The following is a 230686-nucleotide window of genomic DNA, read 5'->3' as shown; positions in this document are numbered from 1 at the left end:
GTCGAGTACCCTCTGGTCCGGGATCCGTTCATTCTGGTTGCGCCTCAGGGGGCGGGCGGAGTGGAGGCTGTGCAGAACAGCCTGCCATATCTGCGCTATGCCCGCGAGCAGCTGATCAGCCGGCAGATCGAGGCGCATATGGCGCGCGGCGCGCAGGAGTTCGAGGAACGGTTCGAGATCGGCTCGCACATGGCGCTTATGGCCATGGTTGCACGGGGTCTGGGTTGGGCGATCACGACGCCGCTGGGCTTCATGCGCGCAGCGCGTTTTCATGACGGGCTGGAGGCCCACCCTGCCCCGTTCGGGGATTTCTCGCGCAGCATATCATTGCTGGCGCGAACGGGCTGGTCCGATCAGGTGCCGCAGGAGGTCGCGGGCATGACACGGCGTCTGATGCAGAACCAGATCGTTGACCCGGCTTTGGCCAAACTGCCCTGGCTGAGCGGATCGCTGCGGGTGATCGGCGGTTAACTGTCCAGATGGGCAGCAAGGCCGTCAACCGCTGCCTCGATCAGGTCCAGCGCGCCATCGAAATCCCGTGTGTAATAGGGGTCAGGCACATGATCCGCGCCGGCCTCAGGGGCGAAATCGGTCAGCAGGCGCACCGGGGTGTCACTGCCGGCGGGGCGCAGATTCTCGATATCCGCGATGTTGTTGGCGTCCATGCCCAGGATCAGGTCGAAGCGGTCGAAATCGGCAGCGGTGAACTGACGCGCGCGCAGGTCGCCCAGATCGATTCCCCTGACCTTCGCAGCTGCCTGCATTGGGCCATAGGGCGGTTTTCCCGCATGCCAGCCCATGGTTCCGGCACTATCGGTTACGTGATGTGGCGCGCGGGCGCGAAAAACGCCCTCTGCCGCAGGCGAGCGGCAGATATTGCCCAGGCAGACAAAAAGGATACGGTGTGACATGCACCATGCTGTACCGCGCGGAGGAGAAATGGAAAAGATCGTGATTCTGACCGGGGCCGGAATATCAGCCGAGAGCGGGTTGAGCACCTTTCGCGATGAGGGTGGATTGTGGGCCCAGCACCGCATCGAGGATGTCGCCACGCCGGAAGGATTCGCCCGCGATCCCGCACTGGTTCAAGGGTTTTACAATGCGCGGCGGGTTCAGGCCTCCGAAGTTCAACCCAATGCCGCTCATGAAGCACTGGCCCGGCTCCAACGGGACTGGCCCGGAGACGTCGTGATCGTGACCCAGAACGTGGACAGCCTGCACGAGGCGGGCGGCGCAAAGGATGTCATCCACATGCACGGAACTTTGGCGGGCGCGCTGTGTTCAGCCTGTGGCCATCGCTGGACCGCCCCGCCCGAAATGGCGGTTGGGGAATCCTGCCCCGCCTGTGCGCGGCCCACGGCCCGGCCCGATGTGGTCTGGTTTGGTGAAATGCCCTATTTCATGGACGAGATTTATGACCACCTGAGCAGCGCGTGGCTTTTTGCCGCCATTGGCACCTCGGGTCAGGTTTATCCGGCAGCAGCGTTCGTGCACGAGGCACAAGCGGCGGGCGCTCGGACGATCGAGATCAATCTGGAACCGTCGCCGGGCGCATCCGGGTTTGATGAAAGAGTTGTCGGCAAAGCGACCCAGACAGTTCCGCAATGGGTCGGGCACCTGCTTGCGCCGCATAGTTAAAGTACAGACAACACTCGCTTAATTCGGTTAGAATGCCCCCGAAACGACTGGAGGACAAGACATGACGGATCAGGACCCCCGGACCGGTGAAATTCTGGATGAAGGCAGCATGGCCGGGCGCGACATGCTGGGAGAGCAGCTTTCCAGCCTGTGGTGGACCTTTCTGCTGCGCGGAGTATTGGCCGGGCTTGTCGGTATTGCAGCGCTGTTCTGGCCGTCTGGCAGCATCGCGTTGCTGCTGCGGCTGGTTGGTGTGCTGCTGATCCTCGATGGTGGCCTGACGCTTTTGGGCGTTGGGCGTCGCGGGGTAATGGGCGGCGCTGCAATCGGTGCGCTTCTGATCGGGCTTGTCCTGCTGATCTGGCCGGAAGGGACGGTCAAACTGGCCTTTTTCCTCATGGGCGCCTGGGCGCTGATTATCGGGATCGGTTCGCTGGCGGCATCCGGGCAAATGCACGAGAGAGACCCTCAACGCGGCTCCATGCGCGTCTCGGGTTTTGTCGCGCTTGTGGTCGGGCTTGTTTTGATGATCTGGCCAGCGGTCGCGCTTGTTGCACTTGGATGGGGCATCGCCTTTTCGGCACTGGCCATCGCCGCGGTCATGTTCTGGCTGGCATCCCGATTCCGCCAGGCCGGTGACCGCGTCGGTATGAAAAACGTCAACAAATAGCACCAGCGGCGGCCGCAGGAACAACAGGCCGGGCAATGCCCGGCCTGACGCATGGATGACGGCCGCAGCGCGGCCCGAAGACAGGCGTTGCCCTAGTTCGAATGAGATCCGTGCCCACCCATGTCCTGACGCTCCAGATCGACCGGGATTTCGATCTCAACCTCGCCAGCCTTTTCAAAGATCAGCGTCACCGGAACCATGGCGTCCTGCTCGAACGGTTCGGTCAGCCCCATGAACATCACATGGTCGCCGCCGCGTTTCAGCATGTGGGTATCGCCTGCCGGAATGGCAAAACCTTCCTCGACATGCACCATCTTGGCCACGCCATTGTCGTCGACTTTGTGCGTGTGCAGTTCAACCCGAGCAGCGGCATCCGACGTCACGCCGACCAGACGGTCGTCCGCATCGCCCAGATTCTGGATCATCATGAACGCGGCACCTGCCTTGGCGGTCTTTCCCGACGACCGGGCAAAGGCGTCATCAACTTTGATAGTGCCTTCGGCAACAGCGGGCATGGCCAGGGTCACGGCGGCCAGGGTTGCAAACAGAGTAGTTTTGAGGGACATCGTGCCTCTCCTGTATTGTAGGTTTGAAAAAGTAGTGTCTTCAAACACGTACAGGCGGCGCGCGCGCCGGGGTGCCGGGGACCGGCAAGGCGATTTGATTGACCAGATGTCGCAGCGGCGCTAACTGCGCCTGCTCTGGTGCCATAGGCATGGGCGGCTGGGCAATGGCGACCGCGCCCATCAGGGACAGCGCGTAATCCGGGCAGTAATGCGGTGGCGCGGTGGGCTGTCCGTCTTCGTCCATATAGACAACGACCGGACCGGTGCCTGTGCACAACACCATCTGACCCACGGCCCTGTCCATGCCGCGGGACACAGCAAGGCCCTGCCCGGTCAGAACCAAAAGCAGGGACAGAGCATAAGGCAGGAATCGTGTTATGGCAGGTCTCATCCTGACCCGGGTATAGGTCAGTCAGCAAAGTAGCTTCAAGCGCCAAAGGGTCGCGCTTGAAGCTGGTTTCAGTAATCAATTCCCGGTCGTTTCACCTTGCTTGTATTGAAGCTGGTGTGGGAACGATTCACCCTGCGCTGCATCCGCGTACAAGCCGAAATTGCTTTGCGAAAAACCGCGGCCAGAAACAGGAAAAGGTAGAAACTTTTTAACGTCATAGTGAGGCCCCCGCCTGATGAATGACAGTGACGATAGGTCAGATTCGGCTTTCCGTATGTGAAGCAATTCACCAATGGCGAGAAATAATTTCGAATTTGAAAACAAAGCAGGGCAGCAGCGGGCGTCTCAAAACAAAAAAGCCCCGCACCTCAGAGGTGCAGGGCCTGAAATACCGTAAGCGAAAAGGCTTAGGCCGTGGCTTGCGCCTTGGCGATTTCCTTCTTCACTTTCAGCGCGTTCGCCGACAGTTCTTCATCCTTGGCTTTGGCCAGGAATGCGTCCAGACCACCGCGGTGGTCAACCGAACGCAGGGCGGCTGCCGAGATGCGCAGCTTGACGCCGCGGCCCAGGGTCTCGGACTGCAGGGTAACGTCATTCAGGTTCGGCAGGAAACGACGACGAGTTCTGTTTTTGGCATGGCTGACATTGTTGCCAGTCATCGGGCCTTTTCCGGTCAGTTCGCAACGGCGCGACATGGTTTCTTCCTTTGTTTCTGGAGGCCGGGCACAAAGCCCTCGGCCAAATCACAAGGGGCACAACCCGAAGTCGCGCCCGAAAACTGGTTGGATGCGTGTAGTGGGAATCGCAGGAAGCGTCAAGACGGACCGAACGAATTCTTTCATTTTGCGCCCGCCTTCGAAACCTTGCCCCCTTTCACCCCGTCAGCTCAGTGTGCCAAGCAGTTCTTCGGCCGCGCGGGCCGGGTTCAGACGCCCGGCCGAGACTTCAGCGTTCAGGCGTTCCATCTCAGCCTTGGCCTGCGGCGTGTCGAGCCGAGCCAGAAGGGCATGGCGGACTTCCTGATCGAACCAGTATCGCGCCTGGGCGGCCCGGTTGGCTTCCCAGATACCGTTGTCGCGGCGCCACCGGGTCAGGGATTGCATCTCGTCCCAGGCTTGCTCCAGCCCCTGTTCTTCGACCGCTGAAACGGTCATTGCCTTGGGGAAACCTTCGGGATCCTGCGGGCGCTTGCGCAGCAATCGCAACGCGCCGGCATAGTCTGCGCATGTCCGGGTCGCCGTGGCCTTCAGGTCGCCATCCGCCTTGTTGATCAGGATGATATCGGCCATCTCCATGATGCCACGTTTGACACCCTGCAATTCGTCCCCACCCGCCGGGGCCAACAGCAACAGGAACAGGTCCGACAATTCGGACACCACCGTTTCAGACTGCCCGACGCCCACGGTTTCAATCAGCACCACGTCATAGCCTGCGGCCTCGCACAGGGCGATGGCCTCGCGGGTCCGTCGGGCAACGCCGCCGAGATGGCTCTGGCTGGGGGAGGGGCGAATAAAGGCGTTCTTCTCGCGGCTCAGGCGTTCCATCCGGGTTTTGTCCCCCAGAATCGAGCCCCCCGAACGGGCAGAGCTGGGATCGACTGCCAGAACCGCGACACGCAGCCCCTGCCCCGTCAGCATCATGCCAAAGCTTTCAATGAAGGTGGACTTGCCCACCCCGGGCGTACCCGACAAACCGATCCGGAGCGCCTGACGCCCCGATCCTGCGAGCTGGGCCAACAGCTCGCTGGCCTGTGCACGATGATCGGCGCGATTGCTTTCCACCAGAGTGATCGCGCGGGCCAGCGCCCGGCGCTCGCCCTTCAAAATCCTGTCGCTGAGGCTGTCTGTCTGCATTCTTGTCCCGATCCTAGAGGCAGGAATAGTTGCCGCGCTCGGGGGGCGTTTGTCCAGACCGCAGGTCTCCGGAAATGCGATCAAAGCGAAAGCTGCGTCAATTCGTGCGTTGCTTGGCCGTTCAGGGTTGATTCTGCCGCCCCGGTGTCACCAGAACGTGCGCGGCGCGAGAACTGGACGACACCAGCATGATCGCGGATAAGAACCGGATGACGATACGCCTGCCCATCGACGACGCCATTCCCGAACTGCTGCACAGATTGTGCGCGCAGGGCCGCGCGGTATTGCAGGCCCCACCGGGGGCGGGCAAGACCACGCGGGTTCCCCTGGCAATGCTCGAGGCGGGTTTGTGCGAAGGCAGGATCGTGATGCTGGAGCCCCGGCGGCTGGCGGCCCGGGCCGCGGCCGAGCGGATGGCCGAGACCCTGGGAGAGCGCGCAGGGCAGACCGTGGGATACCGTGTGCGCGGCGAGGCGAAAATGTCGAAAGACACCCGGATCGAGGTGGTGACCGAAGGCATCCTGACCCGGATGCTGCAATCCAACCCGGATCTGCCGGGAATTGGCGCAGTGATTTTCGATGAATTCCACGAACGGTCTCTGAACGCCGATCTGGGGCTGGCCTTGTGCCTCGAAGTGACCGACGCATTGCGGGACGATCTGATCCTGCTGGCCATGTCAGCCACGCTGGATGCGGATCCGGTCGGCGCGTTGATGGCGGCCCCTCTGGTCACATCGGACGGGCGCAGCTTTCCGGTTGAGACGCGCTGGCTGGATCGGCCATTGGGGCCGCAAGCGCGACGGTTGGATGCGTTGATCGATCTGGTGGTGCAGGCCGAGCGTGAGACCCGGAAGTCCGGCGGCGGAATTCTGGTTTTCCTGCCGGGAGAGGGTGAGATCCGACGCGCTGAAAGCCTTTTGAACGGTCGGTTGCCCGACAGTTGCGTGGTGCGCCCGTTATTCGGAGCCATGCCCTTTGCGGCCCAGCGTGCCGCGATTGCCCCGGTGGAACAAGGGCGCAAAGTCGTGCTGGCGACGTCGATTGCCGAAACCTCGCTGACGATCCCCGACATCAAGGTCGTGGTGGATATGGGACAGGCCCGGCGGGCTCGGTTCGATCCGGGATCGGGCATGTCCCGGCTGGTGACCGAACGGGTGACCCGGGCCGAGGCCACACAGCGCGCGGGCCGGGCCGGACGGGTGGCCGAAGGGGTGTGTTACCGGCTCTGGTCGAAGGGGGAAGACGGTGCGCTGGCCGCCTACCCGCCTGCCGAGATCGAAGCGGCGGATCTGACCGGGCTGGCGCTGGAGCTGTCCCTGTGGGGCGCTGACGCGGCCGATCTGGCCTTTCTGACTCCACCTCCCGAGGGGACGATGGCCGAGGCGCGGGCTTTGCTGTCAATGCTGGGCGCACTCGATACCAATGGGCGGATCACCGATCATGGGCGCGCCCTGGCGGCACTGCCCTTGCATCCCCGGCTGGGGCACATGCTTGTGCGGGCCGGTCCGAACGCCGCCCTGTTGGCAGCCTTGATGGCCGAGCGTGACCCCCTTCGCGGCGCGCCGGTGGATATCACCCTGCGGCAAGAGGCGCTGCGCGATCCCCGGGCCTTTCAGCGCAACAGGGTCTGGCAGGTCAACATGGGCGCAGTGGATCGGATCAATGCCGAAACCAGACGGCTGCGGAAACAGGCCAAGGGCGACTCGGTCGATCTGAGCCCCGCCGCCATGGCCGGGCTGGCCTATCCTGACCGCATCGGACAGCGGCGCAAGGGCGACGCGCCGCGCTATGTGCTGTCAGGGGGGAAAGGCGTTGTTCTGGACAGTGCGGATTCACTGGCCAACGCTCCGTTTCTGGTCGTCATCGACACGGATGGCAACCCGCGCGAGGCGAAGGTCCGGATGGCCACCCAGATTTCGGAACGCGACATCCGCGATCTGTTCGCGGATCAGATCGGCTGGGTCGAGACCTGCGCCTGGTCCAAACGCGAGCGGCGCGTCGTGTCGCGGCGGCAAGAGCGGTTCGGTGCGATCACATTGGACGACCGCATCTGGAAGGACGTCCCGGACGACGCCGTGGCCCGCGCGATGCTGGATGGGATACGCGATCTGGGCCTGCGGCTGGAGGGTGCCGCCGTGCGCCTGGCCGCCCGTGTCGAACTGGTGCGCGCCGATGGCGTCGATCTGCCCGATTTTTCGGTCGCAGGCCTGATGGCCGATATGGAAGACTGGTTGCTGCCCATGCTGTCAGGGGTCAAAAGCGCCGAAGACTGGAAGAAATTCGATCTTTTGCCCGCCCTGCGCGCCCGGCTGGACTGGGCGCAGACGCAGGAACTGGACCGGCGCGCTCCGGGGTCATTTGAAACGCCGCTGGGGCGCAAGGTGCCAATTGATTACAGCGCGGCCGTACCGGAAATCTCGGTCCGTTTGCAGGAAGTGTTTGGCGTGACCCGACACCCGGCGATCGGCGGCCAGCCGTTGAAGATCACTCTGCTGTCACCGGCGCAGCGCCCGATCCAGATAACGCGTGACCTGCCCGGTTTCTGGGCGGGCTCTTACGCGGATGTACGCAAGGACATGAGGGCGCAATACCCCAAACACCCCTGGCCCGAAGACCCGACCCAGGCTGATCCCACGCTGAGGGCAAAACGCAGACGTGACTAGAGCCGTCAGCAAAGCCCGAGCCTTGCCCAAAATCCACAAAACAACCCAGAAAACCCTCAAGAATCGGCCAAACCCGGCCAAAACTGGAAGGTTTAATTGAAACTCACCATTTCCGTTGTTAAGTCGTATCAACTTTGAAGGCATAGAGTAGACTGACAAAAAACTGATGAATGCATGGCTGCAAAATATCTGGGAAGAGGTCGGGCGACCGCTGTTCCTGCGCCCCCGACGGGTGCAGTTTGCGGCGTTATGCACCCGCGTTTATGACGGGCACGATCAGGTTCTGCTGATCACCAGCCGTGACACCAAACGCTGGATCATCCCGAAAGGCTGGCCCATCGATGGTTTGAGTGGCGCGGAAACAGCCCTTCAGGAGGCCTGGGAAGAGGCCGGAGTGCGCGCGGATGCAGTTCACGATGAACCCGTCGGCCAATTCACCTATGACAAGATCCTCAAAAACGGATCAGCGCAACCGGTATTGACCAATGTCTACAGGATTTCGGTGCGCGCGCTGGCGGATGACTTTCCCGAGGCCGATCAGCGCGAGCGCAGCTGGTTTTCGCCGGTTGAAGCGGCCACTCTGGTGCAAGAGCCCGAGCTTCAGGCCTTGTTGCGCAGACTGTAAGGAATTCGCAACATTTCGATGGCACCCAGCTTGCCTGAGCATCCGGATACCGTTAGTGGCGCACGATCCTACAATATCTGACCAAGTTCATGTCTGACACGAATCCGAAACCACGCTGGCAAACGTTGGACAGCGACCTGCACCGAATTTCGCGGGTCGAAACCGCCAACATCCATGTCGCGCGCCACCTGCTGGCACCGGGGGTCGCACTGGCCTTCATGGCGCTTGCCGGGCTGACGGCGGCGGTCCTGTTCGGTCAGGCGGATGGCAGCCATGTCGTGGTCGCGGCGGCCGCGTTCGGGGCCTATATGGCGATCAATGTCGGTGCCAATGACGTGGCCAACAACATGGGGCCAGCGGTCGGCGCGAATGTGCTGACCATGGGCGGCGCCATCGTGATTGCCGCCATCGCCGAAAGCGCAGGTGCGTTGCTTGCGGGGGGTGACGTGGTCTCGACCATCTCAAAGGGGATTGTCGATCCCGCCTCGGTGCAAAACAGCGAGGTGTTCATCTGGGCCATGATGGCAGCGCTGATATCTTCGGCCATGTGGGTCAACCTGGCGACCTGGATTGGCGCCCCTGTGTCCACAACGCATTCAGTCGTGGGCGGGGTGATGGGTGCGGGCATTGCAGCAGCGGGCCTGAGCGCGGTGAGCTGGGGCACGATGAGCGCAATTGCAGCCAGCTGGGTGATTTCGCCGATACTCGGGGGTGCGGTTGCGGCGGCTTTTCTGGCGCTGATCAGGTCAAAGATCCAGCATCAGGACGACAAGATTGCAGCCGCGCGCAAATGGGTGCCAATCCTTTTGGCGGTGATGGCTGGGGCCTTTTCCACATATATGTCCGTCAAAGGGCTGAAGCGGATCGTGACAATTGATCTGGAGATGGCTTTGCTGATCGGGTTGTCTGTGGGGCTTCTGGCCTGGTCCGTGACCGTCCCGTGGGTCAAACGCAAATCAGAAAGAATGGAAAACCGGACCCGGTCTCTGAAAACGCTGTTTGGCCTGCCGCTTGTGATCTCGGCCACGTTCCTGAGTTTCGCCCACGGCGCAAATGACGTGGCCAATGCGGTCGGCCCGTTGGCCGCGATTGTTCACGCGGCTGAATTCGAAGAGTTCGCCGCAACGGTTTCCATCCCGCTTTGGGTGATGATCATCGGAGCGTTCGGGATTTCCTTCGGTCTGTTCCTGTTCGGCCCCAGGCTGATCCGGATGGTGGGCCGCCAGATCACCAAGCTGAACCCGATACGCGCCTTTTGCGTCGCCCTGTCGGCGGCGATCACCGTGATTCTGGCCAGTTGGCTGGGCCTGCCGGTCAGTTCGACCCATATCGCCGTTGGTGCAGTCTTTGGCGTCGGCTTCTACCGCGAGTGGGATTCCGAGCGCCGGCGCAAACGGGGAAAGCGTCAACGCACAGAACATCACCTTGCCCCGGAAGAATACCGCCGTCGCAAGCTGGTACGGCGGTCGCATTTCATGACCATCGTGGCCGCGTGGGTAGTCACCGTGCCCGCCGCCGCAACCATGTCGGCCGTCATTTACTGGGTGTTGACCGCGTTCGCCTGAGGGAGACCGTCAGAGCCTGATCTGTTCCGGCGACAACGGGTGATCGGGTGCATGTTTGATCAGGTCGGACACCTGCGTGCAGATGGGTGTCGGCACTCCGGTTTCGTGACCCATCCGGATGATGTGACCTTGCAGGCTGTCAATTTCCGTTTGCCGCTCGGCCATGAGGTCATAGGCCATGGACGTTCGCGCGCTGGGGTCGATTGTCAGCATCCGGGCCGCGATGCGGGTGAACAGCGGTGTCGGCAGCCGCAGAATATGCGGGGTCATCCATGCCGGAAGCGGTGTGGTCGAGGCCACGGGATGACCCGCCGCCTTGAGGACGGTCAGCGCCTCGGACATCTGATCCGCCATGAGATTGCGCCAGTCGCGGTTCATCAGCTGATCCACCAACGTGAGGCCCGACAAGGCATTGAGCGCATTGTTCAGGTTGATCACCAGCTTGCCCCATTGCACGGCTTCGATCTGGTCGCTGGACTTTACGGGAAGGTCTGCGCTGCTCAGCTGCGCGGCCAGATCACCGGTGCCGCTTTGGATGACGATCTCTCCGGACGTGGCCCGATGATAGGTGGCAGGGCCGTTTGGCACCACGTTGAACGGAACCATACCCGCACGCACATCGCGCCCCGGCAAGGCCTCACGCAATGTTGCGGCAGCTTCGATACCGTTTTGCCAGGACAGGATCGGGGCATCCTGCCGCGTAAAGCGCTCAATTTGCTCGGCCATGTCTGCGGTTGCACCCGATTTGACGGTGACGATGACCAGTTCGGCCTGATCCAGACAGGCCGGATCTTCGCTGAGCGTCAGGCCCCCGGTCGGAATCGTGACGTCAAGGCCATCAAAGTCAGTGACCTTCAGCCCGTGCTCTCGGATCGGGTCCAGCACATGGGCGCGACCCAGCAGGGTTACAGCGTGGCCCGCACGGGCCAGCAAAGCACCACAGTAACAGCCAATGCTGCCCGCGCCTGCAAGGACAAGATTCATGATACCCCCTCCGGTACACCCGAAAAGGATCACCGCAAACGTCCTGTGACACAAGCCCGCTTGCCCCCGACGTCGCGCGCTAGCGGGCCAGCCGGGGTTTGGTGCGCTCAAGCTCTTTGGAAATAGGGATAAATTCCTGATCGTCGCCCGGAGGCAGTTGAAATGCACCATTGGCCCAATCGGCGCTTTTCCACTCACGGGTTGCGGTTTCGATTTTTTCCTTCGAAGACGAAACGAAATTCCACCAGATGTAGCGGTCTTCATTCAGGGTCGCTCCGCCCAGCAGCATCAGCCGTGCGCCCAATGCGCTGGCCTTGACAGACAGCTTGTCCCCGGGCCGGAACACCATCATGCGGCCCTCGTCAAACCTGTCGCCCGCGATTTCGACCGAACCTTGCGTAACATAGACACCGCGATCTTCGTGGTCGTCAGGCAGAGGGAAAGACGCGCCGGGTTCCAATTGCACGTCGAGATAGAAGGTTTCGGACAGCATCGTGACCGGGCTGGTTTCACCATAAGCCGAACCCAGGATCAACCGGGCGCTGACGCCTGCATCCTGAATATGCGGCAACGCGGCCTGTTTGTGATGTTCGAAATCTGGGGCCATATCCTCATGCGCTTCGGGCAAAGCAATCCAGGTCTGAATGCCGAACAGGCTGTGTTTCCTGCCGCGTGTTTCGTCACTGGTACGCTCGGAATGGGTGACACCACGCCCTGCAACCATCCAGTTGACCTCGCCGGGATAGATCATCTGATGTGTGCCAAGGCTGTCACGGTGCTCGAATTCGCCCTGGTACAGATAGGTAACCGTGCCCAGTCCGATATGGGGGTGGGGGCGCACGTCGATGCCGCCTTCGGTGATGAATTCAGCCGGCCCCATTTGATCGAAAAATATGAAAGGGCCTACCAACTGTCGTTTTACCGAAGGCAGCGCGCGGCGCACCTCGAACCCTCCCAGGTCACGGGCACGCGGGATGATTAATGTGTCCAGCGCCGGATTCTCCGAAATGCACTCCGGATTGTGTGTCGGGTTCCAACTCATTTCAGCTCTCCCTTCGTTGCGGATGGTCAGGCCACCCGCGTTCACTCAGGTAAGAAATAGCCACGCGAAGCAGCCCATAAAGTGCACAATCGCACAGATTAAGTGCGGCGCCGTTCCGATCAACGCGGCCAGAGTTGCGGGAAAAACGGCCCGTCAATCCGATCCCCCTCGCCATAACCTGCCGCCTCGAACTGCGCACGCTCGTCCTTGGCCCAGTCGCCGCGATACCGGATGACACCATCAGGTGCCGTCATGCGAAGGGTGAAGCGCCGCACCGTTTCCGACGGCGTGGTCGAGGACAACCCGCCATGCAGCGTTCGCATGTCGAAAAAGATACAATCCCCAAGCTCCAGATCCCATTGCAGCAACTCATACGCGCCTGGGTCGGCATTGACATCGGGTGGCGGATGATAGGTCAGCCCGGCGACTTCGGTAGGCTCATAGCTGGGATGTCCATCGACAAACCGCACCCGCATGAACAGCTTGTCCCATAGGTGTGAACCCTTCACGAATGCGATGCCGTTTTCCTTGGTCACGGGTTCCAGCGGCAGCCAAAGGACACACATCGCGCCTTCGAAGTCGAAGTAAGACAGGTCCTGATGGAAGGGCGGGCGCGAGGTCGAGCCGGCCTCGCGCAGGAACCAGTTGTCCATGACAAGGTTGATGGATGGCGCCCCCAGCAACCCGGCGGCAAGCGGAGCGCAGGGCGACTTGTGAACGAATTCGTTGAATTGCGGGATTTTGTTCCAGGCCCAGTAGTCTTCGTAATAGCCCGGGGCGTTCGGATCCTTGGTATGACGGGTGAAATTATCCGTCGGCGTGTCAAGGTCGGCGTCGATACCTGCGCGCAGCAATGACAACCAGTCGGATGAGAATTTCGACCGCAGAACAACAGCACCATCGCGTTGGAAGGCGGCAACGTCTTCCTGTGTGACCATATCTGCTGTCGTCATGGAATAATCATCCCGATGTGGTTCGGTGGCCCCGAGCATCGCACCAGGCACCGCCAGAGGTCAAAGAGATTCGTTTCGACGACCCGGAATCACTCACAGAACCGTGAGGACGCGGGGATCCAACCGCGCACGGCCTCGGATTTTGAACGAAACATGCTATGTTTCAGAAGGAAGCCGCAGACTGACAAGATTGGATAGCGTATTGGAGGTTTCTCGATGACAGATGCGTTGCTGTCCCGCCGTTCCCTGATCACCCAAGGTGTTGCCGTTTTGGCGACCGGCGCCACAGGGCTTTTGGTGCCTGCCCGCGCAGCCGGGATTGCGCCGACGCCTTCGATGCGGGGCGGATCGAACAACTATCGCCCCGGCGCGCCAATCGTGGACCGGATTGGTGGCGGCGGGTTCTGGATGACCGGCACCGTACGACGGGCGGGCAATGGCGCCCCCCTGCCCGGCCAGCGCATACAGATCTGGGCCCATACCACAGAAGGGCACGAGCGTGACCCGCAAAGCCATGGAGCGACCTTGACGGATGAAAAGGGTGAATTCCGCCTGGAAATGCCGCAGATCGTTCCTGCATTCGGTCAACCGCACGGGCATCTGGCCTATGACAGCGGCGCGTTCGAAACCGTGTTTCTGCGGCCTGTGATGTCCAGTTCCAAAGACAAGGCACTGGCTGCGCATTTCGTGTTGCAACCGCTCTGATCCCGGTGATCCGAACCGGTGCCATTTGGGCGACCCTGATCGCCGCCCTTGCCGTTCCCCTGATTGCTGCGGCAGGCAGCCCGTATCTTGCCTGGCGCGATCCAGCCTATATCCTCGCCGGGTTTGCCGGAATTCTGAGCTTGGGCCTACTGCTGCTGCAACCGCTTCTGGCCGGAAGATACCTTCCGGGCCTGTCCGCAGTGATGAGCCGCCACATTCACCGCTGGATCGGCCTGACCCTTGTGCTGGCGATTGTTGTCCATGTCGCGGGGTTGTGGCTTACCAGCCCGCCGGATGTGGTGGATGCATTGTTGTTCGCATCGCCAACGCCGTTCTCGGCCTGGGGTGTCATTGCCATGTGGACCGCTTTCGGGGTGGCCCTGTTAGGGGTCTTCCGCAAACGTCTGCGCCTGCGTTTTCGTTTTTGGCGGCTGAGCCACACCGCACTGGCCGGGGTGACGATTGTCGGCAGCCTTGTTCACGCCATGCTGATCGAAGGCACGATGGAGATCGTAACCAAAACAGCGCTTTGCGCACTGGTCCTCTTGGCGAGCGCAAGCACGCTCGCCAAATTGAAAGTGTGGGATATCCGTCGACGCCCTTAGACGCCCAGGCACCAGCGCATCACCGCCTTTTGTGCATGCAGACGGTTTTCGGCCTCATCAAAAATGACCGAGTTCGGGCCGTCCATGACCTCGGAGGTCGCTTCTTCCTCGCGGTGGGCCGGCAGGCAATGCATGAACAGCGCATCCGGTTTGGCATGCGACATGAGTTCAGCATTGACCTGATATGGACGCAGCATGTTGTGGCGGCGCTCTTTGGCCGACTGGGAATCATGCATCGAAACCCAGGTGTCCGCGACGACGAGGTCCGCGCCTTCCACCGCTTTGTGCGGATCCCTTTCGATCACGATTTTCGAACCTTTCTGGCGGGCAAACCCCATGAACTCCTCTTCCGGGTCAAGCTGAGCGGGGCCGGTGAAGGTCAGATCGAATCCGAATTGACCGGCGGCGTGCAGGAACGAGGCGCAGACGTTGTTGCCGTCGCCGGTCCAGACCACTTTCTTGCCCGCGATAGGGCCACGGTGTTCCTCGAACGTCAAAACATCGGCCATGATCTGGCAGGGATGGGTGCGGTCGGTCAGACCGTTGATGACGGGCACGTCGGAATATTCGGCCATTTCGGTCAGGATGGTTTCATCAAAGGTGCGGATCATGATCATGTCGACGTAGCGCGACAGCACGCGGGCAGTATCGGCAATGGTTTCGCCGTGACCCAGCTGCATGTCCTTGCCCGACAGCACCATGGTCTGGCCGCCCATCTGGCGCACGCCCACATCAAAGGACACGCGCGTCCGGGTCGAGGGCTTTTCGAAGATCAGCGCGACCATGCGGTCTTTCAGCGGTTGTTCGTCATCAGGGGCGGCCTTGGGACGGCCCAGACGCGCCTGTTTCATCGCGCCCGCCTGATCGATCATGGACCGAAGCGCGGTAGCATCGGTTTTGTGGATGTCGAGAAAATGGTTCATGTCGGTTCGTTTCCTGGCTGTCGGTTGCCGGGGGCGCTGCCCCCGGACCCCCGGAGTATTTGGGAAAAGATGAAAATCAGGCGGTTTGGAGTTGGGTCTCGATCTGCCGGGCCGCCTTGTCGAGGCGGATCATGGCCTGAGCGATATCGTCCTCGGTCAGAGTGAGAGGCGGCAACAGGCGGATCACGTTGTCGGCGGCGGGAACGGTGATGACGAGGTTGTCATAACCTGCATTGACCACGTCGATATTGGCAGGCTTGCACTTGAGGCCGAGCATCAGGCCTGATCCGCGCACCTCTTCGAACACGTCGGGGTGATCTGCGATCAGGGCTTCGAGCTTTTGGCGCAGCAGGCCCGCCTTGCGGTTGACGCTTTCCAAAAAGGCGGGTGTTGCCACATGATCGATCACCGCGCAGCCCACCGCGCAGCCCAGCGGGTTGCCGCCATAGGTCGAACCATGGGTGCCTGCTGTCATGCCGCTGGCCGCGTCTTCGGTGGCCAGGACTGCGCCCAGCGGGAAGCCCCCGCCGATGCCCTTGGCGACCATCATGATATCAGGGGTGATCCCAGCCCATTCATGGACAAAGAGCTTGCCTGTCCGGCCAACGCCGCACTGGACTTCATCAAGGATCAGCAGCAGATCATTGTCGTCGCAGACCTGGCGCAGCGCCTTGAGTTCGGCGTCAGGCACCGGGCGAATACCGCCTTCGCCCTGTATCGGTTCGATCAGGATGGCTGCGGTATTCTCGGTGATGGCGTCAGTCACGCCGTCGAGATCGCCGAAGGCCACATGCACGAAACCCGGCAGCAGAGGGCCGAACCCCTTGGTCATTTTCTCGGACCCAGCAGCGGCGATGCCGGCTGACGACCGGCCGTGGAAGGAACCGTCGAAAGTGATGATTTCGACCCGCTCGGGCTGATCCTTGTCATAGAAATACTTGCGCGCCATTTTCACGGCCAGTTCGCAGGATTCCGTGCCGGAGTTCGTGAAGAAAACCGTATCGGCAAAACTGTGTTCCACCAGCTTGTCGGCCAACGCCTGTTGCTGAGGAATGTTGTACAGGTTCGAGACATGCCACAGCGCATGGGCCTGTTCCGTCAGGGCGGCCACCAGCGCCGGATGGGCATGGCCCAGCGCGTTCACGGCGATGCCTGCGCCGAGGTCCAGAAAACGTCGGCCATCCGCCTCGGTCAGCCAGGCGCCTTCGCCCTTCACGAATGTCAGGGGCGCGCGGTTATAGGTCGGCAGAACGGACGGGATCATGGGATCATCCTTTTCAGGTAGTATGAGCCTCGTGAGTGATACACGAAGGCCCTGTTCGTCAACAATTTTGGTGAGGTCTGTGCCGATTTGCAGGGCACATGAGATCAAACAGGCCGGTTACGCAAAGATGCGTCGGCGTCGGAGCAGTTGGATATGCACATGTTTGATCATGGTCGACCGTATAGCGATGCTTGAGCAGGTTGGAAAGCCAGTATTTTGCAGGGATCGAATTTTGCCCTTGCCAAAGCCTGTGCAACGGCGCACCGCTTGGCCATGTTCGAACCCAAGCACCACAATCCACCGCTTGCCGCTGCGCTGATTTTTGCCGCCACGGCGTTTATCGCGGCGACGACGCTGCTGGCCAAGGCGCTGGGAACGGATGCGTTGGGGCCGCCCTTGCACGCCATGCAGATCAGTCACGGGCGGTTTCTGTTTGCCCTGCTGGCGATCCTGCTGGCGGTTGCAACATTGCGGCCGCGGTTGGTGCGGCCCCATTGGGGGCTTCACGTCGGGCGGACCAGTTTTGGCTGGGCGGGGGTGACGTTGATGTTCGCGTCGGTTGCCTACATTCCGATGGCGGATGCGACGGCCATATCCTTTCTGAACCCTGTCTTTGGTATGGTGCTGGCCATTCCGTTGCTGCAAGAACGGATCGGCCCGTGGCGCTGGCTGGCGGCGGCTGTCGCCTTGACGGGCGCGATGATCCTGCTGCGTCCGACCCCGGCCAGCTTTCAGCCCGCCGCCCTTCTGGCGCTGGCGGCGGCTGCGCTGATCGGGATGGAGCTGATTTTCATCAAAAAGCTGTCCGGGCGCGAGCCACCGATGCAGATCCTGCTGATCAATAACGCGATGGGGGTGCTGATCGCCACTTTGGCCGTCAGCTTCGTCTTTCAGATGCCAACCTCGCAGCAGTGGGCAGCATTGGTGGGGATCGGCGTTCTGATGGCCTGCGCGCAGGCCTGTTTCGTCAACGGCATGGCGCGGGCGGATGCATCCTTTGTGGCCCCGATCAGCTATGCCACGCTGATCTTTGCCGCCCTTTACGACTTTGCGGTCTTTGATGTGATCCCCGACTGGATCAGTCTGGTCGGGTCTGCGACCATCCTGGCCGGCGGGCTGATCCTGGTCTGGCGAGAAGCGGTGCGGCGCGGCGCCTGAAGGGCTGCCCCGCACGGCGGGAACGGGTGCGCCTGCATCCCCGGCCCCGGCCCTTGCAACCGGTCGCGATGGCCGGGCCACCCTAAGCCTTGAGGCGATATCCGGTGCGCAGCATCAGCCAGGTGATGGCTCCGATCACGAGTGTTGCAAACGTACAAACCGCCATTCCCAGCCACGGAGAGCTGTCGGACACTCCGATCATTCCATAGCGCAAACCATCGATCAGATAGAACACCGGGTTCAGGTGGGTCAGGCGGTTCAGCACGGGCGGCAGCGCCTCGACCGAGTAGAACGTGCCCGACAGGAAGGCCAGCGGCGTGACGATAAAGTTGGTGATTGCTGCCATCTGGTCGAACTTGTTGGCGAAGATACCGGCAAACAGGCCCAACGCGCCCATGAATGCCCCACCCAGAACAACAAAGGTCAGCGCGATCAGGGGGTGCTGAGGCGCAATGGAGAGCAAGACCAAAAACGCAATCGAGATCACCAGTGCGATCATCACGCCTCGGGCAATACCACCCGCGAGGTAACCCAGCAGAATCTCGAGCGGTGACAGCGGCGGCATCAAAGTATCGACGATATTGCCCTGCACCTTGGCGATCACCATCGAGGACGAGGTATTGGCAAAGGCATTCTGGATCACCGTCATCATCATGATCCCCGGTGCCAGAAACATCACAAACGGCACACCCATGATATCGGGCCGGCTGGGTCCGATGGCGATGGTGAAGATCAACAGGAACAGCCCCGCCGTAACCAGAGGTGCCAGAACCGTCTGCGTCCAGACGGCCAGAAAACGCAGGGTTTCGCGCTGCGCCAGCGTGTACAGGCCCATCCAGTTGACTGCTCCGAAGCGACGCGCGGTCTGATCTGCGGGATTTTGCATGATTTGCCCTCAAGCTGATTCGAAGACAGCTTGTAACTCGGGCAGCAGTGTTTAGAATAGGGGGCTGAGACGAATTCCCAAGGCGGCCCGAATCCGGGGCCGCTTTCCGCTTTTGAAAGGCTAACGATGTCCTGGACAGACGAGCGTGTTGAACTGCTGAAGAAGATGTGGGGCGAAGGCCAGTCGGCCAGCCAGATTGCCAAGGAACTGGGTGGCGTGACCCGCAATGCGGTGATCGGCAAGGTGCACCGCCTGGGCCTGTCGAACCGGACGGCAGGCGCATCCCCGGCCAAGGCGGAACCGAAAGAAAAACCGGCGCCCGCCCCCAAGGCCGAGGCCAAGCCCAAACCTGCACCCAAGACCGAACCGGCGCGTCCGGCCCCGGCCCCGACCGCCGAGGCGAAACCGGTCGTTCCGGCCCGCCGTCAGATCATCCCCGCCGGTCAGCCGCTGCCACCGCAGCCATCGGCCAATGAGATCAGCCCCGAGGCGCTGGCCAAGGTCAACGAGGTTGAAAAGAAAGCCAAGAAGCTGACTTTGATGGAATTGACCGAGAAGACATGCAAATGGCCCGTGGGCGACCCCGCGACCGAGGATTTCTGGTTCTGCGGCCTTCCGGTTGAGGCGGGCAAACCCTATTGCGAGGCGCATGTGGGAGTGGCCTTCCAGCCGATGAGCTCGCGCAGGGATCGTCGGCGGTAATTGCGAACACAAGAACCTAAATCATGTCTATGGAACGTGAAAAGGGCGCAGGCATTTCGCCACGCCTCTACCGGAGACGTTGCATAGTCAAGAACGACGCAAGGCGTAACGGGTTCTTACAAAGAAAACACCCTCGCTGAATGCTGCGAGGGTGATTTAGTTCGGAGCGTCAGCTTTGCGGACAAAGTTGCCGTAGGCTCATCGCTTTCTGATCCTCCCCCTCTGAACTGGCCGCTACTCAGGTCTTTGCCCGCGGAAATCACTACGGATGGTGCCGAGGCGTAGGGAACCCACACCAGTCGAGCCAAGGATGCGGGCAGGCCGGTGGGCTAGGGGCAGGCAATCAAATTACCGGCCCAACGCAGCCGGTGGCAAATCAGTTGCCACCTCGAGGAACGCCGCAAACGCCCACGTCCGTCACAGTGCCGGTCCTTGCACCGGGCGCGGTCCCGAACGCAATTCCCGGTCAGGTTCCTATCGCGACACCAGTAGCGGTACCCGGTCAGGTGCCAACGCCGATCGTAGCGCCGACACTAGCTCCGCCATTAGTGCCAAACCCGACACCAAACCGGGTTCCGACAGCCGTTCCCAATCAGGTTCCGCCGTTGGCTACCGGACCGACTGCTGTGCCGCCGCAAGTTCCGACTGCAACTCCCAATCAAGTTCCGATAGCTGTCCCAGGCCAGGTTCCGCCTCAACCCAATGTGCCGCCCTTGGTGCCAACAGCAACACCCAACCAAATACCAGTCGCTGTTCCTGGTCAGGTTCCGCCTCAACCTAACGGTCAAACTGCTGTGCCACCGCTCGTCCCAACCGCGACTCCCAATCAGGTTCCCACAGCGGTTCCTGGTCAGGTTCCACAGTTGACTCCAAAACCTACGGCAACTCATATGGCCGTCCCAGGACATCCGAAACCACAAGGCGTAGTGACAGTTATGCGCCCAAAGCCAAGGCCGACAACCGGTACTGTCCAGCCAACTGGCACAACACAAGTTACCCACCATTTGACCCACCAAAGCAATTCAAAAAAACTCGATCATGTCGCAGCAACACCTGGACGGCATGACCCGCACGACTTACCCAGGTTCCGCAACGCAGCGGCAAAGGAAAACTGGGAATGCGTTGCCAGCGGATTTGGACAGCGCCGTTACGATGCAGGGCGTGGTGTGTTGCTGAACAACGGAGCGTTGCGGCACCTCGGAAACGTGGACGCTATGGCGCGGGATGTACCAGCACGGCATCCAAAACACTCTGGGTGCATTATTTCGGTTAAACGAAAACAGCGCTGAAGCTTGTCTGGCAGCTATCGCTCGGACAATGATGTTAATCGACCAATAGTTCGTCCAAAATCGTCTGATTTGTTGGAGCTTGTACTGCCCTTATTCCCCTAGCACTAACGTTGGCTGACGTAGCACAACACTGCTCAGTACCTAAGTTTTTTCAAATAGGCCAACAATCTATAGTGCCGCACTTCCAAGATGGGCCTCCGGCTATCTGGGCCGGTCTGGTTAGGCGAGCAAAAGCATGAACGGCATCTTTGCAAAGTCAGATTTCTGCGCATTGCTGTCATGGGGGCATCGATCAGCATCGGTCAAAGTGGGCTCGAACCGAACCACTGCCGCGGTGCGACCGTAGGCCTGGTCTGAGTTGGCGAACGGCAAGTGCCGCCCGCCAACATGGTTCAAATGTCGATGTGCTCGGCAATGCTCAACGCATCTTCAAGTTCGACACCAAGATATCTGACAGTGCTGTCAACCTTTGTGTGCCCGAGCAGGAGTTGAACTGCCCTGAGATTTCCGGTTTTGCGGTAGATTTCCGCTGCTTTGGTCCGGCGCAGCGAATGGGTGCCGTATCCGCTGGGTTCCAGCCCAATCGCGGCCACCCAATCCCTCACAAGCCGGCCATATTGGCGTGTTGAGATATGCGGGCGGTCATGAAACCTGCTGGGAAACATGAAATGGCAGCCGAGCATCTCCGGTGACTTGATCCATGCGGCAATGGTATCCCGCGTGTTTTCAGAAAGTTCAAACTGAACAGGCCGCTTGGTTTTGCTCCGGATCACGGACACGCGTTCGCGAACGCGATCATCCTTTACCAGGTCGGCGACGGCCAGTTTCACCAAATCGCATCCGCGAAGCTTGCTATCAATGGCCGCATTGAACAGCGCAAGATCGCGCAGGTTGCCCGCCAGCTCGAGCCGCGCGCGGATCGCCCAGACCTTTTTCGGCCAAAGCGGCCGTTTCTGGCCGATGATCCGGCCCTTGTACCAGGCTCTTCGTTTCGGGGTGACAGCGGGAAGTTGGACTCTTGGCATTGTGCGCCCTCCAATCCTCCCGCCAAACCCTGACTATGCACAGCGCTGGCGCCTCAGTTTGCTGGTGGTTTGAATGGCCGTTATAAGCTTGCTGTTTCATTGGCGAACGCCGCAGACGCATTGGGCCGTAGAAAGCCCAAAGCAGAATTACTTAATCTATACACTTTGCATTCGCAGCCAGCGAATTATTCTGCCTGCCAGTTGTGCGATCGGGTCTCCTCATTTAGCGTGTTTGCGATCGCCGTCCGAATTTACGCACCTGCGTGAAAAGCTTCGGGCAGTTCAATTTATCATTCGATCGAGGCGCCAAGTGAGCAAATTTCGAAACTTCTATTTGATGGCTTTGGTCGCTGCACTCCTTTTTCCTGCTCAGGGAGGTGCTCCTCTGCTCGCGCAGGAGGCACCAGCGGAGACATACACTCTGGAGGCTGATGTGATCTACGGCGCGGGCCTCGTGACGAAGGACGGGACGCAAGTATCGCGAGATCTGTGGATGGACGTCTACTATCCCGCCGAAAATGCTACCGAGCCACGGCCAGCTGTGATCCTTACTTTCGGCGGGGCTTTCCATCGCGGCAGTCCACGTCTGACATTTCAATCCGGAGGTGCGCAGGACACCTCGATGGGCAACTATTGCCGCCGATTTGCTGCGAGAGGTTATACCTGCTTTGCGATTGATTACCGGCTTACAACGGAACGCCCGGTGCTGTCCGGCGAGGGCTACCAAGAAGACTGGATAGATCCTGAAAGTCTGTTACCGCTTTTACCTCAAGCCAATTACATTCGGGGGACGATGAACCTGCCGCCGATAGATTTCGCGATTCCGGATCAAAAAAAGACAATGGTTGATGGCGTAGTCGCCGCCGCTGAAGACCTGCGCACAGCCGTTTTACACATTCGCAAGGCAGCCGGGACATACCAGATCGATCCAAACCGTATCGTTCTGGGAGGTTTTTCAGCAGGCGCGGTGACGTCCTGGAACGTCGCTTATGGCATGGGCGTCCCCGTTGCAGGTGTCTTTTTACTTTCCGGAACCGATGCGGGCTTTGACGTGAAAAAGACCGTGACATCGACCTCAGTAACACCACCGACTTTGATGTTTATGGGGCAATATGATCTTCCTGGCGCGCTATCCTCTGTGCCTGAACTCATCCAGCATTATGAAAAAGTCGGCGTTGACTATGAGTTCGCATGGGTTCCCGGGTTTGGCCATTTTTACCCTGCTGGTGCTGCCAGTCTGGGCGGCGATGCGGTGAGTGTGTCGATAGAAGGTCGGATTGCAGCCTTCCTTGACCGCTCCTTTGCCGATGATCGCTGAAGTGCGGCTTGCACATTCGCCTTCGGCAGTTTCTGCTAGTGACTGTATTTACAGCGCATACCAAAGAGAACTTTGCAACGCTCTTCAGGCAGTAGAGCACTTTGCGACGGTTATTTGCTTCAATCTTCATAACTATTTCGACGCTTTGACAAATCAGAGGCAAAGTACCGACGACCACTTCATTCAGAAGTGCCGACAGCGTTGCGAACCAGCACACTTTACTTTCGATTGGAGGATTCAATGATCCGTAAAAGCGTCTGGCTGTCTGTAGCCGCTTTGCTGCTTTTTTCAGCCGCCAAATCTGGCAACGCTGATCAGGTGTTTGGATACGAAACTGAGCTCGACGTTGTTTACGGGACAGGAAAAATCGCGCCTGATGGTATTCAGACAGAGCGGGAACTGCGGATGGACGTCTATTCACCCTCTGCTGCCAACGCGGACTACACCAAGGCTGCGTCAGTTTCAGACGGCCCGCATCCGGCGGTAATATACGTGCATGGTGGCGCGCATCACCGCGGTGGAAGACGTATAGAACCCTTTCGGCTAGAGGCCGCTGTGCACTCGCGCCCGGAAGATTATGCGCGGTTGCTTGCGCCGCTTGGCTACGTTGTTTTTGTTATCGAGTATCGGCTTGCCACCGAATACCCTGAGCCTGCTTTAGCGCCGGGGGAAGGGAACCTGATTGCCGATGTTGACGCCTACATCACGCCGCAGGTGTTTGAGGCGACAGTTCGGGCTCGGAATGCAATGGGATTGCCACGGCTAGAGAACAGCCCCGAAGACAGGCTTTATCTGTGGAAAGCCGGGCTGGCTGGTGCGGAAGATGCCAACCTCGCCCTCGAATTTGTCATTGAGAACGCGGAGCGCTTCAATATCGATCCTGAGCGCATTGCAATGGGCGGGCATTCGGCCGGTGGCGGAATTACACTCAACGTCGGAATTGGTATGGACGCCCCACTTGCCGCGATTTTTCCGCTGTCCGGGCCGAACATTCTCTTCGAGCATGAGGCGGTGATGGACCACCCTGATTTGCCACCCACACTACTGGCGTACTCTCAATTCGACGAACACACGCAGTTAAGTGACCTGCCAGGAGTTGTGTCGCTTTTGAGGGAAGCCGGTGTGGAATACTCACTGTCATGGGTTCCGGGATTTGCCCATTTTTATCCGCACAATGCTGTATCGCTGGGTGACGATGGCACTCGAATGTCTTTGGGAGACCGGATCATATCATTCCTTGATGTGCACTTGGGTTCAAAGTAAGGGTCCTCCGGCATCTACAAAAACCGAAAGCATTCACGAGTTCAGACGAACTTCAGCAATTTCGGATTTCCGCAAACGAGTGAATGACGAGAACGGCAGCAAAATCCCGCTCCTGGTGAATTCGGCGTCTGTTCCTCGCTGCGGTCAACATGAATGACTGGTCCTTCCGCTGCGCGGCGGCACCGAAATTCACGCGCATGCAGCATTTCTGGTGCTGCGTGCGCGCGTACCAAGAAATTCGAATTTACAAGTTGGGCTCGAACCTGACAGTGAAGTGCCGGTGATCTTGGAGTCACCGGCACATTGTAGCCTTTCACTGCGCGGGATGTGTCGGCAGGTTCGGCATCGCGACCCATCCGGGCAGTTCGTCCGGCGAAACTGAAACATGCAGGCGTTCTGACGGGTCCTGCCCGACCTTGCGATGCTTTCGCAGCAGGAAAATCTTGCCCCAGCCGCGCCATGTGCCAACCGACGGCGCATGGGGATCAATGGGAAACCGATCGCGCCAGCCGTCGGGCAAAGGCAGACCGTGCAATTCCGCCTTGTCCAGCATCCAGATCAGGGAAATGTTGCTCAGCGGCCGCGCCTCTTCGTAGCCGTTCAATTGGCCACCTATGTCGCCATGGGTTCCGCGGAACCAGACCTGCTCCACATGGCCCTTGAACTCGGGCGTGCAGGTCCACAGAACTGGTTCGAACACTTCGCGCGTCTCATCCAGCGCCAAAGCGTGATACCCGTGGCGGGTGACCGGGCCCAGCTGATGGTTGTGAAAGGCGTGCTTCTCTTCGGCCCTACGCCACAGCAGCGGCAAACGCAAACCCAGCGCCTTGACCGTGTCCCAGACGCCGACCATCTCGATCTCGACCCCTTCGTGGCAGAAACGTCGGCGGAATTCGCTGGCGGCGATGCCCTCTGGATTGCATTCATAGTGGCGATACGCTTGCAGTATGTTTCGTTCAGTGGCGTGTTCCGCCTTGAGCAGGCCGATCATGTCGATCACGCCGGCCAGACTGCGCACGCCATAGGCACCGCGCGAATAACCGATGAAAAAGATCTTGTCGCCCGGCTTGTAGCGGGACGCCAAATACCCATAGGCGCGACGGATCTGGCGGTTGATGCCCCTGCCCATCATCACATCCAGCGAGGACTTCCAGCTTTCCCACTGCACGCCTGCCTCGTAGAACACCGAAACCTTGCTGCCCATCTCGCAGCACAGGCGAAATGTCTGACCGGCGTGGGTTTCAAACCCCGGTTCCAGAGTGGACATGGTGCCATCAAGGATGATGACATGGCTGATCGGTTCGCGGTGCCGCGTCTCGGCGGAATGCTCGGACCGCAAAGGGCGCCCGAGCCATCCCAGAACCTTTCTACTCAGCCGCGACAGATTCATGCGTCAGCAATTCCCATACTTTGTGAGGTGTGAAAGGCATGTCCGCCTGCCGCACCCCATGATCCCAGAGCGCATCCTGAACCGCGTTTGCCACAGCGGCCAGCGCGCCCACGGTGCCAGCCTCGCCACACCCTTTCATCCCCATCGGGTTCGAGGTTGACGGAACCGGCGCCGAGGTAAACTTAATCATGGGTATGTCGGTTGCACGGGGCAAGGCGTAATCCATAAACGAAGCCGTGAGCAGTTGCCCATGTGCATCGTGCACGACATGTTCGGTCAGCGCCTGGCCGATACCCTGCACCACCCCGCCATGTACCTGCCCTTCGGCCAGCATCGGATTGATAAGATTACCAAAATCGTCAACCACGGTGTACCGGTCCACCCAGGTTTCGCCGGTGCAAGAATCGATCACGACTTCGGCAACATGCGCGCCGTTCGGATAGCTGCGCGCATCCAGGTTTGCGCGGGCCTCATTTTGCAGCAGATCCGTTCGACCATCGGCACGCGCCATCTCGGCAGCTTCGGTCAGGGTCGGCGTCAGGTTCGAGCCCGGCGCTCGGAATGTCTCGTGGTCAAAATGCACATCACTGTCCTCGACCCCCATCTTATCGGCTAGATAAGGCGTGAATGCGGCGATCATCTTGTCAATCGTGGCCAGGGTGGCCGTGCTTTGCACCGTGACCGAGCGGGACCCGCCAGTGCCGCCGCCATGGGCAAGCCGGTCGGTATCGCCCTGAATGACGGTGATCTTGTCCATGGGGATACCCGTCTGATCTGACAGGAACTGGGCGTAGACCGTCTCATGCCCCTGCCCGTTCGATTGTGTGCCGACGTAAAGATTCACCGTTCCATCCTCGCAAAACGCGACCTTCGCGTTTTCGGAAGGGTCCCCCAAAATGCTTTCGATATAGTAACAGAGACCCTGCCCCCGGATCAGACCGCGTTCGGCATCCGCAGCTTTTCGGGCCTCGAACCCGGTGGTCTGGTCGGCCGCACGGGTGAGGACCATGTCGAAATCGCCGACATCATAAGTTTCGCCAGCGGAAGTGGTGTAGGGGAAATCGGCGGGGCGGATGAAATTCCTGCGCCGCAGTTCCCACGGGTCAACGCCCAGTTCGCGCGCGGCGCGGTCCATCGCGCGTTCAAGCACGTAAATCGCCTCGGGGCGGCCCGCACCGCGATACGCATCCACCTGCGTCGTGTTCGTATAAAAGCCTTCGACCCGCAAATAGGTGGTCTGGACGTCATAGACACCCATCAGCACTTTGCTGAACAGGCTGGTCTGGATCGCCTGACCGAAGTGGCTGTTATAGGCGCCAAGGTTCACCTTGCTGTGGACGCGATAGGCGGTGATCTTGTGATCGGCGTCAAAGGCCAGCTCGGCCAGCGAGGTCAGGTCGCGGCCCTGGTGATCAGAAAGCATCGCCTCGGACCGGTCGGACATCCAGTGCACCGGCTGACCCAGCTTCATCGCCGCCACGGAAACGCAGAAATATTCGGGGTATGGCATCACTTTCATACCGAAACCACCACCCACATCCGGGGTCGTGACGCGTATGTTGTCCGCATCCAGTTTCAGTTTTTGCGCCAGTTGGGCCTTCATCGCCCAAACGCCCTGACCTCCGTAAGAAAAATGCAGGCGCCCCTCGGACCAGTTCGCCTGACATCCGCGCGGCTCCAGCGAACTAATGATGACCCTGTTGTCGGCGACGTTCAGCGACACCGTATGCGCGGCCGCCTGAAAGGCAGCCTGGGTCGCGGTTTCGTCGCCCAGCCCCCAATCGAAAGCACGGTTCTCGGGCGCTTCCGCGTGCAGGATCTCACCGCCTGCCTTCACGTCCAGCTTGGCCGGGCGCTCTTGCGTATCCATCCAGATCAACTCGACCGCGTCCTGCGCTTGTGCCAGCGTATCCGCGATAACAACCGCCACCGGCTCGCCCACGAAACGCACGCGATCCCTGGCCAGCATGTGCCGATCGGGCGCAGCGGCCTTCGATCCATCGCGGTTTTGTAAAACGGCAGCGTTTAGCACCGTGTCGATGCCCGAAGCTGCCAGATCGTCCAGCGTCATGACCAGCCGAACGCCGTCGGCAGCCCGTGCGGCCTCGACATCCAGAGACGTGATGTCACCATGCGCCACCGGGCTGCGGAAGAATGCGGCAAACAAAGCGTTCCCGGGCACCGCATCATCCATGTAACGCCCCTGCCCGGTCAGGAACCGTTGATCCTCGGTCCGTTTCACCGGCTGGCTTCTGCCGAACTTTTCCATGGGTGGCCCTCCTGCGCGGTCTCAGGGGCGAGCCTAGCCCGCGACCAGGCGATGTCCAGCGGAGTTCACTGAAATTCGTTTGCGCGCAAAGGATGTTCGGCTAGCCTTGGGCCATGAGCTGGACGCATGATACCGTTTTTCCCTTCTCTGCCCCGATGACCAGCGGGCAGTCGACCACACATGACGTTTATGTCGGCGGCGAAGGCCCACCGATCCTGATCCTTCAGGAACTGCCCGGGATCGGGCCCGAAACGCTGGCGTTGTCCGCCAAGCTCAACGCATCCGGCTTTCGCGTCTACCTGCCTCATTTGTTTGGAACATATGGCAAGGTTGAAATGGCCAAGAACATGGCCCGGTTGTTCTGCGTGCGGCGCGAGTTCAACATTTTCGCCCGCGGCAGGCAGAGCCCAATTGCAGGATGGATGCGCGCCCTGACCCGTGAGATCAAGCAACGCGAAAACAGCGCCGGTGTGGGCGTCATCGGCATGTGCCTGACCGGCAGTTTCGCCCTGACCCTCATGGCCGAAGACGCCGTTCTGGGCGGGGTAGCCAGCCAACCTGCGCTGCCGATCCTCGGGGGTCGCCATCTGCACATGAGCGCTGAAGACATCGGCGCGGCCTCTGCGGGTATGGCCGCGAAAGGCCCCGGTCTGGCGATGCGGTACTCCGAAGACAAGCTTGCACCAAAGAAACTGATGCAGGCGCTTGAACAGGCATTCGGCAATCTGCTGGAAACCGTCGAATATCCCGGCAAGGATCATTCGCTGCTGACGCTGGATTTCCATGAACCCGCCTATCAACGCGTTGACGCCTATTTCAAAGCACGCTTTGGCGTGGCTTAGGCGCACTAGGCCTTCCCCTTGCCGCGCGCATTCGCTATTGCAGGCGCTGACCCGAATTTGTTGACGCAGGACGCATCCCATGGCGATGGAAAAGACATTCAACGCGGCCGAGGCCGAGGCCCGGATCTACAAGGCCTGGGAACAGGCCGGAGCCTTCAAGGCAGGCGCGAACCGTTCGCGCGACGAGAGCTTTTGCATCATGATCCCGCCGCCGAACGTGACCGGTGCTCTGCATGTGGGCCATGCGTTCAACAACACCCTTCAGGACATCCTGATCCGTTGGCACCGCATGCGTGGCTTTGACACGTTGTGGCAGCCCGGCCAGGACCACGCCGGCATCGCAACCCAGATGCAGGTCGAAAAGATGCTGGCCGCCACCCAACAACCCAGCCGCAACGAATTGGGCCGCGAAAAGTTTCTGGAGAAAGTCTGGGAATGGAAGGGTGAATACGGCGGCACCATCATCGAGCAGCTGAAACGCCTCGGCTCCTCCTGCGACTGGTCGCGCAACGCCTTTACCATGGCCGGTGCAGCGGGCGACCCGCGCACGGGCCATGAAAACAGCCCCAACTTCCACGATGCGGTCATCAAGGTTTTTGTCGACATGTACGACAAGGGCCTGATCTACCGCGGCAAGCGGCTGGTCAACTGGGATCCGCATTTCGAAACCGCGATCTCGGACCTCGAGGTCGAGAATATCGAGGTCGCCGGCCACATGTGGCACTTCAAGTACCCGCTGGCCGGGGGTGAGACGTACACTTACGTTGAAAAAGACGAGGACGGGAACGTCATCCTTGAGGAAGAGCGGGATTACATTTCCATCGCCACGACCCGCCCCGAGACCATGCTGGGCGACGGCGCGGTCGCGGTGCACCCCTCGGACGAACGCTATGCGCCTATCGTCGGCAAGCTGTGCGAAATCCCGGTTGGACCGAAAGAGCATCGCCGCCAGATCCCGATCATCACCGACGACTACCCCGACCCCGATTTCGGCTCGGGCGCGGTGAAGATCACCGGCGCGCATGACTTCAATGACAACATGGTCGCCAAGCGCGGCGGCATTCCGATGTACCGCCTGATGGACACCAAGGGCGCGATGCGGGCCGATGGGGCCCCTTATGCCGAAGAGGCAGGCAAGGCGCAGGACTATGCGCGTGGGCGCGCGTTCACCGAGAACGAGATCGACGCGATCAATCTGGTGCCGGATCATCTGCGTGGCCTCGACCGGTTCGAAGCGCGGGCCAAGGTGGTGGAAGAGATCACCGCCGATGGTCTGGCCGTGATGGCCCGCGCGGATGATCCGCGCCTGGGATCAACCGCGTTGAAGCCGGATCAGGAAGGCGCCGACACGCTGGTTCCGCTGGTCGAGAGCAAACCGATCATGCAGCCCTTCGGCGACCGGTCGAAGGTGGTGATCGAGCCGATGTTCACCGATCAGTGGTTCGTCGATGCCGCCAAGGTCGTCGGCCCTGCGCTGGACGCGGTCAAGGACGGCACGGTCAAGATCATCCCCGAGTCGGGCGAGAAGACCTATTACCACTGGCTGGAAAATATCGAACCCTGGTGCATCAGCCGCCAACTGTGGTGGGGGCATCAGATTCCGGTTTGGTATGGTCTAGACCTGTCCGCAGAAGACTTCCTTGACGACGAGAATGATGGCGACCTTGATCTGGTTGAATTGGGTCGTTTGCTGAACGAAGGCGGCATGCTGCATCGTGGCAATGTCATGGAATGTGCCGCGAGCTTCGAGGCCGTTACCGAAAAGTTCCTGGACGACAATGCGGACATTCCCAGCCCTCTGAGCCACGCGACCGTGATCGAAGTCGCCGACAAGCAGGAGGCGATCCATCGGTTCGCCGAAAGCCTGGCGCAGTACGCCGTTGAACAGGATCCGACCAAGCTGGTTTACCCGGTGTGGCGCGACCCTGACGTGCTGGACACGTGGTTCTCCTCCGGCCTGTGGCCCATCGGCACGCTGGGCTGGCCCGAACAGACCGAAGAGTTGCAGCGCTACTTCCCCACGGACGTTCTGATCACTGGCTTTGACATCCTGTTCTTCTGGGTCGCCCGGATGATGATGATGCAGCTGGCCGTGGTCGATCAGATCCCGTTCCACACCGTCTATCTGCACCAGCTCGTCCGCGACGAGAAGGGCAAGAAGATGTCCAAGACCACCGGCAACGTCATCGACCCGCTGGAGATTGTGGACGAGTTCGGTGCCGACGCGCTGCGCTTTACCAACGCGTCGATGGCGGCGATTGGCGGGGTGCTGAAACTGTCCCGCGAACGCATCACCGGTTATCGCAACTTTGGCACCAAGCTGTGGAACGCCGTCCGCTTTGCCGAGATGAACGAGGTTTTCACCGACGCCGTGCCGCAATTGGATGCGGCTGATCTGAAGCCCAAAGCCGCCGTGAACCGCTGGATCATCGGCGAAACTGCCCGCGTGCGCGAAGAGGTCGACGCGGCGCTGGACAGCTACCGCTTCAACGACGCGGCGAACGGGCTTTATGCCTTTGTCTGGGGCAAGGTCTGTGACTGGTATGTGGAACTGTCCAAACCTCTGCTGCAAGGCGATGACGCCGAGGCCCAGGCTGAAACCCGCGGCACCATGCGCTGGGTTCTGGATCAGTGCCTGGTCCTGCTGCACCCGATCATGCCATTCATCACCGAGGAACTGTGGGGCCTGACCGGCACCCGCGCCAAGATGCTGGTGCATGCCGACTGGCCGACCTATGCCGCCGTCGATCTGGTTGATGCCACCGCGGATCGCGAAATGAACTGGGTGATCTCGGTGATCGAGAACACCCGTTCGGCCCGCGCCCAGATGCGCGTTCCGGCCGGTTTGTACGTGCCGATGCTGGTGACCGAGATCGACGCCCACGGCCAGGCCGCCTGGGACCTGAACGAGGCGCTGATCAAGCGGCTGGCCCGGATCGACAGCCTGACCAAAGCCGACACGCTGCCCAAGGGCACGATCTCGATCGCGGCGCCCGGAGCGTCCTTTGGCCTGCCGCTGGCGGATATCATCGACATCGGAGCGGAAAAGGAACGGCTGGAAAAGGCCAAGGGCAAGCTGGCCAAGGAACTTGGTGGTCTGCGCGGGCGTCTGAACAACCCGAAATTCGTGGCCTCGGCCCCTGCAGAGGTCGTGGAAGAGGCCAAAGCCAACCTCGCCGCCCGCGAAGAGGAAGAAGCGAAACTGAACGAGGCGCTGGCCCGACTGACCGAAATCGCCTGATCTTCATCTTTTCCCAAATACTCAAATCCGGAACCCCGCCGCGACCACAACGGCGGGGTTTTCTTTTGCACGTTCAGACCTTGCCCGACCCTGCCCCTGCTTGTTAGCAATCAGCGAACACATTTCCCCGAGGCCGTCATGACGCTCAAAGCCCCACCGTTCCAGACAGTCTCGACCGGGCTGGTTGTGGCAATCGTCGGCTTTTTCAGCTCTTTCCCGATTGTATTGCAAGGGTTGGCGGCGATGGGCGCGTCCCCGACGCAGGCGGCGTCCGGATTGATGATGGCGGCCATTGCCATGGGCCTGACCGCCATCGTGCTGAGCCTGTGGTATCGGCAGCCGATCAGCGTGGCCTGGTCCACGCCGGGTGCGGCCCTGCTGGCGGTTTCCGCCACACCTGCACTGGGGTTTGCCGAAGCGACAGGCGCGTTCCTTTGTGCAGGGGCTTTGACCGTGTTGGCCGGGCTGTGGCGACCATTGGGGCGAATGGCTGCGGCGATACCGACGACCCTGGCGCAGGCCATGTTGGGGGGCGTGTTGCTACCGCTTTGCATATTGCCCTTTCAGGCAGCGGTTGACCTGCCATGGCAAGCCTTGCCGGTAATTCTGACATGGTTCATCGCCGGCCGGATCAACCGCCTGTTTGCCGTTCCGGCTGCGGTCGTAGCAGCGGCAGCCGTCGTCGTTCTGAACGCCGGGGACGCGTCGCTGACGCCGACGCAATGGATCGCGGCTCCGGTCTGGACCACGCCCAGCTTCTCTGCGGCTTCGGTCATCGGGATTGCCGTGCCGCTGTTCATCGTCACGATGGCGACCCAGAACATCCCCGGCATCGCGGTGATCCGCAGCTTTGGCTATGCGCCGCAGACCGGCAAGCTGTTCTCGTCCGTGGGTATTTCCAGCATCTTGTCTTCTCCGTTCGGTGCCCCCGCCACCTGCCTTGCGGCGATCACCGCTGCGATGTGCGCGAACGAGGACAGCCACCCCGACCCCGCGCAACGCTATTGGTCTGCCGTGATGGGTGGGTTGTTCTATTGCCTGTTCGGGGTGTTCGCTGTGGCGATTACCGGCTTCGCCATTCATGCCGATCCACTGTTGATGGGCACGCTGACCGGTGTTGCGCTGATCGGGGTGATGGCCAATGCCACATCCGCCGCGCTGGAAGTTCCGGCCGAGCGCGAAGCGGCCATCCTGACCTTTGCCATCACTGCATCCGGCATTACCGCGTTTGGACTTGGTGCGGCCGTCTGGGGCTTGCTGGCAGGCGGGATGGCCTATCTTGTGAAACAACGCTTTCGGTAAACGGGTTCAAACCGCACTTCAAAGCAAGTATGAAGAGGCCATGTTTGGAGCGTTGGGAAAACTGGTCGAGCGCCAGATCAAGAAAGCCCAAGCCGAGGGTCAGTTGCAGGGCCTTGAGGGCGAAGGCCAACCGCTGCCTGACCGGTCATCCGAGGCATTGAGCGATCCGGCCACCGCCGCCGGCCATCGGATCATGGCGCAGGCAGGCGTGTTGCCGGAAGAATTCGACATCAAAAAACAGCTCGACACAGCGCGGCAGGATTATGCGACCCTGACGGACCCCGCCGAGCGCAAAGCCGCAATGGCCCGTATCGCCGATCTGGAAATGCGCTACAACATGGCCCGCGACGCGCGGCGGGCCTTCATGCGGTGATCATTTGAACTCGGGCTTGCGGCCCTGCATCTGCGCCATGACAACTTCCATCTGGTCGGGTTTGCCAATCAGTTCCACCTGCTCAGCGGATTCCGCCATCAGAACGTCTGCGCGGGGCTGAGTTTCGGCAACCTCGATCAGACGCTTGGCAGCACGGATGGCCGAAGGGCTTTGGCCCGCGATGTTTTCGGCTAGGGCCAACGCTTCGGTCAACGGATCGTCGGACAATTGCGTCACAAGGCCCCACTCCGCCGCCTGCGGCGCACCGATCGGGCGGGCCGTATAGGTCAGCAGCCGCAGCACGTCCGACCGGACCAGCCGAGGCAACAGAACCATGCCGCCCATATCGGGAATGATGCCCCATTTCATCTCCATCACGGCCAGTTTCGCTTCGGGATGCGCGATACGGATATCCGCGCCCAGCGCGATTTGCAGGCCACCGCCATAAGCCACGCCCTGAATTGCGCAGATCACCGGAACCGGAACGCGACGCCAGATCAGCGCCAGCTCCTGCATCTCGTTGGCGTCTTCATGGCTGCGGGTCATCAGCCATTCCGTGGGGTCCATATGGGCCATCTTGGCAAAGCTTGCCATGTCGAGCCCGGCGCAAAAGCTTTTGCCTTCGCCGGACAGGACCACGGCACGGGCATCCGAGGCGGCGACCTCTTGCCCGGCGGACAAAAGTGCCTTGATCATTGCATCATCCAGCGCATTCATCTTGTCGCCTCGGGTCAGAGTGACATGGGCAACGTGGTCTTGATAGGCAACGGATACGCGTGACATGGAGGACCTCCGGAAATTCAATCGTGACAAACATGCCCGGACAGACTGCGGAATACCACTGCGACGTCAGGGCATGTCGCTGACAGGCATTCGCCCGAACCACGGGGAATCGAGCGTCATGACATAGAACTGATCCCCCGCAATCTTACCGCCGGTCGTGATGCCCAAGCGGCCTTGCGGGTCCTGTAGCGTGCGCAGGATCGTACCATCGCCATCAAACTGCACCATCATGCCGCGATGGATCGGCGCGGGGCGCACTGCCGGACCCAATCGCCAGATCACCTTGCGCAGGAACGGGTACGGCATCAGCGCCTCGGACGGGACACGCGGGCTGGCGAAGGCCATCCAATAGGTGCCGTCGCCCTGAGCCTCGAGGTTGTCGGGATAGCCGGGCAGGTTTTCCAGCAGGATCTCTTGCCGCCCTGCATTTGGTCCGGTCAGCCACAGCTTGTGCACGCGCGCGCGACCTGTTTCCGCGATCAGCAGAAAATCCTCGTCAGGTGAAAGCGCGACACCGTTGGTATAGACAAAGCCCTCGGCGATTTTCTCGGTGCGGCCGTCGGGTGTGCGACGCGCGACGTAACCCGTATCGGACTGTTCCCAGATGGTGAGGACAGAGGTCGGTTTGGTCCCGCCCATGGTTTCAGGATCGAAGCGGTCAGATGAATTCGAGAAGTAGATCGTGCCATCCCGCGCCACATCCAGCTGGTTGGCGTAGATCACCGGCGCGCCGTTGATGTCGCCCACCAGCGTGTCCAATGTGCCCGGACCGGTCCAACGCATCACCCCCCGATAGCTGTCAGCGATGAAAAGCGCGCCATCCGGTCCGGCCTTGAGGCCGAGGGGACGACCGCCAAGTTGGTCAACCTCGACCGGTTCCGCCCCATTGATGCGGTAGAGAGTGCCGGACAGGCTGGTTGTGTAGATCGTGCCATCTGGCATGACAGCGATGTCTTCAGGGCCAATCTCTGCACCCGGCAGGCGAATCAGCTGCGCGACGCCCAGTGCGTTGTTCTCTGCGAAATCACCTGTGAAACCGGCATCTACCGGCATTTCGACGGCGACAGGTTTTACCGGGACGGGCCAGACCAGAAGATAGGCGAGGCCCAGGAAAATAACGATCGAGAGAATGCGCATCTGCGCTCCTTTATTCTTACTTCTTTTCCAGCGCGCCCAACGCCTGTGCGCGCTTGCTCATTGATCGGGCTTGGGGTTATCTGCGGACATGACCGGACCTCGATACACCCCGCTTGCCCAATCCCTGCCCGCCACCGTGCCCTTTGTCGGCCCGGAAACGCAAGAGCGCCAGCGCGGCGCGTCCTTTGTGGCCCGACTGGGCGCCAATGAGAGCATTTTCGGCCCCTCGCCCCGCGCGATCGAGGCCATGGCGCAAGCCGCGTCCGAGATCTGGATGTACGGCGACCCCGAAAACCATGACCTGCGCCATGCTTTGGCCGACCATCACGGCGTATCGCCGGAGAATATCGTCGTGGGCGAAGGTATTGACGGGCTGCTGGGCTATCTGGTGCGGCTGATCGTCGGGCCCGGGGATGCGGTTGTCACCTCGGACGGGGCCTATCCGACCTTCAACTATCATGTGGCCGGGTTCGGCGGCATTCTTCACAAAGTGCCGTATTCAGGTGATCACGAGGACCCATCGGCGCTTTTTGCCAAGGCGGCTGAGGTTGGTGCCAAACTGGTCTATCTGGCCAATCCGGACAATCCGATGGGCAGCTGGCATTCCGGCGCGGACATCGTGGCTACCATGGATGCCTTGCCTGATGGGTGCCTTCTGGTTCTGGATGAAGCCTATGTGGAATGTGCGCCCGAAGGGACGGCTGCACCTGTCAGTATAGATGATCCGCGCGTAATCCGGATGCGGACATTTTCTAAGGTCTATGGCATGGCGGGCGCGCGGGTTGGCTATGCCCTAGGAGCGCCCGACCTGATCGCAGCCTTCAACAAGGTGCGCAACCATTTCGGCATGAACCGAGCGGCGCAGGCCGGGGCGCTGGCCGCGTTGCAGGATGGCACCTGGCTGGAGCACATTAAGGCGCAAATCGTTGAGGCGCGTGAGCGGTTAGCAACGATTGCCTGCGAGAACGGGTTGGAGCCCCTGCCCTCCGCCACCAATTTCGTGGCGATTGACTGCGGGCGGGATGGCGATTTCGCCAAGGCCGTACTGGACGCTTTGGTTGCGCGGGGCTTGTTTGTCCGGATGCCGTTTGCAGCACCCCAGAACAGGTGCATCCGGGTAAGCTGTGGTGAAACAGCAGATCTGGATGCTTTTGCGGTCGCATTGCCCAAGGCGCTAGCGGAAGTGCGGGCAAAGACAGGCTAGCGCTGGTCTGTCTTGCCATCGGGTCAAAGGGGGGCTGTCTGCCCCCCATCGCGCAAAGCGCGATCCCCCCGAGGATATTTTTGGCCAGATGAAGGGGCGGATCGGTGCTGTTGGTCTGAGGCGTGTCAGGCGGCCAGAACGGCGGCTGCGGCCTCGAGCGCGCCTTTGCCACGGGGGATATCAAGAGCGGCCATGGCCGTTTCCATACCCCCCAGCATCGCCATCACCATCTGCCCGTTGACATGGCCCATATGCCCGAGGCGAAAACAGCTGTCGTAGTCCTCCATCCCAAGACCAATGCCCAGCGTCAGGCCCAGCTGATGTTCAGTGAACGCGCGCAGGGCCGTGCCGCGACCTTCTGTCAATCGCAAGGCCGTGACGGCGTGACTGCGGTGGGCGCGATCGGCAACGTTCAGATGCAGCGCGCCGCCTTCGGCCCATGTTTCGCAGGCCGCCCAGATGGCAGTGGCCAGACGTTCATGGCGGGCCCAGACCTGTTCGATCCCCTCTGCATGGATCAGATCAAGCGCGGCGCGCAGGCCAAAGAGGTGGTGCGTAGGCGCGGTGCCGTTGAAATACTGATAGAACAGGTCTGGATCGGCGCGCGGCTGCCAATCCCAATATTGCGAAACGCGCGGCATGGTGGCCCGTTTGGCTTGTGCTTTTTCGTTGAAGAAAACAAAGCCGATGCCCGCCGGGGTCATCAGGCCTTTTTGGCAAGCGGCAACTGTGACATCGACACCCCAGCCATCCATCTCGAACCTGTCACAGCCAAGCGAGGCAATGCAGTCTGCCATCAGCAGCGCCGGGTGTTGCAGGTCGTCCAGAAGCCTGCGCAGCGCCGGGATGTCGTTCCGGATCGAACTGGATGTATCCACATGGACCGCCAGAACCGCCTTGATCTGGTGGTTTCGATCCGCACGCAACGCGTCTGCGATCCGGTCAAAATCCCAGGTTGACGAGGTGCCGAAATCGATCAATTGAACCTTTGCCCCGATGCCTTCGGCCATCTCGGCCCAGCCATAGGTGAACCGGCCCGAGGCAGGAGCTAGAACGGTTTCGCCGGGGGCGATCACGTTGGACAGAGCGGCCTCCCAGGTGCCGTGACCATTGGCGATATAGATGGCAACGTTGTGATTTGTGCAGGCAACCCGGCACAGATCGCGGGTCAGGTCGGGCATCATGTCGATGAGCGCGCCATCATAGATGTTGGGCGACGGACGGTGCATGGCTTGCAAAACCGCATCCGGCATGACCGAAGGGCCCGGAATGGCCAAATATGTCCGCCCCTGGGAAAGGGATACCGTCTGTGTCATGGGGTCAACCTGTATAAATTGACGCCCACATTACCGAGAGGCCGCGCGGCGTCAATCCGCCAGCTTCGACGCCTCGCGCGCAAGTGTCTCGATCCCGGCCCAGTCGCCGTTTTCGACCAGTTGCTTTGGTGCGACCCAGCTTCCGCCAGCGCAGATCACGTTGGGCAATGACAGGTAGTCGCGGGCGTTGGCGGGGGACACGCCCCCGGTCGGGCAAAAGCTGATCTGGGGGAGCGGCGCGCCGATTGCCTTGAGCGCGGGCGCGCCGCCCGAGGCCTCGGCCGGGAAGAATTTCAACATGTCATAGCCTTTTTCCAGCAACGCCATAGCCTCGCTTGCCGTCGCGGCGCCGGGCAACAGCGGCAGGTCTTCGGCTTCGCAGGCCGCGATCAGGGCATCCGTGGCACCGGGGGAAACGCCGAACTGCGCGCCCGCCTTTTTGGCGGCGCAGACGTCTTCGGGTGTGACCAGCGTACCTGCGCCGACCACGCCGCCCGGCACCTTGGCCATCGCGCGGATCGCGTCGAGCGCGGCGGGCGTGCGCAAGGTGACCTCAAGCGCGGGCAAGCCGCCGGCGACCAATGCCTCGGCCAGCGGGCGGGCCTGCGCGACGTCATCGACAACCAGAACCGGAACAATGGGCGCCAGAGCGCAGATTTCGCGGGTGCGTTGGGATTTGGACATGAGGTTAAACTCCGAAAACGCTGGCACCGGTGTCGGCCGAGCCGACATTCTGGCGGAACGCACCAAAAAGATCGCGCCCAGCGCCGTGTTGATTGGCGGACAGGTCGGCGGTCGCGGGGGACCGGTCCAGAACGCCTGCGGTGAGGATTTCCAGATCACCCCTGACCGCGTCGACGCGCAGGACGTCACCGTCCTGAAGGTATGCAATGGGGCCGCGGTCGAGCGCCTCGGGGACAACATGGATGGCGGCGGGTACTTTGCCGGAAGCGCCAGACATGCGGCCATCGGTGACCAGAGCCACTTTCTGGCCCCGGCCCTGCAGGATCGACAGCATGGGCGTCAGCGAGTGCAGTTCCGGCATCCCGTTGGCCTTGGGGCCCTGAAACCGGACCACGACGATAACGTCATCTGTGAACTCTCCGGCCTTGAAGGCGGCTTTCACCTCATCCTGATCGTGGAACACCCGCACGGGTGCTTCGACGACCTGATGTTCCGGCGCTACGGCTGATACTTTCATAACCCCAGTGCCCAGATTGCCGGTCAGGCGCGACAGGCCCCCGGTGGGTTGGAACGGGTCATTGGCTGGGCGCAGGATCTTTTCGTTCAGGCTGTGTCCCGAACCATCCTGCCAGATCAACTCGCCATCGATCAGTTTGGGTTCCTTGGTATAGTTGTGCAGCCCCTGACCTGCGACGGTCAGCGTGTCCGGGTGCAGCAAGCCTTGTTCAAGCAGAGTACCGATCGTGTACCCAAGGCCGCCGGCCGCGTGGTAATGGTTCACATCCGCCAGGCCGTTGGGATAGACCCGCGCGACCAGCGGCACCACAGCGGAAATATCGGAAAAATCCTGCCAGTCCAGCACGATACCACCAGCGCGCGCCATGGCGATCAGGTGGATCAGCAGATTGGTTGAACCACCGGTTGCCATCAGACCGACGATGCCATTGACGAAAGCGCGCTCGTCCAGAACCTGACAGACCGGAGTGTAGCTGTTGCCCAACGCGCTGAGCGACAGGGCACGGCGCGCGCCTTCCTCGGTCAGGGCGTCACGCAACGGGGTATTCGGATTGACGAAGCTGGAGCCCGGCAGGTGCAGCCCCATAAACTCCATCAGCATCTGGTTGGTATTGGCGGTGCCATAAAAAGTACAGGTACCGGGGCCGTGATAGGCCGCCATTTCAGCCTTCATCAGCTCTTCGCGGCCCACTTCCCCGGCGGCGAATTTCTGTCGGACCTTGGCTTTTTCGTCGTTCGGCAAGCCGCTGGTCATCGGGCCTGCGGGCAGGAATACGGCAGGCAGATGGCCAAAGGCCTGCGCGCCGATGATCAAGCCGGGCACAATCTTGTCGCACACCCCAAGAAAAACAGCCGCGTCATAGGTGTTGTGGCTAAGCGCCACACCGGTTGCCAACGCGATGACGTCGCGTGAGAACAGCGACAGCTCCATCCCCGCTTCGCCCTGGGTGACACCGTCGCACATGGCTGGCACACCGCCTGCCACCTGTGCCGTTCCGCCGGCGGCACGGATCGCATCGCGGATCAGGGCGGGATAGCGTTCAAACGGCTGATGAGCCGAAAGCATGTCATTATAGGCGGTGACAATACCCAGATTGCCCGCAGTGCCGGTGGCCATCGATTGCTGATCCTCACCCGCGCCCGCATAGGCATGGGCCTGACCGCTACAGGACAGATGCGCACGGGCAGGACCCTTGGATCTGGCTTGCTCCATCCGTTCAAGATGTGGGCCGCGCAGATCGGCGCTGCGGTCGATGATCCGTTTGGTGACATCGGAAATGACTGAGTGAACCATGATTACCCTCCGATCTGACGCCAGCGGCGCCCATCGCGATGCATCAGCATCAATGCTTCTTCGGGGCCTGAACTGCCCTGATCGTACCGGGACGGGCGGTCTCCGCGCTGCTCCCAGCCCTGAATGATGGGATCGACCCAGGCCCAGGCGGCCTCGGCCTCGTCCCCACGCATGAACAGTGTCTGATCGCCACGGATGACATCCATGATCAGCCGCTCATAAGCGTCGGGGGCTTGCGCTTCGGCCCCAAGCGCATCGGCAAAGCTCATGTCCAGCGCAACATCCGACAGCCGGAAGCCCCCCGGCCCCGGATCCTTGATCGTGGTGCGCAAGGTGATTCCTTCGTCAGGTTGCAACCGGATCACCAGAACGTTTCCGTGCAGAGGGCCGACATTGGGAAAAATCGTGTGCGGCGGATCGCGGAAGAACACCGCAATTTCGGATTCCCGCGCGCGCAGACGCTTGCCAGTACGCAGATAGAACGGCACACCTGCCCAACGCCAGTTGCCAATATGAACCTTGAGGGCGATGAAGCTTTCGGTTCGGCTGGCGGGGTTGCCGACATGATCGACATAACCGCCCTCGCCCTTTTCGGCCCGGTACTGACCGCGCGCGATGTCAGACTGGGCCACGGGCTCGAGCGCTTCGATCACCTTGACCTTTTCATCGCGCACCGCGTTGGGCGAGAATTTCGAAGGCGGTTCCATTGCGGTCAGACACAGCAACTGCACCAGATGGTTCTGGACCATGTCCCGCATTGCGCCGGACTGATCGTAATAGGCCCCGCGCCCTTCGACGCTTACGGTCTCGGCCACCGTGATCTGCACGTGGTCGATATGGGTCGAATTCCAGAGCGGTTCGAACAGCGAGTTGGCAAAGCGCAGCGCCATCAGATTCTGCACGGTCTCTTTGCCCAGATAATGGTCGATCCGGTAAATCTGATGTTCTTCGAAACAGGCACGCAAGCCTTCGTTCAGCGCCTTCGCCGAGGCAAGGTCGTGCCCAAATGGTTTTTCGACGACAATGCGGCTGTAAGGTGTCGCAAGACCGGCGTCATGCAGCCGCTGCGCGATACCCGAAAAAAGGCTTGGTCCAACGGACAAATAAAAGGCCCGCACGACGTCTTCGCGCATCCGTTCTTTCAGGTCGGACCACCCGGTCTCGCCCAGCGCATCCACGGGCACATATTCGACATGGGCAAGGAACCGATCCATTGTTTCCCGGGAAAAACCGGGCGCGAACTGTTCCATCGATTTTCGGACCTGATCGCGAAACCCGTCATTGTCGATATCAGAGCGTGCCGTACCGATGATCCGCGCGCCGTCGGGCATTTGGCCGACCTCGAAGCGATGGTACAGGCCCGGCAGGATTTTACGCTGCGCCAGATCGCCGGTCGCACCGAAAAGTACCAGATCAAATGGCTCTACCGGAATTACGCGTGAAACCATCACAGGCTCCTTCTGAATTTGCCGATATCAGCTTAGCACGGCGTGATACCCCGAAAAACCCAATATGTTATCGCTAACATTGCATGTCTATTAGAAAACCGCCCATGAAAAATCAAGCACAGTTTGAAGAAACCGTGCCGTTTAGCGCATCAGGTCTGATGGCGCAGCCAGTCCATGACCGCAGGACGCACCGATTGCTCTCCGCGGTGGCGCGCGTCAGCGATGATTTTGCGAACCTCCGTCAGATTGGACCGCAACAGCAGGCTTTTGACCGGGCCGATCGAGGCAGGCCGCATCGACAGCGTCCGAATCCCCATCGCCGCAAGGCACAAGGCCTCGACCGGGCGGCCAGCATCTTCGCCACAGAAGCTGAGTGGCGTGTCCGAGATATCGCAGCGTTCGACGATGCGTTCCATCAGGCTCAGGAAGCTGACATTCAACGTGTCATAGCGACGCCGGACCAGTTCGTTTTCACGGTCAGCAGCAAAGAAGAACTGCTTTAGATCGTTCCCGCCGATCGAAATGAAGTCCACTTCGTCAAAGAATTTCTGCGGCGCGAAGGCCAGCGACGGCGTTTCCAGCATCGCGCCAACTTCAAGCATCTCGGGCAGCACATGACCCAACCGTTTTTCCCGCTCGATGGTTTTGTTCACTTCCCAACGGGCTTCGCGATATTCCTCGGCCTGCGCGACAAAAGGGAACATGATGGTCAGCGGTCGACCATTGGCGGCGCGCAGCAGGGCCTGCAACTGCATCCTCATGACGCCGCGCTTGTCCAGACCGACCCGAATGGCGCGCCAGCCCAGCGCCGGGTTTGGTTCCGCCACGTGCTTCATATAGGGCAGAACCTTGTCCGACCCGATATCGAGTGTGCGGAATACCACCCTTTTGCCACCTGCCGCGTCCAGAACGCGCTGATACTGGCTGACCAGTTCTGACCGTTTCGGCATCTGGTTGCGGATCAGGAATTGCAGTTCAGTGCGGAACAGGCCAACGCCCTCGGCGCCCGAGGTGTCAAGCGATGGCAGATCGGCCATCAGACCTGCATTCATCACAAGGTTAATCCGCGAGCCATCGCGCGTCACGCAGGGTGTTTCGCGGATCGACGCATAACGTTCCTGCGCCTTTGCCTGCATCGCGATCTTGTCGCGGAAGGCACTGACCACACTGTCTTCCGGGCGCAGATGCACAACACCTTGATCGCCATCCACCAGAATATGATCTCCGTTCAGGGCCTCGGTGGTGATCCGGCCCACATGCACGACCAAAGGAATCGCAAGCGCCCGCGCAACAATCGTGGCATGACTGCCGACAGAGCCTTCTTCAAGCACGATCCCCTTCAGCGCCCGTCCGTATTCCAGCAAGTCGCCGGGGCCGATATTGCGCGCGATCAGGATCGGATCGGGTGGCAGATCAGCACTGTCCGTCTTGCCTTGCCCAGTCAGGATGCGCAGCAGGCGATTGCTGAGATCGTCCAGATCCGCAAGACGTTCACGCAAGTACGGATCGGTGACCTGCCCCATGCGCGCACGGGCCTGGGATTGTTCTTTCTCCACCGCGGCTTCGGCGCTGAGACCCAGGGCTATGTCTTCCTCCATCCGCCGCATCCAGCCTTTGGAATTGGCAAACATGCGGTAAGCTTCCAGGACCTTCAGCTGTTCCTTGTCGCCGCCCTGCGAAATTTCGAGCATCTTGTCGACGCCGACGCGCAGTTCTTCCACCGCATCGACCAAACGTTCGCGTTCCCGGTGAGGGTCTTCGGCAATGGGGTTGGTAACCACCACGCGGGGTTCGTGCAGCCAGACATGCCCTTCGGCAGACCCTTCCTGCGCCGGGCCGCCGCGCAGCAGAACCGATTGCTGGTGCAGGGGTGACAGGGCCGCGCCTTCGCCGACAAAGGCGCCAAGCTCGGCCATTTCGGCCAGCACCATGGCGACCACTTCCAGTGCATAGACCTCATCTGCGGAAAACTCGCGCGCCTCGCGGGACTGGACGACCAGAACGCCCAGCTTTTCCCCAAGGCGTTGAACCGGCACACCCAGGAACGAGGAGTACCGCTCCTCGCCGGTTTCCGGCATGTAACGGAAGCCCTTGGCCGACGGCGCGTCGGCGGTGTTGACGACCTTGCCGAACTTGGCGACCCGCCCCACAAGACCTTCGCCCATGCGCATCCGGGTTTTATGAACCGCTTCCGGAGACAGCCCCTCGGTCGCGCAAAGTTCCAGCGTGTCCTCATCGCGAAACAGATAGATGGAACACACCTCGGCCCTGATGCTGTCGGCAATCAGGTGCGTGATCCGGTCAAGACGTTCCTGACCGGCGGCTTCGCTCGCCATTTCTTCGCGCAACCGCCGCAGCAGCTTGCGGGATTCTGTTTCCGTGCCGTCCGCCATGGCCCAACCGATTTAGTGTGTCAGGCGATACCTTTGGCCGATAAGCTCAGGCCGCCTTGTCCAGTTCAAAGGCATCATGCAGTGCCTGAACAGCAAGTTCCATGTATTTCCTGTCGACAAGGACGGAAATTTTGATCTCGGAGGTTGTAATGACCTTGATGTTGATCCCCTCATCCGAGAGCACCTTGAACATCTTGGCCGCCACGCCCGATTGCGAGCGCATCCCGATACCCACAACCGAGACCTTGCAGACATCAGTGTCTGCAACCAGTTCGGCATAGTTCAGCTCGCCCTTTTCCTTGATCTCCAGCAGCGCTTTTTCGGCGCGTGCCACCTGATCGGTGGGACAGGAAAAGGTCATGTCCGTGCGTCCCTCGTCCGAGATGTTCTGGACGATCATGTCGACGTTCACACCCTCTTCGCTGAGCGCCGAGAAGATTGTCGTGGCGATGCCGGGGCGGTCCGCCACGGAAACAACGGTCATTTTCGCCTCGTCGCGGGAATAGGCCACACCGGCCACAACATTGGATTCCATGATATCCTCCTCGTCGCAGACCAGCGTGCCGGCCTCATCGGATTGTTCTTCAAAACTTGAGAGAACGCGCAGTTTGACTTTGTATCGCATCGCAAGTTCGACCGAGCGGGTTTGCAGCACCTTGGCACCAAGCGACGCCAGTTCCAGCATTTCTTCGAACGAGATGCGGTCCAGCTTGCGTGCCTTTTCGCAGATGCGCGGATCGGTGGTATAGACGCCATCAACGTCCGTATAGATGTCGCAGCGTTCGGCGTCGAAGGCTGCCGCAAAGGCAACCGCCGTGGTATCCGACCCACCCCGACCCAGCGTGGTGATGCGGCCTTCGGGGCTGATCCCTTGGAAGCCTGCAACCACGGCAACGCGCATTCCTTCGCCGAATTTCTGATTCAGGTTCTCGGTCGGGATTTCCTCGATCCGCGCCTGACTGTGCGCGCTGGTGGTCAGCAGCGGCACCTGCCAGCCCTGCCAGCTGCGCGCGGGGATGTCCATTTCCTGCAAGGTCAGCGCCATCAGTCCAGCTGTAACATTCTCGCCCGAGGACACGACCGCGTCGTATTCCCTGGCGTCGAACAGAGGCGACGTTTCGTTCACCCAGCCCACAAGCTCGTTGGTCTTGCCCGACATGGCCGAGACGATGACGATCACGTCATAGCCCTTGGCAACTTCAACGCCGATACGTTTGGCGGCGCGGCGGATGCGGTCCAGATTGGCGACCGATGTGCCGCCGAATTTCATTACGAGTACGGGCATGGGGGCAAAAGTCTCCGCGCCTTGGATTTGACGTTCCGTGCCTCATAAGCGAGGGGCACCGCAAGGGCAAGGGCGCAAAGGAGTTCTGCCTGCGGCGCAGGGCCGCTTTACATTGCACCGGCGCGATGTCAGCCTGAGGATAACAACCAGATAAAGAGGTTCCTCATGTTTCGCCTAGCCCTCGCCTTTGCCCTATTATCATCGCCTGCACTGGCCCAGGTCGCGAGTGTTGCCGGGACGGACGGCAAGAACGCGTTGGGCACAATTCCCTGCGCTGCAAATGCCGGTGATCCCGTACAAAGCTGCCACGCGGAACTGCGCCGCCATGATGACGGAAACATAACGGTCGCAGTGGCCCTGGGAGGCGGACATGTGCGCAATATCTATTTCAAGGATGGTGTGCCGGAATCCAGCAATTCGACCTCGAAAATCTCACATGAAACGCGAGGCGATATGATGGTGGTCTACATTGAACCTGGTGAGGTCTTCGAAATCCCCAAAGCCGCATTGGCCTCTCAGTAGGCGTGCGGTTGCCCGTCATAGGTTTCAAAACAGCCCGTTGTGCTTAGCGACAAGGCATCAAATCGTTCAATCAGGCCGGACACGGCCTGATCCACATCGATATCCGCCGCTGCACCGCCCATATCCGTCTGAACCCAGCCCGGATGATAGATGCCGACGGCAATCCCGTCATCTTTGAGATCCATCGCCAGATTCCGCCCAAGGTTCAGAGCCGCCGCCTTGGATGCGCGGTAGATATAACTGCCACCCGGCGCAAGTGTGTGCGACGCCATTTTCGACGAAAGGATCGCAACTTTACCGCCCGCGGCGCGCAGGTTAGGCAACAGGGTCTGTATGGTCAGAAAGACCCCCGTGACATTTACCGCAAAGCTTTGCGCCCACATGTCGGCCGGGTAGCCATCGATCGAATGCCCCTTGTCCAGATACACGCCGGCATTGCAGACCAGCAGGTCGACAGGCTGGTCTTTCATCTGTTCTGCCATGGCGGATTGCTGCACGGGATCGGACACATCCAGACGCACCTGCATGCTGCCGTCACGCGCCGTCCCAGTGACCTTGTCCCCCCGGTTCACGTAATGCTTTGCCAGGGCTTGCCCGATGCCGCGATTGGCGCCGGTGATCATGATGTGCATGATCAATTGGTCTTTCTGCTGGGGACAAACGGCAGCGGAGCCACCGGCACGCCATCTTCGATCAGGGATTTCGCCTCATCCAGCTTGGCTTCTCCGTAGATGGCACGCTCCGGAGCCTCGCCCAGATGAATCTTGCGCGCCTCGCTGGCGAAATCTTTCCCGACATAATCCGAGTTTTCTTCGACATGGCGGCGCATTTCGGCCAAAACCTTCTCGATTTCGGGCGATGGCGTTGCAACGTCGATCTTTTCTTCCGGAGTGGAACGGATTTCACTTTTCTTCCTGGCATTCCGCGCCGGGCGGACGCGAGGCGTCATGACCGCTTTCTCGACCTGCGTGCACCCGCAAACCGCGCAGGTGACCATACCCACAGAGGCCAGCTTGTCATAGGCTTCTGCGGATTGGAACCAACTGTCGAAACTGTGGCCTTCGCTGCATTTCAACGCGTATTGAATCATGTTCAGTCCAAAAAAACGATTGGCGAATAGATACCGATCAAGGTGACAATATCAAGCCTATCAGATGCTACTTCAATGTGAGTACGGCTTAAAGTCGCGCAACAATTCAGCGAGCTCATGAGAATCGACCTTTAGCGCCGCTTTTTTCGGCGAAAACCATTTGCGCCGACGCTCGGTCTTTTCCGGGTATTCCTGCGACACAGCGCTTACATGCACTGGAAAAACATCCACCAGACATAAGGATGGGGGCCGGTTCGAATGATGTTTGTGGTGCAGGAACTGCCCCAGTCGCACCCCGCTGATCCGACCAGATACGCCCGCCTCTTCCCAAGCCTCTTGCAATGCGGTTTCCTGCGGGCTCAGACCGGGGATGAGCCATCCTTTGGGAATGATCCATCGCCGTGCCTTGCGTGTCGTGACCAACAAAATCTTGGGACGGCCGCGCTTGATCCGGAAACACAAAGCCGAGGATTGCCGCAAAACTGGCTGCCTTGCAGCTTTTGGAAGGTCATGAAGCAACAATCGTGCTTTCATCAAGCGACGCTCCCTTTCGGTCGAACGTCAGCCATCCAAATTGGTACGCTCACCCAATCTAGCGGCTGGCACTTGCAATCATACCACATGATGTATCACACGCCAAGTCACTCACGTCGCCCAGGATATCGCCTACATTCGGGCAGAAAGCCGCCGTGCCAGATCCTCATGGGGGATGTCAGCGTCAATTGCCAACCGGCGCAAACCGAAATGCACGCGCGCTATCTGTTGGTAGTAGCGCGTGTAGACATAATTCGTGCCACCGCCGGCCAATGCCCCCAGCACAGGAACGGACTGGGCTGCAAGCTTTTGCCCCAGTACTATCGAAAAACGCGGCGCAACGGCGGCAATCAGGCGTTGCATGGCCGGTCCGGTCAGGGTCAGCCGGACCGAGAAAAACCCCAGGTCTGCCCCATCATCATGCGACAATGGTCCAGCTGCCGACAAGACGCGGACGCAATCGAACTTTACGTTTTCGGCAGAGGGATCAAACCCCTCGCGCGCGGCGGCCCCTTGAATGGCACGCAGCAGCATCGCGGTTGTCGCGGGCAGCTCCATCAAGGCTGTCGAAACGCCGCCCAGCCCCCCGGCCGCACCCATGGCAGTCGTCAGCGCGGTATTGACCCAGGGCTGTTGATCAGGAACCGCGCGCCGCGAGCCCTCGGCCGCATGCATCGCCAGCCATAACGCCTGTTCGGTTGCGCCTGTCAGGCCATTCCGAACGGGTTCTGGCAATTGCTCCAGCAAAGACTCGGCTGACCCCCCAAGTTTGTTGAGAAGTTTCACGCCGACCCCTCCGGCGGACCGGTAGTGATCCGCCAAACGATCCAGTTCGGCCTCGGTATCCACGTTTTCAACAAGAACAACGTTCTGCATTCACGCCCTCCTGCCTTTCAACATCGGCGTTGCGCAGCATGGTTTCAATAGGTCAGCGGCTCCAACGTGTCACCGCGCCCTGAACCCCGGACCAGGCGCCGGGCACCAGTTCCAGCCCCAAAACCCGGTCAGGGTTGGTGGGCGGAGGCATTTCGACCGCGTGCAATCGCGTGAAACCGAACCGGCTGTAATAGGGCTGATCCCCGACCAGCATGACCCTCTGCCAACCGCGGGTGCGCCCCGCTTCGACTCCTGCATGTATCAGATATCCACCCAGGCCTTCACCTTGGTGGGTGGGGTGCACGGCAACCGGCCCCAGCAGCAGAGCATCATGATCACCAACATGAACCGGCCAGAACCGGATCGCACCGGCCAGAATCCCCTGACCGTCGCGCACGACCAAAGACAAGCCCGCAACCGGCGGTACATCATCACGCAAGCGGTAGGACGACAAAGCCTCGCGACCCGGCGCAAAACACAGGTCATACAGGGCTTCGACCTCCCACCAGTCGTCCGGCTCTTCCGGCCTGATCCCGAATTGCTGCACCCTGCCCTCATTTACTTGCTGGCAATCGCCCTAGCACTTCGCTACGCCTTGGGCAAACGCTTGGAGATCAGATGTTCTACCGCCCCGAAGACGGCCACGGATTGCCGCACAACCCGTTCAACGCCATCATCACGCCGCGCCCGATTGGCTGGATTTCGACTCGGGACGCGGATGGGGTCAACAATCTGGCACCCTATTCCTTCTTTAACGGCGTCGCCTATACGCCACCACAGGTCATGTTTGCCTCGACCGGCACCAAACAGGATCAGAACGCCGGCAAGGACAGCATCGCCAATATCGAGGCCACGGGCGTGTTTTGCGTAAATGTCGTGGCCCAAGCGCATCGGGACGCAATGAATGCAAGTTCGGCCGGGTTGCCGAAAGAAGTTGATGAGTTTTCGCATGCCGGGCTTTCACCCATAGAATGCGAAACCATACCCTGCGCACGGATCGAAGGGGTTCCAGCTGCGCTGGAATGCAAGCTGACCCAGATCGTCACGCTGCCCGGTGAAGCCAATCGGGTGGTGTTTGGCGAAGTGACAGGTGTACACCTGCACGACGATCATATTCGGGATGGCAAGTTTGACGTGACCTCGTTCCAACCTTTGGCACGGCTCGGGTATCGCGATTACTCTGTCGTTTCCGAGTTGTTCAGCCTTTCGAGACCGGATGACTGATGCCCCTGCCTGACGCTGCGCGCCGATATCCTGTCACTCTGCCTGACGGCACGGAACATAAAGGAACGGCCTTTCTGTCACGAGTTATCAACCACCCCAGAATTCAGGTGGGAGATTACACCTACGCATCAGATTTTGACGAACCCGAGGATTGGGCCAATCGGTTGGCCCCTTACCTGTTCGAGTTCTCGCGCGAAAAGCTGGTTTTGGGAAAGTTTTGCCAAATTGCCCATGGCGTCCGCTTTGTGACAGCCTCGGCAAATCACGCAACGGATGGGATAACCTGCTTTCCCTTTCCGGTTTTCGATCCGGAACAGATGCTGGAATTCCAGCCGGACGTCCGTGACACCGTGATCGGCAATGATGTCTGGATCGGCTATGGCGCGCTGATCATGCCAGGAGCCAGTATCGGTGACGGAGCGATAATCGGCGCGGGTTCAGTCGTGCGTGGAACCATCCCGCCGTATGCGATCGTCTCGGGCAATCCTGCCGAAGTACGGCGATACCGGTTTGACGCCGACACAATCGAGCGGTTGCTTGCTTTAAAGTGGTGGGATTGGCCAGCCGAACTGATCGCCGAAGCCGAAAGCGCTCTGCTGACGGGAGATATCGATAAGCTGGAGCGCTTGGACCCTTGAAAAAGGCGGCCTGATTGGCCGCCTTTCGAAGTCAGTGCCCGCCCAGAATACCGGTGCGGACAGAGTAATCTACCGCCAGTTCGTAGTCCGGGTCATCATCACTGTCGACCATGAGGTGTCCGGCTTTGTTCAGCAGTTTGTGACAATCCCGGCTCAGGTGGCGCAGCATGACTCGTTTGCCTGCTGCCTCGTATTTTCCTGCGATATTCTCGATGGCTTGCAGCGCGGACTGATCCACCACGCGGCTTTCGGCGAAATCGATGATGACGGTTTCGGGATCGTTCGGGACGTCGAACAGTTCGATAAAGCCGTCAGAGGACCCAAAGAACAACGGCCCCTGAATTTCATAGACTTTCGCGCCTTTCTCGGTCTCGGAGTCACGCGTGACCGCATGAATGCGCTTGGCATTGTTCCAGGCATAGGCCAGCGCCGAGACGATGACGCCGACCACAACGGCAACGGCCAAGTCCTCCATCACCGTTACGACAGTGACCAGAACGATGACGAACGCATCGGTCATTGGTACTTTGCGCAGAATTTTGAACGAGTTCCACGCAAAGGTGCCGATCACAACCATGAACATCACGCCAACCAGCGCGGCCAGCGGGATTTGTTCGATCAGGGGTGATGCGAACAGGATGAAGACCAGCAGGAAAAGCGCTGCTGCAATTCCGGCAATACGAGTACGCCCGCCGGATTTCACGTTGATCATCGACTGCCCGATCATCGCGCAACCGCCCATGCCGCCGAAAAATCCGGTCACGATATTCGATGCGCCCTGCGCGATGCATTCCTGAGACGCCCCACCACGCTTGCCTGTGATCTCACCCACAAGGTTCAGGGTCAGCAAGGATTCGATCAGGCCGATGGCGGCCAGAATGACTGCATATGGCAGGATGATCTCAAAGGTTTCCCAGTTCAGAGGAACCATTGGAATATGGAAGGAAGGCAGGCCGCCTTCGATCGATGCCAGATCGCCGACGCGCGGCACATCAAGGCCAAAACCGATCACGATTGCCGCGACAACCAGAATACCGGCCAGCGGCGCAGGAATGATGCGTGTAATCCGGGGCATGACCCAGATCACTGCCATTGTCAGCCCGACAAGACCCAACATGGTGTAAAGCTGCATCCCGGACAACCATTCGCCGCCGCCCATGCCATGACCGGTATTTTCCATGGTTCCGGGCACTTTGAACTGCCCCATCTGGGCAAGAAAGATCACGATGGCCAGACCGTTCACAAAGCCCAGCATGACAGGATGCGGCACCAAACGGATGAAGCGCCCCCAATGCATCGCCCCGGCGATGACCTGAAGGATTCCCATAAGAACAACGGTCGCGAACAGGTATTCAACCCCATGCTCGGCCACCAGTGCCACCATGACAACCGCAAGCGCGCCGGTCGCGCCCGAGATCATGCCCGGCCGTCCACCGATCAGTGCGGTGATCAAACCGACCAAAAACGCCGCATAAAGACCGACCAGCGGGTGCACACCCGCCACAAAGGCAAAGGCCACCGCCTCGGGCACCAGTGCAAGAGCAACAGTCAGGCCGGACAGCAGCTCGATCCGCAGGCGTGAGACGGTCAGCCCTTCATCTGGAACCCAGCGCAGATCGGGAATGGCGAGGCGATTGGCAAAGCTTGCCAGCAAGGCTCGGGGCATCAGACAGTCCTATAGGATTATATGTTCGCGCGAAGGCGTCGTTGTAGCTGGCGCGCCGGCATTGAGCTACTGCATAAAACGGGATGCAGCCATGCGTGTGACGCATACGTGACGCTCGCGGCAAGTTGATTTGCAGAACATGATGAAGCCACAACATGTGAGGCCATGCGTTGGATCCTCTTCTTACTGTTCCCGGCCTTTCCCGTCCTTGCACAGGATTTGGATGGCAATGACACGGCCGGCAACTGGCGGGTAACGCATCACGAGATTTTCGGCATCTGGAATTCGATCTGTGACGAGCGCGAAGAAGACAACACCCTGCGGCAGCGGTGTTACATCCGACGGGCCGAGGTGTTTTCCTTTCGGCCAAAATTTGCGGCACAGTTCGTATTCATTACGCCCGAACCTGAAGGTTTCAAAGTTGAATTCGGGATCGAGCCGGGCACTTTCTTCAACCCATCCGGATTTCGCATCGACAACGGCGAAGAAGTCATATGGCGCACGCGGCGCCCCGGATGCCTGACCGGGCTTGGCTGTACCTTCGAAGACCAACGTGCCGAGGCGCTTTTGGACGCCATGCTGACCGGCGATGCGTTCCGCTTTGTCTTCCGAGACCGGCACGGGCAATCACAGGATCTGACCTGGTCTCTGGGTACGTTCGGCGCAGCCTGGGCCGATTTCACCGTGCAATCGCAGCAGCGCAACCTGTTGACGTTACGGGAATAGGCCTCTTGTCAAATCCGGGCTGAACCCGCACAAATTCAACATCAGTTATTCAGGCGGAGCAGGACAGTGACCCAAACCAGAATAGCCGTCATCGGCGGATCGGGCATCTATGACATCGATGGGCTGGAAAACCCGGAATGGGTAGAGGTTGAGACCCCTTGGGGTACGCCGTCAGACCAGATCCTGACAGGGTCGCTTGACGGTATCGAAATGGCCTTTCTGCCACGTCATGGGCGCGGTCATGTGCATTCACCCACCGATGTACCTTATCGCGCCAATATCGATGCGCTGAAACGGTTGGGCGTGACGGACGTGATCTCGGTGTCGGCCTGCGGATCGTTCCGCGAACATATGGCACCGGGTGACTTCGTGATTGTCGATCAGTTCATCGATCGCACTTTTGCACGGGACAAAAGCTTTTTCGGAACGGGCTGCGTTGCCCATGTCAGCGTTGCTCACCCCACCTGCCCACGCCTGTCGGACGCATGCGAGACGGCAGGTAAGGCCGCCGGCATCACAATCCACCGGGGCGGCACCTATCTGGCGATGGAGGGCCCCCAGTTTTCAAGCCTTGCGGAATCCAGGATGTATCGCGAGCAATGGGGCTGTGACGTGATCGGCATGACCAACATGCCCGAGGCGAAACTCGCCCGCGAGGCCGAGCTGTGTTACGCGTCGATCGCGATGGTCACCGATTATGACAGCTGGCACCCGGACCATGGCGAGGTGGACGTGACCACGATCATCGCCACCCTGACCGGCAATGCCGAAAAAGGCCGCGCACTGGTCAAGGGCCTGCCGTCCCTTCTGGGGGCCGAACGAACACCCTGCCCGCACGGTTGCGACCGGGCGCTGGAATACGCGATCCTGACCGCACCGGAAAAGCGCGACCCGGCGCTTATGGCCAAGTTGGATGCGGTGGCCGGGCGTGTGATGTAAACGCCCGGTTTTGCTACTGATGGCCGGAAATCGCGCCGAAACCCGGCCTGGCACAGGGTACTGGTAAGGTTTGTTGTCCTGCCGGTTTGTCAGAACGGAACGTTCCCTGGCATTTTTCTTTAAGTGTTTCCTGCGACTTCTTGGGTTTCGAGCGTAATGCGTTTTGCGTATTTGGCCTGTTTTAGCGCCTCGAACAGGGAAATTGAATCCGACATTGTCGACTTGAATCCAATTCGTAGTATGACAGAAAATCTGTATGAATTGAGTTGAGTAAAGGAACCGCATCATGCCTTTTGAAGTCTGGCTGGCCTTTGTGGCTGCATCTACGGCTTTGCTGCTGCTCCCCGGCCCGACGGTGTTGCTGGTTCTCAGCTATGCCCTGTCCAAGGGGCGAAGTGTCGCCGTCGCATCGGCCACGGGGGTGGCGGTGGGCGATCTTTTGGCCATGACCGCATCTTTGCTGGGGCTTGGCGCGCTTGTTCTGGCTTCGGCCACGTTGTTTTCCGTTCTCAAATGGGTGGGCGCGGCCTATCTGGTCTGGCTTGGGATCAAGCTGTTGCGCAGTGCGCCAGCCGGTGGATTGAACATGGTCGACACCGGGCGGGATGTCACAGCGCGCAGCGTATTGGGCCACGCAGCCGCCGTCACAGCCCTGAACCCGAAATCCGTTGCCTTCTTCATTGCCTTTGTGCCGCAGTTCATACGCCCCGCTGAACCGCTTGGACCTCAGTTCGTCATCCTGATTGCCACATTCGTCGGGCTGGCCTGGTTGAACGCGTTGGCCTACGCCCTGTTGGCAGACAGGTTGCGGCGTTTGATCGGCCGCGCCAGCGTAATCACTGCGATGACACGGTTTGGCGGGTTGACCTTGATCGGCATGGGTATGGCCACGGCGGTCCTACGCCGACCGGCCTGACACCGCATCAGTCTTCGGCGTGCTCTTTCATGAATCCACGGATAAATCTGCGGATTTCGCGCGCAGCCGACGTGTCCAGCTCTTTGCAAAGCTCGACAAACGAGTCACGTTCATCCCTGTCGAGGCGTAAGACCAACTGACTATTTTTCTTGGTCGATCCTTTGCCTTCATTCCTGGCCACGTGTATTTTTCCCAACGAAGTTAAGCTCTATCTGGCGATGCTGTGCATATCCATAGCATAGTTTTTGTCGTTATCGGGCACTTAACGGCAAGGACAGGATATTGACAATGAACCTTGCCACCTTCGGACCGTTCTTGAGCCAGCTCCTCGCAATTGAAGCCGACCGCGCCTGAGACACGGACATGTCGAATTGCAAACCAAACAGATTGCTCATTGCGCTACCGGAAATTCGAGCGTGGAACTGTTTGGAACAGGTGGCAGCAAGCAAGAAAATGGGTCGGAGACTTATCTTGGCCGGCGCACAAGTTGCGTCGGTTTTTGGCCTGCTCAACGCTGCAACCTCACTCCCGTGCTGATCCAGCCGTGGAATTGTTCCTTGCATGGCCAACCCCGTTGGGCCAAACACAATACCTGTGTTTGACGCTAAAAGGTTGGTCCATGTCCAGAAACAAATCTGTCAAAGATTACATCCGAACCATCGTCGATTTCCCCCATGAAGGGATCATGTTTCGGGATGTGACAACCCTGTTTGCCGACCCCCGCGGGTTTCGGATGGCGATTGACCAGATGCTGCACCCCTATGCCGGTGAGCGGATCGACAAAGTGGTCGGGCTTGAAGCACGCGGGTTCATTCTGGGCGGTGCGATTGCGCATCAGTTGAGCGTCGGTTTTGTCCCGATCCGCAAGAAGGGCAAACTGCCCGGCACAACAATCAGTCAGGACTACAAGTTGGAATACGGAGAGGCGATCGTCGAGATTCATGACGATGCCATCCAACCCGGTGAAAAAATTCTGGTGGTTGACGATCTGCTGGCCACGGGCGGAACTGCCGCGGCGGGTATTAAGCTGATCGAACGGCTTGGGGGCGAAATCGTCTCGTGCGCCTTCATCATTGACCTGCCCGAACTTGGCGGCAGCAAAGTGTTGGAAGAGATGGGCATGGACGTGCATGTCCTGTGCGAATTCGAAGGACTCTGACCAGGAGTTTTTCACAAAAACGTGACTGGAAACTGAAAACCGGGCGGGCTTAGCGCGGTTTTTGCGCCGATCAAGGCGCAAAACGGATCAATACAAGTGATCTTGTGGTCAGGTTGCCCCGTACCCCGGGTGATGCTGCTTGAAGCATTTCAACCTAGGGAGTTTAGCTCATGTTCCGCAAATTCGCCGCCGCCGGTGTCGCCTCGATCCTGTTCAGCACTGCTGCATTCGCCGATGGTCACGGCAAGGACATTGTCGACACAGCCGTCTCCGCTGGCAGCTTTGAAACACTCGTCGCGGCAGTTCAGGCCGCCGAACTGGTGGACACACTCAAAGGCGAAGGCCCGTTCACCGTATTTGCCCCCACCGATGACGCGTTCGCGGCTTTGCCCGAAGGCACCGTCGAAAACTTGCTGAAGCCCGAAAACAAGGATCAGCTGGTGGCCATTCTGACCTACCACGTCGTGCCGGGCAAAGTGATGTCAGGTGATCTGAGCGATGACATGACGGCTGCAACCGTACAAGGCGGCGATATCACGATCGATCTGGATTCGGGTGTGATGGTGAATGACGCCAACGTGGTTCAGGCCGACATCGAAACCAAGAACGGCGTGATCCATGTGATCGACAAGGTGATCCTGCCTGCCTCGTAAGAAACAACCGGGCACGGTCCGACGCTCGGGCCGTGTTCACCCTTTCAGTACCGCGCCGGGATTCATGATGCCCTGCGGGTCCAATGCCAGTTTGATAGCCCGCATCGCGCCCAGCTTGGCTGGATCGCCATAGCGTTCCAAATCGTTGGTCTTGAGGCGCCCGACCCCATGTTCGGCACTGACTGATCCGTCGAAGGCGTAAACCAGATCATGGACGGCCTGCTTGATCGCGCCTCTTTGATCATCAAATTCCGATCGGTGCCGCCCTTTGGGCGGGAACACGTTGTAATGCAGATTGCCGTCACCAAGATGGCCAAAGCAATTGATCCGGAAGGGCCCCAGGCCCGCAATCAATTTTCTGCCTTCGCAAATGAAATCGGGAATTCTGGAAATCGGGATCGAGATATCATGGCTCGACACTGACCCGATCAAACGATTGGCTTCGGGAATGCGTTCGCGCACCGCCCACAAATCGGCCCGCTGCGCTTCACTTTGGGCGATTACTCCGTCCTGAACCTGACCAAGCTCTTCAGCGCGAACAAAGAGTCCCTCCAATGCGGCAAATGGTGAATGCCCGTCAGCCAGACCCAGCTCGATCAATACGCTCCACTCCGGGGGCGAGGCGAACGGTTGACGGACATCCGGCAGAACCTCGGTCAGGAAATCTAGCCCCTGCCGGTGGATCAGCTCAAACGTACTGACGGCCTCACCCACCTTGTCCCGCGCCAAAGCCAGCAGGTCGATCGCCGCTTCAGGAGAAGCCACATGAAACACCGCCGTCCCTACACCGGCAGGTCGTGGGAACAGCTTGAGCGATGCGGCAGTGATGATCCCCAGCGTCCCCTCGGCCCCGATCAGCAGGTTGCGCAGGTCATAGCCGGTGTTGTCCTTTCGCAGCCGGCTGAGGCCGTGCCAGATCTCACCACTGGGCAGCACCGCCTCAAGCCCCAGGCACAGGTCGCGCGCGTTGCCATACCGCAAAACGTTGACGCCCCCTGCGTTGGTCGACAGGTTGCCTCCGATCCGGCAGGATCCCTGCGCCGCCAATGACAAAGGAAACAACCGGTTTACCGCCTCGGCTGCGGCCTGAACATCTTGAAGAATAGCCCCGGCTTCGGCGACCAGAACGTTCTCGGTTGGAAAGACAGACCGGATGACGGTCATCCGTTCCAACGAGATCACCAACGGCGCAGGCCCCGCCGACATCACCTGCCCGCCGACCAGGCCAGTGCCGCCGCCATATGGAACAATCGGAATCTGTGACTGCGCAGCCAATTTTACCAGCTGCGCCACCTCATCGGTGTTGCGCGGCAAGGCCAGCAGACCGACCCGTCCCGAAAAACGCCCACGCGGTTCTTCCAAATACCGTTCCTCTACGGGGCGCAGCACACCGTCGCCCAGTTTCGAACGGAGCAGCGCGGCAAAACGGTCATCAGCGGGGTTCAAACTCATGCGCCTCCAATGCCCAAGCGATGCGGTTGCCGCAAGCCTTATTCAAGATCAATCAGATAGCGCGGCTCAAGCACCACAACCGTAGGGCGGTCCGGAAGGTTCCGCAACGAAACGGTGATCTCCGACACCCCGTCGCGCTCAACCGGAAATGTATCCCTGATATCCACCAGGAACCGATCCAGCGAGAACTGCGAGAACCAGTGCATCGGAATGATGACAGAACTCTTCAGCCGTTTCAGAACCGCAATCATATCGGGCAGAGGCATCGTGGTCCCGCCATCCACGGCGGCCATGACCACATCCAGCCGCCCGAGCGCGGCAAACTGTTCATCCGAAGGGACATGATGCAAATGTCCCAGATGACCTATGCACAACCCCTCAACCTCGAACACAAAAATTGAATTGCCGCGTTCTTCGACCCCACCATATACAGACCGGATATCGGTCGAGACATTGCGCACCAGCATCTCACCCAGATCCAGATGATGCTCGATACCTTTCCCGAACTCTCCCCACCCCGGGAGAACATGCGGAATGGCCGGGTCGGGATGCGCCGTCCAATGCGTGCCGTGGGCGTGGTTCATCGTCACCACGTCGGGGATCAGGTTTGCGCTGCCGATAAATCCGGTAAAATCCGTCACCGCATTCAGCCCGCCGCGGGTCTGGATCATGAAAGAGGCATGCGCGATATAGCTAATCCGCACCGAGAATTCCGGCACCGGATCCTGCCAGGCCGCCCTGTGCAGATACTCGATTCCGGGCGCCGCATCGGCAATGGCGACACAATGACTTGGCCGTCGCTCCTGCGCAGCGGCCCCGCCCGAAATCACCATCAATGCCGCAATCAACCAGCGCATACCCCGAGTGTAGCGCAGAAAGACAACAAGTCATGCCCCTTGTTCATCTGGCCCCAAATATCCCGGGGGAGGCGCGGCTTGCCGCGACAGGGGCAGCGCCCCCTATCCCGCGTCGGTTTTTCCACGCCGGTCAGACCGCAGGCTGGCATACAGAACATGCGTCCGCCACCGCCCGTTGATTTGCAAATACGACTGCGCCACGCCCTCGTATTTGAAGGCCGAGCTTTCCAGCAACCCGCGCGACGCCCGGTTTTCCGGCAGGCAGGCGGCTTCAATCCGGCTCAGGTCCAAACGGGTAAAGGCATGGTGAACCATCGCGCCGATGGCTTCACGCATATACCCTTGTCGGGCAAAGGCCTGACCGGTCCAGTACCCCAATGTGCCCGCCTGTGCGGGACCGCGCCGAATGTTGTCCAACGTGATGGCCCCAACCAACACGTCATCTTCACGGCGAAACAGAAAAAGCGGAATTGCCGTCCCGGCCGCTACCGAACGTTGTGCCCAATACACACGGTTGGTAAAGGATTTGCGGCTCAGGTGGTCCTTGGCCCAGATCGGTTCCCAAGGCGTCAGGTAACCTTTCGAGGCTCGCCGCAACGCGGCCCAATCGTTGAAGTCGGAATGTACAGGCGGGCGCAGGCTGAGCCGCGCAGTCTCGAGTTTCAGCTTGCGTCTGCCCAACAGCATCACGCCGCGCGCCTCTCCTGTAGTTCGGCCAATGTCGGCGCCCCCGAAACCGGCCCGTACAGCGCCAAAGCGGCAGGTGCGTTGACGGCCATCTGCTCGGCAAATACGCGCACATTTTCGGTGCTGACCGCATCGATCTTGGCCACCGTATCTTCCAGAGACGGGACCCGCCCCCAGATCTGAACCAGCCGCGCCAGCCGTTCGGCCCGGTTTGACGGGCTTTCCAGCCCCATCAACATCCCGGCTTTCATCTGCGCACGGGCACGGGCAACCTCTTCCGTGGTCATGTCCTCTGCTGCGCGCTTCATCTCGTCGATGGTGATGGTGGCAAGCTCTGCCACCTGATCTGCCGAGGTACCGGCGTAGATCGTCGTCGTACCGGTATCCGCATAGGCACCAGTCTGGGCAAAGATCGTATAGCAGAGCCCGCGTGTTTCACGCACCTCCTGGAACAGCCGTGAGGACATGCCGCCACCCAGAGCCGTCGAATATATCTGCGCCGTATAGATCGCATCGTCGCGATAGCCCGGGCTTTCCAGCGCAAGTGCAAAATGGGCCTGCTCCAGCTTTTTCTCCTGCCGTGCTTCACCACCGGTAAAGCGCGCAGGGTCAGCGATCAGCCCGGTGCGTGGTTGCAGATGACCGAACATCTCTTCGGCCATTTTTATCAGCTGATCGTGATCCACGGCACCGGCAGCGGACAGGATCATCTGATCGGGGCCATAATGCTCTGCTACGAAGCCAGAGAGGTCTTCTCGTGAAAACGCACTGACCCGTTCGGATGGTCCCAGAATGGTTCGGCCCAAAGGCTGGTCGTGATAGCTCTGCTCCTGCAACCAGTCAAAGATCACATCGTCGGGCGTGTCATAGGCCTGGCCGATCTCCTGAAGGATCACGCCGCGTTCGACCTCGATTTCGCGCGGGTCGAAAACCGGGTTCAGAACGATGTCGCCGATCACGTCCATCGCCAGCGCCACGTCGTCCTTCAGAACGCGCGCGTAATAGGCCGTTACCTCGCGCGAGGTATAGGCGTTGATGTATCCGCCCACATCCTCGATCGCCTCGGCGATTTGCAGCGCCGAACGGCGCTCGGTTCCCTTGAACGCCATATGTTCAAGGAAATGCGCGATTCCGTTCTGTTCGATCCGCTCATGCCGCCCACCGGCGGTTACCCAGATGCCGATGGCCGCAGATTGCAGCCCCGGCATATGTTCACTGACGATACGAAACCCGTTCTTCAGTTGGTCTTGTCTGACAGTCACTCAGCGATGTGCCTTTTTATATGATCCTCAAGGGCACCCAGATCATTGGCGATGCGGGTCACCCGTTCCGGACGTTCATACAGATCAGACATGCGGGATGGAAGAGGTGGATGCACGTCGCTCGCCTTCTCGACTGCGGCGGGGAACTTGGCGGGATGCGCAGTGGCCAAAGTGATCATCGGGGTATCGGTGGCACGGTGGTCTTCGCCGACCTTGATCCCGACCGCAGTGTGCGGGCAGACCAGTTCCGCGCTGTGGGCAAGCGTATGCCTGATCGTCGCCAGCGTTTCGTCTTCGGACACTCGGCCCGAGTCGAAACTCTCGCGCAGCGCTTCCATCGCGCCCTGGCTGACGTTGAAGCCGCCATTTTTGAGCTCGTCCATCAGCTGCGCCACGGCACCGCCGTCCTCGCCATAGGCGTAATACAACGCCCGCTCAAAGTTCGAGCTGACCTGAATGTCCATCGACGGGCTGATCGAGGGGATGGTGTCGCCCTTGAAATACCCCTCACCCGACAGACAGCGGTGCAGGATGTCATTCTGGTTGGTTGCAACGACCAGACGGTCGATGGGCAAGCCCATGCGCTTGGCCAGATAGCCTGCGAAGATGTCGCCGAAATTGCCGGTCGGCACGGTGAAACTGACCTTGCGGTGCGGCGCGCCGAGGCTGACGGCGGCCGAGAAGTAATAAACGATCTGCGCCAGCACCCGGGCGAAGTTGATCGAGTTCACACCCGCCAGCTTGACCCCGTCGCGGAAGTCGAAATCGTTGAACATATCTTTCAGCGCGGCCTGACAATCATCGAAATCGCCGTCCACGGCCAGAGCATGAACGTTGCTGTCCGCAGGCGTCGTCATCTGGCGACGCTGCACCTCGGACACGCGGCCATGCGGGAACAGGATGAACACATCCACGGCATCCAGCCCCCGGAACGCCTCAATCGCGGCAGAACCGGTGTCGCCGCTGGTCGCGCCCACGATGGTCACGCGGTCATTGCGCCGTTTCAGGGCCACCTGGAACAGCTGGCCGATCAACTGCATGGCAAAGTCTTTGAAGGCCAGCGTGGGGCCGTGGAAGAGCTCCAGCAAGAAGTGATTCTCGTTCAGCTGCTTCAGCGGCGCGCGGGCGTCATGACCAAAACCCTCGTAGGCACGCGCGATGATCTGCTTGAACTCATCCTCGGCAAAGGAGCCGCTGACATAGGGCCACATCACACGGAACGCGATGTCCTCATAGGCCAGACCAGCAAGCGCCGCGATCTCGTCATGGCTCATCACAGGGATCTCGGCGGGCAGATAAAGCCCCCCATCGCGGGCCAATCCGGTCAGCATCGCCTCTTCAAAGGTCAGTTCTGGCGCTTGGCCACGGGTCGAGATGTATTTCATTGCTCTTCACTCTCAGAGGGGGCGCGATTGCGCCACAGGAAATAACCGGTCATCACAGCCCAAACCAGAGCCAAGCCAAACCAGGTGATTGCATATTGCAGGTGATCGTTTGGAATCCCCGCCGTATCCACCGGCAAAGGCGTCACGTTCGGGTCGGTCTGAGACCGCGCAATCAGCAACACCGGTTCGGCCCCCAGCGCGGCGGCCAGATTGGGCACGTCCCGGGCAAACCAGATGTTGTCGTCAATATCGGGCTCGGGCGTATAGCTGTCGACCTCATCCGGCCAGTGCAGGTTGCCGGTGATCTCCATCGGACCGGTCAGACGCGACGCCTGTTTTGCAGTTGTCGGCGCAAACCCCCGATCGACCAGAATTGTGCGGTCCTCGGTGCTGAACGATTGGATGATGCGATACCCTGCCCCGACCTGTTTGACCGAAACAAGAACATGGATTTCGCCTGGTTCCATCTCACCCGAAACCGTTATCGGAAGGTATTTGTCAGTGTCCTCTGAAACCTGCCGGGGCAAGGCGATAGGGTCGGCTGAAATGCGACTTTCAATCTCTGCCAACAGCTCCTGTTTCCAGGCCAGACGCTGCATCTGCCAGATCCCCAGCGACAGCAGAACGCCCAAACCGGCGAGGCCGAAGATCAGCAGGAACAGAATGCGGCGCATGGCAGGGTCGAACCTCGTTTCAGGAACCGGCGTCTTGTTAAGGGGCGTGTGGGCCAAATTGCAACCACGCAATTGTATGGGGCGCAATCTTGCGCCCGGAACAGAGAAAAAGCCGCCCCTCAAGGGCGGCTTTAGCAATTTGATGAGCTGATCGGGCTTACATCAGCGGGGCCTGTCCCCAGATGTAGACTGCAAAAAACAGGAACAGCCAGACAACGTCAACGAAATGCCAGTACCAGGCCGCCGCTTCGAACCCGACATGCTTTTCCGGTGTGAAGTCGCCTTTGAGGGCCCGGATCAGGCAGACCGACAGAAAGATGGTGCCGATGATGACGTGGAAACCATGAAAACCGGTCGCCATGAAGAAGTTCGAATAGAACTGATCATCGCCAAATTTCCAACCTTCATGGGCCAGCAGCTCATAGTATTCGAACGCCTGCAAACCGGTAAAGGCAATGCCCAGAACGATACCGATGGCCAGACCGTTGATCAGCGCTTTGCGGTCGTTGTCATGCACCAGCGCGTGGTGGGCCCAGGTGATAGCACAGCCCGACAGCAGCAGAACCAGAGTGTTGATCAGCGGCAGGTGGAACGGGTCAACCGCGTGGATGTCCGGCTGGATGTATTCGGTGCCGGCATAGTCGTACATCGGGTACATGCGATGTTTGAAGAACGACCAGAACCAGGCAAAGAAGAACATCACCTCGGACATGACGAACAGGATGAAACCGTAACGCAGACCGATGCGAACGACAGGGGTGTGATCCCCCTGGCGGCTTTCGACAACAACTTCGGACCACCATGCGAACATGGTGTAAAGAACTGCGACCAGACCGGCCCAGAACATCCACGGGGTCAATCCGTGCATCCAAAGGACGGCTCCGAACAACATCACAAAGCCGCCGACAGCTCCGATCAGAGGCCAGATCGACGGGGCCAGAATGTGATAATCATGGTTTTTAGCGTGTGCCATCAGCGTCCCTCACCTACAGGCGTTAGTTCGTGTTTGTTTCTGCCTGCGCTTCAAGGGCGGCATAGCCCTCTGGCAGGTCAATTTCGTAGAATGTATACGACAGCGTGATCGTATGAACATACTTTGCTTCAAGATCTTCGACCATTTCAGGATCGACGAAGAAGGTCACCGGCATCTCTACCCGCTCGCCAGGTTGCAGCACCTGCTCTTCAAAGCAGAAACAGGCAATTTTTTGAAAATACCCGCCTGCCGAATAGGGTGCCACATTGTATGAGGCCTGACCCGCGATTGGACGATCCGTTGGGTTGTAGGCCTCATAGAAAGCCAGTCCGGTCTCGCCGATGCGCACTTCCATCTCGCGAACGACCGGTTTGAATTCCCAGGCCATGTTTTTGGCCTTGGACGCATCAAACCGTACGGTGACCGTGCGGTCCAGAATGTCTTCGGGGGCGGCTTCGGCCACACCGGTTGTACCGCCAAATCCGGTCACGCGGCAGAACCAGTCGTAGAATGGTACCGCCGCCCAGGCCAGGCTACCCATCAGGACAACCACACCCACGGTTTGAGCGACCGTTTTCTGTGGACCAGACAAAGCCATCAGTTCTGGACCTCCTGCGTGGCCATGTTGAAGTCAGTACCCGAGACCTTGACGATCGTCAGGCCGAAAATGATCACAATAAAGGCAGCCAGCGTCAGGCCGACGCCCAAATTGCGGCTGAACCGACGCTGATGCAGTTCATGGCTTTTGCGCAGGCTCATGACCATCCTCCCAAACCATAGGGTTTCAGCAAGGCTTCGGCCAGAATAGCGCCGAAATGCAGGAAGAGGTAGAGCAGCGAAAGCTTGAAAAAGCTGCGTTCGACCTTGAAATTATCGGCCTCCGAGTCATCCTCGGTCCGACGTGAAATTTGCCAGGCGCCGCGCAGGAACAACGCGTTCAACACCAAAGCCACGGTCAGATAGATGGGACCACCGATGCCAGAGAACGCGGTTCCCACCGCCAGTATCGCCAGCAGGGCCGTATAGACGAGAATGTGTACACGCGTCGCACGGCGACCATGCGTGACGGTCAGCATAGGCACGCCCGCGTCATCATAGTCCGAGCGCATGAACAGCGCGAGTGCCCAGAAATGCGGCGGTGTCCACATGAAGGTCAGGGCGAACATCAGCCACGGTTCAACCTCCATGGACCCGGTAGCAGCCACCCAGCCGATCACCGGAGGGAAAGCGCCCGCCGCACCACCGATCACGATGTTCTGCGGGGTCGAGCGCTTCAGCCACATGGTGTAGACAACGACATAGAAAAAGATTGTGAAGCCCAGAAACGCACCTGCGAACCAGTTGGTCGCAAGGCCCAGCATGATCACCGACAGGCCCGACAGGGTCAGGCCGATGGCCATCGCCTCACCCTCCTCTACCTTGCCGGAGGGGATCGGGCGACCTTTGGTGCGTTTCATCACCTTGTCGATATCCGCATCCCACCACATGTTCAGCGCACCCGATGCACCGCCACCGATGGCGATGAACAGAATGGCGCAGAACCCGACAAAGGGGTGGACCGGAACCGGGGCCGCCAGCAGACCGACCAGCGCCGTGAACACGACCAGAGACATCACGCGCGGCTTCAGCAGGGCGAAGTAATCGCCAAAGCTGGCCTCGTCCGCGTGGGCGGTCGCTGTGCTGGCATTGATGCTTGCGTCGGTCATCTCGGGTCCTTCTGGGGCGAAAGCTGCGCGGTCAGCCCGCACAGCCTGCATTTCGTGTCAGGCGGGCTTTTACCCGCCCTCAGTGTGCTCAGTTCGAAGCAACCTGATAGCTTTGCGGCAGACCGGCATATTCTTCGATCGCACCTTGCAGCCACTGGTCATACGCTTCCTGGCTGACGACTTTCACGGTGATCGGCATATAAGCGTGGTCTTTGCCGCAGAGTTCCGAACACTGACCGAAATAGATGCCTTCCTTCTCGGCCTCGAACCAAAGTTCCGCCAGACGCCCGGGCACGCCATCCTGCTTCACGCCGAAGGACGGGATAGTCCAGGAGTGGATCACGTCAGATGCGGTAACCTGCATCACGACAACCTTGCCAACCGGGACAACAACGGCAGTGTCGGTGGCCAGCAGCCATTCGTCTTCGCTGTAACCCGCATCTTCCAGCTTGGCGCGCATGGCATCATCCAGAACAAACGGGGTCACGTCGGCGTCAGCCGGGCGCGCACCCTCGTCCAGAGTGGCCGGATGGCCCAGCAGGTAGCTGTCGAAGGCAAAATCGTGATCAACATATTCATAGGTCCAGTACCACTGGTTGCCCACGACTTTGATGGTGATGTCGCCTTCCGGAATTTCCTGCTGTTTGAACAGAACCGGCAACGAAAACGCACCGATGAAGACCAGAATCAGGATCGGGCCAAGGGTCCAGGCAATCTCAACCGGGGTATAGTGCGAAAAACGTGCCGGTTTCGGGTTTACGCGTTCGTTGTAACGCACGATGCAATAAACCAGCAGGCCGGCAACCAGCAGGCAGATGACGGTGATGATCACCAGAATCATGCCGTCCAGACGCTGAATTCCCGTGGCAAGGCTGGTGGCCGCGGGCTGAAAGCCCATTCCGCCGTCAACCGGCTTGCCAATAATTTCAAGCTCCTGAGCCATGGCTGGAAGGCTGGAGAGGGCTGTCATAAACCCTGAAAGCATCAAAGCATTCTTCATGTTCTGTCCTGATCGTTTGATCTTTGCGTCCCTGGCGAAAAGGTGTGAATCGGTCGCACCTCTCCCGTTGTCTTTGGCCGCGTTAAAAACCATATTCCGTCGGGTAGATAAAGCAAAATGCTTGCGTCAAACAGACGCTATTTTTGATCTGGATCAAACCCGAAAGGTCGCAACCCATGTCCGACGCCCCGTTTCGCCCGCTTGAAAGCGCTCTACCACACGATGAAGCGCTTGCCATTTTGCGCTCGGCCACGGACGGGGCCGAGGACGGAGAGCTGTTTGTCGAGCGGCGAAAATCCGAGTCTCTCGTGTTCGATGACGGCCGTCTGCGCACCGCGTCTTACGATGCGTCGGAAGGGTTCGGGCTGCGTGCCGTACAAGGTGAAGTGGCTGGATATGCGCATTCCACAGACGTCTCGATTCCTGCCCTGAAACGGGCGGCGGAAACAGCAAGACTGGCTGTCGGGGATGGCGGCGGGGTCTTGGCGGATGCTCCGCGCTCCACCAATACGCGCCTCTATACGGACGAAGACCCGATTGATTCTGCCGCTTTCCCGGTCAAGATCGAGACATTGCGTGAGATCGACGCCTTCGCCCGCGATCTGGACCCGCGTGTGGTTCAGGTCAGCGCCACGATCGCGGCAGCCGTGCAAGAGGTCGAGATTCTGCGCCCCGATGGTGTGATGGTCCGCGATGTGCGCCCCATGACCCGCGTGAACGTGTCGGTCATTGTCGAACAGAACGGACGCCGCGAAAGCGGATCCGCCGGTGGTGGTGGCCGGGTTGGCCTGAGCGGGTTGATCGACCCCGCCGACTGGCAGGCCAAGGCCCGCGAAGCCCTGCGTATCGCACTAGTCAACCTGGACGCGGTTCCTGCACCGGCCGGTGTCATGGAAGTCGCGCTTGGCCCCGGCTGGCCGGGCATCCTGCTGCACGAGGCCATCGGCCACGGCCTGGAAGGCGACTTCAACCGCAAGGGCAGCTCGGCCTTTGCCGGGTTGATGGGGCAGCAGATTGCTTCGAAAGGCGTGACCGTGGTGGATGACGGCACGATTGCTGATCGTCGCGGCTCGATCACCGTGGATGATGAGGGCACGCCCAGCGCGCGCACGGTGCTGATCGAAGACGGTATATTGACCGGATACATGCAGGACCGCCAGAATGCGCGACTGATGGGGGTTGCTCCTACGGGTAACGGGCGGCGGCAGAGCTATGCGCACAAACCCATGCCGCGCATGACCAACACGATCATGCTGGGTGGCGAAGCCGACCCGCAGGCCCTGGTGGCTGATATCAAGGACGGCATCTGGGCCGTTGGATTCGGCGGGGGTCAGGTGGACATCACCAACGGCAAGTTCGTTTTCTCGTGCACCGAGGCATATCGTGTCGTAAACGGCAAAATCGGCGCGCCGGTCAAGGGCGCCACGTTGATCGGTGACGGGCCGTCGGCCTTGAAACGCATCCGCGGGCTGGGCAACGATATGGCGCTGGACCCAGGTATGGGAACCTGTGGCAAGGACGGGCAATGGGTGCCGGTGGGTGTTGGCCAGCCGACCGTGCTGATGGACGGGCTGACTGTCGGTGGTTCGGCCGCCTGAGTCGGAAGCGGCGCATTCCCGGAGGCGCAGGGTTAACCCAGCGTCTCTTTTTTTGCGAAAATTGCCTTAGGCGACCAAAGCGCCCTTTCTGACTGAGCATTATTTATTTTGCTTATTATCAATGTGTTCTATGCTTTTCTCTGACAGAATTGCAAAAAAACAGTTCTAATTTTCGACGATTCACAAGCTGTTAACTGCCTGTCCCGTAAACCAGTTCTGCAACAAGGCGGAGCAACGGATGACCGAAGAGCAGCTTTCTTCCAATCACCCCCCACTCCCACCCACCACGGAAGAGGACCGGTTCTCGTGGCTTCGTCTGTTGCGTTCTCGCAAGGTCGGTCGGGCGACATTTCGTCGGCTGCTTCGCGAACATGGCTCAGCGCAGAACGCGCTGGCCGCGCTGCCTGAAATGGCACGCGCCGCCGGTATAAAAGGGTATGAAACCTGCCCCCCCGGCGTGATCGAGGCGGAACTCAGGGCCGCAAAAGCCGCTAAAGCGCGGCTTTTGTGCCTTGGGTCCGCTGATTTCCCCGCGGCCCTGGCTGGACTCAACGAAGCCCCGCCGCTGCTTTGGGCGATCGGAGACGTTTCGCTGCTGCAAAAACCAACGATTGCGATGGTCGGCGCGCGAAACTGTTCCTCGCTCGGCGCGCGGATGGCACGTGGCCTGGCCACCGAACTGGGCAGCAAGGGGCACGTAATCGTCTCTGGCCTGGCGCGTGGCATCGATACAGCCGCACATATGGCCGCGCTGGAGACCGGCACCGTGGCAGTCATGGCCGGTGGCGTTGATGTGATCTATCCCGCCGAAAACACGGAACTGGCCCATGACATCGCGTCCCGCGGCTTGCGGATTTCGGAACAGCCGATGGGCGTAACACCCCAGGCCCGGCACTTTCCACGCCGAAATCGGATCATTTCGGGGCTTGCGCAGGCGGTTGTCGTCGTCGAGGCAGCCGCCAAGTCCGGCAGTCTGATCACGGCACGGGACGCACTGGATCAGGGGCGCGAGGTTCTGGCCGTTCCCGGCCATCCGTTCGACGCGCGGGCCGCCGGTTGCAATCTGTTGATTCGTGACGGCGCCACACTTGTCCGATCTGCTGAAGACGTTATTGAAGCCTTGCCGAGGCAGGACGACCTGATTTCCCTGCCAATCGAACCGCTCTCGGAACCAATCGTGCGTCCTGCAAGAGACCTGCACGAGCAAATCATCGCGCGGCTTGGCCCCTCGCCCATCGCCGAAGATCAATTGCTGCGGGATATCGCGGCCTCGGCCGGTGAGCTTGGACCGGCGCTGATCGACCTTGAACTTGATGGGCGAATCCAGCGTCAGCCCGGAGGTCTGTTGTCGCTGGCAAGTTGATCGTACCCTCGTTCCGGCGTGCCCGGTTTCTGAAGATTTGTGATAGCGCACTGAAATCACGGCGCTTTTCCACCGACGAAAGGAACGCATTGACAATTCCCGCTTGCCCCACACATTTTGCATCACCATAGAAGGCGCCAAATTCGTCGAGCGAGGTTTCCCCTTAAATGCCCGTAGTTGTTGTAGAATCTCCGGCCAAAGCAAAAACAATCAATAAATACCTGGGCCCCGACTACACGGTTCTGGCCTCTTACGGCCATGTGCGGGACCTGCCGCCAAAGGATGGATCGGTAGATCCTGAACATGACTTCTCGATGAAATGGGAGGTCGGGAACGACAGCCGCAAGCATGTCAAGGCCATTGCCGACGCGTTGAAAGAAGACAATGCGCTGATCCTCGCCACTGACCCCGACCGCGAGGGCGAGGCAATCAGTTGGCACCTACAGGAGGCGTTGACCAAACGCCGCTCGATCAAGAAGGATACGCCCGTCAGCCGCGTCACCTTCAACGCCATTACCAAGGACGCCGTGACCGAGGCGATGCAGAACCCGCGTCAGGTCGATATGCCGTTGGTCGAGGCCTACCTGGCCCGCCGCGCGCTGGATTATCTGGTGGGGTTCAACCTGTCTCCGGTTTTGTGGCGCAAACTGCCGGGTGCGAAATCGGCGGGTCGCGTGCAATCCGTCTGTCTGCGCCTGATCGTCGAGCGCGAGATGGAAATCGAGGCATTCAAGCCGGTGGAATACTGGTCGGTTCGGGCGCTGTTCGAGACACCGCGCGGGCAGACCTATGAGGCGCGTCTGGTCACGCTGGCCGGCAAGAAGCTGGACAAGCACGATCTGGCCAATGCGACACAGGCCGAGCTGGCGGTTCAGGCGATCACCAGCCGCGCGCTGAGCGTGACATCGGTCGAGGCCAAACCCGCCGCACGTAACCCAAGCGCTCCGTTCATGACCTCGACCCTGCAACAGGAGGCCAGCCGCAAATTCGGCATGGGCGCGCGCCATGCAATGCAGGTGGCGCAGCGGCTTTATGAGGCCGGGTACATTACCTATATGCGGACCGACGGGATCGATATGGCGCCCGAAGCCGTGGCCGCGACCCGCGACGCCATCGCGGATCGCTACGGTGCAGAATATGTGCCGGACAGCCCGCGCATCTACAAGAACAAGGCCAAGAACGCGCAGGAAGCCCACGAGTGTATCCGACCGACGGATATGTCGCGCGACGCCAAGGCGCTGAAAGTGACAGACGAGGATCAGCGCAAGCTTTATGACCTGATCTGGAAACGCACCATCGCCTGTCAGATGGCTGCCGCACGTCTGGAGCGCACCACCGTCGAGATCGGCAGCGACGACGGTCAGGTCGGCCTTCGCGCCACGGGCCAGGTGGTAATGTTCGATGGGTTCATGCGGGTATACGAAGAAGGCCGGGATGACGTCGCGGACGAGGATGAAAAGCGCCTGCCACAGATCACGCAGGGCGATCCGGCCCGTTTTGCCAAAGCCTCTCTGAAGGATCAGTTTGCCAAGGCGACCAGCGACAGCGGTGACAAGATCGCGAAAGAAGCAATCCTGTCCGAGAACGAATCCGTTCTGGCCCTTCAACACCATACCCAACCGCCCCCGCGCTATACCGAGGCCACTTTGGTCAAACGGATGGAAGAGCTGGGGATCGGGCGCCCATCTACCTATGCCTCGATCGTGACGACGATCCAGGACCGGGAATATGTCCGCAAGGACAAGAACAGGCTAATCCCCGAGGAAAAGGGCCGGATCGTCACCATCTTCCTGCTGAACTTCTTCCGCCAGTATGTTGGCTACGAGTTCACCGCGAATCTGGAAGAGCAACTGGATGACGTCAGCGCCGGGGAGCGCGACTACAAGGATCTGCTGGGCAAGTTTTGGCGTGATTTTTCAGCCGCGATTGGCGAGACCTCCGAGCTCCGGATTTCGGAAGTGTTGGATAAGCTAGACGAAGCTCTGGCTCCGCAGCTGTACCCGCCGCGCGAGGATGGGTCCGATCCGCGTATCTGCCCGAAATGCGGCACCGGTCAATTGCACCTGAAGACCTCTCGTACGGGTGGGTTCGTCGGATGCGGGAACTATCCGGAATGTACCTATACGCGCCCGATTGCCGGTGAAGGCGCGGAAGGTGACGAAAGGCTGCTGGGCGAAGATGGCGGGGATGAGATCTGGCTGAAGTCCGGCCGGTTCGGCCCTTACGTTCAGCGGGGCGAACCCACGCCCGAGAACAAAAAGCCCCCGCGCGCATCCCTTCCGCGCGGGTGGAGCAAGGATGACATGGATCTGGAAAAGGCGCTGACGCTTCTGTCCCTGCCCCGTCAGATCGGCGAACACCCCGAAGGCGGCATGATCAGCGCGAATTTCGGGCGGTTCGGCCCCTACCTGATGCATCAGCTGCCGGAGGAGGCGAAGCCGGTCTACGCCAATCTGAAAGACCCCAATGACGTGTTCGAGATCGGCATGAACCGCGCCGTTGAGTTGCTGGCCGAAAAACGGGCAAACCCCGGTCGTGGACGGCGGGCCGCGGCAAAACCACTGAAGGAGTTGGGTGAGCATCCCGATGGCGGCGCGATGCAGGTTCTGGACGGGCGCTATGGGCCTTATGTGAAATGGGAAAAGGTCAACGCGACGATCCCCAAGGACATCAAACCCGAGGACGTAACGCAGGAAATGGCCATCGAGCTTGTCAACGAGCGCGCTGCCAAAAAAGGCACCAAGAAGAAGGCCACGTCTAAAAAGGCCACGTCCAAAAAGAAAGCAACCACCAAGAAAGCAACAACCTAGGCTGACAGGTGGTCGGGGTTGAAAAGCCCCCCGCAATCCCCGTTTCGGCATTGCGGGAGGGCTGTCAGCGAATTACCTGGGCTGAGGGCCGCACCGCACTTCGAGCGTCGTCTGCCAGTCTTCCGATCCGCTTGAGCTCGGATAGTAACCCGGCGCGCGGCCTGAGTTCTGGGCAGCGGCGGTCAGGACATCGATGATCAGGGCTGCATTCTTGTCCACCCCCTGATAGCCGGTATCGCTGGCCAGAACGAAGGCCTCTTTGCCCTGCTGTGCGCACCGTGCGTTGGCGGTTGAAATTGCAGATTCAAGTGAAGACTTCTCAGAATATCCAGTACCAACAACTTTGATCTTGTTATCATCGAGCTGAAGTACCGCCGCCTGATCAGGCTCACAGGCTGACAAAGCCAAAAGCGCAGCAGCTGCGGTTGCTCAGACCCAAATTCGTTTCATGTTTTCAACCTCCTATAAAAGTGCGGCGAACATGCAGAGCCACCCGATCAATTGCAACGGCCTTTTCCATTGGTAGAAATACGACCCAGCCTCCGGTTTCATTGACTTCCCTGTGACGCGACGGCACAACCAGCCCATCACCATGTCATTGGGGGAGTTTTCCATGAAGAAAGTCTATGCCAATGCCACCGAGGCGCTCGATGGGCTGCTGTCGGATGGCATGCTGATTGCCGCAGGCGGGTTTGGCCTGTGCGGCATTCCGGAATTGTTGCTTGAGGCCATCCGGGATTCGGGCGTCAAAGACCTGAGCTTTGCGTCGAACAATGCCGGTGTGGACGATTTCGGAATCGGCATCCTGTTGCAGACCAAGCAGGTCAAGAAGATGATCAGCTCGTATGTCGGTGAAAACGCCGAGTTCATGCGCCAGTATCTGAGCGGTGAGCTGGAGCTGGAATTCAACCCCCAGGGAACACTGGCCGAACGGATGCGCGCCGGTGGGGCGGGCATCCCGGGCTTCTACACCAAGACCGGCGTCGGCACCGTGATCGCTGAAGGGAAAGAGCACAAGGACTTCAACGGCGAGACCTACATTCTGGAAGAAGGCATTTTTGCCGATCTGGCCATCGTCAAAGCCTGGAAGGCTGACGACACCGGCAATCTGGTTTTCCGCAAGACCGCCCGTAATTTCAACGTTCCTGCCGCGACCTGCGGCAAGATCTGCGTGGCCGAAGTGGAAGAGATCGTTCCGCGTGGTTCGCTGGACCCCGACTGCATCCACCTGCCCGGTATCTATGTGCATCGCATCATTCAGGGCGAACACGAAAAGCGCATCGAACAGCGCACCACCCGCAAGAAGGAGGAAGCATAATGCCCTGGGACCGCAATCAGATGGCCGCACGCGCGGCAGAGGAACTGGAAGACGGCATGTATGTGAACCTGGGTATCGGGATCCCGACGCTGGTGGCAAACTATGTGGGTGACAAGGACATCACGCTGCAATCGGAAAACGGCATGCTGGGCATGGGCCCCTTCCCCTTCGAGGGCGAAGAAGACCCGGACCTTATCAATGCAGGCAAGCAGACGATCACCGAACTGTCCCGCACGGCCTATTTCGACAGTGCCACGTCCTTCGCCATGATCCGCGGCGGCAAGATCGCAGCGGCGATTCTGGGCGCCATGGAAGTGGATGAGAGAGGCGATCTGGCAAACTGGATGATCCCCGGCAAGCTGGTGAAAGGCATGGGCGGCGCGATGGACCTGGTTGCAGGCGTCGGCCGGGTGATTGTCGTGATGGATCACACCAACAAGCACGGCGACAGCAAGGTCCTGAAGGAATGCACCCTGCCACTGACCGGAAAGGGCGTCGTGGATCGCATTATCACCAATCTTGGTGTGCTGGATGTGGTTGAAGGCGGTCTGAAAATCGTCGAGCTGGCGGAAGGTGTCAGCGAAGATGAGCTGCGCGCCGCAACGGAAGCGACAATCGTTTCCTGATCAAATGGAAAGGCCCGCCGGATCACGGCGGGCCTTGTTAGTTGGAAGTCTGAAAAACACAGCCATCGGAAATCAGGTCTGGCGGCGTTGCGCACAAAGCCCGCGCGATCTGAAACGCGGCGAGGACTTTTGGCACGTAGTCCCGGGTTTCAGCATAGGGTGGCACACCGCTGTGTTTGCGTACGGCCCCCTCTCCTGCGTTGTATCCAGCCAATACAAGTATTGGATCATTCCCGAACTCTTCCATCAGCCAGTTGAGGTATTTTACACCGCCCGCAATGTTCTCAGAGGGCTTAAGGCTGTCCTTTACCCCGAATCTGGCCGCTGTCGCGGGCATCAACTGCATAAGCCCCTGCGCGCCTGCGGAACTGACCGCGTCTGTACGCCCGGCCGATTCCACCGAGATGACCGCAAGCACCAGCGCAGGTGAAACATTGGTTCCCACAGTGGAACGAAGGATATCGATCCCGCGTTCCTTTGCGATATCTTGCAGCGATTGCAGTCGCGGTGATCTCACGTTGGTTGCGGCCAGGGCGCTGATCGCCGCGTCAAGCCGCCCGGCCCCACCTTCATCAATGTGCGGTGAAATCAAGTTCCAGAAAGCCTTGTACGATCCTTTGGGATCTCGTTTGACTTCCGCACCGGGCGCCGGCAGCGGAGCGACTTTGGTACGCGCGATGATTTCCGGCACCACCAGTTCAGTGCCCGTGCTGGGCGCTGAAGGGTTGGCTGCATGTTCTTCCGGAGTGATCTGCACGGTCACACGCGGACGTTCACCGGGTTTTGGGACTTTGACGCGCTTGTATACGCCGCGCGGCTCTGTCTCGGTCGCATTTACGGATGCAGTACCCGATATCAGAAACGCCAGCACACCGGCGCATTGAAGTGCGTTCCGGAGATTCATTTGCCTGCCTCATGTTTTCTTTTTAGGCGATTTGAACCCCGAATCTTCCCGCAAGGCCAGAAAAACAAAGCGAAATGGGGCAGTTTCGCCTCATTTGGCGCAATTTTGCATCGCTATAGGGCCTTCGGCTCAATCGAAGAGATTTTTTTATCCTGCTTTTTCATATGGTTATCAAATTTATAACCAAAAAGTTAAGCCGTACGAAAAAAAATCGGTGTTTGGCCCAATTCCTGCCACGCCCAACGGTCAAACATAGTCCCATACCGAGACGGACATGAGCGGACTGAGAGAGAAAGCTCTGAAAGACGCCTAGGTTTGTTAAACTCTTTTTGATCCTTTAGGAGGGACGTAACATGATCAAGTTCATCAAGAACTTCCGCAAAGACGAAGACGGCGCAGTAACAGTTGACTGGGTTGTTCTGACCGCAGCAGTCATCGGCCTGGCCGCCGTTGCATATCAGCAGATCTCGGCTGGTGCCACTGGCCTGGCAACAGACGTGAACACCGCTCTGAACGGCGCAGCGCTGAGCACCGGCAGCAACACCGCGACAGGTGGTATCACCACTGCAGGCACCAACAGCGGCAACTAAGTTGCTGACCTAGAGAATTTCCAAGGCCGCGCTCATCGGGCGCGGCCTTTTCTTGTGATCTGAAACTGCTCCATCCCAAGTTCGCTGGAGCCTGCCCGCGCGCAAGTTGTGAAGGCAATCGCGACGATCATGGCGTTTTGCTGTAATTGCCGCGTTTCTTCTGCTCCAATCAATTCGACTAACGCGCGAAACCTGGTAGGAGCTCAAAATTTCCCTACGAAATCAATATTTAGCCCAACTTTCGCCATCCATGCGAACCAGTTACAGGCCAGCCTGTTGTTGGCACTGACGCGACGTATTTGGAGATAAGCACATGTTAAGGTTCCTTAATCAGTTCAAATCTGACGAAGCAGGAGCGGTGACAGTTGACTGGGTGGTGTTGACCGCAGTGGTCATAGGATTGTCAGGCGCGACCTACCTTGTAATAAGCTCAAGCGTCGACGGCATGGGCGGCAATATCAACGGGGCCATGAATAGCGCCGTCGTCAGCACCGGCTCGAATACTGCGCCGTCTGGTATTATCATGGCGGGAACTGCCGGCGGCGGAAACTAAGTCGCGGCTGATGCGCGCTCTGGCTGGTTTCCAAAAACGTCTTGCTTAACCGTTTCGAAGCAAAGCGCTGCGCCCGTTGGGTGCAGCCTTGTTTTGTTGCGCTCGGTCCGCTGGCAATCGTGGGAGGTAACAATAACCATGCGGAATTGTGCGGAAGAAGGCGCAGAAATCTGTCAATCAGGCATTTTTGTCCCACATTTCGACACAATTTGCAGTTAGCAAATAGGCTGTTTCAATGTGGTTCCTTGGCCGCTAAGTATTCGACCAAACAAAAGAATGAGGTACACGCATGCGAGCAGTTTTCGGACTTGTCCTGATTGTCGGCGTTGCTCTGGCCGGGGGCGCCGTTTACATGGCGCGCAACTATATTGCGGCTTATCAAAGCGAACTGGCACGGCAGAAACAAGCGGCAGAAGAAGCGCTGGCCAATGCCAAAGTCGATGTCATTCCGACGGTAACTGTTTACGTTTCAAATCGTCCTCTAAAATACGGTGAACGCCTGACGCAGGAAGACGTACGCGCTGTAGACTGGCCGGAAAACGCGATTCCCGAAGGTACGTTCTCTGATCTCACTGCCCTGTTTCCCGAAAGTGGCGCCAATGAGCGTTATATTCTGAGAACCATGGAAAAAGACGAGGCGATTATGGAGGTCAAGATCACGCGTCCAGGCGAATCGGCTGGCCTAACATCTCGACTTGAAAAAGGTATGCGCGCCTTTGCAATCAGCGTCGACGTGGCCTCTGGTGTTTCAGGCTTCCTGCGCCCCGGCGACAATGTCGACATCTACTGGACCGGATCAAGCGGCACCGTCGAGGGCAACACCGGCGGCATCACCAAGCTGATCGAAACCAATGTTCAACTCATCGCGGTCGACCAGACCGCTGGTTCGGACGTCGCAAGCGCAACGATTGCTCGCACAGTCACGGTCGCAGCCACGCCGGAACAGGTCGCAGCACTCGCGCAGGCCCAGAACACCGGGCGTCTTTCCCTAGCTTTGGTTGGGGTGCAGGATGACTCTGTTGCGTCGGCAATCGAGGTGGATCAGCGCAAACTGCTTGGAATAACGGCAGCCGCTCCGGAACCGAAGGAAGAGGTTGAACAGGTCTGCACGACGCGCATCAGACGCGGTGGCGAGATTGTCAACGTGCCTATCCCCTGTACAAATTGACGCCAATTCAGAGTGTTACAAGATCGGAGCCGCATCTCAGATGCGGCTCTTTTCTTGTTGTTGTTGCCAATTCTCCACATAAGGAAAATTCCAGAAACCATTGATTATTGCAATAAATTCGGATTTCGCGCAGTCTCTCTGCACATAGGGCATAAGACCCAAAAAACGAGGCGTGATCGGAGAGGCAGGTCACATGACAATACGTTCCTGGATCAGCGCAACCCTGCTGGGGTTGTCGCTTTTTATGGGCCCGGTCGGCGATGCCGCCTGGGCTGAATCCCTTCGCGTGGTAAAAAAGGGCACAGTGGAAACGCTGGAAGTTCCGATGAACCGCGCGATTGTTGTGGAAAGCGAACAACCTTTCGCAGAGCTCAGCATTGCCAATGCCGGCATTGCAGACATCTCATCGTTGTCCGAGCGCACGATCTATGTTCTGGGCAAGGCCCCGGGCCTGACCACGCTGACACTGTTTGACGGCGCAGGCAATCTTTTGGCAAATGTCCGCGTCCGGGTCGCACCAGATGTTACGGAATTCAAGGAACGTCTGCGTCAAATCCTGCCCAATGAACCCATCGAGGTTCGCACAGCGAATGATGGCATTGTTTTGTCCGGTACGATCTCCAGCTCGGCCAAACTGGCCCGCGCACTTGAATTGGCTGAACGGTACGCGCCCGAACGTGTATCGAACCTGATGTCTGTGGGTGGCGTCCAGCAGGTCATGCTGAAAGTTCGCTTTGCCGAGATGAACCGCTCGGTCGCTAAAGAGCTTTCTTCAACGCTTTCAGTTACGGGCACTGATTTTGTCGGTGGTTTCAATCCGCAGAACCTTGTTCCCCCTGTCACAGTGGAAAATGGTGTCTTGTTGTTTGGCTTCGGGGTCGGATCGGCACAAGTCAACTTACTTCTGCAAGCCCTCGAGTCGAAGGGCCTTGTTCGCAACCTTGCCGAACCGAACCTTTCAGCCCTGTCCGGTCAGGAAGCAACGTTTCTGGCTGGTGGTGAAGTTCCGATTCCGGTGCCGCAAGACGACGGTGTCGTGGCAATCGAGTACAAACCCTTCGGTGTGAATATGAACTTCATTCCTCGGGTTGTGGACGGCGACCTGATCAATCTGGAAATGGGAACCTCGGTTTCGAGCATCGACACCAGCACCAACTTCACGATCAATGGAGACACCGTTCCCAGCTTTATCGTGCGGGAAGCCAAGACCACAATAGAACTGCGCGACGGGGAAAGCTTTGCCATCGCCGGACTGCTTCAGGACAACTTTGTGGACCAAGTCAACCAAGTGCCGTGGCTGGGAGATGTGCCGGTTCTGGGGTCCTTGTTCCGCAGCGCTGATTACCAGCGTGAACAAAGTGAACTTGTCATCATCATCACGGCGCATCTAGTTTCACCGACTCGAGGCGAAACTCTTGCGCTTCCAACCGATCGGGTCAAACCGCCCAGCGAATTCGACCTGTTCGTGAACGGTCGGGTGGCGCGCACACAGCGCGCGGGCGCCGGCGGAGCGTCTGAGGTTGCCAAACAGAGCTTCGGCAGCTCGTACGGCTACGTCCTAGATTGATCAGGAGGATAGGACCAATGCAGAAGTGGATCATCACACTGGGTCTTACGGTCGCCGTTGCCGCATGTACGCGCGAGGTCGGATACGAGATCGATGCCGGAACCTTTGGAAACGCGACATTGAACAATATCCAGGTTCAAAACGGCGAGTTGACCTATGCTCAGATTCTCGGTCGCAGATTTGCCGCGGATGTGCCCAGCCAAGTGAACTTTGCCTTCAACAGTTCGCAACTGGACGCATCAGCGCAAAGCATACTGTTGCAGCAGGCTGACTGGATCAAACAGTTCCCCGAAGCCAGGTTCCGGGTTTACGGACATACAGATGCCGTTGGGTCGACCAGCTACAACAAAAGCCTTGGGCTACGCCGCGCGCAGGCCGTCGTTGCGTTCCTTGAACGGCAAGGCATCTCGCGTTCACGACTTGAAGCCGTTGTATCCTTTGGGAAAACGAAGCCGTTGATCGCGACACCGAATCGGGATCGCCGCAACCGCCGGACGGTAACGGAAGTTTCTGGCTTTGTTGACCGTCACCCGCAACTGCTCGACGGTAAATACGCGAACATTATCTATCGCGAATACGTTGAAAGTGCGACGTGGAAGACCGTGATTGAGAATGTATCATCAACAGATACGGCCAACTAGTGCCGCCGGAAGCGGTGGATAATACGTTTGAAATGGGCGACATCGTCGCCCATTTCCCTACAATTGGTTCTTTTGCGCCCAATTCTCGCCCAACTTCAAAGCGACATTGTGAACAATAGGGTGACCTGCGGCCAAATTTGACCGTATTGGGGCGACAGCACATCAATCTGGCGGATTTCGTTCATATGACATGCTGAGCCCTCACGACGAGGATAGTGTTTATGACCAGCGCGACGCCGCAAGACGACAATACTGCAATCTTGGCCTGCACCATCAGTCGGGATGTTCAGAATTTCGACCTTCTGATCGAAGACATGGAAGCCATCTTGGGCGAACGCTGGGGAGATCTGGGATTTGCAGAAGCGTTGGCCTTTTTCAGCCAACCCGAAGCTGAAACGCTGGAATTCGTAGCACTGGCGATCGACGGAGAAGACGAAGACAACCTTTCTCTGCTAGGTGAGATAATCACTCAAGCCAATGAAAAGAAAGTAAAAGTTGTTCTGATCGCCGAGGATGTTACCCCGGCATCCCTGCACCAACTGCTGCGCAAGGGTGCTGACGAGTTCGTGCCCTATCCTCTTCCCGAAGGCGAATTGCAGGAAGCCATCGAGCGAATGAAGCAGCCCGACCCGGTTGCCGTTGCGCAAGCAGCCGCCGTTCCTTTAGCCGGCGGCGCGTCCAAGGAAGGCGCACTGTTTGTCGTTCAGGGCCTGGCAGGTGGTGTCGGCGCAACGACACTGGCCGTAAACCTGGCTTGGGAACTGGCCTGTGCTTCGGACAAAGACGCACCGACTGTGTGTCTGATCGATCTGGACCTGCAATACGGGACTGTTTCCACCTATCTGGATCTGCCGCGACGAGAGACCGTGTTTGAAATGCTGTCGGATACCGATGCGATGGACAGCGAAGTATTCTCGCAAGCCCTTCAAACATATGAAGAAAAGCTTCAGGTTTTGACCGCACCCTCCGACATGGTGCCACTGGACTTGATCACCCCGGAAGACATTCAGCGCGTGATCGACATGGCGCGCGCGCATTTCGACTATGTCATTGTCGACATGCCAAAAACGCTGGTCCTGTGGTCGGAAACAGTTTTGCAGGCCGCCCATGTGTATTTCGCCCTGATCGAGCTGGACATGCGGTCCGCCCAGAATGCCCTGCGCCTGAAACGTGCATTGCAGGCAGAGGAGCTACCATTCAACAAGCTGCGTTTTGCGTTGAACCGCGCGCCGAAATTTACCGATCTGAACGGGAAAAGCCGCGTGAAACGCATGGGGGAAAGCCTTGGAATCTCCATCGACCTTCTGCTGCCTGATGGTGGCAAACCGGTCATGCAAAGTGGGGATCATGGTCTGCCTCTGGCAAATGCGGCCGCCAAGAACCCTTTGCGCCGCGAAATCGCAAAGCTGGCGAAGTCGCTCCACAGCCTCGGCAGCAGTGCCGAAGAAGCTGCGTAAACATCATCCCAAGGGGGGATAAGCCGTGTTTTCAAGATACAAAAAGCAACCCGCAGCGCAGCCCGTCAAAACGCCGGCACAACCGGCTGAAACAGCGGCGTCTTCTGCACAGGCGACACCTGTCGCGACTGCGGTGGCACGCAAACCCGTGAAAAAGATTGCTGGTGAGGTCACAAGTTCAGACAAAGACCGCAAACGCAAGGAGCGGTTGGGTGAGATCAAGATCGAACTGCACCGCGAACTGCTGGAGAACCTGAACCTGGCCGCGCTGGAAAACGCCGGCGAAGCCGAGTTGCGCGCTGAAATCAGTGCTATCGCCAGTGAAGTTCTGGAAACACGAAACATTGTTCTGAACCGCGAAGACCGGTCCCAACTGAACAAGGAACTGTATGACGAGGTGACGGGCCTTGGCCCGCTCGAGGCGCTGCTTCAGGACGATTCGGTCAACGATATTCTGGTGAATGGTCCACAACAGATTTTTGTGGAACGTGCCGGCAAGCTGGAACTCAGCGACATTACCTTTAAAGATGAAAAGCACCTGATGCGGATCATCGACAAGATCGTGTCCGCCGTGGGCCGCCGCGTCGATGAATCCAACCCGTATGTTGACGCCCGTCTGGCCGATGGATCGCGTTTCAATGCCATGGTGCCTCCGATCGCGGTGGACGGATCGCTTGTTTCCATTCGTAAATTCAAGAAAGACAAGCTGGGTATTGACGACCTGGTCAATTTCGGTGCGTTCACCGAAGAAATGGCCGCCTATTTGCAGGCCGCCGTGTCCACCCGACTGAATATCATCGTTTCCGGGGGTACGGGTTCAGGTAAAACAACCACGCTCAACGCCTTGTCCAGCTTCATCGACGATGCCGAGCGGATCCTGACCATCGAGGACACGGCTGAACTTCAACTGCAACAGACGCATGTGGGTCGGATGGAAAGCCGCCCGCCCAACGTGGAAGGCAAAGGTGAAGTCAGCCCGCGCGACTGTCTGAAGAACGCCCTGCGTATGCGTCCTGACCGTATCATCGTGGGTGAGACACGCGGCGCCGAGGTCATCGACATGTTGCAGGCCATGAACACCGGTCACGACGGATCAATGACCACGATTCACGCCAACTCGGCCCGTGACGGCATTTCACGTCTGGAAAACATGATCGCGATGGCCGGGATCGAAATGCCGATCAAGGCGGTCCGCAGTCAGATCGCCTCGGCTGTGAACCTGATCGTGCAGGCCAGCCGCCTACAGGACGGTTCGCGCCGGATGACCTCGATCACCGAGATCACCGGGATGGAAGGGGACGTGATTTCCATGCAGGAAATCTTTCGTTTTCAACGCGTTGGCCTGACACCAGACAACAAGATCATCGGGCATTTCACCGCCACTGGCGTCCGGAGCCACTATTCGGAACGGTTCCGTCTATGGGGCTTTGACTTGCCAGCGTCCATCTACGACCCAACCACAATGTAGGAGAACCGGGTATGCAATTGCCTATGGAGGCGATCATTTATGTCGCCATCTTTGTGGGGGTCCTTGCCTTGGTCGAGGGCATCTATCTTGTCGCCTTCGGCAAGTCCATTAGCCTGAACAGCCGCGTCAACCGGCGCCTGGATATGCTGGAAAAGGGTGCCGGACGCGAACAGGTGCTGGAGCAGCTGCGCAAAGAGATGCAGCAGCATATGAAATCGCAGAGCATTCCTCTGTATTCACTTCTTGCTGACAAGGCGCAAAAGGCTGCAATCGCGTTCTCTCCACGTCAATTGATCATGATCATGGGTCTGGTATCAGCCATGGCCTTTGTCGGTTTGAGCATTGGCACCGCTACGGACACGGCACTTCGTATCGTTGTTTCCATCGCGATCGGCATCGGCGGCGTTTACGCCTGGGTAAACCACAAGGCCAAGAAACGCATGGGAATGATCGAAGAACAACTGCCCGATGCGGTTGAGCTGATGGTACGATCTCTGCGTGTTGGCAATCCATTTGTGTCAACGATTCAGGTGGTTGCAAACGAAGTTCAGGATCCGCTGGGAACCGAATTTGGCGTTATCGCTGATGAATGTGCCTATGGTCGCGATGTGGGCGAGGCGCTGAAGGACATGGCTGAGCGTCTGGACATGCAGGATATGCGCTTTCTTGCCGTAGCGGTGGGTATTCAGCAGCAATCTGGCGGCAACCTGGCCGAAATTCTGGCCGGATTGGCAAAGGTGATCCGCGCCCGTTTTCGCCTGTTCCGTCGGGTCAAGGCGATCACGGCCGAGGCGCAATGGTCCGGCAAGTTCCTGTCCGGGTTCCCTGTTGCCTGTCTGATTTTTATTCTGGTCAAGGACCCAGGCTATTACGACGACGTGTTGGATCACCCCTGGTTTATTCCCGCGTGTTTTGTTGTCGCGATCCTGCTGACATTGAACCTGATCGTCATGAAAATCATCACCAACATCAAGGTCTGAGGGCAGCACCATGGAAATCCTGACCAGCATCAATGACCTGTTGACCCAGCACCTGGGTGAATTCGGACCGCTTATCGTTGTCGGCGTACTTGGCCTGCTTATGGTTCTGGTCGCTGTCACACTGATGATGAAGCAGCCGGAAGACCCCCTGAAGAAACTGCAAAGATCGAATGCGGCTCCTCCAAAGCAGAAAAAAGGGAAGAAAGAGCAGCTTCGAAACTCGAGCCGAAACGAACAGCTTGAGAAGTTTGCAACTTTCCTCGAGCCCAAGAACGAGGAAGAATACTCGGCCGTCGAGCTGAAGCTGCGCCAGGCGGGCTACAGGTCGAAGGATTCGGTTCGGTTCTTCCACTTTGCGCAGTTTTCCTTGGGGATCCTTGGTATTTTCATTGGTGTTCTGCTGGTCACGGTTTTTTCCGGCGGCCAGGAATTTACCGGAACACAGATGATGATCCGGGTGCTTGTCCCCGGCGCGATCGGCTATTTCGCACCCAAATACTGGATCACGCGACGGGTCGAAGAGCGGAAGGAAGCGATCACCGCCGGTTTTCCCGATACGCTTGATCTGATGCTGGTCTGCGTCGAGGCCGGTCAATCGCTGGATCAGGCCATCGTTCGCGTGGCCAGTGAAATGAGCGCGTCTTATCCGGATATCGCGCAGGAATTCGAAACCGTCGCGTATGAAATGAAGGCCGGCAAGGACAAGGATACCGTCCTGCGCGACTTCGGCGTGCGCTGTGGCGTTCAGGACGTGAACTCTTTTGTCACCGTCATGATCCAATCGGCAACATTTGGTACATCAATCGCCGAGGCGTTGCGGGTTTACGCCGGTGAGATGCGCGACAAACGCGTGATGCGCGCCGAGGAGGCCGCGAACAAGTTGCCGACCAAGATGACTCTTGTCACAATGATGCTGACGGTTCCACCGCTGCTGATTATTCTGGTTGGCCCGTCGGCAAATGTTATTTCGAGTTTTGGACGCTAGGTCGGATAGAGCCATATGAAAGCTGAATTCAGGTGCTTCCCTTCCGGGTTTCGCCTAATGTTCCGGGCCACCATGGTTTTTGCCATGGTGGCTTCTTGTACAGAAGGCCTGTCACCCAACGGTTTGGATGCACCGGGAGTTGACACCAAAGGTCAGGCCGAGGACAGCATCGAGGTCGGAAACAGATTGATGGCCGCCGGAGAATACGAACTGGCGCTTCAAACCTTTACCCGGGCCGCGCTGGAACAGGGTATGACGCCCCAGGTCCTGACGTCTCTGGGTACCGCAAATGTGGGGCTACGCCGCTTGGGACAGGCCGAAAAACTTCTGCGCAGAGCCGTCGAAGACGACACGGACTGGCCGGTGGCCTGGAACAATCTGGGTGTCCTGCTGATGGAAAAACAGGAATACCCCGAGGCCGCGCAAGTGTTTCAGCGTGCCTATGCGCTGGACAATGGCGAAAGTGACGCAATCCGGGACAATCTGCGCTTAGCACTCGCAAAAATGGAAAATCCTGTTAATAATACCCCACAAGAACAACAAGAATACACACTGGAGCAGCTTGGCGACGGGCAATTCACGCTACGCAAGATCCAGTAATTGAGGCGAGAGCAGTAAAGGACGCAAAAAATGCGCCAGCAATTCTTGATTCCGAGTGTTGTTATCAGTGGTCTGATCCTTTCGGCCTGTGCAAAGGAAACCGAAGAGGAAAAGGTTGAACGAACGTTTCAGGAAGTGAACGTTATTGACGAAACAAACCTGAGCGATGTGCTTCTGAGCGCCGCAGATCCAAACGAAGCGGTGACCTATTTCCACGGCGCAGCGCTCAAGAACCCGGACCGGATCGATCTTCAGCGCGGACTGGCAATTTCTTTGGGCCGTGCCAAACGCACGACCGAGGCCGTGACCGCATGGAAGCGCGTCACAACGATGAAGGGCACGAACGCCGCGGACAAGGTTGAATACGCGGACGCATTGGTCCGAAACGGCGACTGGTCGCAGGCCAAAACGGTTCTGGATTCGGTTCCCCCCACCTTTGAAACCTTCAAACGGTATCGCCTCGAGGCAGTCGTTGCGGATTCCCGGAAAGAGTGGAAACGCGCGGATCATTTCTATGAAACCGCTGTCGGGCTGACGACACGTCCTGGCAGTGTGATGAACAACTGGGGATATTCCAAACTGACCCGCGGCGAATATGCCGAAGCGGAGCGGTTGTTCTCGGAAGCGATCCGTCAGGACAACTCGCTGTTTACTGCCAAGAACAACCTGGTTTTGGCCCGATCGGCGCAAGGCAACTATAGCCTGCCAGTCGTCCCGATGACTCAGGTCGAGCGGGCGCGTCTGCTCAACACGATGGGTATTTCTGCAGTCAAACAGGGCGATATAACCACCGCCAAGAACCTGTTCCGCGAAGCCATTTCAACCCACCCGCAGCATTTCGACGAGGCGGTCCGCTCGCTTCGGGCGCTTGAAGGGGCCTGACACATGCAAATACCCGCAGTGGCAGCGGCCTGGTTTCTGCCGTTTGTGCTGCCGATCTGCTTTTACGTGGCCTTCACGGATATGCGTGAGATGCGGATCAAGAACCATGCAGTCCTTGCGCTGACGCTGGTTTACATCGTGATAGGACTGATCGCCATCCCGCCCTGGTCTACAGGCAGTGTCGGCGGCAACCTGGGGCCGATCACCGTGTCTATGCCGGTCTATTTCTGGCAACTGCTGCATATCGTCGTGGTTTTGGTCATTGGTATCTTCCTGAACGCCGCGGGCACCATGGGCGCTGGCGATGCCAAGTTTCTGGCCGCCGCATCGGCGTTTGTCTGGCTGGGCGATCTGCGAATTATGCTTATGATCCTGACCGCCTGTATTCTGGCTTCCGTGGTCACTCATCGTTTGGCCAAGATCACAAGGCTGCGCACGATCGCGCCGCATTGGGAAAGCTGGAGCCGGGGCAAACAGTTTCCGATGGGTTTCGCCTTGGGCGGATCATTGGCGATGTACCTGATTCTGGGCACTGTTCTCGGATCGTAAACTATCATCAGCGCGCCTTGCCGCTGCCTTTGTCCCGCCACAAAGCTGGTTCATTTTCTTCAAGACGCCCGTTTTCGGGTTCTTGGCGTGACATTTTGATGGACGAGCACCGCGCATGAATATGCAGAATTCCTCTGTTATGGCCCCCCCTGCCCCCAAAGGTCTGGGCGAAATGAAGCTTCCGCTTGTAATGATGCGGGACATTCTGCTGAAGACGATTTTTCGCAAAAACGCGAGCACGGTATCAGAAGTCGCCGAAGCCATCTGTCTGCCTGGTTCGGTAACACAGGAACTGGTCGATATCGCGCGCGATCAGAAACTGCTTGAAGCGACCGGGACACTGAACGCCAATAGCGGCAATGAGATGGGATATCAGCTGACCGATGCAGGCAAGGCCCGTGCGCTGGATGCGCTGAGCCAATCCGAATATTTCGGCGCAATGCCGGTGCCGTTGGATGTCTATCGCGAGCAGGTCAAACGCCAGTCGATCCGAAATATTCAGGTCACGCGAGAGCAACTGGTTGGCGCAATGGGTCATCTGGTTCTGCCCGACAGCCTGCTGGACCATCTGGGCCCGGCGGTCAGTGCGGGCCGATCGATTCTGATGTACGGTCCTCCGGGCAACGGTAAATCCTCAATCTCGAACGGGATCCGGGATGCGTTGGGTGATAACGTCTATGTGCCCTACGCTATCGAATACGCGGGTCAGGTGATCACGGTCTATGACCCGATCGTGCACACGGCGATCGAACAGGAGCCGGACGACCCCAACAGCCTGCGTCGTCGCAAGCGGTTCGATTCTCGCTATGTTCAATGTGAACGCCCCACCGTCGTAACCGGTGGTGAGCTCTCGCTCAGTATGTTGGATCTGGTCTACAATCCGACCGCCCGAACCTATCAGGCCCCCTTGCAGCTGAAATCCACCGGTGGCATTTTCATCGTTGATGACCTTGGCCGTCAGGCCGAACCGCCGCAGGCGCTGGTCAACCGTTGGATTGTCCCGCTTGAAGAAAACAAGGATATCCTCGGCCTGCAATCGGGCGAAAAGTTCGAAGTTCCGTTTGACACGCTGGTCATCTTCTCGACCAACTTCCACCCCAATGAGATCTTCGACCAAGCGGCCTTGCGCCGGATCTTCTTCAAGATCAAGATTGACGGCCCCAATCAGGAGAACTTCCTGAAAATCTTTGCCATGGTGGCCCGCAAACGAGGTATGCCGCTGGATGAGGCGGCATTGGTGCACCTGTTGAAGGTCAAGTACCCGACCATCAACAATATTTATGCCAACTACCAACCGATCTTCCTGATCGATCAGATGATCTCGATCTGCGAGTTCGAAGGCATCCCTTATCAGATGAGTCCGGACCTGATTGACCGTGCCTGGGCCAACATGTTCGTAAAAGACGAGAAAATCGTCAAATAACGCCGTGCCAATCCCTCCTCCGGGCGGGTAATCTGCAACCATGACGCAGATTCCCGCTCGGATTGGTACGTGGTTCTCCTCCAAAGGCTGGTCCATCCACCCACATCAGAAAGAAATGTTCGACCGGGCGAAGGAACCGGCAACCCTGCTGATCGCCCCAACCGGTGGCGGCAAGACCATGGCCGGATTTCTGCCTTCCCTGTCCGAACTGGCCGACGGGGACCACAACGGGTTGCATACACTCTATGTCTCGCCGCTCAAGGCGCTGGCGGCAGATATCAAACGCAACCTGCGCACCCCGGTGGATGAGATCGGCCTGCCCATCCGGATCGAGGATCGCACCGGTGACACCTCGGCCACGCAGAAGAAACGCCAAAGGGCCGATCCACCCCATATCCTGCTGACCACACCGGAAAGTCTGGCACTGCTGACCTCGTACAAAGATGCGCCGCACATGTTCGATGGGGTACAGCGGATCATCGTCGACGAAGTCCACGCGCTGGCGGAAAGCAAGCGCGGCGATCAGCTGATGCTGGCCCTGGCACGTCTTCAGCGCCTCAACCCGGGTCTGCGTCGTGTAGGCCTGTCAGCCACAGTCGAAGACCCTGCGGCAATTGCCGGCTTTCTGGCGCGCCACCCGGACGCCTGCCGGATCGTGCAGGCCGATCCCGGCCCGGACCCGGACATCCAGATGCTGGAAACAACGGAAACGCCGCCCTGGTCCGGCGGAGGCGCGGCCTATTCGATTCCGGCTGTGCTGGACCAGATCCGGCGGCACAAGACCACGCTGATCTTTCACAACACCCGCGCGCAGGCCGAAATCTACTTTCACAATCTGTGGCTGGCGAATGACGACGGCCTGCCCATCGGCATCCATCATGGCAGCCTTGACCGGCAGCAACGCGAGCGGGTCGAGGCCGCGATGGTGCGTGGCGAATTGCGCGCCATCGTCTGCACCGGCAGCCTCGATCTGGGCATTGATTGGGGCGATGTCGATTTGGTGATTCAGATCGGTGCGCCCAAGAACGTCAAGCGGCTGGTGCAAAGGATTGGTCGGGCCAACCACCGCTACGACGCGCCTTCCAAGGCGCTGCTGGTTCCTGCCAACCGCTTTGAGGTTGTCGAATGCGTCGCTGCGCTCGAGGCCGCCAAAGCCCATGACCTGGACGGAGAACCCCGAGGCTCCGGCCCCCGCGATGTGTTGTGCCAGCACATTCTGATTGCGGCCTGTGCCGGGCCCTTTGACGCTGATGATCTATATGCCGAGATGACATCCGCGGGACCTTACGCACAGTTGACCCGATCCGAATTTGACTCCTGTCTGGATTTCTGCGCCACCGGTGGCTACGCCTTGCGCGCCTATGATCGCTGGCAAAGGTTACAGCAGCGCGCCGACGGGCAATGGCAATTGCGCGATCCCCGCGCAGCGTCGCGCATTCGCATGAATTTGGGCACGATTCAGGACACGGATACACTCAAAGTTCGCCTTAGACGCAGCCGTGGCGGTAAACCGTTGGGCGAAGTCGAGGAAGCCTTTGCTGCTTCGCTGACCCCCGGCGATACCTTCCTGATCGGCGGACAGATTGTGCGGTATGAAGGTCTGCGTGAAATGGTGGTCGAAGTCAGCCGTCGCGCCGATCGCAAACCAAAGATCGCGACCTTCTCGGGCACGAAATTTGCGACCTCAACGCAACTCAGCGACCGCATTCTGCGCATGTTCGCCCAAACTGACTGGCCGCACCTGCCTTCCCATACGGCTGATTGGCTGGACTTGCAGCGCCAAATGTCCCGCCTGCCTCAACGGGATCGTCTGCTGATCGAAAGCTTTCCAAGCGACGGGCGAGAGCATCTGTGCGTATACGGATTCGCCGGCCGCAACGCGCAACAAACACTGGGGCTGCTGCTGACCAAACGGATGGAGGAAACCGGTTTGGCGCCGCTGGGGTTTGTCGCCACAGACTATGCCACGCTGATTTGGGGTTTGGATGCGGTCACTGACCCACGCCCTTTGTTTCAACCCGAAGCGCTGCGTGACGGGCTGGACACATGGCTGGCAGGCAACGCAGTCATGAAGCGTACCTTTCGCGCTTCGGCCACGATTGCCGGTCTGATCGAACGCAACTTGGCCGGGCAACGTAAAACCGGGCGGCAAGCCACGTTTTCGTCAGATATTCTCTATGACACTTTGCTGAAATATGATCCCGATCATCTGTTGATGCAGATCACCCGCGAAGAAGCCATGCGCGGGTTGGTTGACTTCGGTCGGATCGAGGCAATGCTGGCGCGCATCGGCGACCGCATCGACCTGCTGCGTCTGGACCGCGTTTCCCCACTGGCCGCGCCGCTGTTTCTTGAGGTCGGAAAGGTACCTGTCAAAGGAGCCGCCGAAGAAAGGCTGCTTGCCGAAGAAAGCGCCCGCCTGCTGGGAACCGCCGGATTGGACCAGCTTTGAACCCCTTGCGCAAGATGTGGAATCAGGTCAAGAACGTATCATGAACGTGTGTGAATTTTCCTTTGCAGACCAGCAACTCGCTGCGTTGCCGTCTGGCGCATTATGGTGGCCGGCGCGGCGACTGCTTTGTGTTTCGGACCTGCATCTGGGAAAATCAGAACGTATGGCCCGACGGGGCGGGGCTACGCTTCCGCCTTATGACAGTCGCGAAACGCTTGACCGGCTGGCGCGCGATCTGGAACACACCAACGCCGAAACCGTCATCTGCCTGGGTGACAGCTTTGACGATCTCGAAGCGGCCCAAACCTTGCCCGACGCAGAAGGGTTGAGGATTGCGACTTTGCAGGCCGGGCGCCAATGGATCTGGATCGAAGGGAATCACGATCCCGGCCCGATCGAGATGGGGGGCTCTCATCTGGTCGAATGGCAGTGCGGCCCTCTTGTCTTTCGTCACATCGCCCAGGATCGGCCGCAAGGTGAAATTTCAGGCCATTTTCATCCGAAAGCACAGATTCGGACAAAAGGAAGGCACATTTCCCGGCCCGCCTTTCTGCTGGACAGAAACCGGCTGATCCTGCCTGCCTACGGAACTTACACCGGGGGGTTGCGCAGTTCGGATCGGGCACTTTCCGATCTCATGAGCTCGGACGCAATGGCCATTCTAACGGGTCCGCAACCACAGATGATCCCAATGCCGCGTTGAGTTCAGATCAACCCGTCTTCTTCCAACTTCGGTTTGTACTTGCGGCTTACTGGAACCAGATCGCCGTTCATCAGGCGCAAAAAGGTTTTACCCGCTTTTTTTTCAAGCCCAACAATGGACGCGTCTACCACCCAATGTGACCGGTGCGAACAGTGCCCAGGGACCGGCTCCATCTCGGCAATTGCGTCCGTAAAGCGCGAGCGGACCGTGAACGTGCCTTCTGAAGTGACAATATCCACATTGTGGTCCCTGACCGTCAAACGATGGATTTGACCATCGAAGTCAGGCGGCAGACGCCTGATCAGGCGCGGCTTCTCGGCGTCCGGGGTCGAGGCCATCAATGGGTTCAGATCATTGCGTTGCACAAGAACCAAACCCGTTGCAAACAGGACCCCATATACCGCTACGGTCTGGGCGCCAGGTACTATGTGGCCCCCGCACGTGAACAGGACCCACGCCAATATCCAAAGGGACGGCGTGAACAGAACCAGGATCAGTGCCGCGAATGCCAGATCACGGACGGGAACATTCAACAGAACAGGGTTTTTCTGCATCAGCTTGCGCGCCAAACCGGTGACTGTCAGGGCAAGGACCATCACCCCGGTCCAGAAAAGAAGACGCAAACCGAAGCTCAGATCCGCAACCAGAAACGGAGGAAACGCGTAGGCAAGCAAGGGAAGAAAGACAAGGCCCGCCGTCACTCGCTGTGGGGTACAAGCATTCCGAATAGTGTTAATCCCAGACGTCATACCGCTTTTGTGCATGACTCAACAAAATTCAACCTTAGCACGACACGCACTGATGCACCTTACCTGTAACCAACTGGGAATACTGGGATATCACGATTTCTTAAGCTGTCAAACCCATTCAGGGCAAAATGGCTACAGCGTGCAACGATTGTCTCGCAGGGTCACGCACAACCGAGGAGTGTGCCGGGCCGATATGATCGACCCGACCAGATTGCCTTACGCAGTCAAACCTTCGGGTTCGGGCAGAGCGTTGGCGCGGCAGCACGCAGTCAAAGTGTTGGCCAACAGGCATGCAATGGTCATTGGACCTACACCACCCGGAACCGGAGTGATGGCGCCAGCACGCTGGGACGCGCTGGCATAGTCCACGTCACCGACCAGCTTGTTCTTTCCGTCGCGTTCGATGCGGTTGATGCCTACGTCGATCACGGTCGCGCCTTCCTTGATCCAGTCGCCCGGAACCATCTCGGGGCGGCCAACAGCGGCAACAACGATGTCGGCGCGGCGTACGACATCCGGCAGATCCTTGGTGCGCGAATGCGCGATGGTCACGGTGCAGCTGTCGCCCAGCAGCAGCTGCGCCATCGGTTTGCCCACAATGTTCGAGCGGCCGATCACAACGGCGTCCATGCCGGAAAGCGAACCGTGGTGGTCACGCAGCATCATCAGGCAGCCCAGCGGGGTGCAGGGCACCATCGATTTCTGACCGGTGCCCAGAAGGCCCACGTTCGAAATGTGGAAGCCATCCACATCCTTGGCCGGGTCGATCGAGTTGATCACCAGATCCTCGTTCAGGTGTTTGGGCAGCGGCAACTGAACCAGAATGCCATGCACGGCCGGGTCGTTGTTCAGCTTGTCGATCAGCGCCAGCAGGTCTTCTTCCGACGTCGCGGCGTCCAGTTTGTGCTCGTATGAGTTCATGCCGACTTCAACGGTCATTTTGCCCTTCGAGCGGACATAAACCTGGCTGGCTGGGTCTTCGCCCACAAGAACCACGGCCAGGCCGGGGGTGATGCCGTTTTCTTCTTTCAGCTTTGCGACCTGATCGGCAACTTGACCGCGCACTTTTGCGGCAAAGGCCTTACCGTCGATAACCTGAGCTACCATACTTCGATCCCTTCTTTCAAAAAACGGATCGGGCGCACAGAACGCCCGGTCAGTCAGTCGGTGCCAATCACGCGCTCTTCGCGTGCAATCGACCAGTCAATCAATATGCGCCACAGCTTCTCGGCCAGATCCGGGTCCATCCCCAGCGCGTCCGAGCTTGCACGCACGCGTTGCACCACCTCTTCGACGCGTTCCGGGATACGGGCCGGAAGGCCCTCGCCCGGTTTCAGCTGCGACGCGCGGTCGATATAGCTGGCGCGTGTCACCAGCATTTCGATCAGTTGGCGATCCAGCTTGTCGATCTCAGCCCGCAGCTCCTGCATCGTGTTGCAGTTCTGAGGCGGTGTCAGAGTGGGCATCGTCATCTCCTCATGGCCCGGGAATGAATCCCCGGACCACGAGATGTCCTATTCGGCGGCTTAGAACAAGCCCTCGATCTCACCTGCGTCATTGAGGCAGATGGTTTCGGCAGCCGGTTTGCGGGGCAGACCAGGCATGGTCATGATCTCGCCGCAGACGACCACGATGAAGCCCGCGCCCGCGCTCAGGCGTACCTCGCGCACCGGAACCGAATGGCCCGTGGGTGCACCGCGCAGCGATGGGTCGGTCGAGAAGGAATACTGCGTCTTGGCCATGCAGACCGGCAGGTTGCCATATCCGGCTTCTTCCCATTCACGCAGCTGGTTGCGGATCTTGTTGTCAGCCAGAACCTCGTCAGCGCGGTAGATGCGCTTGGCGATGGTTTCGATCTTCTCGAACAGAGGCATATCGTCGGGGTAGATCGGTGCGAAGTTCGCGGTGCCACCTTCGACGATTTCGACGACTTTCTCGGCCAATGGGGCAGACCCTTCGGAACCCAGCTCCCAGTGACGCGATAGAACCGCCTCGACGCCGTGCTCGCCACAATAGTCTTTCACCGCCTGAACTTCGGCATCGGTATCGGTGACGAAGTGGTTGATCGCGACGACAACCGGTACACCGAAGGATTTCACGTTCTCGATGTGACGGCCAAGGTTGGCACAGCCTGATTTGACGGCCTCAACGTTTTCCGCACCCAGATCGGCCTTGGCAACGCCTCCGTTCATCTTCATTGCCCGCACGGTCGCAACCAGCACCACAGCCGACGGGGCAATGCCCGCCTTGCGGCACTTGATGTTCATGAACTTCTCGGCACCCAGATCCGCACCGAAACCGGCTTCGGTCACGACATAGTCGGCAACTTTCAGAGCGGTCTTGGTCGCGATGACCGAGTTACAGCCATGCGCGATGTTCGCAAACGGGCCGCCGTGGACGAAGGCCGGGTTGTTTTCCAGCGTCTGCACCAGGTTCGGCTGCATCGCGTCCTTCAGCAGAACGGTCATCGCGCCTTCGGCCTTGATGTCACGGCAGTAGACCGGCGTCTTGTCGCGGCGGTAAGCAACGATGATGTCGCCCAGACGCTTTTCAAGGTCCTTCAGGTCGTTTGCCAGGCAGAGGATCGCCATAACCTCGGACGCCACGGTGATGTCAAAACCAGCTTCGCGCGGGAAGCCGTTCGATACACCACCCAGTGAAGCTGTGATCTGACGCAGGGCACGGTCGTTCATATCGACCACACGGCGCCATGCGACACGGCGGGTGTCGATCTCTTGCTCGTTACCCCAGTAGATGTGGTTGTCGATCATTGCCGACAGCAGCGAGTGCGCCGAGGTGATGGCGTGGAAGTCACCGGTGAAGTGCAGGTTCATCTCTTCCATCGGAACGACCTGCGCATAACCGCCACCCGCGGCGCCGCCCTTCATACCGAAGTTCGGGCCAAGCGAAGCTTCGCGGATACAGATCATCGCGTTCTTGCCGATGCGGTTCAGGCCGTCACCCAGACCCACTGTGGTCGTGGTCTTGCCCTCACCTGCCGGGGTCGGGTTGATTGCAGTCACCAGGATCAGCTTGCCGTCTTCGCGGTCCTGAACCGAGTTGATGAAGTTCTGGCTTACCTTCGCCTTGTCATGGCCGTAAGGCAGCAGATCCGCAGAGTCGATGCCGATCTTGGCACCGATTTCCTGAATCGGCTTTTTGTTCGCTTCGCGGGCGATTTCGATATCGGATTTGTAGCTCATTGGCCGGGGTCCTTGATTGAATACCGTGCAAAACCGACGCGAGGCGTCGGCGCTGTGCATTCCATACCCTTGTGTACAAACTCGATAGCCATGGATTCCGACATTCTGGCGTCGCGAAGCGTCGTAAGTTCGTTTCAGGGGTTTCTAATCGGAAACAAGCCCGTTTTCACAAGCCCAAACAGGTTGATCCGGAACAAACAGTTTCAGCCGGTCCCCCAGTTGAATGCGCCCCGGGCGTTCGACCCATCCCGTGACGCCCCGACGCCCGGCCGCCGCAGGCTTGAAAGCTGCGCCATGCCCCGGTTGATCCGCTTCGATCTCGCGCCCCGGCAGAACACAAGGGGCGTTTTCCATGTCCACTGTTATCGTCGCCCCGTTCGTTGCCTGAAGACGCGAGGACGGGGGAATATGAGAGAAATCCGGGATTCCGCGCAGCACAATGGAAGCCCCAAGATAGGACGGGTCAAGCTGATCCAACCCCATGTCCTGCGCAATTTGCTGCAACTCCTCCTCGGACAAAACTGAAAGCTGACGCACGTTGCGAATTTCAGTGCCTTTCGGGTAAAGGTTCGAGACCCGGACACAGGACGCCCGATTGAGGCCTTCGTGGCGCTCACCCTTCACGCCGTCAAAACCCAGATCCAGCGTATCAACAGCCTGGGCCCGCAAAGAGGTTCCCGCAGGGACATAGCCAAGCCAGACTGCTTCAGCGGCAAATTTGGTTTCACGCAAAAACGGCATAGCCTTCCCTTTTCATCCTTTTTCTTGCGCGCATATTGCCCGGCAAAACACCGATGAAAAGAAAAAAGACCCGGACTATGCGCCGGGTCTTTTTTGACTATGCGGTGGGTTCAGGCTCCATCCCGCCATCGGGCGGAGATTTCTTGGCCTTTGTCTTGGGAATGGCCGTGACACTGGGCGCGCTGCCTTCATCCGGCTTGTCGCCTTCATCATCCTCGCTGGGTGATTCACCATTCATAACGCGCTTGATCTCATCACCCGTCAGGGTTTCGTATTCAAGCAGGCCCTGCGCCAGGCGTTCCCATGCTTCGTGCTGTTCGGTCAGAATCTGGTGCGCGCGCTCATAACCCTGCTGGATAAGGCGTTTCACCTCTTCTTCGATCAGCTCTTTCGTATGGGCCGACACCGAGAACCCTGCGGTGTTGCCCTGATAGCCTTCATGCGCCTCGGCATAGTCGATGTTGCCAACCTTGTCCGACATGCCCCAGCGCATCACCATGGCACGCGCCAGCTGACTGGCCTGCATGATATCCCCGGCCGGGCCGTTCGAAACGTGGTCTTCACCGTATTTTATGACCTCGGCGGCTTTGCCGGCCATGGTCATGGCCAGCTTTTGCTCACACTCATCACGGTGGTAGTTCAGGCGATCCATTTCAGGCAGAGAAACCACCATACCCAGCGCACCACCGCGCGGAATGATCGTGGCTTTGTAGACAGGATCGCACAACGGCAGGGTCAGGCCGACAACGGCATGGCCGGCCTCGTGATAGGCTGTCTTTTCCTTCTGGTCCTGGGTCAGCACCATCGAGCGGCGCTCGGCGCCCATCATCACCTTGTCCTTGGCGTTCTCAAAGTCTTCCATGGTGACAAAGCGGCGACCCACGCGGGCGGCCATCAAAGCAGCCTCGTTCACGAGGTTCGCCAGATCGGCACCCGAGAAGCCCGGCGTGCCGCGAGCAATGATGCGCAGATCGACATCGGGGCCCAAAGGTGTCTTGCGCGCGTGCACGCCCAGAATCTTCTCACGGCCTTTGATGTCGGGGTTGCCAACGGTCACATTACGGTCAAAGCGGCCTGGACGCAGCAGTGCGGGATCCAGAACATCCTTACGGTTGGTGGCCGCCAGAATGATCACGCCTTCATTGGCCTCAAAGCCGTCCATCTCAACCAGCAACTGGTTGAGGGTCTGTTCGCGTTCGTCATTACCACCGCCGTAGCCAGCGCCACGATGGCGACCCACCGCGTCGATCTCGTCGATAAAGACGATACAAGGCGCATTCTTCTTGGCCTGTTCAAACATGTCCCGGACACGGGATGCACCGACACCCACGAACATCTCGACAAAGTCGGACCCTGAAATAGTGAAGAACGGCACACCCGCCTCACCCGCGATGGCACGGGCCAGCAAGGTCTTACCGGTGCCCGGAGGTCCGACCAGCAGCGCGCCCTTGGGGATCTTACCGCCAAGGCGGCTGAACTTCTGTGGATTGCGCAGGAATTCGACGATCTCTTCCAGTTCTTCCTTGGCCTCGTCGATGCCCGCGACGTCGTCAAATGTGACGCGGCCATGCTTTTCGGTCAGCATCTTGGCCTTCGACTTGCCAAAGCCCATCGCACCGCCTTTGCCGCCGCCCTGCATCCGGTTCATGAAATAGACCCAGACACCGATCAGCAACAGGAACGGCAACAGCGTGATCAGGAAAGACTGGAAGCCCGACTGCTGTTGCTTGACCGCTTGAACCGGGATGTTCTCATCGATCAAAAGCTTGGTGACCTCGGCATCGCCGGGTTTGATCGTGACGTAAGTCGCACCGCTCTCGGTCGTATAGCGGATCTGTTCACCATCCAGCGTCACGTTCTTGACTTCACCGCCTTGCACAGCGCCGACGAAATCGGAGTAAGTTCTTTCATTGCTCTGAAGCGTTCCGCCCGGTCCACTGAACAGATTGAACAGTGCAAGGATTAGCAGGAACAGAACGACCCAAAACGCGATATTGCGAGCGTTGCCCAAGGAAATTCTCCCAAAAGTTCCGGCAGGTGAGAAGCTGCCAAGTTACCTCTTAAAATAGAGAGGATTGTGGTATGTTCAATGCGATAAAAAAGATGCGTGGAACTCGGGCCATTCCGGCGTCGTGTCCGCGCGCCATCCATTCGCGAATCCCGCAAGCGGAGCGGCCAGCACCACGCCCCCCTTCCAGACCGCGGGCGTCGCACTCAAGGCCAGCCTGGGCCGGCCTGTTTCGCGCCATTCAGGCACCTGTCGCAGCCCGTCTTCACCCAGAGCGCGGATCTCGGCACCGGAAATTTCGGGACCGGTCAAGACCCATTTGCCATCCCAAACTTCGTCACGTGCTGAAATCCGAGCCTCCACGGCCTTGAATTCCCTGCAAATCCAAACACTCATCCCTTCCGGGACCAACAGGCAACCGCTGAGCGACCCTGCCCGCCCGTCGGTTATGGCCTTCATGGCCTGCTCGACCGCCGCCTGACGCGGGGGATATCCCTGCCCTGCGATCCAGGCAAGGCATCCAAGCAACACGCGGCGTCGGATTTCCTTGGGCAATGCGGCAAAACCGGCCCTGTTCACCTTCACGTCGCACTGTTCGATCTGGGCGACATTCCCTGCGGATTCCTGCGCAAAAACGCCCAGGGCTGCATTGGCCTGCGCCAGATTGTCGGCCACTCGCGACAGTGAAAGCGCATCAATTCCTAGTGGTTTGAGGCCGGACATGGCCTCTCGTGCCTTGATCCGGTCGAAACGAGGGTCCTGATTCGACGGGTCTTCGACCCATGTTGCGCCGATACCGGTCAGGTAGGCTCTCAGATCCTTGCGTGTGATCCCCAGCATTGGCCGCAGCAATGTCACCCCTTCCCATTGCCGACTTGCCGACATGCCGGACAGTCCCGTGACACCTGATGAACGACCCAATCGCATCAGCAACGTTTCCGCCTGATCATCTGCCGTGTGCCCCAACGCGATGGCGTCGATTCCGCGCTGTTGCGCCCAACCGGCAAGCAGGCTGTAACGCGCCTTGCGGGCCTCGTCCTGAACATTGCCCGATCCGTCCCAACCCGCCCAATGCAAAATGTCATGCGGCAGCCCCAAAGCAGCGGCCTGGCGCGACACTGTCACGGCCTCCTGCGCTGCGTCGGGGCGCAAGCCGTGATCGACCGTGGCCACAAAAAGGGCGATCTCTTCGTTTTGGGCGACTTGATGCAAAAGATGCATCAACGCCACGGAATCCCCACCGCCCGAGACCGCCACGCCCAGTTTTGGCGGAAGCCTTTCGGGAAGCCGGGCGCGAAGCTCTGCAAGCAGGTTTTCGCTGTGACGGTTCAAGAACACCCCAGCGCAGACATCTCTTGCGTCGCATCCGCAAACGCCGGTGCGGATGGAAAGCGCACGCCAACTTCGTTGAGCGTGATGCAGGCCTGATCGGTCTGCCCCAGACGCCCCAGCGCCGCGCCCAACTCGAACAGCGCCTCGGGGGCAAATGCGCCTTCGGAATCTCCGGTAAAGCTTGCCAAGAACGCCCGTGCCGCTTCGCGGGTGTCGCCAAGGCCTTCGAGCGCATGACCCCGTTTCAGATTCGCTTCGGGCGCCAGGGGGCTGCCAGGATAGTTCGCATCAAACTGCGCAAACAAATCAGCCGCAGTCTGGTAATTCCCATCGGCCAGTGCTTGCGATGCCGCGTCGAAATCCGCCCGCTCGCCCACGGCCAGTTCACCCTGATCGGTTTGGGATGGCGTGGCAGGCGTGATGACGGCCGTACCTACATCTGTGCCCTCTCCGCCCAGTGTGCTGGTCGGTTCGCCTGAAATCTCGCAGTTTGCCTCAAGCTCGCACAGGCGGAACTCCAGATCTCCGATGCGATTGGTGCCGTCTGAGACGATGTTTTGCACACGCTGGTTAAGCTGCTCGGTCTGACTGGTCAGGCGTTGCAGTTCCGCTTCAATGGCGTCAACCCGATCGAGAACCGAACTGCCGGACAAGTTTGGCGCGGGCGATCCTGTGGTGGAAAACTCGCGCTTCAGACGCTGAATTTCCACATGCAGCACCGTCAGCTCCTGACGTATGTCGGCCAGGGTTTGCTGATCCTGTGCCTGTGCAACACCGGCTGTCGCCATGACCGCCGCCAATACCCATCCTGCCATATGCATTGTCTTACCCCAGTGTTGATCCGGTCAGCACAGTCACTGCGCGGCGGTTCTTGGAATAGCATTCCTCAACGCTGCAAATCTCAATTGGGCGCTCCTTGCCGTAGCTGACGGTTTTGAGACGGTTGCCAGCAACACCGCGCGAAATCAGATACTCACGAGCGGCATTTGCGCGACGCGCACCCAGCGCAAGGTTGTATTCGCGGGTGCCCTGCTCGTCCGCGTGACCTTCGATCGTGGCAACAAAATCCGAATTGGCCAGAAGCCAGTCCGCTTGCCCTTGCAACACGGTCTGCGCCTGTGGTGTCAGGGTGGATTGGTCCACGGCGAACAGAACACGATCCCCGACGGTCTGCTGGAAATACGCAGGCGAACGCGGGTCACTGGGCGAGCCCGGTACGATTGCGCCTGTGCTACCAGCACCGCTGCCGCCCAAGGCGGATGGGTCATTGTTCGTACAGGCGGCGATCACACTCAGCGCGCCCAACGCCAGGACTTTGCTCAATACATTCATTTCAAGTGCCTCGTGTTTTGATTGTTGCCGCCTGTCTACCACAGGGACGATTCGTTGTGAACTTTGCTGCGATCAATTCTGTAGTGGGCCCCATGACGGATCACTGCCGCCATCCGGTGTACGCACCGGGCGCAGGTTGCGGCCCGAGATATCCACCGAATACAGCGAGGCCCGGCCGCTGGCGCCCTGCGTTTCACGGGTGAACATGATGACGCGGCCATTGGGCGACCAGGTTGGGCCTTCATCCAGAAACGAGGCGGTCAACAAGCGTTCCTCTGATCCGTCCGTGCGCATCACCCCGATGTGGAAGCGGCCCTGATTTTGCTTGGTAAAGGCAATCAGATCGCCGCGCGGCGACCATACCGGCGTGCCATAACGACCCGAGCCAAAGCTGATCCGCGTTGCCTCGCCGCCATTCGCGGGCATCACGTAAAGCTGCGGCGTGCCCGAACGGTCGCTTTCAAACACGATCCGGCTGCCATCCGGCGAATAGCTGGGGGCGGTTTCAATCGCCGGCGTGTTGGTTAGACGCGTGCTTTGGCCCGACGCCAGATCCATTTTCCACAGGTCCGTGTTTCCCCCCTGAATCAAGGAATACACGATCGACCGGCCATCCGGCGAAAAGCGGGGCGAGAAGCTCATGGTTCCGTCCTGCGTCTTCAGTTCCTGTCGTTTGACGCGGCCCACATCCAGAACATAGATGCGCGGGCTGCCGCTTTCATAGCTGGTGTAAAGCAACCGATCGCCAGTAGGCGAAAAGCGCGGCGCCAGAACGATTGCGGCACTGTCGGTCATGTACTGCACGTTCGCCCCATCATAATCCATGATAGCCAGACGTTTCAGGCGTTGGTTTTTCGGTCCACTTTCCGAAACAAAGGCCACGCGGCTGTCAAAATAACCGCCCTCGCCTGTAATCCGGCTGTACACCTGATCTGCCACTTTGTGGGCCATGCGCCGCCAGCCCTCGGTGGTGCCTGCCAATTGCAACCCATTGCCCAGCTCCTGACCCGAAAACACATCCCAGACCCGGAACCGAACCGTGAGGTTCTTGCCCGAAACATTGACCGCCCCCGTAATCAGCGCATCGGCATTGATCGCTTTCCAATCGGCAAACTGAACTGGTGCTTCGAAGCTGCTGACCCGACTGATGAAGGCATCCGAAGAGATCTCGCGGAACAACCCGGTTCCTGTCAGATCAGCCGCCACCACGCGCGAGATGTCCTGTGCATATTGCGCCGCTGACGGACCATCGGGAACAAAGTTCGGCACCGCAAAGGGCAATGGTTCGATAATGCCCTGGTCCAACTCCAGTCGCAGGGGACCGTTCTGTGCAAGAACCGGCGCAGACATCAGCGTCAGGCCGACAAAGAGGCTGGTCAGAAGTTTTATCATTTGATCCGCATCCTCTCGGGATTGAATGTAATCTCAACATCCTGCCAATGAGCGTATTTGTCAGCAGGCAAATCATATCCTCTGGCCCCGCAGCGCAAAATCGCGCGCCGGGCGGCCTGATAAGCCTGATTGGCCGCACCAGCAGACCCACCAGAACTGTCCAGCATCCGAATGCTGCCATCCACAACCGTACCATCACGGTTTAGCGAAAAAGCCACAACGACCACAGTACTCAGTGCATCCGTAGACAAAGAGCCCACATTCCAGCACTTGGACACGGCCAATCGCATCGCGTCCTTCTCGCCGCTGGTCAGCGGTGGGCCGGATGGCTGGGTTCCACCGCCCAAGGCTTCGGCCAGAGCGTCATTGATCGCGGCCTCGTCGGCTTGCGCGTCAGGTTCGGGCGCCGCCTCGGGCGTCTCTGCCACAACGGGTTCGGGCGGTGGGCTTGGGCGGTTCGGACGCACCCGCGGTCGAGGTGACGTAAGCGGAGACTGCTCTTTGGTTTCCTCTGCCTCGGTCACGATCTCAGGGGCCGCTTCTTCCGGCGCGGTCTGATCCTGTTGTTCTTGCTGAACCTCGGCGCCCTCGTCCAGAGACACCGGCGGCGTTTCGAAATCATCCGGTTTTGCCTCGGGCGGTGGTGGCGCTATGGCCTCGGGGGCAACACGATCGGATGGGCGCGGCTGCGCCTCGGGTCCCGGAGGCACAGGCTGTGCGACAGGTTCGACCTCGGGCTCTGTCAGTACCGGCAGCTCATCCGGCACGTCCGGTTCCGGCGGTGCTTCGACGATAACGGGGGCAGGCTCGGGTTCGGGTTCGGCAGGCACGACGGGTTCAGGGCGCGGCTGTTCCTCGACCAAAGGTTCTGGCGGCGTGCTATCAGCCTGTGGTTCGGGCGGTTGTTGCAATGCCGTCGGCACCTCTGGGATATCAGGCGCATCCCGCTGGGCCGTCATGGCCGCGAATTGTTCAGCGGTTATCACGGACACATCCTGTACGGCCATCGGCAAAGGCTCGGACCGGAAGGTACCGCCAAAAAGCGCCGCTCCGATCAGGCTGACATGCGCAATCGCCGAAATCTTGGTGCCGGTATCCACCGTGCGCCCTCACTCTCCACCTTCGTCCAGCGTCGGCCCGCCCGTATCGGTCACAAGCCCAACGTTGGAAAACCCGCCCGCGTTCAGCGCGCCCATGACCTGCATGACCTGCGCGTAAGGAATCGCGCCATCGGCGCGCAGGAAAACCCGGTCACTGCTCCGCTCTGCGGCGATGGCCCGCAGCTTGCCGATCAGTTCCTCGCGCAACACGTCAGTTGTCTGGATCTGCACACGTCCATCTGCCGTCAGGGTTACGGTCAAAGGTTCTTCATTGTCACCGGGCAAAGCACTGGCGGCGGTCTTGGGCAGATCTACCGGAACACCGACCGTCAGCAATGGCGCGGCCACCATGAAGATAATCAGCAAAACCAGCATGACATCCACAAACGGTGTCACGTTGATCTCGGCCATGGGTTGCGCACGACCGCGACGCCGACCGCGTCTGCGCCCGTTTCCACCCGAGGATTGCTGAACCGCCGCGCCCATTGTCAGCTGTCCAACTGGCGCGACAGGATGGTCGCGAACTCGTCAGCAAAGGCCTCATAGCCGCCCACGATGCGGTCACAGTCTGCACTGAGCTTGTTGTAGAAAATAACCGCCGGGATCGCGGCCAGAAGGCCGAGCCCCGTTGCCAATAGTGCCTCGGCAATACCCGGGGCCACGACCGCCAGGTTGGTATTCTGCTGTTCGGCGATTTCAATAAACGCATTCATGATGCCCCAGACGGTACCAAACAGGCCGATGAACGGCGCAGTCGATCCAACCGTGGCCAGTATGGGCAGACCTTTCTGCAAGGTCTCTGCCTCTTTCGCTATGGCCACATCCATGGACCGGTCTATCCGCGCGGTCGCTCCGGCAATCAATCCGCCATCATTTCGGTGCGACCTGCGCCATTCGATCATTCCGGCCGCAAAAATCTTTTCAGAACTGCCATCCGGCTGGGTTCCGATCTGCTCGAACAGCTCGTCCAAAGGGTTGCCGGACCAGAAGCTCTCGTCAAATGCCTGCGCCTCGCGACGGGCCGCGCGGTAATTTATCAGCTTCTGGATAATGATGCCCCAGGACCAGATGGATGCACCGATCAGCATCAACATCACCAATTTGACGATAAAGGTCGCGCGGGCATACAGCCCCCACATGGAGAAATCGATCTCCTGCGCCAGCGCCAGCGTTTCAGCTTCCATGAACCTGCTCTTTGTTTTTGCCTGACGGCCGTTTGTTTGGCCTTGTTTTGCCAAACGCTAACGCAGTTGGGGCTGAAATGCCAATAGAACCACCCCTGACCCGCAAATTGTTACATCAATGCGCGAATCTCTGCCGGAAGCCGGATCGGCCTGCCATCCTTGTTGATACACACGGCAGTGACCGAGGCGCGAAAAATCTCGGTCTCGCCACGCCGGACCAGCTGCGCCATGGTCAGCCGCACACCCGAGATTTCCGTGACTTCGGTTTCGACGATCAGTTCGTCATCGAACCTGGCGGGCGAAAGGTAATCGGCCTCGACCCGCCGCACGACCCAAACAATGCCTTCTTCCCGCATCGCGTTCTGGTCATTGCCCAGATTGCGCACCCAATCCGAACGCGCACGTTCGATATACCGCAGATAGTTCGCGTGATAGACGACGCCGCCCATGTCGGTGTCTTCATAATATACACGAACCGGGTAGGAATGTTTCATTGCGGTGGCTCCAACCGGGCAAACAACCTGAGCGCATGAGACGCATCCTGCGCCGAACCGGGCAAAACCGGATCGTAAGCAGCCCGAATCAACGCAGCAATATCGGGGCGCAGGATCGTCGTTTCGCCCGCCACGGCCAGCGGAGATTGCGTCCGAAACGCAGTATCGGACCAAAGCAGGATGGTCTGCACCACCTGGCTCAGCGCCAGCGTTTCCGCCGGTATCTTGGACAACTGCTTGTCCATGCGCAGAAAAACAAAAGCCGCGCGGATCGCACCGTCTTCTTCAAACCGGAAGATGCGGTACTGGTTTGCATCCGCTTTAACCAAGCGCCCGACCAACGGTGCCAGATCCGGGATCAGACGATCAAGATCCGGCACGTCCAGCAGCTCTTTCCAATCCCGGAAAAAGAAGACCATGCAGTTGGCACCAAGTTCGGGGTCGGTTTCGGCCATTTTGTGACCGGCCAAGGTGACAACCGCCTCGAAGGCGCCCTTCACAGTGGACAGCGTTTCATCTTCAACGCCAAACACAATCGGCACGATGGGTCGTCCCCAACGGGCAAACAGAAACTCACCGCTTTCGCGCGTGAACAGCGCCTCAATCTCTTCCGGTGTCACGGTCAAGCCTTCATCTTTTCGAAAATACTCTCGCTGAAGGCATAAATTTTCCAAGCGCAAGCTTCAACCGAACAGATCGCTCTGCCGCTTGGGTGCAGCCATGCCCAGATGCGTCCAGGCCTTTTGCGCCAACATCCGCCCACGCGGTGTCCGCTGGATCAACCCCTGTTGCAACAGAAAGGGCTCGATCACTTCTTCCAGCGAGTCCCGGCTTTCAGACAGCGCGGCTGACATCGTTTCGATCCCGACAGGACCACCACCGTAATTTTCGGCGATCAGTTTCAGATATCGGCGGTCCGCACCATCCAGCCCCAAATGGTCCACACCCAGCCGCGTCAAGGCTCCGTCAGCCAGTTCGCGGGTGATCCGCCCATCTCCTTCGACAATGGCGAAGTCCACCACCCGGCGCAGCAGACGTCCGGCGATGCGCGGTGTACCGCGCGACCTGCGCGCAATCTCGCGTGCGCCCTCATCATCTGCCGGAGCGCCGAGTTTCCGCGCGTTTCGGGTGACGATCTCATGCAGTTCATCCACGGTGTAGAACTGCAACCGGGTCGGAATACCAAACCGGTCGCGCAAAGGTGTGGTCAGCAAACCCATGCGCGTCGTGGCCCCGACAAGCGTGAAGGGTTGCAACTCGATCCGAACCGTTCGCGCAGCGGGCCCCTCGCCGATCACCAGATCAAGCTCGAAATCCTCCATCGCGGGGTAAAGCACCTCTTCCACCGCCGGGTTCAGGCGGTGGATTTCGTCGATGAACAGGACATCACGCGCTTCGAGATTGGTCAGGATCGCAGCCAGATCGCCCGCTTTCGCCAGAACCGGCCCGGACGTCATGCGAAAATTCACCCCCAGTTCACGCGCCATGATCTGCGCCAGCGTCGTCTTGCCCAACCCCGGAGGGCCATGGAACAACGTGTGATCCATCGCCTCGCCCCGCTGGCGGGCGGATTGGATGAAGATGCGCAGATTGGCGCGTGCCTCGGCCTGACCGATGAACTCATCCAAGCCCTGCGGGCGCAATGCGCGGTCGTTGTCCTCGGGCAATGGGTCCGGGCGCACAGTGGGATCAGCGTCTACCATTCATTCAGCCTTTCGGAGCCAGCAATTGCAGGGCGGCACGGATCAAACCCGCTTCGTCTGCATCCGGGTTGTTGGCGGCGGCCTCGGCAACCGCGGCTGCTGCATCCGACGGCCCATAACCCAGATTGGACAAGGCAGACAGCGCACCCGCTGATGCCGCAGCGGCCCCAGAGGCTGGTTTTGGCGTCCGCTTCGGAGCAGGCGCTGCCTCGACAGGCTCTACAACTTCGATCGAAGGGCCATCCATCGCATCAATCACCGTGCCACCCATGGCCATCACGCCCGGCGCCTTGTCCTTGAGGTCCAGAACGATCCGCTGCGCTGTTTTCGGCCCCACACCTTTCGCCGCCTTGACCGCCGCCCAATCTCCCAGTGCGATTGCGCGGCTGACACCGTCCGGCCCCAGCGCGCTGAGGATCGCCAGAGAGACTTTCGCTCCGACCCCCTGAACCGAGCACAAAAGGCGATGCCATTCCTTCTCGACCAGCGAAAGAAAGCCATAAAGCTGCATCAGGTCTTCGCGCACGACCATGTCCGTATAGATCGAAACCGCCTCGCCCACGCCCGGCAGTGCCGCCATGGTCCGGTCAGAGCAATAGACGATGTATCCCACCCCCCGGACATCGATCAGCACGTGATCTGCGGCGCGATAGTCCAGCCTTCCGGTGAGTTTTCCGATCATGCCCGCACCTCTTTCACACGCACCTGTTGGGTCTTGCCGTAATAGGCATGGCAAATCGCAATCGCCAGAGCATCGGCTGCATCCGCCCCTTTGGGTTGACATCCGGGCAATTGCAGTTTGACCATGTGCAGCACCTGCTCTTTTTCCGCGTGCCCCACACCCACGACCGTTTTCTTGACCCGGTTCGGGGCGTATTCCCCAACCGGCAAACCAGCCTGAGCCAGTGTCAGCAACGCAACCCCACGCGCCTGACCCAGTTTGAGCGTACCGGCACCGTCCTTGTTCACAAAGGTCTGTTCGATGGCTGCCTGGTCCGGTTGGTGATCGGCGATGACTTCGACAATCTGGTTGTGGAGAGACAACAACCGCTCACCCAGATCATCCCCATCCGACTTGCACAAACCGTTGGCCACGTGGCTCAGGCGGCTGCCATTTGATTCGATGACGCCCCACCCCAGGGTCCTAAGCCCCGGATCAATGCCCAGAATTCGCATGTTTTGCCTCGGCCTGCTCGGGTTCTGTGATCTTTTTTCAACGCCTAGCACGAAGCGTGAACATTTTCCAAGCGAATTGACCCAAGGCCTGAAAACGACACCCCTGTCCCAAGGGCGACTCAACGTGCCGTTTGCGACTTCAAAAAGTCTGAATTCGACACTTTTGTGAACGCGTTTTCACCAATTATTTAAGGGGATTACAGCCTTTTGCAGCATTGCAGAAAACGCATAGGACACATGCAAAAACTGAACTTGTGCGGGCGATTTGGCGGCACTAGATGCCGGGCAGATCGCAAGACTGCAAAGTGAACACCAACCAGAAGGAAACAGGATATGGCTGCACTGGACACCACCCGCTTCGCCTCCACTGGCTCGTTCGGCCTCGTTGGCCGTATCGGCGCATTTTTCGTATCGGCCGTGAACGCAGCTGTCGAATGGAATGACGCCCGCGTTACCCGCAACGCGCTGACCGGTCTGAGCGATCGTGAACTGGAAGATATCGGCCTGTGCCGCGGCGACATTGACGCCATCGCCCAAGGTCTCCGGTAATACCGACCACTACTCGCATTCGCCCCTTCCTCCTCCCTTGAGGGGCAAACAAAAACACCGCGCGCCCCGGGCACGCGGTGTTTTTTTTGGAAACTGAGTCAAATTGAGATTCAGTATAAAACCTTGTTGAGTTGCACGGCAATCGCCTGCGACACCGGGTCGATCTGCATCACCCAGGCACCTGCTTTTTCGACCGATGTGCCTTCGTTCAAACTGTCGATCCGATATTGGTATCCGGTCGGGCCAAGGCTGGACAAAAGAAACGCCTTGAACGCCACAACACTCAGAAGCGTAAGCAACAGCACCCTGGCCGGCACTGCCGAGCTTACCCGCTGCGGCTTCATGACGACCAGGCCATCCTTGCGCATCGTCGCGCGATAGCCACGGCTCATCTTTTGATGTTTTTTGTTCAGGCGATTAACGCGCTGAGTGAACTCCAGTTGTTTACCCGTCATGGCAGCCTCCAAAAACCGCCCCCCTCGACTTCAGTCAGAAAACGGTAAATAGAGAATACGACAAAAACGTGGCAAAATTCTACGAAACTCCTGCAAATGGCCTAGTTTGCGCCCTGTTTCATTAAGATTAGGGTCGTCCATTCACCAATCTCACCTCTATGAGCAAGATTGAATTCATTTTGAGAATAAACAGACACCACATCATCGGCCTGTTCGTTGAGGATCCCCGACAGGATTGCATACCCTCCGGGACGCAGATTCGCCGCGATTTCCGGCGAGAGGGCGACCAGAGGACCTTTCAGAATATTGGCAAAGATCAGGTCGTAGGGTGCGTGTGCCCTGAGATCGGGGTGGTCGAATCCCGCGGCTTCCACGCACCGTACGGCACCGGACATCCCGTTCGCCTTGAGATTGGCTTCGGCCACGTCAACGGCCACTTCATCAATGTCACTGGCAATGATCTCGCCGTCCCAAACCCGGGCTGCGGCCATGGCCAGAACGGCGGTGCCGCAGCCGATATCTGCCACTTTCGTAGCGGTGAACCCTTCGTCCAGCAATCTGTCAAAGGCCTTGAGGCAACCCAACGTCGTACCATGGTGGCCGGTGCCAAAGGCCATTGCGGCCTCGATCAGCAATGGAATGCGACCTTCGGGCAGCTTGTCGGCATCATGGCTTCCATAGACAAAGAAACGCCCCGCCTCGACGGGTGCAAGCTCGCGTCGCACATGCGCAACCCAGTCGGTTTCCGGCAGCTCTGAAACAACAAACGGTTTGGCGTCGAACGCCGCGGCCAGAACCGCCAGCGCGGTCTCGTCAGGGGCTTCGGTGAAATATCCGCCGACCTCCCACAGGCCGGATCCGTCTTCGACTTCGAACACACCAACGCCGGTTGGCTCTGGCTCCAGACGTTCCATCGCCTCGCCCAGACCTTCGGCGGCCTTCTTACCTGTCAGCGTCGTCAGTGCGGTGAATGTGGGCATTGGGGCCTCCTGTCTCGATTGACACCGCGCCTAGGACGCCGCGCCGTCAAGGTCAAGCGCCGAGACCTATTCCGCAGGGGCCGGAGCGTATTTGGTCAGGATGGTCTCGTTGCCAGGCTCGGGGTGACGCGGGATCAACAGGGACAACAGCAGCGAAACGATCGCCATCGCCGCGGCCAGGCCAAACACAGCGCCCGGCGACACGACCCAAAGCAGGCCAAGCAAAGCGGGCAAAAACACCGCCGCAATATGATTGATCGTAAAGGCCACCGCAGCGGTCGGCGCGATGTCAGCAGGGTCAGCGATTTTCTGGAAATAGGTTTTCAATGCCAAAGCCAGCGCAAACAGCACGTGGTCGATCACATAAAGGATTGCCGCAAGCAGAACGCCCCAACCGAACCAATAGATGCCGCCATAGGCTGCGAACACGATGGCCAGGCCGGTATATTCAAATATCAGCGTGCGCTGCTCACCGAACTTTGCCACCGCCTTTCCCAGCAATGGGGCGGCCAACATGTTGATCATCAGATTGATCAGATAAAGGCTGGTGAGCTCATGCACTTCAAAGCCGAATTTCTCGACCATCATGAACCCGGCAAAAACGACAAATATCTGCCGCCGCGCGCCTGCCATGAACTGCAATGCATAATACAGCCAATACCGGCGACGCAGGATCAGCTTCTTGGTCTGCGGCGTGGGCGCATCGAATTGCGGATAGGCGAACAGACAGAACAGTGCCAACGCAGCCGTAACTCCACCCGACGCCATGAATACAAAGTTGTAGGACAGATCAAAGCGATCCCAGGTCAGTACGATCAGCCCATACACCACCATGGTCGCCGCCGATCCCATCGCAACCAGCCATCCCAGCACCTGCGGAGCACGATCCTTGGGCAGCCACTGCAATTGAAGCGACTGGTTTACGGTCTCGTAGTAATGGAACCCGATCGAACTGAACAAGGTCACAAACAGCAACCCGCCCAGGCTGGGGAACCACGCGGTCACCGCCGTTGCGACACCAAGCATCATCAGCGAGATCATCGCCAGCACCTGCTCGCGAATGAAAATGATGACGGCAATCACCCCAACCGCCAGAAACCCCGGAATCTCGCGCACCGTGTGCAGCAGACCGATATCCGCGCCATCAAAGTTCGCCACCTCAATAACAAAGTTGTTCAGCAACGCGCTCCATGCGTTGAACGCAATGGGCATGGTCAGCGCCATCATGAACAACAGCGTGATGGGGCGGCGCCAGAACGGCAGGCTCTGCGCCTCTGTAAGGGGCATGGGTTTCAGCATGAGACCCCTCTACGCCCATTTCGCTGCTTTGGCGAGAGGGAAGCGGTCTGCGCACAATCACCCTGCACAGATGCAGAGGTCAGTAAAAATTCTGTGGGTCGATATCGACGGTCAGGCGGATATCGCCCTTCAGGCGCAACGGGGCGATCCAGCGGGCAATGGCATCCTGAATCGGCGCCCCTTTCGGGGCTTTCACCAACAAGCGCACTCTGTGGCGACCGCGTATACGTGCAATAGGTGCCGGCGCCGGGCCAAAGACCTGAGCACCGATCGCGCGCAGGGGCGAATCGTTGCGGGCCATTGCATTGCCGATATCGAAGACCGGCCCGACCTCGGGGCCCGACAACACGATCCCGGCCATGCGACCATAGGGCGGCACGCCTGCCGCCTGCCGACCCGCTGCCTCGGCTTTCCAGAACCCTTCCTCATCACCCGACAGGATGGCCCGGATCACCGGGTGTTCCGGTTGAAATGTCTGCAAAAGCGCCTGCCCTGGCTTGTCCGCCCGTCCCGCGCGCCCAGCCACTTGCCGCATCAATTGAAACGTACGCTCAGCCGCGCGCAGATCCGCGCCGTGCAGAGACAGGTCAGCGTCAATCACACCGACCAATGTGAGCTTGGGAAAGTTGTGCCCCTTCGCCACCAACTGCGTACCGATGATAATGTCGGCATCCCCGGCGGCGATCTCTTCTATCTTGGCTTTCAATGCCCGGGCTGAACCAAAAAGATCAGAACTCAGCATTGCGATTTTCGCCTCGGGGAAGGTCGCCTCGGCTTCTTCCCCCAGCCGTTCGATCCCCGGCCCGACCGGGGCCAGCTTGCCTTCCACGCCGCAGGAGGGGCAATCTTCGGGCATCGGCTTGGTTTCGCCGCATTGGTGGCACATCAATCGCTTGAGAAACCGATGCTCGACCATGCGTGCGTCGCACTGATCACAGGCGATCTGCTCGCCACAGGCCCGGCACAAGGTCACCGGCGCATAGCCACGGCGGTTGATGAACAACAGCGATTGTTCACCTTTTTCGATCCGCTGCTGCACCGCTTGCCGCAAAGACGGAGAAACCCACGTTCCGGGCTGCATCTGCTCGGCCCGCATGTCGATGGGCTTCATCTCGGGCAATACCGCCGCCCCAAAACGCGAGGTCAGGTCAAGCCTTTCGTACTTGCCCGCCTCGGCATTGGCCCAACTTTCAAGCGAAGGTGTCGCACTGGCCAGGATCACCCGCGCGCCACAGATCGCCGAGCGCAGAACCGCCATGTCGCGTGCGCTGTAGTGCACGCCGTCTTCCTGTTTGTAGGACGTGTCGTGTTCTTCATCGACGACCACAAGCCCCAGATCGCGGAATGGCAGAAACAGCGCCGACCGGGCGCCAACGACCAGTTGCGCATTGCCTTGCCCGACCATCCGCCAGACCCGCCGCCGTTCCGTCATGGTTGCGCCGGAATGCCATTCCGCCGGGCGCGCACCGAACCGCGCCTCGACCCGAGTCAGAAATTCTGCGGTCAGGGCGATCTCGGGCAGCAGGACCAAGGCCTGCCGCCCCATGCGCAGCGCCTCGGCCACGGCCTCCAAATAGACCTCGGTCTTACCGGAACCGGTAACGCCTTTCAGCAGCGTGGTGCCGTAATCACCGGTCCGCTGCCCGGCCTGAAGCCGTTCGACCGCCGCTGCCTGATCCGCTGTCAGGTCTTTCCCGGGAAGGTCCGGATCAAGATGAGGATAAGGCAGGTCGCGCGGGCTGTCCTCTTCGCGCACGGCGCCTTGTTTGACCAACCCTTTGACAACAGATGACGTTACACCCGCCTGCTCGGCGAGCTCTTTCAAGGTAAAAGCCAGCCCGCCGTAGTCGCGCAATACCCCCAGAACCCGGGTCCGCGCATCGGTCAATCGGTCTGGTTGGCCTTCACCCAACCGATAGACCTTGCGCATCGATGGCGGATCACCCAAGCCCGGTGCCCGCGTCGCCAGACGCAGCATCGCAGGCATTGGTGTCAGAGTGTAATCGGCGACCTTTTCCAGAAACACCCGCATCACTTCACGCATCGGTGCAACGTCAAGAACCCGGATTACCGAGCGCGCCTTGCTCAGGTCAAAGCCGCCCTGCCCCGGCCCCCAAACCACCCCAAGCACCTTGCGCGGGCCCAAAGGAACCTCGACAAACGCGCCCAGAACGCACCCGCCTTCGGGCGCTTTGTAATCCAGCGTCCGGTCAAGCGGCTGCGTTGTAAGCACCGCAACCAGCTCTCCTTGGTCGAAAAATCCGTTAGCGCTCACGGCATATCCTTCGCAGGGGGTTCCAGCAGGGGTCTCTTTGAGGTAAAGCCATCCGCGACCAAGGCCAACCCATCAAAGGACTGCCCTCATGAAATTCTTCGTAGACACCGCCGAGATCGACGCCATTGCCGAACTGAACGATCTGGGCATGGTGGACGGCGTAACCACCAACCCTTCGCTGATCCTGAAGTCAGGTCGCGACATTCTGGAAGTGACCAAAGAGATATGTGATCTGGTCGATGGCCCGGTATCGGCCGAGGTTGTCGCCACCGAAGCTGACGACATGATCGCCGAAGGCCGCAAACTGGCCAAGATCGCACCGAACATCGCGGTCAAAGTTCCGCTGACATGGGCCGGTTTGAAAACCTGCAAGACGCTCAGCGACGAAGGCCAGATGGTCAATGTGACGCTCTGCTTCTCGACCAATCAGGCGATTCTGGCTGCGAAAGCGGGCGCGACATTCATCTCGCCTTTCATCGGTCGGCTTGACGATATCAACCTCGACGGCATGGACCTGATCGCAGACATCCGTCAGGTCTATGACAACTACGGGTTCGAGACCGAAATCCTTGCTGCATCGATCCGTACCGTCAACCACGTGACCGACAGCGCCCGCATCGGAGCCGACGTGATCACCGCACCGCCTGCCGTAATCAAGAAGCTGGCCGACCATCCGCTGACCGACAAAGGTCTGGAAACCTTTCTGGCCGACTGGGCCAAAACCGGTCAGAAAATCCTCTGATCTGGCTTGCAACCGCGCGGCGCCATCAGGCGCCGCGCCCGGCCCAACGGCCAAATGCCTGATCTGTGATCGGGCATGGCGGGCGGGAGCCCCTTGCCACAACATGCAAGGAAATCCACCCTTGCGTGCATTTTTTCCAAGGCAAATCCGGTCCGGCATGTTATAAGCCGCGACAACAAAAAAAGACCGGACGGGACATGAGCAGCACCCCCAAACTCGAGGATAACCTCCGCGCGGCAATTCTGGCCGAGCCGGATGTCGTACTGGACGACAAAGACCTGATGCAGGCGCTTGTCGCTGCCAACGAGCAAGCGCGCGGCGACAACGTGATAGACCTGCGCGGCATTGCAATGCAACGGCTCGAGGCGCGGCTGGATCGGCTGGAAGACACCCACCGTTCCGTCATCGCTGCGGCCTATGAAAACCTCGCGGGCACCAATCAGGTCCACCGCGCCATTCTGCGATTGCTGGAACCTGTCGAGTTCGAAGATTTCCTGCGCGCGCTGGGCGCCGATGTGGCGGACATCCTGCGCGTCGACAGCGTTACGCTGGTTCTGGAAACAACCGTGGTTCAGAACGATCCCGCAATCGACACGTTGGGCGGGGTCCTGACGATCGCGGAACCCGGCTTCATCGACCGGTACCTGACCATTGATCGCGGCGGTCCTGCGCGGGATGTGATCTTGCGGGAAATCCACCAGCCAAACCGACGTATTTTCGGGTCACAGGCCGATCAGCTTCGTTCCGAGGCCTGCCTTAAGCTGGACCTCGGGGCCGGTCGCCTTCCGGGCATGATCGTCATGGCCGCCCGCGACCCGCGGCATTTCACCCCGCAGCTGGGCACCGATCTTCTGGCCTTTTTTGCCGGCGTGTTCGAACGCTCGATGCGCCACTGGTTGTCGTGAGCCTGATCTCGCCCGCCTGCCGCGACGCGCTTCAGCATTGGCTGGACAGCCTGAGCGCGCTTGCTGGACGATCCGAGAATACGCTAAACGCCTATCGTGGCGATGTCGTCGAGTTTCTGTCGTTCATGACCCTGCATCACGCCGAACGGCATGGCCTGAAGGCGCTGGAACGGATCACGGTGTCGGATATGCGCGCCTGGATGGCGGATCAGCGCGGCGCGGACGTCAACGCGCGGTCTTTGGCGCGCAAACTGTCGGCGGTCAAAAGCTTCTACCGTTGGCTGGCAGAGCGTGAGGGGTTCGAGCCCACCGCCGTTCTGTCCACCCGCGCGCCGAAATTTACCAAGAAACTGCCCCGTCCGCTGGCCGAAGATGCAGCCCGCGCCATGATCGATACAGTGGAACTGCAATCCACATCCGACTGGGTCGCGGCGCGCGACGTCGCGGTTGTCACGCTGCTGTACGGATGCGGCCTGCGCATATCCGAGGCGCTGTCCCTGACCGGAGCGGACGCGCCTTTGCCCACCACGCTGCGCATCGTCGGGAAAGGCGACAAAGAGAGGGTCGTACCGGTTCTTCCTGCCGCCCGCGAAGCGGTCGACGGATACCTGAAGCTGTGTCCCCATCCACAAGCACAGGACAAAGCCCTGTTTCGAGGCGTCCGTGGCGGGCCATTGAACCCGCGTGCAATCCAAGGGGTCATGGCCAAGGCACGTATGCAATTGGGGCTGCCCTCAACCGCAACACCCCACGCGATGCGGCACAGCTTTGCCACCCACCTGCTGTCAGCCGGAGGCGACCTGCGTGCCATTCAAGAGCTTCTAGGCCACGCCTCTTTGTCGACGACGCAGGCCTATACGGCAGTGGACACTGCGCGGTTGATGGAGGTCTACAACAGCGCGCATCCCAAAGCCTGAAGTGCACATGACTCGAAAACCCGGGCTTTTGGTTTGCATCTCGGACGCGCATCAGTCATGACGCTCGCATGACACTCAGATTCAAAGCTCTTTCCGTTCATCTCTTTACTGCAACAGGCGCTGTTTTTGCCATGTTGGCCATGCTGGCCGCGGTCGAAGAGAAATGGAGCCTTATGTATCTTTGGCTTGTCGTGTCTTTCATTGTAGACGGTATCGATGGCCCGTTGGCGCGACATTATCACGTCAAGCACAACGCGCCCGAGTTCGACGGCGTTCTGCTGGATCTGATCATCGATTACCTGACCTATGTGTTCATTCCGGCTTTTGCCCTGTTCAAATCGGGGCTGATGGACGGCTGGACCGGATGGTTCGCGATCATCGTCATCACATTTGCCAGTGCGATGTATTTCGCGGATACACGCATGAAGACCAAGGACAATTCCTTTTCCGGTTTTCCCGGGTGCTGGAACATGTTCGTGATCGTGATCTTCGCACTGGAACCGAATTTCTGGATCATCCTGCTGCTGGTCACCCTGCTGTCGCTGGCCATGTTTCTACCGCTGAAATTCGTGCATCCCGTGCGCACCGAGCGCTGGCGCAGCCTGACCTTGCCGATGGCGCTGGCATGGACGTTCTTCGCGGGTTGGGCCGCATGGGTCGATTTTCACCCCGAAAGCTGGGCCCATTGGGGGCTGGTCATCACCAGCCTGTACCTGACCTTCGCAGGCATCGCTCAACAGGTTGTTCCGCAGCGCCACGCCTGACGCAGCGCTGCCCGTCCCGTTTTACAGAACGTCCTGCACCTCGAACTCGGTGCCGTTATGGGTAAAGACGTCGCCCTTTTGCAGACCTGCCATCGCCAGATATATCGGGCTTTGGGTTGAAATGCCCATATAGGTCTTGCCATCCACTTCAAACCGCGTTGTCGAGACACACACGACAAATCTGCGGTTGTTGAACTTGATCACAGCTCCTGGCCTGACCGTGTCGGCAAGGCTGAAATCGGTATTTTCGATGACATCAATCTTGGCATGATGCGCATGAACCGGGGCATCGAAGGCAGCCGCCAGATCGGCGTTTTCCCGCGATGCGGCAATGTCATCCTTGTCGTGACCTTCCCTGTCATCCAACTGGGCATCTTTCAAAAACGCATCGTAATGCGCCTGCGCCGTTGCAAGCTCTTGCGCTTCAAGCGACATCAACCGGTCGATAATGGCCTTCTTGCGGGCTGCACGGTCTTGTTCAGTGGTCATGCAATGCGGTCCTTCAAATTCAGCAATGGTTACAAGTTGTGTCTGCAAAAAGCGGATTGCAACCGAATTTCGACGCTCAGATCAAAAGACCTGCCGCCCGCTCATGCCGCAACAGGGCAACTTTCGTCTCAACACCACCGTCGCCCGAAAAACCGCCCAGGCCATTTGCGGCCAGTACCCGGTGGCAGGGAATGATCACGGGAATGGGGTTTGATCCGCAGGCTTGGCCAACCGGCTGGGCGGGTTGCCCCAGTTCTTTGGCGATATCGCCATAGGTGCGCGTTTCTCCAAGCGGGATGGCATACATCAGGTCACAGACCCGCTTTTGAAACTCTGAACCGTCAATGTGATACGGCAGATCGAAACGGTCAAGCCGCCCTTGATCATAGGCCCTCAACTGGGCGGCGGCTTCGCGCAGCAGCGCAGTCGGCTCACCCTCGTCCCTGCCGTTCCAGACAAGCCGTGCAAGGGCCCCGTCCGTTTCTTCAACACCAAGTCGTCCGAACTGAGTTTCAACGGAAATCATCGCCATAAACCGACGGTTTCAGATCAAAGCGCCAAGCACAAGCGCGGGAATGTGCAAGACCACGCAAAACGTCATTTTTGGGCATTGGCGCCATTCGTGATACGCTCCTGCCGTTACTTAAAGAGATTTTGGAGAACGCAATGGGTCGACATTTGATCCTCACAGTACATGGAATCGGTGAACAAAAACCCGGCGAAACCGTCGATCAGGTCGTTGGCGCAGCAACAACTTGGCTGGATGGAAACCCCAGACCACCGATCGAAGTCGAACGCGGCATGATCGAACTGGCCGAATCCACCTTCGACGGAAATCCACGAAATGCAGAGCTGTTCGAAGTCAATCTGCGCACGGTGACTGACCCGGCTGTTCCTCAGGACAAGGCCCTGTTTGCCGAAGTTTATTGGGCTGATCGCTCTCCGGCCCCGAAAGGAGCGATCAAAACCGTGCTGGACCTGATTTGGGTCGTTCTGGCGTTGGGATATCTGGCGATGGACAATGTCGAGCAAACCCACATCCGAAAAGGCGTTGCTTCGGACCAACCCAATGGCAGGAATACACTGGCGGCACAGCTGGTACATCTTTTTACATGGGTCTTCTTCGGTGCAGTTGCGACGCTGAACGTCTTTTTGTTGATCGGTGCCGCAGCGGTCATGACCGACCGGATACCTGTCTCGGTTTTCCAGAACCCTACCCTGTTGTTCTGGCTTCTGTTCGTGCTGTACGCCGGCGGAGCCATTGTCGGGCTGGGGCAAAGCCGATCCGCACCGACCTATCTCAGGCGGGTCTTCTGGCGAGGAATGCTCGCAATGGGAACAGCACTGACCCTGTGCCTGGTCATTGGGCCGCTGGGCCTGAAATTGTGGGCATGCGCCCCTTCCGAAACCGGAAATTGCCCGCCGGCCCTGGAGCAATTCGTGGCGTTTCAGGTTTTTCTGCTCTCCATCTTCTGGGCCACTCTTATCTTCCTGACAATCATTCTTTACGCGTTGTCCGCCTGGACGTTGCGGATCAATGACACACTTTCAGAGCACAGGCGGCTGTACCCCAGCATCTGTGCAGGCATGCTGGTTTTCTGGATGTTCTTCATTTCCGGCCTCTGGTTGACCATAGAGCAATTACTGGAAACTGTTTCGGGCCTGTCCGGCGGTCAGCTGCAACGTCTTTTTGAAAGCAATTTGAACGAGTCCATCGAAACTCTCAGTGTGGCCTTTGTTGCCATCGTTCTGTTGGGGTTCGTTGGCGTCGGGCTTTTTGCAGGTCGCAAAACGTACAAGGCCAACCTTCACACCCGCAGCGGTCTGATTAGCCGGGCGATTGTAAACCGGCTGGCGCAGTGGGTCTTTCTGTTTGGTACAATCGTGCTGGTTCTGGTCACGATCCGAGAGATCGCAGCCAACCAGAGTTTTGAGGCCGCATGCAACGTGGGCATAGGTGAAACCAACCCGATCTCTTGGGCTTTGGACAGGTTGGCCTGTTCGCAGGGCGAGATCGGCCTGATCGTTCTTGGCGCAACTGCGTTGATGTACCGGTTTTCTGATTTTGTTTCCGCCGGGCTGGGCGTTGCACGGGATATCGTTACCTACGCCATTCGCGACAAATGCTATCTGGAAAAAGATCTGGAAACGCGGCAACGTAACTATCCGGATCGTAAGGCTATAGACGAGCGTTTCTATCGCACGTTGTACTATGTTCTCGATATCTTTCCAGCGGATCATATCACGGTGATATCCCATTCGCAGGGCACCGTGATCGCCACACAGATGCTTGCTGACCCACGTGTCCAAAGACGCATCGGCGGGCGGGCTCTGACACTCATCACGATGGGCTCTCCGGTCACCCATATCTATCAGCGCTATTTTCCCGAGATGTTCACCATCACCGCCAGTCAGTTGAACGCCGCGTGGTTCAACATCTTCCGGCAGGACGATTTTGTCGGAACCGAGATCGAGGGTGGGCTCATTTTTGCAAATCGAAACATCCCGGTCGATCCCGGCGGGCACACCGGTTACTTTACGGACTATCAGGTTTGGAAAGCCCTGTCAGATCCTGCCATTGGCTTTGATCTGTTCAATCCAACACGGCAATCTGTGCAGACATAGCCCAAAATGCCCCCCGACTGAATTCGGGGGGCGCGTTGATTTAACCCAGCGCCTCATTGCAGCGCCCGCAGACGCCCGCGTGGGTGTGGCGGCCCACATCAGGCAGGATTTTCCAGCAACGCTGACATTTCTCGCCTTCTGCTTTTTCGAACACGACGGCAACGCCTTCGATTTCCGGCACACGGAACGCCTCGGCCGGGGCGGGATCGCCGGTCACGGTCAGGCCCGAGGTGATGCACATGTCGTCCACGTCGAACGTGGCCAGCAGATCGCGGGTATCACCATCCTCGACATGCACGATCGGTGCCGCCTCGAGGCTGGAGCCGATCACCTTGTCCTGACGCTGAACCTCGAGCGCGGCAGTCACGGCCCGGCGCACACGACGCACCTTGGCCATGTTGGCCTCAAGCTCGGCATCGCGCCAATCGGCGGGTGTGTCCGGGAAATCCACCAGATGGACCGAACTGTCATCGCCCGGGAACCGCTCCAGCCAGACCTCTTCCATGGTGAAGACCAGAACCGGGGCCAGCCAGGTGGTCAGGCGGTGGAACAGAATATCCAGAACAGTGCGCGCGGCGCGGCGGCGTGTGCTGTCCCCATCGCAGTACAGAACATCCTTGCGAACGTCGAAATAGAAGGACGACAGATCAACCGTAGCAAAGTTGAACACGGCGCTGAAAACACCCTGGAAATCAAACGAGGCATAGCCCTTGCGCACCTGCTCATCCAATTCCGCCAGACGGCTGAGAACCCAGCGTTCCAGACGCGGCATATCCTCGGGCGCGACGCGGTCGGCCTCGGTGAAGTCGGCCAATGAGCCCAGCATGAACCGCATGGTGTTGCGCAGACGGCGATAGCTGTCGGCAGTGCCCTTCAGAATCTCCGGCCCGATCCGCTGGTCGGCGGTATAATCGGTCTGAGCCACCCACAGGCGCAGAATATCGGCGCCGTATTGCTTGACGACCTCTTCCGGCACGATGGTGTTGCCCAGCGATTTGGACATCTTGTTGCCCTTGGCGTCCAGCGTGAAGCCATGGGTCACCACGTTGCGATAGGGTGCACGGCCCTTGGTGCCGCAGGCCTGCAGCATCGAGGAATGGAACCACCCGCGGTGTTGGTCGGTGCCTTCCATGTAAACATCGGCGATGCCGTCTTCGGTGCCATCCTCACGGTCGCGCAGAACGAAAGCGTGGGTCGAGCCTGAGTCGAACCAAACGTCCAGCACGTCAAAGACCTGATCGTAGTCGTCCGGGTTGGCGATACCATCGAGGATCTTCTCTTTGAACCCGTCGGCGTACCAGACGTCTGCGCCATCCTTCTCGAATGCCGCTTTGATGCGCGCGTTAAGTTCTTCGTTGCGGAGCAGGTATTCCGCGTCGGTGGGCAAAGCGCCCTTCTTTGTGAAGCAGGTCAGCGGCACGCCCCAGGCGCGCTGACGGGACAGAACCCAGTCCGGGCGCGCCTCGATCATCGAATACAGGCGGTTGCGGCCCGTCTGCGGTGTCCACTTCACCAACTCGTCAATTGACCGCAGCGCGCGTTCGCGGATGGTGTCGCCCATCTCTCCCATGCCGTCGTCCAGCTTGCGGTCGACCGAGGCAAACCACTGCGGCGTGTTGCGATAGATGATCGGAGCTTTCGAGCGCCAGGAATGCGGATAGCTGTGCTTGATCTTGCCACGCGCCAGCAGCCCGCCGACCTCGGCAAGCTTGTCGATGACGGCCTTGTTCGCATCACCCTCGCCGCCCTTGCGGGACAAGATGTGTTTGCCGCCAAAGAACGGCAGATCAGCACGGAACGAGCCATCGTCCATTACGTTGTAAGTGATGACCTGTTCCAGCATGCCCAAATCGCGGTAAAGCTCGAATTCCTCCATGCCGTGCGACGGTGCACAATGGACGAATCCAGTACCTTCGGTATCGGTCACGAAGTCAGCGGCGCGGAAATCGCGGATGTCGTCCCATTCGCCATTGCCGCCATCGGCGCCGGCCAGCGGGTGAAGCAGCTGAACGCTCTCCAACTCGTCGGCAGTCACGTCACGCACACGGGTCCATTGATCGTCGTTCAGACGGGCACGGCCCAATACATCGGCGGCCAGGTTGTCGGCCAACAGGAACTTGTCGCCTACCTTGGCCCAGCATTCTTCCGGCGCGCCGGTGACTTCGTAGAGTCCATAGGAGATGTCTTTACCGTATACGACGGCCTTGTTCGACGGCATGGTCCACGGCGTGGTCGTCCAGATCACCACACAGGCGTCATCCAGATCACCCGCGTTGACGATCTTGAACTTCACCCAGATGGTGAAGCTTTCCTTGTCGTGATACTCGACCTCGGCCTCGGCCAGGGCCGTCTTTTCGATGGGCGACCACATGACTGGCTTTGAACCCTGATAGAGCGTGCCGTTCATCAGGAACTTCATAAATTCGTCCGCAATCACCGCCTCGGCGTGATAATCCATGGTGATGTAGGGATCGGGCCAGTTGCCAGTGATGCCCAGACGCTTGAACTCTTCGCGCTGCACGTCGATCCAGCCTTCGGCGAACTTGCGGCATTCCTGACGGAAATCGACGATGTTCACCTCGTCCTTGTTCTTGCCCTTCTTGCGGTACTGTTCCTCGATCTTCCATTCGATCGGCAGGCCGTGGCAGTCCCAGCCGGGGACGTATCGCGCATCAAAGCCCATCATCTGATGGGATCGCACGATCATGTCCTTGATGGTCTTGTTCAGGGCGTGGCCGATATGCAGGTGACCATTCGCGTAAGGGGGGCCATCGTGCAGGGTAAAGGGCGTGCGGCCCTTTTTCTCGCGCAGGCGGTCATAGACACCGATGGTCTCCCACCGTTCCAGCCATGCGGGTTCGCGCTTGGGCAGGCCGGCGCGCATGGGGAAATCGGTTTTGGGCAGGTTCAGCGTGTCTTTGTAATCAGGTGTCTGGATCGTGTCGGCGCACATTTGGGGCGTCCTTTGGATGATCTGGTCGTCTATTGGATCGAAGCGGTCGGTGCGAAGTCTCAAACACCTTTGCCCGGCGTCTCAGGAGGTCAGAGCGCCGGGGATATAATTCGAATAATGATGGCCATCCGGTCATACATGGCGCGCTTATATGACGCCGGCACCTAATGGTCCAGAGGTTCTGCCCGCTGCGGCGAATGGCGCAGTTTCGCCCACCGGTTCAGCCACGCAAGACCGGCCAGCGCAAGGCCCAGCGCCAACAGCGAAAACACCCGGATCAGGCCGCCCAGACCGGCGATGTCGATCAGGAAGACCTTGGCCACCGCCAGCCCGATCACCGCCAGCCCGGCCTTGCGCATCAGGTCGGATCGGCGGGCAAGAGATTGATAGAACAAAGCGGCCCCGATCAGCAGCAGCACCAAAGTGTAGGTATACAGTTCCGGCTGGGTGACGCCGTTGCCTTCATACATACCCGCCGCGCCCTGCCAGACGTGACGGATGGTCAAACCCAACCAAACTGCCGCCAACGTCCCTGCAACGGCAAAGCTTGCTTGCATGATCGGTTTCGGCATTTCCCGGATCCTCCAGACCGATCCACCGATGGCCAATGCGGGCAACAGATAAGCAACGGCCAGCGTATTCAAAACCGGCGGCCCAAGCACCGGATCCGCATTCGGATCAAACAAGGGGTTCTGGTCCGCCAATGCCTGCAACAGATAGAAAAGGCCATGCCCCGCAAAGAACAGAGCAAGCAGGTATCGCAGATAGTTCAGTTTGCCACCCAGCCCGAACCTCTGTACCTGCGCGAACGCAAGCAAAAGCCAGATGACGGCCAACAGACCCAGGCCCCAATGGCTGTTGTCAGCGCCGCCCTCGCCAAAGCCTTCGAGCCAACGCAGCAGCAGCAAGGAAAGCAGGATACCCGCTGTCGCCCAGGCCGCACTTTCCAGCAGCAGCGCCGCCAGAGGGCGCTTCAACGGACGCAAAAGCCACCAGCCCACGACAAATCCCAATGTGGCCGCGCCATAGACCATCGCCACCTCGGACACCGGAGCGGAATTGGCCCAATCCAGCCCGGGATCAAGCACCAAACGCACCGTGACGGAAAAGACACCGGCCCAGATGAACCAGCTCATCGGCGGCAGGATGAACCTGCGGTCCAACGCGGCCGCAACCACAACGCTGGCGACCAATGCAACCGTCAGCGCCGCCGAGCTGAGCACGATGACGCAGGCAAAGACCAGACACGACAGCATGGACAGGGTGGCCAGCGCCGCTCGCATCCGGTCATCGCCGTCAACGCGGGCAAAGCGTTCAGCCAGAACCACCATCAACACAGCCAGCGCAATCGCGTGGAGCGCCCAGGGGTAAGCCCCGATCACCGAAGCCGGATGCCAGCCTATTTCCAGCGCGATGGCCAGAACGGGTGCAAAAAGCGCGGCTCCTCCGGCCCAAACGGCGCGATACTGGCTTGCCTTGAATGACCGCCATGCCATCAGGGCCGACATCAAACCTCCCAAAGCGACCAGAACAGTCACCACCATCGGATAGTCGGCCTCGGGCGTTTCCGCGTAAGTGGCCGCGAACCTGCCCAGAACCGCGCCCTTCTCAAGCCCGTGAGAGGCGACAAAGACCACCAAACCGGCCGCAGGCAGGACAGTCAGGTCCCGAAGGGCCGGTGCATCCTTGGCCCAGAGGAGCAGCGCCAGAACAAGGGCAGTCAACAGGCTAACGCCCAACCAGAATTCGGACTCTGTGTCCGCCCAATGCCAGGACAGGATCACCGTACTTGCCGCGATGGCCCCGGCGGCCAGTCGAGTTGGAAATTCTGGCCAGGGGCTGGCCTTTGGGCGGCGGATCATCTCAGTCAGCATGGGGCCCGCGTGATTTGGCCAAATGCGCCGCACCGGAATGGCGGTTGCCAAAAGCGCCAGCACCGTTGCCGCGATCAGGTATCCCGATTCCCTACTCGGCGCGCCCATCACCAGAAGCAGATTCGCCGCATAGGCCCCGAACAGTGTCAGGACCGAGATCCACGCCCAGCGCCGTACCGTGTCGATACCCAGACCCAAGACGGCGACCAGCAGGAAATACGCGTAAAGCCACGACGGATCATCGGACGTGCCCCCGACCAGGAAAGGCGCCGCGAAGGCACCGGTCAAACCGACCGCAGCCAACAGCGGACCATGGAACCACCCCAGAACGAGCCCCACCAGCGCGACAACGACCATCCCTGCCAGTGCCGTTTCGGCACCGATCAGGTTGTACAGCTGGCGCGCGGACAGGATGGCCCCGAACAAAGTGACAAGCCCGGCACCGGAAAAGACCGAGGGCAGATAGGCGGTTGCCACCGCTTCGTCATCACCGAACTTGCGGCGCAGGACTTCTCCTCCAATGATCAGAACCGTGCCGAAACCCAGGGCTGCGACGACACGGGCCGCCGGCGGCAGCAAACCGTTTTCGACGCCGTATTGCACAAGGAAAATACCGGCCAGCGCCAGAGACAGGGCCGAAACCACATAAAACCAGTTCTCGCGCAGCCACGCTCCCAATGCCGCAAACCTGTCATGGCGAAACACGACAGCCGGAGAAGAAACCTCTGCATCCTGAGCGTCGGCACTGTTGTCTTCCTGCCGCTTTGGAGCCGACCAGGGTGCCGGCCTGCGCGGCTTTTCTTCAGCAGCAGGATGCGGTGCAGGCGTTTCCTGTTCCGGTTGCGGCAGGACCGTCGCATCGCCTGAGGCCAAGGCGTCGATTTGCGCTTCCAGCTGCTCTACCCGGCGACGCAAACGGGAATGCCCGACCAAAAGAGCGATCAATGTCACAGGGATGGCCAGAACAATCAGGCCAACAAGAACAAGCAGCGATTCCAACCGAGTCTCCGATCCTTTTGGAGGTCAGGCTATCTTGAGCCGTCCGAAAGTGACAGTCAGGAAAGCTGTGATCCGATCTAAAGCACCGAAATCGCCGGGCGCGCGATCGTCGGCCTGAAAAGGTCCGGGGTCTGCGGTAAGGCCCACTGCAACAACCGTCATCCCAGCGCCGCAAATTTCATGGGTGGAACAGGGACCCGACGAGATACGCGATCAGCGCGGCCAGCCCGCCGATCAAAAGCGTCTCGATCCCCGACCGCCACCAGGGGGCCAGTGACCACCGGCTTTTGAGCGCGCCAATCGCAAAAAAGACAGCCATGGTCATCCAGGCCGAGATCGCAAACGCGTTCGGCACGGACACCAGAAACGGCAGCAATGGAATCATCCCCGCCACCAGAAACGCAAAGAAGGTGGCCAATGCGGCTTTCATCGGATGCGGGTCGACACTGCCCAGACCATACTCACCTTCGATCATCAGGTTGATCCAGTTTTCGGTGCTCGAGGTGATCTCTGCCGTGGCCTCGATCAGAATGTCGCCAGACAGCCCTTTTTGCGCAAGGATCTCTCGCACTTCTTCGCGCTCACCATCCGGGTACAACGCAATGTGGCGTTCCTCGACCGCGCGGATGCGGCGAATGTTGTCCAGCTCGGCCTTGGTGCCTGAATAATTGCCCGCAGCCATCGAAAACCCGTCAGCCAGAACATTCGCCAGGCCAAGCGCCACGATAACGAAAGGGGAAAGACCTGCCCCTGCAACGCCTGCCACAATGGCAAATGTGGTGACGGACCCGTCGATGCCGCCATAGACGACATCGCGCAACACGCCGCGTCCGGGCGGTGCGTTGATCCGTTCGGCGATTTCCTGCGGGCTGTGACCGTGATCCGTCATGGCTGGCTCCTTTGACACATTCAGTGTGCCGAAGCGCAGGCCGGGGCGCCTTGCTTTGGATCAACCCTTGGAAAACAGGCCCTGCAAGGCGCGTTTGATGATGCTCCGCGTCGAAGGTTTGTGCCTGTCCGAGAACGGCAGCGGGCGGCACACCTCCATCGCGGCCACACCCACACGGGCGCTGAGTGCCCCGTTGACCAGACCCTCGCCGAACCGGCGTGACAGTTTGCTCAGAACGGAACCGCCCAGGACAGGCTCCAGCAGATCATCGCCGACTGCAACCGCCCCTGTCGCCACCAGATGCACAAATACACTGCGGGTCAGACGCCAGCCGCCCAGCGTACCCGCGCGCCCGCCATAGATTTCGGCAACCCGGCGGATCATCCGCAATGACGCGGCCAGCGCGGTTATCACATCCGCAAGCGCCAGCGGCACCAATGCGGTCACGGTTGCAACTTGCCGGGCCGCGGCCTCGACCTCTCGGCTGGCGGCTTGGTCCAGAGGCGCCAACAGCTCAACTTCGGCAAGTTCCAGCAGAGCTGACGCATCGAACTGATCTGCCATCCGCTCGGCCAATCGTTCGCGGCCCCAGCGTGTGTCTTCCCGGCCCTTGTAGAATGCGATGATACGATTGGTGACTGCGCGGGCCTGAGCCAGATCGTCCTCTGCCAACGCGATATCTGCGGCCCGGCGCAGGCCATCCACACGGGACAATCGCCCCAATGCGGCCAGTTCACGGATTGCGATCATAAGCGCCACAAGAACCAGCGCGGCGATCAACCCGGTTACGATCCACCCCAAAACAGGCGTTCGCGCCACCAGCGAAGTTGCAAAATCCCACGCGGCCACCGATACGGCCGCCCCGACCACTGCCAGGGCCAGCCCCCAGAACCAGCGCGCCAGAGCCGATGGCTTGCGCGCCGCCAGCCGCGCCGCGCCTTGCATCGCCTGCCCTTGTGGTTGCGTGATGTCCGGCACCGGCGGGGCCTTGGCGACATCGGCAGGGGGTTCATCCGTTTCAAGATCGATCAAAACCGGGCCTTTAGCCATTGATCACATCCTCGCTGCACCAGACAAACCGTATGTCCGGCAGGTTTTCGTCGTTGTCCGCCCCATCGCTGCGGGCCACCTCGGCAAAGCCGTTACGTTCATAAAACCGGCAGGCTCGGGCATTGTTCTGAAACGCGTACAAGCTCAGCTCTGAGCGGGCCGATTTGGCGTGATCCAGCAATTGCCGACCAATCCCGCGGCCCCGAACCGAAGCATCCAGATAAAGCGAATGGATTTCACGACCGTCGAGCGCCAAAAAACCAACAACGCCGGCCTCGGTTTCGGCCACGGTCACCCATTCCAGATCAATCATTCGACCACAGAAAGCAATTGTCTCGGCGCAGCTGTGCAATTCAGGCATCCAGTCGTTTTCCAAGGCGAAACCGTGCAAGATCGACCCGATGGTGCCCGCATCCGTCGGGCGCGCGCGGCGCAGAATTGTCGTCACAACCGATCTCCGATCAAGAACTGTGCCGCCCTGTCCAGCCGGATATGCGGCGGGCCATCACCAGGTTTTAGCGACAGCTTTGCCGGGGCAAAGGCCATGAAGCCGTAATCTTCGCCCAACCACGCATCAGCCCCGTTGCGGGCCGGACCCAACAGATGCGCTGGATCCTCGGGCAATTCTCCCGGGTAGAAGGCGGCCTGTTTGCCGTTCTCCAACAGGGTTCCCCGAACGCATGGCAAGTCTGTCCCGTCGTGGTGGCGCAGTTCTTCGGTCGTAGCACGCAGCGAAGCCAGAGACAGGGCCTCGGTCCGGGCTCCGGCGAAATTCGCCCGATCACTCGCCTCGCGCGTCAACGCCTCGATAATCGCGGTCAGGCGGGGATGCTGCATGTGGTGCAGGTGGTCCGCTTTTGTCGCCGCAAAAAGGATGCGTTCAACCCTTTTGCCCAGCAGCAATTGGCTGAGCCACGCGTTTCGGCCGGGGCGAAAGGCCGACAGGATATCGGCCATGGCGCGGCGCATATCCTCGACCGCCTGTGGACCTTTGTGAATAGCGCCCAGCGCATCGACGAGAACCACCTGCCGGTCGATGCGCGAGAAATGATCGCGAAAAAACGGTTTCACGACCTGGGCTTTATAGGCTTCGTATCGCCGTTCCATCTCGCGTTGAAGCGTTCTGCGCCGCGACGGGCCAGACACCACCAACGGCGCAAAGGTCAGAACCGGAGATCCGGCCAGATCCCCCGGCAGCAGGAACCGCCCGGGGGTACAGTCGTAATACCCCGCTTCACGCGCCTGATTGAGATAGGTTGTGAACGACGATGCCAGCGCCTGCGCGGTCGGCTCGTCATGTGCGCCGGATGGGTCTGCGGCATGGGCCTGCCCCAGATACTCGGCTGCCTCCGTGCGGGCCTCGATACGCGCCAGTGTTTCCCGAGACCAGTCTGCATAAGACTTGTCCAGCAGGGCCAGATCCAGAAGCCATTCGCCGGGGTAATCGACGATATCCAGATGGACGGTGCGCGGTCCCTGCAAGCCAGCAAGCAAGCCGGCTGGGCGGGCTTTGAAGGACAGGCGCAGCTCTGACACCGCGCGTGTGCTGTCCGGCCAGTGCGGTGACGGACCCGTCAGGGCGGACAGGTGCGTTTCATAATCGAACCGGGGCACGGTGTCATCCGGTTGGGGTTGCAGATAGGCGGCATTGATCCGACCTTCCTGCTGCGCAACCAACCCGGTCATGCGCCCCCGATCCAGCAGGTTCGCCACCAACGAGGTGATGAAAACCGTCTTGCCCGATCGCGCCAACCCGGTGACACCCAGGCGGATGACAGGCTCAAAAAACGTCTCGGATACGCTGTCGCCGATGGTTTCGACGCCGCGCACAAGACTGTCTGCCAGAGATGAGATGACCAATCTGTCGCCCCGCAATTATCGTTTCACCCAAGATAGGTAGAGGGTACCGCACATACCAGCGCTTTCGCCCCCTTGCCCGTTCCCGCGCCGCGCTGTACCAGCGGCACATGCCCAGATACGCGTTGAAAGTCGAATACCAGGGGGAACCGTTTGCCGGATGGCAGCGGCAGAAGGATCAGCCGTCCGTGCAGGGCGCAATCGAACAGGCCCTGTCCCGTATCCAGCCGGGTGCGCATACGATTGCTGCCGCAGGGCGTACCGACGCCGGGGTTCATGCGTTGGGTCAGGTCGCCCATTGCGACATGGCCAAGGAGTGGGACCCGTTCCGCCTGTCCGAGGCGCTGAACTATCACCTCAAACCGCAGCCGGTGGCGATCGTGGACGCCGCACGCGCGACCGACGATTGGCACGCGCGGTTTTCGGCGGTCGAACGGCAATATCTGTTCCGCGTCCTGATGCGACGCGCGCCTGCAACCCATGACAAAGGGCAGGTTTGGCAGATCAATCATCCGCTGGATGTCGAGGCCATGCAGGAAGCGGCGAACATGCTGCTGGGTCGCCATGATTTCACGACCTTCAGGTCGTCGATTTGCCAGGCGGCCAGCCCGGTCAAAACTCTGGATGAGTTGCGGGTTGAACAGGTTCAGGGCTTTTCCGGCCCCGAAGTTCATTTTCACGTAAGGGCTCGATCATTCCTGCACAATCAGGTGCGCAGTTTCGTCGGAACGCTGGAACGTGTGGGCGCCGGCGCGTGGACCCCGGAGGAGGTGCGTGAGGCGCTGGAAGCCGCCGACCGTGCGGCCTGCGGGCCGGTGTGCCCGCCGCAGGGGCTGTATCTGGCGCGGGTCGGATATCCGGAACCGGTGTTCGACTGACCTAAATCGCACGCAGCAGCAAACCACTTGCGATCACGGCAATGATCAGCCCGGCGACCAGTTCGATGGTTGGGGCCAGCACCGATGCGAACCGTGTGGCTGAGGCTGAGGCCAGCAGACCTCCGCGAAGGCCAAAGGACGTCCATCCCACCAAGGTCGTCACCAGCGCCGTTCCCAATGCCATGGCAAAAGCCCCGGCGATACCGACCATCGCGATGCCCATCTGCCACGTCAGAATCAGCACGAACAAAGCCCCTGTGCATGGTCGTGCCGCGATGCCCGCAATCAGAATCAGGGCCTCGCGCAGTGAACCCACATTCGCAACTTCCTGCGCGGTCGGGCCATGGCGGTGGCCGCAATCTGAACAGACTTCTCCATCGTGTTGGCGGTGATGCGAGTGATCATTTTCCTGATGATGGTGCTCATGGGGCGATGTGGTATTCCGTTTCTTTGCAAAACTGCGCAAAGACCGGACCACCAGCCAAAGACCGATAAGGACGATCGCTCCGTAGCTTATCGGAGCCATGACCTGTTCCGTCGTTCCAACAAGGCTTTCACGGGACATTTGGAACACCAGCACCCCGGCATAGACCAAGACGACGGCCGTCACCGCCTGCCCGAGGCTGGACAATACACTGATCGCCGACAACCGCCAGAAGGCGACACGCCGACCCAAACCGTAACCCCCGATCAGGACCTTTCCGTGGCCGGGGCCGATGGCGTGAAAGAACCCGTAGGCGAAACAGACCGTCAACAGCGTTGCCACCGCCTCGGGTTGCTCGGCACGCGCGGCACGCAAGGACCGGGCGATCTGGTTCTGGAATTCTCGTTGCTCCCCCGCAGCCCAAGCCGCAAGGCTGTCAAAGCCTCCGCTGCCCCAAAACCAGAGCAGCAGTACAATCGCCAGGCCGACAGGCAGGATCAGGTAGCGGGACATGATACGCGGATCTCGGTGGCAAAACGTTCACCGACCAGAGGGATGTCATTTTCCTCGAGGTCATAGTCGGCGTCCAGGGTCAGCAGAAAGGCCTGCATCTGGGCCAGTTCGCCGTCGATATCCGGGTCAAACCGGTCAATCTGGCACGCGGCGGGGCCCGTCACGGTCACGGGTCGCGTCACCTCGTAGGCGGTATAAAACGTCTCATCAAACGCTTTCGCAGACAGCGCCTTGGCCGCGACGGAACCGGCCTCCACCGCCCTGAGATGCGTGGTGACAACGCGCCCGTCTTCAACTGTCGCCTGCGCCTCCATCGGGCCCGACAGCGCGACGGGGGTTCCGTCTGTGGTAACGACAAGATCGCCGTTATATCCTTCCACCCACTGCGTATCGAACCCGGTCAGGAACCGTTCTTCGCTTTCCGTCAGAACGCCGTCAGCATCCTGATCCAGCTTCATGTCTTCCAGAACCAACAACGAGTAGAATTCGTCATACGCCCAGGTCACGCGAACATGGGTCAGTTGACCAGCGTCATCCACGATGAACTCCAGCCCGGTATCAATGAAGACATGGGGGTGGGCGTTGGCCTGCATCGGCAAACAAAGGATCATAGTGGTTATAAGATAACGCATAGGCGCAAGATAGGTCTCCGTCCGCGTGGCGGCAACGACATTTTCACTCCCGATGCGAAATCCGGCCCACCATCAGGTCGGCGGGAACAGAACCAGTGTTTGCAGCGCTGTGCCCACCGGACCTTGCGTATCAAAGAGGACGGACTGAGACATGCCGATGCCGGAAGGCTGCCAATGCGAAATCGATTTTGAGGCCAGCCAATCCGAAACCGGTTCACGGTGGATATGCACGGTCAGGTCCGTATTCATGAACCCCATTTCAGTGGTCGGCGCATTCCATGAGATACCGTTTCCACAATCCGCCAACGGGCACAGGGCCTGTATGGGCGATTGATCCTCGCCCTGCAAAAGCTGCGGAGTACGCATCCAAATCGTTTTGGGCCCGGCACCCTGTTTTCCCCCTGCGGGATAGCGAATATCGCTGTAATGGGCAAAGCCTGGCAGGTCGTGGCGAATTTCACCTATCGGAAAAGGGCCATCGACAACGTCCTCTATTTTCGGTGCATCCATCTCGACATTCGGCACCTGCCCCAGATCGCGCCGCAAAAGATGCATGGTTGTGGCCGTGGCGCACAACGTATCGTCGAGATCGTGCACCGTGACCCGCGTGGTCCCAAGCGTCTTTGTGTGGCGCGTGGTTTCTGCCGCAACGCGAAGCCCGGCCAGCGGGAGCGGCCTCAGCAAATCGACAGTCAGTCGGGTCAGCATCTTCTCGGGGCCGATTTCGGTTTCTGCGGCCCGTACGATCAAGCCGCTGACCGGCCCCGCGTGGCAATGTGCGGCAGACCAAGGCCCGCGCGCGGCATCGTTACCAACAAACGCCCCGTCCTCGCGCTGATGAAAATAAGTCGTGTTGGTAAAGTCGAGCGCTTCCGCCATGTGATCCTCAGGTTTGTTCTTGCGCAAATCGTTTCCGTTTGTCTGAACCCAGGCGTTCAAACACTTTCCCCATTCCGACTTTGGCGGCGAAAATGTAGGACACGCCGGCCTTGCGATCAGTTTCGCCATTACCGCCAGGGACACATGCGTCATCCATCCGAGTGACCTCGACCCCGGTCATATCAGCAACGTCTTGCAGATGATCATGAATTTGCACGGCCAGGCTGATTGTCATGTTTTCGGAAATGTCCCTCTGAAGCACCGGGTCCGGGCTATACTTTTGCCTCAAGGATGGCTTAACTGCCCGGGCCCTGTCCACCGCAGTGACGGGACGTCACCACATCAAACACATGCAGGAGCCGCACATGGCGTTGTTGATCGAAACCGGGCTGTCCAACTGGATAAGTGATGACGAAATTGCCCGCAGTTTACAGGCCGTGTTACCGGATGCGGATATCCGCACCGCCGAAACGTTGGGCAATCCTGATGACATAACCATGCTGGCCGTGGTTGACATGCAACGTGACCACCCGACGCGATTGCCGAACCTGAAACTGGTACAAAAGCTGGGCGCAGGGGTCGAGACCATTGTCAGCCATCCCGGTCTGCCCGGTCACGTTCGCATCACCCGCCTGAAGCCTGACGCACCGGCACAGGGCATTGCCGAGTGGTTTCTGGCCTATATCCTGCGCGCTCAGCGACACATGGCGTTTCACGAAGCGGCTCAAACCCGCGCCGAGTGGTCCCCGCGAGCACCGGTTTTTACCCCGGACACCGTGGTCGGTGTTCTGGGTCTTGGCCACATCGGCGCCCGCACCGCGCGGATGCTGCACGCCGTGGGCTTTCAAGTCATGGGCTGGAGCCGTACGCCCAAAGCCATTGAAGGCGTAACTTGCATGCATGGGCAGGACGCGTTGCCCGCGCTTCTTGGCCAATGTGACCACGTTTGCGCCATCCTGCCCTCGACCCCTCAGACCGCTGGCCTGTTTGATGCCCGGATGCTGGCGGCGATGAAACCCGGCAGTCAGCTGCTGAACGCCGGGCGCGGAAATCTGATTGATGAGGACGCCCTCATCGCGGCACTGGACGCAGGGGTTCCGGGGCATGCCGTTTTGGACGTCACCTCGCAGGAACCTTTGCCACAAGACAGCCCGCTATGGCGCCACCCCGGTGTGACGATCACACCACATGTTTCAGGCTGGCATCTGGGCGACGCCTTGTCGGATGTGGCTGAAAACTTCCGGCGCCTCAGCTCCGGCGCGGCCTTGCTGCATGAAGTCAATCGTGATCAGGGTTACTGAAATCTGAGCTGATGATCAGGGCGTAAGGATCCAATTGCCGTTGCCGTCGTTGCACCGGCGAGTTCGGATTTCCCTGCTCTGATCACCGCCGTCCGGCTGAATCACATGCTGAAGACCAACGCAGTTTCCCTGTACCGATCGCACCCGGATTGTCCCTTTGGAACCCGTGTCGTCATTCTTCCATGACCGTTCCTGGCCCACGGAAGGCGTACCGCTGGTCAAAAGCGCGTTCGAGGCTGCGTTGACCACTTCGAAATCTGCCGGAGACAACCCCATCTCGGCTATGATTCGGGACAGCGGCTTGGCCTCGACCACGGTGTTCATCAATAGAATGCCGCATGCGGCGATGGCGGTAAAACTTGGGGCATTCATGGCGGCCTCGCAGAGCTGAAATCATTTGTGGTCAAGGTTATACCCCTAACCCGGCAGGGCCAAGCCCCCGACACGTACCTTCGAAGCATACCAAAAAATCTGTCTGCGTGCCCCCTGTTCGCAAGCCCGCAACACAGGCGATCCGGGGTGGGTCAGGCATTGGCGGCACAGGTGCTGCAACCGGCATTTGCCATTGCCCACAGCTCGTCGGTAACACCTGCCCGACGGGGTGGCGTCGCAAATTTCTGACCTTGGGGCTTCACAGGCGGGCCGGAATTTGCTGAAATCCAAGTAAATTCTGATTTTGAGCACTGGAGATTGTTCCATGAAACTACGCCCTGCCCTGCTGGCCGTCGCAGCACTCGCTTCATCCGCGGCCCTTTTTGCATCCCCCATCTCGGCCAAGGAAGAAACCAAATCCGTGTTCGTCATGAGCCGCACCTGGGCGGTGACACAGGTTTCCGACGCGCCGGTCGTCTATCGCGCCACGCGTGACAACAACAACCTCAACCCATTCGGCCCGCCACCGCGCCTGCGCACCGTTCAGGCCATTGCCGCAATTCAGCAGGCAACCGGGTGCAAGCCGATCGTGGCCAGCATGTATCAGAACATCTCGGGCCAGTTTTTCTCGCAGGTCAGCTGCAACTGACACAGCGTCAGATCAGGCATTGAGGTCGCCGGACCGGCCTGCCATAGCTTGCGCATGAAACTCGCAATAAACGGATTCGGCCGTATTGGCCGTACGATCCTGCGGCAGGTTCTGGCCCTGCCGGCAGGGTCAGATATCGAGCTGGTGCTGATCAATGACATCGCGCCGCTGGACACCTGTGCATACCTGTTCAAATACGACAGCACGTTTGGCCCCTATTCCGGCGATGTGTCCACTGGGAACGCCGCGCTGATCGTGGATGGTCACTCAATTCCCATGACACACAGCGCTGATCTGACCCGCGTTGATCTGTCGGGCGTTGACGTCATGCTGGATTGTACGGGTATCGCCCGCAGTTCGGACGTTGCGCGTCGCGGTTTGTCTGCGGGCGCAGGCAAAGTGCTGATCTCAGGCCCCTCCCCTGCTGCTGATGTCACCGTCGTTCTGGGTGCGAACGAAGACCAGTTGGGCAGCGCCCGGATTGTGTCAAACGCATCCTGCACCACAAATGGGCTGGTGCCACTGGTCAAGGTCATCGACGATATCGGCGGTATCGTGTCGGGGCACATGACCACCATCCACTGCTATACCAACAGCCAACCGATGGTGGATGCGCCGCGTGGCGACCTTGCCCGTTCCCGGGCTGGGGCGCTGTCGATGGTTCCGACCACATCGAGCGCGATGCACCTGATCGACGTCGTCCTTCCGCATCTGGCCGGGCGTATCTCGGGCGCGGCTGTCCGCGTTCCGACGGCAAGTGTGTCAGCCGTGGACCTCGTGGTCACATTGCAGCGCGGCATGAGCGCCGAAACCTTCGATCAAGCCCTGAAACAATCCGTTGCTGCATCCCCGGTGCTTGGCTGGACTGATTTGCCGCTGGTCTCGTCCGACTTGCGGTCCCGCCCTGAATCGCTGGTTGTTGCCGGGCCCGAGACCCGTATGGTGGGTGAAAATCAGGTCAGGGTCTTTGGCTGGTACGACAACGAATGGGGCTTCTCGGCGCGAATGCTGGACGTGGCCCGCCTTATGGCAGCCGAATAGCCGGGGGCAACCTCAACACAATTTGGTCGAAAAAATTCTCGTCTCATGTATAATTCCTTTCCCCATCCGCTTTCAGATGCTCTAACCTGAATTCAAAGGGCCGTGCACGACACGGACAAGAGAACTGGAATTGGGACAGTTGGGGCAATTCATGCAAAGGAGCAAGCGGCAATGCCGTCTGGGGCGCTGGCTGATGGCCACAGTTGTGACTTTGGCCCCAACCACGCTGGCGGCGCTGGAAACGTCTCTTACCGCCCCTGGTGCATCGAAAGAACTGGTTGAACGTCTCAAGCAGACATCCTCAGTAACCACGGCTGAAGAACGCGGCCTCGACACCCCGCTTGAAATCCTCTCGGCGGCCTTGTCGGATTACCGTACGATCGTGCAAATCCTTTACGACGAGGGCTATTTCAGCCCGGTCGTCAGCATCAAGCTTGATGGACAGGAAGCGGCCGAGCTGAGCTCTCTCACGGTGCCTGCACAAATAAACCGTGCTGCGATTGCCGTTGAAACCGGGCCAAGCTTCAAATTCGGCACCGCCACTGTTCAGCCCCTGGCCCCTGAAACCAAACTCCCCGAGGATTTTGCCCCCGGGAAACTGGCGACGACCGGTGCCATTCAACAGGCCTCCTCGGCCGGTGTTCAGGGATGGAGGGACGCGGGTCACGCAAAAGCCGGAATTGCGGGTCAGACAATCATCGCGCGCCACGCCCAAGCTCGTCTGGATGCCCAGATCGACCTTGATCCCGGGCGCAGGCTGACATTTGGCAAGATGTTCATCAAGGGCAATTCAGATGTACGCCACAGATCCATCGAAAAGATCGCCGGGTTCCCTAGTGGAGAGGTCTATTCCCCTGAGAAAATCCAGAAGGTGGGAACACGGTTGCGCCGGACCGGCACGTTCAACGTGGTCTCGTTGCAGGAACGAGAGGTTCCAAACCCCGATGGCACACTGGATTTCGACGCCACGTTCGAAGACCTGCCCAAACGTCGGTTGACCTTTGGTGTCGAACTGGCCTCTCGCGATGGTGTGGATGTGACGGCGACGTGGACCCATCGCAATATGTTCAGGCGCGCAGAACGTCTGCGCTTCGAAGCGGCGGTTCGAAATATTGGCGGTGCAGAGGATATTGATGGCCGGATCGGGCTGCGTCTGGATCAACCTGACCGGCTTGGACCTGATGACAACACCTTCTGGAGCGCCCTGCTGGAACGCCGCAACACGGAAAACTACAATGTGACGGTGGCTTCGCTGGCCTATGGTGCGCGCCGGACGTTCTCGGACAATCTTTACGCCGAGGCATCGGCCGGGTTCCAGTGGTCGGACGCGGATGACGCATATGGCAGCGGGCGCAAGTTCAGGTATTTCATCGTTCCGTTCCGATCCGAATGGGATGAGCGTGACAGCAAAGTCAGTGCAACGCGCGGTTTCTACCTGGATTCCCAGATCATGCCCTTTGTCGGCTTTTCCGGCAGCGACACGGGAATTCGTCTGTTTTTCGACGGTCGTGCCTATACCAGCCTTGGTACCGGAGGACGGGTTGTACTGGCGGGGCGGGCGCAACTGGGATCGGTAATCGGCCCACCCGCAAATGGCGTCACGCCCGACTTTCTGTTCTTCTCGGGCGGTGCGGGAACCGTTCGCGGGCAGCCGTATGAAAGCCTCGGCATTCCGGTCGGAAGCGGCGTCGCGGGCGGCAAGTCATTTATTGGCTTGTCCGGCGAGATCCGAGGCAAGGTGACCGACAGCCTGTCGCTGGTCGGGTTTTACGACTACGGTGTCGTCGATACATCTTCGTTTGTCGGCAGCGGCGCGGAAGACCACTCGGGCGCCGGTATCGGCGTAAGATACGATCTGGGCGGGTTTGGCCCCTTGCGTCTTGATCTGGCCTATCCTGTCAGCGGTCCCACCGGGGACGGGCTACAGTTCTATATCGGGATCGGACAGGCATTTTGAGACGGCACCTTTCATATCCTCTGCTGATCGCCGCGCTGGCAATCGTGCCTGTGGCCGGACATCCGCAGGAGGACGAAGGCGGCAGCATGATCGAGCGGTTCCTACAGGATACCCTGTCGGGCGACGATCAGAACGTCACCGTCAAGGGCCTGCAAGGTGCACTGAGTTCACGTGCCACGATTGCCGAGATCACGGTTGCCGATGACGAAGGGGTCTGGCTGACTATAAAGGACGCCGAACTTGACTGGAACCGGCTGGCTTTGATCCGTGGGCGGTTCTCGGTCAATGCCTTGACTGCACAAGAAATCGACGTTGCCCGTGCGCCGGGCACCACCACCAAAGACACGCCGTCGCCAACCGCAGAAACAAAAGGCTTCCAACTGCCTGAACTGCCCGTAGCCATCGAAATCGGTGAAATTCGCATCGACGAGCTGGCTTTGGGCCAGCCCCTGATCGGAGTGGCCGCAGAACTGGCGGTTAGTGGCAACCTGTCACTGGCCGACGGAACGCTGGACACCAACCTTGACATCACGCGGCTGGACCGGGCGGGCGATGAGATCAAGTTGGCCGCGGGCTTTCAGAATTCAAACAGCCAGATCAATCTTGATCTTCAGGTGACAGAGGCAGCGGGCGGCCTGATCTCGACCGCTCTTGAAATGCCGGATACCCCGCCTATCGCGCTGACAGCGAAAGGGTCCGGACCCGTGACCGATTTTACGGCCGATATCGGTCTCAGCAGCGATGGTCAGCCTCGGGTGACAGGGCAGGTTCGGTTACGCTCGGCCCCGACTGCCGCGGCCAGCGCGGAAGAGGGCATTGCGTTTACTGCCGATCTCGGTGGTGATTTGACACCTTTTGTCGCCGAAGAAATGGATACGTTTTTCGGTGCCAAAACACAGCTCTATGTGGATGGGCGAACCCAACCTGAAGGTGCGCTGGAAATTGACGAACTTGAGATCTCGTCACAAGCACTGAACCTGAAAGGCCAGTTACAGTTGGCGGCAGGTGGGCGATTGCAACTCGCGGCCCTACAAGGACGCATAACGCCACCGGAGGGTGAAAGGGTAACTCTTCCAGCCTCGGGCGGTGACACGTCCGTTGGAGCGGCACAGATTTCGGCGCTGTACGACGAAAAAAACGGCAATCATTGGGACCTGAGCCTGACTGCGAACGCCGTGCAGGCCGAGCAAGTTAATTTGGAGCGCGCGCAAATTACTGCTCACGGGACCTTGGAACAGGGCGCAGCGCTAAAAATCAATGGCAATCTGCAGGCCGCGTTGGACGGAATTGATCTGGCGGACGAGGCCCTGAATGCAGCAATAGGCGACCTCATCACTCTGGATGGCACCTTTGACTATGGCAGTGACCAATCCCTGAACCTGACCGGTCTCGAACTAGTTGGTTCGGATTACGAATTGGGTGTCGACGCATTGGTCAGCGGCTTGTCCACCGGTTTGGCCATCGACGGCACCGCCACTTTGGAAGCCACGGATTTGTCCCGGTTTTCGGAACTGGCCCAACTGGAGCTGGGAGGCCAGGTTTCGGCCCGTCTAAACGGTAAAGGCTCACCACTGGAAGGCAGTTTCGACGGCAAACTGGAGGTCGAAGGAACCGACCTCTCGACCGGGCGTGATGACATCGATCCGGTGATCAAGGGCAACACAGCAATAACGCTCGACGCCAAGCGTGGCGCAGATGGCATAACCATCCAAGATTTCACCCTGATCGGTGATACCTTGCGCGCCCAGGCCGACGGCACCGTAACGACCCCTGATGGCAACGTGACGATCGATGGTCAGGCGACGGTCAATTCCCGGGACCTGTCCGTGTTTTCGGGCCTTGCCAAACGCGAGCTTGGGGGTGCAGTGCAAGCGAAACTGAAAGGAAAAGGAACTGTTCAGACGCTGGAGTTTGACGGCACGGCCAGCGTATCGGGCCGGGATATCAAAACCGGTCTGGCCGAGATCGACCCGCTGTTGGTCGGTCGCAACGAGATCACGTTCGACGGTGCGCTGAGCCAGGAACAGATTGTGATCCGCGACGCATCGGTGAACGGTTCAGCGCTGACCGTCAAGGCCTCTGCCACCATAGACGACCCAAGGAAAGCCCTTGCCATTGACGGGCAGGTCAATCTGAACATCCCGGACCTGTCACCGTTTTCAAGCCTTGCAAAACGCGATCTGGCAGGGGCGATCCGTGCGGATATAGTCGGCAAGGGCGCAGTCGGCAGCAAAGCGTTCGACGTAAAAGGCAATCTGGCGGCGGACGACATCAAAACCGGGATCGACGCCGTTGACGACCTGATCCAGGGGCGAACGAACCTGACCGTGGACGCGATGAACGACGATGAAGGCCTGGATATCCGTACGTTCCAACTGATAGGAACGGCCCTTTCGGCGAATGCATCGGGCAAGCTGAACCGAGACGCCGGCGGTTTGGACTTTTCCGCCAAACTGGATGACCTTGCCCGTCTGTCGCAAACCTTGTCCGGCCCGCTGAACCTGAGCGGGAACGTCGCTCCGACCGGCTCTGGGTTGGAAGGCACTGCCCGCCTGGACGGGCCTGACAGCTCTTACGCCAGCCTTCAAGGAACGGTCGGCCAGAATGGCTCGGCTGATGTGGATTTTGACGCCAAACTGAACCGGATCGAGCGGTTCGTTCCCGAATTTCCTGGCACTGTGGCAGCAAAGGGAACGGCCAAACGCGATAACGGTGTCTGGACGATTGACGCCAAGGCGCAAGGGCCTGCCGACATAGACACCACGTTGGCTGGCACCTTTGATGAAACCAGCGGTCAGGCGGATCTGAAGGCACAGGGCGGCATCAACCTTGGGATCGCGAATGTCTTCATCACACCCAACAAGATCGACGGGTCGGCGCGCTTCGATCTGGCACTCAAGGGTGCTCCGGCGCTGGCGTCGCTGAGCGGTTCAGTCACCACTTCGGGCACATCCCTTGCCATTCCGGGTGTTGGTCAGACCATTACCGGGATCAGTGGTCAGGTGGATCTGGCGCAAAGTCGCGCAAACATTACACTGAATGGCGGAGTTCGGGCGGGAGGCAACTTTACCGTCAACGGGCCTGTTGACCTGACCCCTCCGTTCAACGCCCAGATTACCACCACCCTGAACAACCTGGTGCTGACAGACCGGTTGCTGTATGAAACCACCCTGAACGGTCAGATTGCCATGACCGGGGCGTTGGCCGGAAACAGTTCGCTTGCCGGTCAGATCACGTTTGACGAAACCAACATCAACCTTGCCGCCGCGTCCGGCGCGGTAGGCGCGGCACCTATCCCGGACATCCAGCACATCAACGAAAGTCGCGCCGGTTTCATCACGCGAGAGCGGGCCGGATTGGTCGTGACCGAAGGATCGGAGAAAAGCGCATCCCGTATTGCGCTGGATATCAGCCTGCTTGCACCCAAGGCGGTTTTCGTCAGAGGACGCGGGGTGAACGCAGAACTGGGGGGTCGAATTTTCATCGGCGGCACTACCGCCTCTGTTGTTCCGTCCGGTCAGATCGAACTGATCCGAGGGAATTTCGACATTCTGGGCCGCAGATTGGCACTGACCAAGGGGATCGTCACGTTGCAGGGCGACCTGACCCCGTATATCGAGTTCGAGTCTTCAGCCAGCACGTCTGACGGCACCGCGACGATCGAAATTGCCGGCCCGCTGGATTCACCTGAGGTCAATGTGTTTTCCGACCCTGAACGTCCGGCTGAAGAAGCGCTGGCAATGTTGCTGTTCGGGAACCGGTTTTCAGAAATCTCGCCTTTCCTGATCGCGCAAATGGCAGCATCACTGGCGCAGCTTAGCGGTGCGGGTGGTGATGCAACCAAAGGTCTCCGCGACTCCACCGGAGTCGACACGGTCGACATAGGAGCTTCGGAAAGCGGCGCGGGCCGTTTGGGCGCGGGCGCGTACCTGGGTGAAAACCTCTATACGGATTTCACCGTGAACACCGAAGGTGACACCGAAGTGAACCTAAACCTCGATGTCACGGACAATTTCACGGTGCGCGGTACGGTCGATGGCCGAGGGGAAACCGGCCTGGGTCTGTTCTTCGAGCGTGACTATTGACCAGCTGCCAATAAAAGCCGCGTTGAGCCATCCGTTTGTTTCGCACCAGCAGGTGACGGGTGTTCACATTGCCTTATGGACGCCTGGTTCCGATTTCGTTGGTGGGCGCGATGCCATCGCCAGTGCGGAAATTTGCGTGGTGCCGCGACCAAATGAAAACGCGACGAATTGCCGGGGCAAGTCAGATGAGGCAATCGTTTGAACGACGGCGCGGCAAAGAAAAAAGCGGCCCCTTCCAGAGGCCGCCCTTGTTAAGTCTGGCCGCGATCTTACTCCGCTGCCATCGCATCCTCGATCTTTTCGACACGAATGGCCGAGAACTTGAACTCGGGGATCTTGCCGTAGGGGTCGATGGCCGAGTTCGTCAGGATGTTCGCCGCCGCTTCGACATAGGCAAACGGGATGAACACCATGTCTTCGGCAATGGCCCGGTCGGCGCGCACCATGATTTCAATCGAACCACGACGCGTGGTCAGGCGGATCATTTCGCCCGGTTCAATCCCCATCAGCTTCAGCGTGCGCGGGTTCATCGAGCAGTTGGCTTCTGGCTCGACCGCGTCAAGAACCTTTGCCCGGCGGGTCATTGAACCGGTATGCCAATGTTCCAGCTGACGGCCGGTGGTGGCAATCATCGGGTATTCATCATCGGGCGCTTCATCAGGCGGGATGACATTGGCCGGAGTGAACCTTGCTTTGCCCCCCGCGCGGGGGAAGCCATCGCCGAACACAATAGGCTGGCCGGGATCGGTTTCGCTGAGCGACGGATAGGTGATCGTCTCGTTTTCCAGCCGTTCCCACGTGATATTGTCAAGCGACTGCATGGTCAGTTTCATCTCGGCAAAGACCTCGGACACATCTGTGTAATCCCAGTTCAGCCCGATACGCTGCGCCAGTTCGACCGTGATCTTCCAATCCTCGCGTGCCTCACCCGGAGGCGCCACGGCCGGACGGACACGTTGCACCTGACGGTTGGTGTTCGAAACCGTGCCGTTCTTTTCATACAGCGCCGAGGCCGGCAGGATGATATCGGCATAGTTCGCGGTTTCGGTCAGGAAGATGTCCTGCACGATCATCAGGTCCAGCTTGGCCAGGGCCTCACGTGCGTGGCCAACATCCGGATCGGACATGGCCGGGTTTTCACCCTGAATGTACATGCCCTTGATGTTGCCTGCATAGGCTTGGTCAATGATCTCAGTGACGGTCAAACCCTTCTCGTTTGAGAAATCGTCCGATTTCCAGACCTCGGTGAACTGCGCGCGAATGCCGTCATCCGTCACCGTCTTGTAGTCCGGCAGGAACATCGGGATCAGCCCGGCGTCTGATGCGCCCTGCACGTTGTTCTGGCCCCGCAGAGGGTGCAGACCCGCGCCGGGTTTGCCGACATTCCCGGTCATCAGGGCCAGCGAGATCAGGCAGCGCGAATTGTCGGTGCCGTGGATATGCTGGCTGACGCCCATGCCCCAGAAGATCAGACCCGCCTTGGCATTGGCAAAGGTGCGCGCAACGCGACGCAGCTGATCCGGATCGATGCCGCAGATCGGTGCCATCGCCTCGGGCGTGAACTGGCGCAGGTGCTCTTTCTCGGCCTCCCAGTTCTCGGTCCAGCGGTGGATGTACTGGCTGTCATAAAGCTCTTCTTCGACGATCACGTTCATGATCGCGTTCAGCATCGAGACATCGGCACCGGGCCGGAACTGCAGCATTTCGTCCGCGAATTTGCGCATGCCGACGCCGCGCGGGTCCATCACGATCAGCTTGCCGCCGCGCTTGGCGAACTGCTTGAAATAGGTGGCCGCGACAGGGTGGTTTTCAATCGGGTTCGACCCGATGATGATGGCCACATCGGCATTCTCGATCTCGTTGAAGGTCGCCGTCACCGCGCCCGAGCCCACGTTCTCGATCAGAGCGGCAACGGACGACGCATGGCACAGACGGGTGCAGTGGTCGACATTGTTGTGTTTGAAACCCTGACGGATGAACTTCTGGAACAGATAGGCTTCCTCGTTGGTGCATTTGGCCGATCCAAAGCCCGCAACGCTGCGCGGGTCTTGGTCGCGCAGGGCCATCAGTCTGGTGGCCGCCAGATCCATCGCCTCTTCCCAGGTCGCTTCGCGGAAATGGGTCGACAGGTTGCCGGGATCAACGTTCAGACCTTTTGCCGGTGCATCCTCGCGCCGGATCAGCGGTTTGGTCAGGCGGTGCGGGTGGTGGATATAGTCGAACCCGAACCGGCCCTTGACGCACAGACGGCCTTCGTTGGCGGGGCCGTTGATGCCCTCGACATATTTGACCTTGCCGTCCTTGACCTTGAGGCTGACCTTGCAGCCCACCCCGCAGAAGGGGCAGACGCTTTCGGTTTCGGAATCGTAATCCTTGCTGTCGCCATGCTGCTGGTCGTCTAGGACGGTGGCGGGCATCAGCGCGCCGGTCGGGCAGGCCTGAACGCATTCGCCGCAGGCCACGCAGGTCGACTCGCCCATCGGGTCGTTCTGGTCGAACACCACCTGCGCGGTATGCCCGCGCCCGGCCATGCCGATCACGTCATTCACCTGAACGTCGCGGCAGGCGCGGACGCAGAGGTTGCAGTTGATGCAGGCATCCAGATTGACCCGCATCGCCACATGGCTGTCATCCAGCAACGGGATCTTCTCGGGCTCTTTCGCCGGAAAGCGGCTGTCGCTGACATCGTTCAGCTTGGCCATATCCCAGAAATGGCTCGATTTGTCATGCGGCTGCTCGGGCTGGTCGGCCACCAACAGTTCCATGACCATGGCGCGCGATTTCTCGGCGCGGTCGGTGTCGGTTTTCACCACCATCCCGTCAGCCGCCGGACGGATGCACGAGGCGACCAGCGTACGCTCGCCTTCCACCTCGACCATGCAGGCGCGGCAGTTGCCATCGGGTTTGTAGCCCGGCGCCGGTTTGTGACACAGATGCGGGATCACCAGTCCACGGCCGTTGGCCGCTTCCCAGATGGTGGTGCCTTCGGGCACGGTGACGTCATCGCCGTTCAGGTTGAAGGTGACGGTCTTGTTTGGGCTTGCATCAAGCATGGCTCTGTCTCCCTCAGATTTCTTCAGCGAAGTGTTTCATGACCAGGCGGATCGGGTTCGGGGCCGCCTGCCCCAGACCGCAGATCGAAGCGTCGCCCATCACCTGGCACAGATCTTCCAGCAGGTCGGTATCCCACTTCTCGGCCTGCATCAGCTTCACCGCCTTTTCGCAGCCCGCCCGGCAGGGCGTGCATTGGCCACAGCTTTCGTCCTCGAAGAACCGCAGCATGTTCAGCGCCGCATCGCGGGCCGTGTCCTGATCGGACAGAACCACAACCGCAGCGGATCCGATGAAGGTGCCCAGCGGCTGCAGGGTGTCAAAATCGAGCGGGACGTCGTCGATGCTGGAGGGGAGAAGACCTGACGACGGCCCGCCCGGTTGATACGCCTTGAACACATGACCTTCGGCCATGCCCCCGGCGGCATCAATCACGTCAAGAATGGTCGACCCTGCCGGCAGCAGGTAGACGCCGGGTTTCGCCACCCGGCCCGAGACCGAATAGCTGCGCAGCCCCTTGCGGCCATTCTTTTCAACTGAATTGAGGATCTCCGGACCTTCCCGGCAGATTTTGGACACCCAGTAGAGCGTTTCCACGTTGTGCACCAGCGTCGGGCGGCCGAATACGCCGACCTGCGCCACGAAGGGCGGGCGATGACGCGGCAGGCCCTTTTTACCCTCGATCGATTCGATCATTGCGGATTCTTCGCCGCAGATGTAAGCGCCCGCGCCGCGACGTAGGTCGATATAGCCCGGCTCGACGATTCCGGCCTGTTCCAGCGCGGTAATCTCGCGCCGCAGAATTTCCAGAACGGCTGGATATTCGTCGCGCATGTAGATGAAGCAGGTTTCCGCCTGAACCGCCCAGGCGGCGATCAGCATACCTTCGAGGAAAACATGCGGCGTGCGTTCCAGATAGTAGCGATCCTTGAAGGTGCCGGGTTCGCCCTCGTCCCCGTTCACGGCCAGATAGCGCGAGCCGTCATTCATGCGGACAAAGCCCCATTTCTTGCCCGACGGAAAACCGGCGCCGCCCAAACCGCGCAGGCCCGAGGCCAGAACCTGTTCCTGAACCACTTCCCAGTCGCCGCCCTCGCGCAGCTCTTTCAGCTTGGTATAGCCGTCATTGGCCTCGTAGGCCGCGAAGGTTTCGTAATCGGGTAGATGAGCATGGGTGTCATCGGCAGCAATAGCGGCCTGCACTTTTTCAGCGGTCGCGTGGTCGATATGGTTGTGACCAATCTCGAGCACCGGTGCCGTGTCGCAGCGCCCCATGCAGGGCGCGCGCAGAACGCGCACTTCGGACGGGTCCAGCCCATCCTCCAACGCTTTTTTCAACTGCTGCGCACCAGCCATTTCGCAGGACAGGGAATCACAGACACGAATGGTCAGCGCGGGGGGCTGTGTTTCACCTTCTTTCACCACGTCGAAATGGGCATAGAAGGTCGCGGTCTCGTAAATCTCGGCCTGCCCGATCCGCATCTCGACGGCCAGCGCGGCAATATGGTCGGCGCTGATATGGCCGTGCGTGTCCTGAATCAGATGCAAATACTCGATCAACAGGTCGCGGCGGCGTGGGCGGTCGCCCAGCAGGCGCGCAATTTCGGCCTGTGCTTCATCCGTAAACTGTCGGCCTTTGGGCGTGTGCCGCCCCTTGCCTTTACCTGACTTCCAGACGCCCTTGGGTGCGCCTGATGGCTTGGTGTCTAATGGTGCCATAATGCCCTCCGATTCAGGCCCCGTGTCTCATCAGGCTAGCATATCGTCAAATCGCTTTTTGCAATCGCACGATAACGACATCTTATCACCGTAAAGACGTCACCACAGCGCGCAGTGCCTGCACCGTTGGCAGTTCAGGATCTCGGCTCAGGGTGGCCAGACAGATCGGTTTGCTGACAATCGGATCGACCAGCGGCAGCACCTTTGTCCCCTGCAACTCGCCCAATGCCCGAATAAGGACACGTGGCACAACCGTGGCAGCCAGCCCCTCGCGTGCCATCACCATCGACGCGGTAAATCCGCTGGTTTCGGCAACCACGTCCGGGTGCAGCCCCTGTTCGGCAAAGATACGATCCAGAATACGCCGGTTTTGCATCTGCGGCTCGAGCAGGCTCAGCGGAAATTCAGCCACGCGCGCCCAAGGCATGGGGCCGTTTTCGTCCGTCATGTGTGACGGAACCAGCAGAACATAGGTTTCCTCGTACAAAGGTTGCACCTGTCGCAGATCGGTCCCGATGCTGTCGCCATATGTTATCCCGGCGTCCAGGCTTCCTTCGTCCAGCCGGTGTTGAATGGCGGTGGCAGACATGGTTTCGATGCGCGTAACGATGCGCGGATGCGCTTGCCGAAAGCGTTTGGTGAGGCGTCCGGTAAAGGCGATGGCCGTCGGAATCACGCCAAGGATCAGCGTACCGGTGATCTCGCCCTTGGTGGCCAGCACCTGCTGTTCCAGTGCTTTGGTGTCATCGAGAATGCGACGCGCCCGCTGGACGATCATCTCGCCCTCTTCGGTCAGACCCTGAAACCGGTTGGCGCGGCGGACGATAGAGACGCCCAATCGGTCTTCGAGGTTACGGATACGCATCGAGAACGCGGGTTGAGATATCCCGCATTCCTCTGCCGCCTTGGCAAAATGCCGATGCCGTGCCAAGGCACTGAGCAATTGCAGGTCGCGAATTTCGATCATCTCAGGGCATTCCTGTTGGCGGGTCGTTCGTCAGAGTATCGGATATTCGACGGCAGAGAAAAGAGCGCTTAAATTGCGCGGGCTGCGACTTGTGATTCCCGAACTCAAGGCATTTACCATGCAGGAACAGTGAATCGTATGACGTCTTCAACCAAGCGAAACAAAGCTGACAAAACCCGGAAATTACCTTAGCTTCCAGAGGCGGAGGTTTCAGGATGACGGAACGAATAACTGGTGGGTGCAAATGTGGCCTGGTTCGCTATGCAGGCACCCGACTTGATGTACCAATGTTTCGCTGTCACTGTCGCGACTGCCAGCACCTCACAGGTTCCGGGCATTCAGAGATGATGCCTTTGGTCCGTGACTCTTTTGAAATAAGTAGTGCTTGCAAAACGTACGAAATGCTGGGCGGGTCGGGCAACCCAACGTTCAGCGGCTTCTGCCCGAACTGTGGAGCGCAACTTACAAGGCGCAGCAGTCTTATGGATGATCGTATCTATGTTCACGCATCATCGCTAGATGATCCGCGAAAATACAACCCGGAAAAATCAATCTATCAAGAGTCTGCGCAATCTTGGGATGCAACCTCAGTCGTCGGACAGACTTAAAAGCACAGGACCGTTCATTTCCCGATTTGAGTTGGCGGGCCTCGATACGCCAATACGATTGCGGATTGTGGCGCAATTTCAGGTGTTGAACAAAAAGTGCATCACGTCGCCATCCTTGACGATATAGCTTTTCCCCTCTGCCCGCATCTTGCCTGCCTCTTTCGCCCCTTGCTCGCCGTTGCAGGCGACAAAGTCTTCATAGGCGATGGTCTCGGCGCGGATGAATCCCTTTTCGAAATCACCATGAATGACACCAGCCGCCTGCGGTGCAGCGGTACCGGTGCGGATGGTCCAGGCGCGGGCCTCTTTCGGGCCAACCGTAAAATAGGTTTCCAGTTTCAGCAGGTCGTAACCGGCGCGGATCAGACGGTCGAGACCGGGCTCTTCCAGACCCATTTCCTCAAGGAACATCTGTGCCTCGTCCGCTTCAAGCAGACTGATCTCTTCTTCGATCTTGGCGCTGATAATGACGTGAGAGTTGCCCTGGGCGGCAGCCATCTCGGCAACTTTCGCCGAGTATTCGTTGCCTTCAGCGGCTTCTTCCTCGGACACGTTGCAAACATAAAGAACCGGCTTGGTGGTCAGCAGTTGCAACATCTTCCAGGCCTTGGCGTCCTCGTCCGAAACCTCGACCAACCGTGCAGGTTTGCCGCCTTCCAGCATCTTTTGCGCTTCGGCAAGCAGGCGGTCCTGCTGTTGGGCCTCTTTGTCATTGCCTTTCAGCTTGCGCACCAGATTGGCGCGGCGCTTTTCGATGCTTTCCAGATCGGCGAGCATCAGCTCAGTCTCGATGGTGTCAGCATCAGCCACGGGGTCGATGCGGCCTTCTACATGGGTCACGTCGCCATCTTCGAAACAGCGCAAGACATGGGCGATGGCATCGACCTCGCGAATATTTGCCAGAAACTGGTTCCCGAGCCCCTCGCCTTTCGAGGCCCCCTTCACCAGTCCGGCGATATCAACGAATGTCATGCGCGTCGGGATGATCTGTTTTGACGATGCGATTGCGGCCAACTTGTCGAGCCGCTCATCCGGCACGGCCACATCGCCGACATTGGGCTCAATCGTGCAGAACGGGAAATTCGCGGCTTGCGCGGCAGCGGTTTTGGTCAACGCATTGAACAGGGTCGACTTGCCCACGTTCGGCAGACCCACGATTCCCATCTTAAAGCCCATAACGGCCTCCTGCATAGAATACGAACGCAGCTTCTATGCAGGTCCGCATCAATGCGCAAGTGATTGCCGGGCCACTTTGTTTGAGTCCCTTCGGCCACATCACGAAATTGTTCTCAAATCGTGTTCTTGTCGGCCCTGAAAACCGAAGGGTAGGATGAACAATTAACATAGCGCGATCAAATTAAATGGCAGAATATAATGGAAAAACTACTTCTTGCAGCCGTACTGACGGTCTCTACATTTGCTACAGCCCATGCTCAGACGGTTGTTCTTGGTGCCGGGTATTCAGATTTTTCCGAGGCGACGTCCGAAGATCAGGCACTGATCGCTCTCGAGTACCATCACACTCCTTTTCACCAGGCAACTCGGTTCAGTGCTGGCTGGGGTGCTGCGTTTTCTGTGAACGAAGACGGGGATACGCATATCGGTGTTGGGCTGGTCGGGCTGTATTCTCTGGGTGAGCGCTGGTTCGTCGAAGGCAGTGTCATGCCGGGATACTTCAATGCCAGCAACGACCAGAACGACCTGGGCGGAGACTTTCAGATCCGCAGCCTTTTGGGTCTTGGATATAACCTGAACAACGGCAACAGAATGTCAGTTGCGATCACGCACAAGTCGAACGCCAGCACCAACGATGAGAACCCTGGTGTAAACGCGGTTCTGCTGCGGTACCATCTGGGCTTCTGAGCTATTCCTGCGTTGGCGGGATTGATTTTCGGTCAAAGTTTCTGCACACGGGTCCAAACCCGATTGCAAGGACATCCGATGACCCGTATCGACGCTAAGTTTGCCGCCCTGAAAGCCGAAGGAAAGAAGGCTTTTGTTGCCTATGTGATGGCAGGGGACCCGGACTATGACACCTCGCTCGACGTGGTCAAAGGCCTGCCCGGCGCGGGTGTGGACATCATCGAACTTGGTTTGCCCTTCACTGATCCGATGGCGGATGGCCCCACAATTCAGGCAGCGGGTCAACGCGCGTTGGACGGCGGGATGACGTTGCAGCGCACATTGGATCTGGCGCGCGCGTTCAGGGAAACAGATGACACAACGCCAATTGTCCTGATGGGGTACTACAACCCGATTTACAGCCGGGGTGTAGAGGCTTTTCTGGCCGATGCCAAAGATGCCGGTATTGACGGGCTGATCGTTGTCGATCTGCCGCCCGAGGAAGACGAAGAGCTTTGCCTGCCTGCGCAGGCGGCCGGCCTGAACTTCATTCGTCTTGCAACACCTACCACGGATGACCAGCGCCTGCCGCGCGTTTTGCAAAACACCTCGGGCTTCGTGTATTACGTCTCAATCACTGGCATCACCGGCGCGGCCGAGGCGCAGGCAACGGATGTGGCCCCCGAGGTTGCCCGTATCCAGGCCGCAACCGAGCTGCCGGTGATCGTGGGCTTTGGCATCAATACGCCCGAGAAATCCCGCAATATCGCGTCCGTGGCAGATGGTGCCGTAGTCGGATCGGCGATCGTCAGCCAGATCGGTGCAGGCAAACCGGTCAATGAAGTGCTGGATTTTGTAAAGTCCCTGTCGGATGGCGCTCATAGCGCCTGATCCCGCAGATAACACAGACTGAAAAGCCTGCCGCAGACTGTTCTGGGGCAGGCTTTTTTGACTGCCCGACGCCGGGCCAGATCATTGCAGGCGTTGACATGCATTGGTAAGGAAAACGAACCAGTAAGTTCGGAGGTCTGAGTCATGCCTGTGATAACCAATATCGAAAACCTCAGGCGCATTTACGAGCGTCGCGTGCCGCGGATGTTCTACGATTACGCTGAAAGCGGCAGCTGGACGGAACAGACTTTCCGCGAAAACAGTTCCGATTTTGAAAAGATCCGCCTGCGTCAGCGGGTTGCCGTTGATATGTCCGGGCGTTCGACGGCCTCGGAAATGATCGGCCAGAAGGTGTCAATGCCGGTCGCGTTGGCCCCGGTCGGGTTGACGGGGATGCAGCATGCGGACGGAGAGATGAAGGCCGCCAAAGCCGCCGAGGATTTTGGTGTGCCCTTTACCCTTTCCACAATGTCGATCAACTCGATCGAAGACGTGGCCGAGCACACCGACAAGCCGTTCTGGTTTCAGCTCTACACGATGAAGGACGATGACTATGTCAGCCGTCTGATCCAGCGGGCCAAGGACGCCAAGTGTTCGGCGCTGGTGATTACGTTGGATCTGCAGATTCTGGGCCAACGGCACAAAGACCTGAAGAACGGCCTGTCCGCACCACCCAAGCTGACCGCAAAGACCATAGCGAACCTGATGACCAAATGGGCCTGGGGCATTGAAATGCTGGGTGCCAAACGGCGCGAGTTCGGCAATATAGTGGGACATGTGCAAGGTATCTCGGACGCGTCTTCACTGGGGGCCTGGACCGCTGAACAGTTCGACCCCACCCTCGACTGGAGCAAAGTCGAAAAACTGATGGAAAAGTGGGGCGGAAAAGTGATCCTGAAAGGGATACTCGACGCGGAAGATGCCAAAATGGCTGCCAAGCTGGGAGCGGATGCCATAGTCGTGTCGAACCATGGTGGGCGTCAGCTGGATGGTGCGCTCAGCTCGATTCGGGTATTGCCCGAGATCATGGACGCTGTCGGCAACGATGTCGAAGTGCATCTGGACAGTGGTATCCGCTCGGGTCAGGACGTGCTTAAGGCATTGGCACTGGGGGCTAGGGGGACGTATATCGGCCGCGCATTTATTTATGGGCTGGGCGCCATGGGCCAGAAAGGCGTCACCACCGCGCTGGAAGTGATTCAGAAGGAACTTGATACAACAATGGCGCTGTGCGGTGAAAAAACCGTTAGCGCGCTGGGGGCGCACAATCTTCTGGTACCAGAAGATTTTGGTGGTCGCTGGCAAGCCTGAGACCGCGGCAGATTTGGGGCTCTGCCCCCGCCGCCCGTTCCGGGCGTCTCCCCCGGGATACTTGTGGCCAGATGAAGCAGCGGACCCTTCACTCATTTGACGAAGAACACTCCGAAGCGCGCGGTTGGGCCATAGAGAACGACAAGCTGTGATTTCCCCCTTTCCAAACCGGATGAATCGAGATAAGGACGCGGCTTCACGCGGGTATACAGCCTTGGAGGATACCCGCCCTAACATTGGAGAATTATCATGGCTGGAGAGATTCCTGATCTCGTAGCTCTGGAACGGACGGGGACAGGCAAGGGCGCCGCTCGCAAAACGCGCCGCGAAGGCATGGTTCCGGGCGTAGTGTTTGGCGGCGACAAAGATCCGCTGCCGATTCAGATTCCGTTCAACGAACTGTTCAAGCGCCTGAAGGCCGGTCGCTTCAAGTCGACCCTGTGGAACCTGAAAGTCGAAGGCCATGAAGACGTTCGCGTCATCTGCCGCGACGTTCAGCGTGATGTCGTCAAAGACCTGCCGACCCACCTGGACCTGATGCGCCTGCGCCGGACCACCAAGATCGCACTGTACATTCCGGTTGAGTTCATCAACGAAGATGAAGCCCCCGGCATCAAGAAGGGCGGCGTGCTGACCGTTGTCCGCCCGGAAGTCGAGCTGTTGTGCACCGCAGGTGACATTCCTGAGAAGATCACCGTTGATGTGGCCGGAATGAACATCAACGACGTCGTCACCATTTCGTCGGTTGAACTGCCCGAAGGCACCAAGCCGACCATCGACCGCGACTTCGTGATCGCAAACGTCTCGGCACCGACCGGTCTGTCGACAAGTGACGACGAAGAAGGTGAAGAAGCAGAAGTTGCAGTCGATGAAGTCGAAGTCGTCGGCAAAGAAGAAGAATAAATTCGGATCAAACGTCTGATTTTTGAAACGGGGTTCTGACGAGCCCCGTTTTTTTGTGGTCATGACGCGCGGCGCCGGCTGGATTTCCATGGCAATTCCGGGCATCACATAGCCTCGAGGCTACAGAGGCGGAGCATGGTCATGAAACTCTTTGTCGGATTGGGAAACCCGGGGCAGAAATACGCCCGAAACCGGCACAACATCGGGTTCATGGCTGTGGAACGGATTGCGGAAGATCATGGGTTTGGCCCATGGAAGTCCAAGTTTCAGGGCGAAATCTCGGAAGGGCGGTTAGGGTCTGAAAAAATCCTTTTGCTGAAACCACAGACCTTCATGAACCGGTCCGGTCAATCCGTGGGTGAAGCGATGCGTTTCTACAAACTCGAGTCCACAGATGTTGTCGTGCTCCATGACGAGCTGGACCTCGCCCCGGGCAAAGTGCGGGTAAAGGCGGGCGGCGGACACGCTGGGCATAATGGTCTGCGTTCAATCCACGACCATATAGGCGCAGCCTATGACCGTGTCCGGCTTGGGATCGGACATCCGGGCCGCAAGGAGATGGTCTCGGCTTATGTTCTGAGCGACTTTGCGAAATCCGAGAGTGACTGGCTGGACGACGTTCTGCGGGGTGTTTCGGACGGCGCGCCCCATCTGGCCCAGAATGATGGTGGAAAATTCATGAACGCGGTGGCCCTGCGTACTGCTCCGCCCCGGTCGTCCAAGACGGCGGCTCCGAAAGCTGAAACCGCATCTAAGGCACCTCCGAAGCCACCAGCCGACGAACGGTCGGCCATGCAGAAACTGTTGGACAAGTTCAAATAGCGCCCCGCCCTCTTTCCGTTACGTCGGCGTTGCGAAAGCGGGATGTCCACGTTCCAATACACGCAAACAAGGGAGGCTATGCGATGCGGTCCATACTGAAGTGGGTTCTGCGCATTGTGCTGGCGCTGGCTTTGGCCGCCGCTGCCGTTGGGCTTTGGAAACGCGAAGAGTTACAGCGCCTGATGGCGGTGAACTCTCTGTTTTCCGAGGACAAGATCGTTCACAACTTTTCGCATATGGATGAAGCCTTTCTGACCGTGGATCTGCCGCGTGGAAACGCCCCAACATGGGAACTGCCTTACGGCGAAGGTTTCGATCTTCCGGAAGGCACCGACACTTGGATCAATGAACGCTCGGTCACTTCTTTGCTTATTATGCACAACGGCAAGATCCGGTTCGAGGAATACTATCTGGGCACCGGTCCCGATGATCGCCGGATTTCGTGGTCAGTGGCAAAAAGTTATCTGTCGGCGCTTTTCGGCATTCTCCTGCAAGAGGGCGCAATCGATTCATTGGATGATCCCGTCGTCAAATACGCCCCCAAACTTGCAGGCAGCGCATATGACAGGGCGACACTTCGGAACGTTCTGAACATGGCCAGCGGCGTCACGTTTGACGAAGATTATCTGGACCCGAAATCTGACATCAACAGGATGGGCCGTGTGATTGCCCTGGGCGGTGAACTGGACGATTTCGCGGCCTCATTGCAGGACAGTTTCGCGCCCCCCGGTGAAACCTGGCAATATGTTTCCATAGACACGCATGTATTGGGCATGGTGATACGCGGGGCGACCGGTCGCAGTGTCGCGGATCTATTGACGGAAAAAATCCTTCAGCCCCTGGGCCTTGAGCGGGACGGGTATTATGTCACTGACGGCGCTGGTGTCGCCTTCGTTTTGGGCGGATTGAACTTCACGACACGTGACTTTGCACGGTTCGGGCAAATGATCCTGCAAGATGGGTCATTGAACGGCCGGCAAGTGGTGCCCTCCGACTGGATTTTCGAGGCAACTCAACCCAGCGCCCCGACCGCTCAGGGGAAGATTGGATATGGGTACCAGTGGTGGATCCCGCGCGGCGCCCATGAGGGAGAGTTTCTGGCCCGGGGCGTGTATGGGCAATACATCTATTTCAACCAACCTCGCGGCGTTCTGATTGTGTCTACCGGCGCTGATCGGAAATTTCGCGACACTGGCGTAAACGACCAGAATATCGAAATGTTCCGCAAGATCGCAGAAAGCCTGTAAGGTGTGTTCATGCAGAAGCAAGACAGTATCAATGTACTCGGCGGCGTTCTGGCGCCCTGCTCACGCGATCCTCTGACCGGGTTCTTCCGCGACGGTGCGTGCAATACCTGCCCCGAGGATCAGGGAAGCCATACGGTTTGTGCCGTGATGACGGCCGAGTTTCTGGCATTCTCGAAATACGTCGGCAATGATCTGAGCACGGCTCGGCCCGAGTTCGATTTCCCGGGCCTCAAGCCCGGTGACAGCTGGTGTCTGTGTGCCGGCCGGTTCCTACAAGCCCATGACGAAGGATGCGCCCCAAAGGTTCACCTGGAGGCGACCCATCAACGCGCGCTCGAGATTGTGCCGCTTGATATCTTGCTTCAGAACAAGGCGAATGCCTAGACAGCCATTGCGCCTGGGGCGAGACCTGATCCGCGATCCAGTTTCGCCCCAAGGTCAGAACGCCATTTGCCAGATCAGGCTGATGCTGTAGTTTTCAAAACCGCTTTCACCAATGCCATCGTAGAACACGTTTGCTGCAAGCAAGCTGTTGTTTTCCAACCGATAGTCCAGGCCCAGATCCGCACGGGCTCGGGCGGTGTCGCCAATCGGAGTCACGCCCGGGGCGGTGCCAGTACCCGAAGTCGTGCTCCAAATCCCCGAAAGCCCGCCCGTCAGCATCATCTCTCCTCGTGACACTTGAAGCGGGTGGCTGAAATCCACACCCAGCCGTGCCGTCGTCAAACTGAAATCCTGCTGTGGAATCAGATTACCCAGGCTGTCGGTATAAGCTTTCTGATCGTCACTGGCATAACTTACGTCCAGCAAGGGCATCAATGTCAGGGCGCCACGCTTTATCTCACCTGTCACGCGCGACTGGACCAGCCAACGGTCACTGTCGAAACTGTCTTCGTAGGTGCCAAACGGAGAGATGTTGTTGTCGGCCTGGCCATAAAGTACCCGCCCTTCAAGAAACACCGAATGATTGGGCAATTTTGCCACCACATAAGGACCAACCAGCCAGCCCGTACCGTCCACGCTGGCCGGGCCGTTTTCCGTTTCGGCATAGTCGAACTGAAGCATGGCGCCGATCAACAGGTTCGAATTGATCTGGCGATGAGCCCCGACAACAGCCAGTGCATAGGAGTTGTCATAATCATCCTGAGAACTCCAGTTGCCGGTCACACTGAACCAGACGGGGCGCGCCGGATCACTGGCGAAATTCAGATACCCCGAGCCCTGCGTGACCGAAGCGTCCAGTACACCCGACCCCGAACCTTGCAGAAACTGGGTCAGTTTCGGCTGGTTCGACACAAGGCTGTTGGCCCGGGCGTTCTGGAACGCCTGAATCTGACGTTGAGCATTTGTCACGGCCTGAAGCGTGCTGACCCTGTTTGACTCAAGGTTCAGATTCCCAGCCGCGTCCGAGAACACCCCTGCCGGAATGAAAAGCTCGATGGTACCGTTGTTCTGGGGCGTCAAAGTGGCGACATAGCTGGTGCCGGACCCGGTCAGAGTGGTCGTTGCATTGGTGACGGACAGGTCGCCCACGGTGAAATCGGTGCTTGGTTCGCTGAGCGTAATGGTTGCTTGAAACGTTCCGCTGCCGGTCGGCGTCAGGGCCCCAATCGTTGCAGTTGGCTGTGTCGTATCCACCAGAACGCGCGTGTTGACGATTTGGGTGTTCGTTACACCGGACAACGCGATCTCATAGCGATAAAGCGGCCCTCCGACGGTTTCGCGCGCAGTGAACGTAATCCCCATATACCCGTCTGCCGCATATGTGGAATCCGCGCCATCCTGACTGAGAATGGTTGCGCCGAAATAGCCCAGGGAAGCAAGGCCGGCAGGCGTAATCGCACTCTGGTTCAGAATGCCGTTGTTGAAATAGAAACTACCGCCGGGAACCTGCCCCGACCCACCCAGCGAAACAAAGGCCGTTCCGGTAAGTGGGATATTGTTGAAAAAGATACTTCCCCCGTTCGGCGTCTGAACTGAGGTTATGAAGAAGCCGCCACCAAGGGCCGCACCCTCTTTCGCGCTTCCGATCATGAGTGCTGAAATCAGAAAACAGAGGCACAACAGCCTTGAAATAACGGACCTGACCATTTTACCTCCTACAACACCTCGAGGGCGCTAAACACCAGGGCGCCCGGGCAAAGACACTGTGCCCCGAGCCACGTCATCCATTGTCCCATCCATTGCAGAGACGTCCCCTGAACCGGCCGCAACCACGCCAGTTACCCAATAGTTAGTTCAAATTGGAGACACTGTATAGAATTGGAAACAACTCAACTTTGGCGTGCGGGCCACATGGCTGTGCACAAACCAAAAGACAAAGGCAAAAAATGTCGGAAAGCACTTCGAACCCCGGTGTTTTCAAGGAGTCTTCTCGGCAAGACGTCACAACAAGCCGTGACTTTGCAAGTCACGTGCTCAAAATATGCCGGTTACAGATTCTCGACCTTGACGGGATATTCGAAACAATCCCAGGCAGAGATCGCAACTGGCAGTTGTCGGGAAACAAATGCAGGCACAATGATCGAGGTTTCCCAGCAGCCGGCGATTCCTCGGGCCTCTGTGTTGTCCTTACATGCGCCTTGGCGGCGGCCCTTTTTTGCAGGGCAACCTGATTTGGGCGGACATGTCACATGTTTGACTATCCCGCCTGTCCTGCCCTGGAACGTCAGGACGTTTCGCCTTGAAAATAATGCTTTCAGGACCGCTTGAGCAAAGGACGCCATAACAGAGCAACCGGGACATGCCGCCCCGGTTCACACTCAACCCGCCGTACGGCCTTCGGTGTCTGACATATCGAAGTTTAGATATTTGGCCACGGTCTGAACGTCCTTGTCTCCACGGCCGCACATGTTCATGCAGATCAGGTGATCCTTGGGCAATTCCGGTGCGATCTTCATCACATGGGCCAATGCGTGGCTTGGTTCCAGCGCCGGGATGATCCCCTCGGTTGCGCAGCACAGCTGGAACGCCTCGAGCGCTTCCTTGTCAGTGATCGAGACGTAATTCGCGCGTCCAATTTCGTGCAACCAGGAATGCTCGGGCCCGATGCCCGGATAGTCCAGCCCGGCCGAGATTGAATAGCCTTCAAGAATCTGGCCATCGTCATCCTGCAACAGATAGGTCCGGTTGCCGTGCAGCACGCCCGGCCGTCCGCCGGTCAGCGAAGCGCAATGCTCCATTTTCTCGTTCACACCTTTTCCGCCCGCCTCGACGCCTATGATGTTGACGTCCTTGTCGTCGAGGAAAGGATAGAACAGACCCATCGCGTTCGAACCGCCGCCGATGGCCGCAATGATCGTGTCGGGCAAACGGCCTTCGGCCTTCATCATCTGCTCTTTCGCTTCCTTGCCGATGATCGACTGGAAATCGCGGACCATTGCCGGATAGGGGTGCGGCCCAGCCACGGTGCCGATGCAGTAGAACGTGTCGCGCACATTAGTCACCCAGTCGCGCAGCGCGTCATTCATCGCATCCTTGAGCGTCCCACGGCCCGAGGTCACAGGGATCACCTCGGCCCCCAGAAGACGCATGCGGAATACGTTCGGGGCCTGACGCTGCACGTCGTGCGCCCCCATATAGACAATGCATTTCAAGCCAAACTTGGCACATACGGTGGCGGTGGCCACGCCGTGTTGCCCTGCCCCGGTTTCAGCAATGATCCGGGTCTTGCCCATACGCCGCGCCAGAATGATCTGCCCCAGCACGTTGTTGATCTTGTGCGCGCCGGTGTGGTTCAGCTCGTCACGCTTCAGATAGATCTTGGCACCCCCCAGATGCTCGGTCAGGCGTTCCGCAAAATACAGCGGCGAAGGACGACCCACATAGTTTGCCCACAGGTCATCCATTTCGGCCCAGAACGTCGGATCATCTTTGGCCTTGTTGTATTCCTCTTCCAGTGACAGGATCAGCGGCATCAGAGTTTCACTGACAAAACGCCCGCCGAAGATGCCGAAACGTCCCTGTTCGTCAGGGCCGGACATGAAGGAATTGAAAAGATCGTTGGCCATGGGTGTCTCCCTCGTCGTATCTGTTGTTCATAGGTGGTGGCAGCGGGATTTGCCATGGGCAAAACGCATCATTCCACAACCTGCGTGTTTTGACGCCAGACCTGAACCGCCTGCGCCGAGCTGGGCACACCAATGCACGGAAAATGATGAAACCTGTTCACATCCGCCAAACGATCGGCCGCCAACAAGGCACGCCTGTGTGGGCCGGATTGGGAAAATGTCAGCATTGCTTCGATGTCTTGCCAGACACTGAATGAAAAATAGATGCCATCCTGCCTGAACAAGTCAGCGTGCAGGCACAATGGGTCGCCTTGCGCCTGCCGACAGGCCTGTCCCGCGCGCCAGAAAAACTCCGGCGCATGGTACCAGTGTTTCAAGGAAACGCCCCCGATTGCTGCGAGCATGCTCAACCCCTCTGTTTCGAGGGATACGCAGCAAGATCTTTATCAGATCACCTGAGAGCCGATGCAAAGTCGCGGATCAGGGCAGCATCTTTCACACCCGGCGCGCTTTCGACACCGGATGACACATCCACCTGCCGGGCACCTGTCATCCGGACTGCTTCGGCAACGTTTTGGGGTGTCAGGCCACCGGCCAGCATCCAAGGCCGGCGCCAGTATTTCCGTCCGGCCAACAGCCGCCAGTCAAAAGCCAACCCGTTGCCGCCCGGCAATTCGGCCTCTCTGGGCGGTTTCGCATCGATCAGCAGTTGATCGGCCACCTCCGAGTAAAGATCGACGGCCGCCAGATCCTCGGCCTCGGCCACTCCTATGGCTTTCATCACCGGCAAACCAAATCGCTCGCGAATTTCGGAAACCCGTTCGGGCGATTCCTTGCCATGCAGTTGGAGCATATCAAGCGGTACAGTCGAAACGATTCCGTCCAATTCGTCGTCAGTGGCATTCACCACCAAAGCCACCTTGGCAACGCCAACTGGGACCAGATGCGCCAGTTCTGCGGCCCGCAAAATATCCAGATTGCGTGGCGATTTCGGAAAGAAAACAAACCCAACATAGCCCGCCCCGGCTTCGGCCGCAGCGCGCACGTGATCCGGTGCGGTCAGACCGCAGATTTTGAACCGAACATCAGACATGACGATCAGGCTCAGCTCGCCTCATCCAGAATGGCAAGTACATCGTCCTTGCCTTGGTTTTGCTTTTTCTTGAGCTTCTTGACTTCGCGCTCAAGCTTGCGCACTTCGGTTTTCTTCACGGTCGCGTCGCGGCGGTGCTTGTGTTCCCGCAGCCATTCCCACAGGAAACCAATAACCAATCCTGCCGCAACACCCCCCAAAACCACCAGAAACAGCGGCAGTGACGCGCTGAGGTTAAAACCCAGAAGCTCGGCCAGAGCATCCGGCATCAGTTTCAGTTCTACGGACTGAACATTGGCAAGAGACACGGAAATCAGGATGATCCCGAGGGCCGCCAGAAAAGCATATCGAAGGTAACGCATCATGGTGTCAGGCTTTACCGTTCAATCGATCCCTGAGCAACTTGCCAGTTTTGAAAAACGGTACACATTTTTCTTCGACCTGCACCGTTTCGCCCGTGCGCGGGTTGCGCCCAACACGTGCGTCGCGTTTTTTCACGGAAAAGGCACCAAAGCCCCGCAGTTCGACACGGTCACCGCGCGCCATGGCGTCTGTGACTTCTTCGAATACGGTGTTCACGATCCGCTCGACATCACGCTGATAGAGATGCGGGTTTTCGTCAGCGATTTTCTGAATCAATTCTGAACGGATCATGCGTGATACCCTCCCAGGCAGCCGGTGTGACAGGTCTACTGTTTTGACAGTATAGGAAAAAACCCGGAAGGGGGGAACGGATACTCTGAGTTTTGAGGCTTTATTTTGCCACATTCTCGCGCGAAATTTTATCTGTCAGGCCAATTTCCACACTTAATGCGCGATCAATCCCCTAATTAACCCTGCGGTTCGGAACATATTGATTCGCAACAAAAACGGCCCCGCACTGTCGTGCGGGGCCGAAATTCATGCTTGGGATACTGCCTTGGCTCAGTCGCCCGACTTCAGCGCTGCACCCAGGATGTCGCCCAGCGACGCGCCCGAGTCGGAAGAACCGTACTGTTCCACGGCCTCTTTTTCTTCGGCGATCTCGCGCGCCTTGATCGACAGGCCCAGACGACGGGTCTTGCTGTCGACGTTGGTGACGCGGACGTCGACCTTGTCACCGACCGAGAAACGCTCGGGGCGCTGTTCGGCACGGTCACGCGACAGATCCGAACGACGGATGAAGGACTTCATGCCTTCGTATTCGACCTCGATGCCGCCATCTTCGATCGCGGTGACTTCGACGGTGATGACCGAGCCACGCTTCACGCCGCCCACGGCTTCGGCGAACTTGTCACCGCCCAGGGCTTTGATCGACAGCGAGATACGCTCTTTTTCGACGTCAACTTCCGAGACAACCGCCTGAACGACATCGCCCTTGCGGTAGTTCTGGATCGCATCCTCGCCACGCTCGTCCCAGGACAGGTCGGACAGGTGAACCATGCCGTCGATGTCGCCTTCGAGGCCAATGAACAGACCGAATTCGGTGATGTTCTTGACTTCGCCTTCGACCTCGGTGCCCTCGGGGTGAGTTTCTGCAAACACTTCCCACGGGTTGCGCTGAGTCTGCTTCAGGCCCAGAGACACGCGACGCTTGGCGCCGTCGATTTCCAGAACCATGACGTCGACTTCCTGGCTGGTCGAAACGATCTTGCCGGGGTGGACGTTTTTCTTGGTCCAGGACATCTCGGACACGTGCACCAGACCTTCGACACCGGCTTCCAGCTCGACGAACGCGCCGTAGTCGGTGATGTTGGTAACGCGACCCTGATGGACCGAGCCCAGCGGGTACTTGGCAGCAACCAGATCCCACGGATCTTCCTGCAGCTGCTTCATGCCCAGGCTGATGCGGTGGGTCTCTTTGTTGATCTTGATGACCTGAACCTTGATGGTTTCGCCGATCGTCAGGATCTCGGACGGGTGGTTCACACGGCGCCATGCCATGTCGGTGACGTGCAGCAGGCCGTCAACGCCGCCCAGGTCAACGAATGCACCGTATTCGGTGATGTTCTTGACAACACCCTCGACGGTCTGACCTTCGGACAGGTTGCCGATAACCTCGGCACGCTGTTCGGCACGCGATTCTTCCAGGATTGCGCGACGCGAAACAACGATGTTGCCACGGCGGCGGTCCATTTTCAGAATCTGGAACGGCTGCTTCAGACCCATCAGCGGGCCAGCGTCGCGCACGGGGCGCACGTCAACCTGCGAGCCGGGCAGAAACGCAACTGCGCCACCCAGATCGACGGTGAAACCACCTTTGACCCGACCAAAGATTGCACCTTCGACGCGCTGGTCGTCGGCATATGCTTTTTCCAGACGGTCCCATGCCTCTTCACGGCGGGCCATCTCGCGCGAGATGACGGCTTCGCCACGGGCGTTTTCTGCGGCACGCAGGTAAACTTCGACCTCGTCACCTACAGCGATTTCAGGGGCTTCGCCGGGATTTGCGAATTCTTTCAGATCAACGCGGCCTTCCATTTTGTAGCCGACGTCGATGATGGCCTGGCCGGCTTCGATCGCCAGAACCTTGCCTTTGACAACAGAACCCTCTTCGGGTGTGTCCATTTCGAAGCTTTCATTCAGGAGGGCTTCGAATTCCTCCATGGATGCGTTAGCCATGTGGCGTTGTTTTCCTTTACAATACGTTTTTGCTGGCCGAGCGGTTGTCTCCGCCGGTCTTGTTTCATGGTGCCATCGGACGTGACCCGGTGCGCCCCTGAGCAAACAAACACAAAGGGCCGAGGTAACCCGGCCCTGCTCAGAAACGTCATCCGGACGTTGACCGCCCTTGTATCGACAGCGCGCGTATAGGCGGATTCCCCGGTATGTGCAAGGGCAAAGCCCATATTTTCAAGGTTTGGCGGCTCTGTACCCAGGCGCGTTGCCGGTTTTGAAGGTCCAAACCCCGGCATCGCGCCGCAGCATGGCCTGTTCAATTGCGTCCAGTCGCATCAACGCTGCGGAAGGGTTGCGCGCGCCTCCGGCCCGGGTCCAAATTTTTTGCGCAGAAACGGGGCTCCACGGCAAACTTGCCGAGGCCAACCACTGGCGCAGCCCTGACGGCAGAGAGTCGTAAACCTGCATAGGCGCCGCCTGTCGTCTCCGACGTTTGAGGGTGCTCCGCAAGTTCCGACCCTTTGTTTGCCCTTGTTTCTTCTGTTGTCGCAATGCGGTCGCCTTTCACTATATATGTGATTACATTACATATTGATAAAACAGTTGGAAGTAAAAAAGACGGGGAGTTTGAACCCCGCCTTTCCTGCAAACATTCCCTGCGCGACGGGCAGGAAGCAGTCAGAACAGTTGCAAATCCTTTTTACCGCTTTGGATTTCAGCAAAGTTCGGCATGTTCTCGATGACCACAGGGGCTGGCGCCGTGCCCGGCATCGCCACTGTCGGCTTCATTGCCGCCGCCATTCCAAAGGCAGGTTGATCAAGTTCCCCCCGGATATCGCGCAACAGTGTTTTGTGATCCGGCATGGATTTAACGATCTTCGCCAGATCCATTTTCGCGTTCTTCATACCCTGGAACCAAATCGGTTTCTTCAACGGTCGAAGACGATCACGGATGCCTGAACCATAGCCCGTATCATAAACCTGTTTGCCCAAAAGAACGGTTTGATAAACGCGGCTGTCAAACAAAGTGGCGAACTCGATATCGTGATCCATCGGCAGGCGATACTGCCACAGTTCAAGATTTTCGGCCAACCGATCCGGTATCTTCATCTCAGTGCGCGCATCGATCCAGTATTGGTCATCGGTACGGTTGCCCAACCGATAGTGTAAACAGATGAATTCCAGTACCTCGTTATAAAGCTTGTCCATCTGCCGATTGTATCTGTCCCTCAGCGAAGGCTCGATGTCTCGCGTGGGCAAATGCTCGGCGAACCAGCGTATCGCATGGTCAATCATATGGATCGCCGTGCTTTCCAGCGGTTCAATGAACCCGCCGGACAGGCCTATGGCCACGCAATTCTTGACCCAGGCATTGCGCACGCGACCGACGCGCATCGGGATCACGCGCGGTGTCAAACCTTTGCCGCTGTCACCCAGCCACTCAAGGTACTCGTCCGCCGCCTGGTCATCCGTTCGGTGTGCCGACGAATAGACATATCCTGTGCCCACACGGTTAAAAAGCGGCACGCGCCACGTCCAACCTGCGCCCAAGGCAGTGGATCTGGTGGCGCTTTCGATCTTGTCAGGATCCGGATGCTCGATCTGCAACGCCATGGCCCTATCATTGGGCAGGTAGTCAGAGTAATCCAAAAATGGCTCACCGAGTGCCTTGTTGATGATCAGCCCACGAAACCCGGTGCAATCCACGACCATCTCAATATCATGGCGGCCTTTTGCCTCGAGCATGAGATGACTGACATTGCCCTGTTCATCCAGCTCGACCGTTTGCACCTCATCCCGGATATGTTCCACTCCGCGCTTCGTGCAGACCCTGGTCAGCATGCCTGCAAACTTTACGGCATCCAGATGATAGGCATAACCAAACCGTTGTTCGAATTCCGGCTGCCCCAACTGACGCGCGCCCTTGCACAAACGGGCCAGATCATCATGCGGCGAGATAGACTGCGTGAAATCCCTGTCGCCATTGCCGAAGCGCAGGAAATACTCGGCAGCCTCCAGTCCCTCAAGCATCTGGCCGTGCGCAAAGGGGTTCATGTAGTCGATGCGATTGCCCTTGGCGTCATTGTTCCAATTGCAGAACTTCACACCCAGCTTGAACGATGCGTTTGTCTCGCGGAAGAAACTCCGCTCTGAAATGCCCGCCTGACGCAGCGTGACAGGCATCCGCGGAACCGTGGCTTCACCCACCCCCACGGTCGAGATGTTCGGGCTTTCGATCAGACAGATTTGCGGTCGATCCTTGGGCGCTGACGTGCGGGAAAACACCATATCCAGGATCAGCGCGGTCATCCATCCAGCCGTACCGCCACCCACGATAGTGATTTTGTTCAAACGATTGTTCATGTAGTTTTGTCCCTGTTGGCTCGGGAATTTTTTGCTGCGCCCCTGCTTTTTGCGGGTTGTGTCGCAGCTTTCCCTTTTCGCTGGGAAGAAACTATAACAGCTTTCCTCAATCCATCTAGGGTCTATGAAGGCCCGGCCGCGCAACGTCGGCCAACCAGCAGGCGTCACGCCATTCCCATATTCACGGTGCAGGTCAGATCTCTTCGCCTTTCTTCAGCAGTTCTTCAATCAACTCACGTTGCAGATCGGTGCTGTCGCCGCCTCCGAACTCTGCCGCGCCACCGGAATACAGGGTGCCATATGTCCTGGCGATGTTCACAGTCTGGGCCAGCCCCGAGATCAGCTGGTCTTTTTCCAACAGGGACAACGGGTGGATAAACGCAGCCCACAAGGTGCCATTGGCGATCGCGTAACGGGCATCCAGAGTGCTGTCGAAATTGGCCTGCATCATTCGAATCAAGTCTTCCTCCGACAGCGCCTCGGCGCTGCGGATCGGGACCATGGCCCGCATCCGATCCGCATTGGTGTCGGTGATGACCAAGACCTGTACCCCTGCAATCGTCAATTGAAACCCAGGGCCGCTCGGCTCTGCTTCGGGGTCAAGCGCGAAAAGAATGTTGCCCAGCCGTTCGTACGTCATGGGCGGCTCGGCTTCGGGTGGGCTTTGCACGGGCTCTTGCGCGGCAAGGCTTCGGGCAATGAAAACAAGAATGAGGGCTAATCGGATCATGATGGCACTCCTGCAGGCATTCTTTCAGCATAGGTAAGCAAAACCACACTGACCAAACAAAGCTTGGTGAACGCGCCTTCTGGCCATTCAGATACTTGTACGATCTGCAATATTTGATGGCTTATCTGCGATTACACGTCCAACTTTCACCCCCTAACTATGTTTCACCGGTCGACGATCCGATCGACCCGAACCCAGAACCAAGAGGAAACGTGTAATGAAAACTATCGTCTTCACCGCCCTGGCGGCCGCCATCGCCCTGTCCACTCCGGCTCTTGCCGCGGACGAAATCAACGTGTCGAACGGCATCTCGGCCGCAGGTGCCCCGCTTGCCGCACATGGGGTCGATCTGGTTGCTTTGGTCAATGATGGCAACCCGGTCGAAGGCTTCGCCACCCACTCGGCGACATATGATGGCGCGTCCTACTACTTCACCACCGCCGCCAACCTCGAGGCGTTCATGGCGAACCCGGCGGCCTATCTGCCGCAGCATGGTGGGTTCTGTTCATTCGGCGTGTCGGTCGGCAAGAAGTTCGACGGAGACCCGGATCAGTACCTGGTCGCAGATGGAAAACTGTACCTGTTCCTGAACGCCGAAACCCGCGCGGCCTTCCTGAAGGACGTTCCCGCCACCACAAAAACGGCGGACGAACAGTGGGCAAATATCAAGAGCATCGCCGTAGGCGAGCTGTAAACTCCGCCCCTGCCTGCGACGTCAGCGCGTCGCGGGCAGTTTTGCGCTTATGATTTCAAGCGCTTTGGCCAATGCAGCCTCGATACTGAGGTCTGTTGTGTCCAGTCGCACTGCATCCTCGGCTGGCTTCATCGGCGCAGCGCTGCGCTCTGCGTCCCGCGCATCCCGCTCTTTGACATCTGCCAGAACCTGTTCGCGCGTCACGTCAGCACCTTTTGCGCTAAGCTCCAGAAACCGGCGTTCAGCTCGCACCTCTGGGCTGGCCGTTACAAACAGCTTCACCTCGGCATTGGGACAAATCACCGTCCCGATGTCGCGCCCATCCAAGACGGCACCGCCCGACCTTCGGGCAAAGGCGCGCTGAAAATCCACCAAGGCGGCGCGAACCTCGGGGATCACCGCCACTTTGGATGCGGCCTGCGCGATTTCAGCTGTGCGCAGATCACCCTGCTCAAGCTCTTCGGCGGTCAGGGCCTGCGCTGCTTCAAGCGCGCCAAACCCTTCAAGAGTACGCCGCCCAACGGCGCGATACAGCAAGCCGGTGTCCAGATGCGCGAACCCGAAATGCGCCGCAACGGCCTTGGAGATCGTGCCCTTGCCCGCAGCCGCAGGTCCGTCAATGGCGACAGTGAAGCTCACCTGCGCTCTACCTTTGCACCAAGCGACGCCATCAACGGCTCAAAAATCGGGAAGGATGTCGCGATCGGACCACCATCATCCACGCTTACCGGGTTCTGCGCGCCCATGCCCATCACCATGAAGGACATGGCAATGCGGTGATCCAGGAAGCTTTCGCACGTCCCGCCGCCACGAACCTTGCCGATACCCAACCCTTCGACCGACCACCAGTCGTCACCCTCGTTGACCGTGACGCCGTTGGCGCGCAGACCGCGCGCCATGGCATCGATGCGGTCGCTTTCCTTCACTCGGAGTTCCTTCACTCCGCCCATCATCGTGGTGCCCGTGGCGTTTGCGGCAACCACGGACAAAACAGGATATTCGTCAATCATCGAGGCCGCGCGTTCAGGCGGTACGTTAATACCCTTCATGTCTGGCGAGTATTTTGCGCGCAGATCGGCAACCGGCTCGCCGCCCTCTTCGCGCTCGTTTTCATAGGTCAGGTCGGCGCCCATCTCGCGCAGCGTCGTGAACAGGCCCGCGCGCGTGGGGTTCAGGCCGATACCCGGCACCAGAACGTCCGAACCGGGCGTGATCAGCGCCGCGCAAACCGGGAAGGCCGCGCTGGACGGGTCGCGTGGAACGGCGATGACTTGCGGCTTCAACTCCGGGCGCCCCGTCAAAGTGATGACCCGGCCTTCATCGGTGTCTTCCACCGTAATTTCGGCACCGAAACCGGACAACATCCGCTCGGAATGATCGCGGGTCGCCTCTTTCTCGATAACCACGGTTTCACCGGGGGCATTCAGACCCGCCAGCAGGACGGCGGATTTCACCTGGGCCGAGGGCACCGGAACTTCGTACCGGACCGGAGTCGGGTCTGCCGCACCGACGATCGTCATGGGCAAACGCCCCCCCGAGCGGCCCACGGCCTGCGCACCAAACAACGCAAGCGGATCCGTTACTCGCGCCATGGGACGCTTGTTCAGGCTGGCATCGCCGGTAAAAGTTGCCGTAATCGGCGAGGTCGCCATGGCACCCATGATCAGCCGGACTCCGGTGCCGGAATTGCCGCAGTCAATCACCTGATCCGGTTCGGCAAACCCGCCAACGCCCACGCCATGCACGGTCCATTCGCCGCCGCCATGATCTGTGACTTCTGCCCCGAAGGCCCGCATTGCCTTTGCGGTGTCCAAGACGTCCTCACCTTCGAGCAACCCCGATATCCTGGTCTCGCCTACAGCCATCGCGCCAAGGATCAGTGACCGGTGCGAAATCGACTTGTCGCCCGGCACCTCTGCCGTGCCGGTCAGCGGGCCGCAGGGATGCGAAGTCATCGGGATGGGCGTTCCGTGTCCGGACATGGGGGCTCCTTTTGCGCTATCAGTGCTCAAGCCGATTAGCGAATTGGCACCGGTTGGTCCAGCGGCAATCAGTCTTTGCGGCGGAAGGTCAGGTAATGGGGCGTGCGTCCTTCACGCAAGGCTTTCTGCTCGTAGCGTGTGGAAATCCAGTCGTCCCACGGCTCGCGCCAATCTGCGGGGCGTTCGGCCAGCCACTCGAACCCGGCGCGGGGGACTTCCTCCAGTGTCTGCCGCACATAGTCGGGGATGTCCGTGGCGACCCGGAAGATCGATCCAGGCTTCAAGACCTTTGCCAATGGTTCAAGATGTTCCGGCGTCACGAAACGGCGACGATGATGCCGGGTTTTCGGCCACGGGTCAGGATACAGAAGGAAGGCGCGCGATATACTGGCCTCTGGCAGCACGTCGAACAGGTCTCGGGCATCGCCGGGATGCACAGCAAGGTTATCAACCCCCGCCTGCCGAATTTTGCCCAGCAGCATGGCAACGCCGTTGATATAGGGCTCGGCCCCGATGATGCCGATGTCGGGGTTGCTTTGCGCCTGATGAACCAGATGCTCGCCGCCGCCAAAGCCGACTTCCAGCCAGACCGGTTTGCCGCTGAACAACGTGTTCAGGTCCAACGGCCTGCGTTCGGGGTTTGTATCCCAATCCACCGCACCGGGCGACAAAGCCGCCAGATCTTCGTTCAGATAGGTCTTTTGGCTGGGCTTCAGGGTCTTGCCTTTGAAGCGGCCATAGAAGTTTCTGCGCGGGCGTCGTGGGGTCTCGGTGCTCATGGCGGTCGCCATACTGCGCGCCAGAGAACGTTGCAAGGGCGCGCGGCACGCACAAGGAAAAAGCGCGCCCTCAAAGGCGCGCTTTGTGTTGTTCAGGTCAGACTGCGGATTTCAACGCATCGACCAGATCGGTGCGCTCCCAGCTGAAACCACCATCATCGCTCGGCTGGCGACCAAAGTGGCCGTATGCAGCTGTGCGCTGATAGATCGGCTTGTTCAGTTGCAGATGCTGGCGAATGCCGCGCGGTGTCAGATCCATGACCTCACCCACAGCTTTTTCGATAACCGCATCCGCTAATTGGCCGGTTCCATGTGTGTCGGCATAGATCGACAGCGGCTTGGACACGCCAATCGCATAGCTCAGCTGAATCGTGCAGCGTTCGGCCATGCCGGCCGCCACGACGTTTTTGGCCAGATAGCGTGCTGCGTATGCTGCCGAACGGTCAACCTTGGTCGGGTCTTTGCCCGAGAACGCGCCGCCGCCATGAGGGGCCGCACCGCCATAGGTGTCCACGATGATCTTGCGCCCGGTCAAGCCCGCGTCGCCATCCGGCCCGCCAATAACGAATTTGCCGGTCGGGTTGACGTGCCATTCGGTTTCGGTCGACAGCCAGCCGTCAGGCAGGGTTTCACGGATATAAGGCTCGACGATGGCGCGGATGTCATTCGAAGACAGCGCTTCATCCAGATGCTGCGTAGACAGAACGATCGAGCTGACGCCGACCGGCTTGCCGTCGCGATAAACGACTGACAGCTGCGACTTTGCATCGGGGCCCAAAGCAGGTTCGGTGCCGTTCTTGCGTACTTCCGCCAGACGCCGCAGGATAGCGTGCGAATACTGGATCGGTGCAGGCATCAGCGCCGGAGTTTCAGTCGTGGCATAACCAAACATGATGCCCTGGTCGCCGGCACCTTCGTCCTTGTCATCCGCCGCATCAACGCCCTGAGCGATATGGGCGGATTGTTCGTGCAGCAGGTTGGTTACTTCGACGGTTTCGTGGTGAAACTTGTCCTGCTCGTAACCGATGTCTTTCACACAATCACGAGCGATCTGTTCGATGCGCCCCATGTAATCGTGCAGCTTGTCTTGATCAGACAGGCCTACTTCGCCACCGATCACAACCCGGTTGGTTGTTGCAAAGGTTTCGCAGGCCACACGGGCTTCTGGTTCTTCGTTGAGAAATGCATCAAGGACAGCATCCGAGATACGGTCGCAGACCTTGTCAGGATGCCCTTCGGAAACGGATTCCGAAGTAAATGTATAGTTCTGTCGGGACATAAATGCGCTCCATTAGGGGTTTCTCCGCCACGCCAGGAAGCCGTTGTGACAGGTCACAGACGCATACGCGCGCTTCAAGATGGGGTCAATCTCTAATTATTTGGTCAGGCGACGGATGTTGAACCACGCCAATGCGGCAAGAAACAATAGCGCAGCAAGAACAGGGCTGTCCCCGATGCGGGAATAAACTGTTGGCCGTTGTGGCTGCGGCAGGATCGCATCCACGTATCCCGCCTTGCCCAAAGCCAATGAGGCCGTGATCTGACCCAGCGGGTCAATCATGGCCGATATGCCGGTATTGGCCGAACGGATCATCGGCAGACCCTGCTCAATCGCCCTCATCCGGGCCTGCGCCAGATGCTGAAACGGTCCGGAACGCGTTCCGAACCATGCGTCATTGGTGATCTGCAACAGAAAGTCTGCCCGGCCCGGCGCACCGTTCACATCCTGCGGGAACACGGCTTCGTAACAGATCAGAGGCAACGCCTTTCCCAATTCGCCAAGGTCCAAAAGATCAGGCCCCGGCCCCGCGCTGAATCCATGCCCCGTCGTGGCCGCCATCCCATAAATCCCAAAACGGCCCATCAACTCGCCAAAAGGCACATATTCCCCAAAAGGGGCCAGATGGTGTTTGTCATACAGACCGCCCTGCTGCCCGGCTTCATCCAGATAGACCATCGAGTTGAAGATCCTCGGGCCGTCTCCGCGCTGGATCCCCAAAACCACGGGCGTCCCCTGAGCTGCATCCGCGATGGCCGTCAAATACGGTTGTGCGCTGCCCAGCCAGGCTGGAACTGAGGTCTCGGGCCAGACGATCAGGTCCGGTCCGGGCAAAGCGGCTGAATACTCAATCTGACGGGCGAAAAACAAGGGCGCATATGCCGGATCCCACTTTTGGTGCTGCGGCGCGTTGGGCTGAACAACACGAACTGTGTGCGGGCTGTCCTGAACCGTTGGCCGCATCGACCCATAGCCAATCGCCAGCACCGCCGCCGCAACCGCAAATCCCAGCGGCCGGACCAGTGCACGCACGCGTCTTTCCTGAACCAGTGCCGCCCCTGTCGGAAACGCCACGGCAAATGTCAGCGCATTCAAGCCATACGGCCCCACCAGAGACAGCACTTGCGCCACGGGCGTATTCACCCAGATTTGTGCCACTCCGCCCCAGGGGAATCCGGTCAGCACATATCCCCGGGCCAGTTCGGCCAGCGACAGCGTTGCGATCAGCAAAACGCCTTGCTGCATGGCGGTCGCGCCAACATGCCGCGCAAGTCGAAACGCAATTGCCCAGAACAGGGCGAGCCCGCCAGCCATGAACACCAGCGCAAACGGTGCCATCCAGGCGTGACGCTCTGCATCCACCTGAAAGGGCTCGATGATCCAGCTGAGCGCATGGGCAAAATAGCCGGTGGCGAAGAACCAGCCGATCCACCCCGCGCGAGCACGGGTTTCACTGGCGAGGAACACCGGAACAATCAAAACCAGTGCAACAACCGTAGCGCCCCAATACCCATGCGGTGCCTGGCCAAAAGCGCCGAAGGCGCCCAGTGCGGCGGCGGCAAACAATCTCAACGATAACGGCCAGCCCCGGACAGGCGTCATGCAGCGACGTCCGGCAGCATGACGCGCAACCGTTTGATGCGTCGCGGGTCGGCTTCGATCACTTCGAATTCCGGCCCTTCCGGATGAATCACGACCTCACCCCGTGCCGGAACACGCCCGGACAGCATGAATACTAGCCCCCCCAGCGTGTCGATGTCTTCTTCATCCACATCCTCGTGGCTGGTCAAGGATCTGCCGATCTCGGCCTCGAAGTCCTCAAGCGGCACACGTGCCTGCACAACGTAACAGCCCGGCTTTTCCTGCACCCAAAGCTGATCTTCGTCTGCATCGTGTTCGTCCGCGATCTCACCCACGACCTGCTCGATCAAGTCTTCGATCGTCAGCAGCCCGTCGACGCCGCCATACTCATCAATCACCAACGCCATATGGCGACGTTCGGTCTGCATCTTGGTCAGCAGGACACCGATCGGCATTGAAGGCGGCACGAACAAAAGCGTGCGCAACATGGATTTCAGGTCAAACTTGTCCGCACCGCCATTGAAACCATGGGTCAGCGCTAAATCCTTGAGGTGAACGAAGCCCAACGGCGTATCCAGCGTTCCTTCATAGACCGGAATTCTGGACAACCCACTGTCCCGGAATACGTCAGCCAGCTCATCCTTGGTGATGTTAGAAGGAACCGCGATGATCTCGGCCGTGGGAATGGCCACGTCTTCGACGCGCATCCTGCGCAGGTTCATCATCCCGTGAGGCCGAGCTGCCGCTGCGCTCTGCCCGTTCATCCCCGGGTTTTGCTGAGTCTCCTGACTCGAAAACGCATCGAAAATTCGGGAAATAAACCCGCTTTTCTCTTCTGTATCATTGCCGCTGTCCTGAGGTTGCGCGCTTTGCGCCGCCCTAGAACTGCCGTCTGTTTCGCCCATTACCTTGTTCCAACTGATCGGGTCACATGACCCACCTTATACCTTATATGGGTCATCTATACCCAACTTGCCAAGTATCTCGACCTCAATCCCTTCCATCAAAGCGGCGTCGGGGTCACGAATGTGATCATATCCCAGCAAATGCAACGTTCCGTGAACAAGCAAATGGATGACGTGATCGTCAATGTCCTTGCCTGCCTCATCCGCCTCACGCGCGCAGGTGTCGAAGGAGATCGCAATATCGCCCAAAGGAATTTCACCAGTGAAATCCGGCTTTGGCGGATGGGGCGCTTGCCCGGCTTCCTCCGGGGCCAAATCTTCTGCCGGCCAGCTCAGAACATTGGTGGCGGCTGGTTTGCCGCGAAACTCGGCGTTCAGTTCCGAAATGCGTGCGTCATCGCATCCCAGAACGCTGATCTCGCAAAGTTCAGGGTCCAGTTCCGCATAGGACAGGACAGCGGATATCGCTTGCCGCGACAAAGCTTCAAGCCCTTGCCACCGGTCGTCTTCGACAGTGAGTTCCAGATTCATCTTATCGCACAAAAGCCCTGTGAATGAGCCTTGCAATCAAGTGGATTCCCGGCCCGCATCCGCCTCATACGCCTCGATGATCGCGGCCACAAGCGGGTGGCGAACCACGTCCTTGGACGTGAAATAGTTGAAACTGATGTTGGGGATCGTTTTCAACAGTCTTTCCGCATCCTGCAAACCCGACTGAACGCCGCGTGGCAAATCCACCTGAGACCTGTCGCCGGTGATTACCATGCGGCTGCCTTCGCCCAGACGAGTCAGGAACATCTTCATCTGCATCGTCGTAGCGTTTTGTGCTTCGTCCAGCACCACAAAAGCATTGGCCAACGTGCGTCCACGCATGAACGCCAGCGGCGCTATTTCGATTCGCTTTTCCTCAATCAACTTGGCCAGTTGCTTGCCGGGCAGAAAATCATTCAGCGCGTCGTACAGCGGCTGCATGTAGGGATCGACCTTGTCTTTCATGTCACCGGGCAGATAGCCCAATTTTTCACCCGCTTCGACCGCCGGGCGGCTGAGGATGATTCGATCCACATGCCCGCCAATGAACATCGACACGCCCACGGCAACAGCCAGATAGGTTTTCCCCGTGCCAGCAGGCCCAATGCCAAATGCAAGCTCATTTTGAAACAGTGACTGCACATAAGCTTTCTGGGCGTCCGTGCGCGGTTCCACCAGTTTCTTGCGGGTTTTGATCTCGACTGAACCGCCCTTGAACATTTCCAACTGATCGCCGTCGCGGCTGCCGGTCCCCTGTTCCGAACCACCCATCCGCAGTTCTCGGTCCACGTCCGCGGCCTCGACCTCGCGCCCGCCTTCCAATCGCGTGTAAAGCGATTGAAGCACCTCAATAGCCTGCTTCTGGGCGTCTTCATCGCCCATCACGACAAGCTGGTTGCCGCGGCGTACGATCTGGACGGAAAGCTTGCTTTCGATGTCGGTCAGATTGCGGTCGTATTCGCCGCACAGGTCAATCAACAATCGGTTGTCGGGAAACTCTAAAAACGCCTCGCGTTGGGGCATTTCGTCTTGCGGTGGGGTCAGGGCACCGATGGCCAATCCGTTCTCCTGTCTTGGCGGTTCACCCCGAGCGTAGACAACAAATCTCGGTGGGCGCAAGCCACAGTTTCAAAAATAAGCCCGCGGATGACAAAAGCGCCGATCATACAAAAGAAAAAAGCCTGTCAGACGCGCATCAGAACGTATAGTTCAGCCCGAATCTCAAGCCGCCGTATTTCGGTGTGGACTTCGTGGAAAAGCCCGAACCGAATTGAACGTCTTCGGATTTGAACTGGACGTATTCGTATTCGCCGGTGACCGACCAATTGTCGGTCAGCTTGTGTTCGGCACCGATGCTTGCGGTATATCCACCCCGCCGATCCGATGCCGAAAAGCTCTGTACTGTAGCTCCGGATGTGATGTTGTTGGTTGTTTCAACATCGCCCCACAGGTAACCGACGCTGAAAAAGTACAGAACCCGACCATTTCGGCTTGTCAGGCCGCTTCGATATTTGAGGGACAAAACGTCAGATATCTCTGCCCCACCCTCAACGTTCGAACCGCCGATCTGGGCCCTGACACTGTCGTCCAAGGATCCGAAATCATAACTGACTTCAAAACCATAGACGAAATCACGCCCCCACCTTGAAGGCAGAACACCACGCCAACCACCACGAAAGCCGCCGTATGCGCCGGATACGTTCAGGTCGCCAATATCAAACAGCCCGGCGGGCGTTCTCAGACCAAATCGATCGTCCCAGCCTGAGGCGTAGCCTCCAGCAATCCCCAGGTAAAATGCACTGACGTCACTGCTGAACTTCTTGGGGCTGATAACGACAGGATCGGTTGTCGTGCCCTTCAGGTCTCCGGCAATCGTCGCGCTGGCAAAAAAAGTAACAACCGAGGCCAAAGGCAAGGTTTTCACTAGGCTCAGGGTCCTGAAGCTGTTCAAGATTGGCACTCGTACCTCCATCACTCCGATCTTCAGATCGGCGTATAATCGTTTTTTGACGCAATAACGGCGCCTGAAAAACATGGCTCCTCTCGGAGCATAGTTCCAAGCAATAAATCAAGGGTAAATTTTGGAAACAAACACCAACTATGGTGTCTGAACGGCGGAATCTTACCGACTCAGAGCAGCTCACCCGCCAAAGAGTTGGCGCCCGAGTCGGTGATCCGGACCTCTTTCAGATCACCAACGGCAATCTCGGGCCCTTTCACATGCACCGAATGCAGATACTCGGATTTTCCGACCATCTGGCCCGGCAGGCGGCCCGGTTTTTCAAACAAAACGCGGACTGTACGACCGACCATACCGTCCTGAATTTCCCCTTGGTGCCGTGTGATGAGGGCCTGAAGGCGCTGCAATCGATCATCCGCCGCAGCCGGATCAACCTGAGCCCGCTCGGCCGCTGGTGTTCCCGGGCGTGTGGAATACTTGAAGGAATAGGCGTAGCCGTATTTGACCTCTTCAACCAAATCCATCGTTGCCTGAAAATCCTCTTCGGTTTCTTCTGGGAAGCCGACGATGAAGTCCCCCGACATCACAATATCCGGGCGCGCCGCACGAATGCGTTCGATCAGGCGCAGATAGCTTTCTGCCGTGTGGCTGCGATTCATTCGCTTGAGGATACGGTCCGAGCCCGACTGAACCGGCAGGTGCAGATACGGCATCAGTTTCTCACAGCTGCCATGTGCCTCGATCAGGTCGTCGGCCATGTCATTGGGGTGCGACGTGGTGAAACGAATACGTTCCAGCCCGTCAACCTTGTTCAGTTCCCAGATCAGCCCGGCCAGGGTCATGTCTCCGTCGGGGCCGGCCCCGTGATAGGCGTTCACGTTCTGACCCAACAGCGTGATCTCGCGCACGCCGCGTTCAACCAGATCATGGGCTTCGCGGATGATGCGATCAGCGGGGCGGCTGACTTCGGCCCCACGCGTATAAGGCACCACGCAGAAGGCGCAGAACTTGTCGCACCCTTCCTGAACGGTCAGAAACGCCGTCGGGCCGCGTTTGGCCTTGGGACGGTTTTTCAGTTTTTCAAACTTGTCTTCCTCGGGGAAATCGGTGTCCAGTGCCTTTTCGCCCGCACGGGTCTTGGCCTCCATCTCGGGCAGACGGTGATAGCTTTGCGGACCGACGACCAGATCGACCAGCGGTTGGCGGCGCATGATTTCTTCACCTTCGGCCTGCGCAACACAGCCTGCCACACCGATTTTCAGGTCAGGCTTTTCGGCTTTCAGACCCTTGAAGCGACCGAGTTCCGAATACACTTTCTCAGCCGCTTTTTCGCGGATGTGACAAGTGTTCAGCAGAATCATGTCGGCATCGTCAGGCGTTTTGGTTTCGACATAGCCCTGCCCGCCCAGCGCCTCGGACATGCGTTCACTGTCATAGACGTTCATCTGACAGCCATAAGTCTTGATAAACAGCTTCTTCGGTTCGGACATGGGACGGGCCTTTGCATTCGCTGGATCGGCGTCATCTATACGCTTCGAACGCCGCTTGCAATGCGGGCGCAATTACCCGAATTTGGCAGGACTTTCCAGCAAGGCCGGACCAAAAAGCACCCGATGACGTACGATTCCCTCGACCATTTCCTGAAATCGGGACAGGCCGCACTGGCCAAAGGCCCTGTAGCATTGATTTTTGCCGAGGACGACGTCGAGTTGGCCAGCACGCTGCACCATCATCTGAGGCTGGGTTTCAAATCCGTCATCGTCTTTGCACCGGACGAGTTTCATCTGACAGAGGACCTGTCCGCCAAGGTGCATCGGGTCAACTTGAAATGTGTTCCCCGGCTGGTCGTGTTCGAAACCATAAACAGGATCATTAAGGCCGCACCCGGCATCTGGATGTATTATTGCTACAACGCCGAATACCTGTTCTTTCCCTACTGCGAAACGCGCAGCGTGGGCGAGATGCTTGTCTTTCATGGTGAAGAGCGTCGCAATGCGATGCTCAGCTATGTCATTGACCTGTACGCCGAGGATCTGACCGCACATCCCAATGGCGTGGCCCCCGATCAGGCCATGTTCGACAGTGTTGGCTATTATGCCCATACCCGCCACGACCCAAGCGGCCAACCGCTGGACCGTCAGGTGGATCTTTCGGGCGGGTTGCGGTGGCGGTTCGAGGACCACATTCCCTACGAACGTCGCAGGATCGACCGCATCGCATTGTTCAAAGCACAAAAAAACCTGGTGCTGAGACCCGATCACACTTTCAACGAACCGGAATACAATACCTATTCCTGTCCCTGGCATCACAACCTGACGGCCGCCATTTGTTCTTTCCGTGCCGCGAAGGCGCTGAAATCCAATGCAGGGTCAACCTTTGACATCCGAAGCTTTCGCTGGCGCAACTCGGTGCCGTTTGAATGGCAGTCCCGCCAGCTGCTGGATCTCGGGCTGATCGAATCAGGTCAGTGGTTCTGAGCCGGCCTGGCGCTGCAACAAGATCGGAAACCAATCCTCGCGCAGGCGCTGTCCCGGCGTCATGTCATGACCGGGAAACGGGGGCGAGGTTCGGCCGGGGCGCTCTACATACCGGGCATCGTCGCCCACCAGCCGCAGTGAAAAGGCGCGGCGACGGCTGTCCGACTGGTTTCCGCGCGCACCGTGCAGCGTGCGATAGTTGAAAGCGACGGCATCGCCGGGCTCCATCTCGAATTCGATGACCTTCATACCTTCGGCATCCGGATCCGGCACGGGGATGTACTGACCTTCATCCGGGAAAAAGCCGTCCTCGGAAACCCATCGGGTCGGCAGAACTTCTTTATCCCATCGGTGCGACCCGGCAACACACCGCAGCGTCGCCTGTCTGACCGGATCAAGCGGAGACCAGAAGCTGATCGTCTGCTGACCCTCGACGAAATAATATGGGCCGTCCTGATGCCACGGTGTCGCCATCGACGTACCGGGCTCCTTGACCAGCACGTGATCGTGAAACATCTGAACGCGTTTCGATTGCATCAGATCCGCGGCAACCTCAGCTGCGGGAGACGTCTCGATCACGTCGCGGAACTGCGGAATCCGGGTCCAATTGCAGTAATCATCAAAGAAACGACCTGTTTCACCCGCCTTCTTGTTTTCCGAGGCATAGGGACCGGGATCGGCCATATTCGCGGCCACACCATCACGCAGTTGATCCACATGATCCGCAAACAGCCCTTTGACCAGTACGACGCCGTCGGCCTGATAAGTGTCGATCATCTGCTGAGTAACAAGACGGTGTGGCATCGGAAGCTCCTGAAGTTTTTTTGCTTTTGACCGGAAAAATGTATTCTGTTCAAATCATATCTTTCGAAGTTATTATTAATCTCATGTTATATATTTCGTTGCGCCAATATGAATATGTCTGTGCAGTCGGGCGTCACGGCAGTTTGTCGGCGGCAGCCCAGCATCTCAATGTTTCGCAACCGGCCTTGTCCACTGCGCTGACGCGTGTTGAAGCCCATTTGGGGTATCCGCTGTTCGTTCGCCGCCGGGGTGCAGCCATGGCACTGACACCTCAGGGACGTACGTTCATAGAGAACGCCGAGGTCTTGCTGAAAAATGCTGCGCGAATCGAAACGTCCGATACCTCCGCGCCGGGCACCTCCAGGCTGAGATTGGGCTGCTTTACGGACCTGGCCCCCTTCCTTTTGGCCTCGGCCCTGCAACTTCTCCGCAACACGTTCACCGATCTCAACCTTACCTATGTGGCCGGGTCCTTCGAAGGGCTGCTGAATGGATTGATGGATGGCCAGATTGACATCGCAATCACATACGACCTGACCATGGATGCGGGGTTCGCCCGTACAAAACTGTTCGACAGCAGACCGAAGGCCTTGATGTCCCCGGATCATCCATTGGCGACAACCACAGAAGTCACCCTTGCAGCGCTGGAAGGTCATCCGTTGATTCTGTCTTCGGAAGGATTATCCGCCCAACACATTCTCGGCCTGTTCCGACAAAACGGGCTGCGCCCTACCGTCGCGCACCGGGCGGCATCCCTTGAGATTCAACGCAGCCTTGCCGCCCATGGTGAGGGAATCGGGATCAGCTATGCCAGCCCACCCAGCAGCTTCAGCTATGACAACAAGCATCTGGTCAGCGTACCGATTGCCAATCCGGACACAGCAGAATCCGTCGTTCTGGCGCGGCACGGCACAGGACCCTCTGACACGACCACAGAAAAGGCCGAACGTGTTTTGGTGGCCGGGCTGACAGGCGTTTAAGGTCTGTTACTTCTTGCGCAAGCGAATGACGACATCGACAGAGGCGATTTCGACACCTTCCGGCGCCTCGGGAAGGCGCTGAATGACCAGCTGATCCGACGGCGCATCGCTTAGCCTTGCGTCGTCTTCCCAATAAAAGTGGGGATGATCATGCGTGTTCGTGTCGAAATAGCTTTTCGATCCGTCCACTGTGATTTCTTGCAGCACACCCGCATCGCAAAAAGCACGCAGGGTGTTGTAGACCGTTGCCAGAGACACCGCATCCCCATTCGCCTTTGCCGATTCAAAAAGGCTTTCTGCGGTGACATGGCGATGGCGGCCGTCGCCCACCAGAAGTTCGGCCAGCGCCACGCGCTGACGCGTCGGTCGCAAGCCCGCATTCACCAGCCAACCTGTTGCGATTTCGCGGCTCTGAGGTGTCATCGATCCGATACCCATTATTCCTGCCTTTATATATAGGGGCGCATCACCGGCAATTACAAATGAAATTCATTCGCAAGATAAGAACCAACACAACATGATGTGGCGCGCCGCTCTTGCAGGACCTTGCAAACGGGTGTTAGACGAAGCCAGATGTAAAGACAGACCCCCGGCAGGAAAGGTGGCAGAATGGCCCAGTTCCCTAGCAGTTTTGACAAAGATGATCTGCTGAAATGCGCTCGTGGTGAGTTATTTGGCCCCGGCAACGCACAATTGCCCGCCCCACCGATGCTGATGATGGACCGGATCACCGACATCTCTGCCGATGGTGGTCTGCACGGCAAGGGCCATGTGCTGGCCGAATTCGACATCACACCCGACCTTTGGTTCTTTGAGTGCCACTTTCCGGGCAACCCGATCATGCCGGGCTGTCTGGGGCTGGACGGGCTTTGGCAACTGACCGGTTTCAACCTTGGCTGGCGTGGATGGCAGGGGCGCGGCATGGCCGTCGGCGTCGGCGAAGTAAAGCTGACCGGCATGGTTCGCCCGGACCGCAAGATGCTGACGTATAAAATCGATTTCAAAAAAGCGATTCAAACGCGCCGCCTGACAATGGGTGTGGCGGATGGCATTGTCGAAGCCGATGGCGAGATGATTTATGATGTCAAGGACATGAAGGTCGTTCTATCCGAGGCCTGAGCCTGAACGGTCTGAAACAAGGAGTGCGCACATGCGTCGAGTAGTCGTCACCGGTCTGGGGGTTGTGTCCTCGATCGGGAACAATGCCGAAGAGGTTCTGACCTCGCTCAAAGCAGGTAAATCCGGGATCGTGGCCAGCGAGCAGATGGCAGAACATGGTTTTCGCAGCCAGATCGCGGGTACGCTCAAGATCGACGTGGCCCAGCATGTGGACAAGCGCACATTGCGCTTTATGGGTCCAGGGGCCGCCTATGCACATATCGCCATGAGCCAGGCGATTGCCGATTCCGGGCTGACCGAAGACCAGATCGTCAATCCACGCACCGGGCTGGTTGCGGGCTCTGGCGGACCTTCGACCAGCGCGATGCTGACGGCGCATCAAACCGTTCTGAAGACGGGCGCGACCAAGCGGATCGGGCCATTTGCCGTGCCAAAATGCATGTGCTCGACGATCTCGGCCAATCTGGCGACCGCGTTCAAGATCAAGGGCATCAACTATTCGATCACCTCGGCCTGCTCGACCTCGCTGCATTGCATCGGCAACGCGGCCGAACAGATCATGCTGGGCAAGCAGGACGTGATGTTCGCCGGCGGCGGTGAAGAACTGGACTGGACGCTTTCCTGCCTGTTCGACGCAATGGGCGCGATGTCGTCGAAATATAATGACACACCCGATAAAGCCTCGCGCGCGTTCGACGAAAACCGTGATGGTTTCGTGATTTCGGGCGGCGGTGGAATCGTTGTTCTGGAAGAGCTGGACCACGCTCTGGCCCGCGGCGCCAAAATTTATGCTGAAGTTACAGGTTATGCCGCAACTTCAGATGGTCACGACATGGTTGCTCCTTCAGGTGAGGGCGGCGAGCGCGCGATGCGACTAGCTCTGAGTACCCTGCCCGAGGGGCGCAAGGTCGGCTATATCAATGCTCACGGCACCTCGACCCCCGTCGGCGACGTGGGTGAGGTAGAGGCGGTGCGCCGCATCTTTGGCGAAGGCAATGTACCCCCCATCTCCTCGACGAAGTCGATGACAGGCCACGCTCAGGGCGCGGCGGGCGCGCTTGAGACGATTTTCTGCCTGCTGATGCTGGAAAATGATTTCATTACTCCATCGATCAATGTCGACACGCTTGCCGAAGGCATTCAGCCCGGTGAAATTGCAACTCAAGTGGTTGAAAACGCAGGACTGGACAGTGTCATGACCAACAGCTTCGGCTTTGGCGGCACGAACGGGTCCATGGTTCTTTCAAAGTATAACGGGTGAAAGTAATGTCGGATCTTCTCAAAGGTAAACGCGGCCTGATCATGGGCGTGGCCAATGACCGCTCGATTGCGTGGGGCATTGCCAAGGCCATGCACGAGGCTGGCGCCGAACTGGCATTCACCTATCAGGGCGAGGCATTCGGAAAGCGGCTGGAGCCGCTGGCTCAGAGCCTGGGCAGCGATTTCATGGTCGATGCGGATGTCACCGACGACGAGTCGCTGGATCGCGCTTTTGGCGAGCTGGCCGAACGTTGGCCCACCATAGATTTCCTGGTGCATGCTATCGCCTATTCGGACAAGTCCGAGCTGACAGGTCGGTTCCTGAATACCACACGTGCGAATTTCAAGCATTCGATGGATGTCTCGGCCTATTCCTTCATCGAGGTCGCGCGTCGCGCCTATCCGTTGATGAAAGACAATGGCGGTTCCCTGCTGACCCTGACGTATCAGGGCTCCAACCGGGTTGTGCCCAACTACAACGTGATGGGTGTCGCAAAGGCTGCGCTGGAATCGGCAACGCGCTATTTGGCCAACGATCTTGGCCCCGATGGCATCCGCGTGAACGCGATTTCCCCAGGGCCGATGAGAACCCTCGCCGGTGCAGCGATCGGCGGTGCCCGCAAGACCTACAAATTCTGCGATCAGAATGCACCGATGCGCTCTAACGCCACACTTGAAGCTGTCGGCGGAACGGCTGTGTACCTGACGTCAGATGCAGGTGCCTGCACGTCGGGTGAGATCATCCGCGTTGACGGTGGCTTCCACGTTCTGGGCATGCCTCAGCCCGAATCCATGTGACCATATCTTTCCCTGCCGCTGCCCAGATTTCACCATCATTAGGCGGCAGGTAATCGATATGAGCAAACTTGACCAAATCATTGCAAACAATGCACGCGCGACGCAAAGCCGGCGAAAGCCCGGCTTTCTCAGCCAACGGGCCAGGGTGCTATTGCTTACGTTGACTTCACTGTTGCTGGTGTTCGTCTTCTTTACGCAGCCACAGGTAAGGGCCGCGATTCACGCTCTGATAGGGTGAGATCCGGGCCGGACATCCGGCCCGAACCATGTCTCAGTTGACTGAAACGACTTCGATCTCGAAAACCAGATCCTGCCCTGCCAGCGGGTGATTTGCATCCAGAGTAACGGTGGCTTCGTTTGAATCCACAACCGTTACAGGCACGGCCTGACCTTCTGGCGTTTGCATCTGCAACTGTGTCCCGGGATCCAGGGGGATGTCGTCTGGAATGCCTTCACGGGGAATTTCCTGACGCATCGCAGGGTTGATCGGGCCGTAGGCGTCTGTACAGGCAATTTCCACCCGCGTCTTGTCCCCGGTGGACAGGCCCGGCATGGCACGGTCCAGCCCCGGGATGATCTGGCCCGACCCGACCACGAATTCCAACGGATCACGCCCGTCCGAGCTGTCAAAGACTTTGCCGTCCAGCAATGTCCCGGTGTAGTGGATGCGAACCGTGTCGCCTTGTTTGATTTCGGTCATCGTGGCCTCCGGCCGTTCCAAGGGGTTAAGCGGCCAACCCTATAGGTTGACACAATGTTGTAAACCCTCGGCTCTTTCACCCTCTGCGCCGATGTGCCAACCTGCGCGCAATCTAAGGAGGACCATATGCCGATCACGACCTGTGTGTTCGATGCCTACGGAACATTGTTCGATGTTGCCGCGGCTGCCCGGCAGGCGGCAGACGAGCCGGGTTTCGAAGCCCTGAAAGACAAATGGACCACCGTTGCGGGGCATTGGCGTCTGAAACAACTGCAATACACATGGCTGCGCGCCGTGGCGGATGCGCATGCGGATTTCTGGGACGTTACCCAGGACGGGCTGGATTGGGCTCTGGAGGCCGCAGGCCTGCAAGGCAACCCGGGGCTGCGCCAACGTCTGCTTGATCTCTATTGGGAATTGCAGGCCTATCCAGAAGTTCCGGCCATGCTGAAAGCCCTCAAGGATGGTGGGCTGCAAACGGCGATCCTGTCCAACGGGTCGCCCCCGATGCTGGACGGAGCCGTGAAGTCCGCCGGAATCGGCGATGTATTGGATGATGTGCTGTCGGTCGAAAGCGTCGGCGTCTTCAAACCCCACGCCCGTGTCTATGATCTGGTGCAAAACAGGTTTGGCTGCGCACGCGATGACGTTTTGTTCGTCAGTTCGAACGGCTGGGACGCTGCCGGGGCCAGCGGGTACGGTTTTGTGACCGCATGGGTCAATCGGATTGGTGAACCCATGGATCGCCTTCCCTGGACACCTGCGCATGTGCTGTCCGATCTGACCTCGATTCCCAAGCTGGCCGGTCTCTGATGTCAGAATTCATGACAACGGACGGCAGGCGCATCTATTTCAAAGAGTCCGGCACCGGCACGCCGCTTTTGTGCCTGGCCGGTCTGACCCGAAACAGCCGCGACTTTTCGTTTTTTGCGCCACATGCCTCGGGCCTGGGCATGATCGCCATGGATTACAGGGGGCGCGGGCGTTCGGAATACGACCCCGACTTTATGAATTACAATATCTTCCGCGAATCCCATGACGCGATTGAGCTGCTCGATCATCTGGGGATCGAGAAAGCAGTCATTCTGGGAACATCGCGCGGCGGGCTGATCGCCATGGCGCTGGCCGCAAGCCACCCCGAACGTCTGGCCGCCGTAATTCTGAATGACGTGGGTCCGGTTATCGAGCCGTCGGGCATCGCCAAGATCATGGCCTACGTGGGGGCGCAGCCCACCGCCAAAACCTATGATGAAGCAGCCGCCGCATTGAAACACGTAATGGAGCCGCAATTTCCCGGTGTTCCACTGGAGACCTGGCGCAAGCAGGCAGAATTTCAGTATGAAATGCGCAAAGACGGGCTGAAGCTGCGATATGATCCAGCCCTGCGCAAGGCGCTTCTTGAACAAGCTGCAAGCGCGGCAGCCCCTGATCTTTGGGTGTTCTTCGAAGCCTTGCGTGGCATTCCCACCGGTGTGATCCGGGGCGCGAATTCCGATGTTCTGGGCGCGGACACTCTGGCCGAGATGCGGCATCGACACCCGGAGCTGATCTCGGTCGAGGTACCGGATCGCGGGCATGTTCCGTTCCTGAACGAAGTCCAATCACTGGACCTGATACAGAAGGTATTGAAGAACGCCGCATGAGCACATTTGAGATGATCGAAGCCGCCGCAGAACGGCTGAAAGGACACGTTCGCGAAACGCCGATCCTGTCGTCGCCCTTTCTCGACACGCTTGCTGGCCGCCGCATTTGGGTCAAACCGGAATGCCTGCAACATACCGGCAGTTTCAAGTTTCGCGGCGCGTGGTCGGCCATTTCGGCGCTGGATGAAGGCATACGCCAGCGTGGTGTGATCGCATATTCATCGGGCAACCATGCGCAAGGTGTTGCGATGGCCGCTTCGAAACATGGGATTGCCTCGGTCATTGTCATGCCATCGGACGCGCCGCAGCTCAAGATCGACAACACCCGCGCGCTGGGCGGCGAAGTCGTTTTGTACGATCGCGCGAATGAAAAACGGGAGGAAATAGGCGAAGCCATCGCTGCTGAACGTGGTCTGACCCTGATCCGCCCCTATGACGAACCGCAAGTCATCGCGGGACAAGGCACAACCGGGCTGGAAATCGCGAGGCAGGCAGCGGGAATTGGGGTTTCGCAGTCGGATGTTCTGATCTGTTGCGGCGGCGGAGGTTTGACCTCGGGCATTGCGCTGGCGCTGGAGAAACACGCGCCGAATTTGCGGGCGCGCCCCTGTGAGCCGGAAGGGTTCGACGACGTCAAACGATCCTTGGCGTCAGGTCGCATTCAAAACAACAATGCGGCGTCGGGTAACATATGCGATGCGATCCTGACACCGCAGCCCGGCGACATCACCTTTCCGATCCTTCACCGTCTTTGCGGCCCCGGACTCTCTGTCACCGAAGACGAGGCATTGCAGGCCATGGCATATGCCTTTCTGCGCCTTAAAATCGTGTTGGAACCCGGCGGCGCCGTAGCACTGGCCGCGGCCCTTTTCCGGGGCGACGAGATCGAAGGCGACGACGTGATCGTCGTCACATCGGGCGGGAATGTCGATCCGGGAATATTTGCTAAGGCGTTGGAATTCCTGACCTGACATCGGTGCGAAAGCCGTGCAAATTACGTCAGGACGGCATGACGACAAGGACCTTTGTCATGATGATCGCTGATCTGGGCGACGTGAAACTGAACTATCGCATCGACGGCCCCACGGACGGTGCACCCATTGTGTTTGCCAATTCCCTGGGAACCGACCTGCATCTTTGGGACGCGGTGCTGCCATACATGCCCGACGGGCTGCGCATCATCCGGTATGACAAACGTGGGCACGGGCAATCCTCGGTGCCCCCTGCACCCTATTCGATGGGCGCTTTGGTGCGGGATGCCGAGGCGCTGCTGGATCACCTTCAGGTTCGCGATTGCGTCTTTGTCGGCCTCTCGATTGGCGGGATGATCGCGCAGGGGCTGGCGATCAAACGCATGGACCAGATTCGTGCGCTGGTGCTATCGAACACCGCTGCCAAGATCGCCACGCCTTCGATCTGGCAAGAGCGCATTCAGGCGGTGCGAAAGGGCGGGATCGAGGCTTTGGCCAATGCCACGATGGAGCGTTGGTTCTCGCGCGAATTCCGCCACGCCCAAAATTACCTGCCCTGGCGCGATATGATGGTCAGCCAACCAGTCGAAGGGTATCTGGGCTGCTGTGCCGCCATTGCCGGTACCGACTTTTATACCCCCACAAGCGGCCTGCGCCTGCCCACGCTTGGAATTGCGGGCAGCGAAGACGGATCGACCCCACCCGATCTGGTGCGGGAAACGATTGATCTTGTGCCCGGATCCCGATTTCGGCTGATCCGCCGCGTTGGACATTTGCCTTGCGTTGAGAATCCCGCGGAATACGCAGAAATCCTGACCGGATTTCTGACCGAGATCGGACATGTCTGAAGGAGAATGACAATGGCGTCCTTCCTGTTGGTCCATGGCTCGTGTCACGGCGCCTGGTGCTGGCGCGACCTGATCCCCGCTTCGGAAGCCCTGGGCCATACCGCCCGCGCCATCGACATGCCCAGCCACGGTGCAGACCCCACGCCGGTGGCCGACGTCACGCTGGACGGTTGCCGCGATGCCATTTTGAACGCCTGTACACCCGATACGATCGTCGTCGGCCATTCCTGGGCCGGCTTTCCGATCAGCGCAGCGGCCGAGGCCCGCCCGGATGCGATGCGCGCCTTGATTTACCTGTGTGCCTATGTCCCTCGGGATGGTCTTTCGATGGCGGAAATGCGCAGGCGCGGGCCACGGCAAACCATTGCGCACGCAGTGGAAAAATCTGCGGACGGGCTTTCCTATACCGTGTCAGTGGATGCGATCCCACAGCTGTTTTATCACGATTGCCCGGACGACGTCCTGCCATACGCATACGCGCGCCTGTGTCCGCAAGCCATCCTGCCACAAGAAACACCGCTGCCTGTCGGCCCACGCTTTGCCAAGGTCCCCAAGGCCTATATCCGAACAACCGACGACCACACGATACCGACCGAGTACCAGGCAGACATGAGCGCCTGCGTCCCCGAAAACCTTCGACGTACAATCAACAGCTCGCATTCGCCGTTTTTTTCACATCCGCAGGAATTGGCTGAGCTTTTGTCCGAACTGGCGGGCAAACTCTAACAACCTGCCGCAACGACATGGGGTGTCCCGCGGAACTGTCTCTTCCCTCATTCGTCGGGCATGACTAGGGTGCCGCTCACAACTCATGTGTTCAGGTCCCATGCGTCTGCCGTTTTTCTTTATCCTCTGCATCGTCATGATCGATGCTATGGGCATTGGTCTTGTGATGCCGATCATGCCGCAACTGATCGTCGAGGTTCAGGGCGGCACCTTGGCCAATGCCGCGATCTGGGGCGGTGTGCTGAGCACAGCCTTTGCCGCGATGCAATTCATCTTCGGCCCCATTCTGGGAAACCTTTCCGATGCTTACGGGCGCAGAACGGTATTGCTGGTGTCCTTGTTCGTCATGGCGCTGGACTACGTCGTCATGGCCTTGGCGGGCAGCATCTGGCTTTTGCTGGTCGGACGTATCGTCGGCGGCATAACGGCGGCCACCCATTCGACGGCGGCGGCTTTCATGGCCGATGTGTCCGACCCAAAAGACAAGGCCGCAAATTTCGGCCTTCTGGGCGCGGCATTTGGCGTGGGGTTCGTTCTGGGTCCGGTGATCGGCGGATTGCTAAGCGAATTTGGAACCCGCGCACCATTCTGGGCTGCTGCGGGTTTGGCGGCGCTGACCTTCTGCATCGGATATTTCGTGATGCCCGAAACGGTGACCGATGAAAACAGGCGTGCCTTCAACCTGCGGCGCGCGAACCCGGTGAACTCGCTTCGCGCCATAGCATCATTGCCCGGCATCCGGCCTATGCTGTGGGTCTATTTCCTGTATTCGGTTTCAATCTACGTCTATCCGGCCATCTGGTCCTATTTCACGACCGAGCGCTTCGGTTGGTCCGCGCAGATGATCGGCCTGTCGCTTGGAATCTATGGCATCGGCATGGCCGTCGTGCAAGGCGGTCTGATCCGCCCGGCCATCCGGCTTTTGGGCGAGCGGGCAACAATCATCTATGGCATGATCTTTGAAATCATAAGCTTCGCCATTCTGGCCTTTCTGACCAACGGCCTGATAGCACTGCTTCTCATTCCGATTACCGCCATTGGGGCGGTCATCACGCCCGCCCTTCAGGCGATGATGTCACGGGCCACACCAGATTCTCAGCAAGGTGAATTGCAGGGTGTCCTGACTGCGTTGCATGCGCTTTCGATGGTGATCTCACCGTTGGTGATGACCAGCGTATTCGCGCAGTTCATTCGACCTGACACCCCGCTCTACCTGCCTGGCGCCCCGTTTCTGCTGGCACTCTTGTTGATGCTGGCAGGGTTCCTACTGTTTAGACGGTCCCGGCCTGTCGTGGCGTAACAACGACACGCAAATGGCGGTTTCTGCCTTGCGAGCCGCCTTTTCCCGCGCCACCGTGAACCCAACGGGAGTGAGGGACAACATGCAAAAAATCAAAGCCGCAGTCTGCCGGGCATTTGGCGAGCCACTGGTGATCGAAGACGTTTATCTGGCCCCCCCCGGCACGGGCGAGGTCCAGGTGACACTGGATGCCGTGGCCATCTGCCATTCGGACATTTCCTATGCCGAAGGCGCATGGGGAGGGTTCCTGCCAGCGGTTTACGGGCACGAAGCCGCAGGCGTGATCACCGCAGTCGGAGACGCGGCCGGGGATTTCAAGGTCGGCGACCCTGTGGTGGTGACCCTGATCCGCGCCTGCGGGTCTTGCCCTGCCTGTGCAGGCGGGCAACCGACAATTTGCGAAACACCTTACGACACTGTCAAAGGTCCATTGAAAACAGGCGATGGCGGCGCGCTCGAACAGGCGATGGCATGCGGGGCCTTTGCCGAAAAGGTCGTGGTAAGCCACCGCCAGATTGTCAAAATCCCGGATGACCTGCCTAAGGAACTGGCCAGCCTGCTGTCCTGCGGCGTGATCACCGGGGTCGGCGCTGCGGTTAATGCGGCAGGCGTGCGCCCCGGTCAGGACGTGGTGGTCATTGGGGCGGGCGGGGTCGGCCTGAACGCAATTCAAGGCGCGCGGATTGCAGGCGCGCGGCGGATCGTGGCCGTGGACATGACCGAAGAAAAGCTTGAGATCGCCAAAGAGTTCGGCGCAACCCACGGCGTTTTGGCCAGCTTGGATCAACCTTGGAAAGCCGCATACAGGGCGCTGGGGGGGCGCGGTGCCGATGCCGTTCTGATCACCGTCGGCGCGATTCCCGCTTATGATCAGGCTCCGCGCTATCTTGGGCGCGGCGGCAAGGCGATCATGATCGGGATGCCACATTCCGGTGACATGGCCAGCTATGAACCCGTTGTATTGGCAGCCCTGGGTCAGGGTGTCGTCGGGTCGAAAATGGGCGACGTGGTCATTCAGCGCGACATACCCTGGATGGTGGACCTGTATAAGCAGGGACGGCTGAAACTGGACGAGCTGATCTCGGGCCGCTGGTCTCTGGATCAGATCAACGAGGCCATCGCCGACACCAAAACCGGATCGGCCAAGCGAAATGTGATCCTGTTCGACAGGACCTGACCCACCGAAAGGATTTGGGATGAAACTTCAGGATCTCGACGTCATCGTCACCGCCCCGCCCGCCCCGGGCTGGGGAGGGCGATACTGGATACTTGTCAAAGTGACGACCGATACCGGCATCACGGGATGGGGTGAGTGTTATGCCTCGTCCGTGGGCCCTGTAGCGATGCGTCATGTCATTCAGGACGTGTTCGACCGGCATATGTTGGGAGAAAACCCCGAAAACATTGAACTCATGTTCCGCCGCGCCTATTCCAGCGGCTTTACGCAGCGGCCGGACCTGACGGTGATAGGCGCATTCTCGGGGTTGGAAATTGCCTGCTGGGACATTCTGGGCAAAGATCGCGACAGGCCGGTGCATGCGCTGCTTGGCGGCAGGATGAATGACCGGATCCGGGCCTATACTTACCTGTACCCCCTGCCCCAGCACAACCTGAACGATTTCTGGACCTCTGCCGAACAGGCCGGTGAAACGGCGGCGGAAATGGTGAACCGTGGCTACACCGCCGTGAAATTCGACCCGGCCGGCCCCTATACCATCCGCGGCGGGCACATGCCCGCGATGAGCGACATTTCCATGTCCGTCGCCTTCTGCAAAGCGATCCGCGAGGCCGTGGGGGACAGGGCCGATCTGCTGTTCGGCACCCATGGCCAGTTCAACACAGCCGGTGCAATTCGGCTGGGGCAGGCGTTGGAACCATACCAACCCCTGTGGTTCGAGGAACCTACGCCGCCGGACAATATCGAAGACATGGCCCGCGTCGCGCGCAATGTACGCATTCCGGTTGCCACCGGAGAACGGATGACCACAAAGGCCGAATTCGGAGCCGTCCTGCGCGCCGGAGCCGCCGAAATCCTGCAACCGGCGCTGGGGCGTGCAGGCGGAATATGGGAGATGAAGAAAGTCGCCGCCATGGCCGAGGTCTTCAACGCGCAGATGGCACCGCACCTCTATGCGGGTCCGGTGGAATGGGCCGCCAATATTCATCTGGCGGCGTCCATTCCCAACCTGCTGCTTCTGGAAACCATCGAAACACCGTTCCACGATCTACTGATCAAGGGCTCGATCCGGGTCGAGAATGGCTTTGTCGCCGCCCCGGATGCTCCGGGCCTTGGGATCGATGTCGATGAAGACCTGGCCCGCGCGCACCCATATGACGGCGACGGGTTGCATCTGCAAATGCAGGAGGACCCATGCGATTACGTTGAAGGCAACGCTTTTCAAGGGGGCGCCCCGGCAACCGAGGGGTGACAATACAAATGGCCTTGATGCATATTGGCATCACGAAACGCGATATGACGGTCCGAAAGTGGCACTTAACGAAACCGAACCTCAGGCACACCCAACAGACGCTCCGCCGGACATGAAAGACAACGCTGCACGCGCGGCTGCATTTCTTAAAACACTGGCACATGAAGGGCGCCTGATGATCTTGTGCCATCTTGGCGGTGGTGAAAAATCCGTCGGCCAACTTGAAGAGCTGCTTCAGCTGCGGCAGGCTGCCGTCAGCCAGATGCTGGCACGCCTGCGCGAGGAAGAGTTGGTCTCGACGCGCCGGGAAGGCAAAACGGTCTATTATTCATTGCGCGACGGTGCCACGGAAAAAGTGATCCGCCTGCTTTATGATTTGTTCTGCAACACGGACTCTTGATCGCTAATTGGACACATAGCCGGCGATAACCTGCAACAGCTTGAATGCGGTCGCCGCGTCGTTTTCCACAACGGCAAGGAATTCTTCTTCACCGATCCGCAAGCAGGAAAGCTGGGTTTCCGCCACCATGCTCAGCGCACGTGGTTCTTTTCTGATCAGGCCCAACTCTCCGACCAAAGCACCAGGCCCGACTTTGGTGATCAATTGGTCAGGCCCCTGTTCTTGCGGCAGATACAAACCTGCTTCGCCCTCCAGCACCACATAGGCACCGTCGGTGGGTTGGTCATCTTTCAAGAACACCACCTGCCCCGGCGCGGCATCAAACCAGCGCGCACCAAAGGCCAGCAGGCGCAGCTGACGCCGGTCCAGACCCGAAAACAAGGGGGTTTGTTCCAGAGCGCGCAGTTTCCGCGTCAAATCCGCCGATGCTGCACTGTCTTCCTCCACCGCCACAGGCCCTCCGTCCGAGACCACACGACCTTGCCGGATTTCCACATACATATCGAATGCACCGGGGTTTTCAAACTGATCATTCAGATAGACGACGGTGGTGTCCGGCAGCAGTTCACGGAGCCGTTTATAGACCGCCACCTGCGTTTTCATGTCGTAGCTGGCCAGCGCGTTTTCCAGAATCAGGATGTCAGGTTTCTTGATCGTCGCTCGGGTAAAGGCCAAGGGTTCGGCAAACACCGCCGGAAGATTCTGACCGCCGAGAGCAACCTGGACATCATAGATCAGCTCTGTGACCAATGGGCGCGCGCCGTTTTCAGCCAACACATCCACTATCACCTTGCGGGCTTCGTCCGAACGGGAACCGCCAATCTGGCTGACTTTTCCGAACAGCGCATTTTCCATGACCGTCAATCCGGGCGCAAAGACGTTCGGATCCAATGGAACGAAGACGTCTTGCAAACGCTCCATCAGTTTCTCGGAATGGCTGTGCCGGAGTTCGAGGATGCGATCCTTCAGTTCATCCGTGAACGCAGGTCCGATCTGTTCGGCAGAGATCACAAATGGCACCGCCAACATGTTGGCAAGCTGTTCGTCATCCAGCCCGTCCGAACCTTCTTTGCGGGTCTGGTCCACCAGATCCACCGCAATTTCATAGGTTTTTGCATCAAGACCAAGCTTTTGGAATAACGGGTGGTCGGTTCCATCCATCCCGAAGATCTGGCGCAGCATGTCGATCACGTCGCGGGTCAACGCGATCAATGTCTCGTCCAGCCCCAGTTCACGCAATTGTCCGAGAAAGACCTTTTGTTGCGCAAGCAAAGCTTGTGTCACAGGAACACGTGGCGTTGCGAAAAGCAGATTTTCAGCCACGGGCAGGGCCGCGTTATAGGTGTTCCGGTCAAAGACAAGCGCCTGTTGTTCCAGCCCGGCATCCCGAACGGCCTGCTGCACGACCGGGCGCAGCTCGATCAGTTTCTTTGCCAGTTCACAATGCTCGGCCGCATCGAAGCTTTGTTCGGCGCCCCGTTGGAACAGCGCTGCGCCAAACCCCATTCCATCAATCAACTGCAACCACCAGGCACGCAGTTCTGTGGCGTCCTGAAAGCCGGCCAGAGTTGGGTCCAGCCATTCCGCCCCAAACGGATCGGCACTGTTGCCTGCCCTCAAGGTTTCGAGAAAATCCGGGTCGTCCGGCGGGTCAGTCAGCGGTTTGAACCGCATCGGCATCATCACGTTGTCGCCCAGCGTACCCTGGAACATGACAGGGCGTGATGTGACATACCCGATACGCGCGGCGACAACCACCTGATGCAACTCGGCCAGTTTCAGATCTCCGATCCGAACCTGGCCAGCACTGGGGCGTATTTCCCGTGTCAGCAATTCGCCGATGGCGCGTCGATCTTCCTCGCTGGGGGCGGCGATCCCAATTGTCTTTCCGGCAGGAAAACTGAGGTCCAGATCATCAAGCACCTGATTGCCATCCATGTCACGCACCGAAACGTGGTCCAGCACGATGTCGCCGTTCAGGTGTGGCCACTCGGAGGGTTCACTTTCGAACAAGGTTTCATCATGCATTCCGGCCGGGGCAAAACGGTCAATGACCACATCCCAGCGCAGCGACATGTCCTGGGTCTGGTTGTAATAGGTCAGCAGTTCCTTCCAAGGTGAGCTGAGATCCTTGTACGCAGCCAATGCGGCAACCAGCGCCCCCAGCGAAACCGAGCCCTGAAGCACCAACAGACCACCAACCAGATAGAACATGAACGGTGTAAGCTGCGAGATGAAGTTGTTCAGGAATTTCATGAAAAACTTCTTTTGATAGATCTCGAAACGGATGCCGAACAGGCGTCCCAATTGCTCTGAGATCATCGACCGGCGAAAACGCCAGCCGCCATTGGTCCGCAGGGTGGACGCGCCCGCCGCGTTCTCGCCAATCTGCGCCGCCAGAACTCGAACCTCCTGAATGCGTTTCTTGTTCAGCAGGTTGATCTGGCGTTGCAGCTTGGGGATCAACCAGGCCTGCAAGGGTATCAGCGCCACGGCGGCCAGCCCGAACCAGACGCTTTGTAGGAACAGGAAGGAAAGTATGGTGATCATTTGGCCAGCCTGAAGAACCGGCTGGCTGATCGCGTCGCCCATCAGGCCGCCCATCGGCTCGCTTTCGGCGGTGATCATTGACACCATTTCACCCTGGCTGACACGCTCGAAATAGGGTTGAGGAAAGCGCAGCGCCCGGCTGATCAACTGATAGCGAAAGCGCCGCAGCATCCGTTCACTCAGCACGCCCTTCATGGTATTGATGCGCATTTTCATCAGGCCATGGCACAGCACGGCCGCCAGAAAGGCAAAGCACAGAGCAACCAGAAAATTGGTCTGCGACATGGAATAGCCCCAGATCGTCACCTCAGAGGTGGACGACCCGATCGCGTCATTGATTATTCGTTTTGGCAACTCAAGTGTGAGATACAGCAAAGGAAACAGCGTCGCCGTCACGGCCAGCAGGACCAGCTGTTCGCGCTTGGAGTATTTCCAGATAAAGCGGAAAATTGTGCGTTCTATGGAACCTGCCCCTGCTGCTGACCTTCGACGTGGATTAAACGCAATGCATGCAATTTCAACAGCATGAATCAAATATCATCCAGACAGGATAAGCAAATTTTTCCCTTTTGGAAAATTTCTTGACCGAATGTGAACTAGTTCATTTACGCGTGCCCGTTTTATTGCCTAATGTTGGCGTCAGAACGATATCGGGAGGGTTCTTTTGACTGCCAGTATTGGCGCAGTGTTTCTTATGCTTTGTCTTTTGCTGATCAAGCATATGTTCGCTGACTACTACCTCCAGACACCGAAGATGCTTTCCGGTCGGGGTGAGTATTTTCACTTGGGACGCGCGCAACATGCCGCTGTGCATGTTGTGGGTTCTATCGTCGTTTTTTTGGTGTTCGGCGCGCCGCTGGTTTTTATTCTGATTGTCGGGGCGCTGGAATGGTTCATCCATTTCAATATCGATTTCATCAAGGCCAGCTATTCAGACAAAAAGCGACTTGAGCCAACGCAACCCGCTTTTTGGCGCGCCGCAGGTTTGGATCAGTTGATGCACAACCTGACTTATGTTGCGATGGTTTGGGCCTGGGTTACCTTCGCCGCCGCCTGAACGGTGTCAGGCCGCGTTCTCCGATACGGCAAGCCGATAGGCCCTAAGCCACATCCGATCCAATGCGTCAATCGCAGCAGGGTCGAACCGGTGCTCAACTTCCCAATACCGACCCGAGGCTACATAATAGCCAAGATCATCTTCCATTCGCTGCACACTGTGCATGGCTGCAATATCGGGAAGCGGTGCGGCTGTCAGGTCAGATAGGTTGACGGATGGAAACACCAGCCGGCTTGGCGCGCCGGATAACCGTACGGTTCTGCACCCCTGAGCGGCTGCAAAAAGCCCCAGTCGGGCGGCCTTCGCTTCAAGCGAACGCAGTGTCACGTCCTTTCGCAAAGGGTCCGCAGTGCCATTTCCATAAAAATGTGTTCGCCCCGATCCTGAATACATCATGTCGCAACCGGAAAAAGCCAGAACATCCGGCTTCAAGACTGACAAGGCCCAATAGCCTGCCGTGAAAGCCATCGTTCCGCCGGCATAAACGAACCCGCCATAGTCATTCTGTCTTGGGACGTATTCGTCGGCAGTGACTATGTGTTGAGTGCCAAGAACTTTTCCAGGGAGGCGCTCTGCCGGGAAGTCTTCGGGGTGGATCAGGTAATCCCAGTCTTCTCGGATGCGCCATGCGTTGTTGATGGCGACGATATGCGTGAAAGGCGCGCGCGACCATGCCCGCGCCTCCAGCGCCGATGGGGCGCTGCCAAGGATCAATACGGTTGTCTTTCGGTCGGTCATGTCAGGGCCGGGCTTGTTGACAGCCACACACGACATAGACCGTTTGCGAAACGCGACTAGCCCAGAACCGAGAAACTGCTTTCCTCATTGATCGGTCGTTTGCGCGAGTAGAAGCCCACGTCGATTGTCCGCTTGATGTATGGCAATTCGAACTGCAACGGTTTCGCGTCGTGATCGGCGCCACCTTCACAGTAATCGATCAGTGCCGCCATCATCTTGCCCGCAATGGGCGCATTCTTGTATTGGTTTCCGCTTGAACCACAGGCCATGTAGAACCCCGGCAGGCTGGATTTGTCATAGATCGGAATCCAGTCGGTAGACGCATCATAAAGGTCAACCACGCCCCGCGTTTTCGATGGAATACCAAGGCTGGGCACACGCTGCGCATACCGCATGGCCTGCGTGGTCCATTGATCGGTGAATTCACGATTGTAGTTCACATCGTCCTCGCACCACTGATGCGGATCACATTCCGGATCCTCAGATCCGACAAGGATGTGATTGCCGTGTTCCGGGCGGCAATAGCAGGCAATGTCACTGTCCGAAACGATGGTTCCGTCGTGTTCAAAATCGAACCCTTCAGGGGCTGGAACGTGCACGACCTCTTGCCGCAAGGGTCGGGTTTTGATGGTCATATCGTCCAGAACGCCGGCCATCTTGTTGATGATGGACGAACCAGGTCCTGCCACATTGACCACAACCTTGGCGTGGATTTCCTCGCCCGAGGCCAGCTTGACGCCGGAAACGCGCCCGCCCTCGGTCAGGATTTCCGTGACTTCAGCGCCGGTGCGCAGCTCGGCCCCATGCTGTTTCGCGGCATCCATCAGGTTCTGAGCCGACAGGGCCGGGTCGGTGACATAACCCGCCTGAGGCCAGTACACCCCGCCCGTCATTTTACGCCCGTTGGGTTGGCCGAATTCAGGATCGTCCATACGGCGCGCGGGGGCAAAGCTGTCCAGCGAATAGACCGGCAAGCGTTCCAGCACTTTTTCATCTGACCATTCTTCGAACGGGCAATTCAGCTCGGACGAATTGCGCATGTGTTTTTCCAGCATCCCGTTCGCCTCGGTTTTCATGACCAGACAGCCGGTTTCGCGGAACTGAGCAAGGTTGGCGTCTTTCGGCAAGCCAAGGTACTCGGCCCAGTCGCGCCAGTAGTGGTAGCCTTCCCAGGCAAACGCGGTTCCATCGAATGTGGAATAATGCATCCGGATAATCGCGCAGGACCCCGCGGTAGAACCGTGCCCGACCTGAGAATTCCGGTCCAACGACAGGGTTTTCCGTCCCGCCTTGGACATCTCGAACGCAATGGCCGCGCCGATCACGCCGGTTCCGATGATGATTGCGTCTGGTTGGCTCATGTCTGGTTTCCTTTCCAAAAGCGCAGGGAATACGCGCTGAATTCTTCAACTTCCTCGGGTTTCGGCTCGACACCTGTGAAGGCGTAAAGGTAATGCGGCACCATCGACAGCCGCATCTCGATAGGTTCGTTCAATTGCGCCAGATCATAACCGATCTGCATGTAATACAGCACGCGCGCCCGGGTTTCGGCTTCGATCTCGGAATAGCCGTAGCGGGCGAACATGGCGTGCAGCGCTTTCAGCCTGCGGGCGTCCGACTGATCCAGCATACGCCGCACCTTGCCCGATTTTCGCGCCCAGTCACGTACGGCAAAATCCAACGCAGTATCGAACAGATCGGTGTTCACTACGCACCGATGAACGTTGCAGACGGCCGCTGTTATCGTCTCGGCCGGTGCTTCGGCCTGCGCGACCAAGGCGGCGGTGTTGGTGGCCTGCCAGCGCGCCAGCAATGCATCCAGCAACTCTTGCCGGGATTTGAAGTACCAATAGAACGACGACCGCGATACTGCCATCCGTTCGGCAAGGTTCAGGACCTTGATCTGGTCCACCCCGTCCGAAATCAGCACATCCATCGCCACGTTCAGCCAGTCGTCACGCGTGACCTTGATGTTGCCGATCAATGGTTCGGCCTCGGGGTCATCGCGATGAAGGATCGGTTTCGGGCTCATTCAACTCTCCGGTGGGGCACCGCCCTCGGCGGTACGACGGGCAATGAAGTCATGTAAATCACCTGTCCGATCATTGTCGACAGCGGGCGCCCGGAAGTCGTTCAGAATGCCTTTCCAAACATCCGTTGCCCGATGGTTCGCGTCCACCGAACCACGCTCGGCCCACGTGCCGAAATTGGCGTAGTCATGGACATGCGGTTGATAGAATTCAGTATTATAGCGCTCCATCGTCTGGCTTGATGCGAAGAAGTGGCCACTGGGTTCAACCTCACTCAATGCAGTTTCAAACCCGATCTCGGACGGCCCCGCCTGCGCACCTGCGCACAGTTCGGCGACCATATTCAGCACTTCCGCGTCGCAGACCAGCTTTTCGAAGGAAACCGTCAACCCGCCTTCCAACCAGCCTGCGGAGTGGATGATCACCGTTGCCCCGGCCATAAGGCATCCCCAAAGCCCAAACTGGTTTTCGTTCGCGGCTTGTACATCGTTGGTGTTTGACGCCGATCCGGCAGCCGACCGCCAGGGCAAACCAAGATGCCGCGCCAGTTGGCCCGCAGCCAGTGATGCCTGAAAGTGCGACGGCGTCCCAAAAGCGGGCGCGCCGGACTTCATGTCCACGTTACTGGTGAACGTGCCATAGCAGACCGGCGCTCCAGGATTGGCAAGTTGGGTCAAAGTCAGCGCGGCAAGGGCCTCGGCATGAGACAAGGTGATCGCCCCGGCCACAGTAATCGGCGCCATCGCGCCCATCAGGGTAAACGGCGTGATGATCGACATCTGGCCGTGGCGGGCAAAGTCGATCAGACCTTGCGCCATCGGGATGTCCAAGGTGCGCGGGCTGTTGGTGTTGATGATCGTATAGCAATGCGCATGGCCCCGGAACGCATCATCCGAAAGACCGCGGGCCGTGGTCAGCATCTCAAAGCAGTCCATCACCTGCGGGGTTCCGCGCGAAAAGAAGAACGGAAACTTGTCTGTCAGTTCCATCTGGGCCCGAGTCGTGAAGTAATGACGCAGATGGGTCGGCAAATCTTGCGGCTCGACCTGTGGCGAAATCATCTGGAACACGTCGAAATGATGCGTGAGCTTCAAAAACTCCAGATAATCCTGACCTGTCGCCGGGCGCCGACCACGCTCAAGGTCGGTTGCGTTCGGCGCACCGGCTCCGGGTTGAAACACCAGCGAGCCCAGTTCGAGAGTAAAATCGCGACGCCGCGAGCCGGCGCGGCAGGCGATGGATTTGGGCGCTGACGCGACTGCGGCTTCAACCATCTCGCGCCCGATAAACACCATCTCAGTGTCTTCATCCACCCGCGCGCCGCCCTGTTTGAACAGTTTCCGCGCCTCGGGCAGCAGGGTCTTTACCCCCAACTCTTCCAGTGTCCGCAAGGCGGTGTCATGCATATCCGCGATTTGATCGGCCGGGAACACTTCCATCTGTGGGAAAGGGTTCCTGAGCTGGCGATAGTTCACATCGCGACCGGGCTGCGGGGCGGCTTCAGCCCCCCGCCCCCGCCGTCGGCGCCCGCGCTCTGCAGCAGTCATGATCAGCCTCGCATCGCTTTGCCTTTGGGGTCATAAGGTGACGGCGCGATCACACGCGCCGGACGTTCAACCCCCACCACGTGAACGGACAGTTCCGTGCCCGGTTCCGCCTTGTCCCGATCGATCAGGGCCATCGCCAGTGACTTACCGGTATAGTGCCCGTAGCCGCCCGAGGTTACGAACCCAACGCGTTCGCCATTGGCCCAGACCGGTTCGTATCCGCTGGCATCTGCGTCCAGAGCATCAATTTCCAGTGTCGCCTGAATTTGCGCGGGGCCGTTGCCGTCACGTTCGGCAAGCGCGCCCGCCTTTCCAACAAAGTCCTTGTCCCAGTCGATCCAGCGGTCCATTCCGGTCATGCCCGGTGTGTAGGCCTGCGTGAACTCCGCCGACCAGATGCCAAAGCTTTTCTCAAGCCGCGTGGACAGCATCGCGTTGAAACCGCATTCGCGGATGCCTTCCTCGGCCCCCGCTTCCAGCAGGAGACGGCGCAGCTTGATATGGTCGCCATAGCGGCAGTTGATCTCGTAGCCCTTTTCTCCGGTCACCGACATGCGGGCGACGCGGGCGCGCACGAGGCCGATATCGAAATCGCCGCACCCCATGAACTTCAAGCCCGAGATATCCTGTTCCGCCAGTTTTTCCACAACCGCCTGTGACTTCGGCCCGACCACGGCAAAGCCGCAATATTCCTCGCCCAAATCACGGATATTGACGCCATCCATCATGTGATCGTCGAACCAGCGCATATGCCAGGCCCGCAGGTAATAGCTGCCCATGATCCACCAGGTCCCGTCGCCCCAATTCAGCACCGTCAGATCACCCTTCAGGCGTCCATCCTCACCCAACATCGGGGCCAGTTTCGCACGACCCGGGCCGGGGAGCTTGGAGGCCATGACATTGTCCAGCCAAGCTTCTGCGTTCGGACCGGAAACCTCGAACCGCGAAAAGCCCGAAATATCCAGCAGGCCCGCACCTTCGCGGATCACTTTGCATTCCTCGGCCACGATGTCATGCGCGTTCGAACGCTTGAGCGTCGGGGTTTCCTCGAACCCTTTCGGCGCGAAATAAAGCGGTACTTCGAGATCCCAGCTGACGCCCCATTTGCACCCTGCCTCGGTCATCGCATCATGCGCCGGTGCCATTTTCAGCGGCCGTCCGGCGGGCAGTTGCTCGTTCGGATAGGTCATCACGAAGCGGCGGGAATAGAACTGGCCCGTCGTCTCGCGGATGTAGCGCTTGTTCTGTGCAAAATCGCCATAGCGCGCCACATCCATCGGCCACGCGTCGGCCTCGGGTTCGCCATGGATCATCCATTCGGCCAGCGTCTTGCCGACGCCGCCGCCTTGCAGGAACCCGGCCATCACCGCGCAGGCGGTCCAATAGCCCCGCTTGCCCGGCACCGGACCGACCAGAGGGTTGCCGTCGGGCGAGAAGGTGAACGCACCGTTCACCCATGTCTTGATGCCCACGTTCTGGATCGCCGGATAGCGTTCGAACCCCAGCGTCAGTTCGTTTTCGATACGGTCCAGCTGCTCCTGGAACAGCTCTTCGCCATAATTCCACGGCGCGCCGTCCATGGCCCAGTGTTCGTGATCGACCTCGTAGATTCCGACCAGAACACCCTTCTGATCCTGCCGCATATAGGTGAAGCCCTCGAGATCCACGGTCATCGGCATCTCGAAATCGGCCGCGGCGACCTCGGGCACCGTGTCGGTGATCAGGTAATGGTGTTTCAGCGGAGAAACCGGCAGTTCGACCCCTGCCATGCGTCCCACCTGCTTGGCCCACAGGCCGGCGGCGTTGACCACATGTTCGCAGGTGATCGTGCCCCTGTCGGTCACCACCTGCCAGCCATCCGCCGTCTGGATCAGTTCCTCGACCTTGGTTTCCTCGTAGTATTCGGCACCGCGCTTTTTCGCGGCGGTGGCATAGGCCTGCACGGTGCCTGTGGTGTCGATATAGCCTTCGCGGTCGGCCCACATCGCGCCCAGAATGCCGTCGGTGGACATGATCGGGCAGCGTTTCTGCGCCTCTTCCGGGCTCAGCAATTCACAATCGTCAATGCCTATGGACTGGAAGATGCGGTAATTGGCCTGCAACCACTCCCACCGCTCGGGGGTTCCCGCCAGCGTCAGACCACCGGTCATGTGCAGGCCGATATTCTGGCCTGATTCCTTCTCGATCTCGCTGAGCAGATCAATGGTATAGGCCTGCAAAGACGCCATGTTCGGATCGGCATTCAAAGCATGAATGCCTCCCGCTGCGTGCCAGGACGACCCAGACGCCAGCCGCCGCCGTTCCAACATGACGACATCCGACCAGCCAAACTTGGCCAGGTGATACAGAACCGAGGCCCCGACAACGCCTCCTCCGATGACCACGACGCGATATTGGGATTTCATCCCGACCTCCCCTGAACAGAATCTGAGGAGACGCTAGTGGCACTGTTCACATCTGTCTAGACATTTCTGTACAGTGCTGATCACAACGCAACCCGGCACGGTTCAGCAGGTTTACAGACTTGCGCTTGGACGAGATTGGATGGCTTGAAACCACGCAAGGGTGGCCGCGTTGTCTTCCGGGATACGCATCTTGATGACGCGGGCGAAATCGACAAAAACGAAAGCCGAGATATCCGCCAGGGAAAACACGTCACCGGCCACAAACGGGCTTTCCGTCAGACGTGTTTCCAGCATTTCAAAGAAGGACGCCACACGCTCGCGCCCGCGCTGTGCAAGTTCGGGAATCTGCGCATGATTGGAAGGGCCCGGAATGGCGCGATCCTTGAAGGCGGGATGTCCATTGCGCAATGCCTCGGCAATCGGTGCCCCGCCCTGATGTTCGACGATCGCGTTCCACATCAGAACCAAACCTTTTTCCTTGGGGGTTCGGCCCATCAAAGGCGGTTCCGGAAACTGTGCCTCCAGAAAAGCCGCAATGCCCAGATTTTCTGTCAGAACGGTTCCGTCATCCGTTACCAGAACCGGGATCGTGGCCCGTGGGTTCACAGCGCGAAAGGCTTCGCTCAACTGTTCACCTTTCGCAATCGAGACCTCACGCGTTTCGATATCCAATCCTTTTTCGGCAATGAACATCCGCGCACGACGAGGGTTTGGAGCAGTGGAGCAATCGTAGAAAATCATGCCGTTACTCCTTTTCGGTCAGCGGCGATATATGAAACAGCGCCCTTCGACGGCGCCTTCGGGCAACGGCATCTCGGTCAGCCCTTCGAAATACATCCGATCACTCGAGACCATCAGCCCGCCCGGAGCAAGCAAAGGCTCGATGAGCGGAGATACAAACCGCGCGAATTTGTCATTCTTTTCGCGATTGTGCCCGCCAAGATCCGCGTGGATCAGGCTGGCTGACGCACCGAACCGTTCAACCGATGCAGGTAGGGTATCCCGCACATCACCCAGAATCACGCGATCTTCGGGCGGGGTCGAGTCGGGGTGCGAGGCCACCGCGCGTTCGAACACATAGACCGGGCGACCATCCATGTGCTGCACAAGATGGTGATACGTACGCCCGTTGCCCAAACCCAATTCGAACACCGGACCTGTCATGCCCGCAGTGTGCCGGATTGCGTGATCCAGACAAGCGCGCTGAGACACCATGCGATCGATGAACAGATCCAGACGGCTTTGATTCTCGGACACCGGAAAATATCTCCTTGATACCATTCGAGAGCATAAATGCGCCCGATGCCGTCCTTGATGGCAAAATCTCAAGACTTTGTGTAGCGACGAAGCCCATAGTTTCACGATTTCGCGACATTTCGGCCCAAGAACGGGTTTGACTAGTCGGGCGGAACCGCGCGACACTGAACAAAAAATCACGGGGAGTTGAAGTAACCGATGTCATCGAACGGTCAAACGGGTGGAAAACCCGCATGAGCGCGTTGTTGTCCGTAAGAGACCTCAGCATCGGCTTTGGTACGGGCAATTCCGTGGTCACGGATGTGAACTTCGATGTCGAAGCCGGACAGACGCTTGCCCTTGTCGGAGAATCGGGATCGGGAAAAACAATCACATGCCGCGCAGCCTTACGTATCCTGCCCCGCACGGCACAAATTCGAAGCGGCACGATTACCCTGAACGATTCCAAGGGCATGTGCGAGCTCACCACGGTTTCCGAACGTGAGCTGCGCGACATCCGCGGCAATCGGGTTTCAATGATCTTTCAGGAGCCCATGAGATCGCTGTCCCCGCTGCACAAGATCGGCAATCAGGTCAGCGAGGTTTTGTGGCTGCATCGTGGGCTGTCCGAGTCCGCGGCGCGCAAAAAGGTCCTGACGCAATTCGAACGCGTCGGTTTCCCTGATCCACAGCGTGCCTATGACTCCTACCCATTCGAGTTGTCCGGCGGTATGCGCCAACGTGCCATGATCGCCATGGCAATGGTGTCCAAACCCGAATTGCTGATCGCGGACGAACCGACCACCGCACTGGATGTGACCACGCAGGCGCAGGTTCTGGGCCTGATCAAGGAATTGCAGCGTGAAACCGGCATGGCGCTTATTCTGGTGACTCATGACCTGGGTGTCGTCGCCAACATGGCCGAGCAGGTCGTCGTCATGCACAAGGGACGTATCATGGAGGCCGGCCCCGCCGCCCCGATCCTGACCGCGCCCGCACACCCGTATACCAAGCAGCTTTTTGATGCCGCGCCGGAAATACCGGATCAGGATGCGGTGGGTATACCGATGCCCGACACGGATCTGATCCTGCAGATGAAGGATGTGTCCAAGACCTATACCATGCGGTCCAGCAAAGGATGGCAATCCGACAAAGCAATCTATGCCTGCCGAGGAGTCGACCTGAACCTGGCGCGCGGCAAGACTTTGGCAATTGTCGGTGAAAGCGGATCTGGAAAGACAACGGCGGCCCGCATCGCCTTGGGGGCTGAATTGCCCGACCCCGGTGGTGAAGTCCTGTTTCGTACCGCCCCCGACGCCGACCCGATCACGGTGCACAAAATGACCCGAGCCCAGCGCACAGCGTTTCAGCGCAAGGCGCAGATGGTGTTTCAGGACCCTTACAGTTCGCTCAGCCCGCGGATGCGCATCCAGGACGCCATGACCGAGCCACTGGAAATCCATCGCATCGGCACAACAGCCGAACAGCGTGACAAAGCCGCCGAGATGTTGCAGCGCGTCGGCCTGACGGGTGATATGCTCAAACGCTATCCGCACGCGTTTTCCGGAGGGCAGCGACAACGCCTTTCAGTGGCGCGGGCCATGATGCTGGACCCGCAGTTGATCGTGTGCGACGAACCGACCTCGGCATTGGATGTGTCTGTTCAGGAACAAATCCTGACTTTGCTGGAAAACCTGCAAGACAGCCTGAACCTGTCCTACCTGTTCATCTCACATGATCTGGCCGTTGTTGCACGGATCGCTGACGAAGTTGCCGTCATGAGGCGGGGTCTGATCGTCGAACAGGCACCGCCCGAAACTCTTTTCTACAATCCGCGCCATCCATACACCAAGGCGCTGATTGCCGCTCAACCCGAACCCGACATCAATCGCCCGATTGACCTTCAATTGGTTTCTCTGGGTGCCGGCGCGCCGGACAGTTGGGATGAAGCCTTTCGTTTCTCGGACACCGTGATACCCTCATTGGTGGAATTGGAACCGGGCCATAAGGTACGTTGCCATGTTTAATACCATTCGCCCTCTGCTGCTGGCCGCAATGCTGGCGTTTTCAGGGACCCTGCCCGCCGCGGCAGAGACAATCCCGACACCTCAGGAAAGCGCATTCTGGAGCGCCGAGGTTGAAAGCGGCAATCTTCCGCCAGTGCAGGAGCGTTTGCCCAAGGACCCTCTGATTGTGGATCTGGCCGCAAAAGGAAGAGAATTCGGGAAACCGGGTGGCACTCTGCGCACCATGGTCACACGATCCAAAGATATCCGGCAGATGGTTGTCTACGGCTATGCAAGGTTGGTCGGGTTCAACCAAGATTACGAATTGGTACCCGACCTGCTGGCCTCGTATGAAAACGAGGGCAATCGCAAATTCACCCTGAAACTGCGCGAAGGACACAAGTGGTCGGACGGCTCACCCTTTACCTCGGAAGACTTCCGCTATTGGTGGGAAGACGTCGCCAACAACGAGTTGCTCAGCCCGTCAGGCCCACCCGATTTTCTGATCGTCGAAGGCAAATTGCCCACGGTCACGTTTCCTGATGAGACCACGGTGATCTTCGAATGGGATGATCCCAACCCGAACTTTCTGCAATCTCTGGCACAAGCACGACCGCCTTTTATTTACCGGCCGGCCGCCTTTCTGAAACAATATCACGAGAAATACGCAGATGCGGAAGAGCTTGCCTTTCAGGTTGAAGATGCCCGGGTCAAAAGTTGGGCAGCGCTGCACAACAAGCTGGATAATCTTTACAAGTTCGACAACCACGAACTTCCCACGTTGCAGCCATGGCTGAACGCCAGCTCGGGCAAGAAAATCCGTCACAGCTTTGTGCGCAATCCCTATTATCACCGCATCGACAGCAAGGGGGTGCAGCTTCCCTATATTGACGTGGTCGAGATGGAGATCGTCGCCCCCGGTCTTGTTGCCGCCAAGACCAACGCCGGTGAAAGCGACCTGCAAGGCCGTGGCCTTGCCTTCCGAGACGCGTCGATCCTCAAGAAAGGCGAAGCACAGGGCGGATACAAAACGCTGTTGTGGAAAACCGGCGTGGCCTCGCAGGTCGCGATCTACCCGAACCTGAACTTCTCTGATGAAGTCTGGCGCAATGTATTGAGGGACGCTCGTGTTCGGCGCGCCTTGTCGCTGGCCATCGACCGGCAGACCATCAACCAGGCGCTTTACTTCAAACTCGCACACCCTGCCGCGAACTCGGTTCTTCCCGCCTCGCCCTTCTACAGTGAAGAAAACGCTGCGGCCTGGGCACAATACGATATTGATCAGGCCAATGCACTTTTGGATGAGGCTGGTCTGGATCAGCGCGACAAGAACGGCATTCGCCTTTTGCCTGACGGCCGTCCGATGGAGCTGGTTATCGAAACCGCAGGTGAGCGGCAGGAAGTCGAAAACGCGCTTCAGATCGTAACCGATACCTGGCGTGAAATCGGCGTCAAACTGGTCATGCGCCCGCTGGACAGGGACATCCTGCGCAACCGCGTTTTCGCGGGCAATTCCATGGCGTCCGTCTGGTTCGGTTGGGATGACGGTATTCCACAGGCGCATACATCTCCGGCTTATCTGGCCCCGACAGATCAGGTGTTTCTGGCCTGGCCAAAATGGGGGCAGCACTATCAGACCGGTGGCGAAGCGGGTGAGGCCCCCGACATGCCAGAGGCGCAGCGCCTGATGGAATTGGCGCATGAATGGCAAATCGCCGCGACCGATGAAGAACGCGCAGCTGTCTGGACCGAGATGTTGAAAATCCATGCCGATCAGGTCTATGCGATTGGCATCCTGAACGGCGCCCCCCAGCCCATTGTGGTGTCAAACCGCCTGCGCAATGTTCCGGAACAGGCTATGTGGGCTTGGGAACCCGGTGCACATTTCGGCATTCACCGCCCGGACGAATTCTTTTTCGCCGACTGAGCAGGAGCAGCTAAATGATCATGCTGCGCTACGTGGTGTATCGCTTTTTCACGATGCTGCTGACTTTGTTGGTGGTCTCGGTTCTGGTTTTTGTAATCATCAACCTTCCGCCCGGCGACTATCTGAGCAACCAGATCGCTGAACTTCAGGCCTCGGGCCAGTCCGCAGGTGTCGCAAAGGCAGAGTTTCTGCGCGCTGAATACGCTCTGGACCGTCCGATGTGGGAACAATACCTGATCTGGATGGGATTCTGGCCCGGACCGCACGGGTTTTCCGGGTTGATTCAGGGCAATTACGGGTGGTCCTTTGAATTCGACCGTCCCGTTTCCGAAATCGTCGGTGACACGCTTTGGTTGACGGTTGTGGTCAATCTGGCTGCAATCCTGTTTGTGTATGCCGTCGCATTGCCACTGGGCGTTATCGCCGCCGCGCGGTCCCGGACATGGATCGACTATACCTCGGCCTTCGTCGGATATCTGGGGCTAGCAACGCCGAACTTTTTGCTGGCGCTGATCCTGTTCTATTATGGCCACCAGTATTTCAACCTGCCGATCGGGGGCTTGATGGATCCGAGTTTCGAAGGCCAGCCGATGAGTTGGGAGAAACTGAAGTCCATCCTCATCCACCTGATCGTACCGACCTTCGTCATCGGTACTTCAGGGGCATCGGCGATGATGCAGCGTCTGCGCGCGAACATGCTGGACGAACTCGGCAAACCCTATGTGGAAACCGCCATCGCGAAGGGCATGGCCCCGTCACGAATGCTGACCAAGTATCCCCTGCGGGTGGCCTTCAACCCCTTTGTCGCCGATATCGGCAACCTGCTGCCGTCGATGGTGTCCGGCTCGGTTCTGGTATCGGTCGTTCTGGGCCTACAAACCATCGGCCCCACACTGCTGACTGCTTTGAAGACGCAGGATCAGTTCTTGTCGGCGTTCATCCTGATGTTCGTCGCCCTGCTGACGCTGATCGGCACGATGATTTCGGATATCCTGCTGGTGATGCTGGATCCGCGCATTCGGTATGAGGGGCGCGAGGCATGACTGATCGTCCTGACAACCGCTATGTCGATGACGCGCCGTTTGATCCGCAGGCCTCGATTCAGCAGCTGGAACGCGCCGATCTGGATGCCCCCAACTGGGTTCTGGTCTGGCGCAAGTTCAAAACCCACAAGCTGGGCCTAATCTCGGGCATTTTCCTGCTGTTTTGTTATCTAATGCTGCCCTTTGCCGGGTTTATTGCGCCTTACGGGCCAAATGACCGAAACGGAGAGCACCTGTACGCGCCGCCACAATCGGTAAACTGGTTTCACGAGGGCGAGTTCATCGGCCCACATGTCTATCCGATCGTCGCCGAGGCGGACCTTGAAACCTTCCAATGGAAGTTCGTCCCCGACACCGAAGACCCGCGCCCAATCCGGTTCTTCTGCGAAGGCTCTGAATACAAGCTGGCCGGTTTCGTACCGTCGGACACACACCTGTTCTGCCCGCCAGAGGGGACAACGCTGTTCCTGTGGGGATCCGACCGGCTGGGCCGAGACATCTTCAGCCGTATTCTCTATGGCGCACAGCTGTCTTTGACGGTGGGGCTGATCGGCATCTCGGTGTCCTTCTTTCTTGGCATCCTGTTCGGTTCGATGGCCGGCTATTTCGGCGGACGTATCGACTGGACCATCAACCGTGTCATCGAAATCCTGCGTTCGTTGCCGGAACTGCCTCTGTGGCTGGCCCTTTCCGCCGCCGTGCCTTCGAACTGGAGCCCGGTCGCGGTGTTCTTCATCATTTCGATCATTCTGGGCATCCTCGACTGGCCGGGCCTGGCGCGCTCGGTTCGCGCAAAATTCCTGTCTTTGCGGGAAGAGGAATATGTCCGGGCCGCAGAGATGATGGGGGCAAGTTCGGGCCGTGTGATCCGCAAGCACCTGCTGCCCAACTTCATGTCGCACCTGATCGCGTCGGCCACTTTGTCGATCCCGGCCATGATCCTTGGGGAAACAGCGCTCAGCTTTCTTGGCCTCGGCCTGCGCGCACCTGCGGTCAGTTGGGGCGTGATGCTGAATGACGCGCAGAACCTCGCGTCGATCGAGATCTATCCCTGGACGGCAATCCCGATGCTGCCGATCATTGTCGTGGTCTTGGCGTTCAACTTCCTTGGTGACGGGCTGCGCGACAGTCTCGACCCCTATCAGCAATGAGTCTGCTGGCCACTCTTCCCGCTGCCGGCAGCTATCACAGGGTCGGTGCCGGTATGCTGCCAAGCGCCTTTGCCGTTTCCGAACTGGCCACCGCCAGTTTCGCAGCCGTGGGGCGGGAAATGGCCCAGCTGATCCAGGCGCTCAACCTGTCCACGAAGGCACCCGAAGTCTCGATCGATCATCGGCTGGCATCTCTGTGGTTCGGCTATTCCTTCAAGCCGGATGGTTGGGACATGCCCAGTTTGTGGGATGCGGTCGCGGGCGACTACAAAGCCGCTGATGGCTGGATCAGGCTGCACACAAACCTGCCCCGCCATCGCTCTGCCGCGTTGAAAGTCCTTGGCACCCGGCCAGAGCGTGAAGCCGTGGCAAAAGCCGTCAGATCTTGGTCAGTATCGGATCTGGAAACGGCGGTTGTTGCCGAAGGTGGGGTGGCCGCTGCCATGCGCAGCCGGACGGAATGGCTTGATCACCCACAAGGCCGCGCCGTGTCGCGCGACCCTTTGATCGGTTGGCAGGGACCGCGCTATGTCAACCTGCGCGACAGACCTCGGGCCACCGCTGATCGGCCTTTGGCCGGGTTGCGGGTGCTGGATCTGACGCGCGTTCTGGCCGGCCCGGTTTCTACGCGAACGCTTGCAGGGTTCGGAGCCGAGGTCTTGCGCATCGACCCACCTGGCTGGGATGAACCGGGGGTGATCCCCGACATATCTCTGGGAAAGCGCTGCGCCTATCTTGATTTGAAATCCGAAACCGGCCTTGAACGATTGCATGGGTTGCTGGCTCAGGCGGATGTGTTCGTACACGGGTATCGACCCGGCGCGCTGGAGGCACTGGGTCTGACCCGGGCCAAACGTGACGAGCTGGCTCCGAACCGGATCGAAGTCACGCTGGATGCCTATGGCTGGCAAGGTCCATGGTCGACCCGGCGCGGGTTTGACAGCCTTGTCCAGATGAGCGCGGGTATCGCCCATGCCGGGATGGAGTGGGCGAACGCGGACAAGCCGACCCCGTTGCCTGTTCAGGCTCTGGACCACGCGACCGGCTATCTGATGGCGGCTGCCGTCCTGTCCGCACTGGCCGAGGCCGCGTCAGGCAATTCCATCATGCACGCGCATCTCTCTCTGGCGCGCACCGCCGAACTTCTGGCCGTGCTCGGCAAAGACGACGCAGAAGCTTCACCCATCAGCCCGGCAACACCGGATTACGGCACGGCGACAGAGGCGTCCGGCTGGGGGCCGGGCCATCGCCTCAACCCTGCGCTGAGGGTCGGCGAAGCGACGATGCGCTGGGATTTGCCTGCGTCGAAACTGGGCAGTTCAGAACCTGTCTGGCCGCTCGACGCCTACTGACCATCCGGTACGCAGCCGCGCCCCTATCGATCATCGCCCCCAGGGCCGATATCGTCCAGGTAATCCTCATCGATCGCTGCCTGCACCGCGCCTGTTACCGCCTCACGCTGTTTCGGCGTCAGGTCATCGGCGTCTTTGCCGTCTGCCAACCTCACGGTGACTTCGCGATGCGCGAATTTGATGCCTTCCCGCGCGAACAATTCGCGAATTTCCTGATAGACCTTCTTGCGCACCAGCCACTGATCGCCCGGTTTGGTCATGAACTTGACCCGGATGATCATCGCTGAATCCTGCATTTCGATCACGCCCTGGGACTTCAGCGGCTGTATGAAGTTTTCGCCGATCACAGGATCGCTCAGCAACTCCTGCCCCAGCTTCTTGATCAGCTTTCGCACCTTTTCCACGTCAGTGTCATAGGTCACGCGCAGCGGCAGTTTCATGATCACCCAGTCACGGGAATAGTTCGTCAGAACCTTGATTTCGCCAAAAGGAATCGTGTTCAACGCGCCAAGATGGTGACGCAGCTGGAAGGACCGGACCGAGATCTTCTCGACCGTTCCCTTGACGTCTCCGATATCGATGTACTCACCCTTCCGAAAGGCATCATCCATCAGGAAAAACGCCCCGGAAAAGATGTCTCGCACCAGTGTTTGAGATCCGAAACCGACAGCCAGACCAACCACACCGGCACCCGCAAACAGCGGGCTGACATTGATACCAAGTTCCATGAGAACGATCAGCATGATGGTCACGACCACAACGGCCAGAATTGCGCCGCGGAACAATGGCAGCAGCGTCGCCAGCCGGCTTTGTCCGCCTTCCCCGCCCTCATCGCCCAGTTCGGCCTCGGTGCCATCATCGACTTCTTCCGCTATCTTGCTGTCGATCCAGATGCGAAAGAAATGAAACAGGATGTAGCCGATGAAGATGATGACCATTACATCCAGCACGCGTGCAACCGGCAGGTCCTCGCTCCATTCCGCATCGGGATACCAAATCACCACAAGGGCATAGACACCGATCACAAAGGCCAGAATTCCAGCCACCCGACGCGCCAGATCCTCATAGGTCAGAAGATACTGTTTGCGCTGTTCTGCCTCGGGCGCTTCCACGGGCTCGGCATCCGCTTCGGCAGCGGCGGTTTCTTCGTTTATCTCGTTGATCTTGCGCGAACGGTCAAAATACCGCTCCAGCACGTAGTTCATCGCACCATAGGCAACGACGACAGACATGAAGATCATATAGCTGCTTGCGATCAGCGGCAGCGGCGTTGGGTTCTCCAGTGCAAGATCAACCGCCAGACGGAACCAGCTGAACACGACATAGACGATCAGTGCAGGTGCCCAGCCGAAGGAGACGAACCGCAACAACCACGAGACCTGATCCGGCGCTCTTCCGCCCCGGATGGCATTTGAAATGGCCCGGGCATTGAACAGGATCATCAGAATATTGCCGAAAGCGCCCACCATTGTCAGGCAACCATAGACCATGGCGTAGACGTTGTAGTTCAGCCCGAAATCCGCAACCCAGGTCGAAAACAGGACAACCGTGATGTCATAGGTCGCGAGGGCCGAAGCCCACAGATACAGCCGCTTGGCGTCCCGGTCCGAGAACGGCGGCAGCCGGTATTGACTCAGGTAAGGTGACAAAACCATCCGCCACAGATCGGACACCGTGCGCGACAGGAAGAACGCCGTGAAGATCGCCGTGACCGTAAACTGGATCGAGATATCGTCCGCCTCGCCAAAAAACAGGTATCCGACGATCAGGGCCATGAGCATGGCAAATATCGTCGCTCCGATCCCCATCAGGAACCGGAACAGAAGGAAGGGCATCTTTTCTCGGTAACCCTGCGGTTCATCCTTGATCCGCGCCACGACCCAGCGACGCGCGATGCGTTTCCCGTATATCTCGATAGACAGCCAGCGGCCCAACAACAGGAACAGGATGTTCCAGCCCAGAACTTCCACATAGGTCTGAATGCGACCGTCCGGACTGGTCTGGCGCAGGATATACTTCACTTCGAACACCGAATACGGCAGCGCCTCAAGCCGTGACTGCATGGACTCACGGAATTTCGAGAACCGCTCCTGCGCCTTCATCAGCTGCGATCCCTCACCCATGGGATTGTTCGAATCGCCCGCCGCATCATTCGTACCCGCATCCGTGCCGCCTGCCGTTGTCACAACCTGCCCGGCGCTGTCGATGACGATCACACTGGCCCCGGCTTCGCTGGCGGCGCGAATTGCGGCAGCCAGGTCACTTTCCGGCGAGGACGCAGACGAACTGTCCGCGTTGTATCCCGGAATCAAGGATGTTTGCGCTGAAACGCTTACCGGAAGCGCCAGTACAAAAGCCCACAAAGCCAGAAGTGTTGCGGCCAGAAAGGTATGTTTCATGGGGTTTTGCATCCAGTTTTTCCGATAGCGATCAGATTACAGAAGGGTTTTAGGCAGTTCAAACACTCGGGTGCACCCTGCTCAATATCGTGTTCGGGCGTGTTCTTGGCGCACTGCGTAATTCCGGATGTTTTCAATCTGGCGAAAATTGAATATGAACGGCAGTTGAAGGCCCTGCCCCTTTGCCAGTTCATCGGTTCTTTTGCGATCCCTCTCAAGCTTTGGTGCGACATGACGCGAAACCGTCAATATGCTGTTGCCAAATCGCAATGCTTGGAACATTTGCTGAAGAGCAATTCCTCCTTTGGCAAGCGCGACGGGGATATATACAGTAACGCTTGCAAACGCGCGGATTTCGAACCGGGATCAAGAAGACAGGCAACACTATGAGCCTAGGCAAAACCAATTCCAAACCGGGCCGCGCACCGCGTATCCTGTTTTACAGTCACGATACGTTCGGGCTGGGCCATCTTCGCCGGTCTCGGGCTTTGGCGGCCGCGATCACGCAGGCGGACCAAAGCGCATCCGCGCTGATCCTGACGGGATCACCCGTGGCCGGACGGTTTACCTTTCCCCGTCGCGTTGACCACGTGCGCCTGCCCGGTGTCACCAAACGCGCAGACGGGTCTTATGCTGCACGCACGATCGGGATGGGCATCGAAGAAGTGACCGAGTTGCGGTCAGGTCTTATTCAAACCGCCGTTCAGCAGTTCGACCCTGACGTGTTGATCGTAGACAAGGAACCGACGGGGTTTCGGGGTGAGCTGCTACCGACACTGAACCATCTGCAAAAGAACTGCGGAACCAAAATGGTGCTTGGGTTGCGCGATGTTCTGGATGAACCCGAAGTCCTGGCCGCCGAGTGGGCGCGCAAGGAGGCCGTTGAAGCCACCGAACGGTTTTATCACGAAATCTGGGTTTACGGCTTGCAGTCGATTTATGACCCGACGCAGGGGTTGCCGCTGAGCGCTTCGGCGCAGTCCCGCATCCACTGGACGGGATATCTGCGCCGCGATCTTGGTCCGGTCGGCGAGCCTCCGCAACAACCCTACATCCTGATCACGCCCGGCGGTGGCGGCGACGGCAAGGCGATGGTCAACCTCGTCCTGTCCGCATATGAAAAAGACCCGGATCTGTCGCCGCGCGCGGTTTTGGTCTATGGCCCCTTCCTGTCCGGTGAGTTGCGCGAAGATTTCGAAACCCGCGTTGCCGCGTTGAACGGCCGCGTCACTGCCGTTGGGTTCGAATCCCAGATCGAAACGCTGTTTGCAGGGGCCGAAGGCGTCGTCTGCATGGGCGGCTACAACACGTTCTGCGAGGTTCTTTCCTTTGACAAACGCGCTGTCATCGTTCCGCGCACCACGCCCCGTCTGGAACAGTGGATACGGGCCTCGCGCGCAGAAGGGCTGGGCCTTGTCCGAATGCTGGATGAAAACCGGGATGGCCTGACGCCGGACGCGATGATCCGCGCCATTCGGGAATTACCGCACCAGTCCCTACCGTCGCAGGCGATACAAAGCGGATTGCTGGACGGGCTGGATTATGTCACCGACCGCATCGAGAGCCTGCTGACCTGGGAACAGGAACGAGCCACCGGATGACCTCAGATTCTCCTCGATTGGCGGTTGTGGTCAAAGGTTGGCCACGACTGTCCGAAACGTTCATTGCGCAGGAACTTGTCGCCTTGCAGGAGGCCGGGCATCGCTTTGACATCTGGTCTTTGCGGCACCCGACCGATACGAAACGCCATCCCTTGCATGACCGGTTCACAGGACAGGTCCGATACCTGCCCGAGTATCTTCATGATGAACCCAAACGGGTCTGGGCGGCACGGGCCCTTGCCCAAACGCTTCCCGGTTACGACAGGGCCTATCGGACCTGGCGTCAGGACTTGAAGCGCGACCCGACGCCCAATCGCATCCGACGGTTTGGGCAAGCCTGCGTTCTGGCCGCAGAATTGCCTGCCCGGACGCAAGGGTTGTACGCTCATTTCATGCACACGCCGTCATCCGTTGCCCGTTACGCCGCCATCATGCGCGCATTGCCGTGGAGTTTTTCGGCTCATGCCAAGGATATCTGGACGTCGCCGGATTGGGAAAAACGTGAAAAGCTGCAAGCCGCCTCCTACGGGGCCACGTTTGGCGCCACCTGCACAGCCATCGGAGCGGAACATCTGCGCAGCCTGGCCGATGACCCCAAGCGCGTGGACCTGATCTATCACGGTTTGGACCTGTCTCGCTTTCCCAAGCCCCCAACGCGACAGCTGCGTGCTGTGAATGATCCTTTTCACATGATTTCTGTCGGGCGGCTGGTCGAGAAAAAAGGCTTCGATCGTCTGATCGCGGCTTTCGCATTGCTGCCCGAAGACCTGAACTGGCACTGGACCCATATCGGCGGCGGCGCATTGGATGACGTTTTGAGGGCACAGGCGAACGCAGCCGGTATTGCGAACCGGATCACCTGGAAAGGGGCTTGCGACCAGCCCGAGGTCATCGCAGCAATGCGTGATGCCGACCTGTTCGTTCTGCCCAGCCGTATCGCGAAGGACGGAGACCGCGACGGGTTGCCGAATGTGCTGATGGAGGCCGCGTCTCAGTTGTTGCCAATCCTGTCGACACCGGTCTCGGCGATCCCCGAGTTTATCGAAACCGGAACACATGGGGTTTTGTCCGATGACGCCCCATCTGCACTTGCGGAAGCCGTCGAACGTTTGTCAGCCAATCCGCAGCAAGCGTCACAGATGGCGCATGCGGCCTATGACCGCCTGATCGCTGAGTTCCGGATGGCTCCCGGCATCGCACGGCTGTCGGAACGACTCAACTCCATGTGCATGGAAAACGCCTAATGGCGCGGGTCGCGTTTTATGCCCCGATGAAATCTCCTGACAGCCCGAAACCTTCGGGCGACCGTGAAATGGCCCGGAACCTGATGCAGGCGCTGACCGCCGAGGGTGATACGGTCGATCTGGCGACCGACTTGCGCATTTATGACAAAAGCGGCGACGAAGACCTGCAACAAGCCCTGAGGCGCGCGGCAGAAGATGAAGCGAAGCGACTTGTCTCTGACATGCCTTCAGATACCGATTTGTGGGTGACCTACCACAACTATTACAAGGCACCTGACCTGCTGGGCCCTCGGGTTTGCAAGGCGCGCGGCATTCCCTATGTGCAACTGGAAAGCACCCGCGCATCCAGTCGGTTAAACGGACCGTGGGCTGAGTTCGCCAAGGCGGCGCATCAGGCCTGCGATGCAGCGGATGTGATCTTTTATCATACGGCCAACGACCTGATCACTTTGCAGCGGGATCGCTTTGGCGATCAGGCTTTGGTCGAATTGCCTCCGTTCCTTCCCATCTCGGAACTGCCTCCGGCCGCCAAAGGTGGCGTACCCATGCTGACCGTCGGCATGATGCGGCATGGGGACAAGCTGGCGTCCTATCAGATATTGTCCGAGGCCCTGGCGCATTTGACCGGGGACTGGCACCTGAACATCGCAGGAGACGGACCGGCGCGCAGGCAGGTTGAGGCGCTGATGGCGCCGTTCGGACAGCGGGTGCGTTTTTTGGGTCAGCTTGACCGGGAAGAACTGCAACGCGTCTATCAACAATCATCTCTGCTCGCATGGCCCGGAGTGAATGAGGCTTACGGCATGATTTACCTCGAGGCGCAGGTTGCGGGATTGCCTGTGGTCGCTCAGGATCGGCCCGGTGTACGCGATGTTCTATCCCCGGCGGCCTATCCATCCGTCGAAAGCGGCGCCAGGGGATTTGCGGATGGCATGCAGGCCCTTTTGTCGGATTCCACGCTGCGCCACACTCTGGGCGCTGCGGCACGCAACTACGTGGCAGAGCGCCACCTGATGCCACAGGCGACCGAGCGCTTGTGGGCAACCCTCCGACCCCTGCTGAAGGACGTATCATGACCCGGCTTGCACTGCTCCGCCACGGGCACACCCATTGGAACCGCGCGGGACGAATCCAGGGGCGCAGCGACATACCGCTGGACGATGACGCCCGAGCCGAATTGGCGGGCTATGGATTGCCGCAGGACTGGGCCAAGGCTGACATCTGGTCCAGCCCCCTGCACCGCGCCAGTGAGACGGCGCAAATCGTGACCGGTCGCGACCCGAACACCTCGGACGCGTTGACCGAGATGAACTGGGGCGATTGGGAAGGTCAGCGCGGGGTCGACCTGATCGCGGACGCATCCAGCGGATATCGTCATATCGAGCATTGGGGCTGGGATTTCCGCCCACCAAACGGAGAAAGCCCGGCCGAGGTTCGGGACAGGCTTCGCCCCTGGCTGTCCGCGCTGCGGCAGGATACGGTCGCAGTCTGTCATATCGGTATCATGCGGGTCATTCTGGCTTGGGCATGGGGTTGGAATTTCGAAGGACCTGCCCCCTTTAAGATCAAACGCAATCGGCTGTATATCGTCGACATCAAGACCATGACCGCCGACGCCGACCCCGTTCGCCTGATCAAATACGAGGCCCCGCAATGAAGGTGATGATCATCGTCACGCACCTGTTGGGCACCGGGCATCTCAGCCGGGCGCTGACATTGGGGCGGGCCTTTCGGGATGATGGCCACGACGTCATGGTCGTGACGGGTGGCATGCCCGCGCCGCAATTGGACAGCACGGGCATGACCCTGTTCGGCTTGCCGCCGCTCAGGTCAGACGGAACCAACTTCACCCGTTTGCTGACCGAAAGCGGCGACGAGGCTGACGCGGCCTATCACGCCACGCGCGAGGCCGCCCTGGTGCAGGCGGTGAACAGCTTCCAGCCGCAGATCCTGATCACCGAGCTTTACCCCTTTGGTCGCCGATCACTGTCGGCCGAGTTCGATGCGGCCTTGAATGCGGCAAGCGCGTTGCCTAAGCGTCCCGTCATTCTCGGATCCATCCGCGACATTCTGGCTCCGCCCTCCAAACGCGCCAAGGCCGAGCGCGCGGATGAAATCGTGTCTCGGCATTATGACGGCATTCTGGTGCATTCCACCGAAAGCGTTACACCCCTGTCGGTCAGCTGGCCGGTGTCGGACCGATTGGCCAAGCGACTTCACTACACCGGCTTTGTGGCGCCTGCATTGCCCCAACCTCACCCCGACGCAGCGGGCCAGGATGAAATCCTGGTCAGCGCTGGCGGCGGATCCGTCGGGCAACCGATCTTTCGCGCGGCCATCGAGGCCGCCCGAAAGATGCCCAACAGGCGCTGGCGCCTGCTGGTCGGTGGAACGGATGCAAAGGCACGGATCGCGGAATTGTCCCGGATGGTCGAAGGTGCTTCGGTTGTTCTGGAACCTGTGCGGCCGGATTTCCGCCAGATGCTGCCCCTGGCAGCGGCATCGGTAAGCATGTGCGGCTACAACACTGCCATGGATATCCTTCAAAGTGGCACCCCCGCCGTGTTTGTACCTTTCGACGACGGCAAAGAGGTGGAACAAGGGCTGCGCGGGCAGAGCCTGTCCGATCTGCCCGCAATCGAAGTTCTGGAAAGCCGAGCGTTGAGCGGGGCGACATTGGCTCGGGCGGTGGAGCGTGTCGTGGCCGACGGCCCCCGTGTACAACAGGATTTCGGTTTTGACGGGGCCATCCAATCCGTCCACATCGCCAAGCGCCTGCTGGAGCAACGCACATGAACCCCGACTGGCGCCCACTTGACGTCGAGTTGAATCATTGGCGCGCCGAAAGCTTGCCCTTGCCTGTGTGGTGGCGCGATGATGATGCCATTGCGCCAACACCGCAATTGGACCGCCTTTCCGAGCTGGCCGACAAACTGGGCCTGCCCGTGCATCTGGCCGTCATTCCACGCGACGCGACGCCCGCGCTGGCGGAATACGTCGCCGCGCGCGCGTCTCTTGTTCCGGTCGTACACGGGTGGGCGCATACAAACCATGCGCCCCGCGGCGAGAAGAAGGCCGAGTTTCGGCTCGACCGTCCGCTGGACATGATGGTGACGGATGCGGAGGCCGGGATGGTGCGTCTTCGGTCCCTGTTTGGTGACAATATGCGACAAATGTTCGTGCCCCCCTGGAATCGCATTGCACCCGAAATGGCCAAACAGTTGCCAAAGCTGGGATACCGCATCCTGTCCACCGCAACGCCCCGCAAATCATGCCTGGCCGCACCGGGTCTTGAGCAGATCAATACCCACCTTGATCCGATCGACTGGCGCGGGTCGCGTGGCTTGATCTCAGCCGACGCCCTGGTCGCGCAGACTGCTGGTCTTCTGCGAGACCGACGCGAAGGCCGTTCAGACAACACCGAGCCCTTTGGCATATTGACCCATCATCTGGTCCATGATCAGGACATCTGGACCTTTACCGAGGCCCTTCTGAGCAAACTGCTGAGCGGGCCCGCCACAGCCTGGGTCGCGCCAGAGAACGAATGAGGACATCACCATGAGCCGATTGGATTCCATGCTGCGCCGACTGACGGCCCAACGCGACGGATTGAACTGGGCGGCCGAGCGGATCAGCGGCCAGCCGGGGGATGTGCTGGATATGGGCCTGGGCAATGGCCGCACCTATGACCACCTGCGTGAAATCCTGCCAGAGCGCCGGATCTGGGTGATGGACCGGATCCTGCAATGCCATCCGGACAGCACCCCCCCGGCCGAGGATTTCCTGCAAGGTGAGGCCGAACCGATGCTGCTCAGACTGGCGGCCGACGGGCATAGAATCGCGCTGGCGCATTACGATTTCGGACGCGGCATCAAGCACGAGGACGTCGCCGAAGCAGAGCGTCTCAGCCCGCTGATCGCAAAAGTCATGCAGCCCGGCGGGTTGTTGATTTCAGGTCAGCCCCTGGTCGGCTTTGCCCAGATCCAGGGGCCCAAGACAATCGCCCCGGACCGTTACCTGTTCTACACGGCCTGATCACGCCACGCGTCGACCGCGCGCCCAAACCGAACTCGGGACGGGTACACCCGCGCGCATCCGGAAGCGGATGACATCGGCGCGGGCGTCGACGCGCAACTCGCCCCGCTCCTCCAACCCTGCGGCCCGAGCCGGTGCCAGCGTAACCGTCTTCATCCCCCGCGCCAGGTCGCCCCAAATCTCGCCCAGCCTAACCGCCGACAGCAACAAGGCCGACGGCACATAATCCGAAGACAGGATGTCCAGATACCCAAGCTGAGCCAGCTCGTAGGCAGCAACATTGCCTGAATGCGACCCCCCGCGGATTATGTTCGGCGCGCCCATCATGACCCGAATGTCGTTCTTGTGGCAGGCGCGTGCCGCTTCGACGGTTGTGGGGAACTCGGCCAGACGGATGCCGTGACCTACGGACACTTTCACCTGATCTTCAGTCGTGTCGTCATGGCTGGCCAATACTGCTCCGAAACGGCGGGCAGCTTTGACAGCTTCGACCTCGTGCAGTACGCCATTGCGATCTCGAAGCCCTTTCAATTGCGCCACGTGCTGAAAGAACGTGTCATCATCCATGGCATATTTGCCCTTCAGAAAGGTCTCCAGCTTGCCCATATCGCGAAACTGACGCTGACCGGGTGTGTGATCCATTATGGACACAATGCCAACCCTGTCTTCCGGTCCAAATTCGCTCAGCTCTTCAACCAGAGTTTCCGAACACACCTCGGCCCGCAAGTGCAGAAAGTGGCTGATCTTGAGCGCATCCTGTTCGTGCAGATCCCACAACTCCTGCGACAGGCCGCGGGCGTATTTCCCATACCGCCGGGCGCCCGACGGGATCGATCCAACCCGCATGGCATCGAACACTGTCGTGATCCCGGCGCCGGCCAATTCCGCATCATGCGCAAGAATTGCGGCGGCATGGGGCCAGTTCACCTGTGGGCGCGGTTGTATGTGACGTTCAAGGTTGTCCGTGTGCAACTCGACAAGGCCGGGGCTGACATAGTCGCCTTCGCAATCTATCGCGCCCGCGGGGACCCCGTTTCCGGTGTCGATTTCAGCGATGGCCTCACCCACAATCCGGACACTGCCGGTTACGGTTTCATTCGGCAAAACAAGCGTGGCATTGGCAAGGATCAACTCTTCTGTCATCTGAACTTCACGCATGTTGAGACCGAGGAAGGCCACGCAAGAGGAGGCCGACATGACATTCACGCGATACGCGATCTATTTTGCGCCGCCTGCGGGAAAGGAATGGGCGAAATTTGCAACCAGTTGGCTGGGTTGGGACATGGAGGCGGGAAAGCCTGTTGCCCATCCGATTGTCGAAGGCATCGACGTTGCCGCTGTCACGGAAGTACCGCGCAAGTACGGGCTGCACGCGACGCTGAAGCCACCGTTCAGACTGCGCGACAGCAAAACACTCGAAGCCCTGCAAGAGGCGTGCAGCTCGCTCGCCTCCCGCCAACCACCTGTGTCGCTGGATGGCCTCGAGATCGCCCGGTTTGGGCGCTTTCTGGCCCTGCGTCCGTTGGGTGAGACGCGGGCACTGAATGCGCTTGCCGCGGCCTGTGTTCGGGAACTGGACAGCTTTCGTGCGCCTACCTCCAAGGCCGAACTGGCCCGCCGTCGCGCCGCCGGGTTGACCCCAGAGCAAGACGCCAACCTGGTTCAGTGGGGCTATCCTTACGTACTGGACGCGTTCCGCTTTCACATCACGCTGAGCGGCAAGCTGGACAAACCAACCCTGAAAGCAACTCGGAACGCGCTGCAAACCGATCTGGTCCCACTGCTGCCGCAGCCCTTCCAGATCACGGATCTGGCCCTTACGGGCGAGGCTGAGGACGGGCGCTTCTACCTTATCCATCGCTACGGGCTTTCCGGTTGAAGGTGCGACAGGATTTCGGCAACCGTATCTTCCATCGCACCGGAGTTGTCGAATTCCAGGACCTGATTCAAACCGTTGGGCAAAGACGTTTGGGCCCGGTCCAGACGCCGCGTCTGTTCCGCCTTGCTTTCCCGCCCTCTTAAGGACAAGCGTTCGGACAGAACCTCGGGCTTGGCCGTCAGGGAAATCACGATCAGATCACCAAACACCTCCTGCGCCTCAATCAACACCGTTCGTGACAGGTTGACCAGAACGGCCACGGCCACCTGCCGCTGCCGCGTGATCGTCTTCGGCACGCCGTAACACAGCCCATGCGCATGCCAACTCAGCGCAAACGCACCATCCCGTTCCATTCGCTGAAATGTATCGACCGAGACCCGGTCGAAATCTTCGCCGTCTTCGCCTTCGGGACGGGTAATCACCCGCCGCTGCCGCTGAACACCCGGCGCCCGGGCCACCAACGCGTTCATTACGCTGTCCTTTCCGACCCCCGAAGGACCCACGACCGCTATGACCGGAGCAAGCGTCATGCAGCCATCCCCGGCGTGAAGTCGGAAACATCGACCTCGCGGTCACAGACCCGTTCGCGTGCGTCGAGATCGTGAAAAATCCCGACAATCGTCACGCCCTTGTTCTTGGCCTCTTCGATCAGGGACAAAACCGTTTCCCGGTTCTGCGCATCCAGGCTTGCGGTCGGTTCATCCAACAGCATTGCCGGATATTCATGCGCAAAGCCCCGCGCAATGTTCACTCTCTGCTTTTCGCCGCCCGAGAAAGTCGTCGGGCTGAGGGTCCACAGACGTTCGGGAATATTCAGCCGTTTCAGCAATCCGGCTGCCCTGTCCATTGCCACTTGCCTGTCACAGCCCGCTGCCAGCAGCGGCTCTGCCACAACGTCCAGCGTCGGCACCCGAGGCACGACCCGCAGGAACTGGCTGACATAGCCCAACGTGTCACGACGCAGCAACAGGATCTGCCGCGGTTCAGCCCGGGCCACGTCCAACCCTGCGACCAGCACCTGACCAGTGGCCGCCAGATAGTTGCCGTAGATCACCCGCATCAGCGTGGATTTGCCTGCACCCGACGGCCCGGTCAGGGCGACGCACTCACCCGGTTCCACTTTCAGAGACGCGCCTTTCACCACCGGGATCGCGGCGCCGCCCTGATTGTGCAGGGTGAAGCTTTTGCTGACATCGACAAGTTCAATCATCGCTTTATCTTTCCCCAAAGCCTCAAACCTGCAAAACGCTGGACACCAGCAACTGCGTATAGGCATGTTGCGGGTCGTCCAGTACCTGATCCGTCAGCCCGGCCTCGACCACGCGACCGCTTTTCATCACCATCAACCGATCCGCCAGCAGACGCACCACGGCAAGATCATGGGTGACGATGATCGCACTCAACCTCATCTCACGCACAAGTCCGCGCAACAAATCCAGTAAACGCGCCTGTACCGACACATCCAGACCACCGGTCGGTTCGTCCATGAACACCAGCCGAGGACCTGTCACCAGATTGCGCGCGATCTGCAAACGCTGCTGCATCCCGCCCGAAAACGCGCTTGGGCGGTCATCGACGCGGCTCTCGTCAATCTCGACCCGGCCCAACCAGTCAATGGCCTTGCCCCGAATGCTGCCATAGTGGCGTCCGCCGACGGCCATCAGCCGCTCGCCAATGTTGCCTCCGGCGCTGACAGACATCCGCAACCCGTCGCGCGCATGTTGATGGACAAAGGCCCAATCGGTGCGGCTCAGCATCCGGCGCTCTGGCTCGGACATTGTGACCGTATCGACCGGGCCGTCTGCACGGGTATCAAAGATCACCTGCCCGGCATCCGGCTTCAGAAGGCCGGCCATACAGTTGAGCAAGGTCGACTTGCCCGACCCACTTTCACCAACGATTCCCATTACTTCTCCGGGGAAGAGATCAAAATTCACATCCGCGCATCCGATCCGGCGGCCATAGCTTTTTTCAATGCCTTTGACTTGCAACAGAGGGGTCATTGCGCGTTCTTTCCGGCCAATTGGCCTGCATGCCCCGCCTCACGCCGTGACCGGCAGTAATCCGTGTCAGAACAGACAAACATCCGGTTGCCCGCGTCATCCATGATAACCTCGTCCAGATAGCTGTCTTCGGCCCCGCACAGATCGCAGGGATGATCGGCCTTGGTGGCCTCGAACGGATAATCCTCGAAATCGAGGCTCACGACTTTGGTATGCGGAGGCACCGCATAAATACGCTGCTCGCGCCCGGCTCCAAACAGCTGGATCGCGTCCATCTCAAGCTTTGGATTGTCGAATTTCGGAATCGGGGACGGGTCCATGACATAGCGTCCAGCCACGTTCACCGGATAGGCATAAGCGGTCGAAATCGCCCCGTGCTGGCTGATATCCTCGTACAGTTTCACATGCATCAGCCCGTATTCCTCAAGACTGTGCATCTTGCGCGTCTCAGTCTCGCGCGGTTCCAAAAAGCGCAGAGGTTCGGGAATCGGCACCTGATAAACGATGATCTGGTCTTCGCGCAGTTTTGCTTCGGGGATGCGGTGGCGGGTCTGAATGATTGTGGCCTGTTCCGTCTTTTCCGTGGTGGCGACGCCTGCGGTGTTTTCAAAGAACTTGCGGATGGATACGGCGTTGGTCGTGTCGTCTGCGCCCTGATCGATCACCTTGAACGTATCCTCGGGCGTCAACGTCGCGGCTGAAACCTGTACGCCCCCGGTACCCCAGCCATAGGGCATCGGCATCTCGCGGCTGGCGAACGGCACCTGATACCCCGGTATGGCCAGACCTTTGAGGATCGCCCGCCGGATCATCCGCTTGGTTTGTTCGTCCAGATAGGCGAAGTTGTACGCGCTCATAAGCAGCCTCTTTCTGCAAGAGCGCGTTCAAGCGCGTGCGGCGCGGTGAAGTGGATCCCATCCATGCCCACCGCACGCGCGCCTTCGACATTGTGCAGCCCGTCATCGATGAAAATGCAGTTCTCGGGTGAAAGCCCGGCCCGCTTGCACAACAGATGGAAAATCTCTGGCTGAGGCTTCAAAAGCTTCTCCTGCCCCGACACGACGGTGACACCAAACACTTCGCCCAATTCGGGATGTGCCCCCACGCCGACAGGCCAGGTTTCCGCTGACCAATTGGTGATCGCGTGAACCGGAGTGCCTTTCTCTTTCAGGCGGTAAAGCAGGCGCCAGCTTCCCTCGATCTTTTGCGGAACGGTTCTGGCATAACGTTCAACGTAAACACTGAGGCGCTGCCGATCTTCCGCATTTTCCAGTTCAGCGGCCAGATCGGCGAACATCTCTCCTCCATCGGCCCGCAGGTTGCGTTCGGGGAAATTGATGCGCGTCAGGAACTCTGCCACCACCTCACGGCTACCCATCTCCTCCAGCCATGCCAGATGCGGATCCCACTTGACCAGAACGTTTCCGATATCAAAAACGACGGCTTTCATTCCATGGCCTCCTCTGACATGCGCTCTTGGGCCTTTCGGCGCAGTTTGCGGACCAGTTCCAGCTCGGACTGGAAATCGACATAATGCGGCAGCTTGATATGTTCGAGAAAGCCGGTAGCCTGAATGTTGTCCGCATGGCTCAGAACAAATTCTTCATCCTGCGCGGGCGCGCCCACGTTGTCTTCACCCAACTCTTCCCACCGCAAGGCCCGATCGACCAGCGCCATCGCGATGGACTTTCGTTCAGACTGGCCAAAGACCAGCCCATAGCCCCGCGTGAACTGTGGCGGTTCCGTTTTCGAACCGGTGAACTGGTTCACCGTCTCACATTCGGTCAGCTCGACCTCGCCGATATCGATGGCAAAGCCCAGCTCGGGGATGTCCAGCTCAACCACGACCTTGCCGATACGCAATTCTCCGACAAAGGCGTGGTTGCGGGCGTAACCGCGCTGGGTCGAATAAGCCATGCCCAGCACAAATCCCTCGTCCGCACGGGTCAGCGACTGAAGGCGCACCGGGCGGGTGGACGGGAACTCCATCGGTTCACGGGTCAGATCGCCCGGAACGTCATCGCGGGCCGGTTCATCCTGAATGATACCCTCATCCTTCAGGAATGCGGTAACATGTGGCGTTGATTCCAGCCGCACAGGGCCTTCAGGCGCCTTTGGAACTTCGCTCTCGGCCGCCAGCTTGAAGTCCAGCAATCGGTGGGTGTAGTCGAAGGATGGCCCCAGAACCTGACCACCGGGGGCATCTTTGAACGTGGCCGAGATCCGGCGATCACAGGCCATGTCGCCGGTTTTGACGGGGTTGGAATAGCCGAAACGAGGCAGGGTCGTGCGGTAAGCGCGGACGAGGAAAATCGCCTCGATCAGATCGCCGCGCGCCTGTTTGATTGCCAGCGCAGCAAGGTCGGGATCGTATAACGACCCCTCAGCCATGACCCGGTTCATCGCAAGGCCCAACTGTTCACGGATCTGCGCGAAGCTCAGTTCCGCGACATCTGTCGCACCGCGGCGTTCTTCGGCAAGCCACGCATGGGCGTTTTCGATAGCTTTTTCGCCCCCTTTGACAGCGACATACATGGCTTACCCCCTGGACCTGATTTGCGTGCTACGCGGCAGGGCCGCGACCGCCTCACCGCAGGTGAAGAAAAAATCACACCCCAAAGGGTAAAGCAGCGCATTGTTCTGAAGAGCCGGAATATCCGGCAGAGAAAGCCGCGCCGTGTGCCGGATGCCGGGGCCGCTCAGAACTGCTCCGTTCTGCTCCAGCCGCTTGCATTCCACAACAAGTGTCGCGGACCGGTCCGGGTATTCCGGCGTCCCGATACAATAGGTGTTGAGCGGCGCCAGTGCATCCCACGTACCAAGGGCGAAATCAGCCTCTTCCGCCGCCACTATCGGTGCACCCGTGTGAAAGGTCAGCCATTCGCGCACCACATCGGTGTCGGCTTCACCCGCCAGATGAACGTTTGTCTCGGCGTCGCAAAGCGTCAGGAGCAGCGTGCCAGCCGCGACGGACAAGGGCGCAGGTGGTGCGCAGCCAGTCAGGGTGCGGAGTTCACCCGGGCGTGCCATGGCGGTCATGGCCGCGCGGAATGCATGTGCCGCGTCGACAGGTGCGTCTTGAAAGCCCCCCGAGTACCGCATTTGAACAGGCATCAGTCTTCCCCCCGAGCCAGCGTGAAAAACTCGACCTTGGTGGCCGCTGCCTTTGCGGCGCGCGCTGTCTTGATGGACTGCATTTGCAGCCTCAGCGGATCAAGCAGCCGTTCCTGCAAATCACCAGCAGCGGCCGTCTGCATCATCGCATCAATCAATGCCGCCGCTTCTGCCTTGGATTTCGACCTGCCCTGAACATATCCGTGACCGACCGTACCATCCTGCAACACGACCGAGCAGCGCGTAACGGTCATTTCACCCAGGTTGAACAAAGCGCCGGTTCCTCCGATGCGGCCACGCACCATGACACCACCCACTTCGGGCCTGCGCAGCCATTCGAAACTCGGGCAGTCCTGAATGCCGTCCCACAGCGCCACTAGGGCAGTGTCCGGCGCGCGCGCCAGCAGACCCATCCATTCCTTCCGTGCCTTGATCCCGATTTTCGTCTGGTTTGCCATCAAAGCCTCTTGGATAGGTTGTCTACATGAACTATACAACTAGACAAATGTTAACCGACAGGTTGTCAAAACGCAATCTGCGACCGTTTGAAGGTTTGGTGGAATGAGCAAAACGCCGATCTGGAAAAGTATTGCCCTGCGCCTGACCTCGGACATCGCCGAGGGGCGCTATCAAACCGGAGATCGCCTGCCGACCGAAACCCAGCTGGCCGCCGCCCATGGCGTCAACCGCCACACGGTACGGCGCGCTTTGGCTGACATGTCTGATCAGGGGCTGGTGCACGCTCGGCGCGGTGCGGGCGTTTTTGTTGCGGCACGGCCAACGGATTATCCGATCGGCAAAAGGGTGCGCTATCACAAGAACATCTCGGCCAGCGGCAAGATACCGGGTAAGAAAATCCTAGCTTTGACCACGCGCGTCGCCGATGAAGCCGAAGCCGAAGCTCTGGGCCTTAACAAGGGTGATCCAGTGCACGTCTATGACGGATTATCCCTGGCGGACGGGCAGCCCATAGCCCTGTTTCAAAGCGTTTTCCCCGCGGAACGATTTCCGGATATCTTGCAGACATTGACCGAAACCCAATCCGTCACCAAAGCGCTGCAAGCCTGCGGCATCAGGGATTACGTCCGCGTCTCGACTCGCCTGACCGCGCGCGGGGCGACCGCAACGCAGGCGCTGCAACTTCAATTGTCAGAAGGTGCTCCTGTTCTCTTTTCGGTCGGCGTCAATGCCGACCCGGATGGACGGCCAGTCGAGTACGGCCGCACGGTTTTCGCGGGTGAGCGTGTAACGCTGACCCTGAACGAGGCATCAGCGAACTAGGATTCTCAGCCGCATCCGACCTCCGGGCCGAGGCCTCAACCCATTGCGTCAGATGCTACGCGGTAAGAGTTTTGTGGCGGCACAGCGTTTGCGGGGGCTATCCATCCCACCGGCTCAGGGGTATACGCATCCGCGACTCTTCAGCTGATACGAGGCCACCATGAGCTTTGACCGCACCATCAAGATCGCGCCGTCTATCCTGTCCGCCGATTTCGCCAATTTTGGGCAGGAAATTCAGGCCATCGAAGCGCAGGGCGCCGACTGGGTTCATGTTGACGTGATGGATGGCCATTTCGTTCCAAACCTGACCTTTGGCCCTCCGGCCGTGAAAGCCTTTCGCCCGCATGTGAAAACGGTGATGGACGTTCACCTGATGATCACGCCGGTCGATCCCTACATCCAGGCCTATGCCGATGCCGGAGCGGACATTCTGACCGCACATATCGAGGCTGGCCCACATACCCATCGCACCTTGCAGGCCATTCGCGGCGCCGGAATGAAAGCCGGCGTTGCCCTGAACCCCGGCACCCCTGCCGAAGCGGTCGAGCATCTGCTGGACCTCACGGATCTGGTTTGCGTGATGACCGTGAACCCCGGCTTTGGGGGCCAGAAATTCATCGACATGACTGGCAAGGTCAAAAAACTGCGTCAGATGATCGGTGATCGTCCGGTGCATATTGAGATTGACGGTGGCGTCGACCCGAATACCGCCCCGCTGGTGGCAGCGGCGGGTGCGGATGTGCTGGTGGCCGGTTCGGCTGTATTCAAAGGCGGTTCGGTTTCAACCCCACAGGTCTACGGAAACAACATCCGCGCTGTCCGGGCGGCGGCTGAATCAGCACTGTCCTGATTTGCAATCACCAGCGGCTGACGGCAAGACCGTCAGCCGCCGGTATGGATCACAGCCCTTGTCAAGTAAGGGCTTCAGTCCGTGCGGACCGCGCCCACATGAGACGCTCTGCCCGTTTCCTTGACGTCGCAGTAGGGAGGAGGACAGACGCGCATCGCCAATCCACGTCACGCCTCAAAAGCTGGGATCACCCCGCCGTGACGTTCTTGTTGAGAACGCGCGTAAAGTGGGGTTGGCGGGGTTTGGCAAGGGGGAATCCATGCTCTGCAAACGGAATCATCGCGCGTTAAAGTTGCTTTCGGTATTGGGATTTCTCCATATGGATTATACCAACCGTCGACTAGCGTCATTCGAAGGAAACAACATGAAACACCTATTAGGTGCCTCCATTCTAATCATCGTAGCTTGTCGCGCGGTTTTAGCTGGCGAAGCCGACTATGAGAGCCTGACTCACAAAATCGCCAAGATGTCTTTGACATCACAGCCGCAGGCAGCCGGACGAAAGAAAACCCAGCAGATCTCCTTTCCACAGAAATGTATATTTTTGATCGGCACGGAAGCTTCAGATCAAAACGGTATCTTGCATCAGGGAACCTATTTGAAAACTCCGATTGTAGACCTCCGCATCCTGAGAGCGGATGACCATTACGTTGTATTTAGTGGTGGGGGTGACAATGCAGAAAACTACTCGATTGCGTTCATGGAAACCTACAACAACGATGAAGCTCTTCAGCCTGCTGGCCAGCTCATTCGGGAGACAGCCATCGAATGCAATGAAACGCATTGCACGAGTGATTTGGGTAACTCACACGCCGAACACTACAATTCAACAGATAACAATTCACCTCTGTTAGAAGCGCTGGAAGAATTGGTTAATATTTGTAAATAGCCAAGGTCTTCACACAAAACAAAAAAAGGCCGCCCCGGTGTGGAGCGGCCTTCTTTGGTTCGACGGTGTGGGCTCTCATTGCTCTTTCAGAGCAACTGCCGCCCACCAGTCGGCAAAGC

Annotated in this window: 217 protein-coding genes and 1 riboswitch (1 of these 218 cut by a window edge); of the genes, 96 read left to right on the top strand and 121 right to left on the bottom strand. The window is 59.0% G+C overall.

The genetic code is table 11. The features are described 5' to 3' along the window. Window positions 1-471 carry the end of a LysR family transcriptional regulator gene (locus tag I9184_RS14655; RefSeq protein ID WP_171205681.1) on the top strand. 483 nt of this gene lie to the left of the window's left edge, so 471 of the gene's 954 nt are visible here — the last part of the coding sequence; its start codon lies beyond the left edge, outside the window; the stop codon is at window positions 469-471. Here the strand turns inward: I9184_RS14655 and I9184_RS14650 are convergent. After that, the gene (locus I9184_RS14650; protein ID WP_171638194.1) at window positions 468-911 is read right to left on the bottom strand and encodes a low molecular weight protein-tyrosine-phosphatase; all 444 of its coding nucleotides are present in this window, start codon (window positions 909-911) and stop codon (window positions 468-470) included. The two genes, I9184_RS14655 and I9184_RS14650, sit on opposite strands and share 4 nt — an antisense overlap. A gap of 28 nt (window positions 912-939) precedes the next feature. Between I9184_RS14650 and I9184_RS14645 the strand changes: the two genes are divergently transcribed. Together I9184_RS14645 and I9184_RS14640 are read left to right on the top strand one after the other, a co-directional pair. Next, a complete protein-coding gene (locus I9184_RS14645) occupies window positions 940-1638 on the top strand; it encodes an NAD-dependent deacylase (RefSeq protein ID WP_171638223.1) in 699 nt (232 codons plus the stop codon). Window positions 1639-1699: 61 nt separating this feature from the next. Beyond that, window positions 1700-2308 carry a DUF308 domain-containing protein gene (locus I9184_RS14640; RefSeq protein WP_171638196.1) on the top strand — a complete coding sequence of 203 codons (609 nt, stop codon included), beginning with the start codon at window positions 1700-1702 and terminating at the stop codon, window positions 2306-2308. A 92-nt stretch (window positions 2309-2400) separates the two neighbouring features. Here the strand turns inward: I9184_RS14640 and I9184_RS14635 are convergent, their stop codons facing one another. From I9184_RS14635 to meaB, 4 genes are all read right to left on the bottom strand, one after another. Then, on the bottom strand, window positions 2401-2874 hold the full coding sequence (locus tag I9184_RS14635) for a copper chaperone PCu(A)C (RefSeq protein ID WP_209834999.1): 474 nt from the start codon (window positions 2872-2874) through the stop codon (window positions 2401-2403). A 40-nt stretch (window positions 2875-2914) separates the two neighbouring features. Continuing rightward, window positions 2915-3265 carry a hypothetical protein gene (locus tag I9184_RS14630; protein WP_171638200.1) on the bottom strand — a complete coding sequence of 117 codons (351 nt, stop codon included), beginning with the start codon at window positions 3263-3265 and terminating at the stop codon, window positions 2915-2917. Between the two features lie 407 nt (window positions 3266-3672). Further along, window positions 3673-3960 (bottom strand): 50S ribosomal protein L28, encoded by a 288-nt coding sequence (rpmB, locus tag I9184_RS14625; RefSeq protein ID WP_050603240.1) that lies wholly within the window; start codon window positions 3958-3960, stop codon window positions 3673-3675. A gap of 186 nt (window positions 3961-4146) precedes the next feature. Next, window positions 4147-5118, bottom strand: coding sequence for a methylmalonyl Co-A mutase-associated GTPase MeaB (meaB, locus tag I9184_RS14620; RefSeq protein ID WP_171232539.1), 972 nt, complete (start codon window positions 5116-5118; stop codon window positions 4147-4149). 209 nt (window positions 5119-5327) lie between these two features. Here meaB and hrpB point away from each other — a divergent pair, with 209 nt between their 5' ends. The 3 genes from hrpB to I9184_RS14605 all read left to right on the top strand — a co-directional run bounded on the left by hrpB (window position 5328) and on the right by I9184_RS14605 (window position 9971). Further along, window positions 5328-7781, top strand: a complete 2454-nt coding sequence (hrpB, locus tag I9184_RS14615; RefSeq protein WP_209835029.1) for an ATP-dependent helicase HrpB — start codon at window positions 5328-5330, stop codon at window positions 7779-7781. 166 nt (window positions 7782-7947) lie between these two features. After that, complete coding sequence (locus tag I9184_RS14610) at window positions 7948-8406, top strand: NUDIX hydrolase (protein ID WP_171724395.1); 459 nt, start codon at window positions 7948-7950, stop codon at window positions 8404-8406. Window positions 8407-8495: 89 nt separating this feature from the next. Next, the gene (locus I9184_RS14605) at window positions 8496-9971 is read left to right on the top strand and encodes an inorganic phosphate transporter (protein WP_209834998.1); all 1476 of its coding nucleotides are present in this window, start codon (window positions 8496-8498) and stop codon (window positions 9969-9971) included. A gap of 9 nt (window positions 9972-9980) precedes the next feature. Here the strand turns inward: I9184_RS14605 and I9184_RS14600 are convergent, their stop codons facing one another. The 3 genes from I9184_RS14600 to I9184_RS14590 all read right to left on the bottom strand — a co-directional run bounded on the left by I9184_RS14600 (window position 9981) and on the right by I9184_RS14590 (window position 12950). Next, window positions 9981-10955, bottom strand: coding sequence for a 2-dehydropantoate 2-reductase (locus I9184_RS14600; RefSeq protein WP_209546968.1), 975 nt, complete (start codon window positions 10953-10955; stop codon window positions 9981-9983). 79 nt (window positions 10956-11034) lie between these two features. Then, window positions 11035-11997, bottom strand: coding sequence for a pirin family protein (locus tag I9184_RS14595; RefSeq protein WP_209834997.1), 963 nt, complete (start codon window positions 11995-11997; stop codon window positions 11035-11037). Between the two features lie 119 nt (window positions 11998-12116). Continuing rightward, complete coding sequence (locus tag I9184_RS14590) at window positions 12117-12950, bottom strand: phytanoyl-CoA dioxygenase family protein (protein ID WP_171724397.1); 834 nt, start codon at window positions 12948-12950, stop codon at window positions 12117-12119. A 216-nt stretch (window positions 12951-13166) separates the two neighbouring features. Between I9184_RS14590 and I9184_RS14585 the strand changes: the two genes are divergently transcribed. Together I9184_RS14585 and I9184_RS14580 are read left to right on the top strand one after the other, a co-directional pair. Beyond that, a complete protein-coding gene (locus I9184_RS14585; protein WP_209834995.1) occupies window positions 13167-13655 on the top strand; it encodes a twin-arginine translocation pathway signal in 489 nt (162 codons plus the stop codon). A 5-nt stretch (window positions 13656-13660) separates the two neighbouring features. Then, window positions 13661-14260 carry a ferric reductase-like transmembrane domain-containing protein gene (locus tag I9184_RS14580; RefSeq protein WP_171638212.1) on the top strand — a complete coding sequence of 200 codons (600 nt, stop codon included), beginning with the start codon at window positions 13661-13663 and terminating at the stop codon, window positions 14258-14260. On the opposite strand, the gene argF is transcribed toward I9184_RS14580, so the two are convergent. Further along, entirely contained in the window at window positions 14257-15183 is a 927-nt protein-coding gene (argF, locus tag I9184_RS14575) for an ornithine carbamoyltransferase (protein WP_171724400.1), read from the bottom strand. The two genes, I9184_RS14580 and argF, sit on opposite strands and share 4 nt — an antisense overlap. A gap of 76 nt (window positions 15184-15259) precedes the next feature. Then, window positions 15260-16447 (bottom strand): aspartate aminotransferase family protein, encoded by a 1188-nt coding sequence (locus I9184_RS14570; RefSeq protein WP_209834994.1) that lies wholly within the window; start codon window positions 16445-16447, stop codon window positions 15260-15262. Window positions 16448-16720: 273 nt separating this feature from the next. On the opposite strand from I9184_RS14570, the gene I9184_RS14565 reads away from it, so the two are divergent. Next, the gene (locus I9184_RS14565) at window positions 16721-17605 is read left to right on the top strand and encodes a DMT family transporter (protein ID WP_209835028.1); all 885 of its coding nucleotides are present in this window, start codon (window positions 16721-16723) and stop codon (window positions 17603-17605) included. A gap of 82 nt (window positions 17606-17687) precedes the next feature. On the opposite strand, the gene I9184_RS14560 is transcribed toward I9184_RS14565, so the two are convergent. Next, complete coding sequence (locus I9184_RS14560; RefSeq protein ID WP_209834993.1) at window positions 17688-18491, bottom strand: ABC transporter permease; 804 nt, start codon at window positions 18489-18491, stop codon at window positions 17688-17690. A 126-nt stretch (window positions 18492-18617) separates the two neighbouring features. Here I9184_RS14560 and I9184_RS14555 point away from each other — a divergent pair, with 126 nt between their 5' ends. Then, window positions 18618-19193: a GcrA family cell cycle regulator gene (locus tag I9184_RS14555; RefSeq protein ID WP_152457300.1), complete on the top strand. Its 576-nt coding sequence runs from the start codon at window positions 18618-18620 to the stop codon at window positions 19191-19193. Window positions 19194-20874: 1681 nt separating this feature from the next. On the opposite strand, the gene I9184_RS14550 is transcribed toward I9184_RS14555, so the two are convergent. Next, window positions 20875-21507 (bottom strand): tyrosine-type recombinase/integrase, encoded by a 633-nt coding sequence (locus I9184_RS14550; protein ID WP_209834992.1) that lies wholly within the window; start codon window positions 21505-21507, stop codon window positions 20875-20877. A gap of 73 nt (window positions 21508-21580) precedes the next feature. Here I9184_RS14550 and I9184_RS14545 point away from each other — a divergent pair, with 73 nt between their 5' ends. Together I9184_RS14545 and I9184_RS14540 are read left to right on the top strand one after the other, a co-directional pair. Then, window positions 21581-22825: an alpha/beta hydrolase gene (locus I9184_RS14545; RefSeq protein WP_209834991.1), complete on the top strand. Its 1245-nt coding sequence runs from the start codon at window positions 21581-21583 to the stop codon at window positions 22823-22825. 240 nt (window positions 22826-23065) lie between these two features. Next, entirely contained in the window at window positions 23066-24088 is a 1023-nt protein-coding gene (locus tag I9184_RS14540; protein WP_171636939.1) for an alpha/beta hydrolase, read from the top strand. 313 nt (window positions 24089-24401) lie between these two features. Here I9184_RS14540 and I9184_RS14535 read toward each other — a convergent pair whose 3' ends face one another. Further along, on the bottom strand, window positions 24402-25478 hold the full coding sequence (locus I9184_RS14535; RefSeq protein WP_171724407.1) for a DUF2235 domain-containing protein: 1077 nt from the start codon (window positions 25476-25478) through the stop codon (window positions 24402-24404). Continuing rightward, a complete protein-coding gene (locus I9184_RS14530) occupies window positions 25456-27747 on the bottom strand; it encodes a xanthine dehydrogenase family protein molybdopterin-binding subunit (RefSeq protein ID WP_209834990.1) in 2292 nt (763 codons plus the stop codon). The genes I9184_RS14535 and I9184_RS14530 overlap by 23 nt, the downstream gene beginning before the upstream one ends. 113 nt (window positions 27748-27860) lie before the next feature. Here I9184_RS14530 and I9184_RS14525 point away from each other — a divergent pair, with 113 nt between their 5' ends. The 4 genes from I9184_RS14525 to I9184_RS14510 all read left to right on the top strand — a co-directional run bounded on the left by I9184_RS14525 (window position 27861) and on the right by I9184_RS14510 (window position 33505). Continuing rightward, a complete protein-coding gene (locus I9184_RS14525; RefSeq protein WP_209834989.1) occupies window positions 27861-28589 on the top strand; it encodes a dienelactone hydrolase family protein in 729 nt (242 codons plus the stop codon). Between the two features lie 79 nt (window positions 28590-28668). Beyond that, window positions 28669-31830 (top strand): valine--tRNA ligase, encoded by a 3162-nt coding sequence (locus tag I9184_RS14520; RefSeq protein ID WP_209834988.1) that lies wholly within the window; start codon window positions 28669-28671, stop codon window positions 31828-31830. A gap of 138 nt (window positions 31831-31968) precedes the next feature. After that, on the top strand, window positions 31969-33132 hold the full coding sequence (locus I9184_RS14515; RefSeq protein WP_171636932.1) for a benzoate/H(+) symporter BenE family transporter: 1164 nt from the start codon (window positions 31969-31971) through the stop codon (window positions 33130-33132). 40 nt (window positions 33133-33172) lie between these two features. Beyond that, a complete protein-coding gene (locus I9184_RS14510) occupies window positions 33173-33505 on the top strand; it encodes a DUF1992 domain-containing protein (RefSeq protein WP_209834987.1) in 333 nt (110 codons plus the stop codon). On the opposite strand, the gene I9184_RS14505 is transcribed toward I9184_RS14510, so the two are convergent. After that, window positions 33506-34288, bottom strand: a complete 783-nt coding sequence (locus tag I9184_RS14505) for a crotonase/enoyl-CoA hydratase family protein (protein ID WP_171636928.1) — start codon at window positions 34286-34288, stop codon at window positions 33506-33508. A gap of 66 nt (window positions 34289-34354) precedes the next feature. Beyond that, complete coding sequence (locus I9184_RS14500) at window positions 34355-35425, bottom strand: SMP-30/gluconolactonase/LRE family protein (protein WP_209834986.1); 1071 nt, start codon at window positions 35423-35425, stop codon at window positions 34355-34357. Window positions 35426-35513: 88 nt separating this feature from the next. Here I9184_RS14500 and I9184_RS14495 point away from each other — a divergent pair, with 88 nt between their 5' ends. Then, window positions 35514-36629, top strand: coding sequence for a pyridoxal phosphate-dependent aminotransferase (locus I9184_RS14495; RefSeq protein WP_209834985.1), 1116 nt, complete (start codon window positions 35514-35516; stop codon window positions 36627-36629). Between the two features lie 125 nt (window positions 36630-36754). Here the strand turns inward: I9184_RS14495 and I9184_RS14490 are convergent, their stop codons facing one another. The 6 genes from I9184_RS14490 to I9184_RS14465 form a co-directional block, all read right to left on the bottom strand. After that, window positions 36755-37945: an aminotransferase class V-fold PLP-dependent enzyme gene (locus I9184_RS14490; RefSeq protein ID WP_209834984.1), complete on the bottom strand. Its 1191-nt coding sequence runs from the start codon at window positions 37943-37945 to the stop codon at window positions 36755-36757. A gap of 51 nt (window positions 37946-37996) precedes the next feature. Beyond that, complete coding sequence (locus I9184_RS14485; RefSeq protein WP_209834983.1) at window positions 37997-38629, bottom strand: bifunctional 4-hydroxy-2-oxoglutarate aldolase/2-dehydro-3-deoxy-phosphogluconate aldolase; 633 nt, start codon at window positions 38627-38629, stop codon at window positions 37997-37999. Between the two features lie 4 nt (window positions 38630-38633). Then, window positions 38634-40439, bottom strand: a complete 1806-nt coding sequence (edd, locus tag I9184_RS14480; RefSeq protein ID WP_216598296.1) for a phosphogluconate dehydratase — start codon at window positions 40437-40439, stop codon at window positions 38634-38636. Window positions 40440-40441: 2 nt separating this feature from the next. Further along, the gene (zwf, locus tag I9184_RS14475) at window positions 40442-41887 is read right to left on the bottom strand and encodes a glucose-6-phosphate dehydrogenase (protein ID WP_209834982.1); all 1446 of its coding nucleotides are present in this window, start codon (window positions 41885-41887) and stop codon (window positions 40442-40444) included. 149 nt (window positions 41888-42036) lie between these two features. Then, a complete protein-coding gene (gene ptsP / locus I9184_RS14470) occupies window positions 42037-44280 on the bottom strand; it encodes a phosphoenolpyruvate--protein phosphotransferase (protein WP_209834981.1) in 2244 nt (747 codons plus the stop codon). A gap of 46 nt (window positions 44281-44326) precedes the next feature. Beyond that, on the bottom strand, window positions 44327-45565 hold the full coding sequence (locus tag I9184_RS14465) for an aspartate kinase (RefSeq protein ID WP_171636914.1): 1239 nt from the start codon (window positions 45563-45565) through the stop codon (window positions 44327-44329). 165 nt (window positions 45566-45730) lie between these two features. Between I9184_RS14465 and I9184_RS14460 the strand changes: the two genes are divergently transcribed. After that, window positions 45731-46087, top strand: a complete 357-nt coding sequence (locus I9184_RS14460; protein WP_171363717.1) for a hypothetical protein — start codon at window positions 45731-45733, stop codon at window positions 46085-46087. Here the strand turns inward: I9184_RS14460 and I9184_RS14455 are convergent. From I9184_RS14455 to I9184_RS14435, 5 genes are all read right to left on the bottom strand, one after another. Further along, entirely contained in the window at window positions 46081-46719 is a 639-nt protein-coding gene (locus I9184_RS14455) for an SDR family oxidoreductase (protein WP_209834980.1), read from the bottom strand. The two genes, I9184_RS14460 and I9184_RS14455, sit on opposite strands and share 7 nt — an antisense overlap. A gap of 2 nt (window positions 46720-46721) precedes the next feature. After that, the gene (locus I9184_RS14450) at window positions 46722-47177 is read right to left on the bottom strand and encodes a DUF1178 family protein (RefSeq protein WP_171330180.1); all 456 of its coding nucleotides are present in this window, start codon (window positions 47175-47177) and stop codon (window positions 46722-46724) included. Window positions 47178-47249: 72 nt separating this feature from the next. Beyond that, window positions 47250-47711, bottom strand: a complete 462-nt coding sequence (locus tag I9184_RS14445; RefSeq protein WP_171636911.1) for an NUDIX hydrolase — start codon at window positions 47709-47711, stop codon at window positions 47250-47252. A 132-nt stretch (window positions 47712-47843) separates the two neighbouring features. After that, window positions 47844-48587 carry an EcsC family protein gene (locus tag I9184_RS14440; RefSeq protein WP_171724418.1) on the bottom strand — a complete coding sequence of 248 codons (744 nt, stop codon included), beginning with the start codon at window positions 48585-48587 and terminating at the stop codon, window positions 47844-47846. A gap of 52 nt (window positions 48588-48639) precedes the next feature. After that, window positions 48640-49134, bottom strand: a complete 495-nt coding sequence (locus I9184_RS14435; RefSeq protein ID WP_171636909.1) for an N-acetyltransferase — start codon at window positions 49132-49134, stop codon at window positions 48640-48642. Window positions 49135-49205: 71 nt separating this feature from the next. Here I9184_RS14435 and I9184_RS14430 point away from each other — a divergent pair, with 71 nt between their 5' ends. Next, window positions 49206-49811, top strand: coding sequence for a flavin reductase family protein (locus tag I9184_RS14430; RefSeq protein ID WP_171636908.1), 606 nt, complete (start codon window positions 49206-49208; stop codon window positions 49809-49811). Next, window positions 49811-50449 (top strand): CatB-related O-acetyltransferase, encoded by a 639-nt coding sequence (locus tag I9184_RS14425; protein ID WP_209834979.1) that lies wholly within the window; start codon window positions 49811-49813, stop codon window positions 50447-50449. Before I9184_RS14430 ends, I9184_RS14425 begins: the two co-directional genes overlap by 1 nt. Window positions 50450-50480: 31 nt before the next feature. Here the strand turns inward: I9184_RS14425 and I9184_RS14420 are convergent, their stop codons facing one another. Next, window positions 50481-52115, bottom strand: coding sequence for a SulP family inorganic anion transporter (locus tag I9184_RS14420; protein WP_209834978.1), 1635 nt, complete (start codon window positions 52113-52115; stop codon window positions 50481-50483). 165 nt (window positions 52116-52280) lie between these two features. Here I9184_RS14420 and I9184_RS14415 point away from each other — a divergent pair, with 165 nt between their 5' ends. The 5 genes from I9184_RS14415 to I9184_RS14395 all read left to right on the top strand — a co-directional run bounded on the left by I9184_RS14415 (window position 52281) and on the right by I9184_RS14395 (window position 56508). Continuing rightward, window positions 52281-52841 carry a hypothetical protein gene (locus I9184_RS14415; protein WP_209834977.1) on the top strand — a complete coding sequence of 187 codons (561 nt, stop codon included), beginning with the start codon at window positions 52281-52283 and terminating at the stop codon, window positions 52839-52841. A 66-nt stretch (window positions 52842-52907) separates the two neighbouring features. After that, on the top strand, window positions 52908-53780 hold the full coding sequence (locus I9184_RS14410) for an S-methyl-5'-thioadenosine phosphorylase (protein ID WP_209834976.1): 873 nt from the start codon (window positions 52908-52910) through the stop codon (window positions 53778-53780). A 286-nt stretch (window positions 53781-54066) separates the two neighbouring features. After that, window positions 54067-54696, top strand: coding sequence for a LysE family translocator (locus I9184_RS14405; protein ID WP_209834974.1), 630 nt, complete (start codon window positions 54067-54069; stop codon window positions 54694-54696). A gap of 619 nt (window positions 54697-55315) precedes the next feature. Then, a complete protein-coding gene (locus tag I9184_RS14400; RefSeq protein ID WP_152457268.1) occupies window positions 55316-55855 on the top strand; it encodes an adenine phosphoribosyltransferase in 540 nt (179 codons plus the stop codon). Between the two features lie 170 nt (window positions 55856-56025). Beyond that, the gene (locus I9184_RS14395; RefSeq protein WP_209834972.1) at window positions 56026-56508 is read left to right on the top strand and encodes a fasciclin domain-containing protein; all 483 of its coding nucleotides are present in this window, start codon (window positions 56026-56028) and stop codon (window positions 56506-56508) included. A 36-nt stretch (window positions 56509-56544) separates the two neighbouring features. Here I9184_RS14395 and I9184_RS14390 read toward each other — a convergent pair whose 3' ends face one another. The 11 genes from I9184_RS14390 to coxB form a co-directional block, all read right to left on the bottom strand. Continuing rightward, window positions 56545-57960 (bottom strand): FAD-binding oxidoreductase, encoded by a 1416-nt coding sequence (locus I9184_RS14390; RefSeq protein WP_209834970.1) that lies wholly within the window; start codon window positions 57958-57960, stop codon window positions 56545-56547. Window positions 57961-57998: 38 nt separating this feature from the next. Then, window positions 57999-58817, bottom strand: a complete 819-nt coding sequence (locus I9184_RS14385; RefSeq protein WP_171205647.1) for an MBL fold metallo-hydrolase — start codon at window positions 58815-58817, stop codon at window positions 57999-58001. A 102-nt stretch (window positions 58818-58919) separates the two neighbouring features. Next, window positions 58920-59504, bottom strand: a complete 585-nt coding sequence (locus I9184_RS14380) for a GNAT family protein (protein ID WP_171636888.1) — start codon at window positions 59502-59504, stop codon at window positions 58920-58922. After that, window positions 59504-60766: a pitrilysin family protein gene (locus I9184_RS14375; protein ID WP_209834968.1), complete on the bottom strand. Its 1263-nt coding sequence runs from the start codon at window positions 60764-60766 to the stop codon at window positions 59504-59506. Before I9184_RS14375 ends, I9184_RS14380 begins: the two co-directional genes overlap by 1 nt. After that, window positions 60763-62151, bottom strand: a complete 1389-nt coding sequence (gene thrC, locus I9184_RS14370) for a threonine synthase (RefSeq protein ID WP_209834967.1) — start codon at window positions 62149-62151, stop codon at window positions 60763-60765. Before thrC ends, I9184_RS14375 begins: the two co-directional genes overlap by 4 nt. Further along, entirely contained in the window at window positions 62148-62825 is a 678-nt protein-coding gene (locus I9184_RS14365; protein ID WP_209834966.1) for an SURF1 family protein, read from the bottom strand. Before I9184_RS14365 ends, thrC begins: the two co-directional genes overlap by 4 nt. A 157-nt stretch (window positions 62826-62982) precedes the next feature. Next, the gene (locus I9184_RS14360) at window positions 62983-63798 is read right to left on the bottom strand and encodes a cytochrome c oxidase subunit 3 (RefSeq protein WP_152457261.1); all 816 of its coding nucleotides are present in this window, start codon (window positions 63796-63798) and stop codon (window positions 62983-62985) included. 22 nt (window positions 63799-63820) lie between these two features. Continuing rightward, window positions 63821-64396, bottom strand: coding sequence for a cytochrome c oxidase assembly protein (locus I9184_RS14355; protein ID WP_152457260.1), 576 nt, complete (start codon window positions 64394-64396; stop codon window positions 63821-63823). Beyond that, window positions 64396-64557 (bottom strand): hypothetical protein, encoded by a 162-nt coding sequence (locus I9184_RS14350; protein ID WP_162896804.1) that lies wholly within the window; start codon window positions 64555-64557, stop codon window positions 64396-64398. Before I9184_RS14350 ends, I9184_RS14355 begins: the two co-directional genes overlap by 1 nt. Then, window positions 64554-65504, bottom strand: coding sequence for a heme o synthase (gene cyoE / locus I9184_RS14345; protein WP_171636880.1), 951 nt, complete (start codon window positions 65502-65504; stop codon window positions 64554-64556). The genes I9184_RS14350 and cyoE overlap by 4 nt, the downstream gene beginning before the upstream one ends. An 88-nt stretch (window positions 65505-65592) precedes the next feature. Next, window positions 65593-66504, bottom strand: coding sequence for a cytochrome c oxidase subunit II (coxB, locus tag I9184_RS14340; RefSeq protein WP_209834965.1), 912 nt, complete (start codon window positions 66502-66504; stop codon window positions 65593-65595). Between the two features lie 176 nt (window positions 66505-66680). On the opposite strand from coxB, the gene tldD reads away from it, so the two are divergent. The 3 genes from tldD to topA all read left to right on the top strand — a co-directional run bounded on the left by tldD (window position 66681) and on the right by topA (window position 72275). Continuing rightward, window positions 66681-68102, top strand: coding sequence for a metalloprotease TldD (gene tldD / locus I9184_RS14335; protein ID WP_209834964.1), 1422 nt, complete (start codon window positions 66681-66683; stop codon window positions 68100-68102). Window positions 68103-68340: 238 nt separating this feature from the next. Beyond that, window positions 68341-69465: a DNA-processing protein DprA gene (gene dprA, locus I9184_RS14330; protein ID WP_209834963.1), complete on the top strand. Its 1125-nt coding sequence runs from the start codon at window positions 68341-68343 to the stop codon at window positions 69463-69465. 167 nt (window positions 69466-69632) lie between these two features. Continuing rightward, a complete protein-coding gene (gene topA / locus I9184_RS14325; protein WP_209834962.1) occupies window positions 69633-72275 on the top strand; it encodes a type I DNA topoisomerase in 2643 nt (880 codons plus the stop codon). A gap of 72 nt (window positions 72276-72347) precedes the next feature. On the opposite strand, the gene I9184_RS14320 is transcribed toward topA, so the two are convergent. Next, complete coding sequence (locus tag I9184_RS14320; protein WP_209834961.1) at window positions 72348-72683, bottom strand: hypothetical protein; 336 nt, start codon at window positions 72681-72683, stop codon at window positions 72348-72350. Between the two features lie 205 nt (window positions 72684-72888). Between I9184_RS14320 and I9184_RS14315 the strand changes: the two genes are divergently transcribed. After that, window positions 72889-73593, top strand: coding sequence for a CoA transferase subunit A (locus I9184_RS14315; RefSeq protein WP_171724430.1), 705 nt, complete (start codon window positions 72889-72891; stop codon window positions 73591-73593). Next, window positions 73593-74219: a CoA transferase subunit B gene (locus I9184_RS14310; RefSeq protein ID WP_209834960.1), complete on the top strand. Its 627-nt coding sequence runs from the start codon at window positions 73593-73595 to the stop codon at window positions 74217-74219. Before I9184_RS14315 ends, I9184_RS14310 begins: the two co-directional genes overlap by 1 nt. A gap of 37 nt (window positions 74220-74256) precedes the next feature. Here the strand turns inward: I9184_RS14310 and I9184_RS14305 are convergent, their stop codons facing one another. Next, entirely contained in the window at window positions 74257-75123 is an 867-nt protein-coding gene (locus I9184_RS14305) for a lytic transglycosylase domain-containing protein (protein ID WP_171636865.1), read from the bottom strand. 353 nt (window positions 75124-75476) lie between these two features. Here I9184_RS14305 and I9184_RS14300 point away from each other — a divergent pair, with 353 nt between their 5' ends. The 15 genes from I9184_RS14300 to pdeM all read left to right on the top strand — a co-directional run bounded on the left by I9184_RS14300 (window position 75477) and on the right by pdeM (window position 91141). Continuing rightward, window positions 75477-75713 (top strand): hypothetical protein, encoded by a 237-nt coding sequence (locus tag I9184_RS14300; RefSeq protein ID WP_209834959.1) that lies wholly within the window; start codon window positions 75477-75479, stop codon window positions 75711-75713. A 313-nt stretch (window positions 75714-76026) separates the two neighbouring features. Continuing rightward, window positions 76027-76266, top strand: coding sequence for a hypothetical protein (locus tag I9184_RS14295; protein ID WP_209835031.1), 240 nt, complete (start codon window positions 76027-76029; stop codon window positions 76264-76266). Window positions 76267-76555: 289 nt separating this feature from the next. Beyond that, window positions 76556-77434 carry a Flp pilus assembly protein CpaB gene (gene cpaB / locus I9184_RS14290; RefSeq protein ID WP_171636861.1) on the top strand — a complete coding sequence of 293 codons (879 nt, stop codon included), beginning with the start codon at window positions 76556-76558 and terminating at the stop codon, window positions 77432-77434. A gap of 193 nt (window positions 77435-77627) precedes the next feature. Then, window positions 77628-79001 carry a type II and III secretion system protein family protein gene (locus I9184_RS14285; protein WP_209834954.1) on the top strand — a complete coding sequence of 458 codons (1374 nt, stop codon included), beginning with the start codon at window positions 77628-77630 and terminating at the stop codon, window positions 78999-79001. Window positions 79002-79018: 17 nt separating this feature from the next. Further along, window positions 79019-79642, top strand: a complete 624-nt coding sequence (locus tag I9184_RS14280) for an OmpA family protein (protein WP_209834952.1) — start codon at window positions 79019-79021, stop codon at window positions 79640-79642. Between the two features lie 221 nt (window positions 79643-79863). Then, window positions 79864-81099 carry an AAA family ATPase gene (locus tag I9184_RS14275; protein ID WP_152457246.1) on the top strand — a complete coding sequence of 412 codons (1236 nt, stop codon included), beginning with the start codon at window positions 79864-79866 and terminating at the stop codon, window positions 81097-81099. 25 nt (window positions 81100-81124) lie between these two features. Next, complete coding sequence (locus I9184_RS14270) at window positions 81125-82567, top strand: CpaF family protein (protein ID WP_171636855.1); 1443 nt, start codon at window positions 81125-81127, stop codon at window positions 82565-82567. An 11-nt stretch (window positions 82568-82578) separates the two neighbouring features. Next, a complete protein-coding gene (locus I9184_RS14265; RefSeq protein ID WP_117869719.1) occupies window positions 82579-83547 on the top strand; it encodes a type II secretion system F family protein in 969 nt (322 codons plus the stop codon). Window positions 83548-83557: 10 nt separating this feature from the next. Continuing rightward, a complete protein-coding gene (locus I9184_RS14260) occupies window positions 83558-84532 on the top strand; it encodes a type II secretion system F family protein (RefSeq protein ID WP_171636852.1) in 975 nt (324 codons plus the stop codon). A gap of 72 nt (window positions 84533-84604) precedes the next feature. Further along, window positions 84605-85132, top strand: coding sequence for a tetratricopeptide repeat protein (locus I9184_RS14255; protein ID WP_171636958.1), 528 nt, complete (start codon window positions 84605-84607; stop codon window positions 85130-85132). Between the two features lie 30 nt (window positions 85133-85162). Continuing rightward, complete coding sequence (locus tag I9184_RS14250) at window positions 85163-86014, top strand: tetratricopeptide repeat protein (RefSeq protein ID WP_171636850.1); 852 nt, start codon at window positions 85163-85165, stop codon at window positions 86012-86014. A gap of 3 nt (window positions 86015-86017) precedes the next feature. After that, complete coding sequence (locus I9184_RS14245) at window positions 86018-86563, top strand: prepilin peptidase (RefSeq protein ID WP_171724435.1); 546 nt, start codon at window positions 86018-86020, stop codon at window positions 86561-86563. 115 nt (window positions 86564-86678) lie between these two features. Next, entirely contained in the window at window positions 86679-87986 is a 1308-nt protein-coding gene (locus I9184_RS14240) for an ATPase (RefSeq protein ID WP_171636847.1), read from the top strand. A gap of 40 nt (window positions 87987-88026) precedes the next feature. After that, window positions 88027-90438 (top strand): ligase-associated DNA damage response DEXH box helicase, encoded by a 2412-nt coding sequence (locus I9184_RS14235; protein ID WP_209834950.1) that lies wholly within the window; start codon window positions 88027-88029, stop codon window positions 90436-90438. A 40-nt stretch (window positions 90439-90478) separates the two neighbouring features. Then, window positions 90479-91141, top strand: a complete 663-nt coding sequence (pdeM, locus tag I9184_RS14230; RefSeq protein WP_209834949.1) for a ligase-associated DNA damage response endonuclease PdeM — start codon at window positions 90479-90481, stop codon at window positions 91139-91141. Between the two features lie 2 nt (window positions 91142-91143). On the opposite strand, the gene I9184_RS14225 is transcribed toward pdeM, so the two are convergent. The 18 genes from I9184_RS14225 to ruvC all read right to left on the bottom strand — a co-directional run bounded on the left by I9184_RS14225 (window position 91144) and on the right by ruvC (window position 107555). Next, complete coding sequence (locus I9184_RS14225; protein ID WP_245218136.1) at window positions 91144-91737, bottom strand: LytTR family DNA-binding domain-containing protein; 594 nt, start codon at window positions 91735-91737, stop codon at window positions 91144-91146. A gap of 369 nt (window positions 91738-92106) precedes the next feature. Continuing rightward, complete coding sequence (gene folD / locus I9184_RS14220; protein ID WP_171636839.1) at window positions 92107-92997, bottom strand: bifunctional methylenetetrahydrofolate dehydrogenase/methenyltetrahydrofolate cyclohydrolase FolD; 891 nt, start codon at window positions 92995-92997, stop codon at window positions 92107-92109. Window positions 92998-93050: 53 nt separating this feature from the next. Further along, window positions 93051-93356, bottom strand: a complete 306-nt coding sequence (locus I9184_RS14215) for a chorismate mutase (RefSeq protein WP_171636837.1) — start codon at window positions 93354-93356, stop codon at window positions 93051-93053. Window positions 93357-93416: 60 nt separating this feature from the next. Further along, window positions 93417-95093, bottom strand: a complete 1677-nt coding sequence (locus I9184_RS14210) for a formate--tetrahydrofolate ligase (protein WP_171170859.1) — start codon at window positions 95091-95093, stop codon at window positions 93417-93419. A gap of 144 nt (window positions 95094-95237) precedes the next feature. Continuing rightward, on the bottom strand, window positions 95238-95834 hold the full coding sequence (locus tag I9184_RS14205) for an MOSC domain-containing protein (RefSeq protein WP_171636835.1): 597 nt from the start codon (window positions 95832-95834) through the stop codon (window positions 95238-95240). 97 nt (window positions 95835-95931) lie between these two features. Then, a complete protein-coding gene (gene ftsH, locus I9184_RS14200; RefSeq protein ID WP_171636833.1) occupies window positions 95932-97845 on the bottom strand; it encodes an ATP-dependent zinc metalloprotease FtsH in 1914 nt (637 codons plus the stop codon). A gap of 75 nt (window positions 97846-97920) precedes the next feature. Continuing rightward, the gene (tilS, locus tag I9184_RS14195) at window positions 97921-99180 is read right to left on the bottom strand and encodes a tRNA lysidine(34) synthetase TilS (protein WP_348539537.1); all 1260 of its coding nucleotides are present in this window, start codon (window positions 99178-99180) and stop codon (window positions 97921-97923) included. Next, entirely contained in the window at window positions 99171-99995 is an 825-nt protein-coding gene (gene ybgF / locus I9184_RS14190) for a tol-pal system protein YbgF (RefSeq protein ID WP_209834947.1), read from the bottom strand. Before ybgF ends, tilS begins: the two co-directional genes overlap by 10 nt. A 4-nt stretch (window positions 99996-99999) precedes the next feature. Next, window positions 100000-100506 (bottom strand): peptidoglycan-associated lipoprotein Pal, encoded by a 507-nt coding sequence (gene pal / locus I9184_RS14185; protein WP_209834945.1) that lies wholly within the window; start codon window positions 100504-100506, stop codon window positions 100000-100002. Window positions 100507-100578: 72 nt separating this feature from the next. Continuing rightward, window positions 100579-101898, bottom strand: coding sequence for a Tol-Pal system beta propeller repeat protein TolB (gene tolB / locus I9184_RS14180; protein WP_209834943.1), 1320 nt, complete (start codon window positions 101896-101898; stop codon window positions 100579-100581). Beyond that, on the bottom strand, window positions 101895-102998 hold the full coding sequence (locus tag I9184_RS14175; RefSeq protein WP_209834941.1) for an energy transducer TonB: 1104 nt from the start codon (window positions 102996-102998) through the stop codon (window positions 101895-101897). The genes tolB and I9184_RS14175 overlap by 4 nt, the downstream gene beginning before the upstream one ends. A gap of 9 nt (window positions 102999-103007) precedes the next feature. Next, window positions 103008-103484, bottom strand: coding sequence for a protein TolR (gene tolR, locus I9184_RS14170; protein ID WP_152457226.1), 477 nt, complete (start codon window positions 103482-103484; stop codon window positions 103008-103010). Between the two features lie 2 nt (window positions 103485-103486). Then, window positions 103487-104182, bottom strand: coding sequence for a protein TolQ (gene tolQ, locus I9184_RS14165; RefSeq protein WP_152457225.1), 696 nt, complete (start codon window positions 104180-104182; stop codon window positions 103487-103489). A gap of 110 nt (window positions 104183-104292) precedes the next feature. Further along, a complete protein-coding gene (ybgC, locus tag I9184_RS14160; protein ID WP_171636827.1) occupies window positions 104293-104676 on the bottom strand; it encodes a tol-pal system-associated acyl-CoA thioesterase in 384 nt (127 codons plus the stop codon). Then, window positions 104673-105296: a hypothetical protein gene (locus tag I9184_RS14155; protein WP_171636956.1), complete on the bottom strand. Its 624-nt coding sequence runs from the start codon at window positions 105294-105296 to the stop codon at window positions 104673-104675. Before I9184_RS14155 ends, ybgC begins: the two co-directional genes overlap by 4 nt. 63 nt (window positions 105297-105359) lie before the next feature. Further along, window positions 105360-106379, bottom strand: a complete 1020-nt coding sequence (gene ruvB / locus I9184_RS14150; RefSeq protein ID WP_171229583.1) for a Holliday junction branch migration DNA helicase RuvB — start codon at window positions 106377-106379, stop codon at window positions 105360-105362. A gap of 4 nt (window positions 106380-106383) precedes the next feature. Then, window positions 106384-107061: a Holliday junction branch migration protein RuvA gene (gene ruvA, locus I9184_RS14145; protein ID WP_171229582.1), complete on the bottom strand. Its 678-nt coding sequence runs from the start codon at window positions 107059-107061 to the stop codon at window positions 106384-106386. Continuing rightward, window positions 107058-107555, bottom strand: a complete 498-nt coding sequence (gene ruvC, locus I9184_RS14140) for a crossover junction endodeoxyribonuclease RuvC (protein WP_152457220.1) — start codon at window positions 107553-107555, stop codon at window positions 107058-107060. Before ruvC ends, ruvA begins: the two co-directional genes overlap by 4 nt. A 333-nt stretch (window positions 107556-107888) precedes the next feature. Here ruvC and I9184_RS14135 point away from each other — a divergent pair, with 333 nt between their 5' ends. After that, window positions 107889-108104: a DUF1127 domain-containing protein gene (locus tag I9184_RS14135; protein WP_171636824.1), complete on the top strand. Its 216-nt coding sequence runs from the start codon at window positions 107889-107891 to the stop codon at window positions 108102-108104. Between the two features lie 110 nt (window positions 108105-108214). Here the strand turns inward: I9184_RS14135 and I9184_RS14130 are convergent, their stop codons facing one another. The 4 genes from I9184_RS14130 to I9184_RS14115 all read right to left on the bottom strand — a co-directional run bounded on the left by I9184_RS14130 (window position 108215) and on the right by I9184_RS14115 (window position 113113). Next, window positions 108215-108571 carry a hypothetical protein gene (locus tag I9184_RS14130; RefSeq protein ID WP_245218135.1) on the bottom strand — a complete coding sequence of 119 codons (357 nt, stop codon included), beginning with the start codon at window positions 108569-108571 and terminating at the stop codon, window positions 108215-108217. Window positions 108572-108660: 89 nt separating this feature from the next. Further along, window positions 108661-109539, bottom strand: coding sequence for a 50S ribosomal protein L11 methyltransferase (locus tag I9184_RS14125; RefSeq protein ID WP_209834939.1), 879 nt, complete (start codon window positions 109537-109539; stop codon window positions 108661-108663). Between the two features lie 66 nt (window positions 109540-109605). Further along, complete coding sequence (locus I9184_RS14120) at window positions 109606-110838, bottom strand: MFS transporter (protein WP_209834937.1); 1233 nt, start codon at window positions 110836-110838, stop codon at window positions 109606-109608. 79 nt (window positions 110839-110917) lie between these two features. Next, window positions 110918-113113 carry a primosomal protein N' gene (locus I9184_RS14115; protein WP_209834935.1) on the bottom strand — a complete coding sequence of 732 codons (2196 nt, stop codon included), beginning with the start codon at window positions 113111-113113 and terminating at the stop codon, window positions 110918-110920. 88 nt (window positions 113114-113201) lie between these two features. Here I9184_RS14115 and fsa point away from each other — a divergent pair, with 88 nt between their 5' ends. The 4 genes from fsa (at window position 113202) to I9184_RS14095 (ending at window position 116441) form a co-directional block, all read left to right on the top strand. Beyond that, entirely contained in the window at window positions 113202-113855 is a 654-nt protein-coding gene (gene fsa, locus I9184_RS14110) for a fructose-6-phosphate aldolase (RefSeq protein ID WP_152457215.1), read from the top strand. Between the two features lie 197 nt (window positions 113856-114052). Further along, the gene (locus tag I9184_RS14105) at window positions 114053-114760 is read left to right on the top strand and encodes a DUF484 family protein (protein WP_171636814.1); all 708 of its coding nucleotides are present in this window, start codon (window positions 114053-114055) and stop codon (window positions 114758-114760) included. Then, window positions 114757-115677 carry a tyrosine recombinase XerC gene (locus I9184_RS14100; RefSeq protein WP_209834933.1) on the top strand — a complete coding sequence of 307 codons (921 nt, stop codon included), beginning with the start codon at window positions 114757-114759 and terminating at the stop codon, window positions 115675-115677. The genes I9184_RS14105 and I9184_RS14100 overlap by 4 nt, the downstream gene beginning before the upstream one ends. Window positions 115678-115745: 68 nt before the next feature. Continuing rightward, the gene (locus tag I9184_RS14095) at window positions 115746-116441 is read left to right on the top strand and encodes a CDP-alcohol phosphatidyltransferase family protein (protein ID WP_170344959.1); all 696 of its coding nucleotides are present in this window, start codon (window positions 115746-115748) and stop codon (window positions 116439-116441) included. Window positions 116442-116462: 21 nt separating this feature from the next. On the opposite strand, the gene I9184_RS14090 is transcribed toward I9184_RS14095, so the two are convergent. Both I9184_RS14090 and I9184_RS14085 read right to left on the bottom strand, forming a co-directional pair. Next, on the bottom strand, window positions 116463-116930 hold the full coding sequence (locus tag I9184_RS14090) for a hypothetical protein (RefSeq protein WP_152457211.1): 468 nt from the start codon (window positions 116928-116930) through the stop codon (window positions 116463-116465). A gap of 76 nt (window positions 116931-117006) precedes the next feature. Continuing rightward, window positions 117007-117462: a methylated-DNA--[protein]-cysteine S-methyltransferase gene (locus I9184_RS14085; protein ID WP_209834931.1), complete on the bottom strand. Its 456-nt coding sequence runs from the start codon at window positions 117460-117462 to the stop codon at window positions 117007-117009. Window positions 117463-117596: 134 nt separating this feature from the next. Between I9184_RS14085 and I9184_RS14080 the strand changes: the two genes are divergently transcribed. Next, on the top strand, window positions 117597-119555 hold the full coding sequence (locus tag I9184_RS14080) for a hypothetical protein (protein ID WP_171724446.1): 1959 nt from the start codon (window positions 117597-117599) through the stop codon (window positions 119553-119555). Window positions 119556-119595: 40 nt separating this feature from the next. Here the strand turns inward: I9184_RS14080 and ileS are convergent, their stop codons facing one another. The 6 genes from ileS to I9184_RS14050 all read right to left on the bottom strand — a co-directional run bounded on the left by ileS (window position 119596) and on the right by I9184_RS14050 (window position 129180). Then, window positions 119596-122508 (bottom strand): isoleucine--tRNA ligase, encoded by a 2913-nt coding sequence (ileS, locus tag I9184_RS14075; protein WP_209834929.1) that lies wholly within the window; start codon window positions 122506-122508, stop codon window positions 119596-119598. A gap of 164 nt (window positions 122509-122672) precedes the next feature. Next, window positions 122673-125381: a DUF2339 domain-containing protein gene (locus I9184_RS14070; RefSeq protein ID WP_209834927.1), complete on the bottom strand. Its 2709-nt coding sequence runs from the start codon at window positions 125379-125381 to the stop codon at window positions 122673-122675. Window positions 125382-125559: 178 nt separating this feature from the next. Continuing rightward, entirely contained in the window at window positions 125560-126270 is a 711-nt protein-coding gene (locus I9184_RS14065) for a VIT1/CCC1 transporter family protein (protein ID WP_171636806.1), read from the bottom strand. A gap of 60 nt (window positions 126271-126330) precedes the next feature. Next, entirely contained in the window at window positions 126331-127320 is a 990-nt protein-coding gene (locus tag I9184_RS14060; protein ID WP_209834925.1) for a TIGR01620 family protein, read from the bottom strand. After that, window positions 127313-127768, bottom strand: coding sequence for a GNAT family N-acetyltransferase (locus I9184_RS14055; RefSeq protein ID WP_209834923.1), 456 nt, complete (start codon window positions 127766-127768; stop codon window positions 127313-127315). The genes I9184_RS14060 and I9184_RS14055 overlap by 8 nt, the downstream gene beginning before the upstream one ends. Next, window positions 127765-129180: a YcjX family protein gene (locus tag I9184_RS14050; RefSeq protein ID WP_209834921.1), complete on the bottom strand. Its 1416-nt coding sequence runs from the start codon at window positions 129178-129180 to the stop codon at window positions 127765-127767. Before I9184_RS14050 ends, I9184_RS14055 begins: the two co-directional genes overlap by 4 nt. A 107-nt stretch (window positions 129181-129287) precedes the next feature. Between I9184_RS14050 and truA the strand changes: the two genes are divergently transcribed. Continuing rightward, the gene (gene truA, locus I9184_RS14045) at window positions 129288-130055 is read left to right on the top strand and encodes a tRNA pseudouridine(38-40) synthase TruA (RefSeq protein ID WP_209834919.1); all 768 of its coding nucleotides are present in this window, start codon (window positions 129288-129290) and stop codon (window positions 130053-130055) included. A 1-nt stretch (window position 130056) separates the two neighbouring features. On the opposite strand, the gene I9184_RS14040 is transcribed toward truA, so the two are convergent. From I9184_RS14040 to I9184_RS14025, 4 genes are all read right to left on the bottom strand, one after another. After that, window positions 130057-130992, bottom strand: a complete 936-nt coding sequence (locus I9184_RS14040) for a hypothetical protein (protein WP_209834917.1) — start codon at window positions 130990-130992, stop codon at window positions 130057-130059. Continuing rightward, window positions 130977-131624, bottom strand: a complete 648-nt coding sequence (locus I9184_RS14035) for a DUF1007 family protein (protein ID WP_209834915.1) — start codon at window positions 131622-131624, stop codon at window positions 130977-130979. Before I9184_RS14035 ends, I9184_RS14040 begins: the two co-directional genes overlap by 16 nt. A gap of 72 nt (window positions 131625-131696) precedes the next feature. Continuing rightward, entirely contained in the window at window positions 131697-132503 is an 807-nt protein-coding gene (locus I9184_RS14030) for a thioesterase family protein (RefSeq protein WP_171724455.1), read from the bottom strand. Between the two features lie 7 nt (window positions 132504-132510). Next, complete coding sequence (locus I9184_RS14025; RefSeq protein ID WP_171636793.1) at window positions 132511-132738, bottom strand: hypothetical protein; 228 nt, start codon at window positions 132736-132738, stop codon at window positions 132511-132513. A 130-nt stretch (window positions 132739-132868) separates the two neighbouring features. Here I9184_RS14025 and I9184_RS14020 point away from each other — a divergent pair, with 130 nt between their 5' ends. Next, window positions 132869-133804 (top strand): glyoxylate/hydroxypyruvate reductase A, encoded by a 936-nt coding sequence (locus I9184_RS14020; protein WP_209834913.1) that lies wholly within the window; start codon window positions 132869-132871, stop codon window positions 133802-133804. Between the two features lie 15 nt (window positions 133805-133819). Here the strand turns inward: I9184_RS14020 and I9184_RS14015 are convergent, their stop codons facing one another. Next, complete coding sequence (locus I9184_RS14015; protein ID WP_209834911.1) at window positions 133820-134176, bottom strand: hypothetical protein; 357 nt, start codon at window positions 134174-134176, stop codon at window positions 133820-133822. A 325-nt stretch (window positions 134177-134501) separates the two neighbouring features. Here I9184_RS14015 and I9184_RS14010 point away from each other — a divergent pair, with 325 nt between their 5' ends. The 4 genes from I9184_RS14010 to I9184_RS13995 all read left to right on the top strand — a co-directional run bounded on the left by I9184_RS14010 (window position 134502) and on the right by I9184_RS13995 (window position 141908). Further along, window positions 134502-134825: a hypothetical protein gene (locus I9184_RS14010; protein ID WP_170344942.1), complete on the top strand. Its 324-nt coding sequence runs from the start codon at window positions 134502-134504 to the stop codon at window positions 134823-134825. A 54-nt stretch (window positions 134826-134879) separates the two neighbouring features. Further along, window positions 134880-135866, top strand: coding sequence for a glyceraldehyde 3-phosphate dehydrogenase NAD-binding domain-containing protein (locus I9184_RS14005; RefSeq protein WP_209834909.1), 987 nt, complete (start codon window positions 134880-134882; stop codon window positions 135864-135866). Window positions 135867-136017: 151 nt separating this feature from the next. Then, window positions 136018-137823, top strand: a complete 1806-nt coding sequence (locus I9184_RS14000) for a BamA/TamA family outer membrane protein (protein ID WP_209834907.1) — start codon at window positions 136018-136020, stop codon at window positions 137821-137823. Beyond that, a complete protein-coding gene (locus I9184_RS13995) occupies window positions 137820-141908 on the top strand; it encodes a translocation/assembly module TamB domain-containing protein (protein ID WP_245218134.1) in 4089 nt (1362 codons plus the stop codon). Before I9184_RS14000 ends, I9184_RS13995 begins: the two co-directional genes overlap by 4 nt. A 269-nt stretch (window positions 141909-142177) precedes the next feature. On the opposite strand, the gene fdhF is transcribed toward I9184_RS13995, so the two are convergent. From fdhF to ychF, 4 genes are all read right to left on the bottom strand, one after another. Next, window positions 142178-144961: a formate dehydrogenase subunit alpha gene (gene fdhF, locus I9184_RS13990; RefSeq protein ID WP_171724459.1), complete on the bottom strand. Its 2784-nt coding sequence runs from the start codon at window positions 144959-144961 to the stop codon at window positions 142178-142180. A gap of 13 nt (window positions 144962-144974) precedes the next feature. Next, entirely contained in the window at window positions 144975-146678 is a 1704-nt protein-coding gene (locus tag I9184_RS13985) for an NAD(P)H-dependent oxidoreductase subunit E (protein ID WP_209834905.1), read from the bottom strand. Between the two features lie 85 nt (window positions 146679-146763). Next, window positions 146764-147645 carry a LysR family transcriptional regulator gene (locus I9184_RS13980; protein WP_209834903.1) on the bottom strand — a complete coding sequence of 294 codons (882 nt, stop codon included), beginning with the start codon at window positions 147643-147645 and terminating at the stop codon, window positions 146764-146766. A 686-nt stretch (window positions 147646-148331) separates the two neighbouring features. Next, window positions 148332-149429: a redox-regulated ATPase YchF gene (ychF, locus tag I9184_RS13970; RefSeq protein ID WP_171724461.1), complete on the bottom strand. Its 1098-nt coding sequence runs from the start codon at window positions 149427-149429 to the stop codon at window positions 148332-148334. Between the two features lie 198 nt (window positions 149430-149627). Between ychF and I9184_RS13965 the strand changes: the two genes are divergently transcribed. From I9184_RS13965 to I9184_RS13935, 7 genes are all read left to right on the top strand, one after another. Continuing rightward, entirely contained in the window at window positions 149628-150116 is a 489-nt protein-coding gene (locus I9184_RS13965; protein ID WP_171636774.1) for an acyloxyacyl hydrolase, read from the top strand. Window positions 150117-150194: 78 nt separating this feature from the next. Beyond that, window positions 150195-150986 carry a tryptophan synthase subunit alpha gene (gene trpA / locus I9184_RS13960; protein WP_209834901.1) on the top strand — a complete coding sequence of 264 codons (792 nt, stop codon included), beginning with the start codon at window positions 150195-150197 and terminating at the stop codon, window positions 150984-150986. Window positions 150987-151130: 144 nt separating this feature from the next. Continuing rightward, window positions 151131-152297, top strand: coding sequence for an alpha-hydroxy acid oxidase (locus I9184_RS13955; protein ID WP_171636770.1), 1167 nt, complete (start codon window positions 151131-151133; stop codon window positions 152295-152297). A gap of 249 nt (window positions 152298-152546) precedes the next feature. After that, the gene (locus I9184_RS13950; RefSeq protein WP_171636768.1) at window positions 152547-153200 is read left to right on the top strand and encodes a 50S ribosomal protein L25/general stress protein Ctc; all 654 of its coding nucleotides are present in this window, start codon (window positions 152547-152549) and stop codon (window positions 153198-153200) included. 141 nt (window positions 153201-153341) lie between these two features. Further along, entirely contained in the window at window positions 153342-154022 is a 681-nt protein-coding gene (pth, locus tag I9184_RS13945) for an aminoacyl-tRNA hydrolase (RefSeq protein WP_209834899.1), read from the top strand. Between the two features lie 83 nt (window positions 154023-154105). Next, window positions 154106-155269, top strand: a complete 1164-nt coding sequence (locus I9184_RS13940) for a serine hydrolase (protein WP_209834897.1) — start codon at window positions 154106-154108, stop codon at window positions 155267-155269. Window positions 155270-155278: 9 nt separating this feature from the next. Then, entirely contained in the window at window positions 155279-155653 is a 375-nt protein-coding gene (locus I9184_RS13935) for a DUF2237 domain-containing protein (protein WP_171117420.1), read from the top strand. A gap of 54 nt (window positions 155654-155707) precedes the next feature. Here I9184_RS13935 and I9184_RS13930 read toward each other — a convergent pair whose 3' ends face one another. From I9184_RS13930 to I9184_RS13890, 10 genes are all read right to left on the bottom strand, one after another. Next, window positions 155708-157360, bottom strand: a complete 1653-nt coding sequence (locus tag I9184_RS13930) for an Ig-like domain-containing protein (protein ID WP_209834895.1) — start codon at window positions 157358-157360, stop codon at window positions 155708-155710. A 671-nt stretch (window positions 157361-158031) separates the two neighbouring features. Beyond that, on the bottom strand, window positions 158032-159279 hold the full coding sequence (trpB, locus tag I9184_RS13925; protein ID WP_171229554.1) for a tryptophan synthase subunit beta: 1248 nt from the start codon (window positions 159277-159279) through the stop codon (window positions 158032-158034). 68 nt (window positions 159280-159347) lie between these two features. Continuing rightward, window positions 159348-159683 carry a hypothetical protein gene (locus I9184_RS13920; protein ID WP_171636762.1) on the bottom strand — a complete coding sequence of 112 codons (336 nt, stop codon included), beginning with the start codon at window positions 159681-159683 and terminating at the stop codon, window positions 159348-159350. Window positions 159684-159730: 47 nt separating this feature from the next. Beyond that, a complete protein-coding gene (locus I9184_RS13915; protein WP_209834893.1) occupies window positions 159731-160372 on the bottom strand; it encodes a phosphoribosylanthranilate isomerase in 642 nt (213 codons plus the stop codon). An 11-nt stretch (window positions 160373-160383) separates the two neighbouring features. Further along, complete coding sequence (locus I9184_RS13910; RefSeq protein ID WP_171724471.1) at window positions 160384-160734, bottom strand: LapA family protein; 351 nt, start codon at window positions 160732-160734, stop codon at window positions 160384-160386. Window positions 160735-160741: 7 nt separating this feature from the next. Continuing rightward, window positions 160742-161026 (bottom strand): integration host factor subunit beta, encoded by a 285-nt coding sequence (gene ihfB, locus I9184_RS13905; RefSeq protein WP_050603110.1) that lies wholly within the window; start codon window positions 161024-161026, stop codon window positions 160742-160744. A 270-nt stretch (window positions 161027-161296) separates the two neighbouring features. Further along, entirely contained in the window at window positions 161297-162973 is a 1677-nt protein-coding gene (rpsA, locus tag I9184_RS13900) for a 30S ribosomal protein S1 (RefSeq protein WP_068337749.1), read from the bottom strand. Between the two features lie 231 nt (window positions 162974-163204). Next, window positions 163205-163480 carry a DUF6525 family protein gene (locus I9184_RS20950; RefSeq protein WP_256369019.1) on the bottom strand — a complete coding sequence of 92 codons (276 nt, stop codon included), beginning with the start codon at window positions 163478-163480 and terminating at the stop codon, window positions 163205-163207. A gap of 168 nt (window positions 163481-163648) precedes the next feature. Continuing rightward, window positions 163649-165334, bottom strand: coding sequence for a tryptophan halogenase family protein (locus tag I9184_RS13895; RefSeq protein WP_171636759.1), 1686 nt, complete (start codon window positions 165332-165334; stop codon window positions 163649-163651). Between the two features lie 193 nt (window positions 165335-165527). After that, window positions 165528-166064, bottom strand: a complete 537-nt coding sequence (locus tag I9184_RS13890; protein WP_170344921.1) for a hypothetical protein — start codon at window positions 166062-166064, stop codon at window positions 165528-165530. 217 nt (window positions 166065-166281) lie between these two features. Between I9184_RS13890 and I9184_RS13885 the strand changes: the two genes are divergently transcribed. Next, complete coding sequence (locus tag I9184_RS13885) at window positions 166282-166758, top strand: YHS domain-containing (seleno)protein (RefSeq protein WP_209834891.1); 477 nt, start codon at window positions 166282-166284, stop codon at window positions 166756-166758. A gap of 21 nt (window positions 166759-166779) precedes the next feature. Here the strand turns inward: I9184_RS13885 and cmk are convergent, their stop codons facing one another. From cmk to miaB, 10 genes are all read right to left on the bottom strand, one after another. Further along, a complete protein-coding gene (cmk, locus tag I9184_RS13880) occupies window positions 166780-167397 on the bottom strand; it encodes a (d)CMP kinase (RefSeq protein WP_171636757.1) in 618 nt (205 codons plus the stop codon). Continuing rightward, complete coding sequence (aroA, locus tag I9184_RS13875; RefSeq protein WP_209834889.1) at window positions 167394-168740, bottom strand: 3-phosphoshikimate 1-carboxyvinyltransferase; 1347 nt, start codon at window positions 168738-168740, stop codon at window positions 167394-167396. Before aroA ends, cmk begins: the two co-directional genes overlap by 4 nt. 68 nt (window positions 168741-168808) lie before the next feature. Continuing rightward, complete coding sequence (trmB, locus tag I9184_RS13870) at window positions 168809-169519, bottom strand: tRNA (guanosine(46)-N7)-methyltransferase TrmB (RefSeq protein WP_171636753.1); 711 nt, start codon at window positions 169517-169519, stop codon at window positions 168809-168811. A 97-nt stretch (window positions 169520-169616) separates the two neighbouring features. Beyond that, complete coding sequence (gene metK, locus I9184_RS13865; protein WP_171636751.1) at window positions 169617-170798, bottom strand: methionine adenosyltransferase; 1182 nt, start codon at window positions 170796-170798, stop codon at window positions 169617-169619. A 5-nt stretch (window positions 170799-170803) separates the two neighbouring features. Beyond that, a riboswitch (SAM-SAH riboswitch) is annotated at window positions 170804-170853 on the bottom strand. A 41-nt stretch (window positions 170854-170894) separates the two neighbouring features. Beyond that, window positions 170895-172400, bottom strand: coding sequence for an apolipoprotein N-acyltransferase (lnt, locus tag I9184_RS13860; RefSeq protein ID WP_209834887.1), 1506 nt, complete (start codon window positions 172398-172400; stop codon window positions 170895-170897). Next, window positions 172397-173284 carry a hemolysin family protein gene (locus tag I9184_RS13855; RefSeq protein ID WP_209834885.1) on the bottom strand — a complete coding sequence of 296 codons (888 nt, stop codon included), beginning with the start codon at window positions 173282-173284 and terminating at the stop codon, window positions 172397-172399. Before I9184_RS13855 ends, lnt begins: the two co-directional genes overlap by 4 nt. Before the next feature lie 36 nt (window positions 173285-173320). Beyond that, window positions 173321-173815: an rRNA maturation RNase YbeY gene (gene ybeY, locus I9184_RS13850; RefSeq protein ID WP_171724479.1), complete on the bottom strand. Its 495-nt coding sequence runs from the start codon at window positions 173813-173815 to the stop codon at window positions 173321-173323. A 36-nt stretch (window positions 173816-173851) separates the two neighbouring features. Next, window positions 173852-174874: a PhoH family protein gene (locus I9184_RS13845; RefSeq protein ID WP_171636743.1), complete on the bottom strand. Its 1023-nt coding sequence runs from the start codon at window positions 174872-174874 to the stop codon at window positions 173852-173854. Between the two features lie 136 nt (window positions 174875-175010). Further along, a complete protein-coding gene (locus I9184_RS13840; RefSeq protein ID WP_348539536.1) occupies window positions 175011-175775 on the bottom strand; it encodes an outer membrane beta-barrel protein in 765 nt (254 codons plus the stop codon). 170 nt (window positions 175776-175945) lie between these two features. Then, window positions 175946-177265 (bottom strand): tRNA (N6-isopentenyl adenosine(37)-C2)-methylthiotransferase MiaB, encoded by a 1320-nt coding sequence (gene miaB, locus I9184_RS13835; RefSeq protein ID WP_209834883.1) that lies wholly within the window; start codon window positions 177263-177265, stop codon window positions 175946-175948. 123 nt (window positions 177266-177388) lie between these two features. Between miaB and I9184_RS13830 the strand changes: the two genes are divergently transcribed. Continuing rightward, window positions 177389-178252: a hypothetical protein gene (locus I9184_RS13830; protein ID WP_209834881.1), complete on the top strand. Its 864-nt coding sequence runs from the start codon at window positions 177389-177391 to the stop codon at window positions 178250-178252. Here I9184_RS13830 and I9184_RS13825 read toward each other — a convergent pair. Next, window positions 178235-179056 carry a phytanoyl-CoA dioxygenase family protein gene (locus tag I9184_RS13825; RefSeq protein WP_171724482.1) on the bottom strand — a complete coding sequence of 274 codons (822 nt, stop codon included), beginning with the start codon at window positions 179054-179056 and terminating at the stop codon, window positions 178235-178237. The genes I9184_RS13830 and I9184_RS13825 overlap by 18 nt on opposite strands. Window positions 179057-179139: 83 nt before the next feature. Here I9184_RS13825 and I9184_RS13820 point away from each other — a divergent pair, with 83 nt between their 5' ends. Further along, window positions 179140-180036, top strand: a complete 897-nt coding sequence (locus I9184_RS13820) for a LysR family transcriptional regulator (RefSeq protein ID WP_209834879.1) — start codon at window positions 179140-179142, stop codon at window positions 180034-180036. 6 nt (window positions 180037-180042) lie between these two features. Here I9184_RS13820 and irrA read toward each other — a convergent pair whose 3' ends face one another. After that, window positions 180043-180459 carry an iron response transcriptional regulator IrrA gene (gene irrA / locus I9184_RS13815; protein ID WP_170344907.1) on the bottom strand — a complete coding sequence of 139 codons (417 nt, stop codon included), beginning with the start codon at window positions 180457-180459 and terminating at the stop codon, window positions 180043-180045. A 186-nt stretch (window positions 180460-180645) separates the two neighbouring features. Here irrA and fabA point away from each other — a divergent pair, with 186 nt between their 5' ends. Genes fabA through I9184_RS13800 form a run of 3 tightly spaced genes read left to right on the top strand, consistent with a single transcriptional unit; the run spans window position 180646 to window position 183213 of the window. Next, window positions 180646-181155 carry a bifunctional 3-hydroxydecanoyl-ACP dehydratase/trans-2-decenoyl-ACP isomerase gene (fabA, locus tag I9184_RS13810; RefSeq protein WP_152457158.1) on the top strand — a complete coding sequence of 170 codons (510 nt, stop codon included), beginning with the start codon at window positions 180646-180648 and terminating at the stop codon, window positions 181153-181155. A gap of 31 nt (window positions 181156-181186) precedes the next feature. Beyond that, window positions 181187-182416 (top strand): beta-ketoacyl-ACP synthase I, encoded by a 1230-nt coding sequence (gene fabB / locus I9184_RS13805; RefSeq protein WP_171117367.1) that lies wholly within the window; start codon window positions 181187-181189, stop codon window positions 182414-182416. A 5-nt stretch (window positions 182417-182421) separates the two neighbouring features. Continuing rightward, entirely contained in the window at window positions 182422-183213 is a 792-nt protein-coding gene (locus I9184_RS13800) for an enoyl-ACP reductase (RefSeq protein WP_171636730.1), read from the top strand. A 271-nt stretch (window positions 183214-183484) separates the two neighbouring features. On the opposite strand, the gene I9184_RS13795 is transcribed toward I9184_RS13800, so the two are convergent. Further along, complete coding sequence (locus I9184_RS13795) at window positions 183485-183913, bottom strand: peptidylprolyl isomerase (protein ID WP_171330048.1); 429 nt, start codon at window positions 183911-183913, stop codon at window positions 183485-183487. 126 nt (window positions 183914-184039) lie between these two features. On the opposite strand from I9184_RS13795, the gene I9184_RS13790 reads away from it, so the two are divergent. The 9 genes from I9184_RS13790 (at window position 184040) to I9184_RS13750 (ending at window position 192230) form a co-directional block, all read left to right on the top strand. After that, window positions 184040-184726, top strand: coding sequence for a haloacid dehalogenase type II (locus I9184_RS13790; RefSeq protein WP_209834877.1), 687 nt, complete (start codon window positions 184040-184042; stop codon window positions 184724-184726). Next, a complete protein-coding gene (locus I9184_RS13785) occupies window positions 184726-185556 on the top strand; it encodes an alpha/beta hydrolase (protein WP_209834875.1) in 831 nt (276 codons plus the stop codon). Before I9184_RS13790 ends, I9184_RS13785 begins: the two co-directional genes overlap by 1 nt. Then, window positions 185553-186527 carry a threonine/serine dehydratase gene (locus I9184_RS13780; protein WP_209834873.1) on the top strand — a complete coding sequence of 325 codons (975 nt, stop codon included), beginning with the start codon at window positions 185553-185555 and terminating at the stop codon, window positions 186525-186527. Before I9184_RS13785 ends, I9184_RS13780 begins: the two co-directional genes overlap by 4 nt. 59 nt (window positions 186528-186586) lie before the next feature. Further along, window positions 186587-187375, top strand: coding sequence for a 3-oxoadipate enol-lactonase (gene pcaD, locus I9184_RS13775; RefSeq protein WP_171636952.1), 789 nt, complete (start codon window positions 186587-186589; stop codon window positions 187373-187375). A gap of 12 nt (window positions 187376-187387) precedes the next feature. Continuing rightward, window positions 187388-188101, top strand: a complete 714-nt coding sequence (locus I9184_RS13770) for an alpha/beta fold hydrolase (RefSeq protein WP_209834871.1) — start codon at window positions 187388-187390, stop codon at window positions 188099-188101. A 100-nt stretch (window positions 188102-188201) separates the two neighbouring features. After that, the gene (locus I9184_RS13765; protein WP_171724489.1) at window positions 188202-189401 is read left to right on the top strand and encodes a TCR/Tet family MFS transporter; all 1200 of its coding nucleotides are present in this window, start codon (window positions 188202-188204) and stop codon (window positions 189399-189401) included. A gap of 82 nt (window positions 189402-189483) precedes the next feature. Beyond that, window positions 189484-190578, top strand: coding sequence for a Zn-dependent alcohol dehydrogenase (locus tag I9184_RS13760; RefSeq protein WP_209834868.1), 1095 nt, complete (start codon window positions 189484-189486; stop codon window positions 190576-190578). A gap of 19 nt (window positions 190579-190597) precedes the next feature. Continuing rightward, window positions 190598-191830, top strand: coding sequence for a mandelate racemase/muconate lactonizing enzyme family protein (locus tag I9184_RS13755; RefSeq protein WP_209834866.1), 1233 nt, complete (start codon window positions 190598-190600; stop codon window positions 191828-191830). A gap of 112 nt (window positions 191831-191942) precedes the next feature. Further along, the gene (locus I9184_RS13750) at window positions 191943-192230 is read left to right on the top strand and encodes a metalloregulator ArsR/SmtB family transcription factor (protein ID WP_171636950.1); all 288 of its coding nucleotides are present in this window, start codon (window positions 191943-191945) and stop codon (window positions 192228-192230) included. Between the two features lie 3 nt (window positions 192231-192233). Here the strand turns inward: I9184_RS13750 and I9184_RS13745 are convergent, their stop codons facing one another. Next, complete coding sequence (locus tag I9184_RS13745) at window positions 192234-195230, bottom strand: cyclic nucleotide-binding domain-containing protein (RefSeq protein ID WP_171724524.1); 2997 nt, start codon at window positions 195228-195230, stop codon at window positions 192234-192236. Window positions 195231-195444: 214 nt separating this feature from the next. Between I9184_RS13745 and I9184_RS13740 the strand changes: the two genes are divergently transcribed. Next, the gene (locus I9184_RS13740) at window positions 195445-195837 is read left to right on the top strand and encodes a DUF3307 domain-containing protein (protein ID WP_171636714.1); all 393 of its coding nucleotides are present in this window, start codon (window positions 195445-195447) and stop codon (window positions 195835-195837) included. Window positions 195838-195843: 6 nt separating this feature from the next. Here I9184_RS13740 and I9184_RS13735 read toward each other — a convergent pair whose 3' ends face one another. From I9184_RS13735 to I9184_RS13705, 7 genes are all read right to left on the bottom strand, one after another. Further along, window positions 195844-196575, bottom strand: coding sequence for a hypothetical protein (locus I9184_RS13735; protein ID WP_209834865.1), 732 nt, complete (start codon window positions 196573-196575; stop codon window positions 195844-195846). Window positions 196576-196631: 56 nt separating this feature from the next. Further along, window positions 196632-197936, bottom strand: a complete 1305-nt coding sequence (locus I9184_RS13730; RefSeq protein WP_209834863.1) for an FAD-dependent oxidoreductase — start codon at window positions 197934-197936, stop codon at window positions 196632-196634. Continuing rightward, entirely contained in the window at window positions 197933-198607 is a 675-nt protein-coding gene (locus I9184_RS13725) for a TetR/AcrR family transcriptional regulator (RefSeq protein ID WP_171636708.1), read from the bottom strand. Before I9184_RS13725 ends, I9184_RS13730 begins: the two co-directional genes overlap by 4 nt. Beyond that, window positions 198608-200152, bottom strand: a complete 1545-nt coding sequence (locus I9184_RS13720) for a trimethylamine methyltransferase family protein (protein ID WP_209834861.1) — start codon at window positions 200150-200152, stop codon at window positions 198608-198610. It lies immediately after the preceding gene. 2 nt (window positions 200153-200154) lie between these two features. Then, window positions 200155-202557, bottom strand: coding sequence for an FAD-dependent oxidoreductase (locus tag I9184_RS13715; protein ID WP_209834859.1), 2403 nt, complete (start codon window positions 202555-202557; stop codon window positions 200155-200157). A gap of 111 nt (window positions 202558-202668) precedes the next feature. Then, complete coding sequence (locus I9184_RS13710) at window positions 202669-203298, bottom strand: glutathione S-transferase (protein ID WP_209834857.1); 630 nt, start codon at window positions 203296-203298, stop codon at window positions 202669-202671. Between the two features lie 18 nt (window positions 203299-203316). After that, complete coding sequence (locus I9184_RS13705) at window positions 203317-203838, bottom strand: class I SAM-dependent methyltransferase (protein ID WP_171636701.1); 522 nt, start codon at window positions 203836-203838, stop codon at window positions 203317-203319. 209 nt (window positions 203839-204047) lie between these two features. Here I9184_RS13705 and I9184_RS13700 point away from each other — a divergent pair, with 209 nt between their 5' ends. The 5 genes from I9184_RS13700 to I9184_RS13680 are packed head-to-tail and all read left to right on the top strand — an operon-like array spanning window position 204048 to window position 211272. Then, window positions 204048-205820, top strand: a complete 1773-nt coding sequence (locus tag I9184_RS13700) for an ABC transporter ATP-binding protein (protein ID WP_171636699.1) — start codon at window positions 204048-204050, stop codon at window positions 205818-205820. After that, window positions 205813-207726 carry an ABC transporter substrate-binding protein gene (locus I9184_RS13695; RefSeq protein WP_209834855.1) on the top strand — a complete coding sequence of 638 codons (1914 nt, stop codon included), beginning with the start codon at window positions 205813-205815 and terminating at the stop codon, window positions 207724-207726. Before I9184_RS13700 ends, I9184_RS13695 begins: the two co-directional genes overlap by 8 nt. Window positions 207727-207740: 14 nt before the next feature. Beyond that, complete coding sequence (locus I9184_RS13690) at window positions 207741-208769, top strand: ABC transporter permease (protein ID WP_152457137.1); 1029 nt, start codon at window positions 207741-207743, stop codon at window positions 208767-208769. Next, complete coding sequence (locus tag I9184_RS13685; RefSeq protein WP_171724500.1) at window positions 208766-209920, top strand: ABC transporter permease; 1155 nt, start codon at window positions 208766-208768, stop codon at window positions 209918-209920. Before I9184_RS13690 ends, I9184_RS13685 begins: the two co-directional genes overlap by 4 nt. Further along, complete coding sequence (locus I9184_RS13680; protein ID WP_209834854.1) at window positions 209917-211272, top strand: CoA transferase; 1356 nt, start codon at window positions 209917-209919, stop codon at window positions 211270-211272. The genes I9184_RS13685 and I9184_RS13680 overlap by 4 nt, the downstream gene beginning before the upstream one ends. Before the next feature lie 23 nt (window positions 211273-211295). On the opposite strand, the gene I9184_RS13675 is transcribed toward I9184_RS13680, so the two are convergent. Next, the gene (locus tag I9184_RS13675; RefSeq protein ID WP_209834852.1) at window positions 211296-213671 is read right to left on the bottom strand and encodes a mechanosensitive ion channel family protein; all 2376 of its coding nucleotides are present in this window, start codon (window positions 213669-213671) and stop codon (window positions 211296-211298) included. A 386-nt stretch (window positions 213672-214057) separates the two neighbouring features. Here I9184_RS13675 and I9184_RS13670 point away from each other — a divergent pair, with 386 nt between their 5' ends. The 7 genes from I9184_RS13670 to I9184_RS13640 are packed head-to-tail and all read left to right on the top strand — an operon-like array spanning window position 214058 to window position 220551. After that, on the top strand, window positions 214058-215272 hold the full coding sequence (locus I9184_RS13670; protein WP_171636690.1) for a glycosyltransferase: 1215 nt from the start codon (window positions 214058-214060) through the stop codon (window positions 215270-215272). Beyond that, complete coding sequence (locus I9184_RS13665) at window positions 215269-216516, top strand: glycosyltransferase family 4 protein (protein WP_209834850.1); 1248 nt, start codon at window positions 215269-215271, stop codon at window positions 216514-216516. Before I9184_RS13670 ends, I9184_RS13665 begins: the two co-directional genes overlap by 4 nt. Then, on the top strand, window positions 216516-217592 hold the full coding sequence (locus tag I9184_RS13660) for a glycosyltransferase family 4 protein (RefSeq protein WP_209834848.1): 1077 nt from the start codon (window positions 216516-216518) through the stop codon (window positions 217590-217592). Before I9184_RS13665 ends, I9184_RS13660 begins: the two co-directional genes overlap by 1 nt. Beyond that, window positions 217589-218173 carry a histidine phosphatase family protein gene (locus I9184_RS13655; RefSeq protein ID WP_209834846.1) on the top strand — a complete coding sequence of 195 codons (585 nt, stop codon included), beginning with the start codon at window positions 217589-217591 and terminating at the stop codon, window positions 218171-218173. The genes I9184_RS13660 and I9184_RS13655 overlap by 4 nt, the downstream gene beginning before the upstream one ends. Beyond that, complete coding sequence (locus tag I9184_RS13650) at window positions 218170-219312, top strand: glycosyltransferase (protein ID WP_209834844.1); 1143 nt, start codon at window positions 218170-218172, stop codon at window positions 219310-219312. Before I9184_RS13655 ends, I9184_RS13650 begins: the two co-directional genes overlap by 4 nt. Next, window positions 219309-220064: a polysaccharide deacetylase family protein gene (locus I9184_RS13645; RefSeq protein WP_209834842.1), complete on the top strand. Its 756-nt coding sequence runs from the start codon at window positions 219309-219311 to the stop codon at window positions 220062-220064. Before I9184_RS13650 ends, I9184_RS13645 begins: the two co-directional genes overlap by 4 nt. 10 nt (window positions 220065-220074) lie before the next feature. Next, on the top strand, window positions 220075-220551 hold the full coding sequence (locus I9184_RS13640) for a class I SAM-dependent methyltransferase (protein WP_171229514.1): 477 nt from the start codon (window positions 220075-220077) through the stop codon (window positions 220549-220551). Here the strand turns inward: I9184_RS13640 and I9184_RS13635 are convergent, their stop codons facing one another. After that, complete coding sequence (locus I9184_RS13635) at window positions 220552-221694, bottom strand: alpha-D-ribose 1-methylphosphonate 5-triphosphate diphosphatase (RefSeq protein ID WP_171636945.1); 1143 nt, start codon at window positions 221692-221694, stop codon at window positions 220552-220554. A gap of 52 nt (window positions 221695-221746) precedes the next feature. On the opposite strand from I9184_RS13635, the gene I9184_RS13630 reads away from it, so the two are divergent. Next, the gene (locus I9184_RS13630) at window positions 221747-222430 is read left to right on the top strand and encodes a DUF1045 domain-containing protein (RefSeq protein ID WP_171636678.1); all 684 of its coding nucleotides are present in this window, start codon (window positions 221747-221749) and stop codon (window positions 222428-222430) included. On the opposite strand, the gene I9184_RS13625 is transcribed toward I9184_RS13630, so the two are convergent. Genes I9184_RS13625 through phnG form a run of 8 tightly spaced genes read right to left on the bottom strand, consistent with a single transcriptional unit; the run spans window position 222412 to window position 228005 of the window. After that, entirely contained in the window at window positions 222412-222960 is a 549-nt protein-coding gene (locus I9184_RS13625; protein ID WP_209834840.1) for an AAA family ATPase, read from the bottom strand. The two genes, I9184_RS13630 and I9184_RS13625, sit on opposite strands and share 19 nt — an antisense overlap. Further along, complete coding sequence (phnL, locus tag I9184_RS13620; RefSeq protein ID WP_209834838.1) at window positions 222957-223640, bottom strand: phosphonate C-P lyase system protein PhnL; 684 nt, start codon at window positions 223638-223640, stop codon at window positions 222957-222959. Before phnL ends, I9184_RS13625 begins: the two co-directional genes overlap by 4 nt. 22 nt (window positions 223641-223662) lie before the next feature. Continuing rightward, complete coding sequence (phnK, locus tag I9184_RS13615) at window positions 223663-224433, bottom strand: phosphonate C-P lyase system protein PhnK (protein WP_171636672.1); 771 nt, start codon at window positions 224431-224433, stop codon at window positions 223663-223665. Continuing rightward, window positions 224430-225290, bottom strand: coding sequence for an alpha-D-ribose 1-methylphosphonate 5-phosphate C-P-lyase PhnJ (locus I9184_RS13610; protein WP_171636670.1), 861 nt, complete (start codon window positions 225288-225290; stop codon window positions 224430-224432). Before I9184_RS13610 ends, phnK begins: the two co-directional genes overlap by 4 nt. Beyond that, complete coding sequence (locus tag I9184_RS13605) at window positions 225287-225883, bottom strand: HAD family phosphatase (RefSeq protein WP_209834836.1); 597 nt, start codon at window positions 225881-225883, stop codon at window positions 225287-225289. The genes I9184_RS13610 and I9184_RS13605 overlap by 4 nt, the downstream gene beginning before the upstream one ends. Beyond that, the gene (locus tag I9184_RS13600; protein WP_209834834.1) at window positions 225880-226968 is read right to left on the bottom strand and encodes a carbon-phosphorus lyase complex subunit PhnI; all 1089 of its coding nucleotides are present in this window, start codon (window positions 226966-226968) and stop codon (window positions 225880-225882) included. The genes I9184_RS13605 and I9184_RS13600 overlap by 4 nt, the downstream gene beginning before the upstream one ends. 3 nt (window positions 226969-226971) lie before the next feature. After that, complete coding sequence (gene phnH, locus I9184_RS13595; protein WP_209834833.1) at window positions 226972-227547, bottom strand: phosphonate C-P lyase system protein PhnH; 576 nt, start codon at window positions 227545-227547, stop codon at window positions 226972-226974. Then, a complete protein-coding gene (phnG, locus tag I9184_RS13590) occupies window positions 227547-228005 on the bottom strand; it encodes a phosphonate C-P lyase system protein PhnG (protein ID WP_209834831.1) in 459 nt (152 codons plus the stop codon). The genes phnH and phnG overlap by 1 nt, the downstream gene beginning before the upstream one ends. Before the next feature lie 103 nt (window positions 228006-228108). Between phnG and phnF the strand changes: the two genes are divergently transcribed. From phnF to I9184_RS13575, 3 genes are all read left to right on the top strand, one after another. Further along, a complete protein-coding gene (gene phnF / locus I9184_RS13585) occupies window positions 228109-228828 on the top strand; it encodes a phosphonate metabolism transcriptional regulator PhnF (RefSeq protein WP_209834829.1) in 720 nt (239 codons plus the stop codon). A gap of 160 nt (window positions 228829-228988) precedes the next feature. Continuing rightward, the gene (gene rpe, locus I9184_RS13580) at window positions 228989-229678 is read left to right on the top strand and encodes a ribulose-phosphate 3-epimerase (protein ID WP_171636657.1); all 690 of its coding nucleotides are present in this window, start codon (window positions 228989-228991) and stop codon (window positions 229676-229678) included. 364 nt (window positions 229679-230042) lie between these two features. Further along, window positions 230043-230567, top strand: a complete 525-nt coding sequence (locus I9184_RS13575) for a hypothetical protein (RefSeq protein WP_209834827.1) — start codon at window positions 230043-230045, stop codon at window positions 230565-230567. The last annotated feature ends 119 nt before the right edge of the window (window positions 230568-230686 follow it).

Source organism: Ruegeria sp. HKCCE3926, assembly GCF_017872515.1.
Taxonomy (GTDB): Bacteria; Pseudomonadota; Alphaproteobacteria; order Rhodobacterales; family Rhodobacteraceae; genus Ruegeria.
This window is presented reverse-complemented; position numbering and strand designations above follow the sequence as displayed.

What these genes read in the sequence shown, in the direction of transcription:
- I9184_RS14650 (WP_171638194.1), bottom strand. Translation starts at nt 911, where the DNA reads ATGTCACACCGTATCCTTTTTGTCTGCCTGGGCAATATCTGCCGCTCG.
- I9184_RS14645 (WP_171638223.1), top strand. Translation starts at nt 940, where the DNA reads ATGGAAAAGATCGTGATTCTGACCGGGGCCGGAATATCAGCCGAGAGC.
- I9184_RS14640 (WP_171638196.1), top strand. Translation starts at nt 1,700, where the DNA reads ATGACGGATCAGGACCCCCGGACCGGTGAAATTCTGGATGAAGGCAGC.
- I9184_RS14635 (WP_209834999.1), bottom strand. Translation starts at nt 2,874, where the DNA reads ATGTCCCTCAAAACTACTCTGTTTGCAACCCTGGCCGCCGTGACCCTG.
- I9184_RS14630 (WP_171638200.1), bottom strand. Translation starts at nt 3,265, where the DNA reads ATGAGACCTGCCATAACACGATTCCTGCCTTATGCTCTGTCCCTGCTT.
- rpmB (WP_050603240.1), bottom strand. Translation starts at nt 3,960, where the DNA reads ATGTCGCGCCGTTGCGAACTGACCGGAAAAGGCCCGATGACTGGCAAC.
- meaB (WP_171232539.1), bottom strand. Translation starts at nt 5,118, where the DNA reads ATGCAGACAGACAGCCTCAGCGACAGGATTTTGAAGGGCGAGCGCCGG.
- hrpB (WP_209835029.1), top strand. Translation starts at nt 5,328, where the DNA reads ATGACGATACGCCTGCCCATCGACGACGCCATTCCCGAACTGCTGCAC.
- I9184_RS14610 (WP_171724395.1), top strand. Translation starts at nt 7,948, where the DNA reads ATGAATGCATGGCTGCAAAATATCTGGGAAGAGGTCGGGCGACCGCTG.
- I9184_RS14605 (WP_209834998.1), top strand. Translation starts at nt 8,496, where the DNA reads ATGTCTGACACGAATCCGAAACCACGCTGGCAAACGTTGGACAGCGAC.
- I9184_RS14600 (WP_209546968.1), bottom strand. Translation starts at nt 10,955, where the DNA reads ATGAATCTTGTCCTTGCAGGCGCGGGCAGCATTGGCTGTTACTGTGGT.
- I9184_RS14595 (WP_209834997.1), bottom strand. Translation starts at nt 11,997, where the DNA reads ATGAGTTGGAACCCGACACACAATCCGGAGTGCATTTCGGAGAATCCG.
- I9184_RS14590 (WP_171724397.1), bottom strand. Translation starts at nt 12,950, where the DNA reads ATGACGACAGCAGATATGGTCACACAGGAAGACGTTGCCGCCTTCCAA.
- I9184_RS14585 (WP_209834995.1), top strand. Translation starts at nt 13,167, where the DNA reads ATGACAGATGCGTTGCTGTCCCGCCGTTCCCTGATCACCCAAGGTGTT.
- argF (WP_171724400.1), bottom strand. Translation starts at nt 15,183, where the DNA reads ATGAACCATTTTCTCGACATCCACAAAACCGATGCTACCGCGCTTCGG.
- I9184_RS14570 (WP_209834994.1), bottom strand. Translation starts at nt 16,447, where the DNA reads ATGATCCCGTCCGTTCTGCCGACCTATAACCGCGCGCCCCTGACATTC.
- I9184_RS14565 (WP_209835028.1), top strand. Translation starts at nt 16,721, where the DNA reads ATGTTCGAACCCAAGCACCACAATCCACCGCTTGCCGCTGCGCTGATT.
- I9184_RS14560 (WP_209834993.1), bottom strand. Translation starts at nt 18,491, where the DNA reads ATGCAAAATCCCGCAGATCAGACCGCGCGTCGCTTCGGAGCAGTCAAC.
- I9184_RS14555 (WP_152457300.1), top strand. Translation starts at nt 18,618, where the DNA reads ATGTCCTGGACAGACGAGCGTGTTGAACTGCTGAAGAAGATGTGGGGC.
- I9184_RS14550 (WP_209834992.1), bottom strand. Translation starts at nt 21,507, where the DNA reads ATGCCAAGAGTCCAACTTCCCGCTGTCACCCCGAAACGAAGAGCCTGG.
- I9184_RS14545 (WP_209834991.1), top strand. Translation starts at nt 21,581, where the DNA reads ATGGCCGTTATAAGCTTGCTGTTTCATTGGCGAACGCCGCAGACGCAT.
- I9184_RS14540 (WP_171636939.1), top strand. Translation starts at nt 23,066, where the DNA reads ATGATCCGTAAAAGCGTCTGGCTGTCTGTAGCCGCTTTGCTGCTTTTT.
- I9184_RS14535 (WP_171724407.1), bottom strand. Translation starts at nt 25,478, where the DNA reads ATGAATCTGTCGCGGCTGAGTAGAAAGGTTCTGGGATGGCTCGGGCGC.
- I9184_RS14530 (WP_209834990.1), bottom strand. Translation starts at nt 27,747, where the DNA reads ATGGAAAAGTTCGGCAGAAGCCAGCCGGTGAAACGGACCGAGGATCAA.
- I9184_RS14525 (WP_209834989.1), top strand. Translation starts at nt 27,861, where the DNA reads ATGAGCTGGACGCATGATACCGTTTTTCCCTTCTCTGCCCCGATGACC.
- I9184_RS14520 (WP_209834988.1), top strand. Translation starts at nt 28,669, where the DNA reads ATGGCGATGGAAAAGACATTCAACGCGGCCGAGGCCGAGGCCCGGATC.
- I9184_RS14515 (WP_171636932.1), top strand. Translation starts at nt 31,969, where the DNA reads ATGACGCTCAAAGCCCCACCGTTCCAGACAGTCTCGACCGGGCTGGTT.
- I9184_RS14510 (WP_209834987.1), top strand. Translation starts at nt 33,173, where the DNA reads ATGTTTGGAGCGTTGGGAAAACTGGTCGAGCGCCAGATCAAGAAAGCC.
- I9184_RS14505 (WP_171636928.1), bottom strand. Translation starts at nt 34,288, where the DNA reads ATGTCACGCGTATCCGTTGCCTATCAAGACCACGTTGCCCATGTCACT.
- I9184_RS14500 (WP_209834986.1), bottom strand. Translation starts at nt 35,425, where the DNA reads ATGCGCATTCTCTCGATCGTTATTTTCCTGGGCCTCGCCTATCTTCTG.
- I9184_RS14495 (WP_209834985.1), top strand. Translation starts at nt 35,514, where the DNA reads ATGACCGGACCTCGATACACCCCGCTTGCCCAATCCCTGCCCGCCACC.
- I9184_RS14490 (WP_209834984.1), bottom strand. Translation starts at nt 37,945, where the DNA reads ATGACACAGACGGTATCCCTTTCCCAGGGGCGGACATATTTGGCCATT.
- I9184_RS14485 (WP_209834983.1), bottom strand. Translation starts at nt 38,629, where the DNA reads ATGTCCAAATCCCAACGCACCCGCGAAATCTGCGCTCTGGCGCCCATT.
- edd (WP_216598296.1), bottom strand. Translation starts at nt 40,439, where the DNA reads ATGGTTCACTCAGTCATTTCCGATGTCACCAAACGGATCATCGACCGC.
- zwf (WP_209834982.1), bottom strand. Translation starts at nt 41,887, where the DNA reads ATGGTTTCACGCGTAATTCCGGTAGAGCCATTTGATCTGGTACTTTTC.
- ptsP (WP_209834981.1), bottom strand. Translation starts at nt 44,280, where the DNA reads ATGGCGGACGGCACGGAAACAGAATCCCGCAAGCTGCTGCGGCGGTTG.
- I9184_RS14465 (WP_171636914.1), bottom strand. Translation starts at nt 45,565, where the DNA reads ATGCCCGTACTCGTAATGAAATTCGGCGGCACATCGGTCGCCAATCTG.
- I9184_RS14460 (WP_171363717.1), top strand. Translation starts at nt 45,731, where the DNA reads ATGTTTCGCCTAGCCCTCGCCTTTGCCCTATTATCATCGCCTGCACTG.
- I9184_RS14455 (WP_209834980.1), bottom strand. Translation starts at nt 46,719, where the DNA reads ATGCACATCATGATCACCGGCGCCAATCGCGGCATCGGGCAAGCCCTG.
- I9184_RS14450 (WP_171330180.1), bottom strand. Translation starts at nt 47,177, where the DNA reads ATGATTCAATACGCGTTGAAATGCAGCGAAGGCCACAGTTTCGACAGT.
- I9184_RS14445 (WP_171636911.1), bottom strand. Translation starts at nt 47,711, where the DNA reads ATGAAAGCACGATTGTTGCTTCATGACCTTCCAAAAGCTGCAAGGCAG.
- I9184_RS14440 (WP_171724418.1), bottom strand. Translation starts at nt 48,587, where the DNA reads ATGCAGAACGTTGTTCTTGTTGAAAACGTGGATACCGAGGCCGAACTG.
- I9184_RS14430 (WP_171636908.1), top strand. Translation starts at nt 49,206, where the DNA reads ATGTTCTACCGCCCCGAAGACGGCCACGGATTGCCGCACAACCCGTTC.
- I9184_RS14425 (WP_209834979.1), top strand. Translation starts at nt 49,811, where the DNA reads ATGCCCCTGCCTGACGCTGCGCGCCGATATCCTGTCACTCTGCCTGAC.
- I9184_RS14420 (WP_209834978.1), bottom strand. Translation starts at nt 52,115, where the DNA reads ATGCCCCGAGCCTTGCTGGCAAGCTTTGCCAATCGCCTCGCCATTCCC.
- I9184_RS14415 (WP_209834977.1), top strand. Translation starts at nt 52,281, where the DNA reads ATGCGTTGGATCCTCTTCTTACTGTTCCCGGCCTTTCCCGTCCTTGCA.
- I9184_RS14405 (WP_209834974.1), top strand. Translation starts at nt 54,067, where the DNA reads ATGCCTTTTGAAGTCTGGCTGGCCTTTGTGGCTGCATCTACGGCTTTG.
- I9184_RS14400 (WP_152457268.1), top strand. Translation starts at nt 55,316, where the DNA reads ATGTCCAGAAACAAATCTGTCAAAGATTACATCCGAACCATCGTCGAT.
- I9184_RS14395 (WP_209834972.1), top strand. Translation starts at nt 56,026, where the DNA reads ATGTTCCGCAAATTCGCCGCCGCCGGTGTCGCCTCGATCCTGTTCAGC.
- I9184_RS14390 (WP_209834970.1), bottom strand. Translation starts at nt 57,960, where the DNA reads ATGAGTTTGAACCCCGCTGATGACCGTTTTGCCGCGCTGCTCCGTTCG.
- I9184_RS14385 (WP_171205647.1), bottom strand. Translation starts at nt 58,817, where the DNA reads ATGCGCTGGTTGATTGCGGCATTGATGGTGATTTCGGGCGGGGCCGCT.
- I9184_RS14380 (WP_171636888.1), bottom strand. Translation starts at nt 59,504, where the DNA reads ATGCTGTTGGGCAGACGCAAGCTGAAACTCGAGACTGCGCGGCTCAGC.
- thrC (WP_209834967.1), bottom strand. Translation starts at nt 62,151, where the DNA reads ATGAAATACATCTCGACCCGTGGCCAAGCGCCAGAACTGACCTTTGAA.
- I9184_RS14365 (WP_209834966.1), bottom strand. Translation starts at nt 62,825, where the DNA reads ATGCGCCGCATTCTGTTCCTGCTGATCTTCGGCCTCGCCGGTTTGGGC.
- I9184_RS14360 (WP_152457261.1), bottom strand. Translation starts at nt 63,798, where the DNA reads ATGGCACACGCTAAAAACCATGATTATCACATTCTGGCCCCGTCGATC.
- I9184_RS14355 (WP_152457260.1), bottom strand. Translation starts at nt 64,396, where the DNA reads ATGGCTTTGTCTGGTCCACAGAAAACGGTCGCTCAAACCGTGGGTGTG.
- I9184_RS14350 (WP_162896804.1), bottom strand. Translation starts at nt 64,557, where the DNA reads ATGAGCCTGCGCAAAAGCCATGAACTGCATCAGCGTCGGTTCAGCCGC.
- cyoE (WP_171636880.1), bottom strand. Translation starts at nt 65,504, where the DNA reads ATGACCGACGCAAGCATCAATGCCAGCACAGCGACCGCCCACGCGGAC.
- coxB (WP_209834965.1), bottom strand. Translation starts at nt 66,504, where the DNA reads ATGAAGAATGCTTTGATGCTTTCAGGGTTTATGACAGCCCTCTCCAGC.
- tldD (WP_209834964.1), top strand. Translation starts at nt 66,681, where the DNA reads ATGTCCGACGCCCCGTTTCGCCCGCTTGAAAGCGCTCTACCACACGAT.
- dprA (WP_209834963.1), top strand. Translation starts at nt 68,341, where the DNA reads ATGACCGAAGAGCAGCTTTCTTCCAATCACCCCCCACTCCCACCCACC.
- topA (WP_209834962.1), top strand. Translation starts at nt 69,633, where the DNA reads ATGCCCGTAGTTGTTGTAGAATCTCCGGCCAAAGCAAAAACAATCAAT.
- I9184_RS14315 (WP_171724430.1), top strand. Translation starts at nt 72,889, where the DNA reads ATGAAGAAAGTCTATGCCAATGCCACCGAGGCGCTCGATGGGCTGCTG.
- I9184_RS14310 (WP_209834960.1), top strand. Translation starts at nt 73,593, where the DNA reads ATGCCCTGGGACCGCAATCAGATGGCCGCACGCGCGGCAGAGGAACTG.
- I9184_RS14305 (WP_171636865.1), bottom strand. Translation starts at nt 75,123, where the DNA reads ATGAATCTCCGGAACGCACTTCAATGCGCCGGTGTGCTGGCGTTTCTG.
- I9184_RS14300 (WP_209834959.1), top strand. Translation starts at nt 75,477, where the DNA reads ATGATCAAGTTCATCAAGAACTTCCGCAAAGACGAAGACGGCGCAGTA.
- I9184_RS14295 (WP_209835031.1), top strand. Translation starts at nt 76,027, where the DNA reads ATGTTAAGGTTCCTTAATCAGTTCAAATCTGACGAAGCAGGAGCGGTG.
- cpaB (WP_171636861.1), top strand. Translation starts at nt 76,556, where the DNA reads ATGCGAGCAGTTTTCGGACTTGTCCTGATTGTCGGCGTTGCTCTGGCC.
- I9184_RS14285 (WP_209834954.1), top strand. Translation starts at nt 77,628, where the DNA reads ATGACAATACGTTCCTGGATCAGCGCAACCCTGCTGGGGTTGTCGCTT.
- I9184_RS14280 (WP_209834952.1), top strand. Translation starts at nt 79,019, where the DNA reads ATGCAGAAGTGGATCATCACACTGGGTCTTACGGTCGCCGTTGCCGCA.
- I9184_RS14275 (WP_152457246.1), top strand. Translation starts at nt 79,864, where the DNA reads ATGACCAGCGCGACGCCGCAAGACGACAATACTGCAATCTTGGCCTGC.
- I9184_RS14265 (WP_117869719.1), top strand. Translation starts at nt 82,579, where the DNA reads ATGCAATTGCCTATGGAGGCGATCATTTATGTCGCCATCTTTGTGGGG.
- I9184_RS14260 (WP_171636852.1), top strand. Translation starts at nt 83,558, where the DNA reads ATGGAAATCCTGACCAGCATCAATGACCTGTTGACCCAGCACCTGGGT.
- I9184_RS14255 (WP_171636958.1), top strand. Translation starts at nt 84,605, where the DNA reads ATGGTTTTTGCCATGGTGGCTTCTTGTACAGAAGGCCTGTCACCCAAC.
- I9184_RS14250 (WP_171636850.1), top strand. Translation starts at nt 85,163, where the DNA reads ATGCGCCAGCAATTCTTGATTCCGAGTGTTGTTATCAGTGGTCTGATC.
- I9184_RS14245 (WP_171724435.1), top strand. Translation starts at nt 86,018, where the DNA reads ATGCAAATACCCGCAGTGGCAGCGGCCTGGTTTCTGCCGTTTGTGCTG.
- I9184_RS14240 (WP_171636847.1), top strand. Translation starts at nt 86,679, where the DNA reads ATGAATATGCAGAATTCCTCTGTTATGGCCCCCCCTGCCCCCAAAGGT.
- I9184_RS14235 (WP_209834950.1), top strand. Translation starts at nt 88,027, where the DNA reads ATGACGCAGATTCCCGCTCGGATTGGTACGTGGTTCTCCTCCAAAGGC.
- pdeM (WP_209834949.1), top strand. Translation starts at nt 90,479, where the DNA reads ATGAACGTGTGTGAATTTTCCTTTGCAGACCAGCAACTCGCTGCGTTG.
- I9184_RS14225 (WP_245218136.1), bottom strand. Translation starts at nt 91,737, where the DNA reads ATGGTCCTTGCCCTGACAGTCACCGGTTTGGCGCGCAAGCTGATGCAG.
- folD (WP_171636839.1), bottom strand. Translation starts at nt 92,997, where the DNA reads ATGGTAGCTCAGGTTATCGACGGTAAGGCCTTTGCCGCAAAAGTGCGC.
- I9184_RS14215 (WP_171636837.1), bottom strand. Translation starts at nt 93,356, where the DNA reads ATGCCCACTCTGACACCGCCTCAGAACTGCAACACGATGCAGGAGCTG.
- I9184_RS14210 (WP_171170859.1), bottom strand. Translation starts at nt 95,093, where the DNA reads ATGAGCTACAAATCCGATATCGAAATCGCCCGCGAAGCGAACAAAAAG.
- I9184_RS14205 (WP_171636835.1), bottom strand. Translation starts at nt 95,834, where the DNA reads ATGCCGTTTTTGCGTGAAACCAAATTTGCCGCTGAAGCAGTCTGGCTT.
- ybgF (WP_209834947.1), bottom strand. Translation starts at nt 99,995, where the DNA reads ATGCATATGGCAGGATGGGTATTGGCGGCGGTCATGGCGACAGCCGGT.
- pal (WP_209834945.1), bottom strand. Translation starts at nt 100,506, where the DNA reads ATGAATGTATTGAGCAAAGTCCTGGCGTTGGGCGCGCTGAGTGTGATC.
- tolB (WP_209834943.1), bottom strand. Translation starts at nt 101,898, where the DNA reads ATGATAAAACTTCTGACCAGCCTCTTTGTCGGCCTGACGCTGATGTCT.
- tolR (WP_152457226.1), bottom strand. Translation starts at nt 103,484, where the DNA reads ATGGGCGCGGCGGTTCAGCAATCCTCGGGTGGAAACGGGCGCAGACGC.
- tolQ (WP_152457225.1), bottom strand. Translation starts at nt 104,182, where the DNA reads ATGGAAGCTGAAACGCTGGCGCTGGCGCAGGAGATCGATTTCTCCATG.
- ybgC (WP_171636827.1), bottom strand. Translation starts at nt 104,676, where the DNA reads ATGAAACATTCCTACCCGGTTCGTGTATATTATGAAGACACCGACATG.
- ruvB (WP_171229583.1), bottom strand. Translation starts at nt 106,379, where the DNA reads ATGGTAGACGCTGATCCCACTGTGCGCCCGGACCCATTGCCCGAGGAC.
- ruvA (WP_171229582.1), bottom strand. Translation starts at nt 107,061, where the DNA reads ATGATCGGAAAACTCACCGGAAGGCTGGACTATCGCGCCGCAGATCAC.
- ruvC (WP_152457220.1), bottom strand. Translation starts at nt 107,555, where the DNA reads ATGCGAATTCTGGGCATTGATCCGGGGCTTAGGACCCTGGGGTGGGGC.
- I9184_RS14135 (WP_171636824.1), top strand. Translation starts at nt 107,889, where the DNA reads ATGGCTGCACTGGACACCACCCGCTTCGCCTCCACTGGCTCGTTCGGC.
- I9184_RS14125 (WP_209834939.1), bottom strand. Translation starts at nt 109,539, where the DNA reads ATGCCCACATTCACCGCACTGACGACGCTGACAGGTAAGAAGGCCGCC.
- I9184_RS14120 (WP_209834937.1), bottom strand. Translation starts at nt 110,838, where the DNA reads ATGCTGAAACCCATGCCCCTTACAGAGGCGCAGAGCCTGCCGTTCTGG.
- fsa (WP_152457215.1), top strand. Translation starts at nt 113,202, where the DNA reads ATGAAATTCTTCGTAGACACCGCCGAGATCGACGCCATTGCCGAACTG.
- I9184_RS14105 (WP_171636814.1), top strand. Translation starts at nt 114,053, where the DNA reads ATGAGCAGCACCCCCAAACTCGAGGATAACCTCCGCGCGGCAATTCTG.
- I9184_RS14095 (WP_170344959.1), top strand. Translation starts at nt 115,746, where the DNA reads ATGACACTCAGATTCAAAGCTCTTTCCGTTCATCTCTTTACTGCAACA.
- I9184_RS14090 (WP_152457211.1), bottom strand. Translation starts at nt 116,930, where the DNA reads ATGACCACTGAACAAGACCGTGCAGCCCGCAAGAAGGCCATTATCGAC.
- I9184_RS14085 (WP_209834931.1), bottom strand. Translation starts at nt 117,462, where the DNA reads ATGGCGATGATTTCCGTTGAAACTCAGTTCGGACGACTTGGTGTTGAA.
- I9184_RS14080 (WP_171724446.1), top strand. Translation starts at nt 117,597, where the DNA reads ATGGGTCGACATTTGATCCTCACAGTACATGGAATCGGTGAACAAAAA.
- ileS (WP_209834929.1), bottom strand. Translation starts at nt 122,508, where the DNA reads ATGTGCGCCGACACGATCCAGACACCTGATTACAAAGACACGCTGAAC.
- I9184_RS14065 (WP_171636806.1), bottom strand. Translation starts at nt 126,270, where the DNA reads ATGACGGATCACGGTCACAGCCCGCAGGAAATCGCCGAACGGATCAAC.
- I9184_RS14060 (WP_209834925.1), bottom strand. Translation starts at nt 127,320, where the DNA reads ATGGCTAAAGGCCCGGTTTTGATCGATCTTGAAACGGATGAACCCCCT.
- truA (WP_209834919.1), top strand. Translation starts at nt 129,288, where the DNA reads ATGCCCAGATACGCGTTGAAAGTCGAATACCAGGGGGAACCGTTTGCC.
- I9184_RS14040 (WP_209834917.1), bottom strand. Translation starts at nt 130,992, where the DNA reads ATGTCCCGCTACCTGATCCTGCCTGTCGGCCTGGCGATTGTACTGCTG.
- I9184_RS14035 (WP_209834915.1), bottom strand. Translation starts at nt 131,624, where the DNA reads ATGCGTTATCTTATAACCACTATGATCCTTTGTTTGCCGATGCAGGCC.
- I9184_RS14030 (WP_171724455.1), bottom strand. Translation starts at nt 132,503, where the DNA reads ATGGCGGAAGCGCTCGACTTTACCAACACGACTTATTTTCATCAGCGC.
- I9184_RS14025 (WP_171636793.1), bottom strand. Translation starts at nt 132,738, where the DNA reads ATGACAATCAGCCTGGCCGTGCAAATTCATGATCATCTGCAAGACGTT.
- I9184_RS14020 (WP_209834913.1), top strand. Translation starts at nt 132,869, where the DNA reads ATGGCGTTGTTGATCGAAACCGGGCTGTCCAACTGGATAAGTGATGAC.
- I9184_RS14015 (WP_209834911.1), bottom strand. Translation starts at nt 134,176, where the DNA reads ATGAATGCCCCAAGTTTTACCGCCATCGCCGCATGCGGCATTCTATTG.
- I9184_RS14010 (WP_170344942.1), top strand. Translation starts at nt 134,502, where the DNA reads ATGAAACTACGCCCTGCCCTGCTGGCCGTCGCAGCACTCGCTTCATCC.
- I9184_RS14005 (WP_209834909.1), top strand. Translation starts at nt 134,880, where the DNA reads ATGAAACTCGCAATAAACGGATTCGGCCGTATTGGCCGTACGATCCTG.
- I9184_RS14000 (WP_209834907.1), top strand. Translation starts at nt 136,018, where the DNA reads ATGCAAAGGAGCAAGCGGCAATGCCGTCTGGGGCGCTGGCTGATGGCC.
- fdhF (WP_171724459.1), bottom strand. Translation starts at nt 144,961, where the DNA reads ATGCTTGATGCAAGCCCAAACAAGACCGTCACCTTCAACCTGAACGGC.
- I9184_RS13985 (WP_209834905.1), bottom strand. Translation starts at nt 146,678, where the DNA reads ATGGCACCATTAGACACCAAGCCATCAGGCGCACCCAAGGGCGTCTGG.
- I9184_RS13980 (WP_209834903.1), bottom strand. Translation starts at nt 147,645, where the DNA reads ATGATCGAAATTCGCGACCTGCAATTGCTCAGTGCCTTGGCACGGCAT.
- ychF (WP_171724461.1), bottom strand. Translation starts at nt 149,429, where the DNA reads ATGGGCTTTAAGATGGGAATCGTGGGTCTGCCGAACGTGGGCAAGTCG.
- I9184_RS13965 (WP_171636774.1), top strand. Translation starts at nt 149,628, where the DNA reads ATGGAAAAACTACTTCTTGCAGCCGTACTGACGGTCTCTACATTTGCT.
- trpA (WP_209834901.1), top strand. Translation starts at nt 150,195, where the DNA reads ATGACCCGTATCGACGCTAAGTTTGCCGCCCTGAAAGCCGAAGGAAAG.
- I9184_RS13955 (WP_171636770.1), top strand. Translation starts at nt 151,131, where the DNA reads ATGCCTGTGATAACCAATATCGAAAACCTCAGGCGCATTTACGAGCGT.
- I9184_RS13950 (WP_171636768.1), top strand. Translation starts at nt 152,547, where the DNA reads ATGGCTGGAGAGATTCCTGATCTCGTAGCTCTGGAACGGACGGGGACA.
- pth (WP_209834899.1), top strand. Translation starts at nt 153,342, where the DNA reads ATGAAACTCTTTGTCGGATTGGGAAACCCGGGGCAGAAATACGCCCGA.
- I9184_RS13940 (WP_209834897.1), top strand. Translation starts at nt 154,106, where the DNA reads ATGCGGTCCATACTGAAGTGGGTTCTGCGCATTGTGCTGGCGCTGGCT.
- I9184_RS13935 (WP_171117420.1), top strand. Translation starts at nt 155,279, where the DNA reads ATGCAGAAGCAAGACAGTATCAATGTACTCGGCGGCGTTCTGGCGCCC.
- I9184_RS13930 (WP_209834895.1), bottom strand. Translation starts at nt 157,360, where the DNA reads ATGGTCAGGTCCGTTATTTCAAGGCTGTTGTGCCTCTGTTTTCTGATT.
- trpB (WP_171229554.1), bottom strand. Translation starts at nt 159,279, where the DNA reads ATGGCCAACGATCTTTTCAATTCCTTCATGTCCGGCCCTGACGAACAG.
- I9184_RS13920 (WP_171636762.1), bottom strand. Translation starts at nt 159,683, where the DNA reads ATGCTCGCAGCAATCGGGGGCGTTTCCTTGAAACACTGGTACCATGCG.
- I9184_RS13915 (WP_209834893.1), bottom strand. Translation starts at nt 160,372, where the DNA reads ATGTCTGATGTTCGGTTCAAAATCTGCGGTCTGACCGCACCGGATCAC.
- I9184_RS13910 (WP_171724471.1), bottom strand. Translation starts at nt 160,734, where the DNA reads ATGCGTTACCTTCGATATGCTTTTCTGGCGGCCCTCGGGATCATCCTG.
- ihfB (WP_050603110.1), bottom strand. Translation starts at nt 161,026, where the DNA reads ATGATCCGTTCAGAATTGATTCAGAAAATCGCTGACGAAAACCCGCAT.
- rpsA (WP_068337749.1), bottom strand. Translation starts at nt 162,973, where the DNA reads ATGGCTAACGCATCCATGGAGGAATTCGAAGCCCTCCTGAATGAAAGC.
- I9184_RS13895 (WP_171636759.1), bottom strand. Translation starts at nt 165,334, where the DNA reads ATGAACAATCGTTTGAACAAAATCACTATCGTGGGTGGCGGTACGGCT.
- I9184_RS13890 (WP_170344921.1), bottom strand. Translation starts at nt 166,064, where the DNA reads ATGATCCGATTAGCCCTCATTCTTGTTTTCATTGCCCGAAGCCTTGCC.
- I9184_RS13885 (WP_209834891.1), top strand. Translation starts at nt 166,282, where the DNA reads ATGAAAACTATCGTCTTCACCGCCCTGGCGGCCGCCATCGCCCTGTCC.
- aroA (WP_209834889.1), bottom strand. Translation starts at nt 168,740, where the DNA reads ATGTCCGGACACGGAACGCCCATCCCGATGACTTCGCATCCCTGCGGC.
- trmB (WP_171636753.1), bottom strand. Translation starts at nt 169,519, where the DNA reads ATGAGCACCGAGACCCCACGACGCCCGCGCAGAAACTTCTATGGCCGC.
- metK (WP_171636751.1), bottom strand. Translation starts at nt 170,798, where the DNA reads ATGTCCCGACAGAACTATACATTTACTTCGGAATCCGTTTCCGAAGGG.
- lnt (WP_209834887.1), bottom strand. Translation starts at nt 172,400, where the DNA reads ATGACGCCTGTCCGGGGCTGGCCGTTATCGTTGAGATTGTTTGCCGCC.
- I9184_RS13855 (WP_209834885.1), bottom strand. Translation starts at nt 173,284, where the DNA reads ATGGGCGAAACAGACGGCAGTTCTAGGGCGGCGCAAAGCGCGCAACCT.
- ybeY (WP_171724479.1), bottom strand. Translation starts at nt 173,815, where the DNA reads ATGAATCTGGAACTCACTGTCGAAGACGACCGGTGGCAAGGGCTTGAA.
- miaB (WP_209834883.1), bottom strand. Translation starts at nt 177,265, where the DNA reads ATGTCCGAACCGAAGAAGCTGTTTATCAAGACTTATGGCTGTCAGATG.
- I9184_RS13830 (WP_209834881.1), top strand. Translation starts at nt 177,389, where the DNA reads ATGACGTACGATTCCCTCGACCATTTCCTGAAATCGGGACAGGCCGCA.
- I9184_RS13825 (WP_171724482.1), bottom strand. Translation starts at nt 179,056, where the DNA reads ATGCCACACCGTCTTGTTACTCAGCAGATGATCGACACTTATCAGGCC.
- I9184_RS13820 (WP_209834879.1), top strand. Translation starts at nt 179,140, where the DNA reads ATGTTATATATTTCGTTGCGCCAATATGAATATGTCTGTGCAGTCGGG.
- irrA (WP_170344907.1), bottom strand. Translation starts at nt 180,459, where the DNA reads ATGACACCTCAGAGCCGCGAAATCGCAACAGGTTGGCTGGTGAATGCG.
- fabA (WP_152457158.1), top strand. Translation starts at nt 180,646, where the DNA reads ATGGCCCAGTTCCCTAGCAGTTTTGACAAAGATGATCTGCTGAAATGC.
- fabB (WP_171117367.1), top strand. Translation starts at nt 181,187, where the DNA reads ATGCGTCGAGTAGTCGTCACCGGTCTGGGGGTTGTGTCCTCGATCGGG.
- I9184_RS13800 (WP_171636730.1), top strand. Translation starts at nt 182,422, where the DNA reads ATGTCGGATCTTCTCAAAGGTAAACGCGGCCTGATCATGGGCGTGGCC.
- I9184_RS13795 (WP_171330048.1), bottom strand. Translation starts at nt 183,913, where the DNA reads ATGACCGAAATCAAACAAGGCGACACGGTTCGCATCCACTACACCGGG.
- I9184_RS13790 (WP_209834877.1), top strand. Translation starts at nt 184,040, where the DNA reads ATGCCGATCACGACCTGTGTGTTCGATGCCTACGGAACATTGTTCGAT.
- I9184_RS13785 (WP_209834875.1), top strand. Translation starts at nt 184,726, where the DNA reads ATGTCAGAATTCATGACAACGGACGGCAGGCGCATCTATTTCAAAGAG.
- I9184_RS13780 (WP_209834873.1), top strand. Translation starts at nt 185,553, where the DNA reads ATGAGCACATTTGAGATGATCGAAGCCGCCGCAGAACGGCTGAAAGGA.
- pcaD (WP_171636952.1), top strand. Translation starts at nt 186,587, where the DNA reads ATGATGATCGCTGATCTGGGCGACGTGAAACTGAACTATCGCATCGAC.
- I9184_RS13770 (WP_209834871.1), top strand. Translation starts at nt 187,388, where the DNA reads ATGGCGTCCTTCCTGTTGGTCCATGGCTCGTGTCACGGCGCCTGGTGC.
- I9184_RS13765 (WP_171724489.1), top strand. Translation starts at nt 188,202, where the DNA reads ATGCGTCTGCCGTTTTTCTTTATCCTCTGCATCGTCATGATCGATGCT.
- I9184_RS13760 (WP_209834868.1), top strand. Translation starts at nt 189,484, where the DNA reads ATGCAAAAAATCAAAGCCGCAGTCTGCCGGGCATTTGGCGAGCCACTG.
- I9184_RS13755 (WP_209834866.1), top strand. Translation starts at nt 190,598, where the DNA reads ATGAAACTTCAGGATCTCGACGTCATCGTCACCGCCCCGCCCGCCCCG.
- I9184_RS13750 (WP_171636950.1), top strand. Translation starts at nt 191,943, where the DNA reads ATGAAAGACAACGCTGCACGCGCGGCTGCATTTCTTAAAACACTGGCA.
- I9184_RS13735 (WP_209834865.1), bottom strand. Translation starts at nt 196,575, where the DNA reads ATGACCGACCGAAAGACAACCGTATTGATCCTTGGCAGCGCCCCATCG.
- I9184_RS13730 (WP_209834863.1), bottom strand. Translation starts at nt 197,936, where the DNA reads ATGAGCCAACCAGACGCAATCATCATCGGAACCGGCGTGATCGGCGCG.
- I9184_RS13725 (WP_171636708.1), bottom strand. Translation starts at nt 198,607, where the DNA reads ATGAGCCCGAAACCGATCCTTCATCGCGATGACCCCGAGGCCGAACCA.
- I9184_RS13720 (WP_209834861.1), bottom strand. Translation starts at nt 200,152, where the DNA reads ATGACTGCTGCAGAGCGCGGGCGCCGACGGCGGGGGCGGGGGGCTGAA.
- I9184_RS13715 (WP_209834859.1), bottom strand. Translation starts at nt 202,557, where the DNA reads ATGAAATCCCAATATCGCGTCGTGGTCATCGGAGGAGGCGTTGTCGGG.
- I9184_RS13710 (WP_209834857.1), bottom strand. Translation starts at nt 203,298, where the DNA reads ATGATTTTCTACGATTGCTCCACTGCTCCAAACCCTCGTCGTGCGCGG.
- I9184_RS13705 (WP_171636701.1), bottom strand. Translation starts at nt 203,838, where the DNA reads ATGGTATCAAGGAGATATTTTCCGGTGTCCGAGAATCAAAGCCGTCTG.
- I9184_RS13700 (WP_171636699.1), top strand. Translation starts at nt 204,048, where the DNA reads ATGAGCGCGTTGTTGTCCGTAAGAGACCTCAGCATCGGCTTTGGTACG.
- I9184_RS13695 (WP_209834855.1), top strand. Translation starts at nt 205,813, where the DNA reads ATGTTTAATACCATTCGCCCTCTGCTGCTGGCCGCAATGCTGGCGTTT.
- I9184_RS13690 (WP_152457137.1), top strand. Translation starts at nt 207,741, where the DNA reads ATGATCATGCTGCGCTACGTGGTGTATCGCTTTTTCACGATGCTGCTG.
- I9184_RS13685 (WP_171724500.1), top strand. Translation starts at nt 208,766, where the DNA reads ATGACTGATCGTCCTGACAACCGCTATGTCGATGACGCGCCGTTTGAT.
- I9184_RS13680 (WP_209834854.1), top strand. Translation starts at nt 209,917, where the DNA reads ATGAGTCTGCTGGCCACTCTTCCCGCTGCCGGCAGCTATCACAGGGTC.
- I9184_RS13675 (WP_209834852.1), bottom strand. Translation starts at nt 213,671, where the DNA reads ATGAAACATACCTTTCTGGCCGCAACACTTCTGGCTTTGTGGGCTTTT.
- I9184_RS13670 (WP_171636690.1), top strand. Translation starts at nt 214,058, where the DNA reads ATGAGCCTAGGCAAAACCAATTCCAAACCGGGCCGCGCACCGCGTATC.
- I9184_RS13665 (WP_209834850.1), top strand. Translation starts at nt 215,269, where the DNA reads ATGACCTCAGATTCTCCTCGATTGGCGGTTGTGGTCAAAGGTTGGCCA.
- I9184_RS13660 (WP_209834848.1), top strand. Translation starts at nt 216,516, where the DNA reads ATGGCGCGGGTCGCGTTTTATGCCCCGATGAAATCTCCTGACAGCCCG.
- I9184_RS13655 (WP_209834846.1), top strand. Translation starts at nt 217,589, where the DNA reads ATGACCCGGCTTGCACTGCTCCGCCACGGGCACACCCATTGGAACCGC.
- I9184_RS13650 (WP_209834844.1), top strand. Translation starts at nt 218,170, where the DNA reads ATGAAGGTGATGATCATCGTCACGCACCTGTTGGGCACCGGGCATCTC.
- I9184_RS13645 (WP_209834842.1), top strand. Translation starts at nt 219,309, where the DNA reads ATGAACCCCGACTGGCGCCCACTTGACGTCGAGTTGAATCATTGGCGC.
- I9184_RS13640 (WP_171229514.1), top strand. Translation starts at nt 220,075, where the DNA reads ATGAGCCGATTGGATTCCATGCTGCGCCGACTGACGGCCCAACGCGAC.
- I9184_RS13635 (WP_171636945.1), bottom strand. Translation starts at nt 221,694, where the DNA reads ATGACAGAAGAGTTGATCCTTGCCAATGCCACGCTTGTTTTGCCGAAT.
- I9184_RS13630 (WP_171636678.1), top strand. Translation starts at nt 221,747, where the DNA reads ATGACATTCACGCGATACGCGATCTATTTTGCGCCGCCTGCGGGAAAG.
- I9184_RS13625 (WP_209834840.1), bottom strand. Translation starts at nt 222,960, where the DNA reads ATGACGCTTGCTCCGGTCATAGCGGTCGTGGGTCCTTCGGGGGTCGGA.
- phnL (WP_209834838.1), bottom strand. Translation starts at nt 223,640, where the DNA reads ATGATTGAACTTGTCGATGTCAGCAAAAGCTTCACCCTGCACAATCAG.
- phnK (WP_171636672.1), bottom strand. Translation starts at nt 224,433, where the DNA reads ATGACCCCTCTGTTGCAAGTCAAAGGCATTGAAAAAAGCTATGGCCGC.
- I9184_RS13610 (WP_171636670.1), bottom strand. Translation starts at nt 225,290, where the DNA reads ATGAGCGCGTACAACTTCGCCTATCTGGACGAACAAACCAAGCGGATG.
- I9184_RS13605 (WP_209834836.1), bottom strand. Translation starts at nt 225,883, where the DNA reads ATGAAAGCCGTCGTTTTTGATATCGGAAACGTTCTGGTCAAGTGGGAT.
- I9184_RS13600 (WP_209834834.1), bottom strand. Translation starts at nt 226,968, where the DNA reads ATGTATGTCGCTGTCAAAGGGGGCGAAAAAGCTATCGAAAACGCCCAT.
- phnH (WP_209834833.1), bottom strand. Translation starts at nt 227,547, where the DNA reads ATGCCTGTTCAAATGCGGTACTCGGGGGGCTTTCAAGACGCACCTGTC.
- phnG (WP_209834831.1), bottom strand. Translation starts at nt 228,005, where the DNA reads ATGGCAAACCAGACGAAAATCGGGATCAAGGCACGGAAGGAATGGATG.
- phnF (WP_209834829.1), top strand. Translation starts at nt 228,109, where the DNA reads ATGAGCAAAACGCCGATCTGGAAAAGTATTGCCCTGCGCCTGACCTCG.
- rpe (WP_171636657.1), top strand. Translation starts at nt 228,989, where the DNA reads ATGAGCTTTGACCGCACCATCAAGATCGCGCCGTCTATCCTGTCCGCC.
- I9184_RS13575 (WP_209834827.1), top strand. Translation starts at nt 230,043, where the DNA reads ATGAAACACCTATTAGGTGCCTCCATTCTAATCATCGTAGCTTGTCGC.